A 225550-nucleotide genomic window follows, 5' to 3' on the forward strand; every position below is an offset into this window, starting at 1 on the left:
CCTACTGCCCTACTGCCCTACTGCCCTACTGCCCTACTGCCCTACTGCCCTACTGCCCTACTGCCCTACTGCCCTACACTCCGCATTTTAGGGGGTTACATCCGGCAAAACTCTTCCCTATAAGGCCCTCCTAGCCTGATACCAGAATCGCGAGCACAACCGGCCGGGTCTTCCCGTCCGGTTTTTCGTGCAAGCCGCCTGCCGAACGGACCCTCGATATGCCAAGTCGCACCGACATCAAGTCGATCCTGATCATCGGGGCCGGCCCCATTGTCATCGGTCAGGCCTGCGAATTCGACTATTCCGGCACCCAGGCCTGCAAGGCGCTCAAAGAAGAGGGTTTTCGCGTCATCCTGGTCAATTCCAACCCGGCCACCATCATGACCGACCCGGAACTGGCCGATGCCACCTATATCGAGCCGATCACGCCGGAAGTGGTGGCCAAGATCATCGCCAAGGAGCGGCCGGACGCGCTGCTGCCGACCATGGGTGGCCAGACCGCGCTCAACACCGCCCTGTCGCTGCGCCGCATGGGCGTGCTTGAGCGCTACAATGTCGAGATGATCGGCGCCGACGCCACGGCAATAGACAAGGCCGAGGACCGGGCGCTGTTTCGCGAGGCGATGAAGAAGATCGGCCTGGAAACGCCAAAATCGATGCTGGCCAACGCCACCGACGTCAAGAATGCCGACCGCAAGACGCATGAGGCCGAACGCGCCGCCCTGAAGGCCGAGAAGCCCGAAAACCTCGACGCCGCGCTCGACGCGCTCGAAACGCGCTGGAACCTCGGTGAGGGCGACCGCAAGCAGCGCTACATCAGCCATGGCATGGCGATCGCCGCACAGGCGCTCGACCATGTTGGCCTGCCCGCCATCATCCGCCCGTCCTTCACCATGGGCGGCACCGGCGGCGGCATCGCCTACAACCGCGCCGAATTCTACGAGATCGTCCAGTCCGGCCTCGACGCCTCGCCGACCACCGAAGTGCTGATCGAGGAAAGCGTGCTCGGCTGGAAGGAGTACGAGATGGAGGTTGTCCGCGACAAGGCCGACAACTGCATCATCGTCTGCTCGATCGAGAACATCGACCCGATGGGCGTGCACACCGGAGACTCGATCACGGTCGCCCCTGCCCTGACCTTGACCGACAAAGAGTACCAGATGATGCGCAACGCCTCGATCGCGGTGCTGCGCGAGATCGGCGTCGAGACCGGCGGTTCCAACGTGCAGTTCGCCGTCAACCCGGCCGACGGCCGCCTGGTGGTGATCGAGATGAACCCGCGCGTCTCGCGCTCCTCGGCTCTCGCCTCCAAGGCGACCGGCTTTCCGATCGCCAAGATCGCGGCGAAGCTCGCCGTCGGCTACACGCTGGACGAGCTGGAGAACGACATCACCGGCGGCGCAACGCCCGCCTCGTTCGAGCCGTCGATCGATTACGTCGTCACAAAAATCCCGCGCTTTGCCTTCGAGAAATTCCCCGGCGCCGAGCCGGTGCTGACCACCGCGATGAAGTCGGTCGGCGAGGTCATGGCCATCGGCCGCACTTTTCAGGAATCGCTGCAGAAGGCGCTGCGTGGGCTTGAAACCGGCCTGACGGGTCTGGACGAGATCGAGATCCCCGGCATCGCGCACGGCGCAGCCAGCCACGCCGACGACCGCAACGCCATTCGCGCTGCCCTCGGCACGCCGACGCCCGACCGGCTGCGCATGGTGGCGCAAGCGATCCGCATGGGCACCTCTCTGGAAGACGTGCACGCCATGTGCAAGATCGACCCGTGGTTCCTCGAACAGATCGCCGGCATCCTCAACATGGAAGCCCGCATTCGCGAGCACGGCATTCCCGAAGACGCCGCCAATCTGCGCATGCTGAAGGCGATGGGTTTCTCCGATGCCCGCCTCGCGTCCCTGGTCAGGAAAGACGTCGAAGAGGTTCAAAAGATACGCGAAAAGCTCGACGTTCATCCGGTTTACAAGCGCATTGATACTTGCGCCGCCGAGTTCGCCTCGCCGACCGCCTACATGTACTCGACCTATGAGGTGCCCTTCGCCGGCGCGCTCGCCAACGAGGCGCAAGTCTCGTCGCGAAAAAAAGTCGTCATCCTCGGCGGCGGCCCGAACCGCATCGGCCAGGGCATCGAGTTCGACTATTGCTGCTGCCACGCCGCCTTTGCGCTGCGCGACGCCGGCTTCGAGGCGATCATGGTCAACTGCAACCCGGAGACCGTGTCGACCGACTACGACACCTCGGACCGGCTCTATTTCGAGCCGCTGACGCCGGAGGACGTTTTGGAGATCCTGCGCGCCGAGCAGGCGTCGGGCGAACTGGTCGGCGTCATCGTCCAATTCGGTGGCCAGACGCCGCTGAAGCTGGCGGATGCGCTGGAGAAGGCCGGCATCCCGATCCTCGGCACCTCGCCCGACATGATCGATCTCGCCGAAGACCGCGACCGCTTCCAGAAGTTGTTGCACAAGCTCGGCCTCAGCCAGCCGAAGAACGGCATCGCCTATTCGGTCGAGCAGGCCCGCCTCGTCGCCGGCGAGCTCGGCTTCCCGCTGGTGGTGCGCCCGTCCTATGTGCTCGGCGGCCGCGCCATGCAGATCATCCACGACGAGAGCATGCTGCAATCCTATCTGCTCGACACCGTGCCCGGCCTGGTGCCGGAGGACATCAAGCAGAAATACCCCAACGACAAGACAGGCCAGATCAACACACTGCTGGGCAAGAACCCGCTGCTGTTCGACACCTATCTCTCGGGCGCCATCGAGGTTGATGTCGACTGCCTGTGCGACGGCAAGTCGACTTTCGTCTCCGGCATATTGGAACACATCGAGGAGGCCGGCATCCATTCGGGCGACAGCGCCTGCTCGCTGCCGGTGCACTCGCTGCCGTCGGAGCTCGTCGACGAATTGGAGCGCCAGACGGCCGCACTTGCCCGCGCGCTCAATGTCGGCGGCCTGATGAACGTGCAGTACGCGATCAAGGACGGCACCGTCTATGTGCTCGAGGTCAATCCGCGCGCGTCGCGCACCGTGCCCTTCGTCGCCAAGACCATCGGCCGGCCCATCGCGAAAATTGCCGCCCGCATCATGGCCGGCGAGAGCCTGGAAGACGCCTTCGCCCATTACGGCGCCATGCCCGACCCCAGAAATCCCGGCCACATCGCGGTCAAGGAAGCGGTGTTCCCCTTCGCCCGCTTCCCCGGCGTCGACATATTGCTCGGCCCGGAAATGCGCTCGACCGGCGAGGTCATGGGCCTCGACCGCGACTTTGCGCTGGCTTTCGCCAAGAGCCAGTTGGGAGCGGGTGTTGATCTCCCCCGCGCCGGCACGCTGTTCGTCTCGGTGCGCGACGAGGACAAGAAAGGCATCCTGCCGGCGGTCAAGCGCCTCGCCGGCCAGGGTTTCAAGGTAATGGCCACCTCGGGCACCGCCCGCTTCCTCGCCGAGAACGGCGTCGCTGCCGAGAAAATAAACAAGGTGCTGGAAGGCCGCCCGCACATCGAGGACGCCATCCGCAACCGCCAGGTGCAGATCGTCTTCAACACCACGGACGGCCAGAAGGCGGTGTCGGATTCAAAATCGCTGCGCCGCGCCACGCTGATGCAGAAGGTGCCGTATTACACGACGCTCTCGGGGGCTGCGGCAGTGGCGGAGGCGATCGCAGCGTTGCGCGCGGGGAGTTTGGAAGTCAGGCCGCTCCAGGAGTATTTTGCCTGAAGCAATTAGCTGATCTCCCCCCAAGTGGGGGAGATGGCCGGCAGGCCAGAGGGGGCGCGTCCCGCCAACGCTGCGCACCGTGATCCGTCCAAGGCACGCTGTGCCGACGCCGCTCAGTTCAGAAATCCAATAAACCGCCCCGCGAACAGCACCGACGTCCACAGTACCAGCGACAGCACCGCCAGGATGGTAACGGTCCCGCCGGCCGGCTCGGCGCCGCGTTTTGCGTAGCGCATGAAGGTGAGAAAATTGGCGCCGGCGAGGAGTATGATCGTCATCTTGGTGAGGAAAATCGGCATCGCCGCATACTCCCTCGCCCTGACTGAAAACAGCAGCGATCCCGTGATTAGTGCGCCGGCGAACGCGGCCAATGCGGTGCGGCGCAGCAGCGCGATGAACGCCGCCTGCGGCAGCGAGCGGAAGGCGCCCAAGATCCGGAGGTCCATGAGCCAGACGCTGGTCAGCAGCGCGCCGATCGACATGATGTGCAGCGCATTGACTATGGGATAGGCGACGAAGGAGGCCTTCAGCCCCCTTACGATGGCGAGTTGCTCGATGCCGGCGAGGAGCTCGTCCATTCAAGCCGGCGGCACGCGGTCGGGATAGACGTCATAAGCCTTGCCGTTGACGATGACGCGGGCTGCTTTCATCCACTTCTCGGTCTCGTCGCGCGAGCGATGGCCGATCGCGGTCACCTCGTCGCCGACCTTGGCGACCTCCTCGGTGAAGCCGGCGGCCATGGTGCGGGACGGCGGCGCCAAATCCACCCGCCAGGCCTCTCCGTCGGCGTCGACATCCAGCGTGGCGTGCGGATTGCCGATATAGATGGCTGTGATCTTGCCCCGGAGCTCAAAAAAACCATCCTGGGTCCACGACCAGCCGTGATGGGCGTAAGCTGCGGTGCCAGCGGCAAGGATCACTGCCGCTGCCAGCGTGACGCACCGAATCCGGTTGAAAGGTGACTGCATCGCTCGCCTCCTCGGCTCATCCCGCCAATCGAGACTAGGTCACGGCGCGGCAACGTCAAATCACATCGGTGCGAAGGCTCTGGGCGAAGCTATCGGTTGTCGATGTCGGCGCCGCCCCTCATCTGCCTGCCGGCATCTTCTCCCCGGCAAGAACGGGGAGAAGGGACCTAGCCGCAACGCTGGCACCCCCTCTCCCCGTCCTTCACGGGGAGAGGGTGAGGGTGAGGGGCAGCGCCAGCTCCCGAAGCGATTGCCCTGCGGATTGAACGGTCCGGTCTTGCTTATGACATCCATGCACGCCATGTTCGGCCCCTACCCGCCGCCCTTCTTCTTCATCGGATGAAGGTCGGAGACCCACACCTGAACGAGGCAAATTATGAGCAGTATGAGAGACCGTCAGGAAGGCTTCGAAAAGAAGTTTGCGATGGACGAGGACACGAAGTTCAGGGCCATGGCGCGCCGCAACAAGCTGCTCGGCCTATGGGCCGCCGAAAAGCTCGGCAAGTCAGGTGAGGACGCCGACGCCTATGCGAAAGAGGTGGTGCGCGCGGACTTCGAAGAGGCCGGGGACGACGACGTGTTGCGCAAAATACGCGCCGATTTCGACGCGGCGGGCATCGCCCAGTCGGATGTTCAGATTCGCGGCGTCATGAACGACCTGCTGGCGACGGCGGTCGAGCAGATCAAAAACAGCTGAGAGAGCGCCGACTTAAAGCGCGACGCGACGCGCTTTAAGCTCTCTTTTATGCGTTTCCCAAAACCGCTGCGCATCTCGGGTCAGGCCCAGAGTCAGGCCCGAGGGCATGCGTTTGGGTGACATGCATTAGCTGTGAGCGGCCACCAGATCCTTTAGGCGCTCTTCGTGCATCCGCAGCGTCGGTAGTGTCTTCTTGGCGAATTCCTTCAGCGCCGGGTCTTCACCCGACTGCGCATAGGTTGAAAACAGCGCTAGCGCCTGCTTGTGCGCCTCGCTCTGCAGGAGGATGTATTTCGCCTGGAATTCATCGCCATCGAGGTTCTTGAGCTGGTCGAGCATCGCCTGGTCTTTCGGCAGCAAAGCCGGGCCGCTCATTGTCACCGAGGCCGTGATCTGGCTCTGCTCGAGAGCTGCCTTGAAATCCTCGCCAGCCTTGGTGTGATCCCTGATCATCAGCGAGGCGAAATCCTTCACATCGGCGGCGACATTCTTTTGTTCGGCCAGCTTGCTGCTTTCAATCTCGAACCGGTTGGCGCTGGGGACGGTTCTGGAGAAGGTCTCGGTGTCGATCTTGGTTTGGCCGACAGCAGGTATATCGGCCGGCGTGGCGGATTGGGCGAAGGCCGCCGGCGCGCCGGCAAGCAAGGCGACCATGGCAAGCGTGAGATTTGTTTTCACAGGAAATCTCCGGGTTTGTGATCCTCGGAGAGTCCAACGCGACACCAGCGGCGAAGTTGCGCGACTGGACAGGAATGAGGTGTCGGCGATCCTGCCAACACCCCCGCTCGGCGCCGATACGCCGGAAATATGCTTGGCAAAAGCTCAGTGGCAGCAGGCGCCGGCATATTGCAGCTGCTCGTCCCAGTCCGGCCGGCCCTCCGGCGTGAAATCCATCAGATTCCACAAGGGCTCGCAAGTGCCGATGGCACGCGGGTCCTGACCGGGTTCGGACGGCGCGAAGCCAAGCTCCGAGCTCCAGAAATGCCGGATGCCATCGGCGTCGCGATGGAACACCGACAGCATCGGAAGTTGCGCGCCGTCGTCGGCCTCGGCGTGATAGTCGCGCTTGAAGCTGTTGCCGGGCGAGGAGAGCAGCCGCATGTTCGTCCAGCCGCGATCGCGGCCAAGCGTGATCAGGTTTTCAAGCGCGGTCTTGCCCACAACGGCAAAATTGAAGCCGGCGGCCCCGAGATGGCCGATGGCGCCGTCGAACTGGTCGAGCAGCGCCGTGCAGGACGGGCATGGCTGGTCGGCCCGCGCGAGCTTGGCCGTGCCGCCGCTTGTCGCCACGTCGCGCGTCTCCTGCGGGTGGCGCGGAAACATCATCGAGTAGATGATCAGCGTGTCCTTGCCGGGTGAAAACAGCTCCGACAGTTTTATGCGGGCCGGCTTGCCGTCGGCGCCAAGCCCGTCGAACACATAATCCTGAGGCACCAGCCCGCCCGGCGGCAGTGCACGGCGGGCGACGGCCACATCCTCCATGGCGCGGCGCAGCTCGATTTCCTTTTGCAGCAGCGTTTCGCGGGCGGCGCGATATTCAGCGGATTCGTTGGGAAAGGTGATCATCGTCATCTCCATCAGCCGTGCTTGTGGCGCGCGCGCCCTATGCGGCAGCGCACCTTGCCTCTCAAGGACGCATCGCGAAGCAGGGTTCCGACATTTTGCACGCCTAACCCGGCGATAAGGCCTTAACGGCTCCGCCTTAGCCAGCGACAGAGGCTACTGCGGCGGCACTGGGCAGCTCGTGTCACCCTCCTGGCAGTTGAGATAGCCCTGAAAATCCTTCAACCTGATGTTGGTGAGGCTCGCCTTGCAGCCGGCTATGACCATCGGATACATGCTGCCTGCCATATCGGTCGGGCCGCCCTGGAAAGCGCATTCGGCATCGCGAAAGGCGACCCAGGCGCGCTGCGCGCTGACCAGCAGCTTCTTCGTCGCCGCGTCGTCCTTCAGCCTGCCCTCGATCTGCCTGTAGGCGTGGTTGAGCTTCTTGTCGGCTTCGGTGAACGACTTGCCGGCGCATTCGTTCATGGTCGCCTGATCCTGTGCGTCGGCGCATTCGTCGGCGCGCGCGACGCCCGCAAGAAGCGGAAGGGCGAGGATCACCAGACCCATTTTGGCCAGACCCGGTTTGAAAAGTAAAAGCCGCATCGTGTTTTCTCCGGTTTCGGTCGAGACCCCGCCCGCGGCACGAAAGCCGCAGGATCGCAGCTTAACGCCCGAACGGTTGCCGGCAAGAAGCAGCCTGCCGACTTGGTGGACACTTCGTTTCCGCGCAATGCTCGCTGATCGGCTTCGCCAACCGCTCCTCACCCCGCCCAGTCGACTTCGAACACCCCCAGCCGCTCGTAAAGCCTGACGGCGGCAGCATTCTCAACCGTGTTGGTTTTGAGATCGACATGCGCAGCGCCGCGTGCGTGAAAGGTGGTGAAGACGTGCCACATCAGCGCTTCGGCGATGCCTCGGCCGCGCGCCTCGGGGTGGACGGCAAGGTCTTTGACGAACGCCCTCGTCCAGCACAGTGCCGCACCCGCCAGCCGACCCTTGATGTCGATAACCAGGAAACACAAGGCAGGGTCGAATTCCGCGTCGCTTGAAATGCGCGGCCACCATTCGTCGAACGGCCCGTCGGCGCCGTCGTCGAATACGGTGGTCAGCAGCGTATGCAAGGCCAGCGCGTCGGCGGCCTCAAAACCGCGCATGACGAAACCTTCCGGCCAGCGCGGCGGGGCGAGCGTGTCGTCGAGGATCTTGCGCAGCCTTATGTCGTTCGGCGCCGGCGGGCGCGGCTCAGGCATGGCGTTCAGGCGTCGGGCTGCAGGCGACGCCGACTGCGGTCGCGGCCCAGGCCGGTTTGTTCCAGCATGCCCTTGCGCTTGGCGTCGTAATAATAGCCGCTCTGGTAGAGCCGATCGGCGCGCTTGGCGTTGCCGCCGGCCACCAGCCAGGCGCCACGCAGATATTTCACCGCATATTTCAGATTGGTCTCGGCGTCGAACAACCCGCTCGCCGGCCCGTCATAGCCCATGCCGCGCGCCGTCGCATGCTTGATCTGCATCAGCCCCCAGTGGCCGCGACTGTAGGCCTTGGGATTGAAGGTGCTCTCGCGCTTGACGACGCGGCGCACCAGATCGACCGGAACCTGATAGAGGACGGCATATTTCTCGATCAGCCGCTCGATCTCGCCGCGCGGTCCCGCGGAATACTCCTTGGCAAGGCTGGTCGAAGGCAGGGCGGACTGATTCTCAGGCAGGGCGTAGGCGACCTGCTGGACGCCGGGCATCGTCTTGCCTGTCTCGCCGGTGACCGGCATCGCAACGGCGGTGGTCGCATGGACAGGCGCTGTGCCGGCTGGCGCGGCATCGGCCATCATGGCTGCAGGTGCAGTTGCGGCCAACGGGATCGGGCCGGCAAAGGCAGCTGGCTGGGCAGGCGTCGCGGCGAGATCGACGGCCAGCGCCGCGGTCTGGACGGGCGTGACGCCGGACGATTCCGGCAGCACCGAAACGGTGTCGGGCAGCGCCAGCGCATAGCCGGCTTCGCTACCAGCTGCGGCGGTTTCAGTCGGGGAAGGCACGGCCTTGGTCAGCGCGGTCGAAGTGCAGCCGCTGAGACCGGCCGCAGCGAGCATCACGCCGATCGCGGGAAAGATGATTTTTGCTGGCAAGCCGCGCTCGGGTCCGGTTCGTCTGTTAAGAAGTCCTTACACCAGCGGCTTTCCCCCGGCAATCCGCAGCCAGTTGGGATTTCCAATGGTTTTCGGGTGGCAACAGACCCCTGAAAATGCGATATCCGTTCTCGATATGTACTGGATTGCCATTGGTTCCCAGGGAAAGGAGCACATCATGAAAGACACCTCTCAAGCCATCGCCGGCCACGCCGTCTTCGAAACCGTGATCGGCTTCATGGGCATCGCCTGGAGCGAGGGTGGCCTGACCCGGCTCTGCTTGCCCGAGCGCAGCCGCGACGCGGTGGAACGGCGGCTGCTGCGCCATGCCGGCAGCGCCGCTTCGAGCGCCCGACCGCAATGGATTACCGAACTGATCGCGTCGATAAAGGCCTATGCCGCCGGCGAAGATGTGGATTTCTCCGGTGTGCCGGTCGATCTCACCGGTGTCGACGATTTCCGCCTCGCCATCTACGACGCGGCGCGCAAGCTCGCCTATGGCGAGACCACCACCTATGGCGAACTGGCCAGGCGCGCCGGCCATGCCGGGCTGGCGCGAGAGACGGGCGCCGTGCTCGGCGCCAACCCGGTGCCGCTGGTCATCCCTTGCCACCGCATTCTTGCCGCCGGCGGCAAGATCGGCGGTTTTTCAGCGCCGGGCGGCTCGACCACCAAGGAGAAGATGCTGGCGATGGAAGGCGTGCGCGTCGGTCCGCCGCCGCCGGCGCAGGTCTCTTTTGGATTTTGAGGCCGGCATTGCTAGTCCGGAAAGATGCGCCGGCGGAAATGCCGGTCTGTTTCCACGCGCTTGCACTTGTAGACGATGCAGGAGTTGGTATCGGCGCTCGGCACCGAAGCGCGTGCCCTGACCTCGCCCATGTTGCAGAAACTCTGGCTCCGCACATAACGGTCGTAGAGCGGCAGCCTCGGCCTGCGCGTCGACTGATAACGCAGGATGACGGCGCCTTCGCGTGCGATGGTCGCGCGCACCGTGCCGCAGCTCATGCGGCTCGGGTCATAGCGCGAGATCGCCTGCGCCTGGGCGGCGACCAGCGTCAGGCAGGCGGCAAACAGGACAGTTTTCATGGTCCTCTCCCCAAACAGGACCGGACGCTCGGAGGCGGCACGATCCCTTCCCGCAGCGTGCGCCATAGGCCATGCGACCCGGCAACGCCCGACGCTGCAACGCTTTCACGCGATTGGGACGGCCATTGGGCAGCGCCGCATCAGCACCTTTTTTCGTGCAGTCTTGTTTTTTGCGGAGAAGCGGATTATATGAGGTCCATTGATATTTCGGCCGATCGATCCGGGCCTCGCGATATTCGCGTTTGCTGACGTCTATCTCCAAAATCTCGATACAAACCGGCTGGACTTCGGTTCAGTCAAGCTAAAGCAAACGTATAAGGACTATCGAAATGGCAACAGGTACGGTCAAGTGGTTTAATTCCACCAAGGGTTTCGGCTTCATCCAGCCTGACAGCGGCGGCGCGGACGTTTTCGTCCACATCTCCGCAGTCGAGCGCGCTGGGCTGTCGACCCTGGTCGAAGGCCAGAAGATCAACTTCGAGATCGAGCAGGACCGCCGCACTGGCAAGTCGTCCGCTGGATCTCTGAGCAAGGCAGCCTGATTTTGCGAATGGCGCGCGCCGGGCGATAGCTCGGGGCGCGCGGCAAGTCACGGATGTACTGACGGTCGCGCGAGAAGCGCGCCGGAGCGGAAAGAACCCGACAAGCCGAAGCAGCAGATTGCTGCCGGCCCGGCCAAAGCGCTCCCGATCAGGCTACCAAGCATGGGAAGGCGGGATTTTGTCCCGCCTTTTTGCTGTCCGGATTTCCGGATGAAACAGCTACCTTGGCCTTATTGTGCCAATCATGGTATTTTTAGGCGATGAGTAAGCTTGAACAGATTGAGAAATCCGTCGCCGAACTGAGCCCTGAGGAACTGAAGGCATTTGCCGCCTGGTTCGAGGCACTGAAAGCGGAGATGTGGGATCGGCAGATCGAAGCCGACGCCAAGGCTGGCAGGCTGGATAAACTTGCCGAGCAGGCCTTGGCCGACCATCGCGCCGGCCGGACCCGGTCTTTGTGAATCATGTCGCCACTCCCTTATTCTGGGAGGCTTATGCAAAACTGCCCTCGTCGATCAGAGCAAAGGCGGACAAACGTTTCGCCAAGCTGCGTTCTGATCCGTTTCACCCGTCGCTGCATTTCAACAGGTCGGACGCTATTGGTCGGCGCGGGTTGATCTCAACTACCGCGCCGTAGCTGTCCGTGACCACGATGACGTTGTCTGGTTTTGGATCGGCACCCACTCCGAATATGACCGCCTCCTGAAGTAGCCGTAAGGACAGAACTACCCCAGCCACTCCATCGGCACATGCCCAGGATCAGCATCGACCCGTTTCAGCCAGGCCGCCACCGCCGGGTAGGCGTCGAGCTGAAAACCGCCCATCTCGGCCGTATGCGTATAGGCGTAGAGCGCGATGTCGGCGACGCTCAAGGCCTCGCCGGCAAAGAACGCACTGCCCGCCAGATGCTTGTTCATCACGCCGAGCGCCTTGTTGCCGCGCTCCAGCGTCAGCGCCAGCCGTTCCGGTGTCGCGTCCTTGGCCCGTTCGGGAAAGGTCAGCAGCGCCTTGCGCACCGCGATATAGGGTTCGTGGCTGTATTGCTCGAAGAACAGCCATTGGTAGGCCAATGCCCGCTCGTATTTGTCGGCCGGCAGCAACCGCGTGCCTTCGGCGAGATAGAGCAGAATGGCGTTGGATTCGGCAAGCCGCCGGCCGTCGTCGAGCTCGAGCAGCGGCACCATGGCGTTCGGGTTCTTGGCGACATAGTCTGGCTTGCGCGTGTCGCCGGTGTGCGAGCTGACCTCGACATTGATGAAAGCGATGCCGAGCTTGGCCATCAACAGGCGCGGCTTGTAGCAATTGCCGCTGTCGATCATTCCATAGAGTATGGTCATTCTTGCTCCCATCGCCGCTCCCCTCGGCGGAGCCGCCTTTACCGGCAATTATGCTGGCAGCGACGGCTTCATCCAGTGATTTGTTTTGGCGCAACCATCAGCGCCGGTGATAGATCACCCAAACAACGGCACGACGTTGTTGGCCATGCCAAGCAGCCTGTCGATGGGCAGCGGCTCCTCGTCGAAGACCGTGCCGGCCAGCGCCGGCCGGGCAAGGTAAAATCCTTGCATCAGGTCAACGCCGCCGTCCAGCGCGACGCGCAGATGCGTGGCTTGCTCGATGCCTTCGACCAGCACTTTGGCGCCGCGGTCATGCAGCGCGGAGACCAGCGGCCGGAAAAACCGTTCGGCGGCGGCATGGCGGCAGAATTCCGCGAACCAGGTGCCGTCGATCTTGACGATGTCGGGCTGGACAAGAGCGACCCGTTCTTCCGTCGAATGCCCGGTGCCGAAATCGTCGATGGCGATGCGGATGCCGTCACGCCGCATCTCGCGCGCCAGGCTGACGAGCACCTTGTCTTCAGCCGCCTGCTCGGTGATCTCGCAGACCAGCATGCCGGGGTGGAGGTCGAACTCGGCGAGACGCCTGGTCATCAGCCTGATTTCTGCCAGCGCTCGCCCGGGGTCATCGTTGATCAGCGGATTGTAGTTGAAGAACAGGTCGAGCCCGCCGACGCCGATGTTGCGGAAATTCCTGAGATGCAGTACCCGGCACATCGTCTCGACGAACAGGCGATCCGCCACGGGGATGCCCTCGAAGAATACGCGCGGCGCGACCGGCCTGCCGGCGCGGTGCGGCTCGATCAGGCCTTCGACGGCGACGGCCTTCAAAAACCTGCCGCGCGGCGCAAAGATCGGCTGGTAGGCGCTCCTCAGCCGGAACGCGCCATAGACGCCATATTCGATCCCGACTTCGTCGGCAAAGATTGCCTCGCCGACATTGCGCCGCCTGTCGGGCCGCCTGGTCATGGCACCACCTTGCGCCCGAAAGCCCGTTTCGACCGCGGCGAAGGCGAGACGGTCGCAGGCGCCGCGCCGGCGTCAGGCGCCGTCACCGGCATCTGCCTTTCCTTGCCGAAGACTTGGCTTTCGTTGCCGAAGACGTGAAAGCTGGTCGGTGCAAGCTCCGGGCGCGCCAGCGCAAATCCCTGCACCATCGAGGCTCCCGATTTCTCGGCCAGTTCAAGCTGCCAGCCCTCCTCGATGCCCTCGAACACGGTGCGGATGCCTTGCTGTTCGAAACTTGCCACCATGGCGGTCAGCAGCGCGAAGCCGGCGCCGGACTCCATCAGTTGCATGATCCAGTGGGCATCGAATTTGACGATGTCAGGCCTGAGCTCCTTGATCCGGTTGATGTCGGACTCTTCGGCGCCGTAGTCGTCGACCGCGATGCGAAACCCGTTGGCCCTGAGCGCCTCGACGAAATTGTAGAGCGTTTCCTGCGACGCCGACTTTTGCTCGGTCAGCTCGCAGACGACGCGGTTCGCATCGATCCCGGCCTCATGCAGCACCAGCCGCATGTCGCGCAGCGCGCTGTCGGCGATGCTGCGATCGGTGAACACCGACGGATCGAAGTTGATGAAAATAAATGCCTCCTGCGGCAGGCACGCGCCGGCGTTCAAAAGGTGCAGCGTCCTTGTCAGCGCCTCGATATGCAGGCGGTCGACCGTCGGACAGGCGTTGAAAAAACTCACCGGCGTCTGCGGCTCGGCGTCGCGGAACGGCCGGATCAGGCCCTCGAATCCGGTGATGGACAATTTGCCGTTGCTGAAGGCAAAAATCGGCTGGAACGCGCTTTGCAGCGTATAATTGCCCCAGACACCGCTGGCGGTGCCGTCATCGTGGCGGACGATATGGGCAAGCCCGATGCTGCGCGACACGGTTCCTCCCGTTGCGAGACTGGTGGAATGGGTCGTGATCCAGCCACCCCGGGTTTTACCGCGTGTAAGTGAATTTATTGTTGCCGGATTTGCCGGGGATTTGAGGTCTGGCTCATCCGACAATGCTTGCGCTTGGCGGGATGATGCGACATGAGAGACGCCGCGGTCGGACGCACCGCCAAGCCTACAAGGAGACAACGCCGTCATGGCCTTTCTTGCCGACGCCCTTTCCCGCGTAAAGCCTTCCGCGACCATCGCAGTGACGCAGAAAGCGCGCGAGCTGAAAAACGCCGGCCGTGACGTGATCGGGCTGGGTGCCGGCGAACCGGACTTCGACACGCCGGACAACATCAAGAACGCTGCGATCGAGGCCATCCGTCGCGGCGAAACGAAATATCCTCCGGTTTCCGGCATCGTGCCGCTGCGCGAGGCAATCGCCAAAAAATTCAAGCGAGAGAACAATCTCGATTACCGGCCGGAGCAGACCATCGTCGGCACCGGCGGCAAGCAGATCCTGTTCAATGCCTTCATGGCGACGCTGAACCCCGGCGACGAGGTCATCATTCCGAGGCCGTACTGGGTCAGCTATCCCGAGATGGTAGCGATCTGCGGCGGCACCGCGGCATTTGCCGACACCTCCATCGACAACGGCTTCAAGCTGACGGCGGCGGCGTTGCAAAAGGCGATCACGCCGCGCACCAAATGGCTGTTGATGAACTCACCGTCGAACCCGTCGGGCGCCGCCTACAGCGAGGCTGAATTGCGCGCTCTGGCCGACGTGCTGCTCGAACACCCCGATGTCTGGGTGCTGACCGACGACATGTACGAGCACCTGATCTACGGCGATTTCGTCTTCACGACCATCGCCGCGGTCGAGCCGAAGCTTTATGAGCGCACCCTGACCATGAACGGCGTGTCGAAGGCCTATGCGATGACCGGCTGGCGCATCGGCTATGCGGCCGGGCCGGTGGCGCTGATCAAGGCGATGGACATGATCCAGGGCCAGCAGACCTCCGGCGCCTGCACCATTGCCCAGTGGGCATCGGTCGAGGCGCTGAACGGTTCGCAGGATTTCATTGCGAAAAACAAGGCGATTTTCCAGGCTCGGCGCGATCTCGTCGTGTCGATGCTCAATCAGGCGCGCGGCATCACATGTCCGTCTCCCGAAGGGGCTTTCTACGTCTATCCGTCCTGTTCCCAGTTGATCGGCAAGAAGACCAAAACCGGCAAGCTGATCGACAGCGACGAAGCCTTCTGCTCGGAACTGCTCGAGGCCGAGGGCGTGGCGGTCGTGTTCGGTTCGGCATTCGGCCTCGGCCCGAACTTCCGCATCTCCTATGCCACGTCGGAGGCGTTGCTCGAAGAGGCCTGCGCCCGCATCCAGCGCTTCACCGCCTCGCTGACCTGATCAAGCGCATCTCGAACACCAAAACCCGGCTCGCAATCGGGTTTTGGCGGTCGGCGCCAGCCTCATCCTTGGCGACTGTGATTCGTTTCGCGCGCCGAACGAGCCTCGGCCGGCGCCAGAATGGCGGCCAGAAGCCCGGCCGTGACGAACGAAACGATGGCGGCCGTCAGCATCGCCGCATGGAAGCCCCCGGCATAGGCGGCTGCGAACAGATCGCGCAGGCCGTCCTTGCCCATCGCCGCATCGGCTGCGAAATCGTGCCTTGAAACCTCGGCGCGGGCCACCGCTCCGGCATTGGCGACACCGGCATTTTCAAGACGCGCCGTCAGCAGGGCTGTTGCCCGCATGCTCATCAAGGCGCCGAGCAGGGCGATGCCGATGGCGGTGCCGCCCTGGCGGGTTGCGTTGATCACCGCCGACACCATGCCCGAACGCTCGCGCGGCGCAAACGACATAGCGGCAGCGCTGCCGGTCGGGATGGACAGCGCATTGCCGAGGCCGCCGACGGCAAACAGCAGGCCGATCGTCACATAGGGTGTCGAGGGTCCAACCCAGCACATGCCCAGCATGGAAAGACCGCTCGCAAGATAACCCGATGTCATCAGCGCCGAGTGTCCGTAGCGCTGACTGAGCCTGCCGATCGCCGGCGACACGACCATTTGGACGAGGAACAGCGGTGCCATGCGCAGGCCGGTCTGTGTCGGCGACCAGCCCTGTGCCTGCTGCAGGAACATCGAATAGAGGAAGACGCCGGTGTAGGAGGTGAGGCCGAGCGCGAACGAGGCGACATTGGCGACGGCGAAGCGAACGTCGCGAAACAGGCCAAGCGGCAGCATCGGCCGCGGCGTACGCGCCTCGAAGACAAGGAAGGCTGCCAGGCCGGCGAAGCCGACGACAAGGGCGATAACAGCCTCTCGATCGCCCCAACCTTTTTCGCCTGCCGATATCAGGCCGAAGGTCAAGGCGCCCAGCCACAGAATGCTGAGCGCCAGGCCGACAAGGTCGAGATGGGCATGCTCGGGGTGTGAAGTCTCTACGATCGAAGCCGCACCGAGCGCGATCGTGGCCAGGCCGAGCGGCAGGTTGATCAGGAAAATGCTCTGCCATCCGGCGGTTTCGACCAGGATGCCGCCGACGACCGGGCCGGTGAGCAGCGAGACAGCGGCGAACGACGCCCAGCCTCCGATAACGCCGGCACGCTCGCGACCGTCAGGAAACGCCTGCGTCAGAATCGACAGCGCACCCGGAATGATCAGCGATCCGGCTATCCCCTGCACCACCCGGCCCACCAGCAGCACCGACAGGTTGGGCGCGATTGCACATATGGCAGAGCCAGCCACGAAGATGCCGATGCCTGCCAGCCAGGAGCGCTTGCGCCCGTAGCGGTCGCCGATCAGGCCTGCCGACAGCATGAAGGCCGACGGGCAAAGCGTGTAGGCGTCGATCACCCATTGCAGCCCGGCGAAATCGATGCCGAGCGCAATCTGGATCGTCGGCAGTGCGACGTTGACGATGCTGATGTCGAGCAGTGCGACGAATGTGCCGAGATAGACGGCGGCAACAAGAGGCAAGCGACGGTTCGACATGAAACCCAAACCTGAGCGTGGAAATCACCTACAATGATCAGACGCGACCAATGATCAGACGCGACGCGCTTTTAGGTCCGATCAACGCCGCCATACTGCTCGTCGGTCACCTTCTCCAGCCAGTCGGCATGGACGCCGTCGAGCGCCTCCTGCATGGCGATATGGGCCATCGCCGATTTTGGACCGGCGCCGTGCCAATGCTTTTCGTCAGGCGCAAACGAGATGACGTCGCCGGCCCTGATTGCCTGTATCGGCTCGCCCCAGCTTTGCGCCAGGCCGGCGCCTGACACGACATAGAGCGTCTGGCCCAGCGGATGCGTATGCCAGTGGGTACGCGCGCCGGGCTCGAAACCGACCATGATGGCGCGTAGCCGCGCCGGCGCTTCCTTCTCGATGATCGGCGTCTGCCACACGCGGCCGGTGAAGTACTTTTCCGGCGCAATGACGGTCGGCACGCTGCCGCAAGCAATGATCTTCATCGTCGCAAAGTCCTCAAACTGATGGCGGATCGGTCGGCGACGACCGTTCCTTTTTGTCGCAGGAAGCGGCACTTTCATCCGATAACCCATCATGGCGCAACCGCTTTTGCGGCTGTTCGGCGACGGACCCTGTCACGGCATTGACGGAAAGCCCAGGCCCGCATTCGACGGCTTCGCCGATCATGGCTCAACATCCGCGACATCAGGCGATCCCCCGATTCTCAAATCACCCGATTCTCAAATCACTTGCCCTCCCGCCTAACCCGTGGGACGATGCCTTTGGGTAGGCGGCAAACTGAAAAAAGCCCCGCCCGCGACGGTCGACAGGCCGGCCGCCGCTCCCAGGGAAACGCCTGAGTGGAGGTCAGTCATGGGAACTCGCGCCGGAGGACGACGCACGGGACCGAAATGCATTGCCATCGTCGGTCCCTTTGCAAGCGGTAAGACGACACTTCTCGAAGCCATATTGGCCCGCACGGGCGCCATCCCCCGCCAGAATCCGGTCTCCTCGGGAAACACAGTTTCCGATCATTCGCCCGAGGCACGCGCCCACGCCATGAGCGTTGAGGCGACGTTTGCCACCACCGACTTCATGGGCGAGCAACTCACTTTCGTCGATTGTCCCGGCTCCATCGAATTCTCCTTCGAGGCAGAGCCGGTTCTGGCCGCCTGCGACATCGCCGTGGTCGTCGCCGAAGCCGACGAGAAGAAGATCCCTGCCCTGCAGCTGATCATGCGCAAGCTCGATGATCTCGGCGTGCCGCGCATCATGTTCCTCAACAAGGTCGACAAGGCGATATCAGGCGTGCGCGACACGCTGAAGATGTTGCAGCCGGCAAGCTCGGTGCCTTTGCTGCTGCGCCAGATTCCGCTGCGCAAGGACGGCGTGGTGATCGGCTCGATCGATCTGGCGCTGGAGCGCGCCTACATCTATCGCGAATATGCCGAAAGCGAAGTCGCCCAGATTCCCAGCGACGACAAGGCGCGCGAACTCGAAGCGCGCTTTTCCATGCTGGAGACGCTCGCCGACCATGATGATCAACTGATGGAGCAGCTGCTCGACGAAATCGAGCCGCCCAAGGACGCCATCTTCGACGACCTGGCCGCCGACTTGCGCGATGGTGCCGTGACGCCGGTGCTGATCGGCACCGCCGAGAAGGGCAATGGTGTGCTGCGGCTGCTAAAAACGATCCGCCACGACGCGCCTGATGTTGAAGCAACATGCAAGCGCCTCGACGCAGCTGACGGCAATGCGACCGTCGTCCAGGTGATGAAGACCATCCACACCGCGCATGGCGGCAAGCTGTCGATCTCGCGCATCCTGTCCGGCCAGCTTGCCGACGCCTCCGAACTCTTCCTGTCGAACGGCGCGACGGCAAAGGTCTCCGGCATCTACAGAATGCTCGGCAAGGACCAGACCAAGCTCACCTCGGCCCCGGCCGGCGACACGGTCGCGCTCGGCAAGATGGACGAGGTCACGACCGGTCAGACCTTGAGCTCGGTCAAGGGCGGCATCAAGCCCTTGGTCACGCTGACGCCGCCGCAACCGGTCTATGCCTTTGCGTTGCGACCGAAGGAACGCAAGGACGAGGTCAAGATGTCGGCGGCCATCCAGCGCCTTGCCGAGGAAGATCCCTCGCTCAGCGTGCGCCACAATCAGGATTCGGCTGAAACCGTGCTGTCGGGCCATGGCGAAATGCATCTGCGTGTCGTGCGCGAGCGGCTGGAGGGCAAGAACCAGATTCCGGTCGAAGGCCATCCGCCGGCTGTGCCTTACCGCGAGACGATCCGCAAAGCGGCGCAGCAGCGTGGCCGTCACAAGAAGCAGTCGGGCGGCCATGGCCAGTTCGGCGACGTGGTGATTGAGATCAAGCCGCTGCCGCGCGGCTCCGGTTTCCAGTTCACCGACACCATCACCGGCGGCGCCGTGCCGAAAACCTATATCCAGTCGGTCGAGGCCGGCGTACGCGATTATCTGAAATCGGGCCCGCTCGGCTTTCCTGTGGTCGACGTCGCCGTCAACCTGTCCGACGGCTCCTATCATTCCGTCGATTCGTCGGACATGGCCTTCCAGATGGCGGCAAAGCTGGCGATGAAGGAAGGCATGGCCGCCTGCTCGCCGGTGCTGCTTGAACCGATCATGAAGGTGGAAATCGTCACGCCGTCCGACGCAACATCGAGAATCATCGCCCTGATCCCGCAGCGGCGCGGCCAAATCCTCGGCTATGATGCGCGGCCCGGCTGGCCGGGATGGGATGTCGTCGAGGCGACCATGCCGCAGGCCGAGATCGGCGATCTGATCATCGAGCTGCGTTCGGCCACCGCGGGCGTGGCCAGCTATCGTGCCAGCTTCGACCATATGGCCGAACTCACCGGCCGCCTGGCCGATGAGGCGTTGAACGCCAATGGCAAGGCCGCCTAACACTGGAACTTGGCGACAGTCAGGCTGCAGAACACAAGGAAACGGCGTCCGGACATGATCCGGACGCCGTTCTCTTGCGGACCGTCTTCGTGGGAGGCGAAATGGCAGGTCCGCCGCACATGCCGCCAACGCTTGACAGCTCAGCGGAAGAATAGTTCGGACGCGGTAGCCGCCTGAGCCCGGATCGTCCGAGTGATGCCCCCATCTCCCGCACGAACCACACCGCGTCCTATGATCTGCTTAGTCGATGCTGCGCGCCCGCGACATGTTACCTGAGGTTACATGTCACTGTTACATGACAATTTCGGTCGGCTTTGCGTCAGCGCCGGCAGGGTTCGGGATACAAAAAAGCCGGATCAACGAAGATCCGGCTTAGTTTGATTGGAAGTGCCTGTTAAGGCTAACCTCCAGAGGGGAACACTCGAGGGCGCTAATGGGAGGAGAACGCGCCCAGGAGATGATCCATATATGTGCTCATCATGCCCAAGAAACAAGCATCTATTTTGCAACACTCGCATGCAAAATGACACAGGCTGTGGTCTAAGCCGTTGCTTGGCCTCGTAGGACCAGAAGAAGCGCGAAATGCGGTGCGCAGCCAGTCAAGAATCACTGCGAAATAGCGAACCAGCGCCGATTTTCGGTTCAGAACGCAGAAAACAACGAATGATGGCGAATCAGGCAGCGCGCGTTTATTTTTGCGGCAGCCATGCATCGGCCCGAAAATCGCGACCAAGGAAGCCCCGATGAGGACCCGTCAGGCGATCGCCGGCAGCGCGCTGTTCTTCATCGCAGCGCCCGGTGTGGTTGCGGGATTGCTGCCCTGGCTGTTGGCCGATCGCTATCGTCTGCCATGGTCGACCCTGCCCGGCCTGGTCCCGGTCGGCTGGGTCCTGATTGTCGTCGCAACGGCCTTGCTGCTTCATGCCTTTGCCCGTTTTGCTCTCGAAGGCCGAGGCACGCCCGCTCCGGTCGCCCCAACCGATCGACTGGTTGTCGGCGGCATCTACCGCCATGTCCGCAACCCGATGTATGTGGCTGTGCTGGCGATCATCCTTGGCCAGTCGCTGCTGTTTTCGAGCGCGGCTCTCGTCGCCTATGCCGCTATCGCCGCCGTCGCCACGGTCTCGTTCGTGAAGTTCCATGAGGAACCGACGCTTGCCCGCCGCTATGGCGCCGAGTACGAGGCCTACCGCCATGCCGTTCCAGGCTGGCTCCCCCGCCTGACGCCATGGCGCGGCCAGTAGGAGAGGATCGTCCGCAATGCATGGTGGTAAGGGATGTGCAGAGGTTTAGAATGACCAACTACGCGCCTTGGCGATGATGAAATCGCGGAAGACGTGCAGCTTCGCCTGGTTCTTCATCGCATCGGGATAGGCGAAATAGGTGTCGAAGGACGGCACTTCGGTCTCCGGCAGCAACTGCACCAGCCCTGAGTCCTTGCTGACCACATAGTCGGGCAGCATGGCGATGCCGGCGCCACCCTGGACCGCGCGCTTGATCGACAATATGTCGTTGATCTGCAGCGTCGGCACCCTTTGCCCGCCTTCGAAATCGCCGACCGTTTCCAGCCAGTTCAATTCCGACAGATGCGCCGGCACCGGCACGCCGAAGGTGACGATGCGATGGCTCTTCAGCTCGGCGATCGACGCCGGCTTGCCATATTTGTTGACGTAGGAAGGGGCGGCGTAGAGATGGAAATGCACCGTGAACAGGCGGCGCTGGATGAGATCGGGCTGCTGCGGCTGGCGCAGCCGGATCGCGCAGTCCGCCCGGCGCATGGTGAGGTCGAGTTCCTCGTTCGCCAGGATCAGCTGCAGGCTGATCTCGGGATAGAGCTCGATGAATTCCTGCACGCGCTCGGTCAGCCAGCCGGCACCGAGCCCCACCGTGGTCGTCACCCTGAGCACGCCGGAAGGCCTATCCTTGGCTTCGGTCAGCCGCGACTTGATCGTCTCCAGCTTCATCAGCACGTCATGCGCCGTGCGGAACAGCATCTCACCCTGCTCGGTCAGCACCAGGCCGCGGGCATGGCGATTGAACAGCGGCACGCCGACATCATGTTCGAGCGCGCTGACCTGCCGCGAGATCGCCGATTGCGACAGATGCAGTGTCTCGGCGGCATGGGTGAACGACCCAGCTTCCGCCGCAGCGTGAAACACGCGTAGCTTGTCCCAGTCCAACGCCATGATGCCCCCATTCTGTTTTCTGGCGTCTGAATGAAAAATCAGGCTTTTGCGCGGCTTTTCTCGGCCGCTTGTCTACTCCGCAGCTTCGCGGTGAACTTCGATCCCGGCGAGGTACTTTTCCGCCTCGAGCGCGGCCATGCAGCCGAGCCCCGCTGCCGTCACCGCCTGGCGGTAGATGTCGTCGGTCACGTCGCCGGCGGCGAACACGCCCGGCACGTCGGTGCAGGTCGAATCCGGGGCCGTCCACAGATAGCCGTTCGGCTTCTGCTTCAGCTTGCCGGCGAACAGCTCGACCGCCGGCGCATGGCCGATCGCCACGAACACGCCGTCGACCGTCAGATGCATCTCCTGGCCGGTCACCAGATTGCGCAGCTTCAGTCCTTCCACCGACGGCGGCAGCGGCATCTTGCCGGACTGGCCGGTGATCTCGTCGACGACAGTGTCCCAGATGACGCGGACATTGTCCTTTTTGAACAGCCGCTCGCTCAGGATGCGCTCGGCGCGGAAGTCGCTGCGCCGGTGGATGACCGTCACGCTCTTGGCCAGGTTGGAAAGGTAAAGCGCCTCCTCCACCGCCGAATTGCCGCCGCCGATCACCGCGACATCCTTGCCGCGATAGAAGAAACCGTCGCAGGTGGCGCAGGCCGATACGCCGAAGCCCATGAAGGTCTGTTCGCTCGGGATGCCCAGCCATTTCGCCTGCGCACCGGTGGCGATAATCAGCGCGTCGGCGGTATAGGTGGCGCCGGAATCGCCCTTGGCACGGAACGGCCGCACGTTGAGGTCGACCTCGGTGATGATGTCGTTGATGACGTCGGTGCCGACATGCTCGGCCTGTTTCAGCATTTGCTCCATCAGCCACGGACCCTGGATCGGATCGGCGAAGCCCGGATAGTTTTCGACATCGGTGGTGATCATCAACTGGCCGCCCTGCTGCAGGCCGGCGACCAGCATCGGCTTCAGCATGGCGCGGGCGGCATAGATTGCCGCCGTATAGCCGGCGGGACCGGAGCCGATGATGAGAACGGGTGCGTGCTTGGACGTCATGTCAGGGCTTTCACAACAACCGGACGCGAATGAAGCGTCCGGCACAGGGATCGATTTCGGCCCTAATCTAGGTGTTGCAGGCGACGCCAGCAAGACGACCTGGCCTTCGTCCCCGGAAAGCTTGCGCACAAACAGACGAGTCCATGAGCATCGTGGCGCGGCGACTGTCCCAAAATCAGCGACTGAAGGGATGGAATGGACACCAAAGTCGTTTACAAAATCACGAAAGATTCTTGCGTGAAGCGCCGAAGGTATCCATGCCGCTCAAAGCCGATCTCGATGCCATCGACTGGAAGATTCTGCGCGAGCTTCAGCACGACGGGCGCATGACCAATGTCGAATTGTCCGGCCGCGTCGGCATTTCGGCGCCGCCATGCCTGCGTCGCGTCAGGCGGCTGGAAGAGACCGGCATCATCCGCGGCTATCGCGCCTTGCTCAATGCGCCGGCGCTCGGCCTGGACGTCGTCGCCTTTTGCCTCATCGGTCTGCATCACCAGGCCGATGCGGAGCTGAAAAGCTTCGCCGAACGCACCCGCGGCTGGCCGATCGTTCGCGACGCCTGGATGGTGTCGGGCGAATCCGACTTTTTGCTGCATTGCGTGGCGAGCGACCTCGGCGCCTTTCAGACCTTCGTCATCGAGGAACTGGCCTCGGCACCGAATGTCGACACGGTGCGGACGGCACTGACCATCCGTCGCGTCAAGGACGAGGGCCTGGTGGCTTTCAGCGAAGCGAGGCCTTAATCCCGGCCGCGCTCGGCGATGGCGTCGCAGAGTTTGCTGTGATCGTTATCGGTCGTCAGGTTACGCGTCCTGAACGCACCTTCGCCGGAAGTCCGATTGGATCTGCCGTTCACCAGCCAACCCTCGCAGAGCCCGGCTCGCCGTCCGGCTTCCATGTCATCGGCCTTATCGCCGACGATGATCGATCGGCTGATATCCACGCCCAGCAGATCGCGGGCGCGCAGGAGCATGCCCGGATTGGGCTTGCGCATCGGATGATCACCTGCCGCCAGTTCGCCCGTCCCGCTCGAATGGTAGGCGCAGGCGAGCACCAGATCGATCCGGCAATTCTGCGCTTCGAGAAGCGCCAGCAGCCGGGCATTGACCGCGGCGAACTCCGGCCAGCCGAAATAGCCGCGGGCTATGCCTGACTGGTTGGAGACCACGATTGCCGGAAGGCCGGCGATGTTGGTCGCTCGGATCACCGGCAGCATCTGCGGCCGCAGCGCGATGTCAGCCGGATCGCTGGGATAGCCGCTATCGACATTGATGGTGCCGTCGCGGTCGAGGAACAGCGCCGGCGTGCCAGCTGGAAAAACCGGGCCACTGATCCGCTCGACCCACAGGCCCGGCGCTTCGAGCGGGTAATCGGACCTCACGACCGGGCCGATGTCAGCCATCACAGAGGCGCGCTTCGACCATTTCGCACAGATGATGATAGAGGCACAGATGCCCCTGCTGGATGATCGGCGTCGAGGTCGAGGGCACGTTGAGCAGGATATCGGAGAGCGGCTTGAGCTTGCCGCCGCTGTCGCCGGTCAGGCTGATCACCGTCATGTCCATCATGCGCGCCTGTTCGGCGGCGGCGAGGATGCTGGGCGAGTTGCCGCTGGTCGAGATGGCGAGCAGCACGGCGCCCGCGGCGCCATGCGCCTCGACCTGGCGTGAAAACACCGTGTCGAAGCCGTAATCATTGCCCCAGGCTGTCAGCACCGCCGCATTTGCTGGCAGCGCGATGACGTTGTAGGCCTTGCGCTCCCTCAGGAAGCGGCCGACCAGTTCGCCGGCGATGTGAATGGCGTCGCTGGCCGAGCCGCCATTGCCGCAGATCAGCAGCGCCTTGCCCTGCGAAAGCGCGGCGACGACGGCGGTAACCGCCCGCTCCATCTCGCCGGTGAGGTCGCGCTCGACCATCGCGGTGATCGCGGCCGCCGAGCGGACCAGATAGTCGTTCAGTTCGGACATGAAAACCTCAGTTTGTGCTGCCGGCGCGCAACTTGCCGATGGTGCCGGTGGTGCTCTTGCCGGCGACGAGATCGACCAGCACGACGCGGCCGCCCGCCTTTTGCACGATTTCGGCGCCGACCACCTGATCGATCGTATAATCGGCGCCCTTGACCAGTATGTCGGGCTTCAGCGCCTCGATCAGCGCGAGCGGCGTGTCTTCCTCGAAGACGACGACGGCATCGACCGAGGCAAGCGCCGCCAGCACGCAGGCGCGATCATGCTCGTCGTTGACCGGGCGCCCCGGCCCTTTCAGCCGGCGCACCGAGGCATCGCTGTTGAGGCCGAGCACCAGCCGGTCGCACTGGCTGCGCGCCGCATGCAAAAGGCTGACATGGCCGGCATGAAGGATATCGAAGCAGCCATTGGTGAAACCGACGCTCAGGCCTTCGTCCTTCCACGTCGCCACCAGCCGTGCGGCGGCGGCGGCATCGAGGATTGCATCCTTGTGGGCAATCGGTCCATGCGAGCGAAACAGCGCCCCGGTGAGTTCCTCGACCGTCAGCCGTGCGGTGCCGCGCTTTCCCACCACCACGCCACCGGCCGCGTTGGCGATGGCCGCGGCAATGACGCGGTCGGCGCCCGCAGCCAGGGCCAACGCAAACGTAGCGATTACAGTGTCGCCGGCGCCGGAAACGTCGAACACCTCCCGCGCCTGCGTGGCAATGTGGCGGGCATCGTCGGCGTCGACGACGCTCATGCCTTTTTCGCTGCGCGTCGCGACGACGAACTCGAAGCCATGTGCCGAGATCAGCTCACGCGCCGCGGCGACGATCTCGTCATCGGCAAACACCGCGCGTCCGACCGCCTCGCCAAGTTCCTTGCGATTGGGGGTGATCGCCGTCGCCCCGGAGTAGCAAGCATAGTCGCGGCCCTTGGGATCGACCAGCACCGGCTTTCCCGCCTCGCGGCAGATCGAGATCAGCTCGCCGGCGACGCCGTCGAGCAACATGCCCTTGCCATAGTCGGACAGGATGACGATGTCGGCCTGCGCCAGCCCGGCGCGGAAAAGCCGGATCAGTGTCGCCCGCTCGGCGTCGCCCAGCGGCTTGATTTCCTCTTCGTCGAAGCGCAGCACCTGCTGGTTGAGCGCGCTGAAACGGCTTTTCGACGAGGTCATCCGGTTGGCGTCCTGCGCGAGACCGCCGGTGTCGACGCCAAGCCCGGCGAGCATGCGCATGAGATTGTCGCCGGCCGGATCGGCGCCGATCACCGAAACCGGTATCGCGGCAGCGCCGAGCGAGACGATGTTGGCGACGACATTGCCGGCGCCACCCATCGCCGAGGTTTCGCCACGCCCGCGCAGCACCGGAATGGGCGCTTCAGGCGAAATCCGCTCGATGACGCCGTTGACGAAACGGTCGAGGATGAAGTCGCCGACCACCAGCACGGTGACGTTGCCGAACCGCGAGATGGCGCGGTGAAGCGGTTCGGGAGAAGGCAGGTATTGCTCGCTCATGTCATCTTCGACGTGCAATGAGAGCCGGTCCCGATGCTGTGAAAATGCTGGACTGGCAGGGCTGGTCGTTCATGGCGAAGCCGATATACCGCAATTCGGCTCAGCGCAACGGCAGGCGCCGAACCGACCACAGCCAACGCCGGTTGGCGGATCAACTTTTCTGCAAAGCCACATGAACACCCAATCCGACCAGCACCGCGCCGCCCGCACGCCGCATCAGGCATTGCCCGCCGTTTGACGCCCACCCAACCGCCGGTTTGCGACCTGCTTTATCGACAGCCCGGCAAGCCTCCCCTATAAGGGCCGGAATCGGCACAAGATACCAGAGGCTTTCATGATCATCGTCACGGGCGGCGCCGGCATGATCGGCTCAAACATCGTCGCCGCGCTCAATGCCGAAGGGATCAGCGACATTCTCGTCGTCGACGACCTGACCGACGGCCACAAGATCGCCAATCTCGCCGACCTGCAGATCGCCGATTATCTCGACAAGGACGATTTCCTGCCGCGGATGGAGGCCGGCGACCTCGGCCGCATCGAGGCCGTTTTCCACCAGGGCGCCTGTTCGACCACCACCGAGTGGAACGGCAAGTTCATGATGGAGGTGAACTACGCCTATTCGAAGCGGCTGCTGCATGCCTGCCTGGCGCTGCGGCTGCCTTTCCTCTATGCCTCCTCGGCTTCCGTCTATGGCGGCGGCGCCGAGTTTCGCGAGGAGCCGCACTGCGAGCGCCCGCTCAATGTCTATGCCTATTCAAAGAAGCTGTTCGACGACTATGTCCGCCGCACCGTCTTCGAAACCGACCATTCGCCGGTGGCAGGCCTGCGTTACTTCAACGTCTATGGGCCACGCGAGGCGCACAAGGGCGCCATGGCCTCGGTCGCCTACCATCTGTTCAACCAGGTCGAGCAAGGCCACAACCCAAAGCTGTTCGGCGCCTATGACGGTTTCGGACCTGGCGAGCAGAGCCGCGACTTCATCCATGTCGGCGACGTTGCCGACATCAACCTGTGGTTGTGGAAACGCGGATCGAGCGGCATCTTCAACTGCGGCACCGGCCGAGCCCAGCCGTTCCGCGCCATTGCCGAAACGGTGATCGGCGCGCTCGGCAAAGGCGAGATCGAGTTCATCGACTTCCCCGATCACCTGAAGGGCAGCTACCAGAGTTTTACGCAAGCTGATATGTCCCGGTTGCGCGCCGCCGGTTACAATGGTCAGTTTCGCACAGTGGAAACCGGCGTCAGAGACTATGTCGAATGGCTGAAAGCCCAACGATCCTCGTGATCGGCCCACGCTGGGTGGGCGACATGGTGATGGCGCAGTGCCTGTTCTCGGCGCTGGGAGAGCTTCACCCGAACGCGGCGATCGACGTGCTGGCGCCGGCATGGGCGGCGCCACTGGTCAAGCGGATGCCCGAAATACGCCGGCAGGTCGATCTGCCGCTGAAATCCGGAGCGCTGGAATTCCGCATGCGAAGGCGCTTCGGCCGCCTGCTGCGCGGCCACTACGACATCGCCTATGTCATGCCTGGAAGCTGGAAGTCGGCGCTGGTCCCGTTCTTTGCCCGCATTCCGCGCCGTGTCGGCTACCTCAAGGAAATGCGCTATGGGCTGCTGACCGATATCGTAGCCTTGCCCGACGATGTGAAACGGCGCACGGCGCAGGCCTATTTCGGCCTCGCGCAAGGCGGCACGTTCCGTGCCCCCAAGCTCGCCGTCGACACGAAAAACCAGGCGGCATTGCTGGGCCGCTTCGGGCTGGAGGCGAAAAAATTCGTCGCGCTGATGCCGGGCGCCGAGTTCGGGCCGGCCAAACGCTGGCCGAGCGAACGCTATGCCGGCCTCGCCCGCGACATGATGGCCAAAGGTTTTGCGGTCGCGCTGTTCGGGTCGAAGAACGACGCCGACGTAACGGCGGAAATCGCCACGCTTGCACCTGATGTTGTCGACCTCGCCGGCCAGACGCGGCTGGAGGACGCCATCGACCTGATCGCCGCAGCCAGGCTTGCGGTGTCGAACGACAGTGGACTGATGCATGTCGCCGCCGCGGTCGGCACGCCGATCGTGGCCGTCTACGGCTCGACCTCGCCGCACAATACGCCGCCGCTCGCCGAGCAGCGCGAACTGGTCTGGCTCGGCCTGTCCTGTTCGCCCTGCCACCGGAAAATCTGCCCGCTCGGCCATCTCAACTGCCTGAACACGCTCGAGGTGGCGCAGGTCGGGGCAGCGGCGGAACGGCTGCTGGAAATGCCGGCCGCCGCATGAGGGTGCTCATCGTCAAGACATCTTCGATGGGTGACGTCATCCACAGCTTTCCAGCCGTCGAGGATGCGCGCCGCAAGCTGCCGGACGTGTCGTTCGACTGGTGTGTGGAAGAGGCTTTTGCCGGCATCGTGGCGTTGCATCCGGCGATCGCAACCATCCACACCGTGGCAATCAGGCGCTGGCGCACAAGCCCGCTCGGCCGCGGCACATGGCACGAGGCAGCGGGATTGCGCCGCGCCTTGCGGGATCGCCGCTACGATCTCGTCATCGACGCGCAAGGATTGCTGAAGTCGGCCGTGGTGGCGAAACAGGCCGCGGCGCCGATCGCCGGCTTCGACCGGTCGAGCGCTCGCGAGCCTTCGGCGACCTTGTTCTACGACCGCCGCTATGCTGTGCCGCGCGATCTGCACGCCATCGAACGCACAAGGCGGCTGTTCGGGCTGGCACTCGGCTATGAACCGGATTTTTCCGGGCTCGAGTCCGGCATCGTGCCGCCGGCCGTCGCTTGGACTTTTGTCGGCGGAAAAACCGCCTTCCTGCTGCACGGCACCAGCCGCGAAGACAAGAAATGGCCGGTCGGCGACTGGATCGAGACGGCCCGGCTTCTCGTCGAAAGAGGAATGACGCCGGTCACCACCTGGTCGAACGACAGGGAAAAGACGGTTGCCGAGGCGATCGCCCAAGCCGTTCCACAGACCGTGCTGGTGCCGAAATCACCGCTTGCCGAGATCGCCGCGATCATCGGCCGGTCGGTGCTGATCATCGGCGCCGATACCGGCCTTACCCACCTCGCCAGCGCCTTCGGCCTGCCGACCGTCGCGGTGTTTGTGGCGACAGAACCCGGCCTGACCGGCCCGCGCGGGCCGTTCTCGTCAACGCTGCTGGCCACGCCCGGCAGTCGTGTCGCGCCTGAGGAGGTGATAGCGGAAGCAGAGAAGCTGCTGGCGCTCAAATCGCAAGCACCGACGTAGGGCCTTTTAAGAATTCGCTCTGGCGAGTCGAATAGCGTGGTTTTCGAGAACCGGAGCGGAGCGTACTTAAAGTACGTGAGCTTCGCGCATGACCCCGAAAATCGGAATCGATTTTCGGAAAGGATCATGCACAAATCAAAAGTCCTACAGCGTCCTTTGCGCGTCCAAAAGACGCGCGGCGCTGTAGGAAGCGCAGAAAACCGCGCTAGTCGGCCGCCAGAGTAGAATTATCAAAAGGTCCTAAATGAACTGCACCTGGACGATCTCGTAGCCCCGCGCGCCGCCTGGCGCGTTGACCTCGATGGCATCGCCGACTTCCTTGCCGATCAGCGCCCGCGCGATCGGCGAGGAGATCGAGATGCGGCCGGACTTCACGTCCGCCTCCTGGTCGCCGACGATCTGGTAGGTCTTCTTCTCTTCCGTGTCCTCGTCGACCAGCACCACGGTCGCGCCGAACTTGACCTTTTCGCCGCTGAGCTTGGTGATGTCGATCACTTCGGCGCGGGCGATAAAATCCTCGAGCTCGTTGACGCGGCCCTCATTGAGACTCTGCGCCTCTTTCGCCGCGTGGTATTCCGCGTTTTCAGAGAGATCGCCGTGCGAGCGCGCTTCGGAGATTGCTTCGATGATGCGCGGCCGCTCTTCCTGCTGGCGCCAGCGCAGTTCTTCCTTCAATGACGCGAACCCCTCGCCTGTCATCGGGACCTTGTTCATAATGCCTGACCTTTCCTGCGGCCGCCCCCGCATTCCGGGAGCGACCTTGTCGATGGGTACAAAAAGAAAACGGTCCGGCAGCCTCGGGCTAACGGAACCGTGTCACCGCAATTTCCTCCAATATAGCAATCTTCGCGGGTTTTTCACGCCAAAAAATCGGTTTTGAAAAATTCGCCCGCCATTCGCGGAAATGCTGTCATGGCAGCCCGGCTGGCCGAGCGAGCGGCAATAAAAACCGGCTGCGATTGCTCACAGCCGGTGGTGAGGAAAAGTTCGGGCTTCTATTCAGCTCTTCATGAAACGGTCTATCTGCTCGGACAGCATGCCGTATTCACGAGATCCCTTGCCGATGCGTTTCTCGATCTCGCGGAGCTGTTCCCGGGCGCCGGCGAGATCGCCGATCTGCAGGTGCGCCTCGCCGAGATATTCGCGTACCAGCGTGTAATCAGGATCGATGCGCAGCGCTTCCTCATAATAGCCGAGACCGACGGTGACGCGTCCGGAATGGCGGTGAGAGTAGCCGAGGTAGTTGAGGATGCGAGGGTCTTTCTTGTCCGCAGCCAGGCTGAGCACGGCGATCGCCTCGTCATAGCGTCCTGCCATCGCCAGCGCGCGGCCGGCCTCATAGATGTTGTCGTCGTCCAGCATGCCGTGCTTGGGCGCGACGCACTTCTTCAGCTTCTTGTCCCAGACCTTGCCTTTCTTGCACTGTGTCGTCTGGCTGCCATCGCCACCGCCTCCACCTTCACCGGCCGAAAACGCCGGAACAGCAAACAGCGGCAGGGCGGCAACCGCCAGAACCTGGATCAGCAATCGTCTGCGCATCGAACTCTCCCTGAAGCATGACAATGCAAGACTAACGCCGGGCAAAAGCGGTTTCATCCCGGAAAAAAGCCACGGCCAGTGAAAGCCTTTTCAACGGCCCGCGCCAGTCGGAAAATGGAAGCGCCGAACAAAACGTGACGAGCGCTGCAAATCCGCTATCATCCAGCAAACGCCAACGGAGTATGCGGAGACGGCAAGTGCAGCGGCGCCTTGAAAAAGAATGGGAGCTTTCGATCGGTCCCGACACGGTGCGCCTGTTCATCCTCAAGGCGAAGGCGTTGAGCGCCGCCGTCAACGAAGACTATGCCGATGGCGCCGAGCACGAGGTAGAACTCGATAGCGAGGCGCATGACAACCATCACCATGACGGTCTCGTCGAGGAGCGTTCCGAGGACCTCACCGAAGAAGAGCTGCGCGAACTGATCAACGATCTCAATGTCGACGAGGCGGCCGAACTCGTCGCCCTCGCCTGGGTTGGACGCGGCGACTATGACGCCTCGGAATGGGCGGACGCGCTGACGGCCGCGCGCGAGCGCGCCAACAAGCGCACGGCGAAATATCTGCTCGGCATGCCGCTGTTGGCCGACTGGCTGGAGGAAGGGCTGGAAGCGATCGGTGCGTAACACCGCGGTCACTGTTTGTGATCGGCCAATGCCCTCGTTCAGGCAACTTCCGCATTCCCTCGCCGTTAAGGGCGAATGGCGGTGGTGATCTCTCCTACATCGATCAGAATGGCCGGATTGATCAGATTGGCGCTGCCTTTGGCGGCGGCGATGCTGTCCGCAGGAGCGGCCCTGGCCCAAGCTCCGGAACTGCCCGATAAGGTGCCCGTCCCGGAGCTCAATCAGTCGCAATCAGCGCAAGAAGCCGCGCCTGCCGACGTGCCGATCCCCGAGCCGCGCCCTGGGGATGCGCCAAAGCCTGATCAACCGGCGACCGACAAAATGGACCAGCAGAAGTCGGACCAGCATCAGCAAGCCCGGCCGCAGCCGCCGGCAGTCGCTCCGACGCCGACCGAAAACCCCGCCGAGGCAAAACCACCGGCCGCCGCGCCAAAACCACCGGATAAGCCGGCGCAGGCGCCGGAGAGAAAAATTCCTCCCGACCCGCGCTCGGCCGCTATGCCGCAGGAGAAAATGCCGGACGAGGAACTGGCCTGCCGCAGGCGGCTGAAGTCGATGGGCGTCGACTTCGAGGAACGCAAAGCCGAGCACGATGCGGCGGTCGGCTGCTCTGTCCCCTATCCGATCGCACTGAAGACGCTGGGCAAGTCATTGGATATCAACCCCGAATCCGAGTTGAACTGCCGGATGGCCGAGGCCGCCGCGCGCTTCGCCGCCGATATCGTCCAGCCGGCGGCCAAGGCCGAGCTCGGCGCCGAACTCAAGTCGGTCGGCCAGGCATCCGCCTTCGTCTGCCGCCACCGCAATGGCGGCGGGAAATTGTCGGAGCACGCCTTCGGCAACGCGCTCGACATCGCCAGCTTCACGCTTTCGGACGGCAGGAGGATCGACATCCGCCCGGCGCCGCCGGAAAAGGAGGCGAAATTCCTGAACGCAATACGCAAGGCAGCCTGCGGACCGTTCAAGACCGTGCTTGGCCCGGGCAGCGATGCCGATCATTCGCTGCATCTCCATCTCGATCTTGCACCGCGCCGCAACGGCGGCACCTTCTGCCAGTGATATGGTTGCGGACCGACGCGCCGCAATTTGGCCGCAGCCGTAAACGCAGCCGCTGATTTTTCCTTTACTGTTGGCGGGTAAGCTCCGTTTCATCTGATCATGACCCCGAAAAGTGGGATCCGGTTTTCGGAGAAAGATCATGATCAAACGATGACATGGAGCCTGATCGGCTCGGGGACCGGGAACCTGCCAATGGCCGGGGTATTTCGCGCCGCGTCTGTAGCCGTGCGGCAAGTGAGACGCGCGCGCATGATTGCCGGCGGGCTTGCCATCGCAGCGGTCTCGGCCTGCACCACCGGCAGCGTGCTTTCCCTGGAACCGGCCGTCGATGTCGGCAGCCAGACATCAGCTGTCCCAGAATACGCTGGCCAGAAATACGCTGGAATGCAGCGCCTCGTCCCGTCCAACCCCTACATGACCGCTGCCTATCCGCGCATGGACGAGCCGATGGCGCCGACCGAACAGATGCCGGCCAGCGAGGTCGAGTGCCGCAGGGATTTGAAGCGCCTGGGCGTCGTCTACAGCGACCTTGCGCCGATCCGCGAAGGCCAGTGCGGCATCAACTACCCGGTCAAGATCTCGGCCATCGGCCGCATCGGAATGAAGCCGGCCGCGACGCTGACCTGCGACATGGCCGCCACCTTCGCCGGCTGGGCCAGGAATGAACTGGTCCCGTCCGCCCGCTGGCGTTATTTCTCCGGCGTCAGGACCATTCGCCAGGGCTCGAGCTATTCCTGCCGCAGGATCGCCGGCGAAGGCACGCTGTCGGAGCACGGCAAGGGCAACGCGCTCGACGTCATGAGCATCGAGCTTAGCAATGGCAAGCAGATCGACGTGCGCAAGCCCGGCCTGTTCGCCTTCCGCACCCGCGGCTTCCTCAACACTGTGCGCGCCGACGGCTGCCAGTATTTCACCACCGTGCTCGGTCCCGGCTACAATTACGACCACCGCAACCATTTCCATTTCGACATCAAGAACCGCAAGAACGGCTACCGCGCCTGCCGCTGAGCCCGAGCGCGTGCCCACTGCCCAAGGTGTGCGCCGCCGCGTAGAATGACGTCACATAAGGTGATGTCATATCACCACGGTGGTGTCGCATGAGCCGACGAAGCCTTCGACGACGCGCAACGATCTGGCTGGTGGCGTTCTGTGCCGGCTATCTCGTGCTCGCCTATTTCGCCGCGCCGGAATTCTGGACCCTGCGCGACCGCAATTTCCGCACGCAGCGCTTCGAGATGGTGACGCACACGCCGCAAGGCATCGCGGGCGATCCGATCAATGTCGGCCTCGTCGGCACCAAAAAAGAGCTGGTCCATGCCTTCGCCGTCGCCGGATGGGACACCGCCGACGCTCTCACGCTGGAGACGGCGATCGAGATCGGCGAAAGCGTGCTGTTCGATCGGCCCTATCCCGACGCGCCGGTCAGCCGGCTGTTGTTCGAAGGCCGTGCACAGGATCTGGCCTTCGAGAAGCCGGTCGGCGACAGTGCCGACCGGCGCCATCACGTCCGCTTCTGGCAGACCGATGCGACTGGAGACGATGGCCGGCCGCTCTGGCTGGGTGCGGCAAGCTACGATCGCGGCGTCGGCCTCAGCCACGACACCGGCCAGATCACCCACCATATCGGTCCCGACATCGACGCCGAGCGCGACTTCCTGATCCGCGACCTGTCTGCCGCTGGCATGCTGATCTCGACCAGCGAGATATCGGGCATCGGTGCGACAAAGACCGGGCGCAATGGCGGCGGCGATCCCTATTTCACCGATGGCAAGGCGGTGGTTGGCCTGCTGCGGCAGCTGCCGTAGGCACAAGACGAAGAGACGGTCCTGTCGGACTGTCTCCTCGAAGACGTCGTCATGCACGCCATCTGGCCGGTGACGCGCAGCCTGACGCCAAAAGTCCGTGTCGTCGTCGACGCCCTGATCGAGCATTTTTCGTCGCCGCCATGGGATGCCGCATGAGATGGTGCGCCCGCCGGCATGAAAAATGACGGCCGTCTATTTTCGAAGACCGCGCCGCAATGCTATTGACCGCGCATGCTTTACGCTGAAATCGCTATCGTGGTCGTCCTCATCTGCGTGAACGGCCTTTTGGCAATGTCCGAGCTTGCCATCGTCTCGTCACGGCCGGCCCGCCTCAAGGCGATGATCGACCGCAACGTCACCGGCGCCGGACGCGCCTTGGCGCTCGGCTCCAATCCAGGCAAATTCCTGTCGTCGGTGCAGATCGGCATCACCCTAGTCGGTGTTTTGTCCGGCGCCTTTTCCGGCGCCACGCTCGGCGAGCGGCTGTCCGTGTTCCTGGCATCGACCGGCATCCGCGAAAGCCTTGCCGACCCGATCGGAGTCGGCATCGTCGTCGCCCTCATCACCTACTTCTCGCTGATCATCGGCGAACTGGTACCCAAGCAGATCGCGCTGCGCGATCCCGAACGCGTCGCCGCCAGGGTTGCTCCGGCGATGACCATCCTCGCCACCGTTTCGGCGCCGCTGGTCTTCCTGCTCGACATTTCCGGCCGCGCCATGCTGTGGCTGCTTGGCCAGCGCGGTGAAAGCGAGGAGAAGGTCACCGACGAGGAGATCAAGATGCTGGTCGCCGAGGCCGAGCATCACGGCACCATCGAATCGGACGAGCGGCGCATGATCGCCGGCGTCATGCGGCTCGGCGACCGCGCCGTCCGCGCGGTGATGACGCCGCGCACCGAGGTCGACTGGATCAACCTGCAGTCCGACGACGCGGCGACCCGCAAGCTCTTGATGGAGACCCAGCATTCGCGCCTGCCAGCCGGCGATGGCGGCGTCGACGCCATGATCGGCGTCGTCCAGACCCGCGACGTGCTGGCCGCGATGCTCGGCGGTCGCGCGCTCGACCCGCGCCGGCATGTGCGCACCGCTCCCATCGTCCATGACCAGGCCGACGCGCTGGATGTCCTTTCGACGCTCAAGGAATCCAACGTGCCGATGGCACTGGTCCATGACGAATACGGCCATTTCGAAGGCATCGTCACCCCGGCTGACATACTGGAAGCCATCACCGGCGTGTTCCGGGCGGACCTCGACGCCGGCGACGAGGAAAACGCCGTCAAGCGTGACGACGGCTCATGGCTGCTCGCCGGCTACATGCAGGCCGACGAGATGGCGGACGTGCTCGGCATCGACCTGCCCGAGAACCGCGACTACGAGACTGTCGCCGGTTACGTGCTGGCACATCTGCACCATCTGCCGACGACCGGCGAATGCGTCGATGCGCAGGGCTGGCGCTTCGAGGTCGTCGACCTCGACGGCCGCCGCATCGACAAGCTCATCGCCACCCGCCTGCCAGGCGGCCATCGCGAAATCGTGCGGTAGCAGGGTTGCAAGACAATCGCTTCTGGTTTGCGCTGCCCCTCATCCGCCTGCCGGCACCTTCTCCCCGTATAATGACGGGGCGAAGGGGCTGGCCGCAACGTCGGCGCCCTTTCTGCAACGCTGGAGATTGGCGAAATCCTTTGCGAAGGCGTCCTTCTCCCCGTCACTAAACGGGGAGAAATGCCCGGCAGGGCAATGAGGAGCAGCGCAAACGTGGCAAGTCGGTCCTGGATCGCGAGCGGTTGCTCAAGGCCGCTGCGTTCGCTCAATAAAGTCGGTCATCAACGCGGCTGCCGCCTCGGCGTGGGTTTCGAGCAGGAAGTGGCCGCAGTCGAAGATGTGCGCTTCCATGCGTGGCAGGTCTTGCATCCACGACAGTGTTTCGGCGATGTCGAAGAACGGGTCGTGGCGGCCCCACAGCATGAGCGCCGGCGGTTGCCGCTTTTCGATATAGTCGGCGATGAGACTGAAGCGCGCGGCATGGTTGGCGTAGTCGGCGAGGAGCGCGCGTTGTGTTTCCATGCCGCCAGGCTGATTCATCACCCTCCAGTCCTCGATCCAGGGTTCGCCTTTGATCCGAGCGGCGACATCCTCCGGCAAGCCGCCCAAATATTGCTCGCGGGTGCCTTCCAAGGTCAAAAACGCGGTAGCCTCCCGTTCGTTCTCTTCCGTCGGGTTTGACCAGAACTCGAATGTGGCTTGCCATTGCGGTCCGAACCCCGTGCGGTGGGCGTTGGCGCTCTGAACGATGAGGCCGCAGACGAGGTCGGGGGATTGCATGGCGATCTGGAGACCCACAGGCGCGCCCCAATCGTGCAGGTAGATGAAGCGCCGATCGATCGCGAGATGCCTTAGAAGCTCCTGGATTGCGCCGCTGAACGTTTCGAACGAGGGCGCGGGCAACGGCGCCGATTGGCCGTAGCCAGGCAAGTCGGGGGCGATCACGAAGGCGACGCGCGCAAGGCCGGGAATGATGCCCTGGAAGGTGCGCGACGAGCTCGGGAAGCCGTGCAGGAGCAGCAGCGCGGGCTTGGACGCATCACCCGCGGTGATGAAGCAAAGCTCGGTCCCGCCGGACAGGCGCAGCCGCTGTTGCGTGGGGGATGTCATGCCTGCACTCCTCGCACTGCTCCGGGATGGGCTCGATCAGGGTGCATCTCCTGTGTTCGCTTGATGAACTCGACCATCAGGGAGAGTGCTGGTTCGGCGTGCGTCTCGAGCAGGAAGTGCCCGCCGTCGAAAACATGCGCTTCCATACGCGGCAGATCCTGCATCCAGGACAGCGTTTCGGCGATATCGAAATAGGGGTCGTGACGGCCCCAAAGCATGAGCGCCGGCGGTTGCCATTGCTTCAAATAGGCGGCGATCGTATCGAAACGCCCGGCATGGCTTTTGTAGTCGCCGATAAGCGCGCGGTGGGTCTCCATGCGGCCGGGAAGATTCATCACCCTCCAGTCCTCGACCCAGGGGTCGCCCCTCATCGTGGCGGCGACATCCTCTGGCAGGCCGCCGGTATATTGCTCGCGCGTGAACTCAAAGGTCAGGTCGGGGGTCGCGGCCGCTTCGTTCTCCTTTGTCGGTTCTGACCAGAATTTCAACACGGCGTCCCAGACAGGACCGAAGCCGGTTCGATGCGCGTTTGCGTTCTGGATGATGAGACCCGAAACCAGCTCGGGCGCTTGCGTGGCGATCTGCAGACCCACGGCGGCGCCCCAATCATGAATGTGGATGAAGCGGCGCCCGATCGCGAGGTGGGTCAGCAATTCGGAAATCGCCTCGCTGATCGCGGCGAAGGAGGGGGTCGGCGGGACGTCGGACTGGCCATGGCCCGGGAGGTCGGGCGCGATCACATAGGCTGCGTCCGCCAATCCGGGAATCACATCGCGGAATGCATTTGCGGAGCTGGGAAACCCATGCAGGAGGAGCAAAGCGGGGTTGGATGGATCGCCCGCAGTGACGTAGGCAAGCTCGGTTCCACCGGAGAGACGCATTTGGCGTGAGGCAGGCAGTCTCATGTTCAGGATTCCCTTTTTGCCGTCCGGAATTGGAGTTAAGCCCAAACCAGTGGCGCGAGTTCCGCATGTCGCCGACAGCGTTGGCCGGCGAGACGCGGGGGTTTTGCGGCCGAAACGTCCCCCAAAAAGCGGCTGGAAACCCGTGATCCACCCCTGTTTCGGATTCGCCACTCGGCCGAGGATCAGCGGCCGGCTGGTGTTGCGAAAACGCGCTCTATCGCCGTCGCCAGGGCGGTCGTGCCGCGCCGGTGCTCGCTGCTGTCCTGGCGCGTGAACAGGCCGTTGGCGATTCCCTCATACATACCGAGCAGCGCATCTGCCACCTCGCCCGGCACGCCTTGCCCGGCAAGCAGCGCGGCACGCTCCTGCGGCGCAACAAGAACAGGGGTTACCGGCCGGCCGAGAGCTTCGGCGAAGGCCGATGCCACGTCGCCGGCGCTCCAGTCTTCCGGTCCGCCCAGCTCCACGACCCGCTTGCCGGTCCATTCCTCGCGCAGCACGGTCGCTGCCGCGCGCCCGACATCGATCGTGCTCACCATCGGGATTTTCTGCGACGGCTCGATAAAGGTCGGCAGTATGCTTTGCGACAGGACCGGTTGCGCCACCTCGCTCCAGGTTTCGACAAAATACCCCGACCGCAGGAAAGCGGTGACCGGCGCCACGCTGTCGAGCAGCGCCTCGAAGCGGTTGAGGGTGGCGATGACGCCGGTGCCGGAGGTATGCTGCGCTCCGATGGACGACAGGACGACGGCCTTTGGCAGACCTGCACGCCGTGCCGCATCGGCAAGCGCGGCGCCGATTTCTTCCGTGCGCTGATAGGGATCACCGCTCACCGGCGGCGGGTTGAGCAGCAACGCGGCCCGCGCGCCGGTCAGCGCATCGGCCATGGCGCCGGCATCCTCCATGCTTGCGACCGCCACCTCGGCGCCGAGGGACGTCCATTTTTCGCCCTGTTCCTGGCGACGCAGGACGACGCGCACGGCTTCGCCGCCTGCGATCAGGGCGCGCGCGACCTCGCCGCCGGCCCGTCCGTTTGCTCCAAGCACGACATACATCACTTCTTCTCCTTCTGCTCGCCTGACCTTCATCCGGCCTGACCTTCATCTCGATTGACCTTCATCTCGCTTGACGGGGGAACGATAGGCGCAGGCATTTCATGCGTCCAATGCATGGTGTATATAGTCGTCATGCGCGAAGTGGATTTACGCCGGATCGACCTGAACCTGCTGGTGGCGCTCGAAGCGTTGCTGGACGAGAAGAACGTCACCCGTGCCGCAAGCCGGCTCGGCATGAGCCAGCCCGCCGCGAGCCGAGCGCTCGGCCGATTGCGCGCGCTGTTTTCGGATGCGCTGCTGGTCGATGGACCGGGCGGCTACGTCCTCAGCGCCCGTGCGGAAGAGGTGCGCCCGGTGCTGCGCGGCATCTTGGCGGGTGTGCGAGAGATGGTCGAGGCCAACGCGTTCGATCCCGCCACCGCCACCGGCCGGATCCGGCTGCTGATGCCCGATCTCCAGGCGGCCGTGCTGGCGCCGCATCTGCTCGCCCGCCTTGGACGCGAGGCGCCGTCCCTCGATCTCGATATCGTCGCGCTGGGCACGGACGCAGTCGAAGCGCTGCAGCAGGGTATCGCGGATGCGATGGTGGCGCTGGTCGACGAAGCCCCGGCCGGCATCCGTCGGCGCGGCCTCTATGACGAGACGCTCGTGACGCTGATGCGCGCGGAGCACCCGGCGCTCGCCCGAAAGCTGACGCTCGAGCGTTTCCTGGCGCTTGAGCATATCGTGGTGAGCGTCACCGGCGTCGGGCCTGCGCCTGTCGACGAGGTGCTTGCCCGCATCGGGCGAACGCGGCGGGTGAAGCTGCGCGTGCCGAACTTCTTCGCGGCGCTCGAGATCGCCGCCCGCTCCGACCTCATCATGACCCTGCCTTCGAGCCTGGCGCGAGCGGCCGCCAACATGAAGCGCTTCGTATCGTTGCCGCCGCCCCTCGATCTTGGCAGCTTCACGATGAGCCTTGTCTGGCACGCGCGCCAGCAGGACGCGCCCAGGCACATATGGTTGAGACGTGCCATTGTCGCGGCGGCGGCGGACATGTCGTCGGCGATCGATGTTGGAAACTGAGGCCGCAAGGCGGCTCTCTGGAGCACAACGCCTCGAGCCGACCGGCGTTCAGGAAAGATGCTCTAGAAGGATCTCAACCGAAGCCCAGGTTCGGCGCTTGCGTTTCCGCCTGCTCGGGTGCCTTTAGTCACGGTCGGCCCCCTCCGCCTGCCAGAGCTGGATCGGGTTGCCCTCCGGATCTGCAAGCCGGGCGAACCAACCATTAGGGTAATGTTCGGTGTCGACCTCAACCGCAATTCCGGCTGCCGTGAGCTGTGCGACCATGGCCTGGAGGTCGCGCACGCGGAAATTGATCATCCACGGCTGGTCGGCGCGACCGAAATAGTCACTATCCGCAGCAAACGGTGCGAAGACGGTTGCGCCCTGCTGTTGCTCCCACGAGCGTTGATCGTAGCTTTCTGGCGGCAGCGCCACGCCGAGATGGTCGGCATACCATCGAGCGAGCGCATCGGGCTCCTTCGCTCTGAAGAAGAAGCCACCGATGCCGAGCACCTTTTCCATTGTATCTCCTTACCGACCCGATCGCGGTGATGACCGGCCCAATCCATATACGCGATGTCAGGCGCTGCAGGGCTTCTTGGTTCAAAACGACTGACAATGCCGCTCTTTGGAGAGCTGAAGGCGCCTGTCTGCACTGTGCAACCGCTCGTGTTTGTTGGCGAACCATTCTGGAGGTCGCGGTGCGGACCAAGCAGACATCAGCTCGGCGCGGAATTTAGCTGTCTCCAGTGGTGATTTGACCCACGTTCGACTGTAGCGGAGATGACCGCCATTGGAAGGTCAGCAACCAATGGCAGGAAGATGTCGGTGATGGCTTCGTGCTCGGCAACCATCGGAACAAAACTCACCCGCTGACAGTAGAGGGGAAAATCCCGAAGGGCCTCACCGCTTGCCGGCAACCAGTCGCGATACAGGAATTCGATCGCCGGCTCGACATTTTCTGCGCCGATTGCGCGAAGCACGGCACATCGTCCGGCCGGAAGAACACCGGCTTCCACGCCCCGCACGTTCAGCTCGATTTTCCGATCGGTCGCTGCACAGATGTCGAGGCGGAATTCGTGCGGCGGCGTTATGTCGGAACCGAATGAAACACATTGTAGGTCGCACTGGACGCGGCGCTCAAACCTGCAGCCCTTCGCCAGGCGATGAATTTTTGGATCGCCTCGGCGACCAAGGCCGGATTGCCCCGGTGCTGCAGGACGGCGACGGGTGTTTCCGGCACGTCGACGATGTTGACGTCAGCCAATGAATACGCCGTTTTCATGAGCTTGCTCCTCGCGTTGGTCAATGGCCACAGGCTGGCAAACCACACCTCCCAGTCGGGCGTGTCCCGAAATGCGGAAGGCAATTGCCCAAAGCTTTTCCGAAACGCGCGGGCGAAGGCGTCGGGCGCATCGTAACCGACGTCGAGCGCGGTTTCGGTCACGCTCGCCTCGTCCTTGAAGGCAAGCACCTGTCCGCCCGTTTCATGCGAACGAGTTGAACGTAGCGATGCACTTTTATGCCGAAATATCCTCTGAATTGGCGGTGGAAATGGTACTTGGACAAGGCCGCAACGGCACTAAGCGTGTCCAGGCCAAGATCATCCTCAAGATGCCGGTCGATGTAGCTCAACACCCGTTTCATGCGCGCGTGGTAGGGATCTTGCCGCGTCGTCATCATGCTCTCCTGTGTGAGAGCAATCTGCCAGCTTGCGAGACAGCGCGCTCGACTGTTCTTGCTGAACATCCCTGTTCACTTCGATGCGGAGCCGTTGGCGGTGGAGCACTGCTAACCGGGCTCAGACCGGCAGGCGGAACTGTTTGCGCAAGCTCTTGTCGAACATCTCTGCGGGGGCAAAGCGGCGCAGAATGGTGACCTGGCGCGCTGCCTTGCCGGCGGTATAGCGACGCCGCGGGCGGACATCGGTCGCCGCCTTGACCACCACATCCGCCACCACTTCCGGCGGATCGGCTTTGGGCATCACATCGCCCAACAGCGCCTTGAGCCCGGCGCGAGCCCGATCGTATTCTTTCAACACCGAATCCGGCTCGATCCCGTTCTGGTCGAAGACGGTACGCACGAATGCCGGCTCGATCACCGAGACGCGAATATCGAAAGCGCGAACCTCGTGATCGAGCGATTCCGAATAGCCCTCAAGCGCGTGCTTGACCGCAGAGTAATGAGCTGAGTATGGCGCCGGCACCAATCCCAGAATCGAGCCGATATTGATGATGCGCCCTTCGCCGCGCTGCCGCATCGACGGCAACACCGCATTGATCATGCGGATGACGCCGAACAGATTGACGTCGAACAGGGCCTGCACCTGTGCGACCGAGGATTCCTCGGCACCGCCAAGCAAACCGACGCCGGCATTGTTGACAAGGAGATCGATCCGCCCGGTCTGCGCCAGCACGGTTGAAACGAGGGCGCTGACAGAAGCGCCATCGGTCACGTCGCAAACCAGCATGGTCACTCCGTCCGGGCCTTTGCCGACAGGGCGGCGACTTGTCCCGAATACGGTGAATCCTGCCCGCGCAAGCGCCTCGGCGCTGGCGTGGCCGATGCCCGAGGACGCTCCGGTCACAACAGCGGTTTTTTCGGAATTCGCATTCATTTCGTGCTCCAAATCGTGATGGCCAGACTTTTCTCGCCGGTTGAATTATGGTCATAATAGCATATTATGATCATAATGCAATGCCGAAAGGGAATGGCAGTCATGCGCTACGAAAAGGGGCCGAAAGAACGCGTCGCGCGGCCGGATCATGGAAGTTGCTGACCCAGCTGCGTCAGACGAAGCGGCGTCCTGACGTGCAGGGAGCGGGCTGTCTGCCAGGGGTAGCTTTGCCGTAGATTGCAGGGCGAGCGATCAGCCCGCCGGCTGGCCGCCGGTCGTCGAAGGGATGCGGGCGACGACCTTGATCTCGAAGTCGAAGCCGGCAAGCCAATTGACGCCCACTGCCGTCCAGTTCGGATAGGGCGGTCCGCCGATCTCATCCGCTCGGACGGCCAGCACCGTTTCGATCTGTTGGTCCGGGTTGGTGTGGAAGGTGGTGACGTCGACAACGTCGTCGAAGCTGCACCCCGCGGCGGCCAGGACCGCGCGCAGATTGGCAAAGGCCCGCCGAACCTGATCCTCGAATGCGGGCTCGGGCGAGCCGTCCTCACGGCTGCCGACCTGACCCGAGACGAAGAGAAGATCGCCGGAGCGAATGGCCGCGGAATATTGATGGATATCGTATAACGCGTGGCGTTTGGCCGGATAGATGGCGTCACGTGCAGGCATTTCGTATTTCCTTTCTGTCTTGATGACGGGAGCGGACCGCCCGGAGCCGCCGAGTTGATACAGGCAGGAGATAGGGCAATCGCATTACGCGCATTAGCCGTTGAAATCGGCATGAGCTGATGCAAAATTACCATCAATGTCCCGCCCGTCCCTCAACGATCTCACCGCCTTCGTCGCCGTTGCCACGCACCGCAGCTTCCGCCGCGCAGCCGACGAGATCGGCACGGCGCCTTCCACATTGAGCCACGCCATGCGTGCACTCGAGGAGCGCATGGGCGTGCGCCTGCTCAACCGCACCACACGCAGCGTCTCGCCGACGGAAGCCGGTTTCCGGTTGCTCGATCGCCTTCAGCCGGCGCTCGCCTCGCTGGACGAGGCGCTCGACAGCGTCGCCGGGTTCCGCGGCAATGTCGCGGGCACCGTCCGCATCAACGCACCGCGATTGGTGGCCGGGCTTCTCGTTCGCGGGGTTCTTCCGCGGATGGCGGAGCGCCATCCGGCCGTGAGCGTGGACATCGTCGTCGAGGGGCGGCTCATCGACATCGTGTCCAGCGGCTTCGATGCCGGCGTGCGCCTCCTCGGATCGGTCCCCAAGGACATGATCGCCGTGCCGCTTGCACGCCGGTTGAGGTTCATCTGTGTCGCGTCGCCCGCCTACCTCGATCGCTTCGGCGACCCGGGAACCCCCGAGGAATTGCAACGCCACCATTGCATCGGCCACCGCATGCCCAGCGGCAAGCTTTACCGATGGGAGTTCGAACGCGCCGGCCAGGAACTCGTGATCGAGGCAAACGGCCCCGTCGTCCTCGACGACGAAGAACTGATGGTCGAAGCCGCAATTGAGGATCTGGGAGTCGCCTACGTGGCCGATTGGGCCGCCGAAGCGGCCTTGTCCGACGGCCGGCTGCGCAAGGTCCTGACCGCGTGGATGCCCGCTGCGGAAGAAGTTGCGGTTTACTACCCCGGACATCGAGCCGTACCGCCCGCACTGCGGGCCTTTCTCGATGTCGTCAAAGACCTGCGGAACAAAGAACCTTAGCGACGAGCAGCCGCGCCATGACTGGTCGTTGGGCCAAGGGAGTGCTCAGTTCGTTCCTATTGCGCCAACGCACCAGTGTTCTGCCTCAAGTGCGGACGAATCCTGCATCGGGCCGATGACCAGTTTCGATCGGTCAGGCTGAAGCAGGCGATGACCCAAGTGGGGCCGAGGGCGGACCGGCAGCTTGTAGTTTGATATGTAGGTGAGCAGACATATAGCTCGGCGCAGGGATCCCCCATCTTTTGCTATCGGATAGCCGACATTCGCGACAACCTGCGCTGATGTTCCGTTGCGGACTTCCCATATCGCACGAAAGAGCCGGACTTGATTGGAACTCTATCGTCGAGCAGATCAGCCACACGACGTAGTCTGCCAAACACCGACATTGCGCCGTCGCCTCGGTATGGGAACGCGCGAGCCGAGAAAATTCGGTAGTCGCGCAGCCGCCATCATGCAGACCTATTAGATTTAGGACCTATAGGATCGATCCGTAGCATGTTCTGCCCACCAAGAGATAACGGGATGGATAAAGAGTATGCAAAGGTTCGAGGCAAAGGAATGCATATGGACCATCCGCTTAGATCCATGAATCGGCCCGGTCTTGGACGTGCAACGATGGGCTACCAGCCGGCCGAGAATGATTTGTTGAGCGAGGTGCTGCGCGACCTGCGCCTTGCCCATGCGAGATATGGCCGCAGCGAGTTAACGGCGCCCTGGGGCATCGCCGTGCCGTTCAGGGAGGGCGTACGATTTCATGCGATGCTCGAGGGTCAGTGCTGGATACAAGCCAAGAGCTTGCCACCGCTGCTGCTGGAATGCGGCGATGTGCTTCTTCTTCCCCACGGAACAGAGCACACCATGTCCGACCGGCCCAAAGGGAGAGCCTTGCCACTGGACGATATCAAACCGGCGTTGATCGGGAATGGAACCTACGAATTGAAGTCCGGCGGCGGCGGTCCGCGATCGCTGATCGCATGCTGTACGATCGGCTTTGAGGGGCCGACGGCAAATCCGCTCCTGGAACTGCTGCCTCCGGTGATGCATATCCGCTATGCAGAGCACAGCGATACTGACCTGCCAAACCTCCTTGCTATGATGGCGCGGGAGGCTGATGGGCAAAGAATCGGATCGGCAACGGTAATGGCGCGCCTTGCTGATATTGTCATGACGCAAGTAATCAGATCCTGGGTCGAAACGTGTTCCGACAATCTGACTGGTTGGCTCGCGGCCGTGCGGGATCCGCAAATCGGGTCTGCGCTTGCAAGAATCCATCGCTCCCCCGGCGAAGACTGGCCAGTCGATCGCCTGGCGGCATTGTCTGGGCTGTCGCGATCGAGGTTTTCGCAGCGATTCAAGGGTCTGTTGTCGGTATCTCCCGCCCGCTATCTCCTGCAATGGAGGCTTAGGCTGGCCGAATCCTGGTTGCGGAACGGATATATGTCGCTGTCACAGGTCGCGTCTGAGTTGGGATATGAGTCCGATGCATCCTTCAGCAGGGCATTCAAACGCTTCATAGGCGTCTCGCCAGGCGCGGTCCGAGATTCCGGGCGCGGGTGAGCATACAGCGACGGGATCGGTCCTGCATATCGCCTGATGCGATCCACGGCTAATGTAATCAGTGCGACAAACGGTCAGACATTCAAGCGTTTCTGCCATAGCGGCGCCGCGCCAGGATCTGCAAATTCTCAAATGCCGTAACCACTTCGACCGATTCGCGAGCCAAAGCAGCGACTGCATCGTGGTGGACTATCGAAGGAGCAATAGCCGGGATTTCGCGTGCGCCTTGAACGCATGACGTGTGAATGCAGAATACCTCCTAGGCCGCTACCAGAAGGAGACTCATATGGCGTTGGTGTTGCCTGATCTTCCCCCACCAGCCACTGGCGAACACACGCCCTATTGCATTATCGCCAAGCATTGCGCCGCTCCTGGTCAAGGCGAAGCGCTCGTTACCCGGATGCTTGAGGATCTCGAAGCGACGAGATCAGAAACGGGCTGTCTACAATTCCACATCCATCGTGATCGATCCGACCCCGATCTCATCGTCATCTACGAAGTCTGGCGCAGTGTCGATGCAGTCAAGAGCCACTTCAGCGAAGCCTATGTCCAGAGGTTCGTCGTAGATGGTGGTGAGCTCGAACCGGGCGACATGGAGACGCAGTGGCTTGAGATGCTGAGCCCATATGCCAGCGGCAGAGATCCGCGATGACCGGTGACGAGCAGTCTCTTCTGAATCAGCGAGTCGTGATCGTTGGCGGGACAAGCGGCATGGGCATGGGGGCGGCTCTTGCGGCCTCGCGCGCAGGCGCCGAGGTCATCGCGCTCGGGCGGCGGCCACCGGCGAAATTGGCTGCAGAACAAAGCGCCCACGGTTCAATCACCTTCCAGTCGCTGGATATGACCGACGATGCGGCGGTCGAGCAAGTATTCGAAACGCTGGGGGCGCTCGACCATCTTGTCATCACCGCAACTCCACCAAGTCCTGGAGGAACCTTCCTCTCCCAAACGCTGGCCGACGCGCAGGCCGTTCTGTATGGCAAGCTCCTGGGCAGTTGGTCTTGCGCGCGGCACACGGCGCCCAAGATGCGGAAAGGCGGTTCGATCACATTCACTACTGGTGGCTTGGTGACCAAGCCTCGCATGGGCGCTTCGATGATGATGGTCGCGTTCGCTGGTCTGGAGGCGCTGACACGAGCCCTTGCGCTCGAACTCGGTCCGATCCGCGTCAACACAATCCGTCCAGGCGTCATAGACAGCGAAATGTGGGCCGGCATGCCGCAAACCAAGCGGGAGGCGTTTTTCGCGCTGGTGCGCGAGAGCTTCCCAGCAGGTCGCGTTGGAAAAGTCGACGATATCGGCAAGGCCGCACTTTTCCTGATGACTAATGATTTCGTGACCGGCGCTATTCTAGAAGTTTCAGGAGGTGAAACGCTGGTCAGCATCGAATGATCTAACAGATAGAGCCTAAAGGGTTAAGAGATCAGTATCCATCCGGTTCACGCGGAAAGTTCACAACGGTGAGCCTCAACCAAACGCGTTACAGCAATTTCCAATAAACAATGGACCGCAGATGAAAAGAACCATTGAGACACTACACGTTGCCCTAATTGTCGTTGCGTTCGCCCTCCCCGTTCCTTCCGGCGCATTGGCTCAAGATGGCTCGGCCGCGGCCGCGCCCCCGACGCAGTCCGAGTTACCCAAATGGCTTAGTCGCGGATTGCCGGGTCAGGCGCATGAGGTTCTGGCGCCATTAGTTGGCACCTGGCGGGTCCAGTTGAGCTTCTACGGCACGCTCGGCCGCAGCCCCGATCAGCCGCCGCTCGTGACGGACGACGTCATTAGCCGTCGGCAGTGGTTGGCAGGCGGCCGTTACATCGAAGACACGATGGAGGGGACGCTGGATGGAGCGCCAATCTGGCGCAAAGGCTGGCTCGGCTACAGTATCATGGACGACCGATACGAGTGGATTACGATCGATCCTGTCAACACAACCATGATGTACTACGAAGGCACCCCTGGATCCGGAAATCAAAGGCCCATCAGCATGTCAGGGGCCTTCACCGACCAGGGTGTGGCTGGCGAAGACACGGTCGGCAAGTCGATCGGCATGCGCACAGTAATCAAAATCGATAACAACGATCGCCATGTCTTTGAGCTCTATTTCACGCGTCCCGGACAGCAAGAGACGTTGGCCACACGCGGCCTCTATACACGGCTGAAAGAGTGAGCGTCCGCTCGAGGACGGCCCGGCGTCTCATTAGCTCGCTCGGTGTTTGGCAATGGCGCAACCGCGACCTCCAGCGCTGTCTACTTTCAGGAAGCCGCAAAGCTGATCTTTACGGCCGACATGAGGCGCAAAAGCAGCCATGCCGCCGTCGCGTGTGAGACTCTGCTTCGGGTCACAAGCAGAACAGCAGCCCCCTACGGCTCGTCCCTCTCATCGCGCAAATTAGACACAACGCGGCGGTTCTGCGACCTGCAGGCGGTGTCGGGGCAGTCGCGGACGAGCCTGTCCTTGCCGTAGCCCTTGGCCCACATGCGGTTGCGGTCTATGCCGCCGGCGGCGAGGTAGTCCATCACCGCATCGGCGCGCTGCTGCGACAGCGCCGTTTCACTTGCGCCGGGATCGTCGGCGAAACCCTGCAGCTTGAGCAGCCAGCGCGGATGCTTTGCTAACCAGGCGATCTGGGTGTCGAGGGTGGCCTTGGCGACAGAATCGAGCGCGGCCGAACCTTGCGTGAAATAGGTGCGGCGGCCGACATTGAGGATAAAATCCTCCTCGCTGCCCGGCTGCACGTTCTGGAAGCCGGCAACCTCGGTGTTGGTGATGTCGGGCGTGGAAGGGGCCAGCGTGTTGCTGGTCGAGCAGGATGCGGCCAGCACCAGCAGGCCGGCGGCGAGCAGCCGGCGCGTGTTTTCAATCATGCGGTTCATGAGGCGCCAGTCATTCGACAGTGGTGGAAGCGGGCGCCTGGTCGGCGATGTGCGGCAGGACCTGCACCGCGGTGCCGATCGGGCAGCGCTGGTAGAGGTCGATGATGTCTTCCGGGAACATGCGGATGCAGCCGCTGGAAGCGTCGGTGCCGATGCTCCATGGCTCTAGCGTGCCATGCAGGCGGTAGCCGGTGTCGGCGCCGTTGCGGTGCAGATAGAGCGCGCGCGGCCCGAGCGGATTGTTGGACGCGCCGCCTGCGACCATGTGCGGTAGGTCCGGCTTGCGCTTACGCATTTCGGGGGGCGGGACCCATTGCGGCCACAGCGCGCGGCGGTCGATCGTCGCGCGGCCGTACCATTTGAAGCCGTCCTTGCCGACGCCGACGCCGTAGCGGATGGCGGTCTTGTTTTCCATGATGACGTAGAGGAAGTGGTGGCGGGTATCGACCACGACGGTGCCGACCGGCTCGCTGCTGAAATACTTGACGATCTGGCGATGCCATCTCTTGTCGATCTTGGCGAAGTTGGTCTTGCGATAGACAAAATTGTTGTCGCTGGCGGTACCGGCGAAAAAGGATTTTGCCGCCGCGGCTTGAGCAATATTGCTGGTTGCACCCACCGCGACCAGCGCCAGGCCGCCGAGCACGACACCCCTGCGTGATAAAACCATCGGCAATATTCCCCCCCATACCAAAAGCTTGGCGGACCATAGTTGAGAATTACTTCCCCTCAAAGTGGAAAATTCTGCGTTGCTTCAGTCCGCCGTGTCCGGACATTCGGCAATTTGGCGGCGAGTGACCGAATTGTGACAATCTTGCCGAGGACGAACGTCTAACCTAAACCCCATCCAGAACTTAACCAAATTGGCGCGACTGTTTGGGACCGAGCGTAGTTGCGACATTGCCCTATCCGGACGTGTGAGCAATGCCCACCAGCAGATTCAAAATCTTGCGGAAGCCGTGCGCCTCATAGATGCCGATCCAAACCAGGGCGTTGCTACTGCCGCGGCCGCGCTGGGGCTGTCCTATTCTTCGCTCTATCGACTGTTCCGAAACCTCGTGGGCCTTTCACCAAAACGATACGCGGGCGTCATGCGCTATTATCGACTAGTTGGGGCTCTGCTGGCCGACGCGCCCGCCGGCGGACTGGCGCAATTGGCCGCCATGCAAGGCTATTTCGATCAAGCCCATGCGAGCCGCGATTTCCGGCGTTATACAGGCATCGGGCAAGCCGAATTCCGGCGCCATTTAAACGGAATTGCCAAGTTGATGAACACTCTTTGAACATCTGCACAATCGCGTAGGCGCATGCAGCCTGTGTCGACGGCTCTGTCGCTCAGGATGCGCCAGCGGCGGCATGCTCACCAGGAGATATAAAATGGCCGACATGACAACACCCCACACCGCGCTTCTCGCGGCCCTCACGACAGAGCATTTCGTGCAGCAATCGGCGATCAGCGCAACCATCAGCGAAATGGCGTCGCGAACGACCATCTACATCATGTCTCTATCGAGCGCTCTAGTGGCGACGGGCTTTGTCGCGCAGTCGCCTGAATTCCTTCAGCCGTTTCTCCTAGCCGTGCTGCCATCGCTCTTTTTGCTGGGTAGCTTCACCGTCTTAAGGTTGATCGATATAGCCGCCGAGAACATGCAGGCCCATATCGGCATCGCCCGGATCAGGGCCTACTACCGAACGCTGGGGGAGGATGCTGCTTTTCAGTTTTCCAAAGAGTTCGGCCGTTGGCCAGAAAACGACGCCGAACCGTCGCTGCGTGCCGGGCCGCTCCTGGCGCATCTGACCACAGCCGCGACGATGATCGCTTTCGTAAATGCCATTGTCGCGGCGGCGGGCGTGACCCTTCTAGCACTATATGTCGGATCAGCGTTGGCGCCTGCACTGTGCCTTGGTGCCGGCACAACAACCGGCTTGATGATACTATTCTATTGGTACCAACGCCTTCGAACGAAAGGCATGGTCCGTCTCGCCAAAGCTTATGGCCCTGAAAAGAGCGTTCTTTGAGCGGGAAGTCAATGCAGTCGGGGTGATACAGCGCATCCGGGCTTTGTCGCCTATCGCAGGCCAATTCAACTGGCCGGCAACACAATGACCGCTTTGAAAGCCGGGCCCGTCTATTGGCGAAGCGATGTGGTTGGTAGAGCCGACGGATAGTCGCCGGCTTCACATCACGTCTTTTGGCAAGAACGCCTAGCCCGAATTCATGTCGGGACGAACGCGTACACGTAACTCCTAGCGCCAGCTTTCGGTTGGCGAGCGCCCAGGCAGTGGTTTTCCAACAGCGCGACCGCGATGAAAAACGAGACTTGACCGATGGCAACAGCGAGCGTGGCGAGCGCTTTGTCGTCGTAGAGGCTGGAAGCTCGGGCGTACAGCGCATCCGCAACGCGTTCGTTGCCGGCATCCGGGACGAAAATGGCCTCGACAAGGGCCAGTGCAACCCGTTCCGCTTCGCTGAAGCAGGTCGCCGCCTTCCACTGCGCTATTGCGGCGATGCGTTCGTCCGTATCCTGCGTTTTTCGCAGGTTGGACTTGTGCAACGCCGTGAAATACTCGCTGCCCACAATCTGACGTGCCCGAAGTTGGACCAGGTCTTGGGAGGAATGGTTCCGGTTGCGGTGGCTTTCGCTTGACCGGGGCGGTACTCGGGCGCGGGCGGAGCCTTAGAAATGACTCGCCACCAGCTGCAAGCCCCACAAAGGTCTCGCGCGGGATCAAGGCCCGTCGAGAGTAGTCGAGTGTAGAAAGGTCTCAATCGGTCCATACGGAGGGCAGCATACAGGACAATCCATCTGCCCTTGCGCCGGGTGTGGCAAACAAGGCGTCAGCCAAGCTAGACACTTACTGGGCGCCGCTATCTATGCGGCATTGGCTTTCGAGGTGGCAGGGGAGGAAGGGCAGGCGTCGCAGTGGACGGTGTGTTGCAGCAGGCTACCACCAGGACCGCGCCCCAAGAAGTCTCTTTTGCATCATTTCCCACCGCAGCCCCGCGGCACTACGCGGCTAAGCCAACTCTTTCATGACCTAGACAGGAGGTTACGGCTGGTTTGTGAAGGCTGAGCGCAGAACGTCGACTGTCCGCAATCCCACGCGGATTGAATAGGCAGCTCTCAGGGTCAGGTTGCGGGCACATAGGCGCAAAGCCAAAGGGGCCGGGCAGTGGGAGCTGCCAGCTTCTGGACAACGTGGCGCTCACACGCCCGCACCGAGTCTCCGATCGGCGGCAGAACCCCGCAATACGACAGAATGTAAGTTGCGTACCGTAGGCCGCGCGCGACCCTCGGACGACCTTTGGTTAGCAACCTCAAGAAGGGCTACTCATGAGCGACATCACCTTAATCGGACTGGACCCATGGGGTCTGCGCTTGGCTCCGCACTCCTTTCCCAGGCCATGCCCTAACTGTTTGGAATCGGACTGCAAGTAAGGCCGATGCCCTGGTGGAGGCGGGAGCGCTTCGCGCAGAGACCCTCGCCAGCGCGGTTGGTGCCAGTCCGCGGATCCTGGTGTGCGTTTCTGGATATGAGGCCGCGCCTGACAGAAGACGCCATAAGAGAAGGTCACGGAGCCGACAACCTCGCCAGGCTTATCGAAGTCATAAGAAAAAGGACTGAGAAAGCGGATGTGGAGCGTTCACGGGAACGCAGCGCTCCTTTCGGGGCGAACGAGTGGGCGGACACCTCCCAATCACGGAGGAGCGGCGATCTGAGCGGACCGGCAGCTTTTGTGCACTGGCGAGAGATTGCTCAACGGCCGGAGTTAGGTGCAAAGCTGTCATTCGTGGCCGACCGCTTTGATCTTCGGACTTGTCGATTGGTTGCACTGGCGCTTCCGTCGGACGAAGATTGACGGCGGGATGATGTCATCCGAGTCCTGCAGGGCGAGCTAACCAGCGGACCGGGCCCACGGTGTAGATAGCGAAACTACGCATTCGTCTGCATCGAGCTCAGTAGGCGTCGCTCTTCTTCGACAATATAATCGCGGATGATTGGGACATCGTCACGGCGAGCCGAGATCAGAATCTGGAAGACAAAATTTGAACCGTTTAGGAAGCCGAGTTCGGCCGACGCCAGATAGAAATCCCACATACGGCAGAAGCGTTCGCCCATCATGGCGACTGCCTCCTCGCGCCTGGCCTCATAACCGAGACGCCAATCGTGGATCGTCCAGTAATAGTGCAGCCGCAAATTTTCGCAGTCGGCGCACCAGATCCCCGTGCGCTCCAACGAGGCAAACACCTCTGACAAAGCCGGCACATACCCACCTGGAAAGATATACTTGCGGATGAACGGCGCCGTCGTACCAGGCGGTGACATGCGTCCGATCGCATGAACCAATGCGAAGCCGCCCTCCTTCAACAATCTACTGATGATTGTGAAATAGCTGTCGAAATGAACGACGCCCACGTGCTCCATCATTCCGATCGAGACAACACGGTCGAACTGTCCGCTGACCTCGCGATAGTCGACCTCGCGAAAATCGATCTGATGAGCGACCCCGGCCTCGATCGCTCGAAGCCGAGACGCCGCCAATTGCTCCGTCGAAACGTTGATCGCCGTGACCTTCACGTCGCAATACTTGGCGAGATAGATGGCGAGAGTGCCCCAGCCTGAGCCGATTTCTATCACATGCATGCCCGGCTCTAGCTTGAGCTTCGCGGCAATGTGGCGATGCTTGTCCATCTGCGCTTGCAGCAGATTGTTGTCCGGTGCCGTATAATAGGCGCACGAATAGGTCATTGTCTCGTCGAGCCATAGCTCATAAAATTTCGTCGGGATGTCGTAGTGATGCTGAACGTTTTTTGCGGCGAGACCCAGCTTGTTGTTCTGCTGGCGTCGGCGCAACGCACGCCAGACTTTCCGCAACGCCTTCTGAACGGGGTGGGCTGCCAACCCAGTGCGGTTGACAGAAAAAAGTGACAAGAGGTCAAATGCTTTGCCACCGTTCTCGATCACCAAGCGGCCATCCATGTAGGCTTCGGCCGCCTTCAGTTCCGGATTGAAGAAGATCTCGCGTTCGACCGCTTTGTCGGTTAGGCGGATCGTCACGTCGGGCCCATCCTGTCCACTGCCGAAGGCTTGCCTGAAACCGTCCTCGAATATGACAGTCAGGCGCCCATTTTTTACAAAACGGGAGAGCAGATTTGGCAGCAGACGCATTGTGGCTCGTTTCTCGTGACTTACCCCGTAAGTATGACTGCCCGGTGTCGGTACATCAATACCGATCTGGGGCGGAGAGGGATCGGACTTCAGAAGTCTCCTCCCAATGCCGAAGTAGCGACCCATCCGGGGCCGCCTGCCCCGCGATCGGAAATGTCTGCCCTGGCGCAATAAGATGTCCAAGGTGGTCGCCGGCAGCGTCTGCTATCCGGCAATCGCAAAGATCGCCTCAAGGGCGGACATGCGGCGCAAAGCAGCCATGCCGCCGTCGCGTGTGAGACTCTGCTTCGGGTCGGAGAACGAACCCGCTACGCGGGAGGGCGCCTGCGGTTGAGGTAGAGATCAGGGACCGGTCGTCGCGCCCGCATTGAGCGTCATTCGGCGGCAGAGCATGACGGGCTTCTTCAACAAGGAGCCTGACCATGACCCATCCCGCTCTCGATGCACACCCATCAGCCCTTTGCGCCAGTGGTTGATCGGCGACATGAACATGTGGCGTTTCTCACGGGAGACGCAGCGCAACTATCTCCGACCCATTCGGATTTGCGTAGCGGCGCGAGCCAGGCGGCGAAGGTGTCAGCCTAGTGCAAGGCCGGCCAGGTCACGGAAGAAGGCCAGATCGCCTGATCGATGCTTGGGAGGTTTTCCAACGCGGGCCGATGTCTGCGTTGCGCGCCCGCATCGAAAAACCTTCACCGAGTCGGTCATCTGATGGAGGCGCCAGAGCCTCCAAAGGCGGACGATCGACAGCTTTTTGAGGTGAGCGTAACGAGATTCGTCAACGGGCGGATCCCCAAAACGGCACCGACCCGAGAACAGTGGCTTTATCATTTTTTGAGTCCTGCGCGGTAAGGTTCCGCGCATGTGGTTGAAGACTTACTTGATCATCACCGGCGTCGGCGCGTTTGTGGCGCTGACAATGCCATGGCTGGTCATCATCGGCAGTTTCCTGATTGTCCCGGGGCTCATCCTCGCGTCGATGCCAACGGCCTTCATGTATGGCGTCGCCTTCGCGCTCTTCCGCTTGCTGCTCGGAAGTTTCGTTTCAGGCGTTCCTCTGAACGTCATATCGGGCGCCGCGACGCTGGCATTGTTCTGGACCATCCCCCAGCCAGGCCTCACCTGGGCGAGAGGCATGCTGGCCAGCCTGGAGGAGCCGGACATTCAGTCGAGCGCACCGATTGCGCTCAAGGGCGACATTCTCCTCGCCCGCCCGTTCGAGGGCCGTTGCGATGCATTGTGCGCGGCCTTGCTCAAGACCCCGGGCGTCAATTCGGTCCGCGTCCAGACCCTTCGCGGTCATTCCAATACTTATCGCGTCGTGCCGGACTCGACGCCCGGCAAACGAAGCACCGTTATCGGGCATGGCCTGCTGGAAGAGCGGCGCTACGATGCCTCCGATCCACTCGCCCCTCAGCGCGCGCTGGAAGCCGAATGGAACCTGATGATGTCAGAGGGCAAGGCGCTGCTGCAAAACGACGACTCCCCCGAACCCGGCTTCACCATCGCGATCGAGGACGGCCCTGCCGTGCCCGATTCCAAGCCCCGGTCGGGACGGGTGGATTGGTCGCTCGAACCCTCCGCACCCCACCGCAAGGCGCTCACCATCACCGACGCCGGTGAACAGGTGCTGCTGCGGCAGTCAATCCTGTCGATCTTTGCCCCGGCGGCGCCGTTGCTGATCGGGACTTCGGGCGGGATCGAGAACTTCCGGTTCGGCTGGGCGCGTCGGCGGCTCGGTGACGGAAGGATGTACGCCGAGGTTCCGGTCAACCGGCTGCTACTCGACCACACCAGCGTTTCGCGCGGCGTGGATATCGAAGCGGCGAAAACGAGAACGCGCGAGGAACTTGCCAGAGCGCTCGACGATCCGCTTAAGCCGGTGAGCGATCCCGCGTTCGCGCTCGCCAATCAGTGGATGGACTCGTTCCGCGCGAACGACCAGCCGCTCGGCGAGAGCGACCGGCGTCTGCTGGTTCGCATCTTGGAGGACCCGCGGGTGCGATCCTCAGACGGGCTGTGGGCGATCATCAAACAGGTCGATGGCGACTCCGCCGATCTGCGGCGGCTCGCCGCCAGCCGCTACCTCGCGGCCACCGACAAGAAGGAGGCGCGCCACTGGATCAATGCCCTGGCCGGCCTCCCTGTAGGTGCATACGCCGATCCTCTGCCGGAAGAGCGCGCGATTCTCGCAGATCCGGCGGTCAGCCGCTTTGCCACCGGCCTGATCAAGCGCCAGGGCGACCGCGGCGTCGATGCCGTCCCCGACCTGTTGCGGCTGCTGCGCGAGTACTCCGTCTACGATCCGGGCAAGTATGGCTTCAGCGACCTGACCGCGGCTACCGATGCCGTGCGAAGCGGCTTTCGCCGCATTGGCCCTGCGGCCTCTTTCGTGCGGCCTGAGATCGAGCAGCTCCTGGCTTCGCCGGGTCTGGAGTACCGCTACAAGACGCTCGGCCCGGAAGAATGGGACACGCTGCTGGTCGTCCTTGGGACGCCTGTCGAAACGCTTACCAAGCCGGAAAACCGAAGTGGAACCGACGCGCGGTACCGCGAGCGCGTCGCTAAACGAGCCGCCAGGCCTTACGATCCGCGCCGGGATTGATCGCCGAAACGGGACGAGAACCTCGCCAATTTATTGCATGCGGATTCCGCTATTTCGGCCTAATCGTTCAAGCGATTGATCGTGCTTCGAAACATCCTGCTTTTTGGAAGAGTGTGCCGCCGCTCAGAGGCAGAATCTCAGCGCAGAGTAACGTCAATGGTTTGATTCAGCCCTTGTCCGCGATGGCGGGATCGTTGGTTACTGGCGCAACCATGATCTCCAGCGTGGTCGTTGGCTATGTCTGCTTTCAGGAAACGGCAAAACTGATCTCAACGACCTGAATGAGGCGCAGGGCCGACCGACACAAGGTGTAGGGTCTTGTCGGAGGCTTGTGAGAACGCTGATCGGTGGTCTCGAACGCTTTCTGAGGTGCTAACTGCAACGATTGCGGGTAGCATGCGCCGCGGTGATAGGTTCGGCAGCCGCTTGCGACGAGGGGGCTCATATGTCCGACTTGCTATTGAAGCAACTCGCCTCGATCGGGTGTCGCGGACCTGTGATCACGCCCGGCAGCGCGGATTATGATCGAGCCCGGCAGGTATGGAACGGTGTCTCCGATCGCAGGCCGGCCGCGGTATTGCGTGCGGCGGATGTCGATGACGTGCGGAAGGCGATCGACGTAGCGGCCAATTGCAATGCGGTCCTGGCGATCCGAGGCGGCGGACACAGCCTGCCCGGCCTTTCGACGTGTGACGGCGGACTTTTGCTCGATCTCTCGCAGCTCAATTCAGCCCGGCTGGACATCTCCGCCGGAATCGTGGAAGCCGGCGGCGGCGCGCTTCTTCGCGATCTGGATGCAGCGACGGTTCCAAGCGGGTTCGTGGTTCCGGCGGGCGTCGTTTCTCACACGGGCGTTGCCGGTCTCACCCTCGGCGGTGGCATGGGCCGCGTCAGCCGCGCCTACGGGCTGACGATCGACAGCTTGATCGGCGTCGAGATCGTAACGGCCGACGGCAGCGTGAACTGGATCGATGCCGCAATCGATCCGGAGCTTTTTTGGGGCATTCGCGGTGGCGGTGGGAATTTCGGTGTCATAACCCGCTTCAGGTTCCGGCTGCATCAGCTTGGCCCGGTGGCTGTCGGCCATTGGACGTACCCGATGGCCGACGCGCAACGCGCAATCACAGGCCTCGGCGATTTGGCTCGACAACGCCGGCGAGAGTTCTCCGTCGCTTTTACTCTCGCGCGAGGAGGCTTGAGCGTGACTGCGGTGTGGGTGGGCGACAGCAGGCGGGCGGATCAGATGCTTTCGCCCTTCGGCGAGCTTGCAGGTGTGGGTGAAGGAGAGATGGGCGCCATGCCGTTTCTTCACCTGCAAAGTCGCAACGACGCTCATTTCGCCTGGTCACGCCGGTATTACGCGAAAGGTGGTTTCTGGTCGGATATCACCGGTGACGTAGTGGATGCTATGCTGCAGCAGATTGCCTCGGCACCAACCAAGGATTGCGAGTTCTACATAACGCAGCTTGGAGGCGCTGTTGCCGACGTGCGGGACGAAGACACCGCCTATTCCGGAAGGCAGGCCGGCTATTACTGGATTGCGGAGCCCGTATGGGACGATCCGGCAGACGACGAGCGTTGCATCGAATGGGGCAGGTTCGCAGCAGGGCGCGTGGCCGATCGGTCCATAGCCGCCAACTATGTCAACGAGCAATCCGATACTGCCATTGCTTCGGGTGCCTATGGAGCCATCAAGTATGATCGGCTCAGACACTTGAAAACTCGGTTCGATCCCTCCAACCTGTTCCGCCTCAATCAGAATCTTGCCGTTCGCGGCCACGCCGGAGTGATCTGGGCACCGCATAGGCCGGCTCGGCCTGCCGAGCACCGGCTGCGCGCTACAGCTGACCCTAAACGGCTTAAGCCGGACCGTCGCAATCTTGCGGCCATCAAGTGGAAGCGTACGAGCGGCGCTGCAAGCGCAAACCATTCTGCATCGGAGTGTCTTGCGAAGACTCCCAGCGCGACAGTACCAGCAAGGTGCTACGGTGGGCGGTCCACCTGGCGCAAGGGCTGCCTGCGCCGCTGCAGTAGCCACGTCCGCTTTTGGCGAATGGGCTGGACGACAGAAATGACTGCCATGCGGCGCAAAGCGGACGCGTTCCACGATTGGCCGGTGCGCAGTCAATCGACGCCACCAGACTCCGGCCTGTCGCGTGACCTTGCGTCGCGCTATCATGGCGCCGTGAAGCTTAGTCAAAGCATACGGTTCTGTACCTCTGCAGACGGCACCCGCATCGCTACGGCGTCCTGCGGCGAGGGGCCGGTTATCCAGCGGGCAGCGCATTGGCTAAGCCATGTCGACTATGATCTCGAAAGTCCAGTGTGGCGGCCGTGGCTCAGCCAACTGTCGGCGCGCAATTGTTTCGTGCGCTACGATCCGCGCGGATGTGGGCTGTCGGAGCGGCACGTCGCAGACCTCTCCGTCGACGCGTGGCACGCGGACCTGGAGGCCGTGGCCGCATCAATCAAGGAGCCGCGCTTTGTCCTGCTCGGCCTGTCGCAAGGCGGTGCGCTGGCCATTGCCTACGCCGTGAAGCATCCCGAGCGCGTCTCGCATCTGGTGCTCGTGAACGCGTACGGTCTGGGCGCGCGGGCTCGCGCCCAAACCGACTCCGATCGTCTGGAGGCCGAGACACTGGTCAATTTCATCCGCATCGGCTGGGGCCGTGACAACCCTGCGTTCTGCCAGTTCTTCACGAACCTCTTCATTCCGGACGGGAACCCGGAGCAGCACCGCTGGTGGGGTGATCTGGAGCGGGAGACGGCGACAGCCGAGGTCGCCGCGCAACTGCTATGGCAGATGCAGGGGATCGACGTGATGGACCTTGCCGCCGCCCTGCGTGTCCCAACCTTGATAGCACACAGCCGTGGCGATATGCGTGTTCCCTTCGACGAAGGCTGCAGGCTTGCTGCCACGATTCCTGGCGCCCGCTTCGTTCCGCTGGAAAGCAAGAACCACGTGCTGTTGCCGGACGAACCTGCCTGGCCCGTCTTCTACTCTGAACTCGGCAGGTTCCTCGGGCAGGATCGGGCCGCGCAACCCAGCGGCGCTGTCCGCGATGCCGGCCTGATGCCCGCCGAAACCATGATTCTGAACCTCGTCGCCGAGGGGCTGGACAACCGTTCAATCGCCGAGCGGCTCGGCAAGAGCACAAAGACGGTCCGCAACCAGTTATCGGTGATCTTCAGCAAGCTGGGCGTGCGCAGCCGCTCACAGGCGATCGTCAAGTCGCTGTCCCGCTAGGTCGTCTCACATCTGCCGGTGCGGGACAGATGTCCCTCGACGAAAGCCGGATTTCGGCTGCCGTGAGGGACAGTTGCCTCATGCCAGCAGGCAAACTTGGCCTCATCCTCGAACTGACTGGCGCGGGATGCTGCTGGAGGCGAGGAGAAATCGACATGACCCAGGTTGACGAAACGAAGCTGAATGAACTGGTCGGGCGCGTGCTTGGAGACCTCGGCGGCGCTGTCAGCGTGCCGCTGGTACGGATCGGCGATCCCGCTATGTGCGCGAATGGCTCGCTGCGCAGGCGGCCTCCGGCTACGTCCAGCACGAGCGCGGAAGTTTCTGGCTGACACCTGAGCAGGCGTTCGTGTTCGCGGAACCGAACAGTCCTGTCAACATGATCGGCGCTTTCGACACCGCCGTCGCGATGGTCGAGAACCAGCCGAAGGTGCAGGCGGCCTTCAAGACTGGCAAGGGTGTCGCCTGGGGCGACCACGCCGGCTGCATGTTCTGTGCCGTGGCGCGGCTATTCCGATCGGGCTATGTGAATGCGCTGGTGCAGGAGTGGCTCCCGGCCCTCGATGGCGTTGCCGACAAGCTGAAGGCCGGAGCTGATGTAGCCGATGTGGGATGCGGGCACGGTCTGTCGACCATCCTGATGGCGCAGGCGTTTCCCAGGTCTCGTTTCACCAGATACGACTTCCACTCCGCCTCGATTGCCACCGCGACCGCGCACGCAATGGCACATGCGGTAGCGAATGTGAGCTTTGAGGTCGGCCGGGCGCAGGACTTCGCCGGCCGCGACTTCGACCTGATCACCTGCTTCGACTGCCTGCACGACATGGGCGATCCGAAGACCGCCGCTGTGCACATCCGCAAAGCGCTTAACAAGGGAGGCACGTGGATGGTGGTCGAACCGATGGCCGGGGATACGCTGGAGGACAATATCAATCCGATCGGCAGGATGTACTATTCCGCCTCCACGATGATCTGTGTGCCAACCTCGCTGGCGCAGGAGGCTGGGCTCGCACTCGGCGCCCAGGCGGGCGAGAAACGATTGACCGAAGTCATCCGCTCCGGCGGCTTCACCAAGGTTCGCAGGGCCGCGCAGACTCCGCTCAACATGGTTCTCGAAGCGACCTGAACAGATAGCAAAGCGACGAACATCAAGCATCTGTCAATTGACGGCTCGGAAGATCGTGGTCGGAGCGGCCTGCTGTGTCAGTTTGCGGCAGGGAGCGGTGGTCCCCGCTGCCGGGCCCTTTCGTGCACCTGCCTGGAAAACGCACCTTCGGCCGTCGAAGTGAAGTGCGGAGGCGGGCGTCACCGAAAGGGGACAAAAACCGGCTGCGGCCGTCAGGCCGCAAAACCGCGACGGTCCGGATGCGCGACGGCGCAGCCTCAGTTCCAAGTGTGGAGGCAGGCTCTCCAGGATCCATCGCCCTGGCGCCTGAAGATCGTGACGATAGTTCCCTCATAGCGCTGCGTTTTACCGCCTTCGTCCAAAGCGTTGGCCGACCATTTCCCTGTTGCATAGGCAATGTCGCCGACAGCCTGCGCATCGATCATCTCGATGCGATGATCCTTCACTCCGGCCGAGATCAATCCATTCCAGAAGTCTTTGATTGCGCTCGTTCCCCTGACGACTGCGTGAGTGGATGGCAACACGACCGCGTCCTGTGTATAGAGTGCAGCTACTGCGTCAGCATTGCCGCTGTTGAAGGCCGAATTCCAGTGATCGTTTGCTCGCTGAATTTCGTCGCTGATACTCTCAGTCGATTGTGTCATGGCGTCCTCCTTGTTTATCGCCTTCTCAATCAATTCGCGGCCCGAAGGCCTTCATTCGTTGTTGCGAGCGTCTGTGCGGCTTGCAGGTCAGGCAATGTCAGGCCCTCAGTAAACCCGGAATAAATCAGTGCGAGCTGCTCGCGCGCGCCAGGCGCGGGACAGTTGGCTCGCACGAGGCTCAGTGCAGCACGCAGTTCCCAGAAACGCGCTCCCTGAGCCCGGGCCGTCGCCAGTGCGTCCAGGAGGCGATTCCTCGAACCTCCGGTTTTGTCCTCCCCAAGTTGCAGCAGTACCTCCCCCTGCAGACGCAGTATCTCGGCCGCAAACCAACGCTCTTTGGTGCGCTCAATCCCTGCTTGCGCGGCTTCGAGCAGAAGGCGTGCAGCACCATGATCGCCGGCTCTGACCTCGATTTGCGCCTGAAGGGCAATGAAATAAGGAACCATGAATTCTGCGCCGGTCGCGCGCCACTCGGTAATACCTCGTTGGAGTTCGAGGCGGCCACGATCAAAATCACCTGCCTCGGCGTTTGTCCAAGCGCTTAAGATTGTGGCGCCGGCGAGCCACAAGCGGAATCCGGCTTCGCTGGCAACGCGGGTTAATTCTGCGCACCGCTCCTGGACGCCTTGGTGATCGCCAATGATCTGGCGGATGACGCCGCCGAAGAATAGTGGCAGAGCCAGGCTGTTGCGATGACCCACACGATGCGCTTCCGCAACCGCCTCGTCGTTGGCCGCCAGAGCCTGATCGGCAAACCCAAGCGGCAGTAATGTGCGGGCGAGATAGTCCAGGCACACGACGTGCGGATCGAAGGCGTAAACAAACGCCGGCGATCTGTGCGCTCGGGGATCGTAAAGGGCAAGCGCCTCCTCCAGATGTATCCGGGCGCGGGAGAACTCGCCGGCAGGCAACGCGCTGACGCCGGCGGCCCGATGAGCAAAGAAGGCGAGCCCGGTATCATTGTTGGCTTCCGCCAATTCAAGCAGGCGGTCTGCTGCGCCACGTGCTTCCGCCAATTCGGCAGCATAGAGGTGGTAAAGGCACAGGCCGTAAAGCACCGGAAAGAGCTGACGCGTCTCGCCCAGCTCTTCACAAAGTTCGCGCGCCCGACCGTAGGCCTCCGCCGTTGGAGGTGCGGCGAAGCCATGTGCCGCAACATGCGTGCTGCCGAGCGCCAGCCGGATTGAAAGTTCTCTGCGCGAACGTTCCTCGGACGGGGGCATCGCCGAAAGCCCGCTTAACGCGTTGTCGAATCGGGCGAGCGCCTCCGTCAGGACCGAGCGCGAAAGCGCTCGGCGACCGGCCAGTTCATTGTACTCGACAGCCTTTTCCAAAAGGCCCGCCTGACCAAAGTGGTGGGCAAGCAGTTCGGGCTCCGTGGCTACGATTTCGGGGAAGCGCTCCTGGAGAATCAAGGCAATCCGAGCATGCAGCTGCTGACGGCGGCTGTGCAGCAGACTGCTGTACGCCGCATCCTGCACGAGTGCATGTTTGAAGGCATAGCTCGCTTGAGTGTCACTGCCACGGCGGAAAACAAGGCCCGACGTGACCAGCTGGTTCGTTGCGCGCTCAAGTTCCAATTCAGGAAGGCCCGTGGCTGCGGCAAGCAGCTCGTGCGTGAATTCGCGCCCGATCACTGCTCCGACCTGCGCCACGTCCCTGATAGAATCCAAACGGTCGAGGCGGGCCATCAGCGAGTCGTGGAGCGTCGCTGGAACCGCCAGCGGAGGTAGCGGGCCAGCCAGAACCAGCTCTCCATCGCGCATTTGAAGCAGGCCTGATTCAAGGACGACCTTGGTCAGTTCTTCGACAAACAGCGGAACGCCCTCGGTCTTGGACAGAATCTGGTCCAGCACTTCGGTCGGCAACTGCTTGCCCCCTGTCATCGCTGCAATGATAGAGGCCGCCTGGGCGCGGCTGAGCCGATTGAGCGTCAAAAATGTCGCGTGCGGGAGACCACTCCAGCGGACTGCGCCTTCCGGACGCGAAGTTGCAATCAGCAGTACAGGCAGTTGCCGAATCCGGCTTGCGATTTGGTCGAACAGCTCGGCCGAGGTCGTATCTAAAAAATGCGCGTCCTCAAGCAGCATCAGCACTGGTTGGCTGCGGGCAAGAGCCTCTAGTTGCTCGATCAGCAACTCGAACGTGCGCGTCTTCTGTTTTTGCGCCATAAGATCGACCTTGGGATAGCGCCCCTCAGTCGGGATGGACAGCAATGCGGCGATCAGCGGTATTGCCTCGTTTGGATACTTGGTCGAATCGGCAAGAAGCTGCTCGAGACAGTCAAGCTGACGGTCGGGCGGGTCGGTCCGCCTTATGTCCCCGGCTCGGAGTAACTGATCCGTAACAGGATAAAGGGCGGTTTCTACGTGATAGGGGGAGCAGTAGTACCGCAGTCGCGTGTGTGCCTCGTCTTTCAAGTGCTCCCGCAGCTCTTGCAGAATACGGGACTTGCCAATGCCAGCCTCGCCGAACAGCTCGACGACTTGTCCTTCACCGGACGCCGCGAGCCGCCACCGGTCGAGCAGCAAGGCGACATCGTGTTCGCGCCCGGCAAGCGGCGCAGATTCGTCTGCATGAAGTGCTTCGAACCGACTCTCTGCGCGGCCCTCTCCAATCACTTTGAATGCGCTGACGGGCGTGTCGAACCCTGCCAGCTTCTGCGGCGGAATGCTGGTCACCTCGAACAGGTTTCCGATAAGTCGATAGGTGAGCTCAGAGATGACTACCGTTCCCGGCTCGGCGATGGCCTGGAGCCGCGCGGCAAGATTGGGAGTCTCTCCCACGACCGCGTTCTCCTGCGCTGAGCCGATGCTAATGAGGTCACCTACGACCACCACCCCGGTCGCGATCCCGACACGGACTGAGAGTTGCTGACCGCCCTTGACGGACAGACCGCTGACAGCGCTCACTACCGCGAGCGCGGCACGGACGGCGCGTTCGGCTTCGTCTTCATGCGCCTGCGGCCAACCGAAATAGGCCAACGCCCCGTCGCCCATGAGCTTCGCGACGTGCCCCTGGAAGCGAAGGACTTCGCCAGCCGTGGTATTCTGGAACTGCCTCAGGAGGTCGCGCATCTCCTCGGGGTCAAGCCTCGTCGCGAGCGCCGTAGAACCGACGAGATCCACAAACATGACCGTCAGTTGCCGCCGTTCCGCCTCCCGGGGGCGACCGGGTTCGCCGAACCGCTCAACCGAAGCCGACATCGGAACTGGTGAGGCAGAAGCCGGCTTGGCCGACACTACCTCCGGCTGGCCTTCCATCGCGGCAATCGCCTCAAGTATTCGCTTGCGATGGCCAAGCGCGCCAACCCCAATTTCTTTCAGGTCTTCGGCGGTGAGGCGGGGCAGGATTTCGGCATCGATTGCGTTGTCATCGAAAACCGGAACATATTGCTCCAGGCCCAAGCTCTTGAGCCAAACTGCAATATTCATTTGGCCCCTCACGGCCATCGGCCCTCCTTCGGCGGGGAACAAGTTTATCACACTGACATTGCGATAACACGCTCCTTCGTGCACCCACGACGCTGGCGCGACGTGCACGAGCCGTCTTGGGAGGACGGAGCAGGACCAAAAGGTCCGGAGGGAAATAGCTAAAGTTGGTTCGCAGTCCCTGGCCGACCCTTCGGAAATGGCGATTGCGTCAGGGTCTAACGGCTCGCGTCGCGCCGCTGTTCATCACGGTTCAGGCTCCATGGCTCGATGGCTTGGGAGGTTTTCCAACGCGGGCTGATGTCGATCCCAGCCCGCACCCTCGCGCTGCGGCCCACATCGAAAAACCTTCACCTGAGGGGCCGTTCCAGTGGCATTGCCGGTGGGCCACTAGTTGCCGGTATGCCGATAAATCGTGTAGTATCGACGTTTTCCGGAGACGGCATGCCGGCGCCCGAAACCCTTCACAAGTGCGGACCGTCCGCAATCAGCGCGGAACTGTCAGAAAGTAGCGACAGCAGCAGATCGCTCACCTGTCCCAACAAACGACGCGCGGTCAGACGGGCGGCACGCCAAACGTGTTGTCAGTGCTGGGCGGAACGCCGCAGAGCGGCGTTCCGTGGCTTCGTTCACAAGTCTAGTTCTTGACCACGTCTTCCAGAAAGAACCGGCCCAGCGGATTCTGGTAGAAGTTCTCGATGTTAATACGCGAGACGTTGATGAACGGGCTGTAGTACAGATCGATCCAGTTGACGTCCTCTTTGGCCATCTTCTGCAGATCGGTGTACATTTGCTCGCGCTTGGCCGGATCCATCTCGATGCGCGCCGCCGCGACCAGCTCCTTGACCTTCTCGTTGTTGTAGCGGGTCATGTAATTCATGTTCGCGTCGTGGCCGAGAACGAAGGTGGTCTTCTGGTCTGGGTCGAGGATGTCGTTGGTCCAGTAGTTGACACCGACGTCATAGTCGCCGGCCACCAGCATGTCCCATTCCTGGCTCGGGTCGACCTTCTGGATTTGGACGGTGACTCCGGCTTTGGCGAGCTGCTGCTGCAGCAGCACGGCCGTCTGCTCGACGATCTCGTCGCCGGCCCGCACGACGTAGTTGAGCGTCAGGTCCGAGGCCCCGGCGTCGGCCAGCATCTGCTTGGCCTTTTCCGGATCGTAGGGCCGCTTCAGATTGTCGGCGTAGTAATAGAGTGCGCCCTTCGGGACGTAGGAGTTTGCGACCTCGCCGTAGCCGAACGTCACCGTGTCGACCACAGCCTGCTCGTCGATGGCCATGTCGAGGGCCTGCCGCACCTCCTTCTTCGCCAGCGCGCCATGCTCGTGGTTAATCAGCAGGTGATCCTCGCGGGTCGACGGGTCGAGATGGACGGTGAGGTTGGAATCCTTCTGCAGTTCGGCGACGCGTGAGAACGGCACAAAGATCGCGGTGTCGAGCTGGCCGGCCTGCACGTTCAGCATGCGGGTGTTATCGTCCGGCACGGAGATCCACTCGACGCCGTCGAGGCTGACACGATCGGCCTCCCAGAAATGCGGGTTTTTCGCCAGGATGACACGGTCGCCGCGCCTCCATTCCGTGATGGTGAAGGCGCCAGAGCCGATGGGTGTTTCGGCATATTTCTCCGGACCGAGCGCCTCAAAACCCTTCTTGGAAAGAACCGAGGCGATCGGGAAGGCCAGCGTCGCCAGGAACGGCGCGGTCGCTTGCTTGAGTTTGATCGTGACGGTCTTTGGATCGGTTGCCTCGACCGTATCCATCACCTTGAAAGGATCCGCCCACAGCGAGCCCTCGTCATCCCTGATGCGGGTGAGGCTGAACACCACGTCGTCGGCCGTCAGGTCGGAGCCGTCCGAGAACTTCGCGTCGCGCAGCTCGAGCGTATAGGTGAGGCCGTCCGGGCTGACCTCCCAACTCTCGGCGAGACCGGGCTCCAGCTTGGTGCCCGTCTTGTCGACGCGGATCAGCACGTCATAGACGTTGGCGAACACCCACAGGTCGATGTTCTGGGCGGTCTTGATCGGATCGAAGGTGGTCGAGTCTTCGCGCCGGCCAATCGTGAGTACGCCGGCGGCTTCTGCGAGCGTCGCCCCCAGGGACAGGCTGGTCATAACGGTGACCAAGCCGATGCGCATCCATTTGCTTCTTAACATCGGTATTCCCCTTCTGGTTTGCCTTTGGTTTCAGTTTGCGACCCCGTCGGCCTGCGGGGTCGCCATGTTCGAGGGAGCAAGCAGCGGCTTGTCCGGATCGATATGCGGAACGGCGGCAATCAGCGCGGCGGTGTAGGCATGCTTCGGCCGGGAGAACACTTCCTCCGACCGACCTTCCTCGACGATCACGCCGCGGTGCATCACCACAACACGCTGGCAGAGATTGCGAACGATTGCGAGATCGTGAGCGATAAATATCAGCGTGAGCGACATACGTTCCACCAGTTCGCGGAACAACTCCACGATCTGCGCCTGGATGGTGACGTCGAGGGCGGCCACGCACTCGTCCGCAATGATAAGTTTCGGGTCGACGGCGAGCGCGCGAGCTATCCCGGCTCGCTGGCATTGGCCGCCGCTCATCGAGCGCGGCTTGCGGTCGAGGAACGCGCGCCCCAATCCGACCAGGTCTAGCAGTTCGCCGCAGCGTGCCGGAATTTGCGCGGTCTCGATCTTGCCCTGTACCCGCAGGACCTCGGCCAGCATCTTGCCAACGGTAAGATGAGGATTGAGGGCGTTGTAGGGGTCCTGGAAAACCATGGCGGTTTGACGTCGCAGCATGCCGAGGACTGCGCGATCCGATGCGATGTCCATACCATCGAACCGAATCGTGCCTGACGAGACCGGCGTAAGTCCAAGGACGGCGCGCGCCAGAGTGCTCTTGCCGCTTCCGGATTCGCCGACAATTCCGACCGTTTCGCCCGGCATGACACGGAGTGTGACCCCATTGACGGCATCAACCGCGCCTCGCCGGAACAGGCCGCCCGTGGCGAAGCGCACGTGCAGCTTCTCGATGTCGACCACCGGCACCGCTCCGGGTGCCCGGAGCTTCTCAGCCTTTGCCGGCATGTCCTCCTCCGGCAGCGAGGGATGACTGGCGATCAGCGAACGGGTGTAGGCATGCGCCGGCGCCGCAAGCAGACCGCGCTTCTCTCCAATCTCCACCAGTCGACCTTGCCACATCACCGCGATGCGGTCGCAGACTTGGGCGACGATGCCGAGATCGTGGGTGACCAGGATCACCGAGAGTCCACGCCTGGCGCGGATGTCCATCAGAAGCCGCAGGATCTGCGCCTGTATCGTCACGTCGAGTGCCGTCGTCGGCTCGTCGGCGATCAGGATCCTGGGATTGCTCGATAGCGCCGCGCCGATCATGGCGCGCTGGCGCATGCCGCCGGAGAATTCGTGCGGGTAGCTATCGTATTGCCGAGCCGGATCCGGAAACCCGACCTGGGCGAGGATATCCACCGCCGCGGCGCGCGCCGCCTTGGCGTCCAGCCGCTGGTGAAAGCGGATGCCCTCGGTGATCTGGTCGCCGATCCTCATGACCGGGTCGAGATGGCTGCTCGGATTCTGAAAGATCATGCCGATTTCACCGCCGCGCACCGCGAGCATCTCGGCTTCCGGCGCGGTCGTCAGCTCACGCCCGGAAAGTGTGATCGAGCCACCGCTGATCCTGAGCCGGCTCGATGGCAGCAGCCTAACGAGTGAGCGGCAGAGCAGGCTCTTGCCCGACCCGCTCTCGCCGACCAGCCCGAGCACTTCTCCCGGGGCGAGATCGAGCGACACGGCATCAAGCAGGATACGCTCCCCGCCGTCACCGTCATGGACAACCGTCAGGTCGGTGACCTTGAGCAGCGCCGCGATCACTCGTGAACCCCGAACAAATCGGCCAGCCCGTCGCCGATCATGCTGAAGGCGAAGGCGAGCGTCACGATCGCAAGCCCCGGGAACAGTGTAATCCACCACGCGGTGGTGACGAAGGCTTGGCCTTCCGCCACCATCACGCCCCACTCCGCGACTGGCGGCTGCACGCCCAGCCCGAGATAGCTAATGGCCGCGCCATTCAGCAGGACGAGGACCGCGTCGGACATCGCGAAGACGACCGAGCCGGCAGCGGCATTGGGCAGGAGGTGACGGAACATGATGCGCATGCGGCTGAAGCCGAGGCTGACCGCCGCAACCGCGTAGTCGTGGTTCTTGAGCACGAGCATCTGGGCGCGGATGAGCCGCGCGTAGGAAACCCAGCCGACGAGGGCTATGGCGATGTAAAAACTGGCCAGGCCAGGCCCCAGGATCGCAATGATCGACAGCATCAATACCAGGAACGGGAAGGCCAAGATGACGTCGACCAGCCGCATGAAGATGGCGTCGACTATCCCGCCGAAGAAGCCGGCTACCGTACCCAGCGTGGTGCCGATGAGAAAGGGGAAGATAACGCCGATGACGGCGATCTTGAGGTCGATGCGCGTACCCCAGATGACGCGCGAGAGGATGTCGCGGCCGAAATTGTCGGTCCCGAACGGGTGCAGCCAGGACGGCCCCTGGAGCCGTGCTGTCGCGTCCTGGGCGATCGGATCGTAGGGCGCGATCAGCAGCGCGCCGAGCGCGAGGAAGACGAACGCCCCAAGCAGGAAGACGCCGGCCGCCAGCGTACCGCGGCGGCGAAAGCGGCCCTTCCTGCCGAGCGCGGGCGCGGCCAAGGGCTCGCTCACAGCTTCACCCTCGGATCGAGAGCCACCGTGACGATGTCAGCCAGGAAGTTGATCAGCACGGTGGCGCAGGCGAAGACCATCGCCACGCCCTGCACGACCATGTAGTCGCGCGAGAAGATGGCGCGCACCAGCAGCTGGCCCATGCCGGGCAGCGCGAATACGGTCTCCACCACGACGGTGCCGCCTATCAGCCAACCTATGTTTACGGCGAGAAGGTTGACGGTCGGCACCAACGAATTTGGCAGCACGTGGCGCCAGAACACGATGCTCTCCGGCATGCCGCGCGCGCGCGCGGCAGTCGCCACGTCGGACTTCAAGCCTTCGACCATCGCCGCACGCAAGCTGCGCGCCAGAACGGTCGACAGCGACAGCGAGACAGTGAGGCTCGGCAGCACGAGATGTGCAAGCTTTTCAGAAAGCGTGTTGCCGTAACCGGACACCGGGAGAATGGCGAGTTCGACGCTGAACAGGATGATCAGCATCAGGCCGAGCCAGAAGGGCGGGAAGCCGATGCCGAAGGTGGAAACGATGCGGATAACTTGGTCGGCCAGCCTGCCCTGATTGCGCGCCGCGATCGCCGCCACCGGCACGGCGATCAATACCGACAGCACAACGCTGCAAAGCACCAGCGTCAGAGTGGGCTCGATGCGCGTGGCGATCAGCTTCAGCACATCGATCTTGTAGAGGATCGAGCGCCCCATCTCGCCGTCCGCGAGGTTGCGCAGGAAGTAGAAATACTGGGCGAGCATGGGCTCATCGAGGCCGTACTGCGCGCGGATGCGGGCGATCGCTTCGGGGGTGGCGCGGACGCCGAGCAGAACGCGAGCGGGGTCGCCGGGGATCAGCCGGACAAGGATGAACGTGATCACGCTGATGCCGAACAGCACCGGCAGGAACTGAAGCGGACGGTATAGAACGAACTTATAGCGGTGCATGGCCCTGAGGTGTTTCCCCGTCCGCTCCCTTTCCCCTGCATTCGGCCTGCATCAGCCTGCCTTGTTGCGCGAGAGGAACCCTAAAAGGATCGGATAGTATGCAGCTGGGTTCTCGTAGAAGGGCATGTGACTCGCATTCGGGATGATGTGCAACTCCAACTGCGGCAGGCCAAGCTTCATGCGCAGACCACAGGCTGGTGTCAGTTCGTCGTGCTCGCCATGCGTGATCAGCACCGGCACCTTGATCCTGGGCAGGTCGGGCACCCGGTTCCAGTCCTTGAGATTGCCGATGTAGAGAAACTCGTTCGGACCTTGCATGGTCGCGTAGGGTCCCATGTTCCAGTCGTCGAGCGAGCGGCGCACCGGCGCCGGCCATTCGGGCAGGCGGCAGACATGGCGGTAGTTGAGGATCGTCACCGCCGCCATGTATTCCGGATGATCGTAGGTTCCCTGCGCCTCGTGCTTCTGCATCATCGATACGGTCTCGGGTCCCAGCGAGGCGCGCAGGCGTTCCAGTTCCAGAACAAGATGCGGCATGTCGGCGACGGTATCCTCGAGGATCAACGTCTGCAGGTTCTCCTGGTAGGCAAGCGCATAGTCGATCGCCAGCCAGCCGCCCCAGGAATGACCCAGCATGTGGACATTGCCGAGTCCCAGCGTCTTGCGAACCGTCTCGGTCTCCTCGACGTAGCGCGCGATAGTCCACAACGAGGTGTCCGTCGGCCGGTCGGAGGCGCCGGTGCCAAGCTGGTCGAACGCCACGACCCTGTATCCCTGGTCTACCAGGCAGGAGTGCGATTCGCGAAGGTAGTCGCAGGCCAGGCCAGGCCCGCCGTTGAGGCAGAACACCGTCTCGGTGCTGGAGCCGAAGCTGTAGGCGACGACCTTAAAGCCGTCGACATTTACCTCGATGCGATCGTCCGCCGCCATCTCACGCCACATGATACGCTCCGAATGCACAGCTTTTAGGCATGCTCATACTTTAAGCGAAACGTTGGGAGTGCGTCAGCTATAAGAAGTGATAGGGTGGGTCCGGGAGGATGTCGGCGGAAGAGCTCATGCTGGACGAAATCACAACGATCAGGCAGCGTTTCACTCGCCATGGCACCTTGGACGAATGCATCGACGAGGCGTTCGCCGCCCTGTCCGGCCTAGGCTACGACGCGCTGGTCTACGACTACACGCCCATCCCGTACGATCTCGACGGCGCTATCATGATCCCGTCGATGCTCAAGCTGCGTAACATCGATGATGACATGCGCGACTATTGGTGCGATCGAGGTTACTTCCGCATCGATCCGGTGCAGATCGTGGCGGCGCGCAGCTCCACCCCCTTCGCCTGGAGCTACGACAAGGAGATCGACACCGAGATAGGAGCGCTCCTCGACGAGACTACGGAACCCGTTGCGCGCTATCTGCGCGAGCGCGACCTCACTAGCGGCGTCACGATCCCTATCCACATGCCGCGCGGCGGCTATGCCACGGTTACCGGCATCCGCCTCGGCGCGGACGAGATGGTAGATCGGGATGCGGGAACCATCGCGCGCTTTAGCTTGCTGGCGCATGTCTTCCACGATATGGCCTACGCCCTCTACGACCGATCGGCTCTCAGTCCGCTCCTGCCGTCCTTGACTGAGCGCGAGCGCGAGTGTCTCCGCCATTCGGCACATGGCCTCTCTGCCAAGGAGATCTCGCGCGTCATCGGGCGCTCGATTCCTACGGTCGTCATGCACCTCACCGCCGCCGCCAGGAAGCTGGGCGCCAGGAACCGCACGCAGGCCGTCGTTCGCGCCGCGCATTTCCGCCTGCTCGACAACTGACGAAAAGACCCTATCACTTTTCATAGCTGCCCCCCTCTGACAGGCTCGCCCTATGATGCTCGCCGCAACGAGGAGAGCGCCGTGGCCGCCACGACGAGGCTACACCCGAGGTGGTTCGACCCTATGTGGAACGCGTTTCGGACATTCGAGCCACATGCCGCATGTCGAGGAGCGGGACCTCTGCATGCGCACTGTCTCGGACTTCCTCAAGACGCAGGACTGAGCTGTAACTGGCAGGCACCAAGCCCGCTTGTGTTGGTTCATTCGATCTGTAATTGGGGTCTGCATCTGATCCTTGTTGAATATGACACGCGAGAAAGCCCGCTGGGTTTCACCCCAGCAGGCCCGGTGGTTATTCCTAATAGTGCGGGTATCGCTTTCTGCGGACGGACCGCTCGGCAAGTTTGCAGCCGGTTCTTCCACCTATGAGGGAGAAGCCAACTAAAGCCCCGCAGATAGCCCAAAAGATATCTTTGGAAGAAGTGCGGGAGTTTTGACCGGCGAGGAAACCGCTTTGTTCTTGTTGAGAAGCGGCTGTATCGTGAAATCAGCACCCATGACAATCCGCAACTGGTCAGCGGCGTCGGGAGGCTAAGACACGGAGCCGTGCCATGTCATCGGACAACCATCTCCGGCCGAATCCGAAGCGGAGGCCTAAGGCGGCTTCCTCGGTTCCAGCTAAGGCGGCAGCGCCGGACGCGCGGGAGCCCGGGCCGGACGCCCGCAAGACGGTCACCATCCTCTTCGCCGACATCGTTGATTCCTCGCGGCTTAGCCTCTCCCTCGATCCAGAAGCGCTCCGGAACTTGCTCTCCCGGTACTTCGGCGAGTTGAGCGCCGTCGTTCAACGGCACGGCGGAATCGTGGACAACTATATGGGGGACGCGATCATGGCTGTGTTCGGCATGCCGTTCGTCCACGAAGACGACGCGCTGCGCGCGGTGCGGGCAGCGGTGGAGATGCGCGATACACTTGCCATCCTTAACCACGAGCTCGAAGCCGGTTGGGGCGTCCGCCTTATGAACCGAATCGGCATCAACACCGGCGAGGTGATCGCCAGCGACCAAACGCAGGGATACTTGTCAGTCGCCGGAGAGGCCGTCATTGTCGCGAAGCGCCTTGAGGAGGCAGCGACGGCGAGTGAGATCCTGATAGGGGAGCCGACGCACAAGCTCGTGCGCGATGCGGTCGTCGTCGAGCCCAGCGGGCCGCGCGCACTCAAGCGCGGCGCGACCATCCGCGCCCTCGTCGTGTTAGATGTCCACGCCCACGCCCCTGGCGTTGCGCGCCGCTTCGACTCGCCTTTCGTCGGGCGCGAACGCCAACGAGCCTTGCTTGAGACCGTCTTCCGCAACGCGGTCGGCGATAGGACCTGCCACCTGGTCACCATTCTCGCCGACGCGGGTGTGGGAAAGTCGCGGCTCGTACGGGAGTTCACGAGCGGCCTTGCCGAGGATGTCACAGTCTTGCACGGCCGCTGTCTGCCCTATGGCGAGGGCATCACCTATTGGCCGCTGGCCGAGATCGTCCGGGAGCTTACCCGCGCGGAGGGAGCCGACTCCGGCAAGCAACTCGCATCGGTGATCGAGGCGCGGCTCGCAGGCGACGAGAAGGCCCGGCTGATTGCCGAGCGTGTGACCGGGGCGCTCGGGCTTGGCGGCGCGGGACAAGGGACGACCGAGGAGACCGCCTGGGCCGTCCGGAGGCTGTTTGAGGCGCTCGCGCGAGCGGGGCCGCTCGTCGTTGTGGTGGACGACGTCCATTGGGCCGAGTCGACATTCCTCGACTTAGTCGAGCACGTCGCCGACTTCTCACGCGATTTCCCGATCCTGCTCATCTGCATCGCGCGGCCGGAGCTCTTCGACGCGCGTCCTGGCTGGGGGGCCGGCAAACGCAACGCGACGTCGATCGTCCTGGAGCGGCTCAGCGACGCGGAATGCCGCGAGCTGATCTCCAACCTTCTTGGCCCCGCGCCGCTGCCGCCCGCTGCCGAGTCGAGGATCGCGAGCGCGGCCGAGGGCAATGCGCTCTTCGCTGAGGAACTCGTGGCGATGCTCGTCGACGACGCGTTGCTCAGGCAGGCGCCCGACAGCTGGGTCGCCGCGTCGGACCTCGTTGCGCTGCCCGTCCCCTCGACTATCAACGCGCTTCTCGCTGCCCGTCTCGAGGGCCTCCCGTCCGTCGAGCGCGCCATCCTGACGGCCGCATCGGTCGAGGGCTCAGTATTCCATCGGAGCGCCGTCAGCGAGCTCGCCGGCCCGGTGCTCGACACATTCGAGGACGGTTTGCTCGCGCTCGTCCGCCGGGACCTGATCCGCCCGGAGGCGCCGTTGTTCGCCGGCGAGAAGGCCTATCGCTTCCGTCACGTCCTGATCCGCGACGCCGCGTATCGCTCCCTGCCGAAGAATGCGCGCGCCGACCTGCACGAGCGCTTCGCCGCCTGGCTCGAGCTAGCGGCCGCGGACCGGCTACGCGAGTTTGAGGAGATTGTCGGCTATCACCTCGAACAGGCCTTTCAGTACCGTGTCGCGCTCGGTCCGCGCGACGTGCGCGCGGCCTCGCTTGCCGCCCGGGCGTGCGAACGGCTCGAGGCAGCCGGGCGGCGGGCGCTTGTCCGCAGCGACCTGCCGGCGGCGATCAGCCTGCTTGAGAGGGTTTCCCGGCTGCTTCCCACCGATGACACACGGCGGATCGTGCTGCTCGCCGACTTGAGCGGCGCGCTGATCGAAAGCGGCCGGCTGGACGACGCCGGGCGCGCGCTGGACGAGGCGGAGCGCTTGGCCGCTGCCGCTGACGACCAGCGCTTGGCAGCGCATGTGCTCGTTCAGCGGCAGTTCCTCCGGATCTTCCACGGCGAAGAGGGCGGGCTGGAGGAGTCGGCACGCGCGGTAGCTGCGGTGATCCCGGTCTTCGAGCGCGTCGGGGACGACCTCGGCCTGTGCCGCGCACGGCGGCTTGAGGCCTGGCTATCCTTCACCGCGGCTCGCGGCGAGGCCGCCATTGCAGCTTGGGAGCAAGCTGCTGCTCACGCGCGACGTGCGGGGGATTGGCATGAGTACTACGAAATCCTCACGTGGATCGCTTCCTCCTTGTGGTTCGGGCCCACCCCGGCAGCCGAGGGCATCCGCCGTTGCGAGGCGATGCGCGTGCAGGTGGGCGAAAGCCCCGAGTCCGAGGCAGCGATCCTCCGTCAGCTCGCGTGCCTCAACGCGATTGTCGGCCGCTTCGCGATTGCCCGCGAGCTGATCGCGACGAGCAACGCCACCTACGCCGACCTCGGCCTTACGCTCTACGTGGCGTCCTCAGAGCACGAGGCCGTCATCGAGCTGCTCGCCGGGAACCCCGCTGCGGCCGAGAGGAGCGCGCGCGCGGCGTATCGCGCGCTTGAGGAGATGGGCGAGCGCGCGTTCCGTTCGACGATGGCCGCGTCCCTCGCCGTGGTGATCCTCGAACAGGGACGCGACGAAGAGGCCGAGGACTTTGCTAAACTCAGCGCCCAGCTGGCTGCGAGCGGAGACCTCGTGACGCAGGTCCGTTGGCGCCGCGTGCGCGCACGCGTGCATGCGCGGCGGGCAGAGCTCCGGGCGGCGGAGGCGCTCGCGCGCGAAGCAGTGACGATCGCCGAAGCGACCGACTTCGTCAACGACCGGGCGGATGCACTGGTCGACCTGTCGCACGTGCTCGAGGCCGCCCGCCGAGGCGACGAGGCGGTCGCCGCTGTGTCCGGAGCGCTGCATCTCTACGAGCTGAAGGGAAACGTGGTCGCCGCGGCCGCGACCCAGCTCCGCCTAGGCAAACTCGTCAAAATGTGACACCGTCGGGAGGCGGCAAGGGGTATCGCCCGCACCTGCTTGTGAACCGCTCTGGATCGGAGGTGATGTGATGCCACCCGAACTTCGATACGATCGACGAGTATAAATATGTCTCACCGCTGGCCTAGAGCTAGACCCGGGCGAGACAGACCTGAGGCTCGACACCTGGGTCCTCCAGCCGGGTGCCGCCTGCATGGGCCTTTCTGCTTAATCCCAACTTGTTGAAGGCCCCCTTTCCCATTGGGTGAGGGTGCTACTTCCTGAAATCATTTTCGAAGAGGCCAAGCATGGTCACGAAAAAGACAGCCCCAGCGAAACAGACACCTGAGCGACTCGGTGCGACGAAGCCTACGAAGCGAAAAGCTGAGACAGCGAACCCAGCCGCAAGCTCCGAAATTGCCGAGCCAGTCCGCGAATTTCTCAAGAAGACATCGATTCCCAAAGGTTTCGTTAACCCAAAGCCGATCGTGCTGTCGGAGTTGCGGAAGCGCGTGACCGAAACGAATCTGAGGCCCACCGTTTCGCTGGAGCAACTGTTGGCCAGCGCGAATCGCATCAAGCCGGCGGACCTTCCCGTGGAGAAGTTACCGGAAGACGTCAAAGATTCTATCGTCGCACTGAAGCCGGGGATTCGACGTTTTCACGGCGTTAAAATTCCGCTCTACTGGTTCCCGTTTCCCTGGCTGAGTTCTGCCTGTGCAGATCGCTTCGGGTACATGTCGTCCGCGGCCACCCGTGCGGCAACGAAATTGCCATTCAATGTCGCGACGCAAGCACTCCTCGGCCAACTCGGTAACATGATGGGAGACCCCGGCCGTGATCCTAATCCTGCTTCTCACAATCCCGCCGATGCGGGCGTGTCTTCGATACCAGCAGGCTTCACTTATTTTGGTCAGTTTGTGGACCATGACATCACGTTCGACGTCTCGTCGACTCTCGACGCCGCTACGGATGCGAATACAATCAGTAACATGCGCAGCCCGGCGCTCGATCTGGAGTCCGTTTACGGCCGCGGGCCTGGCTTAGATCCGTTTCTCTACGTTTTTCCCACATCTGGTCCAGTTACCGCAATCAAGCTGCACAGGGGCTCGAACACTCCTATTGGCCCGGGCGGCCCCAGCAACAACGGTGACAAATCGGGCATGGTCCAGCAGACGAACTGGGATGTGCCCCGCATGCAGGGTACGAACACTGCTGCGATCGGTGATCCGCGCAACGACGAAAATCTGATCATCGTACAGTTGCAGCACGCTATGCTGCGTTTCCATAACGCCGTCGTTGATCTTCTGGTGGCAGTCGCGTTTGCGGGCGACATCTTCGCAGAGGCCAAACGAATCGTGGCCCATCACTACCAATGGGCCGTGGTGCACGATTTTTTGACAAGAATCTGCGGAGTGGCTGCCGTGAACAACGCGATGGCGAGCGTACCTGCTCCCATCGGCAGCTCGTTCCGAATGCCCGTCGAGTTCGCCGTGGCAGCGTACCGGTTCGGCCACAGTATGATCCGCGATACGTATTGGGTGAATTTCAACTTCAAGGAAGCCACACTTGGACAGGTCTTTGAGTTCAATCGCGATCCACGGCTGCCGGTCTTTTCCACCTGGGTCGTTGACTTCAACGCGTTCTTTGACACCGGAGTGCCAGTACCGGTTCACAACAAGGCCCGGAAAATCGATAGCTTCATCGCTAACGGATTGGAATCGTTGCCCGGATTCACTGGAATGATGGCGATTCTGGCAACGCGAAACCTCCGGCGCGCTCTATCGCTCGGTCTGCCGAGTGGACAGGGCATGGCCAACTCATTCGGCATTGCGCCGATGACCGCGGCGCAGCTGACATCTGGGGTGCCGGCGGCCGAAATGGCTGTGCTGAATTCCAGCGGCGGTTTACTGCTGAACAAGACGCCATTGTGGTATTACGTCCTTCGCGAGGCTGCGGTCCTTGCCGGCGGAAATCAGTTGGGTCCGGTCGGCGGCAGGATCGTGGCGGAGACGTTTGTCAGGATTTTGAAGCGAGATGCGTCATCCTATCTGAACGTCGCCGGTGGGTTCACACCTATCCTTCCTTCGTCCACGCCTGGAAACTTCACGGTGGCCGATCTGGTGGCGTTCGCCGGGGTAACGCAACCATAGAAATCGCGTTGCGAACGCCGATGACGGACCTTCAGCTGTGCTGACTTCAACTGCGATCTGGTCCAGATCCAGTTCACCGGTCCCCCTGGCAAGCCGCTCATGCAGTATCGTCGCAACTTGACGGTCCCGCGAATTTTTCCGCTCGCCTCTGTTCGATGAATAGCCGCTTTTTGACCCGTGTTGGTCATTCCGAACCAACACCGACTGCCTTGAGCCGCCGGACCTTTACTTTTTTTTAAAAACGTCCTCTATAGCTTCCTTAGTAGATTTCCCCTCGTTAACTTTCTGCTCAACTTCCGCGAGCCGTTTTTGGGCCCTGCCGATCGCAGCCTCAATCCCCGTCTTCATGTTCTCAAGGACCTGGACCTGATTTTGGAAACTCTTCATATAAACGTCGTCGATAGGCATTTCATTCCTCCATCTATGCCGCGCTCGATAGTTAGCGGCCGTTATGCAAGCCAGACTATCTCATACCACCATTCGAATTCAGGGGTATCGGGATTTGTGGCGGTATCCCGATAAGCCAAGAGCGCGATTCCCAGTGCGAATCCGCTCGTGAATTTTCCGTATGCCCACCCCGGGTCGTCTGCCTTCCACATAGTATACGGCCCCGCCCCCCAACCTGACCAATGTGGAGTGTGGCCTGAGCTTTGACTGGGGCCCACATATTTAATGAACGGTAACGCGACTCCAGCGTCAGCCTGCACAACCCAGGCGTCGACCCACCTGGGTTCTTCGGAGGTGAGGCCTGTGATCGGACCCGTCGGCCACTCGACCCGACCATTGTTAAGTGTCTGCGTAAGGTCCCAATTGGCTGCCATGACATATCTCCAATCGCTGGCGGGCGACTCGCCCGGATTCGTGAACAAGAGATCATATGCTCCTCAACTATGTCCCATTTCTTCGAAATCGGCTAGGTTATCTATTAGGTGTAGATAATGTTCCGTAGGCGCTCGCGCACGAACTTCTGGAACGGGTCCGACTGCTAACCGTTCATTGGGGATGCCTCGAACTTCCGCAGATGGCGCAATCGCGGCGTCCAGAATGGTCGCCAACAATCTCTGCTTTCAGGCAGTGGCAACGGTCACCTCAATGGCCGATATCAGGCGCAGAGCGGACAGGTTCCACGATCGGCCAGTGCGCAGTTAATCGACCACACCACTCAAGGTATCAGCACGACCTTGCCGGTCGAGCGGCGCTCCTCCAGCAGGCGGTGCGCTTCGTTGGCCTGGTCGAGCGGATAGCGGCCGCCTTGCGTCACGGCAAACTGGCCGCCGGCGGCCAGCTGGAAAAGGTCCGACAGGCTGGCCCTGAGGCCATCGGCAGAGAGCAGCGGAAGCAGGGCAAAACCTCGCAGGGACTGGTTCCGGGTGATCATCGCTTCCAGTTCCGCAGCGCCGATCGCGTATCTGCCCAGCGCCGCAAAGACCAGCTCTCCGCCTGGCGCGAGAGCCTGCAGCGACGCCGCCGTCATCGAGCCGCCGACAATGTCGTAGGCGACATCGACGCCGGCGCCGCCCGCCGCTTCTCGTACACGCATGGGCCAATCCGACGTGCTGTAGTCGACCGCGGCATCGGCACCAAGCGACAGGGCAAGATCGAGCTTGGCCCTGCTGCCGGCGACCGCAATCACGGCACTGGCGCCCTGGCGTTTGGCGAGCTGGACCAGCAGGGATCCGACACCGCCTGCAGCTGCAGTGACCAGCACCGACTTGCCGGCGGGCGGGCTTTGCCGCAGCAGATGAAAGGCCGTCAGCCCCTGCACCATCAAGGCCGTCGCGTCTTCGAATGAGAGTGTCTCCGGCAGTGGAACGGCCAGCTTTGCGTCGATCGTCACATAGTCGGCATAGCCACCAAACGGGCGCTTCGAAGCGAACAGCGGCGCCGCGACGCGTGTCCCGGTCAGCGAGATGTCGACCCCGTGACCAAGCGCCTCCACGGTGCCGGCAGCCTCGACGCCGAGAACCATCGGCAATTGCGGCGTCACCGCGTAGCGATCCCCGCGCATCAACACTTCGAAGAAATTCACGCCGGCCGCATGAACGCGGATCAGCACCTCGCCTGTTTGCGGCTCTGGCTTCGGCATCTCGACGACGTCCAGGACATCGGGACCGCCGAAACGGTTCAGTTGAATGGCTCTCATGGCATGCATCCATCGCTATGGCATCGGCTGCTGTTTGCCACTATCTGCCTGATCGCGACTACACACTCATTTGTCCCCTGCTGACCAGGAGGTGACCATGGCGATGCCGACCAAAACGGGGCCGACCAAAAGGGTGCCGACAAAAAGGCTGCTCAAGAGACTGCCTCTGCTGCCGGCGGAACGCGCGCTGAAGGTGATCTCGGGCCGATGGAAGGCTGTCATTCTCTACCATCTCTTCGACGGCCCCCGGCGGCTGTCGGCGCTGAAGACGCTGGTGCCTGATATCACCCAGAAAGTGCTGATCCAGCAGCTTCGCGAAATGGAGGAACACGGCCTTGTCAGACGCGAGATCTTTGCCGAAATCCCCTCACGCGTCGAATATTCGGCGACGCGCCTCGGCCTCAGCCTCGAGCCTATCCTTCTGGCGCTCTGTGAGTGGGGCCAGCACCATGCGGATGAGTTGAACGAGATGGACCGCCTCGCCGACTGTATCATCAGGCCTCGGCAGGCGCGGCAGCCAGCCATCGCCTGAATCAAAAGGGGCGACGCAAGCGCCGCCCCGGGAACCCTTGGGAGGATTGTTCTGGTCTGCGGTTCAGGCCGCCCTGACTTCCTCGGCCACCGCGTCGGCCTGGCGCGCGGCCTTCAGCACTTTGGCCCACCATGCAACGTCGTTGACCAGTGCAGTCGCCGCCTGGTTCAGGTGCTCGAGCTCCTCGAGCTTCTTTTCACCTTGCCGGACCGCAAGGAAATCGCCCCACGCAATATGGACTGCCGACTTGACCGGCGCCATCTGCAGCTCGACCGCATGTAGTCTCAGCTGCTCGACGGCGCGCGCGCCGCCGACGCTGCCATAGCCGACGAAGCCTGCCGACTTCTTGTTCCATTCATTGGCAGCGTAGTCGATCGCGTTCTTCAGCACGGCGGTCGGGCCATGGTTGTATTCGGCGGCGGTGAAGATGAAGCCATCGAATTCGGCGACCTTCTTCTGCCAGCGCTTGGCCACTTCATTCTGCGACGGCGCCCAGGCGGACGAAGCGACCTCGTCGAAGAACGGCAGCGGGAAGTCGCGCAGGTCGACCACCTCCACGTCGATGTCGGCATGCGACTTGGCGATCTTTGCGATCCACTGGGTCGGAACGTCGGCGAAGCGTGCGGCGCGGGTCGAACCGATGACAATGGCGATTTTGGGTTTGGACATAGAGGGGCTCTCCTTCAGGCGAATTTCTGGTATCGTTTAGATACCTGAGCTATATGAGTGACTGCGCCGACGAGGCGCAAGGAGGCACCTTTTTGATACCAAGGCACCCGCACCGCACCGAGGACTGCCGCGCCATCTCGGAAATCCTGCAGCGCGTCGGCGACAAATGGACCGTGCTCGTCGTCGGCAAGCTCGGTGACGGGCCGCTGCGCTTCAACGAATTGCGCAGCGCCGTCGGCGGCATTTCGCAAAAGATGCTGACCACCACGTTGCGCGGGCTGGAGCGCGACGGCTTCGTCACCCGCACCGTGTTTCCGACCATTCCGCCACGCGTCGACTATGAGCTGACCGACCTTGGCTACGAGCTGCTTGTGCCGGTCGGCGCACTCGGCGAATGGGCGCGCAAGAACACCGAGCGGGTCAAGGCCGCTCGCGCGAGGTTCGATGGGCTTCATACCTGAAACTCTTGCGCTGCAAGGGTTTGCGCACGCGCGTAGCGTAGACGAATTCTACGGCTGCATCTGCATTCCGGCCCGCACGGCTTCTGTCCCGTTTCGATTTCGGGCTCGGTTGACCACCTTGCCGTCGATGGCGCCCCTCGCCGCAATTGCTTACGCTCCTCGCGCCGGTGTCTTACGTCGCGTCGCAGGCAGATTTCGCAGCTCGGCACTTGCCGCTTGAGGGTGCGGTTTTCGGAGCCGCAACTGGCTGCGGCCTCGTCTCGTTTGACCTCGCTCAGGCGATCGCGGCCATCAGGCAGAACAAGGCGAAGCGCGCCTGCCAATGCGCCGTTCAGCAATCGTTGACGCATTGTCCATGCGCTGCCGGATATGGTCACGGCAATGTGCAAACGCGACGCATCGCCATTCGCATGCAGGAGGCTGGCAGCGGCGCGCCGATTAAGCTGACTGCGTCCAGCCGGTCAGCTTTCCGCCGGAACGGCCTTCGGCTTGCCTTCGCCGTCCAGCGCCACCATGACGAAGTCGGCGTGGGTGACCTTCTCCATCAGGTCGGAGAGGTAGCGCTGCGCCCATGCCTCGACCTTGAGCGTCATCGAGGTGCGGCCGACGCGCTCGACATGCGTATAGATGCACAGCGTGTCGCCAATCTTCATCGCCTTGGCGAACGACATTTCCTTCACCGCCGCCGTCACCACGCGGCCCTTGGCGCGCTCGGCGGCGCGGATCCCGCAGGCAAGATCCATCTGCGCCATCACCCAGCCGCCAAAAATGTCGCCCGCCGCATTGGCATCCGAAGGCATGGCCAAGGTCCTCAGCGTCAGATCGCCGATCGGCCGTCCGTCCGCGTAATGCACCATGCGCCAAAATCCCCTCGATATCGATCTTCTCCCGTATCGGGATGGCACCGATGCGTCAACGCGCACTGCCAAGTGCTAGACTGCGCACAGTGAGTTGGGAAAGGCAGCTGACATGGAACTAGCCTCTCGCCCTCTGACATCTGATCTATGGCCCACGCTCGAGGAGCTGTTCGGTGAGAGCGCCGTCTGCAGTCGCTGTTGGTGTATGTACGGGCGGATCGGCAGTTGTTATCGAAAGCGACCAGGCGAGGAAAACAAGGCTGCGTTCCGGCAAGCCGTCGAGCATGGTCCGCCTCCAGGCGTACTTGCTTTCGACGGCGATACTGCTGTCGGCTGGTGCCAGGTGACACCGCGCGATGCCGTGCCCTGGCTCGATCGGCTGTGGCAGCTCAAGCGGGTGGATGATGCGCCGGTCTGGTCCTTGTCCTGCCTCTACGTGCGAAAAGCATACCGCCGGCAAGGCATCACGTCCCACCTGATCGCAGCGGCGCTGGAATCCGCAAGGCGCGCAGATGCCCCTGCGCTTGAGGCCTACCCTTTTGATGCCGATGTATCGCCGAGCGCTTCCGGCAGCGGATACGCCTCCACCTTCGCTCGCGCCGGGTTCAGGGTCGTCGCCCGCAGGGTGACGGCCCGACCGATCATGCGTTATGATTCAGGCAAAATGCTGATCATGGCGTATGATGCTCCGACCGCTTGTCCTCGAGGCAAAGGCCGCTTCGGTCAGGGCACCGAATGCAAACGAAGTGCCGGTCGCTTTTTTCACAGGCGATGCCGGAAGCTCCGGTGATCGCGGCGGCTCGCGGCGTCTAGGTTGAGCAAAATTTCGGAGCCGGCCGCAGCCATCATGCAGACCTATGATTTCATCATCGTTGGCTCCGGCTCGGCCGGCTCGGTTGTGGCCGAAAGACTGTCGGCTTCCGGCCGCTTCTCGGTTCTGGTGCTCGAGGCCGGCGGCAGCGACCGGCGCTTCTACGTGCAGATGCCGCTCGGCTACGGCAAAACCTTCTTCGACCCGGCGGTCAACTGGAACTACAAGACCGAGCCGGACCCCGGCCTCGCCGGCAATGTCGACCATTGGCCGCGCGGCAGGCTGCTCGGCGGCTCGAGCTCGATCAACGCCATGGTCTGGATCAGGGGCGCGCGCGAGGATTTCGACGATTGGGCAGCGGCCGGCAATCCCGGCTGGGGCTTCGACGACCTGCTGCCCGTCTTCAAGGCGCTGGAGGACAATCAGGCCGGCGCCGATCAATGGCGCGGGGTTGGCGGCCCGCTGCGTATCAGCGACTGCTCGACCGCCGTCCATCCGCTGACCAAGCGCTATCTGGCGGCCGCCAATCAGGCCGGCCTGCCGTTCAACCCGGATTTCAACGGCGCCTCCCAGGAAGGCGCCGGCATTTATCAGATCACCACCAAAAATGGCCGCCGCATGTCGGCCGCCCGAGCTTTCCTGCGCCCGGCGATGAAGCGCAAAAACCTCCGCGTCGAGATCAACGCGCTGGCGACCAGGATCCTGTTCGAGGGCAAGCGGGCCGTTGGCATCGAGTATCTCCAAAATGGTGAGACGAAAACCGCCCGCGCCGGCCGCGAGATCGTCGTGTCCAGCGGCTCGATCAACTCGCCGCAATTGCTGCAGCTTTCCGGGATCGGTCCCTCGGCGCTGCTTGGCGCGCTTGGCATTGGCGTCGTCCACGCCAATGAGAATGTCGGGGCGAACCTGCAAGACCATGTCGGCATCAACTACACTTTCAAGGGCAAGCTGCCGACGCTGAACCAGATCCTGCGCCCGTGGTGGGGCAAGCTCATGGTCGGCATGCAATACGTGCTGATGCGCTCCGGCCCGCTGTCGCTGTCGATGAACAATGCCGGCGGCTTCTTCCGCACCGACCCGGCCGCGGCACGGCCCAACATGCAGCTTTACTTCCAGGCGTTCTCGACCGTCATTCCGAAGAGCGGAGAACGCCCGATCCTGACCCCAGATCCGTGGCCGGGCTTTTCCATCGGCCTGTCCAACTGCCGCCCGTCGAGCCGTGGCGAGATCATGATCCGCTCCAGCAATCCGCGCGACTATCCGAAGATCGTCGCCAACGCCTTCTCGACCGAGGCCGATGTCGCCGAAATGCTGGCGGCGGTGAAGTTCATCCGGAAGATCGCCGCCATGCCGGCAATGGCCGAGATCATCGAGGAAGAGGTGTTGCCGGGCCCGTCAATCACCTCCGACGCGGATCTCATCCAGGATTTCAGAAAGCGCTCGGGCACTGTCTACCACCCGGTCGCGACCTGCCGCATGGGACCGGACGCTACCGCCGCCGTCGTCGACCCGCGCCTGCGAGTTCACGGCCTCGAAAGCTTGCGGGTCATCGACGCCTCGATCTTTCCCGATAACATCACCGGCAACACCAACGCCGCCGCGATCATGACCGGATGGAAGGGCGCCGAACTGGTTCTGGAGGATCAAAAATGAAAATCACCGACGTCAAAACCTGGGTTGTCGGCAATCCGCCGCCCGGCATCGGCGGCAAGTATTTCATCTTCGTCAAGCTCACCACCGACGGCGGCGTCGTCGGCTATGGCGAGGCCTACAACGCCACCTTCTCCGCCCACGTCACCGCGAGGATGATCGAGGACATGGCCGAGCGCTATCTGATCGGCCGCGATCCGCACGACATCGAGAACTTCTTCCGCCGCGCCTATTCGTCCGGCTTCACCCAGCGCCCCGACGTGTCCGGCATGGGCTGTTTTTCGGCGCTCGAAATCGCCTGCTGGGACATCATCGGCAAGGAGGCCGACAAGCCGGTCTACAAGCTGCTCGGCGGCCAGGTTAACGAAACGCTTCGTTCCTATACATACCTCTATCCGCACAGCGGCAGCGTCCATTCGGAAGATGCCCGCGGCAAGAACGTCTACAACGACCCCGACCTGGCGGCGAAATGCGCGCTCGAATATGTCGAGCAGGGTTTTAATGCCGTCAAGCTCGATCCGGCCGGCCCCTACACCGCCTTTGACGGTCACCAGCCGCGCCTCGTCGACATCGATCTCTCCGCCCGCATGATCAAGGCGATCCGCGAGGCGGTCGGCTCAAGGGCCGACATCCTGTTCGGCACGCATGGCCAGTTCACCGCATCGGGCGCGCTGCGCATGGCCCGCGCCATCGAACCTTACGACCCGCTGTGGTTCGAGGAGCCGGTGCCGCCCGACATGCCCGAAGTGATGGCGCAGGTGGCGCGCGGCACGTCGATCCCGATCGCCACCGGCGAACGGCTGACGACCAAGTTCGAGTTTGCCCGCGTCATCGAGAACCGCGCCGCGACCATTCTGCAGCCCGACCTCGGCCGCTCCGGCGGCATTCTCGAAACCAAGAAGATCGCCGCCATGGCCGAGGCCTATCACATCCAGATCGCCCCGCACTGCTATTGCGGGCCGATCGTCGGTGCGGCCAACATCCAGCTTGCCGTGACCTTGCCCAACTTCCTCATCCTGGAATCGCTGAAGCAGTGGGACGGTTTTCACGAGAAGCTGCTGAAGAAGAAGATCGAGTGGCAGGACGGCAACGTCATTCCGTCGAAGGAGCCGGGCCTTGGCGTCGAGCTCGACGAAGCCGTCTGCGAAGCGCATCCCTGGACCGGCACAGACCTGCATCTGCAGATGATGCAGACGCCGTTGACGCCGTGAGCGCGCGCAAGAGATGCGACCGGGTTTCCCGGCTAGGCTCAAGCTCTGCCGTCAGGTAATTGTCGCGCGATTCCAGCATGTTGGCCTGATAGCCTAAATCCCGATCGAAGCGACCGGAACCAAGGTCTCAACAGCTTGATTCAATACCTCAGCGTCAGCGCGCCGGGCAGGATCTCGAAGGTCGCCGGTATGCGCCCCGGCGACTCGCCGTCTATGTCGACCAGCGCGCCGTTCTTTTTCACATCGCCGAGCGGTTCGACAACGACTTTCCTGCCGCGCAAAATGGTGATTGCCGGGTGGTTGCGATGCCGGCCGCCATAGAGCAGACGGATATCCCAGATCAGCTTCAGCTTGCCAGCCGCGCGCAGGACGACGATGTCGAACTGGCCGTCGTCCAGTTCGGCATCCGGCGCGATCATCATGCCGGCGCCGAAGAACTTTCCGTTGGCCACCGCCACCAGCGCGACGCGCGCCTCGACCGGGACGCCGTCGTCGACGGTGATCACGACGTCCTGGAACCGGTAGCGCATGAATTCCCACACGGTGCGCCAGTAGAACAGCGCCTTGGCCGACACATTGCCCTTGCGCTTGTCGGCGTTGACCGCGCGGTCGGTGGCGCCCGACAGGCCGAGGCTGGCGATGTTGATGAAATGGCGACTGGCCAGAGCGCCATGGTCGTCGACATAGGAGATGCGGCCGGCATCGACCCTGCGGGCCTTGGCCTCGGCGATGCGCTTCAGCGTCAGGTCGACCTGGTCCGAAAGACCGAGCCCGCGGGCGAAATGGATGCCGGCGCCGCAAGGCAGCAGGCCGAGCTCGGCCGTCCGGCCGCTTTCCGCAAACGCCTGCAGCAGCCCGTCGGCGACTTCGCTGGCGGTGCCGTCGCCGCCCGCCGCGATCACCAGGTCGAAGCCGCTGGCGGCAAGGACCAGCGCCAGCCGTTCGGCGTCGCCGGTCGCCTGCGTCTCGCGCAGCTCGAAATCGCCGAAATGTTTCCTGAGCGAAGCGCTGACCTCGGGCCAATGCCGCTTGAGCCAGCCGCCGCCGGCAATCGGATTGAGAACCACCCCGACCTTCAAGAATGCCTCCCCATAGGATAGCAACGACACTGCTGTCCTAAAATCCTTCGCCGGCATTGAAGCCCGCGCCGCAGTGTGGGGCAAGAGCCGAATGTTCGATCTGCTGCTCGCCGCAGATCAGGGCCGTGTCCCCGCCTCCTGCATCTCGGCAAAATAAACGCGCCGATGCAGGCGCTGATCCCCGATAATCCCGCTATCCACAGGCTCGCAGCCGTTTCGCCAAACGCTTATCTCCCGTACATTAAACCCATCTCAGGCGGCTACCGATTGCCAAGTCGAAAGGCGAAGCGAGACGGCAGATTTCCTGAGGCCCGTACGGCCCGAATGAAGGCAGGCTTGCCTGTTTTGAGGACCGAGACCTACGGGGCCGCGGAAAGCGTGCGAACGCCTACGGCGGACCGATGCTGCCATGAAGGACGGCAAAGACCTTCGATGGCGCGCTGGACGAAGCTTGCAAGGGTGGAGACTGGCGAGGTCCCGAACGGACGCTGCCCTCGGGCGGTGGCTGGCAGGACCGTCAACATCAAGGCCGGCATGGCGCGACGTCTTTACGGAAGTTGCTGCCGCGACCGTGTCCTGATCTGACAGGGAGGCGCTGGGAGAAATCCCGGCGCCGACTGTTTTTTGGGCTTCTCTCGCGATTTGATCGCCTGTCTCTCGCGGTTCGCTAGGAGGGAACTTCCTGGTGTTGATTCAGAAACTGGCAGCAGACCTCAAGTTCGGGCTAACCCGCCGCCGCGTCCTTTGCGCCGATCTTGCGCACCAGCGCCGCCATCGCCAGCATCGCCCCGACGTCGGCGATGATAGGCGCGACATGCTTGGCGTAGTCGAGCGGCACCGAGATATCAGGCAGCTCGAAAAAATTCCTCGTCTGCGGCAGGAGTAAAAAGCCGTCGCTGCCATTGAGCGCGACCCGCGCCGGATCATCAGGCCACGTCTCCTTGAGCCATGTCAGTGCCTGCGCCAGCCGGCCGCTCACCAGCGGCTGCGCCGCCTCGATGTTGTCGCTGCGGAAGTCGTAGGCGGCATCGAGCTCGGGCACCCCGCATGACAATTCCTGCATCTTGCTGGCGAACATGCCGCGGAAAAACCCGGCGGCCATGTCGGTCCGGCGGGCGGCCACCAATATGCCGGGGAACGGCACCATGGTCTCGAAGGCAACGACGATCCCCTTGAATGCTATCGTGCCGCCCGTGCCTTGCCGGAGATCGGCTTCGTAAAGCTCGAACGGAAATCCCTCGTAGCGGCCGGAGACAATGTCGTCGAAGCGCTTGGTGTTGAACGTGCCGATCGTCTCGCGCGGCAGCCGGTCGAACGAATTCGGTGTCACCTCATGCTCGTAGCGCAGGTCCCTGATGAAGCCGAAGATGATCGGCAGCAGTGTCTTGCGGTGCTGCAACCTGCTCGTAGGCTTGATCGCCTGGAAATAGAGCAGGATCGCCGCCACCAACCCGACGACATAGAGCAACACATGCGGCGTCGAGAACCATTGCTCGTAGGGATCGGCGATCCTGTTAAAAAGCCAGGCGACAAGCGCCACGAACACCAGGACCAGGCCGATGAACAGCGGCACCCGCCAGCGGACTTGCCGATAGGCCGAAGCCCTTTCGGCCTCATAGGCCGCGAGATTGCTCTTGATGCCGGCGATGTCAGCTTCATCAGGCATGAAATCCGCTGCTTCCATCGCCATCCCACGCCTCCTAACAAACTCATGATAGCCGATTTTATCGACATCTCGACTACAGCACTGAGAGGCAGCGCTTCTCAAGCAGATGTTTGCGCTGCCCCTCATCCGCCTGCCGGCACCTTCTCCCCGTGAACGGGGAGAAGCCCGCTGTCGCTGCGCTGGCGCTCGTTCGGCGAGGCTGTGATTCGCGAAGTCATCAAATGACGGCGTCTTTCTCCCCGTTTACGGGGAGAAATGTCCGGCAGGACAATGAGGGGCAGCGCCATACTTGTGCGATAAGCAACGTGCGACTAGCCGTCACTTACGCGCTACGGAAAAATCGCAGTCAACCGGCCTTCGACTTTGCTGCGCATTCGGTCCTCCAGCGCCTCAACCGGAAGCAGCCGCTCATGGTCGCCGGCGCGCAGCCGCATGAACGGATGCAGCCGGTAGGCGGCAATGGCGCCACGCTTGCCGGCGTCGGCGCTGATATCGACGGTCAGGATGCTACCAATGCGGCCGGGCCATGGCTGCCGCGCAAAGGCGGTGCCGAGGAAATCGCCGAGGCCATAGGCGACGAGCGCCTTGCCGATCCGCTCCACCGGCTGCACGACATGGGCATGATGGCCAGCGATCAGCCCGACGCCCTGCGCGGCCAAACGCCGGGCCAGCACGCGCGTTTCAGCCTGCGGAAAATGCCGGAACTCCCAATCCCAATGTGGCACGGCGCAGGTAAGGTCGACGGCGTCGCGGCGCGGCCATCGTGCCGGCTCGCCTTGCATCGACACTCGGCCGGCGAACGCCGCCGCGCCGGCGTTGCGCCACAGCGTGAAGGCGGCGAAGCCTATTGTCAGCGGCCCGACTGCGACGCGTTCGACCGGACCGGCGGCCGCGGTACCGATGCTGCGGATGCCAAGCCGTTCCAGCGCTGCCACGGTCTCGTCAAAACCCTCGACGCCCTGGTCGAGCGCATGGTTGTTGGCGAGCGACAACACCAGCCTATCGCGCGAGATGCCCACGGCGGCCAGCGCCTCGGCAAGAAACCGCTCGGTCATGGCATGACGGGTGCCAAGCTTCGTGCCCATCGCCGCGCTCGGTCGCTCCACCACAGGGCTTTCGCAATTGCCGATCACCAGATCGGCGGAGCCGAGCAGCGTGGCGATCGCCGGGTCGCATTGCGGCGCGCTGCGATTGGCCACCGCCGAGATATCGCCGACAAAGGCGAGCCGCACCGTCCGCGCCGGTGGCGGCTCGATCATGTTTCCTGCCGCTGGCGCAAAGCCTTGGCGATCGCCGCTGAGCGAAGGCTTCAAGAAGCGTGGCAGCCAGGACAGTTTGTAGGAAAGCGGATAGTTCGACACGCGCAGCCCTGCACCGGGATGAACGGCCACGGTAGACGATGCGCCCGATATAGCGAAGCGCCTCCGTTCGCAATCGTGCGGCCAGATGCCCAGCAGTAGGCGCAACACACAAGATGCGTATATTGTTGCCGCCGAACAGCATACAGGAAGACCAAGATGACGCGATTTTCGAGCCTGCTGGCATCCGCCCTTCTTCTGCTGCTGCCGGTTGATTCCGCCGGTGCCGCGGCCCCCGAACCGGCCGCCCTGTTCGAGGCAAAAACCGTAGCCGACCGCGACAGCACGCTTGCTGCGCTGGAAGCCGCTGCGCCCACTGATCCTGGGTCGGCCTACGCCACCGGCGCCGGCCAGTTCTTCACCGCGCTGGAGATCCTGGCCGGCGGCCTGCACCGCCACGGTTTCGAAAGCCCGCAATCGTTCATGCTGCCGCTGATGCGGCTGCCGGTGCCGGACAATCCCAATCCCGCGCCACTGACCTACGACGGCTTCCGCGCCATCCTGGTCGCCTTCCGCGATCGGCTGGAAAAGTCCGCAGCCACGCTTGGATCCGTGCCTGCCGATGCCGACATCGGCATCGAGGTCGACCTCACCCGTCTCGGCATCGACCTCAACGAGGACGGCCAGATCGCGCCGGACGAAAGTGCCGCCGCGATCATGGCGTCCCTGTCACGCGGCGGCGGTGCGCCAGACCCGGCCGCACCCGCCCTCACCTTCCGCTTCGACCGCGCCGATGGCTACTGGCTGCAGGGCTATGCCGAATTCCTGATGGCGCAGGCGGATTTCTGGCTGGCGCATGACTTCAGCAACGCCTTCGACGGCTCGTTCCACATGCTGTTTCCGCGCGCAAAACTGCCGCTGCAGGACACGCTCGTGCCGCCGGACGGCGGCATGAGCGGCGGCATGTTGTCGGCCGAGTGGCGCATCGCCGACTTCATCTCGCTGGTTCATCTGGTCAATTGGCCGGTGGTCGAGCCGGAGCGCCGCCACGCGGCGCGCCGCCATCTCATGGAAATGATCCGGCTGTCCCGCGAAGACTGGAAGGCGATCCGCGCCGAGACCGACAACGACCGTGAATGGCTGCCCGGCCCGCAACAGAAAGGCGCCAGCCCGCTCACCGGCCTGGAGGTCGGCGAGGAGCAGGTCCAGGCCTGGCACGCCGCGCTTGATATGGCCGAGGACCTGCTCGAAGGCCGCACCTTGCTGCCGCATTTCCGCTTCGCCGACAAAGGCATCAACATGAAGCGCTTCTTCGACGAGCCAAAGCCCTTCGACCTGATGCTGTCGATCACCGGCCCGGCCATCGCGCCCTATCTCGACAGCGGAAAGATTCTCACCAGCGAAGAGTTCGACCAGATCCGGCGCCAGTTCGACGGCGCCGGGTTTTTGACCTTTGCGCTGTGGTTCAACTGAGGGCGCGTTCGACATCGCTCCTGACACCCTTGTGTCAGCAGCCTGGTTTCCTCTCGCGCCCCTGGCCACTCCGCTCTTTCCATTTTGGCCGATACCTCCCATATTCGGGGCATGGCCAAACTTCCTGACAAAAAGACGCCGCCGCCGGCGCGTGACGATCGTGCTTCGCCGCCCAAGCGGCGCAGCCCGTTGACCGATTTCCTCGATGCGTCGGAGCCATTGCACAAGGGCGGCTTTGCCGAGGCGCCGCAGACCGAATTCTCAGGCACGCCGCTGACCGGCTCGATCGCCGATTGGGCCGAGCAGATCGAGCAGGAAGCCGAAAAGGAAGGGCGCCAAGTCTCCCCCCTCGAGGGGGAGATGTCGCCGAAGGCGACAGAGGGGGTCGGCAAAGGAGGCGCTCAACATGAGGGCACGTCGAGCCCGGCCGCACCGACCCCACCCGGCGGGTCCGCCGCCACCCTCCCCTCAAGGGGAAGGGAAGTCGCCAAGGCGAAAAAGATCCCTGAACGCTCCTCTTCCCCTGGCCGCACGGCGCGCGGCACCTCCATGGGCGGCGCGGCTTCGGCGCGGGAGCGAACCGCGGCCGGCCTCAATCCGGTTGCCGGCCTCGATGTTTCGCTGGAGGAAGCCGAGACCATGGCCTCCGGCGGCGTCACCGCCACCGTGGCGGCGCTGTCGGCGCTGATCGAGTCCGGCAACCCGCTGCACAAGGACGGCGTGCTGTGGACGCCGCATCGCCCAGCCCGGCCCGAAAAATCCGAAGGCGGCATTGCCATCAAGATGGTGTCGGATTTCGAGCCGGCCGGCGACCAGCCGACGGCGATCAAGGACCTTGTCGAGGGCGTCAACGACAACGACCGCACCCAGGTGCTGCTCGGCGTCACCGGCTCGGGAAAAACCTTTACCATGGCCAAGGTGATCGAGGAGACGCAGCGCCCTGCCTTGATCCTCGCCCCCAACAAGACGCTGGCCGCGCAGCTTTATTCCGAGTTCAAGAAATTCTTCCCGGAGAATGCCGTCGAGTATTTCGTCTCCTATTACGACTACTACCAGCCGGAAGCCTATGTGCCCCGGACGGATACCTTCATCGAAAAGGAATCCTCGATCAACGAACAGATCGATCGCATGCGCCATTCGGCGACGCGCTCGCTGCTGGAGCGCGACGACGTCATCATCGTCGCCTCGGTGTCCTGCATCTACGGTATCGGCTCGGTCGAGACCTACACGGCGATGACCTTCCAGATGCAGATCGGCGACCGGCTCGACCAGCGCGTGCTGCTCGCCGATCTCGTCGCCCAGCAATACAAGCGGCAGGACATCAACTTTGTCCGCGGCTCGTTCCGCGTGCGCGGCGACACGATCGAGATTTTTCCGGCCCACCTTGAGGACCGCGCCTGGCGTATTTCGCTGTTCGGCGACGAGATCGAGGCGATCACCGAATTCGACCCGCTGACCGGCCAGAAGACCGGCGAATTGAAGAGCGTCAAGATCTACGCCAATTCGCACTATGTGACGCCGCGCCCGACCTTGAATCAGGCTATCAAGTCGATCAAGGAAGAGCTCAAGCAGCGGCTGGTCGAACTCGAGCGCGCCGGACGCCTGCTCGAGGCGCAGCGGCTGGAGCAGCGCAGCCGCTTCGACCTCGAGATGCTGGAAGCCACCGGCTCCTGCGCCGGCATCGAGAACTATTCGCGCTATCTCACCGGCCGCCAGCCGGGCGATCCGCCACCGACCCTGTTTGAGTACATCCCCGACAATGCGCTGGTCTTCATCGACGAAAGCCACGTCACCATCCCGCAGATCGGCGGCATGTATCGCGGCGACTTTCGCCGCAAGGCGACGCTGGCCGAGTACGGTTTCCGTCTGCCGTCCTGCATGGACAACCGGCCGTTGCGTTTCGAGGAATGGGACGCGATGCGCCCGCTTTCGGTCGCGGTTTCGGCGACGCCCGGCGCCTGGGAGATGGAGCAGTCCGGCGGCGTCTTTGCCGAGCAGGTCATCCGCCCGACCGGCCTGATCGATCCGCCGGTCGAGGTGCGCCCGGCCAAGACCCAGGTCGACGACGTCGTCGGCGAAATCCGCGAAACGACAAAAGCCGGCTACCGCACGCTGGTCACCGTGCTGACCAAGCGCATGGCCGAGGACCTGACCGAATATCTGCACGAGCAGGGCATTCGCGTCCGCTACATGCACTCCGACATCGACACGCTGGAGCGCATCGAGATCCTGCGCGATCTGCGCCTCGGCGCCTTCGACGTGCTGGTCGGCATCAACCTTTTGCGCGAAGGCCTCGACATTCCCGAATGCGGCTTCGTCGCCATCCTCGATGCCGACAAGGAGGGTTTTTTGCGCTCCGAAACCTCGCTGATCCAGACCATCGGCCGCGCCGCCCGAAACGTCGACGGCAAGGTCATCCTCTACGCCGACCAGATCACCGGCTCGATGGAGCGGGCGATGGCCGAGACCAACCGCCGCCGCGAAAAGCAGATGGAGTGGAACGCGGCCAACGGCATCACCCCGGAATCGGTCAAGTCGCGCATCTCCGACATCCTGGACTCGGTCTACGAGAAGGACCACGTCCGCGCCGACATCTCGCAGTTCACCGACAGCGCCGGCGCGATGATGGGCAACAATCTGAAAGCCCATCTCGACGCGATGGACAAGCAGATGCGCGACGCAGCCGCCAATCTCGATTTCGAGAAGGCAGCCCGCATCCGCGACGAGATCAAGCGGCTGCGCGAGATGGAACTGTCCATCTCCGACGATCCACTGGCCAAATATGCCGACATGGAAAGCCCGGTTTCGGGCCGCGAAAAGGGCAAGCACAACAAGGGCCGCGCCATCCACCGCACGGTGGATGACGACGGCAAGGGGCTGTTCCACAAGCCCGCGCTCGACGAGATGGGCGCCGACGGGGCCGTGCCGGTCAAGAAGCCGCTATTCGCCAAGCCTTCGCTCGATGCGATGGGTCCGGGCACCGACATGCCGACACCCGCCGGGGCGGTGTCACGCTCGCTGTTCAAGAAACAGTCGGCCGAGGAGGCGCACGGCTCCGATTTCGGCATCCCCGGCGAGCCGACCAAGCCGCTGTTCAAGAAGAACTCGCTCGATGAAATGACGGTGCGACGGACTGAAAAGCCTGTTGAGGGCAAAGTGCCGGCCAAGCCACAGCCGATCTCCCGCCAAACGGGCGCGGAGGAACGCGACGATTCGGCCAAACCAGTTATCCGCCAGCGCGCCGGCATCGGCTCCTACGAAGATCCAGCCGATGCCCGCCGTGAAAAGCGCCGGCCGGGTAAGACGGGCAGGCCGGGACGGTAGCGAACTTCCCTTCTCCCCTTGTGGGAGAAGGTGGCCGAGCGAAGCTCGGTCGGATGAGGGGTGTTCCAGCTTGGCAAAAGCGGTGCTCCGTCCAGCACCCCTCAACCGTCTCGGCGCTGCGCGCCGATCCACCTTCTCCCACAAGGGGAGAAGGGATGCGCCCGCCCTTGCCATCGGCCCCTCCCTTGGTGTAGCCAGTTCTACAACTCGAACGTCTTGAAAGGAGGGCTGCGTGCATATCGACCACCACCGTCAGCGCGGCCCTGCCCCTGCCCTGCGAGCTTGCTTGCAGGGCTGACCAGAGACGGTCCGGGTTCTCCCGCTTCGATTTTCTTGGTCTGCCCTTCGTGGTGCTGCAACGCCGAGCCTGCTGGCCTGCCTGCGCACCGTCGAAGTGCATCGAACCGGAATTCATTCCGGGCAGACCAGAGAAACCAACATGGCCCTGATCAGCCTCAAGTCCCTCGGCGTCACCATGAGTGCGCCGCTCTTCTCCAACCTCGATCTCAGCATCGGCACCGGCGACCGGCTCGGCATCGTCGCCGCCAATGGCCGCGGCAAGTCCACCTTGCTGAAGTGCCTGACCGGCGAGATGGAGCCGACGTCCGGCGACATCACCCGCACGCGCGGCCTGCGCGTCGGCTATGTCGAGCAAGCCATTCCCGCAGCATTGGCCGAGCACGGCTTTCAGCAGGTGGTGGCCGACGCCTTGCCGGCCGAGCAGGCCGAAAGCGAGCAATGGCGCGTCGATGTCGTTCTCGATTCACTCGACGTGCCGCAGCCGATGCGCGAGCGGCCGATGCGGGCCTTGAGCGGCGGCTGGCAAAGACTGGCGCTGATCGCCCGCGTCTGGGTCACCGATCCCGATGTCCTGCTTCTCGACGAGCCGACCAACCATCTCGACCTCGCCAAGATCAGCCAGCTGGAAACCTGGCTGAACGCACTGCCGCGCGAGGTGCCGGTGGTGATCGCCAGCCACGACCGGGCGTTCCTCGACGCGACGACCAACCGGACGCTGTTCCTGCGCCCCGAACAGTCGCCGGTATTCTCGCTGCCCTATTCCAGGGCACGCGATGCGTTGAGCGAAGTCGACGCCTCGACCGAGCGCAAGTTCCAGCGCGACATGAAGGTGGCGCAGCAATTGCGCCGGCAGGCGGCCAAGCTCAACAACATCGGCATCAATTCGGGCAGCGACCTGCTGACGGTCAAGACCAAGCAGCTCAACCAGCGCGCCCAGCGCCTCGAAGAGGTCGCAGCACCGGCGCACCGCGAAAAATCGGCGGGCGCGATAAAGCTCGCCAATCGCGGCACCCATGCCAAGGTGCTGATCACGCTCGACGACGTGGCGGTCGCAACGCCTGACGGCACGCTGCTGTTCAGGACCGGCAAGCGCCACATCTGCCAAGGCGACCGCATCGTGCTGCTCGGCCGCAACGGCGTCGGCAAGTCGCGGCTGATCAGCCTGATCAGAAATGCCGTCGTCGAGCCAGAGACGGCAACACAAGGCGTGAAGGTGACGCCGTCGACCGTGCTCGGCTACAGCGACCAGGCATTGTCGGGCCTCAACGGCGAAGACACGCCGCTGGCGATGCTCTCGCGCAGATTCGATGTCGGCGAGCAGCGCGCCCGCTCGCTGCTCGCGGGTGCGGGCGTCGGCATCGACATGCAGGAGCGCAGGATAGGCGTGCTGTCGGGCGGGCAGAAGGCGCGGCTGATGATGCTGGCGCTTAGGCTCGCCAATCCCAATTTCTACCTGCTCGACGAGCCGACCAACCATCTCGACATCGACGGCCAGGAGGCGCTGGAGGCGGAATTGCTCGCCCATCAGGCGAGCTGCGTGCTGGCATCGCACGACCGCTGCTTCATCAGGGCGATCGGCAACCGTTTCTGGCTGATCGAGAAGCGGCGGCTGGCCGAGATCGACAGCCCGGAAGACTTCTTCCGATCGGTGGCAGAAGCGGGCGGTTGAAGCTTTGCGGCAAAAAAATCCGACGCTCTGTCGGATCATGGCCGCGCGCGACGTCCTTGGGATGCCGACACGGTGATGCCGGCGCCAATCGAGGAGAGAGCATCATGTCCATTCTGTCGTCCGTCGGTCGCATCGCGACCCGTTACTCGGCGGCTCGCGCCCGTTACCGCAGCGAGCGCGCCCTGCTTTCATTGCCGATCGAACTGCGCAAGGACATCGGCTGGCCGGAGATCGTCGTCGACGCGCAAAACAGCCGTCGGATTGCAATCTCCCTGTCCGAGGCAAGATGATAAGAGACCAACCGGCCGCAGCGGCGCCGTCATCAGCCTTGCGCGTCGCCCAGGGTCACTCCAACCGCCGGCGGCCCGGCGCATCTGGTTCCGGCATTAAAGAAATGCATCTGACGTGTAGGATCGCCGCCGCTTCATTCGTCCTGTGGTCAGCAAGGTCAAACCAAACGCAGAGAGGAGCAAAAAGATGAACGACCAGCCCCAAACCCAGCCTAAAGCGAAAGTCCTCGGCGGATTGACGCCCTACCTTCAACTGGACGGCGCCTTCAAGGCTTCGGAATTCTATCAGAAGGCGTTCGGCGCCGAGCAGGTGTTCTTCTACCCGCCGGACGAGCAGGGCCGGACGATGCACATCCATCTCCACATCAACGGTTCGACCTTGATGATTTCCGACTTCTATCCCGAGCACGGAATGGCCCCGGTGAAGCCGCAGGGCTTCACCATGCAGCTGCATCTCGGCAGCGACGACATCGACGCCTGGTGGCAGCGCGCCATCGATGCCGGTTGCAAGGTCGGCACGCCGCTGCAGGTGATGTTCTGGGGCGATCGCTGGGGTCAGTTGACTGATCCCTTCGGCGTGGAGTGGGCGATGAACGCGCCAGTAAAGGCGGCGTAGCGCCACCGTTTCTTCCTTCTCCCCTTGTGGGAGAAGGAAAATCCAACAAGGAGAACCCACAATGTCCTATGTTGATGGTTTCGTTCTCGCCGTACCCAAGGCGAATCTCGATGCCTACAAGAAAATGGCGCAGCTGGGCGGCACCGTCTGGATGGAGCATGGCGCGCTCGCCTATGTCGAGTGCATTGGCGACGACGTGCCCTATGGCGAAATGACCTCGTTCCCGCGCGCCGTGCAGGCCAAGGACGACGAGATCGTCGTCTTCTCGTGGGTCGTCTATGAATCGCGGCAGAGCCGCGATGCGGTGATGGCCAAGGTCATGGCCGATGAGCGGCTGAAGTCCGACTGGTCGGCGATGCCGTTCGACGGCAAGCGCATGATCTTCGGCGGCTTTCAGCCCTTCATTGAGTTGTAGGCCCGCATTACGCCAGCCGGTCGAGCAGCGGCTTGAGCCGGTCGCCATAGCGCTTCCACAGATCGACCGAGCCCTGGTACATCGGCTGGCGCACCTGCGCCGCCGACGCCGTGCGGACCGGCCGATCGGTCTCGTGGAACGACAGCACTGCATCGTCCCATGGCAGGCCGAGATAGGCGATCAGCGCCCGCGTCTGCCCTTCCTGGTCGGCGACGAAATCCTCGTAGCGCACATCATGCACGACATCAGGCAGAACGGTGCGCCAATGCGCCATGATGTCGGTGTAGAGATTGTGGAAATCGGCAAGCTCGCCGAGGTCGTAGCCGTAGCGGTGGCTGTCGCCGCGGAAATGCACCTTGTAGATCGACAGGCAGGTCGCCGCCGCGTCGCGGGCGCAATGGATGATCTTGGCCTTGGGCAGCATCAGATGAATGAAGCCGACCAAAAGGAAATTGCCGGGCATCTTGTCGGTGACATGCCGGAAACCCGGATAGCGGGCGTGCAGCAGGTCCAGATAGGCCTGGCCTGCCTCGGCAAAGGCTTTGTCGGGCAGGTCAGCGATCCCGCTGGGGAAACCGCCCTTCATACCAGGCGGAAACTGTTTTCCCACCGCCGTCTTCAATATGCCGAGCTCGCCCGCGCCATAGACCTGCGGATGGCTGGCGATGATCTGCTCGACCAGCGTGGTGCCGGAGCGCGGCATGCCGACGACGAAGATCGGCGTGTCGTCGGCAATCCCGCTCGGTCTGTGCTTGTCGAAGAAGGCCTTGTCGAACACCGCCTTCATCGTTTCGAATTCGGCGCGTGTCTTGCCCGCATCATAGTCGATGCCCATGCGGCGGATGGCATTGCCTTCGGCGAAATAATCGAAGGCACGGCCATAATCCTTCAGATCGTCATTGGCCTTGCCGAGGCCGAACGAAAGCTGCATGCGCGCCAGGCTGCCTTCCGGCGCCTTGGCGTGCTGCGCCTCCATCCCGGCAAGCTCGGCGTCGCGCTCCTGCTGCCGCTTGACCTGGGTGAGCATCAGCCAGGCCCTGGCCATGCCGGGATCGACCACCAGCGCCTGCCGGAAATGCTCCGCTGCCTCTGCGAGGCTGCCGTTCTCCATCAGCCCGACGCCCAGACCGTGCAGCAGGTCGGCGTCCTTCGGCCGAATTGCCAATGCTTCGCGGAAGACGGCGAGCGCCTCGTCGAGCCGCCCAGCCTCCTGCAGCGTTTCGGCAAGCCCGATGCGGGCGCGGACATGGAACGGGTTGCGGCCGATGGTGCCGCGATAGATCTCCTCCGCGCCCTCGAACTGGCCGAGTTGCTTCAGCGAGGAGCCGAGATTGTCGCGCGCCGCGAGTTGCTCCGGCCGGATTGCCACCGCGCCACGGAAGAAATCGACGGCTGCACCGACACGGCCGAGGTCGCGCATCACCGTGCCGAGATTGTTGAGGAAATCTGGATTCTTGGGTTGCAGGCGCACCGACTGTTCGAGGAGACCAAGTCCTTCGGCGCTGCGCCCGGTCTGGTGCAGCAGCAAACCGAGGAAATGTGCTGCCGCCGCATGATTGGCCTTTTGCGCCAGCACCTGCCGGTAGAGCATCTCGGCTTCCTGCCGGCGCCCCGCCTGATGCAATTGCAGTGCCTGCTGCACGCGCTGGTCAAGCCCAAGAGGGGGCTGTCCGCCTGAGCCGAATTTGCCGCCCGCGCCTGCCGGTCTTCTCGGATCTCTGTTGATGGGAAACCTGCCGTGTTTTGTCCGCCTGCCGCGATCTAGACCATCGGCGCGGCAGGTTCAAGGGTTCGCAGGCCAGCTTACCGGAAATCCTGGGTTCATGGGCCGGCCATGTCAGATCAGGCGGTTGGTCTCCGCAACCTGTCTGGCCCGCCGCAGCGTGCCGTCGGTGTCGGCAATCCTGCGCCTCGCTGCCTCATCACTTCTTATCGTCAGTCGCGCCGACATGACTTTTGTGGGCTTGATGATCGGCTTGATTGTTACGGTCGAGCCATCAGGCGTTTTCACGGAAACCATGGATTTTCCTTTCAGATATAAATAAAAATCTATGCCATGATGAAGTTTTCCGGCACAATCTCAAACAATTCTTGTGAAGAGTCCGGATCGTATCACCATTTTACAAATAGCCCTAGAAAAGTAATTTTACGCCAAGATCGGCTCCAGGCGGGAATCTTCTTGAATAAACCGCAATTTTGGATTAATGAATTGAGATCGTTTTTTGGGCCAAGCTTGGCATCTCGCGGCGTCAGAAGTTCTCGACCCGCCAAACTCATTCCAGATCGCCGATACCCAAATTGCCGAACAGGGACCCACGATCTTAGGTCCCGGTGCCGCGAAGCGGGCACCACCCTATCGGATCCAAGACGACACTTCGAGGCACGAGAATGTCTGGCCGAATTACCCATTCCATCGCGCATTTCGAGGCACCCTTCATGATTGGCGGCCTGGAAGGACAATTGCCGGCCGGCGACTACGACATCGACCACGATGAGGAGCTTGTCGATGGCATCTCGTGGCTTGCCTGGCGCCGTGTCGCCACTTTCATCCACCTGCCGGCAAGGACGGTGAAAAGCCAGACCAGCCAATTGGTCGCCATCGATTTCGCCGAACTCGAAACCGCGCTGAGGCGCGACCAGGAGAATGCCGCATGATCCGCTTCCAGCAGAACGCGCGCCCGCGCACCGACACGCCTGCGCATCTTTTCGCGATCGGCCAGACCGTTCGCATGAAGAGCCGCACCGGCCTTGTTCAGAAGACCGCCGAGCTGTTCCAGATCAAAAGCAGGCTGCCGGTCAAGGACGGCTCGCCGCAATACCGCATCCGCAGCAACGAGGAGACCCATGAGCGGGTCACCACGGAAGACAATCTCGAAGTGGCCGACGATCCAAACGGCTAGCCGCCCATCAACCGTCGCCACCATGTTCATCAATCACGAGGGACCAGGAAATGGCCAAGGGTCAACAGCGCAGCAACCGCGAGACACGCAAGCCCAAGAAGGACAAGACGGCAGCAAAGCCGGCCTCGCCCTTCGGCTCGGCTGTCAAGCAGGCGGAAGCCGGTTTGAAACCGAAGTCCAAGGGCTAGCGGCGGACGGATGAGCAGCCCTGCATTCATCCAGCCATCGCGGGCCGGATTATAGATCATGTAATTTCGAAGCCCTATAAGGTCCGCTGGAACCGGGCCCGATCACAGTTGGCTGCCTGGCGGGCCGCGCGCGAAATCGTCGCTCGCAGCCGAATGCAGGGAGGCGCACATGGACAGGTCGCGCATCATCGTGACTGCGGTGGTGCTGGCCCTGCTCGGTGCGATAGTGCCCATCGCGGCGATGTTCCACTTTTCATGGGTCCTGGCGGTTCAAGAAGAACACGAGCGGCTGGAGCTGTTCGCCAACCGCGCGATCGCCAGGGCCAGCATATCCCTCATGGATGCAGCCGGCGCGTTGCGGGAGATCGACCGGTTCACCGGCGACCGCTGTTCGGTGGACCACATTGCCCGCATGCGGCGGCTCACCATCAACACGCGCTCGATCGAAGAATGGGCTATTTCGAAAACGGCCTGCTCAAATGCACATCCTGGGGACCGACCGAGGGACGCGTTACGCAAGCCGCACCGGATTTCACCGCTGCAGACGGCGTTGCCGTCACTGCCCGGATACGGCCCCTGGCCAACCTGGACCATCCGCTGATGGCCCTGCAGTACAAGCGCCATAATGTCCTTATCGACCCCCTGCGCTTTGTCGACATCGTCGTCGATCCCGACGTTCAGCTTGCCCTGGCGACAAACACGGGCGTCCTGCTCAGCGCGCTGAACGGGCCTGATCCTGCCCGCATCGGCAAGATCATCGCCGACCCTGGCAAAGGCCTGGATGACGGTCATCTGTTTGCCGCGGTGCGCGGGACGGACTGGATCGCCGTCGCCACCGAACCGGAAAGCCAGATTGTCGACAGCGTGCGCAGGCGGCAATTGCTGTTGCTTCCCCTCGGCGCTTTCATCGCCGCTTTCATCATCGGCATGGTTGTCTGGCTGTCACGACGGCGGCTGTCGCCGCTTGGATAATTGCAGATTGCCGTGCGCAAGCACGAGTTATCGTCCACTATCAGCCGATCGTCGCGCTCAGGACAGGCAATTGCGTGGGTGCCGAAGCGCTGGTGCGCTGGAGACGACCCGACGGCACGCTGGTCCGGCCCGATCTCTTCGTCCCGCTGGCCGAAGAGAGCGGCCTGATCGCGGCAATCACCGACCAGATCATCGCCCTTGTTGTTTTGGACCTGAAAAAACTTCTTGTCGCCAATCGTTCGCTCCACATCGCGATCAATCTCAGCCCGGCCGACGTCAGAACGGCAAGGGTCCTTCCGGTCATCGAAAAGGCCCTGCAGCACACCGGAATTCAGCCTCGGCAGATCTGGCTGGAGGCGACGGAGCGCGGTTTCGTCGACGTCGATTCAGCGCGTTCGACCGTCATTCGCGCCCGCGAGCTTGGCCATGCGGTCGCAATCGACGACTTCGGCACAGGTTATTCGAGCCTGTCCCATCTCGAGGGCCTGCCGCTCGATGCGCTGAAGATCGATAAGTCGTTCATCGACACGATCGCTACGGATTCCGCCACCAGTTCCGTCACGCCGCATATCATCGACATGGCCAAGACGCTGAAGCTGAAGATCATTGCCGAGGGCGTGGAGACGCAGGCACAGGTCGACTACCTGATGGAACGCGACGTCGACTATGGTCAGGGTTGGTTGTTTGCCAAACCTATGCCCGCGGCCGAGTTCATCGCCTATTGCCGCAAGGCCAGGCCGCCGACGTAGAAGCAAGAGCCGCCAGCTGCCCTCGCGCGGCTGCGCCCAGTTGATGGATGAGCCTCCCCGCCCGGAGACGGGGAGGAAACCAGCCTCTCAGCAGGGACCGTCGTCGACGATGCGATAGTCGGCGGCGCGAGCCTCGCAGGCGTTGGGGAAGGTGCGCAACGCGCTGCCGCGGCGGGCGCAGACCGGGCGGTATTCGCGCGTGCAGAATGTCTGCTCTCCATCACCGCCACCGTCGCGGCACTGGCCGTCGCTGATGATGCGATATCCGGCCCGCTCGGCAAGGCAGGCATTGGCGAAGGTCTGGCGGTCGCCACCGCGCCGCGCGCAGACCGGATCATATTGTCTGGTGCAATATTGCGGCTCGGGCCGAGGCGGGCGGTAGCCCGGTCCGTCCTCCTCCACCACCACCGCGGTACAGGCTGCAAGAACTGCCGACAGCAACAGGATGGCAAAACCCTGTCGCGAGAAGATTGCCGCAGGAAATTTCATCACCAGACCTCCCTCTAGCCCCCGCTCGAATGCATGTCACCCAAAAGCATGCCCACGGGGCTCTGACCCGAGGGTGCGAAGCGGTTTGGGACAACGGCATGCGCAAAAGCAAAATGCGCCTACACGCCAAGCCGATCCTCGCCATTCCACCCGCCGAATGCAACCCCTGTTTGCAGGCTCCCAGCAGGCTGGACCATGCGTGGCCGGGCTATGGCCGATGACCACCGGGCGAGCACCCCGCTTTGTCGATGCCATGTGTGCGAAGGCGCCCATGAGCGGCCGTTGGCGCTACCTTGCAACCATCGCGTTTCCGTGCGATAAATTTTGTGTTCGGGCATTTGCGACCCGGAGAGCGGAACGTTTTGGACGACCTTTCCCCGATACTGTGAATCTCTGACGGCCCCGTTTTTCGGCGGGGGTTCTAACCATGCGCCAATGCATGACTGCCGAAGCAACCACCGGGACTTGCCCACGGCGTCAGGCGGCGGGCAAACCACAAAGACTGACACGGGTGAAGGAGTTTCCCCAATGGCCCAGACCGGCACCGTTAAATTCTTCAACGCTACCAAAGGCTTCGGCTTTATCACGCCAGACGACGGCGCCAAGGACGTGTTCGTCCACATCTCGGCGATCGAGGCTTCGGGCCTGCGCACGCTCGTCGATGGCCAGAAGGTCACGTTCGATGTCGAGCCCGACCGCATGGGCAAGGGGCCGAAGGCGGTCAATCTCCGCGCGGACTGAACCGTCGGCGCGCATGTCCGCCCGGACGTGCCCTAGGGGACGTGCGAAGCCGGAGGTGCCAGGAATGAGCCCGAGGCCGCTCCAAAGGCCTTGAACCGGCTTTCAGCGCCGGACCCGAGTTTCGAAGGCGCGGCGGTTTCGTCGCGCCTTTTTTAGTGGCAGGGCGGCAAGCCACTGCTCGCAAAACTTTCTCTTGCCGATGGCGCTAAAATAAACGACAAATTTCTACTCGGGCATTTGCCGGCCCGAAACTGGACTTGATGGGATCAAAGGAGCTTCCCATGCCGCAGACCGGCACCGTCAAATTCTTCAATCATGCCAAAGGCTTCGGCTTCATCACGCCGGATGATGGCGCGAAGGATGTCTTCGTCCATATTTCGGCCGTGCAGGCGTCGGGTCTTCCCGGTCTTGAGGATGGGCAGAAGGTGACATTCGACACCGAGCCGGACAAGCGCGGCAAGGGTCCGAAAGCCGTCAACCTGTCGATCGGCTGAGCCGAGCTCGAGACAGCGTCGGGCGGTCCGCTGGCGCAGCTCCGCTCCTTGTCGAGCGTACAATATTTGTGCCTTGCGCCATGCCTGATCGATAAATCGACTGGTCCCAGCCCGCCAATTTCGTTCAGCCCCCGTTCAGCCACGGTCGCCTATTAATCTTCGGTAAAGCCGGACCGCATCCCCCAGATTACCCACAGATTACCCGGGCCGCAGATTACCCGGGCCGGCATGAAGGAGACCGAGATGAACCGAATTCTCAAGACCGCCGTCCTGTCCGCCGCGATCGTTGCAACCACGCTCGCGACCTTGTCGGCGGCCAGCGCTGGTGACTGGCGCCACCGGCACCACCATCGTGGCAATGGCGATGCGATCGCGGCAGGTGTCCTTGGCCTCGCGGCCGGCGCCCTGATCGTTGGTGCGCTCAACAACCCGCAGCCCAGCTATTACGACCCCGGTTATGACGATTATGATCGTTATCCACGGCGGCCCGCCCCGGTGCGCCGCTACTACGCGGAACCGCGGGTCGCCTACAATGACGGCTATGCCGAGCCATGGACCCGTGGCTGGTATGAATATTGTTCGGATCGCTATCGCTCTTTCAACGGCCGCACCGGCACGTTCACCGGCTATACCGGCGAACAGCATTTCTGCACCGCGAACTGAGGCTTCCCTGCCCCCCCAAAAAAGCGCTGTCCGCAAGGACAGCGCTTTTTTTTCGGCGTCATAAGGAAAGGAGAGACCGACGCGCGCCGCGTGAGGCTCCGCAGCCACGACGCGTTTAAATCAGGAAGGGGTTGCTCCGGCGCTCCTCGCCGAAGCGGCCGCCGGGACCATGGCCGCAGATGAAGCCGATGTCGTCGCCGAGCGGCAGAAGCTTGTCCTTGATCGAGGCGATCAGCGCGGCGTGGTCGCCGCCCGGCAGATCGGTGCGCCCGACCGAGCCGCGGAACAACACGTCGCCAACATGGGCGAACTTCGCAGCACGATTGTAGAAGACGACGTGGCCGGGCGCGTGGCCCGGGCAATGAAAGACTTCGAACGCGTGCTGGCCGAACGAGACGGTATCGCCTTCGCCGAGAAAGCGGTCGGGCACGCAGTTGCGCACCGGATCGGGGATGCCGTAGTGTTTCGCCTGCTTCTCGAGATTGGCAAGCAACGGACGGTCGGCCTCATGCGGGCCGATGATCTCGATGCCGAGCGCGTCCTTCAGCTCCATGGCGCCGCCGGCGTGGTCGATGTGACCATGCGTGATCCAGATCGCGCCGGCGTTGATCGCATTGTCCTTGAGCACTGTCAGCACCTTGTCGATGTCGCCGCCGGGATCGACGACGACGCCTTGCCTGTCGTCCATGTCGAAGAGGATGGTGCAGTTTTGCTGGAAGGCCGTGACCGGCACAATGCCGGCGTTGAGCTGACCCATGATCGTCCTTTCGCTGTGTCGCTTCTGATTTAGAGACACACGCGAACGTCGTCCACCGCATCCGGCTGTCGCGACAACGCAAAAATGAAACGGGCGGCCGAAGCCGCCCACGCAAAAGCCCGAAACCGCTAATGCATGTCGCGCAAAAGTGTGCAGCGGTTTTGCGATAACGACATGCATGAACAACAACCTAAAGCGCATCGCGTGAGGTCGGTCGAACGCGACGCGCTTTAGGCTTACTTCTTCGTCGCGTTCATGACCGCGCCGATGATGGCCGTCAGAATGGCGCCACCACCGGCACCGCCGAGGATGTTCTGCACATTCAGCGCGCTGCCCAATCCGCCCGTTGCTGCTGCGGCTGCAGCCGGATCGATCGTGCCGCCGCCGAGCAGGCTGCCGAGGATGGCCGCACCGCCGACGCCGCCAAGGGCGCCGCCGAGGATTTTGGTAAGCTGCCCCATTGCCGCTGTCTTGAGCGCGGCGCCCACCGCCTGGCCACCAATGACACCCATAATCACCTGAACAATGATCTGAAGAAGCGTGTTCATGTCCATATTGCCAGTCCCTCCATAGCTGCCAGCCTCCCGGGCCGACAGCATCATGAGACGCCGAACTGGACGAAAGTCAAATGCCGAGGTGCTTAAATAAAAGGGGCAGTCCGAAAACCGCCCCTACTTGTTAAAAAAGTTGTGACTTTCGTTATTCTGCGGCAATCGCATGCTTGGGTTGAACGGCTGCAGAATAGTCGTTCATCAGAGTCTTGGCGATTTCGCCCACCTCGAATCGGTATGGACCGATCTCTGAAACGGGCGTCACCTCGGCCGCCGTTCCGGTGAGGAAGCACTGCTGGAAGGCTTCGAGTTCTTCCGGCATGATGGTGCGCTCGATCACCTCGAAGCCGCGATCCTTGGCAAGACCAATGACTGTACGGCGGGTGATGCCGTCGAGGAAGCAATCAGGAGTGGGGGTGTGGATCTTGCCGTCCTTGACGAAGAAGATGTTGGCGCCGGTTGCTTCCGCAACCTGGCCGCGCCAGTCGAGCATCATGGCGTCGGCATAGCCTTTGGCTTCGGCGGCATGCTTGGACATGGTGCAGATCATGTAGAGGCCGGCGGCCTTCGATTTCGACGGCGCGGTGCGCGGATCGGGGCGGCGCCATTCGGCCAGATCGAGGCGGATGCCCTTCAGCTTCTGTGCCGGATCGAAATAGCTGGGCCACTGCCAGATGGCGATGGCGCAGTTGATCCGGCTGTTTTGCGCCGAGACGCCCATCTGTTCGCTGCCACGCCAGGCGATCGGCCGGACATAGGCATCCTGAAAACCCTGCTTCTTCAACAGCGTGCGGCAGGCGTCGTCGATCTCGGCAACCGAATAGGGAATCTTGAAGCCGAGCAGGCGTGCCGATTCGTGCAGGCGCTCGCTGTGATCGGTCAGCTTGAAAATCTCGCCGCCATAGGCGCGTTCGCCCTCGAACACCGCGCTGGCGTAGTGCAGGCCATGGGTCAGCACGTGGATCTTGGCGTCGGCCCATTGGACGAACTCGCCGTTCATCCAGATAAAGCCGTCCATTTGGTCAAAGGGAACGGATGCCATGGTAACCTCCCGCGGGCGGCCGCCCGCACATTATCGTTGCGCGTTTCTTGTCAGCCGCACCGGGCGGCCGCTATCTCGAAGCGTAGGCGGATATATAAGGTCTGGCAAACACAGGAAGTTCCGGAAAAACGGCTTTCCCTTGCCTTTTCGTTCGCAATCCGCCGAAAAGCTTGTCAAAAATTACCATTGCCGGGAAATTACGTCAATAGTACTGACATAATTTCCCTTTCGCACGGAGAAATGATGACGGATCGCAGCCACCCAGCCGGAAAACCGATCAGGACGGCGATCACCGACGAGGACGGCATCGACTTTGCCATCATCGAACTGTTCTTCTTCGCCTATCGCGATTTTACCTCCGATCCGGACCAGATCCTGTCCGACTATGGTTTCGGCCGCGCCCATCACCGGGTTCTGCATTTCGTCAATCGCAGGCCGGGCCTGACGGTCGCCGAACTCCTCGACGTGCTGAAGATCACCAAGCAGAGCCTGGCGCGCGTGCTCAAGCAACTGATCGACACCGACCACATCGTCCAGTTGCAGGGTCCGCGCGACCGCCGCCAGCGCGAGCTCTATCCGACAGCCAAGGGCCGCGCCCTGGCGCTGGCGCTGGCACGGCCACAGTCACGCCGCATCCATGCTGCATTGGAAGATTCCGGAGCCACCGAACGCGCCTTGATCGAGCGCTTCCTGGAAGCGATGGTCAATCCGGAACTAAGGGCGCAGATCGACATTGTGCCCGCAAAAACGTCAGGGAAAAGCCATGGAGACCATTGAAAAGGTTGATCAACCGGCAGCGCCGGACGACGATGCGCCGCATCTGCTGGTGATTGATGACGATACCCGTATCCGCAATCTTCTCAAACAATATCTGACCGAAAACGGCTTTCGTGTCACCGTTGCCGGAAATTCCGGCGAAGCGCGGCGCAAGCTCGCCGGCCTCGATTTCGATCTGCTGGTGCTCGATATCATGATGCCGGGCGAAACCGGCGTCGATCTCGCCAAGGCATTGCGGGCAACCAAGAACGTGCCGATCCTGATGCTTACCGCGCTGTCCGAGACCGACAGCCGGATCACCGGGCTCGAGGCCGGCGCCGACGACTATCTGCCGAAGCCTTTCGATCCCCGCGAATTGATCCTGCGCATCAACAACATCCTGCGCCGCGGCGGTCCGGCAACGACGCCCAAGGTCGAGCAGCTGGTCTTCGGGCCTTACACGTTCCAGATCGCCCGGCGCGAGCTCAAGCGCGGCGGCGAGGCTCTGAAGCTGACCGACCGCGAGCAGGAGATCCTGGCGATCTTCGCGGCCCGTGCCGGCGAAACGATACCGCGTCATGAACTTGTCGGCGACGAATCCGAAGTCGGCGAGCGCACCATCGACGTCCAGATCAACAGGCTGCGCCGCAAGATCGAGCGCGATCCGTCCAATCCGGTCTGGCTGCAGACCGTGCGCGGTATTGGGTATCGGCTCAGCGTGGAATAGACTGCCGCCCGCAGCCCCTTGTCGAGCGGCTGCGGATGAGCAAAAAGGGCGAATGGCGACCACGCAACTGGAACGGCCGGGAGATCGGGGCTTGAGCGCTCGCGCCAGGCGGGCACTGAAGGCCGTGCCGCTTGCCTGGAAACGGTTCTGGCGCCTGGTTTCGCTTTACATGCCGAAGCGGCTCTATGCCCGCTCGCTGATCATCGTCATCGCGCCGATGATCCTGCTGCAATCGGTCCTCGCCTTTGTCTTCATGGAACGCCACTGGCAGACCGTGACGCAGCGCCTGTCGCAGGCCACGGTCCGCGACATTGCCGCGATCGTCGACCTGGTGGAAACCTATCCGCACGACGCCGACTACGCCAACATCATCCGCATCGCGCAGGATCGCATGCAGCTGAAGATCGACTTGCTGCCGCCCGATCCGCTGCCGGCGCCCGGTCCAAAGCCGTTCTTCTCGATCCTCGACGAAATTCTCTCGTCCGAGATCACCCATCAGATCAACCGTCCGTTCTGGATCGATACGGTCGGCAATTCCAATATCATCGAGGTCCGCGTCCAGCTCGAAGGCAAGGTGCTGCGCGCCTTCGTGCGCCGCAGCCAGGCCTATGCCTCGAACACGCACATTTTCCTGATCTGGATGGTCGGCACCTCGCTGGTGCTGCTGATGATCGCCATCCCGTTCCTGCGCAACCAGATCCGGCCGATCCTGACGCTGGCCGAGGCCGCCGAAAGTTTCGGCAAGGGCCGGCCGATGCCGCTCGATTTCCGTCCGCGCGGTGCCGAGGAGGTTCGCCGCGCCGGCTTTGCCTTCATCCAGATGCGCGAACGCATCGAACGCCAGCTCGAACAGCGCACCGCCATGCTGAGCGGCGTCAGTCACGATTTGAGGACCATCCTCACGCGCTTCAAGCTGCAGCTTGCGCTGACCGGGACCAAGGCCGACACCGAGGCGCTCGGCCAGGACATCGACGACATGCAGTCGATGCTGGAAGGCTATCTCGCCTTTGCCCGCGGCGAGGCAACGGAAGACGCCGGCCGTTTCAACCTTGAAGCCTATTTCGACAAGCTCGGCGAGGAGGCGACGCTGCGCAAGCGCAAACTGTCGACCTCGCTCGCCGGCGATCCAAATGTGCATGTGCGGCCCCACGCCTTTGCCCGGCTGTTGTCCAATGTCGTCGGCAACGCCTTCCGTTATGCCAAGGCGGTTGAGATCAACGCCAACCACGGCCGCGGCTCGCTGCTCGTCACCATCGACGACGACGGTCCGGGCATTCCGCCTGAAAAGCGCGAGCACGTGTTCAAGCCTTTCGTGCGGCTTGACGAAGCCCGCAACCTCGATGCCAGCGGCACCGGCCTTGGCCTTGCCATCGCACGCGACATTGCCCGCAGCCATGGCGGCGACATCATGCTCGACAAGAGCCCGCTCGGCGGCTTGCGCGCCGTCATCAAGGTTCCTGCCTGATTAGAGCGACGTGCGTCCAAGTGGACGCACAAAGCACGCTCTAACACTTTGAACTTACGCATCGTGCTTTCAGGTGTAGTAGACGGCCATCGGCTATGCCTTCATCGGCCCGTCATGAAACCATGCTGAAGAGCGCGCATGAAGCGCGTGATCCTGATTGATTCGGCCTTGCGGCCTCGCATCAAGGAAACCGACGACCTTTCAAGCAAAGGCCTGCTATGCGCATCCTGATGGTCACCGACGCCTGGCGCCCGCAAGTCAACGGCGTCGTCCACACGCTGGAACGGCTTTCGGAAACCCTGAAATCCTTCGACGTCGAGACGGACTTCCTGACCCCGAACATCTTTCGCACCTTGCCGCTGCCGACCTACCCGGACATCCGGCTGGCGCTGACGACGCCAGGCCACGTCGCGCGCCTGATCGAAGCGCGCAAAGCCGATCATATCCATATCGTCACCGAAGGCCCGCTCGGCATCATGGCGCGGCGCTATTGCCGCAAGGCCGGCCGGCCGTTCACGACAAGCTATCACACGCGCTTTCCGGAATATCTGAGCGCGCGGCTGCCAATACCGGAAGCCTGGGCCTATCGCTGGCTTCGCGATTTCCACAATTCAGGACAAGGCACGCTGGTCGCCACCCAGTCGCTGGCGGACGATCTGGCGGCGCGCGGCTTCACCAAGCTCAGGCCATGGACGCGCGGCGTCGATACCGACCATTTCCGGCCGGACAAGAAAAAGGATATGGGGCTCAAGCGACCGATCTTCCTCTGCGTCGGCCGCGTCGCGATCGAAAAGAACCTGGCCGCCTTCCTCGACCTGGATTTGCCCGGCAGCAAGGTGGTCGTCGGCGAGGGACCGGAGTTGGCCAGGCTCAAGGCCAGATACCCCGATGCCCATTTCCTTGGCCACCGCCCGAACGACGAACTGGCCGAAATCTATGCCTCGGCCGATGTCTTCATTTTTCCCAGCCGCACCGACACGTTCGGCAATGTCATCATCGAGGCGCTGGCCAGCGGCACGCCGGTCGCAGCCTATCCGGTGACCGGGCCGATCGACATTGTCGGCGACGGCGTCGGCGGAGCCGTATCGAATGATTTGCGTGAGGCCGCGCTCGCCGCGCTCGATGTCGACCGCGCCGAAGCGCGCCAACGGGCAATGCGCTATAGCTGGAAGGCCTGCGCGGAGATGTTCCTGGAAACGGTTGGAGAGGCGCTGGGCACCCAGCGAAAACTGACACCACCTTTCGTCATCCACGGGCGAAGCGGCGGCAACGCCGGCGCGCAGACCCGAGGATCCATTTCGTGACCTGCGAGCGGCCCGTTTCGGTGAAGAACTTGTTGGGTTGAGGCGGCGGCGGCTCCACAGGTTCATCCGGAACGCTTTGCCGAAAACAGGGAAGCGCAGGCGCTGATCGATTTCAATTACTTGCGCTAGGGTGCAGCTCTTGGCGTCCGTCAGGATCGTGACTGCGCTAGCTGAGGCAGCGACCCGGTAGCGGACCCCTCCCGTCGGAAGCAGAGAACGCCGTTGATCAGTTGAAGGTGTGCAGCCGGAGTTTCAGGCTGCCATCTGCCTGCTTTTCGAAGACGTGGGTTGCCACCCCGGCCCACGGCTGATCCGCACCATTGGCGTCTTTACCCTTGGCCGACCATTTCGCCGTGCCAAACAGCAGGTTGCCGTCACCTCCTGCTTCGATCAGTTCGAGCTTGTGGCCTGTCACTCCCATGCCGAAGAGGCCGCCAAAGAATTTCTCGACCCCGTCCGGTGCCTTGATGACGTCATGGGTGGCGGGTAAGAAGATCGCGTCGTCGGTGTAGAACGCCGCAACCGCCTTTGCGTCTGCTTTGTTGAACGCAGCGTCCCAGGCCACGTAAGCGGCTTTCACCTGATCGTCGACGGGGTCAGCGTTGGCGGGCGACCACGAAAAGAGGCAAAGGGAAAGCACAGCGAAAATCGCAGTCAGCAGTCGAACCATCGTATCCTCCCGAGAATTGGCGGCACAGCCCGACAGATGCCGCGTCAAAACAATACGCCTGGGCCGTTGGGCTGTCGACTAATCCGTTTTGGGTGGCCGCCCACAACGAAAACTCAATCGATGTAGTCGCCGAGAACGGCAATCACGTGCAGGTCAAGCCTGTGGGCACCCTTGGTTCATTCGCGGGCATTCGGCGTGGTCGCGATACTGCGGCCGAGGTTTCTGGTGATCACGACTTTTGGGGAAACCACGCGCTTCTTGAGATCAAACCCCTGGAGCGGCCAAGGAAAGTCTGCGCGTCGGCTTCGCTCCCGCTCCGCCCGTGGATGACGAAGCTAGAACAGTCGGCCGCCGTCAGGCACCCTGCGTTCGATCGCACCGAGGACGACCGCACCCTCCTCGTCGGGAAAGCCAAGCGTCAGCACTTCCGACATGAAGGGGCCGATCTGCCGCGGCGGAAAATTGACCACCGCGAACACCTGCCGGCCGATCAGCGTCTCGGGCGCATAGTATTTGGTGATCTGCGCCGACGATTTCTTCACCCCGATGTCAGCGCCGAAATCGATCTTCAGCTTGATCGACGGCTTGCGCGCCTCCGGAAACGGCTCGGCCTCGACGATCGTGCCGGCGCGAATGTCGACACGGTCGAAATCGGCGAAGCTGATCTCGGGCTTGCGCTGGCTGCTCGAACTCATGGCGGGTCAGGACCTGGCTCAGGCGTTTCCGTAGGTCTCGAACAGGACGCCGGCCAGCGCATCCTTGGCCGAGGTTCCCGACCAGACGACGAACTGGAACGCCTGGAAGTAGCATTCGCAGGCTTCCAGCGCCGACGACAACAGCACCTCGACCTGCTGGCTCGACGGCTCGACCCCGCCGGCGAGCAGCAGCGACTGGCGGAACATGATCGCGCCCTCCTGCTCCCAGAGGTCGAAATGGCCGAACAGCATCTGCTCGTTGATCAGCGAAAGCAGCCGCATCACTTCGAGCGCGCGCGCCTCCGGCACCTTGATGTCGAAAGCGCAGGCCAGATGCAGCGCCTCGAAATCCTCCATCCAGGAAAATGAGACGTGGTAGTCGGTCCAGCTTCCGGCAACCGAAATCGAAATCTCGTCGTCGCCGGCCCGTTCGAAGGACCAGTCGTTGTTGTGCGCCACCTGCTCGATAACATCCACCGGATGGATTTCGCGCGAGAATTCGAGTTCGAGAAGTTCCATGAATGCTTCCTGTCGTTCCTTCGCCTCGGCCGGCGGGGCACCCACAACGAACAATTTTGTCTAGAACTCGGACGGCCGGGACTTCGTCAACGCACAAAGACCCCAGACCGGACCCCACCGCCCGGCGCATGACCCTGCTCCGAATCATGCAACAAATTCAGTCTATTGATCGGGAGTCGCGTGACCAGCCCAATTTTTCGCACTGCGTCATTCGCATGTGGAAAGCCGCTGTCACAAAGATTCACGCAATGCCAGTAAGCGATTCACGACAAAGCGCTTTTTGCGATTGTGCTTTGTGGAAAAGTTTAACGTTATTTTTTTAACCTGGACTTTGCCGCAGCCGCAGGCGCGGCCTGCCCGGTCAGTTCGGCGAGCTTCGCCTCGAGCGTCTCGATGCGCGCAGCGAGACGGGTGTTTTCTTCCCTGGCTTTTACCGCCATGTCGCGGGCGGCCTCGAATTCTTCGCGCTGCACCAGGTCCATCGAGTTGAGAACACGCTCGGCCTGCCCCTTGAAGGCGGTTTCCACTTCGCGGCGCACGCCTTGCGCGGCACCGGCAGCGTCGGTCATCAGCTTGGCGAATTCATCGAGAATGCGGTTCGGTCCGGTCGACATGGCAAATCCTCGCTTGCTCGATTTGACGTAGTGGCGCGCGACGCGGAATGCAAGAACGTTGAGGCTGCTGCGTCATCAAGTCGGGTGCAATTTGACCTGACCTCGCAAGCCATAGCTGGTACCGTCCAAGAAAGAGCATTTTGACGGGGCCTGCAATGGCTTTCAGTGCGAATTTGGACCAGCGTCTTGCCGCACGCGACGCCGCGCTCGCCAAGGGCATCGGCGATGCCGACGCAGGGCGGGTGAAGCCTGCGGAAGAGGTGCTTGACCGCCTGGAGGCCAAATACAAGGGATTGGCCGGGACCAAGCTGTGAGGCGGCAGTACCGGCGCGATCAGCCCGCTTCCCGAAGCCGTATTTGCCGCGCCAGCGTCGCCTTGACCGGGCCAAAACCCTGCCGCATGGTCCGCGCCCGAACGTGATCGCAACCGGGAGATCCTGTTGAGCGAGTATCTTATGCTGCCGTTGGCCGTCCTGCCCTTCCCCAACATCGACCCGGTCATCGTCCAGATCGGGCCGCTGGCGGTGCATTGGTATGGCGTCGGCTACATCGTCGGCATTCTCTTCGCCTGGTGGTATGCCAAGCGGCTCGTCACCAATGCAAGGCTCTGGCCCGACGGCACCGTGCCCATGAAGCCCGAGGATCTCGACGACTTCATCGTCTGGGCGGCTATCGGCGTGGTGCTTGGCGGGCGTGTCGGCTACGTGCTGTTTTACGACCTGCCGCGCTACATCGCTCAACCCTTTGATATCCTTGCTGTCTGGCAGGGCGGCATGTCGTTCCATGGCGGGCTGCTCGGCGTCATTCTCGCCATGACGCTGTTTTCCTGGTCGCGCGGCATCCGCACCTGGTCGCTGTTCGACGTGGTGGCGGCCGGCGTGCCGGTCGGCCTTGGCCTCGTCCGCATGGCGAATTTCATCAACTCCGAACTCTGGGGCAGGCCGACCGACGTGCCATGGGCGGTCGAATTCCCCAATGGCGGGCCATTTGCGCGCCATCCGAGCCAGCTCTACGAGGCGCTGCTCGAAGGCCTGGTGCTGTTCCTGGTCCTGCGCTTCTTCACCCATTCCAGGCTCAAGCTGAAGACGCCGCGCTTGGTCGGCGGCGCCTTCATCGCCGGTTACGGTCTCTCGCGCATCTTTGTCGAATTCTTCCGCGAGCCCGACCAGCAGCTCGGCTACCTCCTCGGCACCAACTGGCTGACGATGGGCATGGTGCTGTCGCTGCCGATGCTGCTGGCCGGCATCTGGGCGATGGTGACTGCTACCGCATCGGCCCAAAAATCGGAATCGATTTTGGGGAAGCACGATGCGTAGGATCAAAGTGCCAGGGCGTACTTTGTGCGTCCAAATGGACGCACGTCGCCCTAGGGCGGTAACACAGCCACAGCCGGTATGACCCGGCTGAAAACCCGCATCGTCGAGCTGATCGGTGCGGCGGGGCCGATCCCCGTCAACCACTACATGGCGCTTTGCCTGTTCGATCCGCTGGACGGCTACTATACGACACGCGAGCCGTTCGGGGCTGCCGGCGACTTCGTCACCGCGCCGGAGATCAGCCAGATGTTCGGCGAGCTGATCGCCGTCTGGCTCTACGAAGCCTGGCTGGCGACCGGCCGGCCGATGCCGGCCACCATCGCCGAGATCGGCCCCGGCCGCGGCACGCTGATGAAGGACATGCTGCGCACGCTTGCGCGGCTCGATCCGGCGCTGACCGCCGGTGCGTCGTTCGCCATGATCGAGACCAGTCCGCGACTGGCCGATGTCCAAAGGCAAACGCTTGTCGCCACGCCGGCCGCGATCGGCTGGCACGAAAGCATCGACACGCTGCCGCAGACCCCGCTTTTCATCGTCGGCAACGAATTGTTCGACGCGGTGCCGATCCGCCAGTTCGTCCGCGCCGGAACAGGCTGGCGCGAACGGATGATCGGCCTCGATGGCGCCGACCAATTGCACGTCTTCGCCGGCGCCGGCTCGGTCGATCCAACACTGTTGCCAGACGATGCCGAAAACGCGCCACAGGGCGCGATCGTCGAGGTCGCGCCGGCCCGAGCCGCGCTGATGGCGACCATCGCCGAGCGCTTGGCCGGGCTCGGCGGCGCCGGCCTGTTCCTCGACTATGGCTACCTCCAGCCAGGGATCGGCGACACGTTGCAGGCCTTGCGCAAGCACGATCACGAAGATGTGCTGGCCAATCCAGGCGAAGCCGACCTCACCGCCCATGTCGATTTCGCCGCCCTTGCCGCGATCGTGCGGGCGCATGGCCTCGATGCCCATCTCTCCACGCAAGGCGAATTCCTGGTGGAAATGGGGCTTCTCGAACGCGCCGGCCAGCTCGGCGCCAATGCCAATGAGGCGGCTCGCGAAAAGATTGCGGGTGAGGTCGAACGCCTCGCCGGCCCGCAAGCCATGGGCGACCTGTTCAAGGTGCTTGCTGTCCTGCCTGCCGGCATCGCCGTTCCGCCCTTTGCAACGGCGGATTGACTTTTCACTGCCGCCTCTCCCACTCTCCCGCCTTCCGACTGTCGCCGTCTTTCGACTGTCGCTTGACGAAATCGCTCTCACGGACAACAACGCAGCCATGCTGAATCAGTCCAAACCGGATCCCGTTCGGTCGCCCTTGCTGGAGAAAGCGCGGGCGCAAGGCATTCGCCACGGCTATTTCACCCGCGTCGGCGGCGTCTCCAGCGGCATCTATCAGGGCCTCAACATCGGCACCGGCTCGAGCGACGACCAGACGCAGGTCGCCGAGAACCGCCGCCGCGTCGCCGACTGGATGGGCGTGCCATCAAGCCGTCTGTTGACCGCCCACCAGATCCATTCGCCCGATGTCGTCATCGCCAGGGAGCCCTTTCCCGGCGAGCGGCCGAAGGCCGACGCCGTCGTCACCGACCGGCCGGGGATTGCGGTGGGCGCCTCGACGGCCGATTGCGGACCGGTGCTGTTCGCCGATGCCGAGGCGCGAATCGTCGGCGCAGCCCATGCCGGCTGGAAGGGCGCCTTGTCAGGCGTGCTGGAAAACACCATTGCGGCGATGGAAAGCCTCGGCGCCCGGCGCGAGCGCATCGTTGCGGTGCTCGGTCCGTCCATCGGCCCGGAAAACTATGAAGTCGGCCCGGAATTCATCGCTCGTTTCATCGAGGCCGATGCCGACAATATCAGCTATTTCGCGCCATCAGCGAAGCCGGGACATGCAATGTTCGACCTCAACCGCTATACGGTCGATCGGCTGACCCGGGCCGGCGTCATCGCCGATGGGCTCGGCCGCTGCACCTACGCCGAGGAGGATCTGTTCTATTCCTACCGGCGCAGCACCCATCGCAAGGAGCCGGATTACGGGCGGCAGATTTCGGCAATCGTTTTGGAGACAGAATAATGGCGCTGCATTTCGAACGGTCGGAATTTGACGCGCGGCGCGATCGGCTGATGATCGAGATCGCCGAGAAGAAGCTCGATGCCGTCCTTTTGTTTGCACAGGAGAGCATGTACTGGCTGACCGGCTACGATACGTTCGGCTTCTGCTTCTTCCAGTGCCTGGTGGTGAAGGCGGACGGCTCGATGATCCTGCTCACGCGCTCGGCCGATCTGCGCCAGGCGCGCCACACCTCGATCATCGACAACATTGTGCTGTGGACCGACCGCGACGGCGCCAATCCGGCGATCGACCTGCGCAATTTGCTCAACGACCTCGACCTGCTCGGCGCCCGCATCGGCGTCGAATACGACACCCACGGCCTGACCGCCTACAATGGCCGGCGACTGGACGAGCAATTGCAGACCTTTGGCCAGATCGCCGACGCGTCCGGCATCATCAGCCGGCTGCGCCTGTTCAAGAGTCCGGCCGAGATCGCCAAGGTGGAAAAGGCCGCAAATCTCGCCGACGACGCGTTGGACGCGGCCCTGCCGCTGATCAAGCAGGGTGGCGACGAAGCCTTGATCCTTGCCGCCATGCAGGGCGCGATATTTGCCGGCGGCGGCGACTATCCGGCCAACGAGTTCATCATCGGCTCCGGCGTGGACGCACTGCTTTGCCGTTACAAGGCTGGCCGCCGCAAGCTGAGCAAGAATGACCAGCTGACGCTCGAATGGGCCGGCGTCTTCCACCATTACCATGCGGCGATGATGCGCACGGTGCTGACCGGCAAAGTGTCGAAACGTCACCAGGAACTGTTCGATGCTGCGCGCGCCGCACTTCTGGCGGTCGAAAAGGCGATGACGCCCGGAAATACCTTCGGCGACGTGTTCGACGCGCATGCCCGCACGCTCGAAACCCACAATTTGACCAAGCACCGGCTCAACGCCTGCGGCTATTCGCTCGGCGCCCGCTTCACCCCATCATGGATGGACATGCCGATGTTCTATCAGGGCAATCCCGAACCGATCGCGCCGAACATGACGCTGTTCGCCCATATGATCATCATGGACTCCGAAACCGAGACGGCAATGACGCTTGGCCGCACCTATCTGACGACTGAATCGCAGCCGAAGCCGCTGTCCCGCCATGATCTCGACTTGATTGTGCAATGAATCCATAATGGTAAGAATGCAAGAGGCGTTCATCGCCAGGGAGTTTTGAGGGAAATGAGGCGATCGCATGCGACGACCGTGTCATTGCTCGCGGCGCTGGCGCTGGCCGCCTGCACCAACGCGAAGGACGTTCTCGAACCCTCGGCCATCGCCCCGCAGTCGACACAGACCGTGCCAACGGCCGGAAGCGGCACGGCTGCAACACCCATCGCACCTGCGACCACCGCCCAGCCGTCCGCGACAACACAGCCTTCGGCCCCTGCGCAGCCCGCAACCGAGCTGCCGGCAAAAAGCGCCGCCGTCATCGCACGCACCCGTCTGCAGGTGGCGCCGATCGTCGGCGCCTCGGTGGAAGCCGCGACGCCATTGACCGCGCAGCTTCAGACGCGAGCCAAGCAGCGCGGCATCACCTTGGCAGGAAGCGCCGGCCAGACCCCGACGCACGTGCTGAAAGGCTATTTCTCGACGATGTCGGAAGGCAAGGATACCACCGTCATCTATGTCTGGGACGTCTATGACCCGGCAGGCAACCGGCTGCATCGCATCAACGGCCAGCAGAAGGCGGCCTCGGTCAATGGTGGCGAAGGCTGGGCTGCGGTCGCGCCGGAGACCATGCAGGCGATCGCCGACCAGACGATCGACCAGTTTGCCACATGGCTTGGCGGGCAAGCGGGCTGACGGCGGACTGACATGTTGCCGGCTTTCCTCGCCGTTCATGTTTATTGAGATTAGCCGGCGGATTCCGATCACGACGCTTGCAATACCGGCACGGGCCGCTAAAAGCCCCGACTAAGGGGCTCAAGAGAGTCTGCCAGAGTCTCCATCCTTCACCAGGAACGGTGCATGAAGCTTTTCGCGGGCAATTCCAACAGGGTGCTGGCCGAAGCGGTCGCCCGCTATCTCAACATCCCGCTGGGCAAAGCCAGCGTCAGGCGCTTCGCCGATCAGGAAATCTTCGTTGAGATCCAGGAGAATGTGCGTGGCGAGGATGTCTTCATCCTGCAGTCCACCTCGTTCCCGACCAACGATCACCTGATGGAACTGCTCATCATGATCGATGCCTTCATGCGCTCGTCGGCCAAGCGCATCACAGCGGTCATTCCCTATTTCGGCTATGCAAGGCAAGACCGCCGCGCCTCGGGCCGCACGCCGATCTCGGCCAAGCTGGTCGCCAACATGATCACGCGAGCCGGGGTCGATCGCGTCTTGACGCTGGATCTCCACGCCGGCCAGATCCAGGGCTTTTTCGACATCCCGACCGACAATCTGTTCTCGGTGCCGGTCATGGCCCGCGATGTGAAGGCGAAATACAAGCGCCTTGCCAATGTCATGGTCGTGTCGCCGGATGTCGGCGGCGTGGTCCGTGCCCGCGCGCTCGCCAAGCGCATCGACGCCCAGCTTGCCATTGTCGACAAGCGTCGCGAGCGCCCTGGCGAATCGGAAGTCATGAACGTCATCGGCGACGTGCGCGGCAAGGATTGCCTGCTGATCGACGACATCATCGATTCGGGCGGTACCTTGTGCAATGCGGCCGATGCGCTGCTTGCCGCCGGCGCCACCAGCGTCACCGCCTACACCACCCATGGCGTTCTGTCCGGCGGCGCCATCGCACGCATCGGCGCCTCGAAGCTGCAGGAACTGGTCATCACCGATTCCATCCAGCCGACCCAGGCGGTGCTCGACGCCAGCAACATCCGCGTCGTCTCCATCGCCGACCTGATGGGCGAGGCGATCTCGCGCACGGCGACCGAAGAGTCGGTGTCGAGCCTGTTCGACTGAAATCTGCCCGCGATACAGCGCCGCGCGTCCAGAGACGCGCAAAGGACGCTGTAGCACCTTGATTTTGCGCATGATCCTTTCGGGGTCATGCGCTTCCGTTCGACACCCTGATGTTGTCCCTTGAGCCGCGCATATAGCCGCGAGGCGACGCCCCCAGCATGCGCTTGAACATGGTGATGAAGGCCGGCACGCTGTCATAGCCGAGATCGAGCGCCACCCTTGTGATCGGCTCGCCGTCTGCCAGCCTCGGCAAGGCCGCGAACAGGCAGGCCTGCTGGCGCCATGTCGACAACGACAATCCGGTCTGGCGATGAAAGGCGCGGGTGAAGGAACGCCGGCTCATGCCGACGATATCGGCCCATTCGTCGATCGTCGCGTGCGGCGAGGGTGCTGCGACGAAGCGCCGGCACAGTGCCGCAAGCCTTGCATCCGAAGGAAAAGGCAGGCCGAGCGGCCGTTCCGGCAGGTTCGGGATTTCATGCAGCAGGAGGCTCATGATCAGCCCGCCGCGCCCCTCCAACTCGGCGCCCTGCGGCAGCTTTTCCGATTCCACGATCAGGCTGTGCATCAGATCGGTGATGCCGACGACGCGCAAGCCATCCGGCAGCCCGGCAATGGCGTCCGGCATCACATAGACCGAGCGCATGCTGACGTCGCCAAGCATCTCGACGGAATGCTCGGTCCCGGCAGGAATCCACATCGCATGATCGGGCGGCACCATCCAGCGCCCATGCCGCGTCGTCACCAGCACGACGCCGACAAGCGCATGCAGCAATTGACTGCGGCTGTGCCGGTGCTGCGGCACGTGGTAGCCGTCGGGAAATTCGGTCGGCAGGGCCACCGCCGGCCCGACGGCCTGCTCCAGCCATTGCCAGCGGCGCAGCAGCCCGAGATCGGTGAACTGGCCGAGATCGTTGTCGCCCGCTTTGAAGATTTCTTTGCCATGCGGCATTGGCTATTGGCCCACTCGCGAAACTATTGGACCAAACCACGAAAGAAGTCGCCCGGCAAGTAACTTATAAGGCAGCGGGGCCATAAGGGCCGCCTGCGGGAGCGTCCGCCAAAAAGACCATGGAGCCTGCGTTGACTGATACGACAGCCACCTCCGCCGCCACGCCGGCGACGGCCAGCCACACTTCGGCGCAAGCGACGGCCTTCACCGTCATCCTTGCGGTGAGCTTCTGCCATTGTGTCAACGACATCATGCAGTCGCTGCTGTCGGCCATCTATCCGCTGCTGAAGGACAATTACCGTCTCGATTTCTGGCAGATCGGCCTTTTGACCTTCACCTTCCAGGTGACGGCGTCATTGCTGCAGCCGCTGATCGGCATGGTCACCGACAAGCGGCCGATGCCCTATTCGCTGCCCTACGGCATGGCGTCCTCGCTGATCGGCCTGATCGTGCTGGCCTATGCCGGACACTATTGGCTCCTGCTGATCGGCGCGTCGCTGATCGGCATTGGCTCGGCGATCTTCCACCCGGAATCCTCGCGCATCGCCCGCTTCGCCTCGGGCGGCAGGTTCGGCCTGGCGCAATCGCTGTTCCAGGTCGGCGGCAATCTCGGCCAGGCCATCGGGCCGCTGCTCGCCGCCTTCATCGTCGTGCCGTTCGGCCAGACCAGCATTGCGTGGTTCGCAGCCGGATCGCTGATCGGCATCGTCGTGCTGTGGCGGGTCGGCGGCTGGTACAGCCGGCTGCGCGCCTCGCTCGCCAACCGCAAGGCGGCAGGCTTCGTTTCGCCCTTCCCGCGCCGCAAGGTGATGAGCGCGCTGGCGGTGCTGACCTTGCTGGTGCTGACAAAAAACGCCTATGTTGCCAGCCTCGCCAGTTACTACACCTTCTACGCCATCGATAAATTCGGCGTTTCGGTGCAGATGTCGCAGGTCATGCTGTTCCTGTTCCTCGGCGCCTCGGCGCTGGGCATCCTGCTCGGTGGCCCGTTCGGCGACCGCTACGGACAGAAGCCGATGATCTGGTTCTCGATCGTCGGCGTGCTCCCCTTTACGCTGGCCCTGCCCTACGCCAATTTCGAATGGACCATGATCCTGACCGTGCTGATCGGCCTGATCCTGTCCTCGGCCTTCTCGAACATCGTCGTCTTCGCCCAGGAACTGGTGCCCGGCCGCGTCGGCATGATCGCCGGCATCTTCTTCGGCTTCGCCTTCGGCATGGGCGGCATCGCAGCCGCCGTGCTCGGCGTCGTCGCCGACCTGAAAGGCATCGACTTCGTCTTTCAGGTCTGCTCGTATTTGCCGCTGCTCGGGCTGCTGACGGTTTTTTTGCCGAACATGAAGGAGGCGAGGAAGCTCGAGGAAGAGCCCACGATCGAGTGAGGTTGAGTTGGATTTCGGCCTTAAGCCACGCTTCCAACTCACCCAACGCATGAGAACAGGCACAGATCGATTTTTGCCATCACGTGCCGCAAAGCTTTTTAAATGCACTGATCGCGGCAACCACTCTTGAATGGACATCCCTGTCTGAAGGAACCGACAGAGCGTGAATGGCCCGCCGGATCTGCAGATCACCAATCAGCAGGTCCAAGAACCAATCGGCCGCCATCCGCGCAGATGGCGCGGCCAACGCATTGCTCTCCAAGCCGCGCTGGATCAATTTCTCGATCAGCGGAAATACCGAATCGCGGCCAGCTGCGGCAATCGTCGCACCCAATTCGCCACTCTCGTCAGAAGCAGCCGCGCGGTTCAGGGAAATTGCCCGCTCGCCAAGCAACATCGAAAGCAGGACCGGAGCAACATCTTCCAGAGTTGCTAGGGGATCGGCCTCGTCCCTGATTGCTGCATCCAGTGCCGCCTTCGTCATGCTGGCATTGTTTTCGACCATCGTCTTGAACAGGCCCTTCTTGTCGCCATACCAGCGATAGAGGGTTTCGTTTGACGCCTTTGCCTCTTTGGCTATGCCAAGCATGGAAGTCCCGCCGTAGCCTTTCTCCTTGAGAAGCTTGTAGGCTGCCCGCTCGATCTGTGCCCGACGCGCAGCCTTGGTGGCCGGCTTCGGTCTGGCGAGATTGTGACCGGGAGTGCCCAGCGATACTCGGGCGTGCCCCGGCGACGCCGGCTTCGGCTTCTGTCAGCCGCTTTCGTAGTTCATGCCGTCGACATCAAGGTCTGAGGCCAGCCACTCGGGAAAGCCACCTTCGAACCGACGTGATGCCCAGCCTCGCGCCCTCAGGATTGCCAGCGCGTCGGCAGAGAGAACGCACTGGACACCACGACAATAGGCGACGATGACCTTCTCTCGTGGAAGCTCCGCAAGTCGTTCTTCCAGCTCACCCGCGGGAATGTTGATCGCACCCGGCAAATGCGCGGCCGCGTATTCCTCTTGCGGCCGGACGTCGAGCAGCACGATTTCGTCGTCCCGTATGCGGCGCACCAGTTCCTCGCGCGGGATGTTCTCCAGCCTGTCCGGCCGGCTCATTGTGTCATCGATAAGCTCGCGGATTTGCTCGCGCCTGTGGTTCGCAAGGCTGCGCAGGGCCCCAAGCACGTTTTCGATCGGACCATCGGCCAGACGATAAAGCACGCGTTTCCCGTCTCGCCGGGTCTGCACCAAGCCGGCCCGCTTGAGCTGTTGAAGATGCTGCGACGTGTTGGCCAAGGCGATCCCGGAAAGTTGCGTCAGCTGCTCCACGGCCAGTTCGCCGTCGGCAATGTGGCGCAGAAGAACCAGCCGGTGTGCATGCCCCAGCGTGCGGGCGAGATCGGCTATCTCGTCAAAGATCGGATGATGGACATCTGCGTTTTTCATATCGCATGGTACATTCAATTAAACGATCAATCAATACATTGAATGTCTTATCTCAACCGGCTAGTGTCGGACGCCCAAGACAGGAGCATGGACCAGACAGGAGCATGGAAATGAACGAGCAGTTGGAGTTCGTTGTCCGCGCAGCCGCGATCGGAACGGGGGCGACGGCGGTGATGGATCTTTGGGGATTGTTTCTGAAACGAACGTTGGCGATTCCGCCGCTTGATTATGCCTGGGTCGGCCGCTGGATCGGCCACTTTCCGCGGGGACGTTTCGCGCATGCGAATATCGCGCAGGCTCCCCGAATTCGCGGCGAAACGCCGATTGGGTGGGTCGCGCGCATTACGCGATCGGCATCGTCTTTGCTGCATTGCTGATGGCAGTATGGGGCCTCGACTGGGCACGAGACCCGACATTGCTTCCCGCCCTTGTTGTCGGCATGTCCACTGTCGTCGCCCCGTTTTTCGTAATGCAGCCGGCCTTTGGCGCCGGAATTGCAGCCTCGAAAACGCCCAATCCGAGCACCGCGCGTCTGCGCGGCCTCATGACTCATCTGTCCTTCGGGGTCGGGCTGTATGCCGCTGCGTTGTTTTCCGCACACCTGTTCCCGATCTGATACCGGTCGATTGCGGTCGGCTTTCAGGACGCAACCCCAATATTCTTGAAAATGGAGAGCAAGCACGAAATTCAAAAGCGAGACACTGCCCACCCGCATTGGCCACCCGCCTTTGGCTTGCACCCCGCCCCACCTTCCGCTATAGAGCCGCCACCCGCGTAGACACCCTTGGAGGCAACGCGGCGGAAGGCTGTCCGGCCTCACGTGATCCCAAATAGATTTTGGACCAGATCATGTAAGGCCATGACGGCTTTCGACGTTTACGGCCCAGGCATCTCGCCGGCCGCGAACGCTCCAGAAAAACGCGAAAGGAAATGCCATGAGCCAAGCTTCTTACGAGCTCAAGGCCGAAGCGCGCGAACAGGTCGGTAAGGGGTCCGCCCGTGCAGTTCGCCGCAACGGTAAAGTGCCTGCAGTAATCTACGGCGACAAGCAGCCTCCCCTGGCGATTGCGCTGACCTACAAGGACATCTACTACAAGATCCATGGCGGCGGGTTCCTGACCACGATCGCCACGATCGATGTCGACGGCAAGAAGATCCAGGTCCTGCCGAAGGACTACCAGCTCGACCCGGTCAAGGATTTTCCGGTCCATGTCGACTTCCTGCGCATCGGCAAGGACACCGAAGTCAATGTCGACGTGCCGGTCCACTTCATCAACGAGGACAAGTCGCCCGGCATCAAGCGCGGCGGCGTGCTCAACATCGTGCGTCACGAGGTCGAGTTCCACTGCCCGGCCAATGCGATCCCGGAATTCATCACCGTCGATCTCACCGGCACCGATATCGGCGATTCGATCCACATCTCGGCGGTCAAGCTACCGGCCGGCGTCAAGCCGGTGATCTCCGACCGCGACTTCACCGTCGCGACCATAGCCGGCTCCGCGGCGATGAAGCCGGAGGCTGAAGAGACGGTCGAAGCGGCTGAACCCGAAGCGGCTCCTGCCGACGAAGAGAAGTAATCCTTTCCGCCCGGAGGTGACGATGCTGCTGTTTGCAGGCCTCGGCAATCCGGGCGCGAAATACGCTGACAACCGGCACAATGTCGGCTTCATGGCGGCGGACGCAATCGCCCGCCGCCATTCCTTTTCGCCCTGGTCGAAAAAGTTCCAGGGCCTGGTCGCCGAAGGCACGCTTGCCGGCGAGAAAATCATCCTGATCAAGCCGCAGACCTTCATGAACCTGTCCGGCCAGTCGGTCGGCGAGGCCCTGCGCTTTTACAAGCTCGACGCTTCGGCGCTGACCGTCTTTTATGACGAGATCGACCTTGCCGCCGGCAAGGTGCGGGTCAAGGTCGGCGGCGGTTCCGGTGGCCACAACGGTATCCGCTCGCTCGAGCAGCATGTCGGCAAGGATTTCCGCCGTGTGCGCATTGGCGTCAGCCACCCCGGCGTCAAGGAAATGGTGCATGGCCATGTGCTTGGCGATTTCGCCAAAAGCGACCGCGAGTGGCTGGACGTGCTGCTCGACACCATCGCCGACGATGCCGGACTGCTTGCCAAGGGCGACGACAATTCCTTCATGAATCGCGTGACGCTGGCCTTGCGCGACAAGCTCACGCCGACGGGCGACGACGACCGCCCGCCACCCAAGGCGCCGAAAGCACAAAGCCACGTTCGCCAGGCGCGGCCGCAGCAGCCGGCAGCCAAGCTGCCCGAAACCGGCCCGATGGCCGCCATGCTGAAGAAGCTGTTTGGCGGCAAGGATTGAGCCTGGCCACGGATCGGGGCTGCAGGGCTTGACGTTCGTCACCCCTTTCGCCCATAGCCCTCAACAAATTACGATTTCCCGATAGGACCGGATAAAAATGGGTTTCAAATGCGGCATCGTTGGTTTGCCCAACGTCGGCAAGTCGACGCTTTTCAACGCGCTGACCAGAACGGCGGCGGCGCAGGCCGCCAACTATCCGTTCTGCACCATCGAACCGAACACCGGCGAAGTGGCGGTGCCCGACCCGCGCCTGCAAAAAATCGCCGCGATCGGCAAGTCGAAGGAGATCATCCCGACCCGCATCTCGTTCGTCGACATCGCCGGCCTGGTGCGCGGCGCCTCGAAAGGCGAAGGGCTGGGCAACCAGTTCCTGGCCAATATCCGCGAGGTCGACGCCATCGTCCATGTGCTGCGCTGCTTCGAGGATGACGACATCACCCATGTCGAGGGCCGCATCGATCCCGTCGCCGACGCCGAAACCGTCGAGACCGAACTGATGCTCGCCGATCTCGACAGCCTCGAGCGCCGCATCGTGCAGTTCCGCAAGCGCGCTTCCGGCAAGGACAAGGAGGCGCTGACCGTGCTTCCGATGATGGAAGCCGCCCTTGAACTCCTGCAGGCCGGCAAGCCGGCCCGCATCCTGCTCAAAAATATCTCCGCGGAGGATCTGCGCATCCTGCAGGGGCTGAACCTGCTGACATCGCACCCCGTGCTCTATGTCTGCAATGTCGCCGAGGCCGATGCTGCCACCGGCAACGCACACACCACAGCGGTCGAACAGATGGCTGCCGCGCAGGGCGCCCGCACCGTGGTGATTTCAGCGGCGATCGAGGCCGAGGTCGCGCAGCTTAGCGATGAAGAGGAAATGGAATTTTTGGCGACCCTGGGGCTCGACGAGCCCGGCCTGAACAAGGTCATCCGCGCCGGCTACGAGCTGCTGCAGCTCATCACCTATTTCACCGTCGGGCCGAAGGAGACGCGCGCCTGGACCGTGCACAAGGGCGCCAAGGCGCCGCAGGCGGCAGGCGTCATCCACACCGATTTCGAGCGCGGCTTCATCCGCGCCCAGACCATCGCCTACAACGACTTCGTCACGCTGGGCGGCGAAGTGGCGGCCAAGGAAGCCGGCAAGGCGCGCGACGAAGGCAAGGAGTATGTCGTCCAGGACGGCGACATCATGCTGTTCAAGTTCAATACTTGAGGTCACCGACGGCGCCTTCTTCCTTCTCTGGTGCCAAGCTGGAACACCCCTTATCCGACCTCGCTTCGCGAGGCCACCTTCTCCCACAAGGGGAGAAGGAAGAGGCTGCGCGGCTCCCTCCGGCGCGGCTTGACTGCCCGCAACGCCCGGTCTAAGGGGCGTCTGCACCGGCCCTGCTTTCGTCGAAAGCGCGTGCAATTCGAAACGACGCGTCCGCTCGAACCCATCCTTTTGGCCTCAGCAAGGGAGACCCGGCGATGATCAAGGCATTCGTCGTCGACAATGATCGCCTGCGCCTTGCCGACGATCTCCTGGCAAACAGCGACCAGGTCGTCTGGGTCGATCTTGTGAGCCCGACAAAGGAAGAGGAAGCGGCCATCGAGGCGTGGCTCGGCGTTGCCATTCCGACGCGCGAGGAGATGGAGGAGATCGAGATTTCGAGCCGCCTCTATGTCGAGGACGGCGCCTATTTCATGACCGCCATTCTGCCGGCCCAGACCGAGGCCGACGATCCCCTGATGTCGCCGGTCACCTTCGTGCTGGCCGGCAACAGGCTGATCACCGTGCGCTACCACGAACCGAAGGCCTTCAAGACCTTTCCGCAGCGTGCCGAGAAGGTGGCGACCGGCTGCACCAGCGGCGACACCATCCTGATCGGTCTGCTGGAGGCGATCGTCGACCGCCTCGCCGACATTCTGGAGCGTGCCGGCCGCGACATCGAGGCGATCTCGCGCGACATCTTCCAGCCAAGCTCGACCAAGGCGTCGAAGCGCAATCGCGATTTCCAGGAATTGCTGAAAGCCATCGGCCGCAAGGAGGACATCGCCTCCTCGATCCGCGACAGCCTGATCTCGCTGCAGCGGCTCGCCGGCTTCCTCACCCACGCCTCGACCCAGACCAAGATGAGCAAGGACATCCGCGCCCGCATCAAGACCTTGTCGCGCGATGTGCTGTCGCTCGCCGACCACGCCACCTTCCTGTCGCAGAAGATCAACTTCCTGCTCGACGCGACGCTCGGCATGATCTCGATCGAGCAGAACGCCATCATCAAGATCTTCTCCGTCGCCGCGGTCATCTTCCTGCCGCCGACGCTGGTCGCCTCGATCTACGGCATGAATTTCAATGTCATGCCCGAACTGACCTGGAGCTTCGGCTATCCTTTCGCCATCGGCTTGATGATCCTCTCGGCGATCCTGCCCTTCTGGTATTTCCGCCGCCGCGGCTGGCTGTAGAGGCTCGGAGCTTCCATTGCGTTGAGCGTGATGGCCTGGCGCACCAGAAATGACTTGACCGCCCCGCCTGCATCCGGGAAACCCGATCCGTGGCGATCGTACAATCTTGAACCGGATTCCAGACCATGACCGGAAAGAACGCAAAGACCTCGGCCCATGAAAAGACTGGGGCCCATGAAAAGACCTGGGCCTATGAGGATTTCGTCGAGGGCGCCTCGCTCGACCTCGGCACGAAGCTGGTGAGCGCGGCCGAAATCATCGAATTCGCGCAAGAGTTCGACGCGCAGCCGATGCATCTCGACGAAGCGGCGGGCAGGGCCAGCATCCTTGGCGGGCTGGCGGCCTCCGGCTGGCACACCTGCGCGATGTTCATGCGCATGCTGTGCGACGCCTTCCTGCTGGACTCGACCTCGCAAGGCGCCCCTGGTGTTGATCAGGTCCGGTGGAAGAGGCCGGTGCTGGCCGGCGACATCTTGAGCGGCAGCACCACCGTCCTTGCCAAGCGTCTGTCCAGGTCCAAGCCGCAGCTCGGTCTCGTCACTTTGCGCAGCGAGCTTTTCAACCAGCGTGGCGAAGGCGTCTTCGAACTCGAGAACACGGTCATGTTCCTCGCCCGTGATGCCGCACAGGGCCGCTCATGACATTGGACGAGTTCTTCTGCATCGGCGTCACCGTCACCCTCGGGTCGCATAGATTCGAGCCCGAGGCGATCAAGGCGTTCGCCAGGAAATACGATCCGCAGATATTCCATCTCGACGAAGAGGCGGCGAAGAACAGCGTGTTCGGCGGCCTGTGCGCCTCCGGCTGGCACACAGCTGCAACCTGGATGAAGCTGAACCTCGAGACCGGCGTGGAGGCCGAAGGCATCAGCTGGGCCGGCGCTGGGCCCGCCCCCGAATTCGGGCCATCGCCCGGCTTCAAGAACCTCAAATGGCTAAAACCCGTCTATGCCGGAGAAACCGTGACCTTCACCCGCACCGCGCTTGCCCACCGCCCCATCGCATCGCGGCCGGGCTGGCGAGTGCTGACGCTGCGCTCTGAGGCTTTCGATTCGACCGGCGACAAGGTCATCGAGTTCGAAAGCGCCGTGCTGGTGAAGGCGGAATAAGCAGAGTTCTTTCCTTCTCCTCTTGTGGGAGAAGGTGGATCGGCGCGTAGCGCCGAGACGGATGAGGGGTGCTCCAGCTTGGCACTGCGGCACTCCGTGCAGCACCCCTCACCCGACCTCGCTTCGCGAGGCCACCTTCTCCCACAAGGGGGGAAGGAAAAAACACTTCAATGCCCTTCGAACCCGATCAGCGTCCTGACCGGCACGCCGAGCGCCTCGAGCTTGTCGCGACCACCAAGGTCCGGCAGGTCGATGACGAAGCAGGCGGCGAGGATGTCGGCGCCGATCTGCCGCAGCAGCTTGACGGCTGCCTCTGCCGTGCCGCCGGTGGCGATCAAATCGTCGACGAGGATTACCTTCTCACCCGGAGACACGCCATCCCTGTGCATCTCCATCTCGTCCAGCCCGTATTCGAGGCTGTAGGCGACGCGCACCGTCTCGTAAGGCAGCTTGCCCTTCTTGCGGATCGGCACGAAGCCGGCCGAGAGCTGGTGGGCAACGGCGCCGCCAAGGATGAAACCCCGCGCCTCGATGCCGGCGATCTTGTCGACCTTCTGGCCGGCATAGGGATGCACCAGCTCGTCGATGGCGCGGCGGAAGGCGCGCGCATTGCTTAGCAGCGTGGTGATGTCGCGAAACAGGATGCCCGGCTTCGGATAGTCTGGAATGGTGCGGATCGCGGCAAGCAGCGTGTCCTCGAGCGAAGGTTTCATGGGGCGGCTCTCCGGGCGTTCGTCCGACTTGAAGACATGAAAGGGAATTTTGGCCGATCGTAACCCGGCGCGGCCGGCGACGGCTACCGCGATGTGGCGCCTGGAAGAAAATTGTCCGGCAAAGGACTGGAGCCGGCTACCTTCGGAGGCGTCTTCGGAGGCAGTCCTCAGAACATGCAAAAAGGGCGCCCCTTCGACGCCCTTTTCGATTTCGTGGTTTTCCGTAGCTCAGTGCGCCACGCCGGCCCACACCTTGCGCTTGGTCAAATAGACCAGCGCACCGAACAGCAACAGGAAAACCAGCACGCGAAAGCCGGTCTTCTTGCGGGCTTCCAGATGCGGCTCGGCTGCCCACATCAGGAAGGCCGACACGTCGCGGGAATACTGGTCGACCGTCTGCGGCGAGCCGTCGTCATAGGTCACCTGATCGTCGGAAAGCGGGTTGGGCATCTTCAGCGAGACGCCGGCTATGAAGTACGGATTGTAGTGGGTGCCTTCCGGTATCTCCATGCCCGCCGGCGGCTGCTCGTCATAGCCGGTCAGCAGCGAGTGGATGTAGTCGGGACCGCCTTGGGCGTATTGCGTGAAGATGTCGAAGACGAAACGCGGAAAACCGCGTGTGACGCCGCGCGCCTTGGCCAGCAGCGACATATCGGGCGGGGCAGCCCCGCCATTGGCGGCCGCTGCTGCCTGATCGTTGGGAAACGGCGCCGGGAAATGGTCGGACGGTATGCCGGGACGTTCGAACATGTCGCCGGCATCGTTGGGACCGTCGTTGATCGTGTACTCGGCGGCCAGCGCCTTGACCTGCGCTTCCGAATAGCCAAGGTCTTCCAGCGTGCGAAACGCCACCAATTTCATCGAATGGCAGGTGGCGCAAACTTCCTTGAAGACCTTCAGCCCGCGCTGCAACTGCGCCTTGTCGTAGGTGCCGAAAGGCCCGGCGAAGCTCCAGTCCATCTCCTTCGGCTGGTGTATCGGGAAATGCGTCGGCGCGGCTTCGCTGTGCGCCTCCTCCTGGGCGATCGCCCCGGTGGTCGCGGCCGCAGTGCCTGCCAGCACAAGGCCGAGCAGCGCCAGCGAGGTGAGAATCGTCTTCATACCAAATCCCCTTGAGATTCTCTGGCGCGCTGTCGTCGTCTCGAGCATGATCTTGTCCGAAAACCGGTCTCCACTTTTCGGGGTCATGCTCAGCCCTTGGTTTCCGGCGCGGCTGTCGCGCGAGCCGGATGCCCGCCACCGCCAGCCTTGTTCTTCTCGAGAACTGCCTCGGTGATCGAGTTCGGCAATCGCCGCGGCTTCTCGACCAGGCCCAGCACCGGCAGCACGACCAGGAAGAAGGCGAAGTAGAACAATGTCGCCATCTGCGCCATGAAGACATAGCTGCCCTCGGCCGGCTGCGAACCCAGCCAACCAAGCAGGACGGCATCAATCACGAACAGCCAGAAGAACAGCTTGTACCAGGGCCGGTAGACCGCCGAGCGCACTTTCGAGGTGTCGAGCCACGGCACCAGGAACAGCATGGCGATGGAGCCGAACATCGCGAGCACGCCACCGAGCTTGGAGTTGATCGGCCCGATATTGAAGGTGATGGCGCGCAGGATCGCGTAGAACGGCAGGAAGTACCATTCCGGCACGATGTGGGCCGGCGTCTTCAGCGGGTCGGCGACGACGTAGTTGTCCGGATGGCCGAGAAAGTTCGGCAGGTAGAAGACGAAATAGGCGAAGATGAACAGGAACACCAGCATCCCGAACGCGTCCTTGATGGTCGCGTAAGGGGTGAAGGCGACGGTATCGGTCTTCGATTTGACCTCGATGCCGGTCGGGTTCGACTGGCCGACCACATGCAGCGCCCATATATGCAGCACGACGACGCCGGCGATCATGAACGGCAGCAGATAGTGCAGTGAAAAGAAGCGGTTCAGCGTCGGGTTGTCGACGGCGAAGCCGCCGAGCAGAAGCTGCTGGATCCATTCGCCGACCAGCGGGATGGCGGTGAAGAAGCCGGTGATGACGGTCGCGCCCCAGAACGACATCTGTCCCCAGGGCAGCACATAGCCCATGAAGCCTGTCGCCATCATCAGGAGATAGATGATGCAGCCGAGGATCCACAGAAGCTCGCGCGGCGCCTTGTAGGAGCCGTAATAGAGGCCGCGGAAGATGTGGATGTAGACGGCGACGAAGAAGAACGACGCGCCGTTCGAATGCAGATAGCGCAACAGCCAGCCCGAATTCACGTCGCGCATGATCTTCTCGACCGAATCGAAGGCGAGACTGCTGTCCGCCGCGTAGTGCATGGCCAGCACGATGCCGGTCAGCATCTGCGCCCCCAGCATGAGCGCCAGGATACCGCCGAAGGTCCACGCATAATTGAGGTTGCGCGGCACCGGATAGGCGACGAAGCTGTCATAGACCAGCCGCGGCAGCGGCATGCGGGCGTCGACCCAGCGTCCGATACCGGTCTTGGGCGTATAGGTCGAGTGTCCCTCGCTCATCGAAATGTCCCCTCGCCTCAGCCGATACGGATCTTGGTGTCGGAAATGAACTGGAATACCGGCACCGACATGTTCTCCGGCGCCGGTCCGCCGCGGACGCGGCCGGCGGTATCGTATGTCGAACCGTGGCATGGGCAGAACCAGCCGCCGAACTCGCCTTCCTGGCCGAGCGGAATGCAGCCGAGATGGGTGCAGACCTGGACCATCACCATCCAGGCCTCCTTGCCCGGCATGGTGCGGTTGGCGTCGGTCGCCGGCGCATCGGCCGGCAGATTGGCGTTGCGAGCGAGCGGATCCTTGAGCTCGGCCAGATTGACCGCCTCGCCGTCCTTCATCTCTTGTTCGGTGCGATTGCGCACCACCACCGGCTTGCCGCGCCATTTCACGACAAGCGACGTTCCCGGAGTCAGCGAGGAGACGTCGACCTCTACCGAGGCCAGCGCCAGCGTCGAGGCATCCGGGCGCATCTGGTCGATGAACGGCCAGGCGACGGCACCCGCGCCGACCACCGCGGCCATGCCCGTGGCGACGTAGAGAAAATCACGACGGTTGGGATCCTGGATGTCGGTTGCGCTCACGGGTGCCTGATCCTTTCGCCTCTTCCGTGCCGGTGGCCGAGGCTTGTTCCCCGCTCTTTCACGCCAACCCGACAGCGCATGGCGAACAGGCTAGCGAATTCCTCCGGCAATTGGCCTTCGGTTTATGCGTGAAGCCCGTTTTTGTCCAGACGGGTGAAGGCACAAGGGCAGATTGTCGCGGGGACGCAATTCGGCGGCGGACGGCGTGGCGACGGGCACATGTCGAACACGGCGAAAACGAGCGAAATCAACCCGTGAAGCAGCGCCGGCGTTTGTCTCGACAGGAGAGGAGGAGTGAGATGAGCGAGACCGACAAGTCGTGTTGGCTGCTCAGCGAGACCTCGGGCATTGGCGAAACGCGCGACCGGCGCCTCGACCGGGGACTGCCGCTTTTCGAGGGACTCCGCTGGCTCTCTGCGGGCTGGCGGGATTTCTGGATCCGGCCCGCGTCGAGCCTGGCCTATGGGATTGTCGTCTTTCTCCTGTCCGTCGCCTTCGTTTGGACGCTTGTCGGATTCGGTCGTGACTACATTCTGTTTCCGGCGCTTGCCGGGTTCATGATCGTGGCCCCCTTTTTGGCGCTAGCTGTATGAAAAGAGCCGGGCAATAGAGGAAGGACGCGCCATCGGCCTCGCCTCGATGCTCCTGGTGCGCCCCACCGGCGGCGCACAGGTCTTCTTCACGGGCCTACTACTGTGTTTGCTCCTGCTTCTGTGGACGCGTGCGGCGGTGCTCCTCTGGGCGCTCTTCTTCGGCGTGACGCCCTTTCCCGGATTCGACCGCATAGTCGGAGTGCTCTTCGGCACCGCATATGGGTGGGCGATGATTGCGATCGGGACGGCGATAGGTGGCCTCTTCGCGGCCTTCGCTTTCGCCATCAGCGTCTTTGCAGTGCCGATGCTGCTCGACCGGCGCGTGGACGCGCTGACGGCTATGGCTATCAGCGCGAAACTGGTGTGGAACAACCTTCCGCCGATGCTGGCCTGGGGCGCCTTGGTGCTCCTGCTCTTCGCAGTCTGCGTGGTCACAGGGCTTATCGGGATGATCGTCATCTTTCCTCTGCTGGGGCACGCAACCTGGCATGCGTACAGGGCGGTCGCACGTCCAGAGGGGTGAGACCATGAGTTGTTGCGCGCCGGGGGCCGAAGCCGCATTGCTGCTGGCGCCAGGGCGGGAGATTGCCGAGCGCGAAATCGTGCTCGCCAGCCGCGACATGGGGGATGGCGCTTTCCAGATCCAGTTTTCGGTACCGCAAGCGCATTGCGCTGCCTGCATAGCTGCGATCGAAGGCGCGCTGCAAAGTCTCGACGGAATCATCGCGGCACGAGTGAATCTCACGTCCCGACGTGTCGCCGTGAAGTGGAGGAATGAAGGTCGTGTCCCTCCGATGTTCGACGCCCTGAAGGCTGTCGGATACGATGCCTGCCTCGCGGAGACGGAAGACGGCGCATGCGATGCCGAGTTGTCGCGGCTGCTGCGGGCCACAGCCGTGGCGGGATTCGCCGCCATGAACATCATGTTGCTGTCGGTGTCCGTCTGGTCTGGCGCAGATCAGGGAACTCGAAACGCATTTCGCTTGATCTCGGCGCTGCTGGCCGTCCCCACCGTCGCCTATTCCGGACGGATATTCTTCGTTTCGGCGTGGAATTTGGCGATGAAGCGCACCGCCAGCATGGACTTTCCCATCTCAGTCGGAATCCTGCTGGCTCTGGGCTTGAGCCTCTACGACACGTCTGTCGGAGGACCTCACGCCTATTTCGATGCGGTAACGTCGTTGATCTTCTTTTTGCTTGTCGGGCGCACGCTTGACCATGCGATGAGGCGGAAGGCGCGGAACGCCGTCACCGGTCTTGCCCGCTTGATGCCGAGGGGGGCGGCGGTGGTCGGGGCGGACGGAAGCCGCGAGTTCCGCGACCTGACAGAAATCGAGCCGGGCGACATGATATTGGTAGCCCCCGGAGAACGCATTCCGGTGGACGGGACGGTTGTCCTGGGCGCGGGCAGCCTCGACGTTTCGGTGGTGAGCGGTGAGTCCAAGCCCGAACGCGCGCAGCCGGGCAGCGCCGTTCTTTCGGGAGCGCTAAGTCTTGATGGCGCGCTCACTGTCCGTGCCGAGCGGCGTGCACGGGATTCCTTCCTCGCCGACGTGGTCAGGCTGATGGAGGCGGCTGAGCACGGCCGCGCCCGCTATCGCCGCATCGCCGACCGCGCGGCCGCGCTCTATTCCCCTGTCATCCATCTGCTGGCGCTTGCGACTTGCGCCGCCTGGATACTGCTTACAGGCGACTGGAATCGATCGGTTACGATTGCGATTTCCGTCCTCATCATCACCTGCCCGTGCGCGCTCGGCCTTGCCGTGCCGATGGTCCAGGTCGTGGCGGCGCGCCGGCTGTTCGATCTCGGCGTCACCCTCAAGGATGGCAGCGCGCTAGAGCGCCTTGCCGAGACCGACACCGTGGTCTTCGACAAGACGGGCACGCTCACGACGGGCGCCGCCCGCGTCGAACGGCACACGGTAGCTCCGCAAGATGTTGTGGCCGCCGCAGCACTCGCCTCCTTTCCAGGCACCCGGTGGGGCGCGCGGTGGCCGCGATGACAGTCGCAAGAGTGGCTATCGAAGGGTTCCGCGAAGTTGCCGGGTACGGGATCGAAGGGCGCGTTGGCGAAGCGTTTTACAGGCTAGGAAGGAAGGATTGGGTCTCCGCAAGCGTGGCCAACGTCCCGAGTGAAGCCGCCACGTGGCTTTCGAAAGACGGAAAGCTTGCGGGTTCATTTGCGATTGCCGACGAAATCCGTCCTGGCGCGACGCGTGCCATCCGAAAGCTAACTGACCTCGGGTTGGCGACAGAGGTGTTGTCCGGCGATCGAGTGGAGGAGGCTTGCAGGGTGGCGGCTGCGTTGGGAATCTCGGAAATCCGCCACGGTGCGCTTCCCGAGGACAAGGTCGAGCGTCTGGAGGAGCTGGCGCGGTCCGGCCGCCGCATCCTTATGGTTGGAGATGGGCTGAACGATGCCCCCGCGCTCGCCACCGCGCATGTCTCAATGGCGCCCTCGTCGGCGGCAGACATCGGGCGGAATGCTGCCGACCTTGTCTTCCTGGGCACGAGCCTTGAGGCCGTACCACATGCCATAAGAGTCGCCCGGAACGCATCCCGGCTGGTGCGGCAGAACCTCGCCCTTGCCATCGCCTACAACGTTCTGGTCGTGCCCCTCGCTGTGATGGGCCATGTTACGCCCCTTATGGCCGCTGTCGCCATGTCGACGTCATCGATTCTCGTGGTCGGCAACGCATTGCGCCTTCCGGGCGAGCCTCCGCCCGCAGGATCTCCGGCTCTTCGCAGGCTCGACGTGGCGGAGGCGGCATGAACTATCTCGTCTGGCTTGTTCCAATTGCCTTGGGCATGGGCGTGGCGGGTCTCGCGGCGTTCCTGTGGTCGATGCGCAGCGGCCAATATGAAGATCTCGACGGAGCCGCCGAAAGGGTGCTGGTTTCAGACGCCGCGGACGTTCCCCTTCGTCAGTATGGGTGGAAAAGCGAGGCGGCCGCTCAGGAGGCTCGCCCCAAGGGCGGGAAGGCGCCGACCGCCGACGGCGTTTTCTCAAGGAGCAGAACGGACGGAAGGGTTTGACAATGTCTCAAGCTGGTGACAGGCCGTACGACTGGGTGGCGGCGTTGGCTTTCTACTCGGGAGCCGCCGTGCTTGTTCCAAGCCTCGCCGCCTTGGTCGTTAGCCTTCTGGCGGTCGCCTTGGCATTGCTATAGCAACGAGATGGCTGTCCTGCGTAGGGCGGCGGCTCCGCGACTGCTGGCCTCTTCAGTTGCATTCGGATGCGGACGGAGTATCCTTAAGTTTGGGCGCTGGACGTTGCTGTGCCTAGTGCTCGGGCGTCCTCGCACGAGCGAAATTGGGGAGTGGCAGGCATGTCCGAGGTAATGCATCCGGCGGCGCCGCATCATCTTCCGCCTTTCATAACGGCCCCCGGCGAGACCGATGTGTTGTTCACGGGGTCGGTCATCTTCCTTGTGCTGGCCGTGATGGGGATTGGAAGTTTGTACTTCTGGCTCCATTCCTTGCCGGAGCGCATGTCCCACGGCGGCAGTCAGATCCAGTTCCAGCTGGTGGCGGTGCTGTCGCTGCTGGCGTTGTTCACCCACATCCATGCGTTCTGGATTGCCGCGCTGTTTCTGGCGCTCGTCCCCGTGCCCGACTTCTGGACGCCCCTGGCCAGCATGGCCGACTCGCTCGCCAGGATGGCGACGGGGCGGTTTCGATCCCCCGCCGCGGAGGCGCCGTCTGAGCCGGCTCCCGAGGTGCTTGCCAACTATACGCCGGTCAAAGTGGAGGCCGTACCTCCTCCGACCCCCTTGGAGAAAGCCCGAAGCGACCCCCGCGACGAAATCGCCAAGACGCATGCGCCGGAGCCGTCCGACCGCCATCAGCGCCAGCCGGTGTCAGTGGGAGGTCATGAACGATGATCGAGGTTCTGCTTTGTTCGGTCCTGACCGTCCTGCCCGATTTTCTCGTCCGCCGCTTCGTACAGGGAAAGAGGATTGGTCACGAGATCACGCTCTATTCTGTATGGTATGAGCTGCGATACGGGATAACGGCGTGCATAGCTCTGACAGTGATTCTGCTGACGCTCATTCTCTACTATCATCCGTCGACGTCGAGTGCGATTTCGTTCTTTCGCACCATTCCCATCCTCCCCGAAGGCTCCGGCCGCGTCGAGGAAGTCTATGTGGGCATAAGGGATAAGGTCGAGGCTGGCCAGCGCATCTTCAGGCTTGACAGCTCGGAGCAGGAAGCGGCGCTCGAGACCGCGCGACGGCGCATATCGGAGATAGACGCTGGTTTCGAATTGGCAAAAACCGAGCTGGTAGGGGCCGACGCCCGCATTCAGGAAGCGCAAAGCTCGTACAAGCAGGCCTTGGACGAACTCGAAACCAAGACCGAACTTCAACGGCGAAACGCCAGCACGGTCGCGCAGCGCGAGATCGAAAAGCTCGCCAACATCGTGGAAGGGCGGCAGGCCGCCATTTCCGCGGTCATGGCAAGCAAGCAGTCCGTCGAATCGCAGATTTCGTCCGTGCTGCCGGCGCAGAAGAAAAGCGCCGAGGCGGCGCTTGCCCAGGCCCAGGTCGAACTGGACAAGACCGTCGTCTACGCCGGGGTCGCCGGCACTTTGGAGCAATTCACCCTGCGCAAGGGAGACATCGTAAATCCCATTATGCGGCCCGCCGGCGTTCTCATACCGGCGGAAGCCGGAAGGAAGGCTCTTATAGGGGGCTTCAGCCAGCTCGAAGCCCAGGTCATGAAGGTCGGCATGGTTGCCGAAGCGACTTGTATTTCGATGCCTCTGACGATCATTCCGATGGTGGTCACCGAGGTTCAGGATCTCATCGCGACCGGTCAGGTTCGGGCGTCGGATCAGTTGATCGACGCCCAACAGGTGGTCCGGCCCGGAACGATCACCGTCTTTCTGGAGCCGCTGTTCGCGGGAGGGTTCGATGGCGTGCCTCCAGGCAGCAGTTGCATCGCCAACGCCTACACCAACAATCACGACCGACTTGCCGAGGAAGATTTGGGCACAGCGCACTGGCTGTTCCTGCACGTCATAGATACGGTCGGGCTGGTGCATGCGATCATATTGAGATTCCAGGCGCTCCTTCTTCCGGTGCAAACACTCGTCTTTTCGGGCGGGCATTGAGGAACCGACGCGCCGTCGAACATGCGGCCAAAGGAAATTTGCACCAAAGTGCGATCTTAAGCTCGCTATGGCCGTTCGTGCTTAAATGGAACGGGATTTGAACCGACATAACGCGGAGCAACAACGACGTCTCAAGGGATCAATGCGGCAAGTCATACGCTTGGCCTGCCGACCTTAGTTGCTCAAGTGTTTTTCCGGCGCAACTTCCCGACCAATCTCCGCCAACTGGCTCGGCCTTGCCTCGCATGGTGATTGTGCCGGCCTGATTGTCGGGGGTTATATAAACGGCAATCCCGTCTGGACCAATTTTGGACAAGTAGTAAGCACGAACGATGCCGCTTAATTCACAACGCACCAAGAAAGGAAAGTCCTCGAACGATCCCTCTTGGGCATGTGCTTCAGGGCTATACATGCAGGCAAGCGACGATTGCGCAATGACAGCGAAAACTGTTCCTGTAAATAGCCAACGAGCCTTCATGCGAATATCCTTCCTAGGCCAAATATACACCATTGCCAAATATACACCATTGATTGGCCGTTCCTTGACCACCCGGTTCCGAATAAGCTCGATGGCGCTTCGCCACTCGTCACCGACACGATCAATGCGAAAGCATTATCGGCAGCCGGACGTCCGACAGGATGCCTTTCGTAGCCCCACCGAGCACGAAATCCCTCAGTCTGGTGTGACCGAACGCTCCCATGATCATCAGGTCGGCGCCGATTTCGATCGCTCGCTCCTGAAGCGACACCTCGACCGGGCAATCCTCGGATACGAATGGCATGGCCTCGGCTGACAGCCCGCGTAGGTTCAGCCCTTGAGCCAAGCGTTGGGCGGCGTCCGTCTCCCGCAGGGACTTCTCGCCCGTCACGGTGAGCACCGTAATCTTGGAAGCGCGGCGCAACACCTGATGTGCATCCGCCACAGCGCGAGCCGCAACACGGCTGCCGTCCCAGGCAATAGCAAGGCTGTGCAGCTTCGTGACAGGCTCGACCTCTGGCAGAAGGATCGTCGGCCTTCCCGACCCGAAGATAATGGCCTGCGCGGTCGTCCTGCTCGTGGGGTTGTTCGCCTCCCAGGCGCAGAGAACGAGATCATAGTAACGCGCTTGAATTGCAGCGGTGTCATTCAGCAAGGGAGCATTCGACGCGACCGCGTCTGTGGTTGAGTCCACGCCTGCCCGTTTCGCTTCCAGCACAGCCTTTGCTAGAAACGCTTCGCCGCGATCCCGGCACAGCGCTTCGGCCTCCCGCGTCATTTTGGGGACGTCGACCAGCCTCCGCGACAGCGCATTCGAGATGTTTCGGATCTCTACGTTGATGGCCAACGCATGCAGTTCCGCGCCGAGGGCCGCCGCCATCGCGACCGCCCTGGGCACTACCATTTCAGGGTTGGGTTCGGGATAGGTGATAACAGGAAGCAGGGCTATCGTTTTCACTAGGGGCCTCCCTCTGAATGCAGGGTACGCGACAGCCATCTAGTCCCAAAGCACGCATCCGGGATGTGCATGGGTCCGCTCACTCGCCCGGATCGTTGACCACGGCCCAACCGTCATCGGGATTGAACGCAGTGATCTTTTCGGCGAGCGCCGCCGTATCGGGCCCGAGATCCTTTTCGTAGACTGTGCCGTACTGGTTTACGACGAAGGTCATGATGCCTGTGCGGTCGTATTCGGCAGGCATCGCGATCAGCCCAAAGCCGGCGATCATGTTGCCGTTGATGACGTAGTCGTACTGGCCGCCGGCGACGTTAGCGCCTTGACCGTTCAATATGCGGTAGCGGTATCCGAAATAGCCGTCCTCGGCGGCCGTCGCCAACTCGGCCTGGCTGATCAGCGAACCGAACGGGCTTTCCGGCACGCCGTCGCCGGGTTCCCAATAGAGTCCGTCATATGTTTCGGGCGTGCTGATCAACTTCTGAGCATATTCGCCGACGCCATCCTCGTCCCAGTCGGTTTCCTTGTAATCCTCCTGGGCCTCGACATAGGCGCGCAGGTTGGCGACGGTGGTCAGCTCGTTCTCGCCGATCCTGCGGTTGATGACTTCTTCCAGCCCGGCGATGGTATCGAAGGCCCATTTGCCCTCTGTCTGCACGACAGGGAATGGAAACGGCCATACCTGGTTACCAAGAAGAAGCGAGCGGCGGTCGGTTGCCAGTTCCTTGACGGCGATGCCCTTCGCCGCCTCTTCGCGGATTTCCGGAAAGCTCGCCTCCACTTCCTTCGACTTCAGCACTTCGCTTGGCGACAGTCCGAGAAGCGAGGCGACGGCCTCCTTGTCATCTTCCTCCAGCGCTTTGCGGAACGCCTCGACGAGTTCGTCGACTGTTGCGAACGGCGTGGGCGTCTCGCCGATGAAGGCATCGAAATCCTGCGTGGTGCTGGTCTGTGCTTCCTGGGCACCGCCGGCCGAAAGTGCGGGAACGCCGAGCGAAAGTGCGAGAGTTGCGGTAATGAGGTATCGGATCATGATCATGTTCCTGAAATAAACCGGATGTCGCACACGATACGGCAGTTGCTACCGGCGTCCTCCGCCTCGTCCGCCTCCGCCTCGTCCGCCTCCGCCCCCTCCTCTTCCACCTCTGCTCTGCACCTGGCGATGGCCGCCACCCCGGCTATAGCCACCGCGGTTCGAATGGTTGGTCGCAACCCTGCCAGGTCGCGGATTCCCCATCGCCGACGGCTTGCGCGGACGATTGTCGGCGCGCGCAGCCGGCTTTTTCCTGGAGGACTTTTTCTGAGCGACTTTCTTCGCCGCAGGTTTGTTGGCCGCCGGTTTCGCCTTCCTGTGCTGGTCCGAGACGCGTTTTGCATCGGGCCGCTTGGTCCCCGACTTCGGCAGCTTGGCCTGCGGCCGGTCCTTCAAACCTTCGGCGACATTCTTGCGGACATCCTTCCCCTTGAGGTCATGCGCCCGCGCCTGCTTGCCCTTGCCCGACTCCCGGCGGTCCTTGGCCTTGCTGGCAATGTTGTTGAAGTCCTTGCTCTTCAGGTTCTGCTTGAGCTTGTCGCGGTCGATGTTCGCGTTCTTGAGATTGATCTTGTCGCGGTCGATGTTCTTGAGGTCGAGGTCCTTCAGCCTGTCGATGTCGATATTGTCGATGTCGATATTGTCGAAATCGATATCGATGTTGTCGCCGATATCAACGTCGAGATCCACGTCGCCGCCCCAGGTTCCCCAGTCGTCCCAGTCGACCACTGCGGCCCACATCGCACCGGTGGCAAGCGCGGCCCAGTAGGGCGCTGTCGGATAGTAATAGGAGGGGTACGGGTCGTAGGCGATCGGGTCGCCCGCTATGACGTAGTCGGGCTCGTACAGCATTTCGGGGGGATAGGTCGGGATATAGACGGTCTGCGGATCGGCAGACCTGATCACGACATTGTCGCCTTCGTTGACAACCTGCACTTGCTCCGTCGTCTTCAGGTAGTCCTTGGCGACCGCCTCGTCGCGCAACTGCTGGATGGCGACGAGCAAATCCTTCTGCTGGTTGGCGGCCGCATTGCCCAACTGTTCGGTCCACTCCAGATCGTCGTTCATCATCTTCACGATCTTGGGATAATTGAGCAGCGAGATCACGCTGCCATCCCATTTGTCGCTCGGCTCGAGGTCGGGAGACTTCGCCTTTTCGTCGAGAAAGCGGGCCGCCTGCACGATCTGTAGCGGATAGAGCGAAGCCGCGATGGTGAGCGCGACGAGATCGTCAGGATAAAGCGCGATCGGCGCGGTCAGGACCTTCAATTCGTCGAGCGTGAGAGGAGCAGGCTCCTCGGTGGCGGCGGCCGGTTCGCTGTCGACCGCCGGTCGGGGAGTGGGCGTGGGCGTTTGTGCGTAGGCTGGCGCACCCACCGCCGGCGAAAGCATCAGGAGGGCCGCAAGGCCGACTGAAACGAGGCCGAACCTGGAACAATGGGTCATCTGGCTGCTCCTACGGTAGCGATCGCCGAGCTATTTCTTTTACACGGTGTTGAAAGTGTCGACGTAGCTCCGCCCAACCGCGCGGACGGCGCGACCTATGTCGTCATGGATATCGTCCTGGAGATTGACGAAGGAGACACGCACGCTCCAGTTGGGAGCATCGAAACCCCCGCCATTGAGCAGCACGATCGAGTGGTCCTCCGCCAGGCGATAGACCAGGTCCAGTGGATGAACGCTCTTCTTCAGCCACGTAACCATTTCCTCGCCTTGGTATTTGCGCAGCCAGAACTCGAAATCGAGGGTTCCGCAGTACGCCGCAGAATTCGCGTTGGGCTGAACATCCAGAGGCGGTCCTTGCGCGTCCGATCTGCATCGGTCGGGCATTCCGGCCGCGCCACCGCTGTCGGAGCCTTCGCGAATATGGCTTGCACTGGAAACCGTTTGCGCGGCATCGATATGATTTAACCGGTCACACGGGGTGAGCCGTCGCTTCAAGCTCTGAACAGAGCCAAACTCACTGGAAAATTGATGCGCCACAGGAACACCCCTTCAATGGCCCTCAACTCTCTACTATCAAACTACTTTCTCGCGCAGTTTTTAGACACACCATAATTAAAATAAGCTTTGAATTACGCCCCTCCGCGCTCGCTCACGTCTGCTGTTAAAATCTAACCATAGTAGTAGTCTACGTCAAAAAAATCGAGACTTCAATAACATAGCGATACAGTTGTTCCATGATAACACCTTGAAATAAGGCACGCAAGGGTGTATTGTACGACTTCAAATTAACTGAAATTACAATCAGCGGTTTCATTAGGATAATTATCATACAATTTACCTTAGCGGCGGAAGCAGTCGGAGAACTTCTGGCCGCTTGTTCTAGTATTGAACCTGCAACAGGAGGGTATCGTGGTAGAATGGGTTTGTGAGCACGCTTCGCAGCTGTCCTGAAATCTTGACCTTCATGTCTCTAGCCATTTGCTATTATTTCTGCCCCTTTATGGATGAAGATCTCGGCCTAGGAGCGGTAACAGCGACCCCCATTGCAGCCGTCATCGTTAGGCAGCTTGGGATCACGATTTCTCCGTCGCTGAGGGCGCTGCTGGCAGGACTGGTTGTCGGGCATCTGCGTATGCGCTTCCCTCTCTTCGGTGGGGCCGGGACTGTACCTCGGGCACTACCTGCTCCGTTTGAACCCCATACTGCTCCTCGGGGGACTGGCTGGGGCGCAGACCATGACCGCCGGCATGGCGGCGGTGCAGGACCGCTCGGGTAGTCCGGTTGCCGTCCTTGGCTATACGCCGGCGGTTCCGATCGGCCATATCCTGCTCACAACTGGGGGACGGTGATCGTGGGCGTGATGGCGAACTGAAATCCGACCTGAGAAAGGGACTTCGGTGGCAGTAGGATTACCCGGCAAGCCCCGATCGCGGCAGTTGAGACGCAGCTTCTTTTATGCGCTCGTGCAGCAGCTTCGCGTGGTCTGGCCGATCTTCTCCGGCATCCTTCTCGCCATGGCGGGATGCGGGCTGATCATCGGGCGTATTGAAAATTGGCGCGTCGACGAAGCTCTGTACTTCACCTTCGTGACCGGTCTTACGATCGGCTACGGCGATTTCTCGCCGCAGCACCTTCTGACGAGGTTACTGGCGATAGCAATCGGTTTTGCCGGCATAGTGATGACAGGCCTCATTGCGGCGGTCGCCGTGCAGGCGCTGAGGGCGGCTGACCGCAATCTCCTGAACGAGGCTGGAAATGGGCCCCTTGATCAAAGAGATCCGTAGCAACGTCGTTCTCTGGCTTTTGGCGTTTGTTCCGGTGGTATTCGTCGTCCGGCAATTGGAGCCGGAAGCGCACACGCTGCTCTTTGTGCTCTCTGTGCTGGCGATTGTACCGCTGGCCACCTTGCTGAGCGCGGCTACCGAGTCGGTCGCGTCCAAGACGGGCGATACGGTCGGCGGGCTGCTGAATGCCACGTTGGGAAACCTGACGGAACTGGTCATTGCGCTGGCTGCGTTGCAAGCCGGCCAGTACACGTTGGTGAAGGCTTCTATCGCCGGAGCAATCGTCGCCAATACTCTGTTCATGTTGGGCGCCTCGTTCCTGCTAGGCGGTATCAAGTATCATGTGCAGGAGTACAACAGGGTCAGCGCCAGGCTGCAAACCAGCCTGCTGTTCCTCGCTACGATCGCGATGGTGACCCCGTCCATGGTGGCGCAAGTCGATTCCGTTGCCACGTCCGCGTTCACCCAGCAGTTGAGCGTTGGATTGTCGGTGCTGCTCATCAGCGCCTACGCGATGGGCCTGATCTTCTCACTGAAGACCCATCGAGAACTTTTCAGCGGAACAGCCCATGCGGAAGAAGGCGAAGCGTGGCCGATGGGCCTGGCTCTCGGAACGTTGGCAGCGGTGACAGTGCTTGTTGCTCTGGTAAGCGAAGTGTTCGTCGAGTCGGTGCAGGAGGCTGCGGTGGCGTTCGGCATGACGCCGGCCTTCGTGGGTTTCATCGTCGTTGCGTTGGTAGGCGGTGCTGCCGAGATGGCGGCGGCGTTTGCCGGCGCGCGAAGGGACCGGCTGGACCTGAGCGTGGGCATCGCGCTTGGGGCCGCATCACAGATCGCGCTTTTCGTCGCCCCGATGATGGTACTCCTCAGCTATGTTATCGGCCCCGCTCCGATGGACCTGCTGTTCTGGCCGGGCGCGGTCGTCATGGTGCTTATCGCGACGATCACGGCATTTCTGATGACCAATAGCGGACGTTCCGCATGGTTCGTCGGAGTGCTGCTGCTGATGGTCTATCTGATCTTCGCCATGACGATCTACCTTCTGCCACCGCAAATCTAGGCAGGTAGGCGGGCCGTGGTTCCGTCAGGGCGAATACCATAGGGTGAACACCAAGGATGGGCTGACCGCAGGTTTGGGCGCGCCAGGAGCGGACTTGGAGAACATGACGTGAGAAAGATAGGCGAGCGGCGTTGGGAGGGCAGATAATGGATTCGGACGGTTCGCGTCCCCTCGTCCATCCTCGTCAGGATCTCACCCGCGTGACGCTGGCGGTGCTGTTCATCGGCAGTCTTCTCATCGCCAGCATCTGGGTGATGCAGCCGTTTCTGCCGGCGATCGTATGGGCCACGACGTTGGTGCTTGCCACCTGGCCGCTCCTGCTCTGGTTGCAGCGCCATACCGGCAACCGCCGCGGCCTTGCCGTCCTGATCATGACGCTGACCTTGCTGCTGCTTGTGATCGTGCCCTTCTGGCTGGCGCTCAGCACGGTCATCGCGAACATCGACAAGGTTGGCGACCTGGTCCGGACTATCCTGTCGATGCGACTGCCACCGCCACCCAGCTGGCTGGAGGGAGTGCCCCTGGTTGGAGCACGCGCTGCCGAAGCATGGCAGAAACTGAACTCGGCGGGCGCTCAGGAACTGGTCCAAAGACTGACCCCTTATGCCGGAACGCTGACCTACTGGTTCGCGTCAGCCACCGGAAATTTGGGTGGCATGTTCATACATTTCCTGCTGACGACCGCGATTGCCGCGATCATGTATTCGGGCGGTGAACGGGCCGCCGCCACCGCAATTCTCTTCGGTCGCCGGCTGGGCGGCGTTCGTGGAGAGACCGCGGTAAAGCTGGCCGGCCAGGCGATCCGAAGTGTGGCCTTAGGCGTAGTGGTTACCGCCGTTGCGCAAAGCGCTGTAGCGGGTATCGGGCTGGCCGTAGCCGGCGTGCCCTATGCCGCCGTGCTCATGGCATTGATCTTCATTTTGTGTCTGATCCAGCTCGGTCCGGTCCTGGTAATGGCTCCGGCAGTGATCTGGATGTATTATTCGGGCGACACGCTTTGGGCGACGGTGTTGCTGGCCTTTACCATCGTCGCCGCGACGATGGATCAATTTATTCGCCCTGTTCTCATCCGCAGAGGCGCCGACTTGCCTATGCTGCTTATCCTGGCCGGGGTCATCGGCGGCCTGGTAGCGTTTGGCATGCTGGGCATTTTCATTGGCCCTACGGTGCTCGCGGTCGCCTACACGCTGCTCAATGCGTGGATGGCGGATGGCGATGATAGAGAACCTCCTGGGGAAACGCGATGAAGCCGGCAGGCGTTGCTGCTTTTAAGCTAGGCGGCAGCGCCGCGAGCCAAATCGGCTAGTAGGGTGGACTCAATGCGCACGCCCGGCAGTTCACCCTCCAAGCGCTATAGTCGTAACTACCAAGACGCTACCGATTGCCGCCATGGCCAGAGCCATCGGCCAAGGGCTTCTGCCCATATATTTGCCGAGCCGTGCGCCGATCAAAAACAGCATGGCGACGGCTACCGCGTTCGACGCGGCATCGCCGTCGGCAGATCGTCGATGAACAGGAACGGCATGCTGGGTGGAAGCGTCGATAGGATGACCAGCAAGCAGATTGAAACTGCAGCTCTGACATCCCGAATGTTCACAATGCGCCGATTGTCGGATGCTGGAAGAGATCTGATGCGCGTGACGATACTTTCGGCGTCGGCCTCGGATGTGACCAGGCGGACGTCCTTCGGCAACTCGGAGAGGAAGACGCGCCGCGCCTCTGCCAGGGGCATCACGCGGATGGCCTCAAAGAAATTTAGGCGCTTCACCCGCTCCACAGCTGTCGTCAAGGCAAACATGACGCCGTCGACAATTCCCCAAGCGAGGTTGCAGCCCAGGGCAGCCATCAGCACGGCCCCCACCTTGTCGCCTTCGCCAACCGCGACGCTCATGGTGCCTGTGAAGGAAAGCGCCATCAATAGTCCGAAAATTACCTCCGACAGACGGTCGATGGGGTCGAGCACGGGTCTAACGGGATCGGGACCGTTCATGGCAGGACAACCGGCACATGACAACACTTGAGCAATCGCACCTTACAGCAAGCGATTTCCGTTTGGAGTCTAATTCCGCTTGCCGAGTTCCCGTGCTTTGGGCAGAGGCGAACGAGTGGCTCCGCTTCAGCATGGTGGCGCGGCGGTGTAGAACCTGTCCCATAGCGCATCCTTTGATTCGGATGGCAATGATGCGCCATTAAAGTCCGGGAGGCCCATGCCGCGCGCGGCCAGGGCGAAGATGATAGCCCCGAGCGCGACCGCCCATCATCTCGCCGTAAAGTCGGCTGACTCGGGGATTCCGGTCGCGACATAGAAGCCGGGCAGAATCGCCAGGCCGAAGAGCAGCACGCGCTTGACCCGGTGCTCGAAAGGATATCGAATCACATACCAGCCGACGATCCCGAACACCCATACGATCTGGCCGACTGAACTCGCTTCCATGCTCAATCTAGCTCACCGGCGCCCTTACGGCAGTATGGACGTCTTGAGGAGCCGCGGCCGCCTCGACATTCTCGATCTGCTAACGGGGGGCCGTTGCGGCGGCGGCATTTCCGGATTCAACCCCCGGCGGGCCGGTATAGCCGATCGCATTCGGCCCGCCATTCATCTGTCGAAGCTTTGTGATGAAATCACGCGGCATAAGCCAGATACCTGGCGTCTTGTAGCCCATGAAGCTTGCGATGTCGGCCACGAAGGCGTTGCAATTGTAGAGCGACGCGTGCCAGAGCGGCGACTTGGCCTGCAGCTTGCGTATATATGCCACGACCCTCCTGTATTCAGGTTCGGTAAGCGGAACTGTCCAGCTCGCCGACCGGTAGGCGATTTCCAGATCGCCGTCGGTCCATCCGGTCGAGGCCGGCACCGGCGCGAGATGGCCGAGCATATAGATATTGGGATCGTTGGATTTCGGCGCGAGCCCGGCGACTTCGGCATTGATCATCTTTCCCGATTTGTCCATGCGCCCGAAAATCACGAAGGAGTGCCCGTATGTATAGGCGTAGCGGGAGCGGAACTCGATGAAGTACCGGCCTTCTGCTGAATTCACCGTGCTCGTCGGCGCCCCGGCAGCCGCTAGGGTCCGATCATCGGACGTGAAATTCAGTTGAGGTTTATCCTGCGATTGCGATTGGCATGATGCCGCCGCGAGCGCGAGCAGGGCCACGGACAGCGAACGGCCACTTACAAGCGTCATTTCATTCCCGAACTCCGAGAGCGCAGATCAAAAGCGGGTCCTGCCCGCCACTGCCGACCTCACGACCGAGCCGAAGAGTCGCCCGATCCGGATTGCTGGCTGATGGGGAAAGGCCAGCGGCCCTTTCCCCATCCCGACCTAGGCCGGTTTACTTGTACACGGGCGCCGGTGCAGGCTCTTCGACGACGACAGGCGGCGGAGCCTTCCCCTTCCCTTTGCCGATGTCCATATTTGCGCAGCCGCTTAGGCTGGCGACGGCGAGCGCCGCGACCACTGCGATTAGAATCCTGCTCATCACATATTCCCCTCGGGCGAATCGGTTCAAGCTACAACACGCAAACTAACGGGGGACTACACCGCAGCTAGTGCAGGAAAGACACACCTAGCCAGTTTAACTGTCGGTTGATGGTTGGGAGAGGCATTCTGTCGGGTTCCGTTGCAAAATTGGGCTGTGTTGCAAAGCTTTCGGTACCAGGCGCATGGCATGGCCTCTGGTGTTTCGCCGGAGAGTTCAGATGTTCAAGGGCCGCCATTTCGACTAGTCCGTCATTCTGTTTGCGTTCGCTGGTATCTGGCCTACGGCTTGAGCCTTCGCGAATTGAAGGAAATGATGGCCGAGCGCGGCATCAGTATCGATCATTCGACGATCCACCGCTGGGTCGTTCACTTCTCGCCCTTGCTGCTGAAAGGCTTCAATCGGCGCAAGTGTGCCGTCGGCGGAAGGTGGCATATCGACGAAACCTATATCAAGGTTCGCGGCCGCTGGATGTATCTCTATCGCGCCATCGACAGCGTCGGCGACACCGTCGAGTTCTGGTTCAGCGAGCATCGTGATCTGCCGGCGGCCAAACGCTTCCTGCGCAAGGCGTTGCAGCGTCATGGCCGCCCCGAGCGCATCGTCATCGACGGCAGCCAGACGAATCGCGAGGCGATCCTTTCCTGTGACGCGGAAAGCCGGCTGCGGGATCGGTCGCGGCGGCAGCTCAAGCCGATCCGCATCCGAAAGAGCCAGTACCTCAACAACCGCATCGAGCAGGATCACCGGCGCATCAACTGTCGTGTGCGGCCTATGCTCGGTTTCAAACTTGGCAAGCGCTATCGCCACGCTGGGCGGGATCGAGATGATCCACATGATGCGAAAACGACAGGCGAGGTACGCCTTCAATCCAAATCCGCTATCGCCGAGCAATTCGAAATCATCGCCGTCGCGTGAGGCTGGGGTCGTTCCCAGAGTTTCTATTGCCAGACGACAATTTTGCAACGGAACCGTTCAGATCATTGCTGCACCCTCACCACGGGCGCCATTGCCGCGCGAGCGGCTTAGTCCAAGGGTCAATTCTTCCGGTCTGCGGAAAGGAAGGACGCGCCATTTCTTGACATTGCCAGCGCTTCTCCGAAGCTGACCTTCCCCGAGGCAAGAGCATGGGCAAGTCCTGACCTCAGAGCAGGCATCCTTTCGAGAAGCGATGCTCGTCGTCAGGCCACCCGTTCCACGCCGATATCTCCGTTTCAGCGGCCTCTTCCAAAGAGATTCCGCCTACTCCATCGATTTGGGATATAGTTGGGAGAACAGGGCAGCCCCCGCAGCCGAAAAGGAGAAGGGGCGTGGATATCGCGAAATGGCTACGGAGCCTCGGCCTGCAGCAATACGAGCAGGCTTTTCGCGACAACGACATTGAAGCTGAAACGCTTCCCCAGCTCACGGCCGACGATCTCGTGCTCGCCGCTATCGCCGTCCTGCGCGCGAATTCGGATACAGCGGCCACCTCGACCACGCGATCCCTGGCGGCGATCTCAGGGACAGCCCCGCCGCTTCCAGAGGCTGAGCGGCGGCAGCTAACGGTCATGTTCGTTGACGTCGTCGGCTCGACGGCACTCGCAGGCCGCCTAGATCCGGAGGACATGCGCGAGATCATCGGAACCTACCATCGCTGCGTCGCCAGACTGAACCGAAATTCCTGGAGTAGGATACAGTTAAGTACCTTCCTTGCCGAGGAGTTACACCCTAGCTAGACTAGGTTGAGAACCATAACTGACATCGGCAAGGTCGCTCGATTGTTGAGCGCTGGCAAAGCGGCGTGAAAAAGCCCTCGATTGTTGCAATCCAACGCCTCGACGTGGTCGCAGGCCTGACGGCCTCAGCCGTCGTCCTGCCAAAGGCGATGGCCTACGCGACGGTTGCGGGCCTGCCGGTGAGTGTCGGACTTTACACGGCCTTCGTGCCGATGATCGTCTACGCGTTGCTTGGCACATCGCGCGTCCTGAGTGTAAGCTCTACGACCACCCTTGCGATCCTCGCTGGGACACAGCTCGGGCTCGCAGTTCCGGACGGTGATCCGGATAAACTGATCACGGCAACTGCGACGCTCACCGCGCTGACCGGAGCCCTGCTGATCGGGGCCTCAGTGCTTCGCCTCGGGTTCGTCGCCAATTTCATTTCGTCTCCCGTTCTGACCGGCTTCAAGGCCGGTATCGGTCTTGTGATCGTACTCGATCAGGTGCCGAAGCTGCTCGGCGTGCACATTGCGAAGGAAGGCTTCCTCCGCGACATTCTGAGTGTGGCGCACCATTTACCCAACACGTCGCTGCTCACTTTGACCATCGCCATCGCGGCAATACTGGCGCTGTTGGCTATAGAGCGGCTCTGGCCCCATTCGCCGGCTCCCCTCGTAGCGGTGAGCGCGGGGATTGGGCTCTCATGGTTCGTCGGTTTGGATTCTCTGGGCGTCGCGATTGTGGGGTTCATCCCACAGTCGCTCCCTTCGATCACCCTGCCGACTCTCAGCCTCGTCCAGCAACTCTTGCCGGGCGCGCTCGGCATCGCATTGATGAGCTTCACTGAATCGATCGCCGCCGGGCGAGCCTTCGCCGCCCCCGCCGAGCCGCTCATCAAGGCCGACCGCGAGCTTCTTGCAACAGGGGCCGCCAACTTGGCGGGTGCGTTGTTCGGCGCCATGCCGGCGGGCGGTGGTACTTCCCAGACTGCCGTGGTCCGCGCGGTCGGAGGACAAACGCAGAAGGCATCTCTCGTCACGGCCTGTGCCGCGGCGGCCACCATGCTGCTCCTCGCCCCGCTGCTCAGCCTGTTGCCTCAGGCTGTGCTGGCGGCAATCGTGATCGTCTACTCGATCGGACTGATCAAGCCGGCCGAGTTCGTGTCGATCCGCAAGGTACGGCGAATGGAGTTTCGATGGGCGCTGGCGGCCTTCCTTGGCGTACTTGCCTTCGGCACGCTGCAGGGCATCGTCGTGGCGATCGTTCTGTCGCTCGTTGGCTTGGCCAGTCAGTCGGCCAACCCAAATGTCTACGTGATCGGCCGCAAGCGGGGCACCGACGTAGTCCGTCCGTTGTCACCCGAGCACCCGGACGATGAGACATTCGAGGGCCTGCTTATCCTCCGGCCGGAGGGACGGCTCTTCTTCGCCAATGCCCAACGGGTCGCGGATCAGATCCAGGCCCTGGTCGTCGAGCACAAGCCGCGCGTCCTCGCGCTCGACATGAGCCGGGTCTTCGACATCGAGTATTCCGCCCTCCAGATGATAATGGAGGGTGAACGCCGCATAACCGAGCAAGGAATGACGTGTTGGATAGTGGCGCTGAACCCCAGCGTACTCGAATACATCCGGGCCTCTGGCTTCGCCGATCGACTAGGACCCGAGCGTCTATTCTCCAGCGTACGGGGAGCCATCCAGCACTATATGACGAGTTTCAATCAAAACTAGGCACCCATTGGCGCTCGGTCGTGAGCCACCTCTCGGTGGGCGTGAATATGACTGGGGATCCTGCCGTGAAGAGCGGTCGGATGGAACTTCGCTGATCATCCCATGTACTCTGTCAGGCGCGAGACAAGGCAGCATTGGCTTGGCTCGAAGGAAGGCACGTACGAACACCGGGCATTCAGCCGGCCACAGCCGGTGTCCTAGCTGAGATAGTAGGTCAAAAGAATAAGACTACATTCCTCAAAGATCAGTGTTGCAAGTCATATGCTTGACCCGTCGATCGTAGTTGCTCAAGTGTTTTTCCTGCGCAACTTCCCGACCCGTCTCCGCCCACCGGATCGGCCTTGCCGCTTACAGTTATGGTGCCGGCCTGCCTGTCTGGCGAAATATAGACGGCAACCCCGTCTTGGCCAATTGTGGACAAATAGAAAGCACGATGCAGGCCGCTAACCTCGCAATGTACTAAGAAAGGAAAGTCATCAAATGATCCCTCGCTGGCATGCGCGATGGCCGCTAACTGCGACAACGCAGTGGCGGCGAAAGTTGCTCTTATGACCATACCACGCGCCTTCACGCGAGGATTCCGCCAAGACGCGACATATGCCATTTGATTGGACCCCACTTTGCTCGCCGTTATTTTTGATGCCGGTTGTGACGGTGGTGTGGACAACCACGCTATTCCCACATCTGCTCTATGAGTGGCTCTTCGAAAACCAAGTTTCGCGCATAAAGTGTCATCTGGCAAGTTTAGGCTTAGCGCAGAAGTCCGTCACCCAACTAAGGACTCAGACCGGCACTTCACCCTTACACAGCCAGACGGGCGGATGCGGACCCGAGCGCCACCAACTTCTTACTGAGGGGCGGCGCGCCGACGTTCTTTGGATTCTGTGTTGCGTGCGTGTATCTTGTGGTCCTGCCCAGGGTCAACGACAGGAGGGTCATACGACTGACGGCAAGACCATGCGGGCTCTTCGATTTGTCGGGTATCAGAAGCCCTTTGAGTTTTGCGACGTACCAATTCCGGAGGCTGGGCCAGGCTCTGTACGCGGGTGGAGATCACCGGGAAGAATGCGCCGTTCATAAGATGGCACGGGACGCGGCCAGTGAATTAGTCACTGAACTGGTTCAAGGTTTCGCAACCCGTCGCTGACTAGCTGCAGCGTGGCGATCAGGCGCTTGTATTCCTCGATGATATCAGTCGAGAAATGCGCGAGTTGGACTGCATCGCCCCAATGGTGTGACGCTTCCCACGCAATCATGTCGCGGCAAAGCTCAATCTGTTGCTCGCGGATTGCTATTCGGTCGGCATTGGTTGGACGCAAGCGCCATGCTCCCGATCAAGAGCCGCCGGCTACGCGCTCGGCTATTGCGAACGCCTGCAGGTTCTTGACCTTGCCGTGGTCCTGATCGGCGGTTGCAATAATCGAGAAGAACGCCGCGCAGGCGATATCCTTCTTTGACGCGTTCGGATGCGCTTTCATTGCCGCCTTGGTCAATTGCTTGGGCGTCATGTCTGGCGTCACGACCCGCATCAGGGTGTCGGCAATAGCCTGCATCTCGCCCGCTTCCACAGCAAAACTCCACTTGGCGACGCCAAGCATATTAGCAGGATTGCGGGGAAACGCCATCAACCAAAGTTTGGTCTGTCAAGTATACAATCGCCGCGTCTTCCGGAGGCCAAAGCCGGGCCAGCGATCTCCATGCAGCGGGGCCGGTCACTTCCAGAAGGGGCGGGTCTCGTCGAGGCTTCCCCACAAGGTTTTTGCGCCAGCCCAGCCAAATTCGGCGCGCGCCTGACTCGCTCCGATCACCCATCCGATGGCGCGTTGCGCGGCCGGATCGCCGGCGCCGGGCGCTTCCGCTCCCGTCAAGATGGCTCTGGCGACCGCCGCGTCGTTCAGGTCGCCGAAGACCGCCTGAAGTTTCTTCAATTGCTTCAGGAACGGTTCAGCACGTTTCGCCGGGTACAAGGGAGAGAAGAACTCAACCGCATAGCGCAGCTTCTTTAGTTGCTTGCGCAACTCGTGGCGCTGCTCCACATCGAGAGTCTCCAGTCCACGTGCGTGCTTGCTAACTTTCTTCCAGCGCTTGCTGAGTGCCATGCCAGCCAACTCGACGACCGGCGCTGCAAGCCGCTCGGTCTGGCCAAAATCTTGAGGAACGAGCCAGCCGCGCGCCTCCACGAAACGCGCCAGGTCGATCAGGAACGCCTGCACGCGCGCGTCGGGGAGAACCTTGCGAAGGTGATCGCGCAGTCCCCCCGCCTGCTTCGAGAGAGCATCGGCAAGCGGCGGCAGACCCGGTTCATCCGCGTGGGCCTCGGCCTCCCGCCGTACGATATTGTTCGCCACCATATCGATATCCCTGAGACGCCCGACCTCCTGGCCAAACCAGCGGGCTTCCATGCTGAGCCGCGTCATTTCCGGGCTCTTCAGAACGGAAGCGCAGACAGAGAACGCGCTTCGCAATCGGCGCAGGCCGATCCGCAACTGGTGCGGCCCTTCGGGATCGTCCAGCTCCCGGATCACCACGACATTCGTGGCGACCTGATCGAGGCACTCGCGAAGGACGTCGCGTGCCGCCTGCTCGGCGATCTGAGCCCGATCGAGTGCAACGTCCTCGGCATTGCGGGGCGCGAGCGGCGGGTCGATCCATCCCTGTTCCGCGAGCAGATAGCCGCGCGCCGCCTTGGAAAGGCGGGAGAACCTCAGGCTCCCCTCAGGAAACAGTAGATGTGCAATGTCGAACAATCCGCCGGGGCTGCCCTCGATGATTTCGATCTCGAGTTCACGCAACTCGGCCGAGCGCCCCCCGGCGTGGATTTCGCCGATGTCTATTGCCAGTTCCGCACGCGTGCCGTCCTCAAGGGACAACTCGCTGGCGGAACGCCTGATCACGGTCTCGCAGACGAACTCAAGCGGCGCGCCGTTCACGCGGCGAACGACCTCCTCTCGGACCGCTGCGTCCGGAATCGCTTCGAGACACAGCCGCCCGCCCGGAGCCGGGTTCTCCACCTCGCCAACCTGCGACAGACCGCCATGCAGCTCTGGCTTGGTCTTAACGGTCTGTATCCAACGCCGCCCGTCGCGCCGGAGTCTGAGCGCAATTCCTGCCTTCTTCAGCGCATGATCAGGGGTGTCGAGATAGATGCTTTTGAGCGTCCTGGTTTTCGGGCGGCCAGTAACCAGCTTCAACGCCTTCGCGCGCACGCCCAGTTGGCTCGACGTCAGTTCGTCGAGGAGAAATTTTAGCTCGATCTCGCTCATGGCCGAGTGTTGTAGTGTTGTCAGGCCCGGTGCAAGATTATAGAGTAGCTTAAGCTATAAAATAGTTATGCCAGCTAAGGATTCAACCCGGTGGGCTTGCGCCTTCCCGTGCTTACGAGCCTTTCCGGTTATCAACCGGGCTGGGTGCGGAGCGATGTCTCTGCCGGGCTTGCAGTTGCCGCGGTTGGGCTTCCCAGTGCTATCGCCTATCCTGCGATAGCGGGCCTGCCGCCTGAGACCGGCATCTACGCGAGCATCGCGCCGCTGGTTGCCTACGCGATCTTTGGCCCCTCGCGTCAGCTCATAGTCGGTCCGGACGCGGCTACGATGACGGTGCTTGCGGCGGTTTTGGTCGCGGTTACCGCGACCGTGCCAATCGGGCTCGAAGTGGACCGAACTGCGATCGCAGCAATCCTCGCGCTTGGCGTCGGTTTGTTTTGCCTGGCGGCGTGGGTGCTTCGGCTCGGCGTTCTTGCAACCTTCCTGTCGCGTCCCATCCTGACGGGGTTCTTCATCGGCATCTCGCTTTCGATCCTGATCGGCCAAATCGGTCGCTTCACCGGAGTCAAGATCGAGGCGGAAGGCCTGCTCGCACCAGTCCTCGAACTTCTGCGCAAGGCCGGATCGATACATTGGCCGTCTCTTCTGCTGGCCTTGGGGATGTTCGGTTTGTTGCAGATCGCGCGGGCCATGCGTTTTCCGGTTCCCGGGCCAGTGCTGGTCGTGGTCCTCTCCGTAGTGCTTTCGGCCGTTTTCGACTTTGAAGGACGCGGCATCGCCATAGTCGGCGATATTCCGACAGGGTTGCCCTCGTTGTCGTTGCCAGCGATCGCTGACCTTCCGATCCAGACATTGGCCCTCGGCGCCGCGGCGATCTTCCTCGTGAGCTACGGCGCCGGCATCATTACGGCCCGCAGCTTTGGGGCAATAGGCGGCTACCCGGTCGATCCAAACCGCGAACTCATCGGATTTGGCGCTGCGAACATAGGGGCGGGCCTTTTCGGCGCCTTCCCGGTGACGGCCTCCGACTCGCGCACGGCGGTCAACCTTACCGTTGGCGGACGCTCGCAGGTGACGAGCATCGTGGCTGCCGCGACCCTGATCGCGACACTGCTGTTTCTCGGTCCGACCCTAAGGATTATCCCGATCCCTGCGCTCGGGGCGATTCTTGCGGCTACTGCAATCAGCCTGATAGATCTCGCCGCCCTTAGGCAGATTTGGCGCATCAGCCGCATGGAGTTCGTCTTCGCCCTCATTGCGATGTGGGGTCCGATCGGTCTGGGCGTCCTTAACGGGGTTGTCATCGCGATCGGCGCGACGCTGGTCTATGTTTTGCGCAAGCTGATGTTTCCCCGCGACGCTATGCTCGGCCGTGTTCCAGGCCATGACGGTTTCTACAAACTGCATCGAACGCCCGAGGCCCGTCAGGTACCCGGCCTCGCCGTATGCCTCATTCAAGGCAGCCTGCTGTTCTTCAACACCGACTACGTCGCATCGCGGCTGCGGTCCATTGCCGAGGAATTGCCGGCCGACACACGCTGGCTGCTGATTGATGCAAGTGCAATTTCCCAGATCGACAGCTCGGCAGCGGCGATGCTGGAGGAGCTATGTGACGAATTGCGCAATCGCGGGATCAGGCTTGGCGTAGCCGAGCTTCACGCCGAAGCGCGCGATATCCTTGTTCGCGCCGGCGTGATCGAGCGCATTGGCTCCGACATGGTCTTCGACATTCTCGAAGAGGCGTATCATGCGTTCGAGGCCCAAGCGTGACAGTTCAGGGACTGTCCTGCTGTCACCCAACTGTCATTTTAATGGCTGCGTGCCAGTGGAGTGGAGGAAGACATGAGTAAGAAGAATAGAGACAGGGTGGCGGCTACGATATCCGAACCGGCGGAGGAAGCGAAATCGGGAGGAAAAAAATATGCGAAGGAACTCGCCCGGTTGCATGTCGAGCTTGCCCACCTTCAGGCCTGGGTGAAGAAGTCTGGTGCCCGCATCGCGATCATTTTCGAGGGCCGTGACGCCGCCGGGAAAGGCGGCGTGATCAAGCGCCTGACCGAGCGGGTCAGCCCACGAGTGTTCCGCGTCGTCGCCCTGCCGGCTCCGACCGATCGAGAGAAGACCCAGATCTACATGCAGCGCTACATCCAGCACCTGCCCGCCGGAGGCGAAATCGTGATATTCGACCGCTCCTGGTACAACCGTCCTGGCGTCGAACGCGTCATGGGTTTCTGCAGCGACAAGCAGGCGCGGCGCTTTCTCGAACAGGCACCGACGTTTGAAACCGCCCTGGTCGAAAGCGGCATAACGCTGCTCAAATACTTCCTCGATGTGAGTGAGGAAGAACAGGAGCGGCGTTTCCGACAGCGGGCCGACGACCCCCTTCGACAGTGGAAACTGAGCCCGATGGATGTCGAATCGTACAACCGCTGGTGGGATTACACCCGCGCTTACGACGAGATGATCCGTGCAACAGACACAAGGCATGCGCCCTGGTGGATTGTGCCGTCAAACGACAAGAAGCGCGCGCGCATCAACTGCATTTCGCACATTCTGAGCTCCATCCCCTATGAGCGCGTCGAGTTCGAAAAACCTAACTTCAGCAAACGCCAGAAGCGGCCCGACAACTTCGTGGACGATGCAACTCCGCGCAACGTGGTGCCGAACGTGCTTTGACCCAGCTATACACGCAGTTCAGAACCATTACCGGTTCCTATTTGGTTTCGGGCTCCCAATTTAAGAAGAAGCCGACGTCGCCAGGGATTCCGCCGGGGAAGTTAATAATCATGGCCTTAAGCTTGTAACCCTGCGGCTTCGCATTCTTCTGGTAGCGCTCATAGAACTGCTTGGCCTTGCCCTGGAGCGTTTCGGGCCATTGCGGATCAGCGCTGTTGATGGCTCGGCCGCTGTCAGTGCAAAGGGCCGACGGAAAACTATATACTAGTGCTTCGTACTTGCCGTTCTTGACAGCGTTCATCACCAGGCGGCGGACCATCGCGATTTCATTCTCGTTCACCTGGTCCTTGAGGAAACTTTCTGTGAACTTCGTGAGCTCCTGATTTTTTTTCGCCCGCAGCTTTTCCTGCTTGTCTGCCTCCGCCATCTGCTCCTCTAGGAGAGCCATTCGCAGTTGCTCAGCGCTCGGCGGCGCCGCATTTATGTCTAAAGCTGTGTCTTTGATGTTGGCCATTTTCTCCTCCACTCGAAACCGTTCGAGAATAGAACACAGAGGCAGATCGACGTCTTGCCAATCTCGTTCGTTGGGCTCAATTCATGCCCACCCAACCGCAAGACGTAAATCAGCAGGGTAGTCGACTGAGGCAGGCTGCCAGCCGCACGTTGAAGGGATCGGCCGCCGCGGCAAGGAGTCTTGTCTTCGCAGTCCAGCTACCATTCCATGATGCCATGTGGGCACATCAAGGTCAAATTCGCGATAGGCGGTAGAATGTGTCGCGACAGGTCGCGCTAGTAGCAATTACCGGAATCGGCTTCCCGGGGCGAGCATGGGCGATAGGACCTGTTTGAGTGATACCCATTGCCATAATACCGGTCGCCATAATACCGGTTGCGGTAATACCGGTCGCGGTAATACGGTTCGCCATAATAGGATCCGCCATAATAGGCTCCGCCATAATAAGGTCTGCCATAATAAGGTCTGCCGTAATAAGGATCGCCGTAGAAGCCGCTTCGGTAATACCCGCCGTAGTAGCCGTTGTTGTTGGCGATCATGCTGCCGAGCAGCGCTCCAGCGACAAATGCGCCGGCGGGAAACCAAAAGTCGTTGTGCCTATGGTATCCCGGACGATAGTGGCGATAGCCGCGATAACCCCTGTACCAGCCATCTCGAATTTGGATGACATCGGACTGCGCGCTTTGTGCCCTGGGCACGAAGATCGGTGCGGCATCAACTGGAACAGTGCTTGTAAGTGCAAAAGTGGCGACCAGGGAGGTCGCTATGCCTGACAGGAACCTCATGATCGCGTCCCTCGCTGGTGGCAATGTTTGCCGGATGCGAAACGTCGTCATTAACTGAAAGAATCCAAATTTGTTCCCGAGACCGGCAAATTGTCTCAAGCCGCTCCGAACCTTTGACGGTCAGACAGGCCGCCGTCCCCAGAGCTACGGGCGCCGGCAACATCGATTCGCCTGCGTCCGGATGGGGATCCCCGCCGCCGAAAAACTCCCGATGCGTTTTAAGCGAGAATACCAGACCCAGTGAGTAGATGATCAGTTCGGTGAGGTTGCCCAGCGTCGCATTGAGAAGGCCGCCCACCCGTATCGCCCGTTTTGGTCGCCATCGACTCGGTGGCGTAGCTCAGCAGCGCGGCCAGCGGCACGATCGCCAGCACGGAAAGCACAAAAAGCAGCGTGTGTGCTTCGGGCTCGAGTGCTTGGGCGACGAACACCGCAGGCGCAAAGGCCAACAACCAGAGAACGGGATTGTCACGGATTTCTTTGAGCAAGGGGGGCCATGGATACGATCAGCGAAATACTGTTTGTCTTAGAACGAGCGCTGGCTGGTCCATGGCTTCAACCCCGCCAGCAGGCTTCCGAGCCATCAGTGCTGGTTGCCAAAAATGTCAGCTATCAGGCAGCGAAATGGGCTGATGAAGGGCGGCTTCGGGTCAACTTATTCCGTAGCGCGAGCGAATCTGGACGACTGGAACGGGTCGAAATCGGTATTTATTTCGTCTTCGGTACCAAGCGTCAGATTTCAACACTATTGTCTATTTCGCGCCAAGCCTGGCCAGCACGGCCTTGGGGATGTTGTATTCCCGGATCACTGCGTCGTGCTTGCGCAAGCCGCACAATTCGCGCTGGATGAAATAGCCATGGACCGCCTCCGCCGCGTCCCTGAGCAGGCGAGCACGACGTTCGCCATCCTCGCCATGTTCACGCAACCTCGCCAGCGTTTCATCCACCCGCCGGCCGGCGCGGCCGAGCGCCGCCGCCTTTTCGCCGAGGATTTCATGGCCGAGCAGGTCGAGCGCGCTCTCCCGCGCTCCCGACCGTCCGAAATTCGATGGCATTCTCACCGACATGATTCACTCCGTTTTTTGCTGAAATCTGGCCCTACTCCGCCGGCCGCGTCTCCTCCAGCACGCTCTCCTCGTTGAACAGGAAGCCGCCGGACTGCCGCTTCCACAGCCGCGCATAAAGCCCGTCGATAGCGACCAGTTCGTCATGCGTGCCTTGTTCGACGATGCGGCCGCCGTCGAGCACCACCAGGCGATCGAGTGCCGCGATGGTCGACAGCCGGTGCGCGATTGCGATGACCGTCTTGTTCTCCATCAGCCTCGCCAGATTTTCCTGGATGGCCGCCTCGATGTCGGAATCAAGCGCCGACGTTGCCTCGTCGAGTATCAGGATCGGCGCGTCCTTGAGGAAGACGCGGGCGATCGCCACGCGCTGGCGCTGGCCGCCCGACAATTTCACGCCGCGCTCGCCGACAAAGGCCTCATAGCTCTGGCGATCGCGATTGTCGCGCAAGTCGAGGATGAAGTCGTGCGCCTCGGCCTTCTTCGCGGCCGCGATCACCTCGGCGTCGGTTGCTTCCGGCATGCCAAGCTTGATGTTGTCGCGCAAGGAACGGTGGAAAAGCGCGGTATCCTGGCTGACGACGCCGATGTTGGCACGCAGCGAATTCTGCGTCACCTTCGAGACGTCCTGGCCGTCGATGGTGATCTTGCCGCCCTCGAGCTCGTAGAGGCGCAGGATCAGATTGGCCAGCGTCGTCTTGCCGGCGCCGGACGGCCCGACCAGTCCGACCTTCTCGCCCGGCCGCACGACAAGGTCGATGCCGTTGAGCACGCCAAACCCCTTGCCGTAGTGGAACTCGACGTTGTTCACTTCGATCCGGCCGCCGGTCACGACAAGCTCCCTGGCGTCGGGCGCATCGGTCAGGCCGAGCGGCTGCGAGATCAGCGCCTTCGAGTTTTCCAGCACGCCGAGATTCCGCAGGATGCTGTTGAGCTGCATCATCAGCCGGCCGAGCAGCATGTTGAGCCGCAACACCAGGGACAGCGTGAAGGCGACGGCGCCGACGGTGATCGAGCCTTCGATCCAGAGATAGACGGCAAAACAGGCGATCGCGGTGATCATGATCCCCGACAGCGTCGTCAGCGCCATGCGCACGCCGGTCAGCCTGCGGGTGAACGGGCGCAGCGCATCGAGATAGATGTTGAAGCCGCTCCTGATGTATCGGTCGTCGCCATCGGCGGAGAACAGCTTCAGCGTCTGCACGTTCGAGTAGGAATCGACAAAGCGGCCGGTGATCATCGAACCGGCCTCTGCGGTTCGTTCGGCATGCTTGCGGATCGCCGGCAGATAGCGCCTGGCCAGCCAGCCGAAGGCGGTGATCCAGATCACCACCAGCGCCGCCAGCCGCAAGTCGAGGCCGGCGACCAGCACCAGCGTCGTCACCGTATAGACGACCATGAACCAGACGACCTCGATGAAGCTTTGCATCAAATCGCCGGTCGCCTGCCCGGCCTGCCAGACTTTTGTTGCGATGCGGCCGGCGAAATCGTTCTGGAAGAAGTTGTAGGACTGGCGCGAGACATGGCGGTGCGCCTGCCAGCGCACCAGATTGTAGAAGCCGGGGGTGATCGTCTGCTCGTCGACCAGCGCCGCCAGGCCTACGACGATGGTGCGGACGACCAGCACCACGGCGGCCATGAAGACAAGTTCGGGACCGGCGGCAGTCCACAGCGCGTCCCAGCTGCGCTCGCCAGGGAGCTGGTCGAGAATGTCGACCAGCCTGCCGACGAAGTAGAACAGCCCAGCCTCGACCAGCGGCGCAATGCCGCCGATGACAAGCATGGCGAAGAAGGCGACCTTCGCCTGGCCGACATAGTGCCAGAGGAAACCGCTGACGCTGACCGGTGGCCGAAGGCTCGCGGGCTCCCTGAACGGATAGACCCAGTTCTCGAACCAGCGATAGACGGCAATCATCATTCTGGTGCCATCATTCTGCGGCCCATCATTCCGCTGCTTGACCCTTCACAATGGCATCGTTGGCGGCCGCACCCTCGTCGAGCAGGAAGCCGCCCGACTGACGCTGCCAAAGCTGCGCATAGAGCCCGCCGCTGGCGACGAGTTGCTCATGCGAACCCTCCTCGATGACGCGGCCCTTGTCCATGACGACGAGCCGGTCCATCGCCGCGATGGTCGAGAGCCTGTGCGCGATGGCGATGACGGTCTTGCCTTGCATGAGCTTGTAAAGGTTCTCCTGGATCGCCGCCTCGGCCTCTGAATCGAGCGCAGACGTCGCCTCGTCGAGGATGAGGATCGGTGCGTCCTTCAGCATGACACGGGCAATCGCGATGCGTTGCCGCTGGCCGCCTGACAATTTGACGCCACGATCGCCGACATGCGCATCGAAACCGGTGCGGCCACTGGCGTCCGAAAGCCTTGCTATGAAATCAAGCGCCTCGGCGCGGCGTGCTGCCTCGACCAGCATCTCGTTGCTGGCGTCAGGTCGGCCATAAAGGATGTTCTCGCGCACTGAGCGATGCAGCAGCGAGGTATCCTGCGTGACCATGGCGATCTGGGCGCGCAGCGAATCCTGCGTCACCGCCGCGATTTCCTGGCCGTCGATCAGGATCTTGCCGCTTTCAAGGTCGTAGAAGCGCAACAGAAGGTTGACCAGCGTCGACTTGCCGGCGCCCGAGCGGCCAACGATGCCGACCTTTTCGCCCGGCTTCACCGTCAGCGACAGGCGTTCGATCATGCCTTTCTGCTTGCCGTAGTGGAAGCGGATGTCTTCGAAACGGATCTCGCCCTTGGTCACGACAATGTCCTTGGCGCCAGGCCTGTCTTCGACGACGCGCGGCAGCGAGATCGAGCTGATGCCGTCCTGCACCGTGCCGATATTCTCGAACAGGGTGGACATCTCCCACATGATCCATTGCGACATGCCCCAGAGCCGAAGCACGAGGCCGATGACCAGGGCGACGGCGCCGATCGTCACCACCTGGCCGAGCCAAAGCCACAGCGAGATCGCAGTGACCGAAAACAACAGCAGTGAGTTGAGGACGTAGAGCAGGCCGTAGAGCTGCGTCACCAACCGCATCGATCGGTAGACCGTATCGAGAAAGCCGGCCATGCCTTCCCGGGCGAAGGACGCCTCGCGCCGCGCATGCGAGAACAGCTTGACCGTCTGGATGTTGGAGTAGCTGTCGACGACGCGGCCGGTCATGGTCGAGCGCGCGTTGGCCTGCTCCTCGCCGACCTTGCCCAACCGCGGGATGAAATAGCGCAGCAGCAAGACATAGCCGGCAAGCCAGACGGCAAGCGGTGCCGCCAGCCGCCAGTCGGCCGAGCCGACAATCAACAGCATGCCGAGGAAATAGACCACGACATAATTGAGCACGTCGATAAGCTTGATGACGCATTCGCGCACGGCGAGCGCCGTCTGCATCAGCTTGGTCGCGATGCGTCCGGCGAACTCGTCCTGGTAGAAGGCCATCGACTGCTTGAGCAGATAGCGATGCACCTGCCAGCGGATACGCATCGGATAGTTGCCCATCAGCGTCTGCTGGTTGAGGAGCGCATGGAACCAGACCGTCGCCGGCAGTGCGAAAACCACGATGAAAGCCATGCCTGCGAGCGTCCAGCCCTCGGTCTGCAGGAATGTCTCGCGATTCTGCACCGACAGCCAGTCGACGATCCGGCCCATGAAGCCGAACATCCACACCTCGGCAAGGGCGATAGCCGTCACCAGCATCGCATCGATTGCGATGTAGAGCCAAGCGCCGCGCGTATAGTGCACGCAGAAGGCGATCAGCGTCTTCGGCGGCTCGACCGGCTCCTCGGCAGGGAACGGATCGAGCCTTGTTTCAAACCAGCGGAACATTGTCTTGGTACTCACATGCTCGTTTTCGCTCTCGCCGCGCGGGAGCGTGTAGCGTCCTGGGAGCGCATGGCGTCATGGGTCGCGTGTCAGCAAGGACCGGCGTCCCGGAATCACCCGGGCCGCCGATCCTGCTTCGCGCAATATAGGATGTCGCGGGCTTTTCGCCGACAGGCTCGTTTGACGATCCTGACAGCGCTGTGTCGACGACCCGGAGTTTCGCGCCGGTTTTTGCGCCAGGGCGGATCAGCCTGATGATCCGGCGCACCAGCGACGGCCGGCTGCGGTCGGGAACCGCGCGCGAGAAATCGACGTCCGGCAGCATGCCGCGATGCGGGCGCCGGCGGGTTTCGGCGTGAACCGCCGACGAGTAGGTTTCGCCGACCAAAAGCGCCCAGGTCGCCATCCTGCGCTCGTGCAGGTTTCTTGAACCGGGAATTTTGCAGGGATCGAACATCGGTCCGTCCTCCATGTGAAAATAGGGAAGAAAATCCGGCCTGTTCGCAGGTGAATGGCCAGCGAAAGGCGGGGGTTGAACAGCGGCGTGCTCAGGCGGGGCGGTCAGCCCCTTCGACAGCTTGAAAAACATCGCAGGATTCCTTCGAAGACCGAAAAAGGGTTTCGGCTAAGAATCGGTGCGATCGAGGTCTAAAAGGTCAGGAGAATCGTCGAACCGAAACCGCCGGCAGGCTGGTAAGCCCACATGAGGGGCGCTGGATGTGCATGATCATCATGAATTACCCCTCCATCGGTTCGGGTTGACAATGCCCGGCGTATAACCGACTTCGCAGAAAATGACCACCCGCCGGTCCAGCAATTTCCAAAACCGCGAACCTGTTGTGGCCGATCTGCCACTTATTAGAAGGATGCGGAAATGAACAACCGTCTCCGCATCGCGCTCTACCAACCGGATATCGCCGGCAACACCGGGACAATCCTGCGCTTCGCGGCTTGCCTCGGTCTCGGCGTCGACATCATCGAACCGGCCGGCTTCCCGCTCTCCGACCGGGCGCTGAAACGGGCCGGCATGGACTATCTCGAAATGGCGGCGCTGACCCGGCATGTCGACTGGCAAGCCTTCGAGAACTGGCGCAGGGGCGAAGCGCGGCGGCTGGTGCTGCTGTCGACCAGAGCCGCGACCGCCTATACGGATTTCGCCTTCGTCGACGCCGACATTCTTTTGTTCGGCCGCGAATCCGCAGGCGTGCCGGATCCTGTCCACGAGGCGGCGGATGCCAGACTGATCATCCCGATGCAGCCGGGCGCGCGCAGCATCAACGTCGCGCTTTCCGTCGCCATGGTAGCCGGCGAGGCGATCCGGCAGCTCGGATAGGATTTGCAGAGCCTCAGCGGGCGCAGCGATTATGGCGGCTTTCTCGCCGACGACAGCACGGTCGCTTGTCATTCTCACCCAGGCGCACATCGCCTTCTCCTGCGGTTTGCATATCAAGGGTTTCTTCGTTACAAGCTCAACTTAACTTGAGGTCAAGCGGAAAATTCGAATGGCTGCGGTGACGGAATTGACGGTCGGCCAGGTGGCCACGCGCAGCGGGGTGGCAGTGTCGGCGCTGCATTTCTACGAGGCGCGCGGCCTGATCCGCAGCCACCGCACATCCGGCAACCAGCGGCGCTACGGCCGCGACGTGCTGCGGCGGGTGGCGATCATCAAGGTGGCACAGGAGGTCGGCATCTCACTGGCCGAGATCGGCGAGGCATTGGCATCGCTGCCTGAAGGCCGCACGCCGACGCGCGGGGACTGGAATGTGCTTTCAACCGCCTGGCGCGACCAGCTCGATCGCAAGATTGCCCAGTTGAAGAAGCTGCGCGACGGGCTGACCGACTGCATCGGCTGCGGCTGCATGTCGATCGACAAGTGCCCGCTGCGCAACAAGGAAGACCGGCTGAGCGCCCAAGGCCCGGGCGCAAGGCGGTTGTTGGTCGCTCGCTAATCCGCCGCCGGCAATCGCCTGATGGTGAATTCGATGACGTCGCCCGGCCGCTCGAACCAGCTTTCGATCTCGGTCCAGTAGGCCTGCTTGGGAAAGCGCTCGAACCATTCCTTCGCCTTGAGCCGCGCGTCGGAGCGCGGCAGGACGAAGGTCTCGCGCAAAAACCCGTCGCGCGGCATGCGCTCGCGCTCGGCGCGCGAACGGTCGAGCCTCTTCTTCAGGCCATCCAGCGGCGGTCTTGCCGGAGTGCGCACGAAAGAACTCCATTCACACTTGACCCTTGCACCTAAGAGATTAGGGATCGCGGCCGGAAAAGACGAGTCATTTGTCGGGGTACGCCCGACAACAGGAGACAGCATTTGCAACGACCCGAAATACCGGCGGGGCTGCCGGCCGACATCGAACAGAAGAAGATGAAGGCGCGGCTGTGGTTCGAGACGCTGCGCGAGCGCATCTGCGCCGCCTTCGAGCAGATCGAGCAGGACCTGCAGGGGCCGCAGGCCTCATGGTCGCCCGGCCGCTTCGAAAAGACGCCGTGGCAGCGCGACGCCGGCAAGGGCGGCGGCGGCACCATGTCGATGATGCGCGGCCGCGTCTTCGAGAAGGTCGGCGTCCACACCTCGACGGTCTATGGCGAGTTCTCGCCGGAGTTCAGGAAGCAGATGCCGGGCGCCGAGGAAGACCCGCGCTTTTGGGCGAGCGGCATTTCGCTGATCGCCCATCCGTGGAACCCCAACGTGCCGGCGGTGCACATGAACACGCGCATGGTCGTCACCTCGCGCCAATGGTTCGGCGGCGGCGCCGATCTGACGCCGGTGCTCGACCGTCGCCGCAGCCAGGGGGACCCGGACACGGTCGCCTTCCACCGCGCCATGCAATTTGCCTGCGAGAAGCACGCTGGCGTCGCCGACCACGCGAAATTCAAGGCCTGGTGCGACGAGTATTTCTATCTGCCGCACCGCAACGAACCGCGCGGCACCGGCGGCATCTTCTTCGACTGGCTGCATTCGGACGAGGACAGAGGCGGCTGGAACGCCGATTTCAACTTCGTCCAGGATGTCGGGCGCACTTTTCTCGTCGTCTACGGGCATCTGGTGCGGGCCAATTTCAACGACAACTGGACCGACGGCGACCGCGAAGAACAGCTCATTCGCCGCGGCCGCTATGTCGAATTCAACTTGCTTCACGATCGCGGCACCATCTTCGGGCTGAAGACCGGCGGCAACGTTGCCGCGATCCTGTCCAGCCTGCCGCCAGAGGTGAAATGGCCGTAAAATCTCGGTGAGTTGGACGTGAGTCGCAATCGGGTCCAAATCGCAGGATTCTGGCGGCGAATGTGGCGCGCAGAATATCTTTTTCGTCTAATATCCATTTGAAAAAGCAAGACTATTTTTCGTTACGGGCCGGGAAACGCCGGCGGTTCTCGCCTCCCTGGAACCGCGACCCGACGCGACCGGACGGCCCATGATTGAGTGGGGCACCTCCGAAAAATGGTGCCTTCATTTCCAGGAGAGCATGCCATGCGCAAGCTTATTATGTCGGTTGCGGCTGCCGCCGTTCTTGCCTCTGGTGGCGCTGCCTTCGCAGCGGTCAAGCACACCACGGGCACAATCAAGACTTACGATGGAACGGCCATGAGCCTCGTTCTGGATGACGGATCTACCTTTACGCTGCCCAAGGCCTTCAAGAATCCTGGCCTGAAGGCTGGCGAAAAGGTCCGCGTTTCGTGGGACATGAGCGGCAAGCACAAAATTGCCGAGGCAGTCAGGATCGTGAAGTGATGGCCTGCCCGCTGGAGCAAGACGAGGTCTTGCCTCCGGGGTAGCGTCAAGAGGGCGGAGCAGCGATGCTCCGCCTTTTTCGGTCTCTGCAGCAACCAAAACCATCCGATCGTGTTATGCTGGTTCGGCCAGCGCATGACCCGAAAACCGAACCGGTTTCCGACAGAGATCATGCGTCGATCAAAGGTGCTGGAGCTTCCGCGTCAGAGCAGATGCGGCACTCCGAGGAGGAAAGGGAGAAATCCGATGAAGGAATTCCACTGCGGCTCGCTGGTTCCGGGTTGTGACTGGCATACGCGCGCCGACGAGGAAGCCGAGATCATGCGTCGTGCCGTCGAGCATATGCGTGAGACGCATGGCGAGACGATCATTCGCGAGACGATGATCGAAGCGATCCGTTCGCGCATCGAAAAGGCTCGCGACGCGGCCTGATTTGCCTAATTTTCGAGTGCTTCTGCGGCGCGCTTGAGAAGTGCGCCGCGATCCAGCGCAAAGCCGGACTCGATCCACTCGTTTTCGAGGTTCTTCAGGGTTGCGCCGAGTTTCGGCCCGGGCGACGCGCCAAGCCTCGTCAGATCGGCGCCCTTGAGCGGAAAGTCGGGCTTTTTCCATTTTCCGGCAAAGGCCAGCAGCCGCGAAAAGCCGCCAGCTTCGAGCAGCGCGTCGTTGTCCTCGACGGCGCGGGCTCGAGCGGAAGCGAGCGACAGCCGCAAGCGATCGACAAGGCCCTGACGATCGCCGCGATAGAGCCGTTTTGCGAGTTCCGCTTCGGTCGTCTTCGGCCCGACGGGCGCTGTCAGCGCCCACTGCCTGAGGCGACCGGCGTCGCTGACGGAGAACCTCAACCGCTCGGCGAGCGTCTTCATCCGCGCTGCGTCCGGCGGCACGATCGCTTCCAGCCTGAGCAGCGGGTCCAGCGTCCAGCCGAGATCCTTCTCCGCCCTGGTCAGCGCATGGATCGCATCGATGCCCCATTTCTCGCTCTCCGGCAGAACGCTGGTGAGCACGCCCGCCTGGCGCATCCACAGCAGGGCGCGCGATGGATCGGGGGCCGACAGCAGCTTCTTCAGTTCGGACCAGACGCGCTCGACCGAGAGTTGGCCAAGCCCCTCCTTGAGCCGGGCGCAAGCCTTCAGCCCTTCGGCATCCGGCCGGCCGTCGCCATACCAGGCGAAGAAGCGGAAAAAGCGTAGGATGCGCAGATAATCCTCGCGGATGCGCGCCTCCGGATCGCCGATGAAGCGCAGCCGGCGCGCCTCGACATCGGCAATGCCGCCGACCAGGTCGACGATCGTGCCGTCGGCCTCGGCATAGAGCGCGTTGATGGTGAAATCGCGTCGTTCCGCATCGGCCTTCCAGTCGCGCCCGAACAACACTTTTGCCCGCCGTCCGTCGGTCTCGATGTCGGCGCGCAGCGTGGTCACCTCGAATGGCTTGCCGCCGGCGACAATCGTGATGGTGCCGTGCTCGATGCCGGTCGGCACCGCCTTGAAACCCGCCGCCTCGGCGCGGCGGATGGTCTCGTCAGGCACGGTCGTGGTGGCGATATCGACGTCGGCAACCGGCTGGCCGATGAGCGCATTGCGCACCGCACCGCCGGCGACGCGCGCCTCCTCGCCGCCATCCGCCAAAGCCGCCAGCAGGCGCTGCAAATGCCGTTCCCCGAGCCAGTCGGCTTTGCCCGCGAGCGACACCCGGCCGCTCACGTATAGAGCCTTTCATAGAGCGTGCGGATGATGCCCGCGGTGACGCCCCAGATGCGCTGTCCGTCATAGGGCATTTCGTAGAAGACCCATTCGAGATCGTTCCACATGCGGCTGTCGCGGCCGTGGTTGGCCGGGTCCATCAGAAAGCGTAGCGGCACTTCGAAGGCGGCGTCGACCTCCTCGGAATTCAGCGTCAGTGAAAAGTCCGGCCGCACTATTCCCAGCACCGGGGCGATCCGGTAGCCGCTGCCGGAGACGTAATCGGGCATGCGGCCAATGATCTCGACCCGATCCTGGCCAAGCCCGATCTCCTCGAATGTCTCGCGCAATGCCGCCGCCTCCGGGCTCGGATCGGTAGGATCGATCGTGCCTCCGGGAAAGGCCACCTGCCCCGAATGGCTGCGCAGCTTTTCCGCCCGCTTGGTCAGCAGAACCGTTGCATCGCGTCCATGATCGACCACCGGGATCAGCACGGCGGCATCGCGCAGCGCCTTTGCGAGCTTCAAACGCGGATGTCCCGGGTTGAAGCGATGGTCGCCATAATCGTCGGCGGCATGCGCCAGCGGCTGCGCCGCGACGCGGGCGCGAAAATCCGCGGCCGAAAACGGCGCCGGCGTCACTTGGTCCATAGTGTCACCTGGTTCATCGCGTCACCTGGTCCATCATGCCCCGGTTCATTTGGCCCCGGTCCATTTGGCCCCGGTCCATTTGGCCCCGGTCCATTTGGCGTCGCCCTCTCATGCGCTCAGCCGCTGCAGCTTTTCCGCCGGCATGATCGGATAGACCGCACCCTTCGAGCGGACGGCAAACATCCTTCGGCCGCCGACCTCGATCTCCTCGCCATGCTCGACCAATTCATACATGACCGGCCGCGCCAGCAGCGCCTCCAGCCGTCCGCGCACCAGCACATAGGGTTTCAGGCCGCCGGTTGCCTCCTCGTCGACAAAGCGCAGCGGATGCTCCGGCCCGGCCTCGACCACATCGCCGACATTGGTACGAAAGGTGATGACCTGGCCATCGCCGGTGCCGCAAACATCCATCTCGACGGCTATGAAGGGCGCGTCGACCACGCGGATGCCGACCCTTTCCACCGGCGTCACCAGGTAGGTCCTGCCGTCTTCGTCCTTGCGCAGCACGGAGGAAAACAGCTGCACCAGCGGCATGCGGCCGATCGGCGTGCCCTGGTAGAACCAGGTGCCGTCCTGCCGGATCTCCATGTCGAGATCGCCGCAAAAGGCCGGATTCCAACGATCCACCGGCGCCGGCCCGTTGCCCGCGCGGGCGGCACGCGAGATCAGCGCCTCCAGTCCGCGCGCCTCGGTCGCTGCCGTCAAACTTCCTTCACGATCGTCGGCGCGTTCTGTCATGGTCACGAAATAGTCACTGTTGTTCCGCTTGTCAGCCTAAGTCAGTGATTTAAGTTCAAAGACGGGCGCCACGCGAGGCCGAATCGCGGCACTCTGTGGCGTCGAAGCTGCAAGCCGGTATTTCCAACGAGAAGGATCGATGCTGCATGAGCGTGATGATCAAGGAAAGCCCGATCAGCGAAGAGGACATGATCGCCCTGGCCGAGACGGCGCTGGCCGACATTTCCAGGGTTCGCGAGGGCGTCGGCCGCGTCATCTTCGGCCAGGAAAGCGTCGTCGAACGCACGCTGGTGGCGCTGCTCGCAGGCGGCCATGCGCTGCTGGTCGGCGTGCCCGGCCTCGCCAAGACCAAGCTGGTCGAGACGCTGGGCATCGTGCTCGGCCTCGATTCCCGCCGCATCCAGTTCACGCCCGACCTGATGCCGTCCGATATTCTCGGCTCCGAGGTGATGGAGCAGGACGAATTCGGCAAGCGCTCGTTCCGCTTCATCTCCGGGCCGATCTTCGCGCAACTGCTGATGGCCGACGAGATCAACCGCGCCTCGCCGCGCACCCAGTCGGCGCTGCTGCAGGCGATGCAGGAATACCACGTCACCATTGCCGGTGTCCGCCATGACCTGCCGGCGCCCTTCCACGTGCTGGCGACGCAGAACCCGCTGGAGCAGGAGGGCACCTATCCGCTGCCCGAGGCGCAGCTTGACCGTTTCCTGATGCAGGTCGACATCCTCTATCCGGAAATCGAGGCGGAGCGCCGCATCCTCCTGGAGACTACCGGCATTGAGGACGCCAAGGCGCACAACGTGTTGCAGCCGGCGCGGCTGAAGGAGATCCAGACCCTCATTCGCCGCATGCCGGTGCCGGAAAGCGTCGTCGAGGCGATCCTCCAACTGGTGCGCTCGGCGCGCCCCGGCCAGGGCAATGCCGAGACCGACAAGCACGTCGCCTGGGGCCCGGGCCCGCGCGCCAGCCAGTCGCTGACACTGTGCGCCCGCGCCCGCGCCCTTTATGACGGACGGCTGGCGCCGTCGATCGACGATATCAGAGCGCTGGCCGAGCCGGTGCTGCAGCACCGCATGGCGCTGACGTTTGCCGCCCGTGCCGAGGGCACGACCGTGCGTGACGTGGTGGCGAAACTGGCAAAAGGCATCTGATGGCGCGTATAGGCGAGGCCCAGGCTCCGGCGGCGACGCGTGACGCGCTCGCCCGCGGCCGGTTGCGGGCATCGCTGGTGCCGGACCTGCTGGTCGAGGCGCGTCGCATCGTCAACACGGTGATCGCCGGCTGGCACGGCCGCCGCAAGCGCGGCATCGGCGAGAATTTCTGGCAGTTCCGGCCCTATGTCGAGGGCGACTCCTCGCGTATCGACTGGCGCCGCTCGGCCCGCGACGACCACATCTATGTGCGAGACCGCGAATGGGAGGCCGCCCATACGGTGTGGCTGTGGGCAGACCCCTCGCCTTCCATGCTCTACAAATCGACCGGCGCCACCGTCTCGAAGGAGTCCCGCGCGCTGGTGCTGGCGCTGGCCATGGCCGAGCTTCTGTCGCGCAGCGGCGAGCGCATCGCCTGGCCCGGGCTGACCGATCCGTTCACCGCCCGCAACGGCGCCGAGCGGATCGCAGCACAACTCAGCCATGCCGGCGAATTGCCGGCAAAGCCCGACCTGTCCGCCATCCGCCGCTTCTGCGACATCGTCATCGTCAGCGACTTCCTCGATCCGGTCGAGGACACTATCGCCTGGCTTGACGTGCTCGCCCGCCACGGCGTGCGTGCCCATCTGATCGAGGTCGCCGACCCGGCCGAGGAGAGATTCCCCTATGCCGGCCGCACCGAATTCACCGATCCCGAGACCGGCGACAAGCTGACCGCCGGCCGCGCCGAAACGCTGGGCGATGACTACCGACTGCTTTACATCGCCCGCCGCCAGGAACTGACCGACTGGTGCAAGCGCCTCGGCTGGAGCTTTAGCGTCAACCACACCGACCGCCTCGCCTCCGATGCGCTGGTGCGTGTCCACATGGCGATGACCGTCGATGGCAGCTCAGCCGGGAGGATCCGCGCATGAGCTGGCTGCCGCTCTCCTTCGGAGCGCCGATGGTGCTGTGGGGCCTTCTGGCCCTGCCGGTGATCTGGTGGCTTTTGCGGTTCACCCCGCCCAAGCCGCAAACTGAGGTCTTCCCGCCGCTGAAGATCCTGGCCCGCGTGCTGAAGCGCGAGGAGACGCCGCAACAGAGCCCGTGGTGGCTGACGCTGCTCAGGCTGCTGATGGCGGCCCTTATCGTTGCGGCGCTGGCCGAACCTGTCTTCAACCCGCGTGAAAGACTGCCGGCCGAGGGCACCGCTCTTGCGTTGGTCATCGACAATGACTGGGCAAGTGCCGCCGACTGGGGCCAGCGCGTCGCCACTGCCGAACGGCTGATCGCCGATGCCAGCTCCAACGACGTGCCTGTCATCATCGCCTTCACCGCCGAAAAACCGAATGCCGAGATCGGCCCGTTCGACGCCGCCACCGCGCTCGACCGGCTGCGCGCGGCAAAGCCGCGGCCGATCCCGACCGACCGCCCGGCCGTCTATGCCCGCGTCGCGACAACCCTGGAGAGCTTGCCGGGCGCCAGCGTCGCCGTGCTCGCCGATGGTCTGGCAGCGGAAGGCGACGAGGCCGCCTTCAACACGCTTCTGTCGAAGAACGCCGCCCGTGTCGTCTGGGCCGCCTCCGACCGGCCTGGCCTGATCGGCCTGACCGGCGCCGACAACCAGGTGGACGGCTTCGAGCTGACCGCCATCCGCGCGCCGGGCGATCCGGCGCCGGCTCAGGTGACCGCCGGCGCCTTCGACGACAAGGGCCGCCGCATCGCCGACGCCACGCTGACCTTCTCGCCGGGCGAATCCACCGCCACCGGCACGATGGCGGTGCCTTTCGAGCTGCGCAACGACTTCGCCTCGATCACGCTCGACGGTCAGCGGCAGGCCGGCGCCGTTCGCGTGCTCGACGAGAGTTCCAAGCGCCGCCGCGTCGGACTGCTGTCGCAGGCCGAAGCCGACCAGGCGCAGCCGCTTCTGTCGCCGCTGTACTACATCCGCCGCGCGCTGCAGCCCTTCGCCGATCTGGCCGAGCCGTCGAGCGCCGACCTTGCCGACGCCATCCCGCAGCTCCTCGACCAGAAGCCGGCGATGATCGTCATGGCCGATGTCGGCACCATTCCGCAGCAGGTGCGGCAAAGGCTGGTCGACTGGGTCGACAATGGCGGCACGCTGGTGCGATTCGCCGGCTCGCGGCTGGTCGCCGCCGGCAATGATGACGACCTGCTGCCGGTCAGGCTGCGCACCGGCGAGCGCTCGCTCGGCGGCGCGCTGTCGTGGACGACGCCGCAGCCGGTCACCGATTTTCCGAAGACCGGCCCCTTCGCCGATCTCGCTCCACCGGCCGAGGTCACCGTCACCAGGCAGGTGCTGGCCGAGCCGACGCCCGATATCGTCGAGCGCAGCTGGGCCACGCTTGCCGACGGCACGCCACTGGTGACCGGGATGAAGAAGGGCAAAGGCACGCTTGTCCTGTTCCATGTCACGCCGGAGGCGACCTGGTCGAACCTGCCGATCTCCGGCAGTTTCGTCGAGATGCTGCGCCGCATCGTGCAACTGTCGCGCAACCAGGGTGCGGCGGTCGCCAATGCCGAAGCCGCCGCCGCCTCGCTGGCGCCCTACCGCATGATATCAGCCGATGGCACGCTGGTGCCGCCGACGCCGGATGCACGGCCGCTGGTGCCGGGTGCCGGCCCGCTGCCGGTGACGTTCGAGAATCCGCCCGGCCTGTATGGCTCCGACACCGGCGTCATCGCTCACAATCTGCTCAATGCCGAAAGCCGCTTGGCGCCGCTGGTCCGTCCTCAGATCACCGTGCCGGTCACCACCGTCCAGTACGCTTTCGACGAATCGCACAATTTGAAGGGCCCGCTGGTGGCGGCAGCTCTCCTGCTGATGGTCCTTGATACGCTGGCGGTGTTCTGGATGGGCGGCCTGTTATCGCGCCGGCCGCGCCGCGCCGGCACGGCCGCCGCAACCACCGCCGCCCTGCTGATTACGCTCGGCGCCCTGGTCGGCCACACCGACATCGCCCGCGCCGACGATGCCAAACCCGGTGATGAGCGGGCGATCGAGGACATTTCGAAAACCCGGATCGGCTATGTGCAGACCGGCGACCGGAGCGTCGATTCGATCAGCCAGGCCGGGCTGGAGGGCCTGACCCGCTTTCTGATCGAGAAGACCGCGCTTGAGCCGGGGGCGCCGGCCAGCGTCGATATCTCGAAGGACCAGCTTGCCTTCTATCCGCTGATCTACTGGCCGATCGATCCTGCCGCGCCGATGCCGAGCCAGGCCGCGATCGCCCGCGTCGACGCCTATATGCAGCAGGGCGGCACGGTGCTGTTCGACACGCGCGACCAGTTCGCCACCGGCATCGGCGCGGAGCAGGCCAGCCCGGCGACGGAGCGGCTGCGCGACATCCTCGGCAACCTCAACGTGCCGGCGCTGGAGCCGGTGCCGTCGGACCATGTGCTGACCAAATCCTTTTACATCCTGCCTGAGTTTCCCGGACGCTTCGCCGGTGGCCCGCTCTGGGTCGCGGCGTCGCTCGAAGCCAGCAACACCGAGAACCGCCCGGTACGCACCGGCGACGGCGTCTCGCCGATCATGATCACCGCCAATGATCTCGCCGGCGCCTGGGCGGTCGACGAGAATGGCGACCCGCTTTTGCCGACCGTGCCGTCGGATCCGATGCAGCGCATTTATGCGCTGCGCGGCGGCGTCAACATCATGATGTACATGCTGACCGGCAACTACAAATCCGATCAGGTGCATGTGCCGGTGCTGCTCGAACGGCTGGGGCAGTAAGCCATGAACTTGTCGCTCGCCTTCGAACCGCTCATCTCCTGGCCGCTGCTCGGGCTGGTGCTGGCGCCGCTGTTGCTGCTGGCATTGGTCGGCCTGTGGTTCCGCCAGCGCGGCGCGGTCTTCCGTTTTGCCGCCCTGCTGGCGCTGACTGCTGCCCTGCTCAACCCGGTGTTGCTCGACGAAGAGCGCGAGGCGCTGAAAAGCGTCGTCGCCGTCGTCGTCGACCGCAGCCAGAGCCAGGACATTGGCGAGCGCACCAGGCAGACCGACGAGGCGCTGGCCGGGCTTCAGCAGCGCCTCGGCCGCTTCAAGCAGTTCGACGTCCGCGTCGTCGAGGCCGGCAAGTCGGAAGCCGCCGAGGAGCGCACCGAAACGCGGCTTTTCGGGGCACTTGAGAGCGCTTTCCGCGACGTGCCGCCTTCGCGCATCGGCGGCGCCATCATGATCACCGACGGCGAGGTGCATGACGCCCCAGGCGGAACGCCCGACTTCAACGCCCCGCTGCACGCGCTAATCACCGGCAACGACCAGGAAAAGGATCGCCGCATCCGCTTCGAGAATGCGCCGCGCTTCGGTCTGGTCGGCAAGCCGCTCGAAATGACCTATCGCGTCATCGGTACCAACAACGAGGCCGGCTCGGTCGATGTGCGCGTCTCGGTCAATGGCGAGCAGGTCTCGGTCGAGCGCGCCACCATCGGCCAGGCCATGCCGCTGCAGGTGACCATTCCCGGCGCCGGCCGCAACATCGTCGAACTCGCCATCGATCCCGAGCCCGACGAACTCACCGACACCAACAACCGCGCGATCGCGCTGATCGACGGCATCCGCGAGAATTTGCGCGTGCTGCTGGTCTCCGGCGAACCGCATGCCGGCGAACGCACCTGGCGCAACCTTCTGAAATCCGACGCCTCGGTCGATCTTGTCCACTTCACCATTCTGCGGCCGCCGGAAAAGCAGGACGGCACGCCGATCAACGAATTGTCGCTGATCGCCTTCCCGACGCGCGAACTGTTCGTCGAGAAGATCAAGGATTTCGACCTGATCATCTTCGACCGCTACCAGCACCGCGACGTGCTGCCGGTCCTCTATTACGACTACATCGCCGAATATGTTGAAAAGGGCGGCGCGCTGCTGATCGCGGCAGGACCCGAATATGCCGGCGAAAGTTCCATCGCCCGCACGCCTTTGATGTCGGCGCTGCCGGCGATGCCGACCGGCGAAGTCGTCGAAAAGGCCTTTTATCCGCGCCTCACCGAGCTCGGCCAGCGCCATCCGGTGACGCGCGGGCTTGACGGCTCCGCCACCGAGCCGCCGCACTGGAGCCGCTGGTTCCGCACCATCGGCGTCGAGAACCCCGGGGGCGAGGCGGTAATGAAGGGCGCCGACAACCGTCCGCTGCTGCTGCTCGACCGCAAGGGTGAAGGCCGCGTCGGCATGTTTTTGTCCGACCAGGGCTGGTTGTGGGCGCGCGGCTTCGAGGGCGGCGGCCCGCATGTCCAGCTCTATCGCCGCATCGCCCACTGGCTGATGAAGGAGCCCGAACTCGAGGAGGAGCGGCTGACTGCCGACGGCCGCGGCATGATGCTGGAAATCCGCCGCCAGACGATGAGCGACGATCCCGGCCCGGCGCAGATCATCACCCCGTCCGGCAAGGCGATGACCGTCAAGCTCGAGAGAGCCGAACCCGGCGTCTTCCTCGGCAGCATCGAGACCAGCGAGATCGGCCTCTATCAGGTCGGCAATGGCGACCTGAAAGCGCTTGCCCATGTCGGCCCGGTCAACGCACCGGAATTCACCGACGTCGTCTCCACCGAGAACCGGCTGAGAGCGCCGGCCGAGGCCACCGGCGGCAGCGTGCGCCGGCTGGCGCAATCGTCGACCCTTGGCAATCTCGCCGGCGGCGTGACGCTGCCGTCGGTCGTCCCGGTCCGCTCCACGGGCGCGGCGGCCGGCAACGACTGGATCGGCCTGCGCACCACCGACGACAGTGTGCTGAAGGCCGTCTCGCGCGTGCCGCTGTTCGGCGGGTTCCTCGGCCTCGGCCTGCTGCTGCTGGCATTGGGCTCGATGTGGTACCGCGAGGGGCGGTAGCGACGCCGATTTTCCTTCTCCCCTTGTGGGAGAAGGTGGCCGAGCCCACGGGTCTTGCCTCCGGCAAGCCCGAGGACAGGCTCCGCTCGGTCGGATGAGGGGTGTTCCAGCTTGGCAGCGACGGCACTCCGTCCAGCACCCCTCAACCGTCTTGGCGCTGCGCGCCAATCCACCTTCTCCCACAGGGGGAAGGGAAGCGGGCGCGCTACTCCTCCGGTTCCGTCGTGAACATCAGCGGGTAGCCCTTGGCCTTGCCGGCATCGGTCGCCCGAGTCGCCTTGGTCTCGGCGACGTCCCTTGTGAAGACGGCGACGACGCAGACGGCTCAGTCGCCGGGGCCAGCAAACAAAATGAGATTTCCGTCTGGATCCATAACAATGAAGTTTCTGGCACCCCAGGGTTCTTTCCTGAGGACTTAGTGAAAGGGCACCCCTGCGGCCTGAAAATTCAGAAAGAGCTGTTTAATCTCGTCTGCAGTATCGACTGTGATCCCGGCGGAGAGCAGGTGTTCACGTTGCCGTATATCGCCAACGAACACAGGTTCGCAAACCAGCCTCAGCGCGAGTTGCGCATTGTCACGTGTCACCTGTCCGTAAAATGCCGGGTCGCCGTAAACAAAGTCGACTCCGAAGCCGAGCTTGGTGGTGAAGAATTCGAACGACGCTTTGATGTCGGTGACGAACAACTGCGCTGAGGTTGAACTCAGAACGGGTGCAGGTACGGTCTGTTTTTTCTGATCTGTCATGGCTGGGGCTCCTGTCTTGAGCGCCTGCCATCCCTCGAACCCCGATTGACGCGCGATCAGTTCCTGCGCGTCGCTGAGCTTGAAATTTGCTTCCAGTACCTGATTGTCATCGAGATGCTGGAAGCGTGGCAACGCAGCCCTGATCTCGGCTGCGACCGGATAGTACCGTTCGCGGTGCCACCGCAATATTGCTTGGCCTGCTTTTTGAGGTTTTCGAGATTCGGCATGGGCGCAACTGTGGTTACAGTATAGGCGGGCATTGCCCTTTCGACGTTACACCGATGCGCCCTACGCAGCGCTGCGAACGTGCCTCGGCGATGAGCAGTTGTCAGTCACCGCACTCCGTCCAGTACCCTCAACCGTCTTGGCGCTGCACGCCAATCCACCTTCTCCCGCAGCAAGGGGAGGAGGGGAAGCCGGCACTACTCCTCCGGTTCCGTCGTGAACATCAGCGGGTAGCCCTTGGCCTTGCCGGCATCGGTCGCCCGTGTCGCCTTGGTCTCGGCGACGTCCCTGGTGAAGACGGCGACGACGCAGACGCCGCGCTGGTGCGCGGTGATCATCACCCGCCGAGCCAGGTCCTCGCTCAGCTTGAACTCGCCCTTGAGCACCGTCACCACGAACTCGCGCGGCGTGAAATCGTCATTAAGGAGGATGACCTTGTAGAGCTTCGGCCGTTCGATCTTCGGCTTCGTCTTGGTGCGGGGTTTGGTGACGATCTCAGGCATCGGAACCGGCAACTGCGCGCAAGAATTTCGCTTTTATCCTGACATGAACGAAAGCAATCGTCCATTTTGAACCGCCCGCAAACCGCCTTCCTAGCGGGGCGCCGCCGTTCACAAGTCCATGCCTTATGTGGGACCGCCGCTAAGCCGCGCAGAGACCGCGAAGAAACGATACGGGCCGTTTCGTTTAGAAATAGCTACCGCCGCAACACCGCCGACAACACATCCCTGATGCCGATGGCGCCGACGAAGCGCGACTGGTCGTCGAACAGCGCCACCGGTGCGGTCTGCGAGCGGTGCATGGCCAGCATCACCGTCTTCAGCGAGGTGCCGGGATTGGCCCAGAATACCTGCGTCGTCTCCTCCGGCTGCGCCTCGACATCGGCGCACGACACCCAGAACGCCGGCTTGCCATCGCGCTCGGCCGCCGCCACCAGCCCGTGCTCATCGATCTTGAAACGCGTCGTCTTGCGGCGGTCGAGCCACACCCAGCCGTCCTCGCCGTGGTCGAGATCACGGCGGTCGCGCATCACGTTCCAGGCAGTCAGCACCGAGAGCGGATTCACATTGGCGATGAAGTCGCGGACATAGTCGTTGGCGGGGCGCAGCACGATGTCTTCCGGCGCGCCGGTCTGCACGATGCGCCCGCCTTCCATGATGGTGATGTGGCTGCCGATCTTCAGCGCCTCCTCGAGATCGTGGCTGACGAAGACGATGGTCTTCTTCAGCTCGGCCTGAAGCTGCAGCAATTCGTCCTGCAGCTTGGTCCGGATCAGCGGGTCGAGCGCCGAGAACGGCTCGTCCATCAGCAGGATCGGCGCTTCGGTGGCAAACGCGCGCGCCAGCCCGACGCGCTGCTGCATGCCGCCGGAAAGCTCGTGGGCGTATTTCGACGCCCACTGGTCGAGGCCGACGAGCTTCAACTGGCGGTCGACGCGCGCCTTGCGCTCGGCTTCGGGCACGCCGGAAAGCTCGAGCCCAAAGCCGACATTTTCCGCGACGGTGCGCCAGGGCAGAAGGCCGAACTGCTGAAACACCATGGCGACCCGCGTCTGTCGGATGTGGCGCAGCGTGGCGGCGTCGCAGGTTGCGACATCGACCATGCGGTCGCCGTCCTTGACCATGACGTTGCCGCGCGCCGGCACGTTGAGCAGGTTGACGGCGCGCAGCAGCGTCGATTTGCCGGAGCCGGAGAGGCCCATCAGGACGGAAATCTCGCCCTCGTTGACGGTCAAATTGGCACCGGCGCAGCCGAGCACGGCGCCGGTCTTCTCCAAAATTTCCTGACGCGTTGCGCCCCTGTCGACGAGCGCCAGCGCTTCCTTGCGCGCCGCGCCGAAGACGATGTCGACATTCTTGAAATCGACCGCAGCGCTCATTTGGCGGCTCCCGTGCCGATGCGGCTGATGCGGTCGAGGATGATGGCGAGCACGACGATGGCGAGGCCGGCTTCGAGGCCGAGCGGGATGTTGACCGAGTTCAGCGCGCGCACCACCGGCTTGCCCAGGCCGTTGGCGCCGATGAGCGCAGCGATCACCACCATGGAGAGGCAGAGCATGATGCACTGCGTCAGGCCCGCCATGATGGTCGGCAGCGCCGCCGGCAGCTCGACTTTCCACAGCAGCTGGCGTTTCGTCGCGCCGAAGGCTTCGCCGGCCTCGATCATCGGTTTCGGCACCGAGGTGATGCCGAGATGCGTCAGGCGGATCGGCGCGGGAGCGGCGAAGATGACGGTGACGATGAGGCCGGGTGCGATGCCGAGGCCGAAGAGAATGAGCACCGGGATCAGGTAGACGAAGGTCGGCATGGTCTGCATCAGGTCGAGGACCGGCTGGAGATAGCGGTAGCCGCGCTCGTTATGCGCCGCCCAGATGCCGATCGGCACGCCGATGGCCATCGAGGCCGCAGCGGCGCCCACGACCAACACCAGCGTCTCGACGGTTTCCTGCCAGAGATCCTGGTTGACGATGAAGAGCAGGCCGAGCGCGACGGCAAGCGCCAGCTTCCATGATTTCTGCAGGTACCAGGCAAGCCCGGCTATGGCGGCGACCAGGAGGACCGGGGGGACGAGCAGCAAAAGATCGACGAGCCCGTCGAGAACGACGGTGAGCCCGTCGGCGATACTGTCGAAAAACCACTCGAAATTGGTGGTCAGAAAGTCGAAGAAGGTCTTGCCCCACCGCCCGATCGGGATCTTGAAGCTCGAAATCAGTTGCGAAACCGGATCCATGGCAAATGTCCCCTCATTCTTCTTCACCTCTCCCCTGACGGGGTGGGCCGAACCGCGCAGCCGAGCCGGGTGGGATGGTCACGGTTATGCTCCGTTCCGAACCATCCCAACCGCGGCGCGTGCCGCGCCGAACCTCCCACACGGGGGAGGTGTAAGTTTGCTACGAACCCAGTGCGGTTTTCACCGCGGCCGCGGCGTCGCCGCCGTCGAAGGTCGTCACGCCGGCGAGCCATGGCGTCATCGCGTCCGGATTGGCCTTGAGCCATTCGGTGGCCGCGGCTTTCGGGTCGGCGCCGTCATTGAGGATCGCACCCATGATCTCGTTTTCCATCTTGAGCGAGAACACCATGTTCTTGAGCAGCGCGCCGACGTTCGGGCATTCGGTGGTGTAGCCGGCCCGGACATTGGTGGCGACGGTCGCGCCGCCGAAATTCGGGCCGAACACCTCGTCGCCACCCGACAGATAGGCCATCTTGATGTTGGCGTTCATCGGATGCGGCTCCCAGCCGAGGAAGACCACGTCTTCGCCCGATGCGGCCGCCTTCTGCACCGCCGACAGCATGCCGGCTTCGGAGCTTTCGACAAGCTCGAAATCCTTCAGGCCGAACTTGTCGGCGGCGATCATGTCGAGGATCAGGCGGTTGCCGTCATTGCCGGCTTCGATGCCGTAAATCTTGCCGTCGAGCTTGTCCTTGAATTTGGCGATATCGGCGAAATCCTTCAGACCGGCATCATAGGTGTGCTGTGGAACGGCGAGCGTATATTTCGCGCCTTCCAGGTTGGTCACGACCGTCTCGACCGACTTGTCTTCGAGATAGGGTTTTATGTCGGCTTCCATGGTCGGCATCCAATTGCCAAGGAAGACGTCGACGTCCTTGTTCTTCAGCGAGGTGTAGGTGACCGGAACCGACAGCACCTGCACGTCGGGCTCGTAGCCGAGCGCTTCGAGGATGACGCTGGCGGTAGCGGTGGTGGCGGTGATGTCGGTCCAGCCGACATCGGCAAAACGCACCGGCTTGCAGCTTTCCGGCTCGGCGGCGAGTGCACCGCTCGCCGAAAGAAATGCCGCCAGACCGAAGCCGGCGGCGAGTAGTTTCATACGCGACATCTGTATTCTCCCATTGTGATCTGTCGGCGAAGCGAAATTGCGGATTTGTCTCCGCCTTGTTTCGTCAGCCAAACACCATTCTGGTGCGGTTTCAAGCGATAAGACAATCGCGATCAACGGCGCGGGCTGGCCGACCAGCGACAGATTCGCCGCTTTTCCGGTGGCCAGGCGCTTTTCCGGTGGAACGTCGGGACGCCCCCCCCGCGTTGGGACAACTCGGCTTAAAGAGGCGGCATGGCCAAGCTGTACTTCCACTATGCGACGATGAATGCCGGCAAGACGACGATGCTGCTGCAGGCCTCCTACAATTACCGCGAGCGCGGCATGATGACGATGCTGTTCGTCGCCGGCCACTACCGCAAGGGCGACACCGGGCTGATCTCGTCGCGCATCGGCCTGGAGGCGGAGGCTGAGATGTTCCGCGACGGCGACGACCTGTTCGCCAGGGTCGCCGAGCATCACGACCACACGACCGTGCATTGCGTCTTCGTCGACGAGGCGCAGTTCCTCGAAGAGGAGCAGGCGTGGCAGCTTGCCCGCATCGCCGACCGGCTGGACATCCCGGTGATGTGCTACGGCCTGCGCACGGATTTCCAGGGCAAGCTGTTTTCCGGCTCGCGCGCGCTCCTGGCGATAGCAGACGATCTGCGCGAGGTGCGCACCATCTGCCGCTGCGGCCGCAAGGCGACGATGGTCGTGCGCCTCGGCGCGGACGGCAAGGTGGCGAGACAGGGCGAACAGGTGGCGATCGGCAAGGATGTTTATGTCTCGCTCTGCCGCCGCCATTGGGAAGAGGAAATGGGCCGCGCCGCGCCCGACGATTTCATCGGCTTCACCAAGGCCTGAGCAGCGCCGTCGGCGACGCTGCCGATCTCCCCCCTTGCGGGCCCTTGCGGGGGAGATCGGGTGCGGCTTCGGCTTTTCGCCAATCACCAGCGGTGGAAGGCAGGCCGATGGGGTCGGGTTTTGTTTGAGGTATCGCGGCATCTTCCGCCTTTCCTTCCCCCCTTGCCATACATATATTCGCGGCGTTCGCGACACGAACAATTGCCGAAGCGGGAGGCTCCTATGGCGACATTGCAGAATTTCGATGCCGAAATTGCCAAGACCAATCAGGTCGTGCAGGACATGCGCACCAAGATCGAGCAGTCCGGCGCCGTGCTCGACACGCTCGCCAGGACCGACAGGAAGATCGGCGACGCCAATTTCGACCTCGAGAATGCCCGCATCGAGGATGTGCTGAAGCAGCAGAAGGTGATGGAAGGCAACATCGCCGACCTGATCATCGGGCTGGAGGACGCCACCAACGTCTTCGGCGCCGAATTCGAGAGCATGAAGAACTACACCGGCTGGGAAAGCTTCGTCGGCATATTTTCCGACCAGAGCAAGCAGCGCATGCGCACCGACCGCGTCCGCAACATGTCGCTGGCCGGCAATCTGCAGGAGCTTCTGGCGAAATCCGACACCATCGTCGGCATCCTCAAGGCGCAGAAGCAGATCCTCGACCAGCGTTACAAGACCTCCGAGGCCAGCCTGTCGCAGGTGATCGAGCGCCGCAAGGCAACCATGTCGAATCTCGAGACCGTGCAAAAGCGCATCGAGGAGCTCAATCCGATGCTGCTCGACATCGAGAACAAGATCGCCGCCTCGACCAGCCAGAAGGAGCGCACCGAGCTTGAGGGCGAGCGTTCGAAACTGGCAACCGAGTACAACGAGAAGCAGGCCAAGGAGCAGGAACTGCTGGCCGAAAGCCAGACGCTGGAGCGCTACACCTCGATGTTCCAGACCTTCGTCGATTCGCTCAACAACCAGATCGCGGCGCAGTCGACGCTGATCAACAAGCTGACCATCGATACCGAGCAGCGCATCGTGCTCTACAAGGCCCTGGAAGATTCGCTGAAGACCGCCGCCCAGCAGGACGTCGCTCACAAGATCAACACGCTGGGCAGCCAGGTCGACAACACCGCCGAGGAAACCATGGCCGGCATCGGCGCGGCCTCGCAGAAGCACATTGGCGATCTCCTCGAAATGCACGAGAAGAACATGGTGGCGACCGCCGACATCCAGCGCCGCAAGAAGCTGGCCGACGATGCCTTTGCCCGCCGCTTCGACGACGTGCTGAAAAAGCACAATGCGGCAAACTACGTGCAGTCGTAATTGCTGCATATCTCCCAAGGGCTGGCTGCATGACCCCCGAAAACGAAGCCGCAACGCGGTATTTCTCGGCGATCACCGCGGCACTCAGCGGCCTCGAAGTGTTCATGCGCGACGATCGCTCGCCGCTCTACCGGCACGGCATCGTCGCCAAGATCGTCGCCGAATACATTGCGCGGCTCGACAACTCGTTTTCCTGCTGGCGCAACCGGCTGGGCTTCATGGAGACATTCCGCATCTCGCGCGCCGAAAGCGGCTTTCCGGTCTTCCAGAACGTGCTCGAACTTGAAAACGACCGCCGCCAGGCCAATACGCGTCTCGCCAACATACCGCTGGCCGACGAGTTGCGCGAGGAAATGGCCGACTTCATCCTGCGCCACAAGGAATTCCCCGAGGCGCTGCAGAAGTCGATGGCCGAGCGGCTCTATCTGGAAGGCGTCAGGAGCGAGACGACCTTCGGGCCGTTCACCTTGGCGCAGACGGCAAAAGTCTCGGTCAATCCGAAGACCAGGCGGCCTTACTACCTCGCCCATTGGGCAGCCTTCGACGGCAGCGCCAACCTGCCGCTGGTCTACATGGTGACGGTCGAGGATTCCTCCGAAGAGATGATCGGGCAGCTTGTCGACCGAAATGGCAAGCTCAACGAAAAGGTCGACATTCCGCTTCCGGTTGAAGGACTGCTCAATCCCGAGCTTGCCCACCGCTTCGACGACTTCACCGAGAAGAACTCCGCCTATACTCTGTCGCCGGCTACGATCGCGGTCAACCTCGACAAGGATTTCGAGCAACTCCACCCCAAGCAGCTGCGCCGCGTCGTGCTCGGGCCTTTCTATTCGGCCGGGATCACCGACAACAATTCGACGGTGACCGACATTCTGGACAAGGTGCGCAAGCCGGAAAACGCCTGGCTGCTGACCTGGACCATCCAGGAGGTTTATTCGAAATCCGAAAAGCCAGGTCGCAAGGGGTTGTTTTCGAGCGAGAAGGCGACGCAGGAATTCTTCATCGACACCGACGATCTGGAGGCGGCGCGACAAGGCGTGTCGAGCTACGAGAAGCACGCGCTGATCCCGCATGAGGCCTATCAGGCGCTCTACGCCGCCGGCGAGGCGCAGAAGATCTTTTCCGGCTACAAGGTCCACATCCTGTCCAAAGGACAGGTCATCAGTGACGTCTGACAGTCAAACCGCGGAGCATCCTTCATGGACACCGGCCTGACCACGATTTCGGAAGCGGCAATCGAAAAGCACCGCGCCACCGCGCAGAGCTTCATCACCCGCATCGTCGTGCTGGAGGACCCGTCGCGGGAATCCGGTACCGCACTGGCCGGCACCAACCGCCGCTTCGTCTCGACCGTCTCGGTCGGCTCGGTGCGCCGCACGCGCGAGGTCGAGCTTTCCAAGACCGTCGCCGCCGTCCATCCCGACGACCAGCTGCTGAGCATTGCACAGCACATGCTGCTTTATCGCACCCGGCGCGGGCTGGCGATCGCGCTGGCCATCGCCGATGTCTTCGCCGAAGGCTCAGATCTCGAGAGCCTGAAGGCGAAAAACGCCCGCGCGCCGCTCGAAGGCGACGAGGCCGCCGCCTTCAAGAAGCTGCTGTCGGCCTCGGCCTATATTTCGGCCTTCAGCCTCGCCTCCTATCTGTTCCAGCTGATCGACAGCGACGGCGAGGCGCCGAACGACACGCCCGAGCCGGACTTTTTGTTCGACACGCCGCAGGACGCGGTGAAATCGATCGTAGCCGGCCTCGACAGGGCAATAGCAGGCGCGAAGGACGACGCCGATCTGATGACCCGGGCGCGCGCATTCGCCCGTGTCGTCATCGACGGGCTTTTGGCGCGAAAGGGCCGCTTCGACGGCATTGGTCCGTTTGAGAATGCGCATATCCGCATCGACGTCGACGACTTCACCCTCGACGGCTTCGACGTCGCGCCGGGCAAGCGGTCGAAGCCGCTGGTGATGACCTTCAAGAAGCCGGAAGAGGTCGTCGGCAACCACATCGCCAAATACCAGTCGGTCAAGCTCGCCAAGATGCTGATGGCATACGATTTCGAGCGCGAGCTGAACCCGTTTGTCGAGCTCGGCGGCTTCCTGTTCACCTTCATCGGCGACGGCGCGCCCGGCACCGGCAAGACGACGCTGATCCAGATGATCGCCGGTCTCGTCAACGGCTACTGCCAGGTCGCCGGCTATCCCTTCGCCTACGAGAATTTCGGCGTCGACCAGATCTCCTCCTACCAGGGCAAGTCGGGCCAGAACTGCCGCCAGTTCATCAACAATGTGCTGAACTCGCGCGTCATCGGCTTCGGCACCCTCGACGATATCGACCAGGTGGCGGCCCGCCGCTCCGACGATCGCGCCTCGGCCGGCCAGCAGGAAATCACCGGCGTCCTGATGGACGCATTCGGGGGTGCGGCCACGGTGGTGCGCGGCAACTGCTCCTTCGGCATGTTCTCCAACTATCCCGAAAACGTCGACGACGCGCTGCGCCAACGCGCCGGCGCCCGCTGGCTGGTCGATGGGCCCCAAACGCGCGACGACTATATCGACATCTTCGTGCTGCTCGCCGGCAAGAACCACAAGATCCCGCTCGGCGACCACAAGCTCTATGCCGCCCAAGAAATCCAGCGCGCGGTGATGGAGGCCTATGAAGAGCACGAGAAGCCCAGGGAAGACGGGCTGATGAAGGTCTATGAGCGCTACATGAAGGAGAACGGCGCGCCGAAGTCGATGGCCGACATCGGCACCTATCTGCACATGATCAAGGAGGCCGAGCCGCGCTTCACCGGCCGCGCCATCAAGAATGTCACCGATGCGATCAAGATGCGCGCCATGGACATCGAGTTGCCGGACGAATGGTTCGAGAGGCCTGAAGTCTTCATGCACAAGAGCTACGACGACAAGAAGGCGATGATCGAGGAACTGCGCGGCCCGTTCTCGATGGACATGGTCATGCAGGAGGTCAACCGCTACGCCGACTCGGAGTTCCGCTATTCCGACAAGTCAGACGACGCCGCAGTGACCAAGATGATCCGCGACACCCGCCTGCGCGACCGCGCGGTCCGCGAGATCGAGGAGCTGAAGAAGAAGGGCCTGTGGAATGCGTGAGACGCGCCGACGCTCCCTTCTCCCCTTGTGGGAGAAGGTGTCGCCGAAGGCGACGGATGAGGGGTGCTCCAGCTTGGCGCCGATGGCGCTCCGTCCAGCACCCCTCATCTGTCTCGGCGCTGCGCGCCGATCCACCTTCTCCCACAAGGGGAGAAGGGATGCCCGCGCCCCTCATCCGCCCTTCGGGCACCTTCTCCCCGTGAACGGGGAGAAGAGATAGATGAGCCCCGCCAGGAAGTCCGACCTTTTGCGCGAGAACGAGCTGATCTATGGCCGGCTGCTGACCATCGACGAGCCACATCTGATCCAGCGCTACAACAAGGCTTTGGTCGCCTTCGGCCTGAAGCCGACGAAGCTGAAGAGCTTCGAGATCGACCGCACCGGCTTCTCGCCGCAAGTGGCCGAGGAATGCGGCGACTACAGCTACCTCGATCCCAACGAGATCAATCGCCGCTTCATCCTCCTGACGCCGTCGCAGGTCGACCTGCCGGTGGTCCACACCGCCTTTTCCAACACCTCGCAGCTGATGTTCGAGTTCATGTCGACGAACCAGCGCGCCATCGACGCGCTGACCATCAAGGATGTCATCTACGGCGAGATCGAGGATTCGGTCCCCAAGGTCGACGACATCGAGGACCTGCTGTCGATCAACCAAGTCGAGTTCAAGGTGCTGTCGGCGGAGGACGTGCTCGGCAAAGCCGCCGAACTCGGCAAGCTCGTCGACCGGTTGAAGCAGGAGCCGGACGCCTGGCGCGACAGCGCCATGCTCACCCGCATGGTCGAGCTTGCCAAGATCTGCGGCGACATCCGCGAGAACGCGCTGGTGCCGGATCAGGTGATCTTTCGCCACAGCGCCTATTGGACCAGCCATTTCGGCGGGCTCTATGTGTTCATCGACCCCGACATGACGACGGTGATCAGCGACCCGGCAGCACCCGGCTTCCGCCGCTCGCGGCCGTGGCAGGTGAGCTACCTCTCGATCAATGATGCCGACAGGGTGTTCAAGTTCCTTGCCGCGACCGGCCGCATCGAACTGCCGCGGGCCTCGTGGATCGAAACATCAGGCTATCTCGAGCACCGCGCCGAAATGGTGGTGCGGGCGCTGATCCGCGACGCCGAGCCCGACCGCAACCTGACCGACGTCGACAAGGTCTGGCTGCAGACCTGGATCCACAGCCATGCCGACCTGATCACCAGGGACGGAAATTTTCCCTTTCTCAACGCCGCCAAGCGCGAGATCGCTCACCTCGGCTATCTCAAGATCGAGGACGTGTTCCCGCAGCAGCGTTTCCTGACGATCCGGGCCAAGCCCGGACATCCCGACGCCTGGCTGACCAACCAGTTGATCTCGGATTTCGTGCCGCAGGACTTCGTCTCGCGCTACGTCTTCAACAAACCGGGTTTTTACAGGGACTATGACGGCTTCAGCGACGCTTGGCGATCGCATGTTGTGGACGTTCTGAAAACCACATATCTGAAAGACAAGGTGGCGTTTCGCACACGCCTCTACGGCCTTACCGATTGAATGCCTAACCTTATCGAATACTTGGCTGACTGACGAGGGGTGACATCGCCATGCTTGATCCGATCGTGAACTTCTTCACACGGATGTTCCAGTGGATCGGCCGCGGCATCGGCTTCGCCGTCGGCGTGATCCTGTGGCCGTTCCTGTGGGCCGGGCGCTGGTATACGCAGCGCGGCTGGATCCTGAAGGCGGTGCTCGGCCTCGCTCTGCTCATGCTGATCGGCCTCTACGGCTATTTCATCTGGAACACGCAGGTCTGGAGCAATTTCAATCCCGCCTATGCGGAAGCATATAGGTTCACGCAGCCGGCCGGAACCACGCCGGCACAGCCCGCTCCTTCCGCCACCGGGGAAACCGCTGGCGTCGAGGGAGAGGTCAAGACCTGCACCCACTCGGCCATTGTCCAGGTTACGGCCGATCTCATCGATTTCAACGTCAACAAGAATGCCTGGATCTCGTCGATGATACTCTACAAGCTCGGGCTCTTCGGCATGGACTGGGACCGCACGCCGTTTCTCGACAACAAGGCCTCCTTCCAGCGCGGGGTCAATCAGGCCATCCGGCGCACCACGGTCGAGCTTGTCGACACGCTGGGCCGCGTCCGCGGCACCAGCCAGATCGACCAGAACCTGCAGGATGCGCGCGGCGCGATCACCTTCGACGAGGAAACCTGGTACTTCGGCCTCAGGCCCTTTGGTCCGAAAACCCCGACGCCGAGTTTCTATCGCACGGCGGCGAGCAGCCTTCGCGCCTTCAACGACCGGCTCATGAAATGCGAGGTTGTCTTCAACGCGCGCGCCGACAATCTGTTGCAGTTCGTCGACCGGATCGCGAGTGACATAGGCTCGACGTCGGACCTGATCCGCGACCGCTCGCAGAACTTCAACAGCGGCTGGTTCGACACGCGCGCTGACGACCGCTTCTGGTTCGCCTACGGCCAGCTCTACGGCTATTACGGCATCCTGACGGCGGCGCATCACGATTTTCAGCAGATCCTCGACAATCGCGGCCTCACGCCGCTGTGGAACAGCGTGGAAGGCCAGCTCAAGGCAGCGCTCGCCATCCAGCCTCTGATAATCTCCAACGGCCGCGAGGATGGCTGGATCATGCCCACCCACCTCACCACGATGGGTTTTTATGTGCTTAGGGTTCGATCGAACCTCGTCGAGGTCAGGTCCGTCCTGGATCGGTGAAGCAAGCGAATGGTGAAAGACGCCTTGGCTTGAATCACCGCTGGCCCTGGTCGAGATCGGCAACGTCCTGTCGCAGCAGTTCGGCTGCGCATCTCCGGGAGCGGAACCTGATCGTCTCGCCGTCGTTCAACCGTGGGCGGCAGCCAGCGAGGACACGCGATGGATATCCGCGAAATTGCTCGAAATCTCTATGCCACGATCGATGCGCGGGACTGGGATAGACTGGCCGGTCTGGTCTCTCCGGATCTCGCCGTTCACCTCGCCAGCGCCAATCCGATCGGCTTTGATGACTGGCGAAAATCCCTGACCGAATTCTTTGTTGGTTTCCCGGACGGCCATCACGTCATCGACGACTATGTCGGCGATGCCGACAGGGTGGTCACGCGCGGTCGCTTTCAGGGCACGCACACCGGCACCTTCCACGGCGTCGCACCGAGCGGAAATTGCGTCTCGGTTGGTGTGATTAACATTGATCGCGTCGAGAACGGCATCGTGGTCGAACATTTCGGCCAGCTTGACGGCTTGGGGCTGATGCACCAGATCGGCGCATTCTAGCGCCACCGCTCGAAGCGCCGACCGGCGTTCCAACCCTGTCGCATTCCGTGCATTCCGCGGCTGTTTTGAGACGGCAGGACGGCGCGTGCTCTGGCTTCTATACGGCGCGACAACCCGCGAAGATCCGGGTCAGGTCGACCAGGAGCCGTCTTTCTCTATAGGAAACATAGTTGCATGCAAGTTGACGCCACGGCAGCGACAGGGGTAGAACGTGCCCTCGCCTGCAGCGCCAGGCTGTTCCGAACAGGCTTGCGACCACACTGATCAAACCCGTCCCCTCCACCGTCCAATCCAGAGGAAAGCCGCCATGGCCGAAGTGAAGTCCGACATCGAGATCGCGCGCGCCGCCGACAAGAAGCAGATCCAGGCGATCGGCCAGAAGATCGGCATTCCAAGCGAGCATCTTTTGCCTTACGGCCACGACAAGGCGAAGATCTCGGCCGAGTTCATCAAGTCGGTGAAGGCAAACAAGGACGGCAAGCTGATCCTCGTCACCGCCATCAACCCGACGCCGGCCGGCGAAGGCAAGACGACGACGACGGTGGGCCTCGGCGACGGTCTCAACCGCATCGGCAAGAAGGCCATCGTCTGTATCCGCGAGGCCTCGCTCGGGCCGAATTTCGGCGTTAAGGGCGGCGCTGCCGGCGGCGGCTATGCGCAGGTCGTGCCGATGGAGGACATGAACCTCCACTTCACCGGCGATTTCCATGCCATCACCACGGCGCATAATTTGCTTTCGGCGCTGATCGACAACCACATCTACTGGGGCAACGAACTCGGTATCGACATCCGCCGCGTCGTCTGGCGCCGCGTCATGGACATGAACGACCGCGCACTGCGCGAGATCATTTGCTCGCTCGGCGGCGTCGCCAACGGTTTTCCGCGCGAGGGCGGCTTTGACATCACCGTCGCCTCGGAGGTCATGGCGATCCTGTGCCTCGCCACCGACCTGAAGGATTTGGAAAAGCGCCTCGGCGACATCATCGTCGCCTATCGCCGCGACAAGTCGGCCGTCTATGCCCGCGACCTCAAGGCCGACGGCGCCATGGCCGTGCTGCTCAAGGACGCCATGCAGCCCAACCTCGTGCAGACGCTGGAGAACAACCCGGCCTTCGTCCATGGCGGCCCCTTCGCTAACATCGCGCATGGCTGCAACTCGGTCGTCGCCACCACGACGGCGCTGAAACTTGCCGACTATGTCGTCACCGAAGCCGGTTTCGGCGCCGATCTCGGTGCCGAAAAGTTCTTCGACATCAAGTGCCGCAAGGCCGGCCTGAAGCCGGCGGCCACGGTCATCGTCGCCACCGTGCGCGCCATGAAGATGAATGGCGGCGTCAAGAAGGAAGACCTCGGCAAGGAGAACGTCGAGGCGGTGAAGAAGGGCTGCGCCAATCTCGGCCGTCACATCGAGAATGTCAGGCAGTTCGGCGTGCCTGCGGTGGTCGCCATCAACCATTTCTATTCCGACACCGACGCTGAAATCAGGGCGATGAAGGACTACGTCGCCTCGATGGGCGAAGAGGCGATCCTGTGCAAGCACTGGGCCCACGGCTCGGCCGGCATCGAGGAACTCGCCAACAAGGTGGTGACACTCGCCGAATCCGGCTCCTCGCAGTTTGCGCCGCTCTATCCCGACGCCATGCCGCTGTTCGAGAAGATCAACACCATCGTCCAGCGCATCTATCGCGGTTCCGAAGCGATCGCCGACAAATCGGTGCGCGACCAGCTCCACGCCTGGGAGCACGCCGGCTACGGCAATTTGCCGGTCTGCATGGCCAAGACGCAGTACTCGTTCTCGACCGATCCGAACCTGCGCGGCGCGCCGACCGGCCACACCGTGCCGGTGCGCGAGGTCAGACTGTCTGCCGGTGCCGGCTTCATCGTCGTCATCTGCGGCGAGGTCATGACCATGCCCGGCCTGCCCAAGGCGCCGTCCTCGGAGAAGATATTCCTCAACGAGATGGGCCAGATCGAAGGCCTGTTCTGAGGGCTCGCTGCCCCTCACCCTTGCCTCAGCTTCGGCGACTGGCTGATCGACCAGCGCGTCGACCAATTCTCAATGTCGGCGCCGCCCCTCATCTGCCTGCCGGCATCTTCTCCGTGAACGGGGAGAAGGGGCTGGCCGCAACCTCGGCACGCATTCTGCAACGCTGTAGATTGGCGAAATCGGCGATGACGGCATCTTTCTCCCTTTCACTACACGGGGAGAAATGCCCGGCAGGGCAATGAGGGGCGGCGCTGATTTCAACAATTGTCCTTGGTTAAGGAACGCGGGAGACGCCTGAACATCTAAGTTCGCCTAAGCGGCGTTGCGTGCCAGCGCGCGCTGGTTGGAGGCGTAGGGCGTATCGCGCTCGGGCAGCACGCCGGTCTTCAGGCAGTCGATCCATTCGGCGGTCTTGAGAACGGCGGCGAAGCGCGACTGCAGGACAACCGTCACCACGCGATGGATGTCCTCGGCCGAGGCGTAGCCGGCGCTGTTGGCATAGGGCAGCGACCCCGTTGCATCCGACAGGAACTCGACCGCAAAGCCCATATGGACGGCGTGGATGACCGTCGACAGATCGCAATTATGCGTCATGTAGCCGATGACCGTAATCGTATCGATAGCGTTGGCGCGCAGCCATTCCTCGAGGTCGGTGCCGGTGAAGGCGCTTGGCAAGGTCTTTTCGATGTAGTGGTCGCGGTTTCGCCTCGCGATCTCGGGATGCAATTCTGCGCCATGGCTGCCCTTGGCGAAGACCGGTGATGTTTCCGGCGCCAACTGCTTGACGACCACCACCTTGACGCCTGCCTCGGCGGCCGCGTCCATGGCGCGCGCCACATTGGCGACGGTGTCGCGGAAGGGCGGGTGCTTGATGGCGAGATTGCCGCCGTCATAGTCGTTCTGAACGTCGACGACGATGAGGGCACGGCGTGGCGCTTTGCCTTTGGCTGAGTCCGACATGGAGTTTTCCTTTCCCGTTGACATTGACGGGTCGAGGATAGACTCGGCATCGGTCCGCAAAAGTGTCCCGATTGACATAGTTCGAAATAATTGGGACATTCGGGTCCAACGCCTCATTGGTGCTCATCATGGCCGATCCGATCGTTGCCGCCATCGCCTTCGATGGCATCAGCCCGTTCCACCTCTCCGTGCCCTGCCTTGTATTCGCAGAGGATCGCACGACGCTCGGCCTGCCGCGCTTCGAGTTCCGGGTCTGCGCGATTGAGGACGGGCCGATCCGCACCGATGCGGGGCTGACCATCAGCGTCCCGCACGGGCTTTCCGCGCTTGATGACGCCGACATCGTCATCTTGCCCAGCTGGAAGAACCTCGAAGTCCCACCGCCGGCGGCACTGATCGAGGCGCTGCGTCGCGCGCACCGGCGCGGCGCGCTGATTGTCGGATTGTGCTTGGGAACGTTCGCTGTTGCGGCGACCGGCCTGCTTTCGGGGCGGCGAGCCGCGACGCACTGGGCTTTTTCCGACCAGCTGCAGGCCCTCTATCCCGACATTCTCGTCGAGCCGGAGATGCTCTACATCGACAATGGCGATGTCGTGACCTCGGCCGGTGTCGCCGCCGGGCTCGACTGCTGTCTCCACATCATACGGGCTCGCTATGGCGCGGAGGCGGCACTCCGGCTTGCCCGGCAGATCGTGCTTTCTCCGCATCGGCAGGGCGGGCAGGCGCAGTTCATAGAACGTCCAATCGCCAGGACCGGCAATGCCGACCGCTTCACCCAGGCGCTCGACACCGTGCGCAAGACGTTGCACGGGACGCACAGCCTCGACAGTGTCGCCGCTACCGCCGGCCTCACCCGCCGGACATTCACGCGCCGGTTCCAGAAAACAATCGGCACCAGCTTCGGCGACTGGCTGACCGACCAGCGCGTCGCGCTGGCGCAGCGGCTGCTGGAAGTAACGGAAAAATCGATGGACACGGTTGCCTTCGAGGCCGGGTTCGGCAGCGCCACCTCGCTGCGCCAGCATTTTTCGGCGCGGCTCAGGACCACGCCCGCGCAGTACCGGCGCGAATTCTCGAAGAACGTTCAGGAGCGCGTGGCGCAGGCGCCGAGGTGAGGCAATCGCTTCAGGTCTGGCGCTGCCCCTCATTGCCCTGCCGGGCATTTCTCCCCGTATAGTGACGGGGAGAAAGACGCCGTCTCCGACGATTTCGCCAACTGTCAGCGTTGCAAAAGGGGTGCCGAGGTTGCGGCCAGCCCCTTCTCCCCGTCACCATACGGGGAGAAGATGCCGGCAGGCAGATGAGGGGCCGCGCCGACGCCGATTGCCATCCAACAGGCTGTCTTTTCTCTGCTCTCTATCCTGCGCTCGCTTCGGGCCACGGTGATCCGTCCTGCTACGCCTCTGGTCAAATGCCGAACCTATGCTAGCCTGCCCCGGCTGGGCTGTCCCAGGCCGTGTGATCGAGGGGCCAATCATGCTGTACATTCTTGCACTTCTCATCGGCGTCGTTGCCGGTCTTCGCGCCATGACCGCGCCTGCCGCCGTCGCCTGGGGGGCCTGGCTCGGCTGGCTGCCGGTCGCCGGAACCTGGGCCAGCTTCATGGGCCACTGGATCGCCGTCGGCATCTTCACAATCCTGGCCATTGCCGAACTGGTCACCGACCAGTTGCCATCGACGCCGAGCCGCAAGGTGCCGCAGCAGTTTGGCGCGCGCATCGTCGTGGGCGCCTTCACCGGCGCGGTGATCGGCGCGACCGGCGGCGCCACCGTCGGCGGCCTGATCGCCGGCGCTATCGGCGCGGTTATCGGCACGCTGGGCGGTGCAGAGCTGCGCAAACGCCTGGCCCTGGCTTTCGGCAAAGACCCGCCCGCCGCCTTCATCGAAGACGCGGTGGCGATCGTCGGCGGCCTGCTGATCGTGGCGGCGGTGGCATGACGGCAAAGCCATTCGACGCCATCATCGTCGGCGCCGGACAGGCCGGCCCGCCGCTCGCCGGCCGGCTGACGGCGGCTGGCATGAGCGTGGCGCTGATCGAGCGCAAGCTGGTCGGCGGCACCTGCGTCAACACCGGATGCATGCCGACCAAGGCGATGGTGGCCAGCGCCTATGCCGCGCATCTCGCCCGCCGCGCCGCCGACTACGGCGTGACGCTCTCCGGTCCGGTCGGCGTCGACTACACGGCGATCAAGGCGCGCAAGGACAAGGTGTCGAACGACGCCCGCGGCAATCTCGAGAGCTGGATTGCCGGCATGGACAGATGCACGCTTTATCGCGGCCATGCGCGCTTCGAGACGGCCAACACCGTGCGCGTCGGCGACGACCTGCTGAGCGCCGGGAAAATATTCATCAACACCGGCGGCCGTGCCTCGGTGCCTGATCTGCCAGGCGTCGACGAGATTTCGTTCCTGACCAACTCGTCGATGATGGATCTCGACGTGCTGCCGCGCCACCTGGTCGTCGTCGGCGGCAGCTACGTCTCGCTCGAATTCGCGCAGATGTTCCGCCGTTTCGGTTCACAGGTCACGGTGATTGAAAAGAGCCCGCGGCTGATCGGCCGCGAGGACGAGGATGTCTCGGCCGCCATCCTGTCCATCCTCGAGAACGAAGACATCACGGTTCATCTCGGCGCCGGCGACATCAGCTTCGCCAGGCAGGGCAGCGACATCGCCGTGACTTTCACCGCCGGCAAGGCGCCGGCTGTCGGCTCGCATGTGCTGCTGGCAGTAGGCCGGACCCCCAACACCGACGATCTCGGCCTCGCCAAGGCCGGCGTCGAGGTCGACAAACGCGGCTTCATTGTCGTCGACGACCAGCTTCGCACCGGCGTGCCCGGCATCTGGGCGATGGGCGACTGCAACGGCAAGGGCGCCTTCACCCACACCTCCTACAATGACTACGAGATCGTCGCCGCCAATCTGCTCGACAACGACCCGCGCAGGGTGAGCGACCGCATCGAGGCCTATGCGCTCTATACCGACCCGCCGCTCGGCCGCTGCGGCATGACCGAGGCAGCGGTCAGAAAGTCCGGCCGCCGCGCGCTGGTCGGCCAGCGGCCGATGACCCGCGTCGGCCGTGCCGTCGAGAAAGGCGAGACGCAAGGTTTCATGAAGATCCTGGCCGATGCCGACACCAACGAAATCCTCGGCTGTTCGGTGCTCGGCCCCGGCGGCGACGAGGCGATACACTGCGTGCTCGATCTGATGTATGCCAAGGCGCCGGTCAGCACGCTGGCGCGCGCCATGCACATCCACCCCACCGTCTCGGAACTTCTGCCCACCATCGCCCAGGAGTTGAAGCCGCTGGCATAGGCCGGGCAGGACCAGTATGCCCACCGCGCCCGGCCGAGGAGGCCCTTGCGCCCATAACGTGAAAAGCTGGACCAATCGACAGCGTATCGACGAAAGGGCATGTGTTTTCCTGGAGGAACATCATGCAGAAATGGATCGAGCATATCGTCGGCGACAGCGAGGGCGTTTCCTACGAATTCCCGGTCTTCCGCTTCGAGGGAACGGATAAGGCGGCATCCTCGGCCTATCTGCAGGCGGCACTGCATGCCGGCGAACTGCCGGGCGTCGTCGCCATCGACGCGCTGATGCCGATGCTTGAAAAGGCCGAAGCCGAACGCCGCATCAAGGGCGATATCACCGTCGTGCCGCAAGCCAATCCGATCGGCCGCGCCCAGTATCATTTCGGCGAGCACCAGGGCCGTTTTCACCTGGGCACGCGCACCAACTTCAACCGCGGCTTTCCGCTGCTGGCCGCGCCTGACGTAAAATTGTTGCCCGACACCACGCTTGGCACTGCCGATCAGCGGCTGAAGACGCGGCTGCTGCAGCTGTCGATCGGCCACGACATCGTGCTCGACCTGCACTGCGACGACGAGGGCCTCGCCTACCTCTATGTCCACACCAGCCTGTGGCCGGCCATGGCGGATTGTGCGGCGGCCATGGGCGTCGATGCGGTGGTCCTGTGGGATGAAGATACCGACGGCACCTTCGAAGGCGCCTCGATCACGCCGTATCTGAAGGTCCCTGCAGAGGTGGCGCGGTTCGACCGGCGCGTCGCCACCACGGTCGAGTATCGCGGCATACTCGATGTCGACGGCGCTCTGGCCGGCACCGATGCCGAAGGGCTCTATCGGCTGCTGGTGGCGCGCGGCGTGGTCCTGGACCAGGCCTTATCCACGTCCGGCAGCTTCACCGGAATCGTTGCGCCGCTCGAAAACATCGACATGATGCCGGCGCCGCGGGCGGGCGCGGTCCTCTACAAAGTGAAGCCCGGCGACCGTGTGGCAAAAGGCGCGCTGCTCGCCACCATCGTCCATGCGCCGGGTGAAGCCGGCGGCCGCACCCAGCTGTTCGCGCCGCAGGCGGGCATCATCCTGACACGGCGTTCCCGGCGCATCGTCCGCGCCGGCGAAGATCTGCTGAAGCTGGTCGGCGACAGGAAAAGCGCCGATGCACGGTCGGGAACGCTGGAGGATTGAGGGGCTCATGCCCTTCTCCATGCCCTCCCCCTTCTCCACCCCTTCATTGGATCCTTCATTGAATCCAGTTGCGCGGCCGTGCAATCGCCGCTATTGGAATCGCCATGAACATGCGCTCGATCAAGACCGTTTGGTGGTGGGCTCGCTGACAGCGGCCTGTTCGAACGCGTGCGCGTGAAAAATGGAAGGTGGCCGCAACGGAATGTCCGGGCGGCCATTTGTTTTTCAAAGCCATGCCCCGGGTCCGTTGCCCCCAAGACGCTGAAATATCCAAGACGCTGAAAGAGCCAAGACGCTGATGGAGACGGCAATGACGACGAAAATTCTGGAGAACGGGGCGGAGCGCTTCGTCACGGCGGGTGGCGTGACGATTACCCGCGAGCGCCATGACCGGCCTTACCAAGGCGCGATCGACGCCTATGTCGACGGGCTGAATTCGCGCCGCGGCGCCGTGTTTTCCTCGAATTACGAATATCCCGGCCGCTATACGCGCTGGGACACCGCCATCATCGACCCGCCGCTGGTGATCTCGGCGCGTGGCCGCGCCATGCGCATCGAGGCGCTGAACAGCCGTGGCGAGATGCTTCTGCCGGTGGTCGGCAAGGCGCTCGGCGGCCTTGACGAGGTGACGATCGCCGAGACGTCGAAGCGACTGATCCGCCTCGACGTGGCCAAGCCGGGCCGTGTCTTCACCGAGGAAGAACGCAGCCGCGTTCCCTCCGTCTTCACCGTGCTGCGCGCCATCACCGCACTGTTCAAGACAGAGGAAGACGCCAATCTCGGCCTCTACGGCGCCTTCGGCTACGATCTCGCCTTCCAGTTCGATCCGGTCGACTACAAGCTCGAGCGCCAGCAAGGCCAGCGCGACCTCGTGCTGTTCCTGCCCGACGAGATTCTGGTCGTCGACCACTATTCGACAAAAGCCTGGACCGACCGCTACGACTATTCCAGCGATGGGTTTTCGACGCAGGGATTGCCGCGCGACGAAATCGTCGAGCCGTTCAACACCGCCGACCGCATCCCGCCGCGCGGCGACCATGAGCCCGGCGAATATGCCAATCTGGTGCGCAAGGCGATGCAATCGTTCAAGCGCGGCGACCTGTTCGAGGTGGTGCCCGGCCAGATGTTCTACGAGCGCTGCGAGACGCCGCCCTCCGACATCTCCCGCAAGCTGAAGGCCATCAACCCCTCGCCCTATTCCTTCTTCATCAATCTTGGCGAAGGCGAATATTTGATCGGCGCCTCGCCCGAGATGTTCGTGCGCGTCAACGGCCGCCGTGTCGAGACCTGCCCGATCTCCGGCACGATCAAGCGCGGCGGCGACGCCATTTCCGATAGCGAGCAGATCCTGAAGCTGCTCAATTCGAAGAAGGACGAATCCGAGCTGACCATGTGCTCGGACGTCGACCGCAACGACAAGTCGAGGGTCTGCGACCCGGGCTCGGTGCGCGTCATCGGCCGTCGCCAGATCGAGATGTATTCGCGGCTGATCCACACCGTCGACCATATCGAGGGGCGGCTGCGCGAAGGCATGGACGCCTTCGACGCGTTCTTGTCGCATGCCTGGGCGGTCACCGTCACCGGCGCGCCGAAATTATGGGCGATGCGCTTCATCGAGCAGAACGAGAAGAGCCCGCGCGCCTGGTATGGCGGGGCGATCGGCATGGTCAATTTCAACGGTGACATGAACACCGGCATGACGCTTCGCACCATCCGCATCAAGGACGGCATCGCCGAAGTGCGCGCCGGCGCCACGCTGCTCTTCGACAGCATTCCCGAGGAAGAAGAAGCCGAAACCGAACTGAAGGCATCCGCCATGATCTCCGCCATCCGCGACGCCAAATTAGGCAATGCCGCCGACACCGAACGCGCCACCGCGCGCGTCGGCGACGGCGTCAACATCCTGCTGGTCGACCACGAGGACTCCTTCGTCCACACGCTGGCCAATTATTTCCGCCAGACCGGCGCCAATGTCTCGACCGTGCGCACGCCTGTGCCGGACGAGGTCTTCGACCGGCTGAAACCCAATCTCGTCGTGCTGTCGCCCGGTCCCGGCACGCCGAAGGATTTTGACTGCGCCGCCACCATCAAGCGGGCCCGCGCGCGCGACCTGCCGATCTTCGGCGTCTGCCTCGGCTTGCAGGCGCTGGCCGAGGCCTATGGCGGAGAGCTGCGGCAGCTGCACGTGCCGATGCATGGCAAACCGTCGCGCATCCGCGTGTCGAAGCCGGGCATCATCTTTTCCGGCCTGCCCAAGGAGGTGACGGTCGGCCGCTATCACTCGATCTTCGCCGATCCGGTCCGCCTGCCCGACGGCTTCGTCGTCACCGCCGAGACGGAAGAAGGCGTCATCATGGCCTTCGAGCACAGCAAGGAGCCGATCGCCGCGGTGCAGTTCCACCCGGAATCGATCATGACGCTCGGCCACAATGCCGGCATGCGCATCATCGAGAACATCGTTGCGCATCTGCCGCGCAAGGCCAAGGAAAAGGCGGCCTAGGGCGAGGAGTTTTCGTGTTGAGGTTTGCGCCCTACGTCGCCCCCCTCTGTCCTGCCGGACATCTCCCCCACTTGGGGGGAGATTGTCTCTCATTTCGGCTTTCGCCAATCTCAAGCATTGCAGATCTAGCCCGAATATCTCGCACGACGTCATCCATGACAGCCGATCTCCCCCCTTGTGGGGGAGATGTCCGGCAGGACAGAGGGGGGCGCCGAAGAACGCGGCTTCCTCAATGACAACAGCCGAAATCAAGGCGACCGCCAAGCGCAAGGTCGCCAGCCTCGCCTTCTGGTCGATCATCCTCGCCTTCGTCGTGCTCGGCCTGAAGCTTGCGGCCTGGTACGTCACCGGTTCCGTGGCGCTGTATTCGGACGCGCTGGAATCGATCGTCAACGTCATTGCCTCGGCAGCCGCCTATTGGGCGATCCAGGTCAGCCACAAGCCGGCCGACCAGGATCATCCGTTCGGCCATCACAAGGCCGAGTATTTCTCGGCTGTCCTGGAAGGCGTGCTGATCGTGCTGGCAGCCCTTCTGATCCTCAACGAAGTATGGTGGTCCTTGCGGCACCCCGTGCCGCTCGACCAGCCCTGGACCGGCCTTGCCATCAACGGCGTCGCGACGGTGATCAACGCCTTCTGGGCCTTGACGCTGATCCGTGCCGGCCGTGCCGAGAAGTCACCGGCACTGGTCGCCGACGGCAGGCACATCATGACCGACGTGGCGACCTCGGTCGGCGTGTTCATGGGTGTGGTCGGCGCCGTGCTGACCGGCTGGCAAGTGCTCGATCCTGCTCTTGCCGTCATCGTTGCGCTGAACATCCTGTGGCAGGGCTGGCACGTCATCGGCTCGTCGATGAACGGTCTGATGGACCGCGCCGTCGACACGCAGGAGCACATGCGCATCCGCGACATCATCTCGGCCAATTGCAAAGGCGCGCTGGAAGTCCACGATCTGAAGACGCGGATTGCCGGCCGCGCCACCTTCATCGAGTTCCACCTGGTCGTCGACGCCGACATGTCGGTGGGCGCCAGCCACGTCATCTGCGACCGCATCGAGGATGCGCTGAAGGCAGAAATCCCCTCGGTGCGCGTCACCATCCATGTCGAGCCCGATGACGAGGCAAAACTGCCCAAGGGCACGACCGCCGTGCCGTTCGCGTGAGGCGGCAGCGAACGTCGATGGTCCCTTCAGTGGCAAAATCGCCCCTTGCAGATGGGCCGCAACACCCCTCCCTCGTCATCCCAGGGCGGAGCAGGAGCGAAGCGACGTCGCGGAGACCCTGGGATCCATGCCGTTACCTCTGTGGCACACGAAGGCGGACCAGAATCGAGTGCTTCTTCGTCACGACGGGTCCGGAACGGAGGACGACACATTCCGAACTGCTGCATTCTTCGGCGGATGTTACGGCATGGATCCCAGGGTCTGCGCTCCGCTTCGCGTTCACTCCGCCCTGGGATGACGAAGGCATGTTGGTCTCTGGCTAATCGTTGGCGCTGGCGATTGGCAGGCGCACCGCCTGCGAACGACCGACCAGAACGCGTTTGCCTTGCGCATTTCCATCCAGCTCCCCGTCATATCCGCCAATTTCCGAACCAAGGATTCGGATCCGATCAAGGCGCGCAGGCAGCCTGCGGCATCGGTTCCAGCCGATAGACCTTGTCGTCGGATGCGGTCTCGCCGTCGGTCGCCTTCGAGCAGAGGTCGACGATCGGCAGGCTGCTGTTGGGGTTGGCCAGCATCATCGTGCCGTTGGCGCCGCGGCGCAGAAAAATCTCCCTGGCCGCGATGTCGCAGGAAAAGTCGCTCGTCCTTGCGCTCGCCACACAGCGCCACTGGTCCGCTTCGCCGTCGCAACTGTAGCTCTGCGTGACCTCTACGGCACTTTGGCGCGTGGTGACGGAAACTTCTATGTCGGCGCCATCAGGCCAGCTTGCCGGATCGCCGTCCTTGGCGAAGGCGGCCAGTTCGATCGGGCCCCGGAAAACCCGGATGGTGTGGGTAAGCTGATCGGGATGCGAGCGGAGATGCGCGGCATCGTAGTCGCGCCCGTAGCAGAACGGCTGGTCCCGTTTCAGCCGCTCGCGCAGCGGTGCTCCCAGCGCCGGATCGACCGGATCGATGCGCGCGAATTCGGCCTTGCAGGTCTCACCCGGCATGCGGTCGAGCCGAAAGCCGTCGTCTTGCGTGCCGAGTGCCTGCCTGGCAAACTCCGTTTCGCCAAGCTCGTCCTCGGCGCCGGCATCGAGATAAAGGTTGCGATGCACGCCGGAGACGATCAGCCGGCCTTTTTCGTCGACGTTCACCAAGGCCATGGTGCGGTCGCATTCCATGCCGCAATGGATCTCGCCCGACTGCGGATCACCCTTGCCGCACCAGCCGCCGACCCATTCGGGCTTGTTGGCGCCGCGCACCGTCGTCGCCAAAAAACCGTTGTAGCCGGATGGACCACTGCTCGGCTCCTCGTTCGGATGGCTGACCGGATCGCTGCCATAGTACAAGAAAATCCGTCCCACCTTCTGGTTCGGGTGCACCTTGAGATGCGCGGCATCATAGATACGCCCGAAACAGCCATCCTTGCCGTCCGGGCTGAGTTCGGTGAGCTCACCCGTATCGTCGGCAAGGGCCGTGCCGGCGACAGCGGCCAGCAAGGCGACAGCAAGTCCGGCGCCCACAATGGTCTTCCCCACAATGGTCTTCCCCCCAATGGTCTTCGATGTCATGTGCCCCTCCTCGCCCCTCTTCGCCACTACGACGCAACTTCAATTTATGCTAGGATCGAGGCCGAAGCCACGCAATTTGCGAGGACATGCTGGAGAACGACATGATGCGACGCCGCGATATTTTCCGCGCCGGCCTTGCCGGAGCCGCCGGTCTTCTCGGGCTGCGCCAGGTCAAGGCGGCGGCAGTGGAAGAGGACAGGCAAAAGGTCGCCTATCACCTCAGCGACCTCGACAAGGTCGGCTTCGTTCTGGGCAATATCAGGAACCACTATGAGGGCACCGGCGGCAAGGTCGACATCGTGCTGGTCGTGCACGGACCGGCACTCGCCGCCTTCAAGTCGAAGAGCGCCTCGGCTGCCATGTCCGGCCGTTTTTCCGGTCTGGTTGGCGACGGGCTGGCCCCGCATGCTTGCGCCAACACCATGCACGGCATGGACGTTGCGCTCACCGATCTGCTCGACGGCTTCCATGCCGCCGCGACCGGCGGCGTCGTCAAGCTCGCCGAATTGCAGCGCCACGGCTACGCCTATTTGCGGCCCTGAACCCCTACGGACTTGAACATAAGCACGGCGAGACCTTACGAAGAGCAGGACGACCCCGGAGGAATGCCAGCCACCACAACCGCCCCTGTCACCTCTACCCCTGTCGCTTCCGCCTTGTCACCCCCACTTTGGCGACCTCGCCGGCAAGGCGGTGCTGGTCACCGCGACCGGCATCGGGGCGGCACTTGCACTGGCTTACGCCGCGCAGAAATGCCGCGTCGCGCTGCATTCAAGTCGGGCGGCTGCCGAAAACCTGGCCAAAACCATCCGCAACGGCGGTGGCGAGGTGTTCCCGGTCCAGGGCGATTTCTCGATCGCTGCCGATGTCGAGCGCGTCGTCGAGGACAGCGCGCAACACTTCGGCCGGCTCGATGGCCTGGTCAACAATGCCGCCTCGGCCGCGTGCCTAAGCCGAACTGACCGAGGCGCATTGCGACGCGGACCTCAACGCCCGCTCCGTGCTGACCGCATCACGCAAGGCGATGCCATGGCTGAAGCGCCAGGGCGGCTTCATCGTCAACACCTCGTCGATCGCGGCACGCAATGGCGCCGGCGGCGGCGCCGGCCTTTATGGCTCGGCTCGTCTCCAATGTGACCCCGGGGCATGGCCAAGGAACTGATCGGCTCGCGTCAACGCGGTGGCGCCGGGCACCATCGCCTTCCATGAGCGCTATTCGACCGAGGAGCAGGCCATGGTTGCCACCATTCCGCAGGGCCGCGCCGGCACGCCGCAGGATTGCGTCGGCGCCGTTCCTCTCGTCCGCTTTGTTGAGCGGTTACATCACCGGCCACGAGGTGAACGGTGGCCAGTTGATGCCGTGAGCGGCGACCTGCATACTTGTCGCTGCAAGCAACGGAGAAACCGGCAATGTATGGTCTGATCGGCAAGATGCGGGCGACGCGCGGCCAGCGCGACGCAATGATGGACGTCCTGCTTGCCAGCACCGGCGCCTTGCCGGGCTGCCTGAGCTATATCATCGCCACCGATCCGGCCGATGCCGACGCGATCTGGGTGACCGAGGTATGGACCGACCAGGCAAGCCACAAGGCTTCGCTGCAATTGCCGGAAGTCCAGGCGGCGATTGCCAGGGCGCGGCCGATCATCGCCGGGTTTGAGTTCCAGGTCGAAACGCATCCTGTTGGTGGATTTGGGTTGGCCAAGGCCGGATAGGCTGGCTGGACAGCGCCCCCTCTGTCCTGCCCTCTTTGCCAAGTCTCGACAGCTCCCTCACTTGGGGGGAGATCGGCCGTCGTCCCGGCTTTCGCCAATCTCTGATGGTCGGGGCGGGGCGCTGAAGCTGCCAATCTCCCCCCTCGTGGGGGAGATGTCCGGCATGACAGAGGGGGGCGCGAACGATCGCGACGCAAGGCGAGGCGTGCGCTGCCGCAGATCGTCGGCTCGATCATCATCCTCATCTATCCGCTGACCGCCTATCTGGCGACCAGGCCCGGCGGCATGGACAGCGTCGCCATCATCGCCGCCGCCGCACAGCATGTCGCCTTCGTCATGGCGCTGCAATCGGCCCGCTTCCTCGTCGTGCTGCTGGTCGGACCGAGCGTGGCGCGGCTGGTGGCGCGAAGTCTAAAGGAATAAAGGGCAGTCTGCGGCTGCAGAAAGACCTGCGGCGCTGTCACATAAATGGACCGCAATCCGCTCGCGGCCGCTGAAGGACCAGCCCGGTCGTTTTAGGAATGCGTCGGGTAGCATAGGAAACACCAGTCGTCCGGCCCACTGTCGTTCAGGGCTCCGAATCGAGGTTAACGCATAGGTCACCGAGGATTGCGCGTCGGTGCTCCAGCCGGGCCCCGCCTCTATCGCCTTACGGCAGCGCGTCTATCACGCTTCAGTTAGGAGGTTGTTCGAGGCGTCCAGCTAAGGTACCGTTTCAAGACTCGTCAAGTTCAGTCACGAGAATTCGAACCGCGCGAACTTCGTCCGCGCAAATTCGCAATTCGCGAAACCGGGTACCGAGTGATGGCGGCAATTCGTTGGCCTTCACCTCGCCGCAATCTCCGTTTCTCGATAGCGACGACGGGCCAGGAGCGCGGGCCATTCGAAATGGTGGCCGGGTTCCGTCCAGGCACCTTTCTCGCCTCTGCCGGCCTCCACTCGGCATCGAAATATTCGCCCAGGTTGCGGGCTTTCAAAATGTCGCTAAAATCGGGTTATGGCGGACAATGATGAGCGAGATCGAGTGGGTAGCGGACTGTCTCAGCGGACAGTCGCGACCATAGTGTTCAGCGTCATCGGAATGGTGATGCTGTTGATGGTTGTGCTCGGTCTATGGTTCGCCCGCTGATTTCACGCCGCGATCGAAAGCGGCCCGGCAGCATTGATCCAATCCGTTGCGCCCCCGCCGAAAGTGCTTAGCCAGTAGGTCATCGGCTTCGCGGCAACCAGGCCGTTGTCACTATCGAATGCTCCAGTGACCTCATTGCCCCTCGACAGTTGAAAGATCGACACGTGGCGGCGACCCCGCCAAGAACATTACGTGCCGGGTAGACCGCTCCACCCGCCAATGATACTCGGCGGCCATGCATTGCCAGAGCCGGGTCCCATTCTTCCCACGGTTACTCCATCGACCGGATTGATGTCAGTCATTTTATCGCCCATTCATGCAAACATCATCGGCGATCCGAACCTGTTGAAGAGAGGGATCATGCAAACCATTTCCCGCCGTCTATTTGCAAGGTGGGCGGCCTTAGCACCGTGGGGGGCAAGTTGGAGCGCCGCAATGTCAGAGACTTTAAGCGCAGCTCCCAGCCTTTCGTCTGGCGAGCGGCAGCGTGTTCGGGTCGCAACCACCGAAGATATTAGTCTAATGCTTCAGCAGGTGATGGATGCAGCCGACGCTGCAATCTCGGCCAGCGGCGTTGCAGATTTTGCCACTAAGGCCGTAGCAGAAGCCACAACTGTCCCATCCGCAAAACAGTTCCTGCGCCTTGCTGGGTACACGCAATCGGGCGATGGTGGCGCCGCGCTCTATAGAAAAACAGAACTCGAACCCGCACATAACGGCAAATTTCAAAGCTCCGATGGCGCATGGTGGGAATTGGCTGAGAACGTCATCACGCCGAGTATGGTGGGCGGTGAGCTGGCCTCAGTCATCGCGATCGGTCCCAATGGGTTTATACCGGCAGGTACCGTTCTCGTCAACAAAACTATCGAGTATCCTGCGTCTCCTCCATATGGCGGTGGGGCGCTGCGCGGACAAGGAATGGAAACGTCGAATGCGTTTTCAGCAAGAGCGGCGAATTCTAAATCTATCGTAGCATGGAACGGCGCTGGCGGTGGAACGCTGATGGAACTGGATGGGCAGCTCGGCCTTCTGTTCGAACAGATTTCCTTCGTCGGTAAGCCTTCGCCAAGAGCTGCTAATCGCGCCGGCATATGTCAACACTGGCGGCAGACGACCGCTGCGTTTGGGTCTGGCGAGAGTCTCTATATCGAATGCTCGTTTCAGCACTTCGACATCGCACTGAAGTTCGCCGATGGCCGGCGCGATGCCACTTGCGCCGGTATCCATTTCTTAAAATGCGTAGTTCAGAACGTGGATACCTTCATTCAGGTGATGAATGACCAGGGACTTAACTACGTTCTCGATCACGTCTCCTGCAATTTTATTGATCGAATCGCCCTTTTCGAACGCGGCGGGAACCTCGACTTGAGAAACGGCAATATCGCTGGCTGTGGAACTACCAACTGGTGCTTTGAATTCGCTGCGCTCGGCAACAATCTTTATGCTAACAGTTTCCGCAATCTTCGGATCGAGCAAGGCACTAAGCGGGTTCTCAAAATGACGGGATCGGGGAGCGCCGTTTTTGATGGGCTGACCGAAGCTCAGCCCAATCAGAACGCCACACTGTTTGAACAGACAGGCGGAATTCTCACCGTCCGCAATGCGCATCTAGTGACCAATGGTGCCGAAAATCCTACCTTCATCGTTCGCAGCCAGCCCGGCGGTTCCCCCGGCATTCTCTTTTTGGAAAATGTCCACTTCGCGGAGAGTTCGTTTGTTTTAACAGACTGGATCGATCGGCGGAGCACGAACGCAAGTGCGATCGTGGTCATGAAGAGTTGCACACATGGAGCCAATTTCCAGCCAATCCCGGACTTCTCCACGCATCTCGCCTATGGCAAGCCTCGCACCTCTGCCCAGACCGCAACCAACTCGAGTAAGCCGCTGACTATCGAGGGCGTCGCACGAGGCCTTGAAACGGTTGTACAATTACCTACCGATACGCTAACCACGATCAACATTGTGATTGAAGGCGTGGACAGCGCCCGCAAGATTGTCTTTTCCGGGGTGCGCAGGGCAGTGTGCCTAAATGACAGCGGTGTCTGCACGCTCGTCAGTTTGCAGGCGATTGGAATTGACTATGATCCCTTTGCACTGGAGACCCGCCCCCAGGTGTCGGTTTCCAAACACCTCAATGCCATCGAGGTTACCGTCACTGGCTTGCGGGAAACTTTGATCAATTGGGCAGCTATCTTTGAAGGCCAGCCACGACCAATCTAGAGCGCACCTCCGCGAGGGGCTTCTATCTATCATTGGCTTGGGCAAGCCACATAGCCGGCCCACGATTGCGAAGGCAACTGGCACAGGAACCCTTTCTCCGAAAACTCCTTTGCGAGATCGCCGCCCGCAGACGTAAGGCACTGAACGACCAAAGCGCTACCAGACTTGAGACCGACTTTGCCGTCGCACGGCGTGCCGCTTCCAACAGGACGGCAGGTCACGACACTTTGCTCGTAACTTTTTCGAGCAGCCTCGGTAATTAAGCCGACCGGCCCAAGGCGGGATTCGGCCGAAACGCCACACAAAACCACTTTGTAACCGCCCACTCTGATGTCTTTTATAGAAACGATAGATAGTCTTCCAGTAAACGGAGCGGTCGGTACGTCTGCTTTTGGAACACGGGCCTTCCGCCTGTTGACCTCTGAAATAGACATCGCTCCGAAAGCCAGAGCGAAGAGGAGCCCTACAATAACTATCACAATCCAAGCTTTTGCCGTCAAGGTAAACTCCTCCGCGCGCAAAGCGATTTAACGGACTGATTGCTCCTTCCCGACTACGAGATACTTGGCCTGCGAGCGATCGCTATCATACTCTTTGCCAATGGTGGAACTCGGCCCACTCGGTCGAAACGCACAATTTCCAATCCCACCTCTTCAAGCAGCATACCTAGAGTCTTTATAGACCAGAACTTAATATGCCCGCCGTCCCACAGGGCCCAAAAGTGATTGTCCATCTTACCGGTGACAGCCAACACCAGGTTTTTCACGTAGCCGTGATAAGGAGTTGAGATGATTGCCGTTCCACCTGGTTCGAGCAGATTGTATATGTTTCGGGCGAAGGCTCTTGGGTCATAAAGGTGCTCCACGACCTCCAGGCTAAGAACAGTATCAAACGTACCATACTTTGCGGACAGGTCGTCATACGCCGACCCAATTTCGATTTTGAGGTTTGGGTACGCCCGGTTGGCCATTGCGACGGCTGAGGAGGAGGCATCGATACCAACAACGGAGTATTTTTCGCTCAATTCGCTCGCAACGCTCCCATTGCCGCAGCCCAGATCAAAAATGCACTTCGAGTTCGCCTCAGCTAGGATGCGCTTTACTGCCGGCAACAGTATGCTATGGGATCTATTTTTCTCTGCCGTATCATACTCATATTCAATGTTTCGTTCATCAGGCATGGTCGTCCTACTCCGTCTTTGATAAAGGCACCTTCGCCTTCAAGCACCCGAACGCAAATCGATTCCTGTTCTGTCCTTGATAGCATCTTCAAGAGATATGTTTCTCTTTTTGGCGAGATCCATTATTTCATTGACCTTGGCGTCAACCAAGGTTCTATAGAGGAACCCCTGCAAAAGATGAAAATATAACCCCTGTTTTCCGTCTAAAAACCCAAGCAATATTACATACCTATATAGAAAGTATACGAAAGCCCTCCATGCAGCCGGCATTTTTAGGTATATTTTCTCTTTCATATACCGCTTGACAGCGGCCTGTGCACTTAATTTCCCCTCTCGTTCGACCACTATCTGAAATTTTTCGAGATTTTTACTAAGTATATCTGCAGCCTCACGCGATGCATATGAATTGTGCTTCGCCATCCACCAAGTCAGGGATTTCAAATTACGATCTGACAGACTTAAACTGGATTTCTTGACACGCCGCTCGACGATTATGTGTTCATCCATCCAACGCTGTTCGCATTTGCCACGTCCATTACGCCAAAGGCGAAGCTGCCAACTTGGCTCAATGCCGCCAAACCGAATCCTGCGACCTAGAAAATAGATTCGTCTCTTTATAAGGATGCCATCACAGTCAGTGGCCGCTTTCGAAACAATACCAGCAAGATCAATAGGATGTTCTGTATCTAACGTCTCGTCCGCATCTATGCGCAGCAGCCAACCACCGTTGCCAGACAGAAAATCAATGCCAAAATTCATTTGCGTCGCGTAATTCACCCATGGATTTTCGATTACCACCGCCCCCAATGACCGCGCTATCTCACGAGTGTTGTCGCTGGATCCGCTATCGATGACCGTTATACTTGTCACTCGACCAAGAAGACTCGCGATACACCGCCCAATGTGGATCTCTTCATCCTTCGTGAGAATGAGGGCGTGAATATCAAGAGACTTATCTATTTCCCGCCTCGGAACACCCGAGGTTTCGGTTTCAGCGAGGGCTTTCATGCTCATCGTGACCCGACCTGTCTAGCCGGATTTCCAGCGACAACGACTCCAGCCTCTAAATCTTTCACAACGACAGCCCGCGCGCCTACAACTGCACCTTTCCCAATTTTCACTCCCGGTCCAACGAATGCACCGGCCGCGACCCATGCGCCTTCCTCTATTGAGATACTGCCAACGACGAGAGAGAAATTGGGATCGCGATAGTCATGGGTCGCAGAACACAAATATGCCCCTTGACTGATGGTGACGTAATCGCCGATGGAAATTTCTGCCACCGAGTAGCAAGTCGCCTCTGGGCCGAGGCTACTCGTTCTTCCCATCCGCAGGTTCCATGGTGCCCAAATTCGCGCAGATGGATAGGGATGAGCGTCAACCCCTATTTTGGCGCCAAAGCTCCGCAGCAAAAAGCACCTCCATCGATGGAACGGCGTTGGCGACCATCCGTAAGCTGTTTTTTCAATGATTCGCCAAAGGGCACGCCTTAGCTTGTCACTCCCGCTCGGCGCCGGCACTGCTGCTAGTTTGAACGACCTTGTGTCTGACATCGAGCTTCAGTCCACTATTACGCTTTTCGGTCGGTCAGCTCGCCCATCGCACCAACGGTAAACATTCTCCATCTCAGCGCCAACACCGTCCCACGAATAGTCCCTTTCCATCCAAGAACGCCCTCGTGCGCCCATTGCTTCGCGAGCCTCCCTGGGCATCGAAATCGCTTTATTAAGTGCTCTTGCCAGAGGCTCTACGCCGTGGTCGATCCACCACCCGCAGCCCTCGACGTCCAATCCGGCCCAAGGAGCCCCTTTGGTTGAAATGACCGGCAAGCCGTTTGACAGAGCCTCAGCGACCACCATCCCAAAATTCTCATCGAGCGTCGGCAAAACAAAGAGACTCGCCGACCGATACGCCATGGCTTTGTTGTCGCCGTAAAGAGCGTCGTCAAATGATACCCGCTCTAAACCTAGCCTTGCTGCCATCGCTTTCAGTTCGGCCGGATAGCTGCCTTCTAGCGGTCCAACGACTCTAAGCCGCCAGTGAGGGTTCTGGCGCTCGACCTGAACCCAAGCAGCCAGGAGGCGATCAATTCCCTTCTTGGCGTGAATTCTGCCAAGATAAAGGACCGTGTCCGTTTCCTGCGAGCTTGGCTGATCGGCCGTAGCGCTCTGGTTCAGAGCCGGAACATCAATTCCGTTGGGCACCACTGCAACTGGCGCTTTGAACCCGAGCCTTCGAATGTCACAATATTCTTGAACACTAGTCGCGTGAAAACAAGCCACGGCTTCGACTGCGGAGTGCTGCGCGATGCGCCAAAAAATCATCTTCTTGCGGCGAGAAAATTCGAGAGCCGGCGAGCCAAACATCCCCCTTGGAGAAAGAACTAACGGCCGGCTGTGTCGACCGGCACTCCAACTCGGATATACGTTCGGCATCAGCCATAGACCGTGCGTATGCAAGATCCCGCCACTAGCCGCAAACCGATCGATAGCAGCCCGCAAGCCTCTAGACGCATACAGGTTGGAGAGGAGAGGAACAGCATCAAAATCGCGTTTGAACACACGACAGTCAACTCCACCGCGCAGAGCCACAGTTGGCTTTCCGACGCTAAACAGTCCCGATTGCAACTGTCTGGCAGCCAAACTCGATGCAAGCCGTGTGACCGAATAACTTGGGCCCGCAGCTTCGGATTCGACAGAAGCCACTATTTGAAGAATGCTCAAGCCCAATGCTTCGTTAGTTGCGCGTAGATTCAATTCACCGTTCCCGCTCTCTATACATCAGTTTATTTTTCGACTCTGCCAAGAATGTTCACGCGCAGAGATTCAAGCGCGGTAGTAGTATTGACGACACGCTCATATGCGGAGCCAAACAAAAACAGCGGAAGAGACCGCCTCATATAAGACGGCTCTGGCTCTATCATGCGCAGTTCAATCCCGGAAAAGCCTGCAGCCAAGGTCGCCCTTTCAAGAGATTTGCGCCGATTCATTCTATAAAAAGTGGGCCAGGGCTCATGCGCATCCATGTCCATTCCACGTGCCGCGTTGGCAACCCGCAAATGGACCCAGTGAGGAGTCACTGCGGAGATCAACGTCACGTAGTGAAATAAATTCGGGGTTCGAAAGAAGAACGAGGATCCGGGCTTCAGCACTCGGTGCACCTCTTTCAAAAACATCGCGGGATTCTCCACGTGTTCTAAAACGAAGTCCGCAAAAACTAAGTCAAAGTACCCGTCCTCCTCGGGGATTAGGCCGTTCACTATTATCCCTGACCTGTCCAGCTCTTCGTTAACCAAGACGGCTGGATCAATATCAACCCCTACCACCTCCTTGACCTCACCCTTCAACACCCTCCGCTCGTCTCGCGTCGATGGACCTGCACCTATGTTTAGTACCCTGCAATTTGGATTTATCTCCGCACGGATCCAGTTGTAGAAAACATTGGTTCCATTCAACGATTGATCTCGATATAATCGCCGATACAGTCGTTCAACTATCGGCAGACCACTAGTCGACGTGTCATTGCCCGGCATTTACGCTCCTTAATTGGCTGAAACTAAACTTTTTGTCTTCTCACCGGCTACCCTTCGGGACCGTCCCCACAATCCGCGCTGGCACGCCAGCCATAATCGCGCGCTCCGGAACGTCCCTCGTAACAACAGCTCCAGCGCCGATGACTGAGTGGGCGCCTATCTTCTGACAACCAGCTAGAACGATCACGCGAGCCCCGATCCAGGCCCCGCTTCCTATACTCTTGTTCATCGCAACAGGATGTGATCTCGGATCAACCCCGTGACTATGAGTATACAAAACCACGCCTTCAGAAATGAAGGCGCCGTCTTCAATTGACATTCCTCCTGTGTAGTCAATTTTCACCGTGGCGTTTATTATTACATCGTCGCCGATGACAAGCTGACTGCCGAACGATTCACTAGAGGCACCAACGCCGCGGGAGATCGTGCACCGCGAACCCAGAATGACAGACCCCGGCCGATCGATGCGCACGAAGCGTGCTATCCTCGTTCCTTTGCCACACCGCCTTAGAACGCTGGTGTAGGTCATCGTCCACACTGAATCAAGCACTCTTCTCCAAAGATATGCCATTACTCTGGGAGCTACTAATATAAAAGGGACTTCACGCACAGACTTTTCTCTTCATCTCATTTTAAAATAAAGATATGCCAGAGAGAACACCAGCCTGACCAAAACACTTCCCGCAAAACTGATCGCTACTGCCATACCAATGTTAGGCGATCCCACGTCAAGGAGGTATTCTGTTGCTAAAATAACGACGAAAGCAAAGATACCAACGACTGGAGCAGCCGTGTAAACTCTCGTTGCGCCGCGCGCTACAACTGACAGACCAATAAATCCGGACGAGTGAACTAGGATCATTGCAACAGCTGTCCAATATAATCCTGTTCGCATCTCAACGCTATCATTCCCAAATACCAAAATAAGCATTTGATCGCTTATTAACGCAGAAAACAAGAAAAACGCCAAACCTATCGCAGATCCTATAAAAATACCTTTGAATATATTCAACGTATACGCAGATCTATCCCCACCACGGTGAACTTTTATAGCCTCTGGTAGGTAAATAAACCCGACGGCAGTCGCCATCATCTGGAACGGGACGAATAACGTCTGAGCCGCGCCGACAAAGCCCATTATCTGTGCGGAACTCGTGAGGAAAATACCGAACCGGAAGCAGTTCGTATGCAAGCTGTCCAATGCGGGAAACATCCCTACCCAAAGGTTGTCGATGACAAGACGGCGTATTCTCGCAAAGCTTGGTCGCCCAATCATATGCGTTGCAAGCCCAAGCTGCATCGACATGTAGACATCCAACAAAATGGATGTCGCGATCACGCATGCCGAGGAGATAGTGGCGGCTTCGATGAAACTTCCCCCGAGATATATAACCCCGAGAAAGGGGAGGATGCCTGCGACGCCCCTGCTGGCAAACGATATTGCGATGCGCTCCTGCCTGTTATCCCGTTGGTATATTCCTACTATGAGGTCGCTTACCTGGTCCCCAATTCGTCCTGCTATCAACGCGAGTGCAACCCACTTTTCGGATGAACCCGGATCGTTCAAAGAGAAAATAGCCAGGGCCGTCAGTGCATACGAAAAAAGCACACCAGCGAGGCGCAATGTCAGCGCGTCGTTTGCAACCGAACCGTCGACGCCTTCGAGCGACATAACGACCCTTAAATTCAGGCCGAAAAGGAGACATAGCGGTGCAAAAATCGAAAGACCTAGCGTGTATACTCCAATGGTTGAGGCCATATTGTGGTGAGAAAGTACGAGAATGCAAATGGCTTGGGATGCCGCCCAAACCGCCTGCCCCATCAGATTGACGATTGTTTTCTTCAATGACTCGTTTCATTCGGCGACGACAGCTAGGGCTGCGCGCCACGGTGGCGATAGCCACAGCTAAAGGAAGGGCAATACGCGCCTAGCGGCTTTGTACAGGAGCAGCACAAGAATCGCTCCAATGACTGAAGAGATCAGGTTCACAATGCGGAGATTTGACATCTCGAAATTGAGGAACAAATTGCACACAATCACAATCCCAATTATCGAGTCTGGGTTCTTCATGGAATAGACATAGCCCTTGGCTAGCAGATACCCGACGAGCCAGCCTGCAATCAGTATGCCTGCCAGTCCGGCGTTCATGTATCCGGTGCCAAGTGTCTCTCCCGGCCATGAGTTATGAACGATAACAGCGGCCGGTGTACCCGGTTCCAGGAGATATCCCAAAGTGGCTGCTCTTACGTATAGCCCGTCATCCACAGGTGGCTTCAATCCATATAGTGAACTGGGCAAAAACGCTGTCGTAAGATCAATAAATGTTCGTCCAAGATAGAAATTGTCCCATTTAAAGAAATTTGTCGCAAACAGATAAGTATCTATGTAGCTCAGCGAAACTATCAATGAGCTATACGAATCTAGCGTCATCGATATCAAGTTTTGAAAGTTTCCGGTCAAAGCGTCTAATGAATTGGCATCTCTATATATGAGAACCGCAAAATAATACAAGATAACGGAGGCGTACATCATCGACAGTATGAGAATATTTCTAACACTATATCGCATGTATTTTGGGTTTGACAGAGACGCTACCATGATTATTGTCAATAATAGCTGAAGCGTGTCTTTCCTTCCGCCAAAAATGCTTGACGTTGCAGCTCCAGTTATAAAGGCGAGGAAAAGGAGGAGTCCACTGATCATGTCCCTCTTGGTGGTAACCCTCCGAGTGGCAGCAATGTTAGCAAGTAAATAGCAACTTGAGATTATGAAGTTCAGGGGACCTAAACCTGATTGCAATTCTACGCGCCGGGAGACGTTGCTCATAAGAAATTCGATCCCACCCGAGGCCGTTACCTTGGCATAAAAAGCTAACGTCCCGATCGCCAGAAAAAACAGAATAGACCCGAGGCTCTCGAACCGAGTGAGATGCACCTGCCGAGACCTAAATCTTTCTAGAGAATTGAAATTCCCTACGCTCGAATAATATGCTGTATAGATTGTCAGATTCATCATAGAATAACAAAATATAGTCCAAGTTAGATTTGCTTGAAAATCTGATACAACTACAGAATAAACAGTTGTCTGAATGTATTCAGGATAGTTAGCAACTATCACCATAGCAGGCACCATAATCAGCGCCTGAACACACGCGTACAGCTTAATGGGCTGGAATATCTGTTTGCTAGATTCAACGACGAATGGAATTGCGTTGCACAGAACAAATATCAAAATTGTAAAATATGTAGCCGTCATCTACTAACTAAAGATGCTCGCGGGTTGGCGGCTGTCCAATTCCTCAACATCCCTTCCTTATCGATACAAACTGCTTCAGCTTGCGCAGTGGCTTGGCAACGAGTGCATAGTCAATCGGACCTGATCCGAGCCAGCGGCGGCGTGCCCGCAGCGCTTCCAGGTTGTGCCCGATGTGGGAAGCAAGGCTTCGCGTGCTGGCCCCACCAACCATCATGTCCACCAACACGTGGCCGGTCGCAGCGGTCTGGAATCCGTGGAGTTCAACAGCTCTCAACATCCAATCATAATCCGATGCCACTTTGAGACTGAGGTCGAACGTGCCGACGGTCTCCGCCACCTTCCGCCTGACGTAGAATGTTGGATGGGCGGGCATCCATCCGGTCCGAAAGCCCTTGGCGGGTCGGGCCGCAGCACGCCAACGGCGTACGACCCGCTTGCCCAGATGGTCTTCGACAAAATCCAGGTCACCATGCACGATGTCGGCTGTTTCGAGCCCTGCGGATATCCGTCGCAGCGCTGTGCGATCGTGAAAGCAATCGTCTGAATTCAGCACGCCTACCGCGTCTCCGGTATAGAGACCCAGCCCCTTGTTGAGTGCATCATACATTCCGCTGTCGGGCTCGCTGATCAGCCGGATCTGGTCCGGAGGGTAAGACCGGACAATTGACAACGTCTCGTCCGACGAATTCCCGTCGATGACCACCAGTTCCTTGTCGCCATGATCCTGGGCCAGGAAGCTGTCGACCGTATGCCGGATCGTCGCCGCCGAGTTCCAACAGACGGTCAAGACAGAGATTTTCATACCGACCCAAACTTCACTACTGTGCCGCCACGCGAATGCGATCCTCGTCCAGGCGCCGATGTTCGGATTCCCGCCTTACCGTTTCGAGGTCGGACTGGATCATCTCCTGGACCATCGTGGCGAGCGACGTTGTCGCCTTCCACCCTAGAACGCGCTCCGCTTTCGAGGCGTCGCCGATCAGAAGCTCTACTTCTGTCGGTCTGAAATAGCGCGGGTCCACCTCGACCAGAACGGCGCCCGATTTCGCGTCGATGCCTTTTTCGTCGACGCCGGAACCGACCCACTCAATCTCAGTCCCCACCTCGCTGAATGCAAGCTCGACAAAACGGCGGACCGAGTTCTTCACCCCGGTTGCAAGAACGTAGTCGTCTGGCACGTCATGCTGAAGAATTCGCCACATGCCTTCGACGTAATCGCGGGCATGGCCCCAATCCCGTTCAGCCGACAGATTACCGAGATAAAGCTTGTCCTGAAGACCGAGGCTGATTGCAGCCGCCGCACGCGTAATCTTGCGGGTAACGAAGGTCTCGCCGCGCATCGGGCTTTCGTGATTGAACAGGATGCCGTTGGAAGCATGAATTTCGTAAGCTTCGCGGTAATTCACGGTGATCCAGTAGGCATAGATCTTTGCCGCCGCATATGGCGACCGAGGATAGAAAGGCGTCGTCTCCCGCTGCGGGATTTCCTGCACCTTGCCGTAGAGCTCGGAAGTCGATGCCTGGTAAAAACGCGTCTTTTTTGTCAGGCCAAGCAGCCGGACTGCTTCGAGGAGACGCAATGTGCCGATCGCGTCGGCATTCGCGGTATATTCCGCGGTCTCGAAGCTCACCTGGACATGCGATTGCGCGGCGAGATTGTAGATCTCGTCTGGCTGAACTTCCTGGACGATACGGATGAGGTTGGTGGCGTCGGTCATGTCGCCATAGTGCAGCGACAGCCTTACGTCCTTCTCATGCGGATCCTGGTAGAGATTGTCGATGCGACCGGTGTTGAACGACGAGGACCGTCGCTTGATGCCATGGACGTCATAGCCCTTTGCCAAGAGAAGTTCCGCCAGATAGGCGCCATCCTGGCCGGTGATGCCGGTGATAAGGGCGGTTTTTCTGGTCATTGTGCTTCTCCAAGGTCGATACGACGATATTTCTCAACGCTGATCAGCGTGTCTTTAGACATTACAATACCCATTCAAAAACTGGAGATGTACGGGTTGCCGCTTTATCAACGCGCGCCAAACCCTGTCAGCATGGTCCGGATGGTCCGAAATACGATCAGCACGTCGAGCCACGGGGAGAAGTTTTTGATGTAGTAGAAGTCGTAGTGAAGCTTCTCCAGAACGTCGCTTACCGCCGCGACATGACCTTGATTGACTTGCGCCCATCCAGTGATGCCAGGCCGGACGATATGCCGGTATCGATAGAACGGCAGCTCGGCCTCATACCAGTTGGAGAGTACGAGTGCTTCCGGGCGTGGCCCGATCCAGCTCATTTCGCCGCGCAATATATTGATAGCCTGCGGCAACTCGTCGATCCTGGACGTTCTCAAAAAACGCCCGACACGAGTGATGCGCGCGTCGCCAATCTTCGTAATAGCCTCTTCCTTCTCGTCATTGGAAGCGCTGCCGAGCTTCATCGTTCTGAATTTATAGACCTCGTACGGATTTCCCCGGTAGCCCATTCGCTTCTGTCTAAATAGCGCAGGTCCGGGTGAATCGATCTTTATGGCAATCACCAAAAACACTAGCAATGGCGAGAACACAGCAAGCACAAACAAGGCAGACAACCAGTCTATTCCCTGTTTCATTTTTAGATAGGCCTGATTTGGATTCAACGACCCCAATGTATTCTCAGACAAATGCTCGATTTCAACACGGCCTGTGAGCGATTCTCTTATTTGTTTCACATGATAGACTGGCGTTCCCGACAGCGCGCGGTCGGCGATGTATCGCTCCCACTCATCGGAAAGATCGGCCCGCAGATCAGCAACCACGCCGCTGGCATACTCGACAATTGTGTTGGGCGAATTAACTCTGTGCCAGCTCACACCTTCGATGCTCTGCAGCCGGTCGACATCCCCTCCCGGAATTATGGCAAGCCGGTATGAGTCCATCCGCCGCGTGGCTAGGCTCAAGCCAAAATACCACAAGGTCGATTGGATGAAGCTGGCTGCCGCTTGAAATCGACTATAATCGAACCTGAAAAAGAAGATGGTCACGAACACAAGGCCGTAGGTCAGGGCGAATGTGGGAAAGATGTAGCCAGCCGCGGCGACGCCGGGGAAGTTGCCGATCCGCTTGTAAAGCATGTAACCCGTGGTATGAGCGACGAATGCCGCAAAAATGGTGGCCTGCATGTTCGATGACCAGATTACGCGGGGATCGACCGACATCCTGATGAGAGCCGGCAGCAGAATGGCGAATATCAATCCGCCAAGCAGCTGAAACCGCATCCGAAGCAGGAGATGCCTGCGATTGGGCAGTTGGATGGTGGTGGTGTTCAAATTGCCACTCGCGAACCGGGTCCCACGAAAACCTGACATTCACCTGACAAGATGCCGCTCTCGGCCAACGCTCGAATAGGCTATGCCTTCCTTCACGACATCCTCACCTCGGTAAACGTTTCGAAGGTCAACCATCACTGGCATCGCCATGAGTGCACGGAGCCGCTTGAGATCCAATGACCGAAAGGCATTCCACTCGGTGACGATCACTATCGCATGGGAGCCGTCGGCTACCGCGTAGGCGCTGTCCCCGAATTCAATGCCGTCGATCAGCTTGCGCGCCTGCTCCATGCCGACCGGGTCATACGCCTTGATCGAAGCGCCCGCATCCTTGAGCGCCTGAATGATGGCTAATGAGGGGGCGTCGCGCATATCGTCGGTGTTTGGCTTGAACGTAAGGCCGAGGACGCCAATGGTCTTGCCGCGAACCGAGCCCCCGCAGGCATCGACCACTTTGCGCGCCATTGCCCGTTTACGCTGGTCGTTTATCGAGACCGTCGTTTCAATAAGCCGGATGGGACTTGCCGCGTCCTGCGCGGTCTTGACCAGCGCCAGCGTATCTTTCGGGAAACAGGAGCCGCCGTAGCCAGGCCCGGCGTGAAGAAACTTTGCGCCGATGCGATTGTCCATGCCGATGCCCCGCGCGACGTCCTGCACATCGGCTCCCAACCGCTCGCAGAGATCGGCAATTTCGTTGATGAAGGTGATCTTCATCGCCAGAAATGCATTCCCTGCATATTTGGTAAGCTCCGCCGTACGTCGGCTCGTATAGAAAATCGGCGCGGCATTCAGCGAGAGCGGACGGTAGACCTCGCCCATCACTGCCTTGGCCGCTGTCGAGTCGGTCCCGACAACGATGCGATCAGGCCGCTTGAAATCGTCGATCGCCGATCCCTCGCGAAGAAATTCCGGATTGGAGACCACCGCAAAATCGGCCGTTGGATTCTGCTCGCGGATAATTCGCTCGACCTCGTCACCAGTACCAACAGGCACCGTCGATTTCGTCACAACGACCGTAAATCCCTTCAGCGCCCGGCCTACTTCGGCCGCCGCGTCATAAACAAAGGATAGATCGGCAAAACCGTCGCCACGTCGCGACGGCGTGCCCACGGCAATGAAGACGACATCCGATTGAGAAACCGCATCCGCCAGATTGTCGTCGAAACGCAAGCGACCTTGCAAAGCGTTGGTCGTGACGAGTTCCTCGAGCCCTGGCTCATAGATTGGTATCTTGCCGCCCTTGAGCATGGCAAGCTTTTCTGGATCGCGATCAATGCAGCAGACCTGATGGCCAAAGTCGGCGAAACAGGCGCCCGAGACAAGCCCGACATAGCCGGCGCCAATCATTGTTATTCGCATGCCACGTACTCCCAATCGGCGCGGATGAGACGATCTCGCAGAGCGCGAGTCTTACCAACCGACGGCTACCGCACTCCCGGGTGAATCCCGAGAGCAGATACCATAACAATTTACATACCGCGCCGCCTTGATGGTGGCGCTACGCGATCGCGACGAGTTCCCTTGAATCCAGGTCGACAGGGATCTCGCCATTCATGATGGCAACCAGAACCCGGGCCCTTCCAGCCGGATCGAGCCGGTCAAGGCGACCGATCATCTCCGCGAAAGGGCCCGAAAGAATCCGAACCGAAGCGCCCGCAGTAAGGCCTCCACTGAAATCAAGCAAGCCGTCCTTGTCGGTCAGGGCAATGAACCGCTCCACCAGCCCCGACGGGACCGGCAATGGCCGCTCGCCCTGCATGATGAGGGAGCGCACACCGAACGTCCCGTTGACCGAGCGCCACTGCTGCAGCGCGACATCGAGGGCGATGAACATGTAACCTGGAAAATAGGCTGCCGGTCGCGTCTCGACGCGCCGGGCATGACGAATGGTCCTCTCGCAGCGAGGTATAAACGGGTGAAACCCCTGCAGCCGGAGATGCCGTTCGGCGACGTCTTCCTTTCCCGGAAAAACGCTGGCGGCATACCAGCGCGCTGCGGCGCCGGTTGCGGGCCGCTGTGGCAACACAGTCGGCTTAACAGTTGTTTTTTTCGAGGTGATCACAAGTATCCTTCTCGGCGGTCTTTGGCACGGTCGGGGCAAGCGTTACGACAGCGCCAAGATACCAGCAAGCAACCATATCGCGAGAATCGATGCGGTTGGTCGAATCCTGTTAATTGTCCACTACTTTAGCTGCGCCTAAAAGTCATCGCGCCGCTTTCTTTTTTAGCTATCCAGCAGCGGTATCGAGCAATTGTGTCGATATGTAGCTGCCTGGTTACGCTGACTCGCGACGATCCGCTGGCTCTTCTGGTCCTTAATCAGTCGATTTGAACATAGTGTGACGGTATCGTTAGCAAAGTGTTACCGACCGCTTGGCGGCGGCTTGATTTGACGAGAACTCGAGGCAGGCCGTCGCTGAAACGGGACCCATTCCACGATCTGTGGTTGCGTGCTCGATCAGTGCCGCGCCCGATCTGTCGACCAGAGCTCAGGAGCGTTTGAGCAGCGACCAGACGGCGGGCACAAGGCTCGCTGCCAGGCCGACCTTGATCAGGTCGCCGACGATGAACGGCACGACGCCGAACTGCCATGACTTTTCCGGGCCGATGAGCAGCGCCAGCCAGGCAAAGCCCATCGCCATCATGACGATTTCGGCAACCAGCATCGCGTTG

At 62.0% G+C, this 225550-nt stretch carries 211 protein-coding genes and 19 pseudogenes (1 of these 230 cut by a window edge); 119 read left to right on the forward strand and 111 right to left on the reverse strand.

Annotation, left to right across the window (positions count from 1 at the left end):
- The first annotated feature begins 218 nt into the window (after window positions 1–218).
- Window positions 219–3716: a carbamoyl-phosphate synthase large subunit gene (carB, locus tag AC0L2M_RS12505; RefSeq protein ID WP_473535017.1), complete on the forward strand. Its 3498-nt coding sequence runs from the start codon at window positions 219–221 to the stop codon at window positions 3714–3716.
- Between the two features lie 113 nt (window positions 3717–3829).
- Here carB and AC0L2M_RS12510 read toward each other — a convergent pair whose 3' ends face one another.
- Window positions 3830–4294 carry a hypothetical protein gene (locus AC0L2M_RS12510; RefSeq protein ID WP_473535018.1) on the reverse strand — a complete coding sequence of 155 codons (465 nt, stop codon included), beginning with the start codon at window positions 4292–4294 and terminating at the stop codon, window positions 3830–3832.
- Window positions 4295–4684: a DUF6152 family protein gene (locus tag AC0L2M_RS12515; protein WP_473533145.1), complete on the reverse strand. Its 390-nt coding sequence runs from the start codon at window positions 4682–4684 to the stop codon at window positions 4295–4297. It lies immediately after the preceding gene.
- Window positions 4685–5060: 376 nt separating this feature from the next.
- Between AC0L2M_RS12515 and AC0L2M_RS12520 the strand changes: the two genes are divergently transcribed.
- Complete coding sequence (locus tag AC0L2M_RS12520) at window positions 5061–5381, forward strand: DUF1476 domain-containing protein (protein WP_128247276.1); 321 nt, start codon at window positions 5061–5063, stop codon at window positions 5379–5381.
- Window positions 5382–5507: 126 nt separating this feature from the next.
- Here the strand turns inward: AC0L2M_RS12520 and AC0L2M_RS12525 are convergent, their stop codons facing one another.
- The 5 genes from AC0L2M_RS12525 to AC0L2M_RS12545 all read right to left on the reverse strand — a co-directional run bounded on the left by AC0L2M_RS12525 (window position 5508) and on the right by AC0L2M_RS12545 (window position 9048).
- Window positions 5508–6059, reverse strand: coding sequence for a DUF4142 domain-containing protein (locus tag AC0L2M_RS12525; RefSeq protein ID WP_473535019.1), 552 nt, complete (start codon window positions 6057–6059; stop codon window positions 5508–5510).
- Between the two features lie 144 nt (window positions 6060–6203).
- On the reverse strand, window positions 6204–6947 hold the full coding sequence (locus tag AC0L2M_RS12530) for a DUF899 family protein (protein ID WP_473535020.1): 744 nt from the start codon (window positions 6945–6947) through the stop codon (window positions 6204–6206).
- A 153-nt stretch (window positions 6948–7100) separates the two neighbouring features.
- A complete protein-coding gene (locus AC0L2M_RS12535) occupies window positions 7101–7532 on the reverse strand; it encodes a lysozyme inhibitor LprI family protein (RefSeq protein ID WP_473535021.1) in 432 nt (143 codons plus the stop codon).
- Window positions 7533–7690: 158 nt separating this feature from the next.
- Window positions 7691–8179: a GNAT family N-acetyltransferase gene (locus tag AC0L2M_RS12540; protein WP_473535022.1), complete on the reverse strand. Its 489-nt coding sequence runs from the start codon at window positions 8177–8179 to the stop codon at window positions 7691–7693.
- A gap of 5 nt (window positions 8180–8184) precedes the next feature.
- Window positions 8185–9048 carry a transglycosylase SLT domain-containing protein gene (locus tag AC0L2M_RS12545; protein ID WP_473535023.1) on the reverse strand — a complete coding sequence of 288 codons (864 nt, stop codon included), beginning with the start codon at window positions 9046–9048 and terminating at the stop codon, window positions 8185–8187.
- A gap of 178 nt (window positions 9049–9226) precedes the next feature.
- On the opposite strand from AC0L2M_RS12545, the gene AC0L2M_RS12550 reads away from it, so the two are divergent.
- Entirely contained in the window at window positions 9227–9796 is a 570-nt protein-coding gene (locus AC0L2M_RS12550; RefSeq protein ID WP_473535024.1) for a methylated-DNA--[protein]-cysteine S-methyltransferase, read from the forward strand.
- A gap of 11 nt (window positions 9797–9807) precedes the next feature.
- Here AC0L2M_RS12550 and AC0L2M_RS12555 read toward each other — a convergent pair whose 3' ends face one another.
- Window positions 9808–10134 (reverse strand): hypothetical protein, encoded by a 327-nt coding sequence (locus tag AC0L2M_RS12555; protein WP_473535025.1) that lies wholly within the window; start codon window positions 10132–10134, stop codon window positions 9808–9810.
- 329 nt (window positions 10135–10463) lie between these two features.
- On the opposite strand from AC0L2M_RS12555, the gene AC0L2M_RS12560 reads away from it, so the two are divergent.
- The 3 genes and pseudogenes from AC0L2M_RS12560 to AC0L2M_RS12570 all read left to right on the forward strand — a co-directional run bounded on the left by AC0L2M_RS12560 (window position 10464) and on the right by AC0L2M_RS12570 (window position 11387).
- Window positions 10464–10676, forward strand: coding sequence for a cold-shock protein (locus AC0L2M_RS12560; RefSeq protein ID WP_023678332.1), 213 nt, complete (start codon window positions 10464–10466; stop codon window positions 10674–10676).
- Window positions 10677–10936: 260 nt separating this feature from the next.
- On the forward strand, window positions 10937–11137 hold the full coding sequence (locus tag AC0L2M_RS12565) for a hypothetical protein (RefSeq protein WP_023799785.1): 201 nt from the start codon (window positions 10937–10939) through the stop codon (window positions 11135–11137).
- Window positions 11134–11387: pseudogene (locus AC0L2M_RS12570) on the forward strand (type II toxin-antitoxin system RelE family toxin). The gene AC0L2M_RS12565 and the pseudogene AC0L2M_RS12570 overlap by 4 nt, the downstream one beginning before the upstream one ends.
- A gap of 14 nt (window positions 11388–11401) precedes the next feature.
- Here AC0L2M_RS12570 and AC0L2M_RS12575 read toward each other — a convergent pair.
- The 3 genes from AC0L2M_RS12575 to AC0L2M_RS12585 form a co-directional block, all read right to left on the reverse strand.
- Entirely contained in the window at window positions 11402–12013 is a 612-nt protein-coding gene (locus AC0L2M_RS12575; RefSeq protein WP_473535026.1) for a glutathione S-transferase family protein, read from the reverse strand.
- Between the two features lie 114 nt (window positions 12014–12127).
- Entirely contained in the window at window positions 12128–12982 is an 855-nt protein-coding gene (locus AC0L2M_RS12580) for an EAL domain-containing protein (protein ID WP_023799788.1), read from the reverse strand.
- A complete protein-coding gene (locus tag AC0L2M_RS12585) occupies window positions 12979–13893 on the reverse strand; it encodes an EAL domain-containing protein (RefSeq protein WP_473535027.1) in 915 nt (304 codons plus the stop codon). Before AC0L2M_RS12585 ends, AC0L2M_RS12580 begins: the two co-directional genes overlap by 4 nt.
- A gap of 205 nt (window positions 13894–14098) precedes the next feature.
- On the opposite strand from AC0L2M_RS12585, the gene AC0L2M_RS12590 reads away from it, so the two are divergent.
- Window positions 14099–15301 (forward strand): pyridoxal phosphate-dependent aminotransferase, encoded by a 1203-nt coding sequence (locus tag AC0L2M_RS12590; protein WP_473535028.1) that lies wholly within the window; start codon window positions 14099–14101, stop codon window positions 15299–15301.
- Window positions 15302–15363: 62 nt separating this feature from the next.
- Here the strand turns inward: AC0L2M_RS12590 and AC0L2M_RS12595 are convergent, their stop codons facing one another.
- Window positions 15364–16887, reverse strand: coding sequence for a DHA2 family efflux MFS transporter permease subunit (locus AC0L2M_RS12595; protein WP_473535029.1), 1524 nt, complete (start codon window positions 16885–16887; stop codon window positions 15364–15366).
- A 71-nt stretch (window positions 16888–16958) separates the two neighbouring features.
- Entirely contained in the window at window positions 16959–17366 is a 408-nt protein-coding gene (locus AC0L2M_RS12600) for a (R)-mandelonitrile lyase (protein WP_023799792.1), read from the reverse strand.
- Between the two features lie 370 nt (window positions 17367–17736).
- Between AC0L2M_RS12600 and AC0L2M_RS12605 the strand changes: the two genes are divergently transcribed.
- Entirely contained in the window at window positions 17737–19788 is a 2052-nt protein-coding gene (locus tag AC0L2M_RS12605; protein ID WP_473535030.1) for an elongation factor G, read from the forward strand.
- Window positions 19789–20531: 743 nt separating this feature from the next.
- A complete protein-coding gene (locus AC0L2M_RS12610; RefSeq protein ID WP_473535031.1) occupies window positions 20532–21032 on the forward strand; it encodes a methyltransferase family protein in 501 nt (166 codons plus the stop codon).
- A 45-nt stretch (window positions 21033–21077) separates the two neighbouring features.
- Here the strand turns inward: AC0L2M_RS12610 and AC0L2M_RS12615 are convergent, their stop codons facing one another.
- The gene (locus AC0L2M_RS12615) at window positions 21078–21974 is read right to left on the reverse strand and encodes a LysR family transcriptional regulator (RefSeq protein WP_023799796.1); all 897 of its coding nucleotides are present in this window, start codon (window positions 21972–21974) and stop codon (window positions 21078–21080) included.
- Between the two features lie 72 nt (window positions 21975–22046).
- The gene (trxB, locus tag AC0L2M_RS12620; protein WP_027151125.1) at window positions 22047–23021 is read right to left on the reverse strand and encodes a thioredoxin-disulfide reductase; all 975 of its coding nucleotides are present in this window, start codon (window positions 23019–23021) and stop codon (window positions 22047–22049) included.
- A 257-nt stretch (window positions 23022–23278) separates the two neighbouring features.
- Between trxB and AC0L2M_RS12625 the strand changes: the two genes are divergently transcribed.
- The gene (locus AC0L2M_RS12625) at window positions 23279–23764 is read left to right on the forward strand and encodes an Lrp/AsnC family transcriptional regulator (protein WP_287172536.1); all 486 of its coding nucleotides are present in this window, start codon (window positions 23279–23281) and stop codon (window positions 23762–23764) included.
- On the opposite strand, the gene AC0L2M_RS12630 is transcribed toward AC0L2M_RS12625, so the two are convergent.
- The 4 genes and pseudogenes from AC0L2M_RS12630 to AC0L2M_RS12645 all read right to left on the reverse strand — a co-directional run.
- Window positions 23761–24423, reverse strand: coding sequence for a D-glycero-alpha-D-manno-heptose-1,7-bisphosphate 7-phosphatase (locus tag AC0L2M_RS12630; protein WP_473535032.1), 663 nt, complete (start codon window positions 24421–24423; stop codon window positions 23761–23763). The two genes, AC0L2M_RS12625 and AC0L2M_RS12630, sit on opposite strands and share 4 nt — an antisense overlap.
- Window positions 24416–24988 (reverse strand): D-sedoheptulose-7-phosphate isomerase, encoded by a 573-nt coding sequence (locus tag AC0L2M_RS12635; RefSeq protein ID WP_473535033.1) that lies wholly within the window; start codon window positions 24986–24988, stop codon window positions 24416–24418. The genes AC0L2M_RS12630 and AC0L2M_RS12635 overlap by 8 nt, the downstream gene beginning before the upstream one ends.
- A gap of 7 nt (window positions 24989–24995) precedes the next feature.
- Window positions 24996–26486 carry a D-glycero-beta-D-manno-heptose-7-phosphate kinase gene (gene rfaE1, locus AC0L2M_RS12640; RefSeq protein ID WP_473535034.1) on the reverse strand — a complete coding sequence of 497 codons (1491 nt, stop codon included), beginning with the start codon at window positions 26484–26486 and terminating at the stop codon, window positions 24996–24998.
- A 151-nt stretch (window positions 26487–26637) separates the two neighbouring features.
- A pseudogene (locus tag AC0L2M_RS12645) lies at window positions 26638–26724 on the reverse strand (LysE family translocator); the annotation flags it as partial.
- Between the two features lie 96 nt (window positions 26725–26820).
- On the opposite strand from AC0L2M_RS12645, the gene rfaD reads away from it, so the two are divergent.
- From rfaD to waaC, 3 genes are read left to right on the forward strand one after another with little or no spacing between them, the layout of a single operon-like run.
- Window positions 26821–27771 (forward strand): ADP-glyceromanno-heptose 6-epimerase, encoded by a 951-nt coding sequence (gene rfaD / locus AC0L2M_RS12650; protein WP_473535035.1) that lies wholly within the window; start codon window positions 26821–26823, stop codon window positions 27769–27771.
- Window positions 27744–28751 (forward strand): lipopolysaccharide heptosyltransferase II, encoded by a 1008-nt coding sequence (gene waaF, locus AC0L2M_RS12655; protein WP_473535036.1) that lies wholly within the window; start codon window positions 27744–27746, stop codon window positions 28749–28751. Before rfaD ends, waaF begins: the two co-directional genes overlap by 28 nt.
- Window positions 28748–29722 (forward strand): lipopolysaccharide heptosyltransferase I, encoded by a 975-nt coding sequence (gene waaC / locus AC0L2M_RS12660; RefSeq protein WP_473535037.1) that lies wholly within the window; start codon window positions 28748–28750, stop codon window positions 29720–29722. The genes waaF and waaC overlap by 4 nt, the downstream gene beginning before the upstream one ends.
- 240 nt (window positions 29723–29962) lie before the next feature.
- On the opposite strand, the gene greA is transcribed toward waaC, so the two are convergent.
- Window positions 29963–30436 (reverse strand): transcription elongation factor GreA, encoded by a 474-nt coding sequence (gene greA / locus AC0L2M_RS12665; protein ID WP_023799806.1) that lies wholly within the window; start codon window positions 30434–30436, stop codon window positions 29963–29965.
- 285 nt (window positions 30437–30721) lie between these two features.
- Complete coding sequence (locus AC0L2M_RS12670) at window positions 30722–31261, reverse strand: tetratricopeptide repeat protein (RefSeq protein ID WP_419694369.1); 540 nt, start codon at window positions 31259–31261, stop codon at window positions 30722–30724.
- 197 nt (window positions 31262–31458) lie between these two features.
- On the opposite strand from AC0L2M_RS12670, the gene AC0L2M_RS12675 reads away from it, so the two are divergent.
- From AC0L2M_RS12675 to AC0L2M_RS12695, 5 genes are all read left to right on the forward strand, one after another.
- Window positions 31459–31884: a DUF3775 domain-containing protein gene (locus AC0L2M_RS12675; RefSeq protein ID WP_023799808.1), complete on the forward strand. Its 426-nt coding sequence runs from the start codon at window positions 31459–31461 to the stop codon at window positions 31882–31884.
- A 108-nt stretch (window positions 31885–31992) separates the two neighbouring features.
- On the forward strand, window positions 31993–32943 hold the full coding sequence (locus tag AC0L2M_RS12680) for an extensin-like domain-containing protein (RefSeq protein WP_023799809.1): 951 nt from the start codon (window positions 31993–31995) through the stop codon (window positions 32941–32943).
- Window positions 32944–33135: 192 nt separating this feature from the next.
- The gene (locus AC0L2M_RS12685) at window positions 33136–33951 is read left to right on the forward strand and encodes an extensin-like domain-containing protein (protein WP_473535038.1); all 816 of its coding nucleotides are present in this window, start codon (window positions 33136–33138) and stop codon (window positions 33949–33951) included.
- A gap of 89 nt (window positions 33952–34040) precedes the next feature.
- The gene (locus AC0L2M_RS12690; protein ID WP_031255203.1) at window positions 34041–34748 is read left to right on the forward strand and encodes an LssY C-terminal domain-containing protein; all 708 of its coding nucleotides are present in this window, start codon (window positions 34041–34043) and stop codon (window positions 34746–34748) included.
- A 231-nt stretch (window positions 34749–34979) separates the two neighbouring features.
- Entirely contained in the window at window positions 34980–36290 is a 1311-nt protein-coding gene (locus tag AC0L2M_RS12695) for a hemolysin family protein (protein ID WP_023799813.1), read from the forward strand.
- Window positions 36291–36536: 246 nt separating this feature from the next.
- On the opposite strand, the gene AC0L2M_RS12700 is transcribed toward AC0L2M_RS12695, so the two are convergent.
- Genes AC0L2M_RS12700 through AC0L2M_RS12710 form a run of 3 tightly spaced genes read right to left on the reverse strand, consistent with a single transcriptional unit; the run spans window position 36537 to window position 39360 of the window.
- A complete protein-coding gene (locus AC0L2M_RS12700) occupies window positions 36537–37400 on the reverse strand; it encodes an alpha/beta fold hydrolase (RefSeq protein WP_473535039.1) in 864 nt (287 codons plus the stop codon).
- A complete protein-coding gene (locus AC0L2M_RS12705) occupies window positions 37397–38476 on the reverse strand; it encodes an alpha/beta fold hydrolase (RefSeq protein ID WP_473535040.1) in 1080 nt (359 codons plus the stop codon). The genes AC0L2M_RS12700 and AC0L2M_RS12705 overlap by 4 nt, the downstream gene beginning before the upstream one ends.
- An 11-nt stretch (window positions 38477–38487) precedes the next feature.
- Window positions 38488–39360 (reverse strand): NmrA family NAD(P)-binding protein, encoded by an 873-nt coding sequence (locus tag AC0L2M_RS12710; RefSeq protein WP_473535041.1) that lies wholly within the window; start codon window positions 39358–39360, stop codon window positions 38488–38490.
- 132 nt (window positions 39361–39492) lie between these two features.
- On the opposite strand from AC0L2M_RS12710, the gene AC0L2M_RS12715 reads away from it, so the two are divergent.
- On the forward strand, window positions 39493–40425 hold the full coding sequence (locus tag AC0L2M_RS12715; protein WP_031255208.1) for a LysR family transcriptional regulator: 933 nt from the start codon (window positions 39493–39495) through the stop codon (window positions 40423–40425).
- A 123-nt stretch (window positions 40426–40548) separates the two neighbouring features.
- On the opposite strand, the gene AC0L2M_RS12720 is transcribed toward AC0L2M_RS12715, so the two are convergent.
- From AC0L2M_RS12720 to AC0L2M_RS12735, 4 genes and pseudogenes are all read right to left on the reverse strand, one after another.
- Window positions 40549–40926 (reverse strand): VOC family protein, encoded by a 378-nt coding sequence (locus AC0L2M_RS12720; protein WP_128169596.1) that lies wholly within the window; start codon window positions 40924–40926, stop codon window positions 40549–40551.
- 287 nt (window positions 40927–41213) lie between these two features.
- Window positions 41214–42084, reverse strand: a pseudogene (locus AC0L2M_RS12725) (AraC family transcriptional regulator); the annotation flags it as partial.
- Between the two features lie 121 nt (window positions 42085–42205).
- Complete coding sequence (locus AC0L2M_RS12730; RefSeq protein WP_473535042.1) at window positions 42206–43021, reverse strand: oxidoreductase; 816 nt, start codon at window positions 43019–43021, stop codon at window positions 42206–42208.
- A gap of 252 nt (window positions 43022–43273) precedes the next feature.
- Window positions 43274–43690, reverse strand: coding sequence for a RidA family protein (locus AC0L2M_RS12735; RefSeq protein ID WP_023799822.1), 417 nt, complete (start codon window positions 43688–43690; stop codon window positions 43274–43276).
- Window positions 43691–43826: 136 nt separating this feature from the next.
- Between AC0L2M_RS12735 and AC0L2M_RS12740 the strand changes: the two genes are divergently transcribed.
- The 5 genes from AC0L2M_RS12740 to AC0L2M_RS12760 all read left to right on the forward strand — a co-directional run bounded on the left by AC0L2M_RS12740 (window position 43827) and on the right by AC0L2M_RS12760 (window position 48456).
- Complete coding sequence (locus tag AC0L2M_RS12740) at window positions 43827–44729, forward strand: LysR family transcriptional regulator (protein ID WP_473535043.1); 903 nt, start codon at window positions 43827–43829, stop codon at window positions 44727–44729.
- A 522-nt stretch (window positions 44730–45251) separates the two neighbouring features.
- Complete coding sequence (locus AC0L2M_RS12745; RefSeq protein ID WP_473535044.1) at window positions 45252–46286, forward strand: cupin domain-containing protein; 1035 nt, start codon at window positions 45252–45254, stop codon at window positions 46284–46286.
- Window positions 46287–46572: 286 nt separating this feature from the next.
- Window positions 46573–46938, forward strand: a complete 366-nt coding sequence (locus AC0L2M_RS12750; protein ID WP_473535045.1) for a putative quinol monooxygenase — start codon at window positions 46573–46575, stop codon at window positions 46936–46938.
- A complete protein-coding gene (locus AC0L2M_RS12755) occupies window positions 46935–47678 on the forward strand; it encodes an SDR family oxidoreductase (RefSeq protein WP_473535046.1) in 744 nt (247 codons plus the stop codon). The genes AC0L2M_RS12750 and AC0L2M_RS12755 overlap by 4 nt, the downstream gene beginning before the upstream one ends.
- Before the next feature lie 121 nt (window positions 47679–47799).
- Window positions 47800–48456: a DUF1579 family protein gene (locus AC0L2M_RS12760; protein WP_473535047.1), complete on the forward strand. Its 657-nt coding sequence runs from the start codon at window positions 47800–47802 to the stop codon at window positions 48454–48456.
- A gap of 194 nt (window positions 48457–48650) precedes the next feature.
- Here AC0L2M_RS12760 and AC0L2M_RS12765 read toward each other — a convergent pair whose 3' ends face one another.
- Together AC0L2M_RS12765 and AC0L2M_RS12770 are read right to left on the reverse strand one after the other, a co-directional pair.
- Window positions 48651–49163: an OmpA family protein gene (locus AC0L2M_RS12765; protein WP_027155108.1), complete on the reverse strand. Its 513-nt coding sequence runs from the start codon at window positions 49161–49163 to the stop codon at window positions 48651–48653.
- Window positions 49164–49173: 10 nt separating this feature from the next.
- Window positions 49174–49833 (reverse strand): L,D-transpeptidase, encoded by a 660-nt coding sequence (locus AC0L2M_RS12770; protein ID WP_077380658.1) that lies wholly within the window; start codon window positions 49831–49833, stop codon window positions 49174–49176.
- A gap of 247 nt (window positions 49834–50080) precedes the next feature.
- Here AC0L2M_RS12770 and AC0L2M_RS12775 point away from each other — a divergent pair, with 247 nt between their 5' ends.
- Window positions 50081–50446, forward strand: coding sequence for a helix-turn-helix domain-containing protein (locus AC0L2M_RS12775; RefSeq protein WP_473535048.1), 366 nt, complete (start codon window positions 50081–50083; stop codon window positions 50444–50446).
- A 94-nt stretch (window positions 50447–50540) separates the two neighbouring features.
- On the forward strand, window positions 50541–51182 hold the full coding sequence (locus AC0L2M_RS12780; RefSeq protein WP_128247243.1) for a hypothetical protein: 642 nt from the start codon (window positions 50541–50543) through the stop codon (window positions 51180–51182).
- 197 nt (window positions 51183–51379) lie between these two features.
- Here the strand turns inward: AC0L2M_RS12780 and AC0L2M_RS12785 are convergent, their stop codons facing one another.
- Entirely contained in the window at window positions 51380–51769 is a 390-nt protein-coding gene (locus tag AC0L2M_RS12785) for a carboxymuconolactone decarboxylase family protein (RefSeq protein WP_473535133.1), read from the reverse strand.
- A gap of 808 nt (window positions 51770–52577) precedes the next feature.
- Here AC0L2M_RS12785 and AC0L2M_RS12790 point away from each other — a divergent pair.
- Window positions 52578–52790: pseudogene (locus tag AC0L2M_RS12790) on the forward strand (hypothetical protein); the annotation flags it as partial.
- 309 nt (window positions 52791–53099) lie between these two features.
- Here the strand turns inward: AC0L2M_RS12790 and AC0L2M_RS12795 are convergent.
- Window positions 53100–54335: an SAM-dependent methyltransferase gene (locus tag AC0L2M_RS12795; RefSeq protein ID WP_128176361.1), complete on the reverse strand. Its 1236-nt coding sequence runs from the start codon at window positions 54333–54335 to the stop codon at window positions 53100–53102.
- Window positions 54336–55215: 880 nt separating this feature from the next.
- Here AC0L2M_RS12795 and AC0L2M_RS12800 point away from each other — a divergent pair.
- The 5 genes and pseudogenes from AC0L2M_RS12800 (at window position 55216) to AC0L2M_RS12820 (ending at window position 61313) form a co-directional block, all read left to right on the forward strand.
- Window positions 55216–56940 carry a hypothetical protein gene (locus tag AC0L2M_RS12800; protein WP_473535049.1) on the forward strand — a complete coding sequence of 575 codons (1725 nt, stop codon included), beginning with the start codon at window positions 55216–55218 and terminating at the stop codon, window positions 56938–56940.
- Window positions 56937–57221 (forward strand): hypothetical protein, encoded by a 285-nt coding sequence (locus AC0L2M_RS12805; RefSeq protein WP_128247240.1) that lies wholly within the window; start codon window positions 56937–56939, stop codon window positions 57219–57221. The genes AC0L2M_RS12800 and AC0L2M_RS12805 overlap by 4 nt, the downstream gene beginning before the upstream one ends.
- A gap of 164 nt (window positions 57222–57385) precedes the next feature.
- A pseudogene (locus tag AC0L2M_RS12810) lies at window positions 57386–58690 on the forward strand (FAD-binding oxidoreductase); the annotation flags it as partial.
- A gap of 435 nt (window positions 58691–59125) precedes the next feature.
- Window positions 59126–60187 carry an alpha/beta fold hydrolase gene (locus AC0L2M_RS12815; protein ID WP_473535134.1) on the forward strand — a complete coding sequence of 354 codons (1062 nt, stop codon included), beginning with the start codon at window positions 59126–59128 and terminating at the stop codon, window positions 60185–60187.
- Between the two features lie 155 nt (window positions 60188–60342).
- Window positions 60343–61313: pseudogene (locus AC0L2M_RS12820) on the forward strand (class I SAM-dependent methyltransferase).
- Window positions 61314–61570: 257 nt separating this feature from the next.
- On the opposite strand, the gene AC0L2M_RS12825 reads toward AC0L2M_RS12820, so the two are convergent.
- The 7 genes from AC0L2M_RS12825 to AC0L2M_RS12855 form a co-directional block, all read right to left on the reverse strand.
- Window positions 61571–61957 carry a YybH family protein gene (locus tag AC0L2M_RS12825; RefSeq protein WP_473535050.1) on the reverse strand — a complete coding sequence of 129 codons (387 nt, stop codon included), beginning with the start codon at window positions 61955–61957 and terminating at the stop codon, window positions 61571–61573.
- 29 nt (window positions 61958–61986) lie between these two features.
- Window positions 61987–65391 (reverse strand): adenylate/guanylate cyclase domain-containing protein, encoded by a 3405-nt coding sequence (locus AC0L2M_RS12830; protein ID WP_473535051.1) that lies wholly within the window; start codon window positions 65389–65391, stop codon window positions 61987–61989.
- 634 nt (window positions 65392–66025) lie between these two features.
- A complete protein-coding gene (locus AC0L2M_RS12835) occupies window positions 66026–67525 on the reverse strand; it encodes an ABC transporter substrate-binding protein (protein ID WP_473535135.1) in 1500 nt (499 codons plus the stop codon).
- Between the two features lie 48 nt (window positions 67526–67573).
- Window positions 67574–69250, reverse strand: coding sequence for a dipeptide ABC transporter ATP-binding protein (locus AC0L2M_RS12840; protein WP_473535052.1), 1677 nt, complete (start codon window positions 69248–69250; stop codon window positions 67574–67576).
- A complete protein-coding gene (locus AC0L2M_RS12845) occupies window positions 69247–70095 on the reverse strand; it encodes an ABC transporter permease (RefSeq protein WP_473535053.1) in 849 nt (282 codons plus the stop codon). The genes AC0L2M_RS12840 and AC0L2M_RS12845 overlap by 4 nt, the downstream gene beginning before the upstream one ends.
- Window positions 70092–71030 (reverse strand): ABC transporter permease, encoded by a 939-nt coding sequence (locus AC0L2M_RS12850; protein ID WP_473535054.1) that lies wholly within the window; start codon window positions 71028–71030, stop codon window positions 70092–70094. Before AC0L2M_RS12850 ends, AC0L2M_RS12845 begins: the two co-directional genes overlap by 4 nt.
- 51 nt (window positions 71031–71081) lie before the next feature.
- Complete coding sequence (locus tag AC0L2M_RS12855; RefSeq protein WP_473535055.1) at window positions 71082–71972, reverse strand: proline iminopeptidase-family hydrolase; 891 nt, start codon at window positions 71970–71972, stop codon at window positions 71082–71084.
- Between the two features lie 116 nt (window positions 71973–72088).
- On the opposite strand from AC0L2M_RS12855, the gene AC0L2M_RS12860 reads away from it, so the two are divergent.
- Window positions 72089–72850 (forward strand): LuxR family transcriptional regulator, encoded by a 762-nt coding sequence (locus AC0L2M_RS12860; RefSeq protein ID WP_287280774.1) that lies wholly within the window; start codon window positions 72089–72091, stop codon window positions 72848–72850.
- A gap of 83 nt (window positions 72851–72933) precedes the next feature.
- A pseudogene (locus AC0L2M_RS12865) lies at window positions 72934–73073 on the forward strand (proline iminopeptidase-family hydrolase); the annotation flags it as partial.
- 287 nt (window positions 73074–73360) lie between these two features.
- On the opposite strand, the pseudogene AC0L2M_RS12870 reads toward AC0L2M_RS12865, so the two are convergent.
- A pseudogene (locus AC0L2M_RS12870) lies at window positions 73361–73441 on the reverse strand (DUF2726 domain-containing protein); the annotation flags it as partial.
- 20 nt (window positions 73442–73461) lie between these two features.
- Between AC0L2M_RS12870 and AC0L2M_RS12875 the strand changes: the two are divergent.
- Window positions 73462–76662 (forward strand): ATP-binding protein, encoded by a 3201-nt coding sequence (locus tag AC0L2M_RS12875; RefSeq protein ID WP_473535056.1) that lies wholly within the window; start codon window positions 73462–73464, stop codon window positions 76660–76662.
- 287 nt (window positions 76663–76949) lie between these two features.
- Window positions 76950–78794: a peroxidase family protein gene (locus tag AC0L2M_RS12880; RefSeq protein WP_473535057.1), complete on the forward strand. Its 1845-nt coding sequence runs from the start codon at window positions 76950–76952 to the stop codon at window positions 78792–78794.
- Window positions 78795–79019: 225 nt separating this feature from the next.
- On the opposite strand, the gene AC0L2M_RS12885 is transcribed toward AC0L2M_RS12880, so the two are convergent.
- Window positions 79020–79202: a hypothetical protein gene (locus tag AC0L2M_RS12885; RefSeq protein WP_287208949.1), complete on the reverse strand. Its 183-nt coding sequence runs from the start codon at window positions 79200–79202 to the stop codon at window positions 79020–79022.
- Between the two features lie 754 nt (window positions 79203–79956).
- Window positions 79957–80937 (reverse strand): quinone oxidoreductase family protein, encoded by a 981-nt coding sequence (locus tag AC0L2M_RS12890; RefSeq protein WP_473535058.1) that lies wholly within the window; start codon window positions 80935–80937, stop codon window positions 79957–79959.
- A gap of 97 nt (window positions 80938–81034) precedes the next feature.
- Between AC0L2M_RS12890 and AC0L2M_RS12895 the strand changes: the two genes are divergently transcribed.
- Window positions 81035–81469, forward strand: a complete 435-nt coding sequence (locus AC0L2M_RS12895; RefSeq protein WP_473535059.1) for a winged helix-turn-helix transcriptional regulator — start codon at window positions 81035–81037, stop codon at window positions 81467–81469.
- Window positions 81470–81532: 63 nt separating this feature from the next.
- Here AC0L2M_RS12895 and AC0L2M_RS12900 read toward each other — a convergent pair whose 3' ends face one another.
- Complete coding sequence (locus AC0L2M_RS12900; RefSeq protein WP_473535060.1) at window positions 81533–82138, reverse strand: NADPH-dependent FMN reductase; 606 nt, start codon at window positions 82136–82138, stop codon at window positions 81533–81535.
- Window positions 82139–82230: 92 nt separating this feature from the next.
- Between AC0L2M_RS12900 and AC0L2M_RS12905 the strand changes: the two genes are divergently transcribed.
- On the forward strand, window positions 82231–82599 hold the full coding sequence (locus AC0L2M_RS12905) for a winged helix-turn-helix transcriptional regulator (RefSeq protein ID WP_473535061.1): 369 nt from the start codon (window positions 82231–82233) through the stop codon (window positions 82597–82599).
- 461 nt (window positions 82600–83060) lie between these two features.
- Here AC0L2M_RS12905 and AC0L2M_RS12910 read toward each other — a convergent pair whose 3' ends face one another.
- The gene (locus AC0L2M_RS12910; protein ID WP_027151084.1) at window positions 83061–83456 is read right to left on the reverse strand and encodes an acyl-CoA thioesterase; all 396 of its coding nucleotides are present in this window, start codon (window positions 83454–83456) and stop codon (window positions 83061–83063) included.
- Window positions 83457–83661: 205 nt separating this feature from the next.
- Between AC0L2M_RS12910 and AC0L2M_RS12915 the strand changes: the two genes are divergently transcribed.
- The 3 genes from AC0L2M_RS12915 to AC0L2M_RS12925 are packed head-to-tail and all read left to right on the forward strand — an operon-like array spanning window position 83662 to window position 87128.
- On the forward strand, window positions 83662–84246 hold the full coding sequence (locus AC0L2M_RS12915; RefSeq protein ID WP_473535136.1) for a GNAT family N-acetyltransferase: 585 nt from the start codon (window positions 83662–83664) through the stop codon (window positions 84244–84246).
- A gap of 57 nt (window positions 84247–84303) precedes the next feature.
- On the forward strand, window positions 84304–85920 hold the full coding sequence (locus tag AC0L2M_RS12920) for a GMC family oxidoreductase (RefSeq protein WP_473535137.1): 1617 nt from the start codon (window positions 84304–84306) through the stop codon (window positions 85918–85920).
- Window positions 85917–87128, forward strand: a complete 1212-nt coding sequence (locus tag AC0L2M_RS12925; RefSeq protein ID WP_473535062.1) for a mandelate racemase/muconate lactonizing enzyme family protein — start codon at window positions 85917–85919, stop codon at window positions 87126–87128. Before AC0L2M_RS12920 ends, AC0L2M_RS12925 begins: the two co-directional genes overlap by 4 nt.
- 140 nt (window positions 87129–87268) lie before the next feature.
- Here the strand turns inward: AC0L2M_RS12925 and AC0L2M_RS12930 are convergent, their stop codons facing one another.
- From AC0L2M_RS12930 to AC0L2M_RS12940, 3 genes are all read right to left on the reverse strand, one after another.
- Window positions 87269–88207, reverse strand: coding sequence for a diacylglycerol/lipid kinase family protein (locus AC0L2M_RS12930; RefSeq protein ID WP_473535063.1), 939 nt, complete (start codon window positions 88205–88207; stop codon window positions 87269–87271).
- A 724-nt stretch (window positions 88208–88931) separates the two neighbouring features.
- Complete coding sequence (locus AC0L2M_RS12935; RefSeq protein WP_473535138.1) at window positions 88932–89891, reverse strand: hypothetical protein; 960 nt, start codon at window positions 89889–89891, stop codon at window positions 88932–88934.
- A gap of 311 nt (window positions 89892–90202) precedes the next feature.
- Window positions 90203–91234 carry a CapA family protein gene (locus tag AC0L2M_RS12940; RefSeq protein ID WP_031255239.1) on the reverse strand — a complete coding sequence of 344 codons (1032 nt, stop codon included), beginning with the start codon at window positions 91232–91234 and terminating at the stop codon, window positions 90203–90205.
- Between the two features lie 156 nt (window positions 91235–91390).
- Between AC0L2M_RS12940 and AC0L2M_RS12945 the strand changes: the two genes are divergently transcribed.
- The 6 genes from AC0L2M_RS12945 to AC0L2M_RS12970 all read left to right on the forward strand — a co-directional run bounded on the left by AC0L2M_RS12945 (window position 91391) and on the right by AC0L2M_RS12970 (window position 99258).
- Window positions 91391–92644 (forward strand): hypothetical protein, encoded by a 1254-nt coding sequence (locus tag AC0L2M_RS12945; RefSeq protein WP_473535064.1) that lies wholly within the window; start codon window positions 91391–91393, stop codon window positions 92642–92644.
- Between the two features lie 111 nt (window positions 92645–92755).
- Window positions 92756–95968, forward strand: a complete 3213-nt coding sequence (gene uvrB / locus AC0L2M_RS12950; RefSeq protein WP_473535065.1) for an excinuclease ABC subunit UvrB — start codon at window positions 92756–92758, stop codon at window positions 95966–95968.
- A 439-nt stretch (window positions 95969–96407) separates the two neighbouring features.
- Window positions 96408–97937 (forward strand): ABC-F family ATP-binding cassette domain-containing protein, encoded by a 1530-nt coding sequence (locus AC0L2M_RS12955; RefSeq protein ID WP_128169623.1) that lies wholly within the window; start codon window positions 96408–96410, stop codon window positions 97935–97937.
- 104 nt (window positions 97938–98041) lie between these two features.
- A complete protein-coding gene (locus AC0L2M_RS12960) occupies window positions 98042–98227 on the forward strand; it encodes a hypothetical protein (protein WP_023799860.1) in 186 nt (61 codons plus the stop codon).
- 187 nt (window positions 98228–98414) lie between these two features.
- Complete coding sequence (locus tag AC0L2M_RS12965; protein ID WP_091598521.1) at window positions 98415–98843, forward strand: VOC family protein; 429 nt, start codon at window positions 98415–98417, stop codon at window positions 98841–98843.
- Window positions 98844–98904: 61 nt separating this feature from the next.
- Window positions 98905–99258, forward strand: a complete 354-nt coding sequence (locus AC0L2M_RS12970; protein ID WP_023799862.1) for a DUF1428 domain-containing protein — start codon at window positions 98905–98907, stop codon at window positions 99256–99258.
- 7 nt (window positions 99259–99265) lie between these two features.
- Here the strand turns inward: AC0L2M_RS12970 and AC0L2M_RS12975 are convergent, their stop codons facing one another.
- Window positions 99266–100900 (reverse strand): tetratricopeptide repeat-containing sulfotransferase family protein, encoded by a 1635-nt coding sequence (locus AC0L2M_RS12975; protein ID WP_473475482.1) that lies wholly within the window; start codon window positions 100898–100900, stop codon window positions 99266–99268.
- Window positions 100901–101095: 195 nt separating this feature from the next.
- Window positions 101096–101278 carry a hypothetical protein gene (locus AC0L2M_RS12980; protein ID WP_027151072.1) on the reverse strand — a complete coding sequence of 61 codons (183 nt, stop codon included), beginning with the start codon at window positions 101276–101278 and terminating at the stop codon, window positions 101096–101098.
- Window positions 101279–101646: 368 nt separating this feature from the next.
- Here AC0L2M_RS12980 and AC0L2M_RS12985 point away from each other — a divergent pair, with 368 nt between their 5' ends.
- The 5 genes and pseudogenes from AC0L2M_RS12985 (at window position 101647) to AC0L2M_RS13005 (ending at window position 104067) form a co-directional block, all read left to right on the forward strand.
- Window positions 101647–101913, forward strand: a complete 267-nt coding sequence (locus AC0L2M_RS12985; protein WP_473535066.1) for a hypothetical protein — start codon at window positions 101647–101649, stop codon at window positions 101911–101913.
- Window positions 101910–102158, forward strand: coding sequence for a hypothetical protein (locus AC0L2M_RS12990; protein ID WP_128169625.1), 249 nt, complete (start codon window positions 101910–101912; stop codon window positions 102156–102158). Before AC0L2M_RS12985 ends, AC0L2M_RS12990 begins: the two co-directional genes overlap by 4 nt.
- Window positions 102159–102208: 50 nt before the next feature.
- Complete coding sequence (locus AC0L2M_RS12995; protein ID WP_023799867.1) at window positions 102209–102346, forward strand: hypothetical protein; 138 nt, start codon at window positions 102209–102211, stop codon at window positions 102344–102346.
- A 337-nt stretch (window positions 102347–102683) separates the two neighbouring features.
- A pseudogene (locus AC0L2M_RS13000) lies at window positions 102684–103318 on the forward strand (CSS-motif domain-containing protein).
- Between the two features lie 74 nt (window positions 103319–103392).
- Entirely contained in the window at window positions 103393–104067 is a 675-nt protein-coding gene (locus AC0L2M_RS13005) for an EAL domain-containing protein (protein ID WP_473535067.1), read from the forward strand.
- Between the two features lie 87 nt (window positions 104068–104154).
- On the opposite strand, the gene AC0L2M_RS13010 is transcribed toward AC0L2M_RS13005, so the two are convergent.
- Complete coding sequence (locus AC0L2M_RS13010; protein ID WP_128177013.1) at window positions 104155–104556, reverse strand: Kazal-type serine protease inhibitor family protein; 402 nt, start codon at window positions 104554–104556, stop codon at window positions 104155–104157.
- 528 nt (window positions 104557–105084) lie between these two features.
- On the opposite strand from AC0L2M_RS13010, the gene AC0L2M_RS13015 reads away from it, so the two are divergent.
- The 3 genes from AC0L2M_RS13015 (at window position 105085) to AC0L2M_RS13025 (ending at window position 106454) form a co-directional block, all read left to right on the forward strand.
- The gene (locus AC0L2M_RS13015; protein WP_023799871.1) at window positions 105085–105297 is read left to right on the forward strand and encodes a cold-shock protein; all 213 of its coding nucleotides are present in this window, start codon (window positions 105085–105087) and stop codon (window positions 105295–105297) included.
- Between the two features lie 281 nt (window positions 105298–105578).
- Window positions 105579–105791 carry a cold-shock protein gene (locus AC0L2M_RS13020; RefSeq protein ID WP_006202521.1) on the forward strand — a complete coding sequence of 71 codons (213 nt, stop codon included), beginning with the start codon at window positions 105579–105581 and terminating at the stop codon, window positions 105789–105791.
- A gap of 243 nt (window positions 105792–106034) precedes the next feature.
- The gene (locus AC0L2M_RS13025) at window positions 106035–106454 is read left to right on the forward strand and encodes a BA14K family protein (RefSeq protein ID WP_473535068.1); all 420 of its coding nucleotides are present in this window, start codon (window positions 106035–106037) and stop codon (window positions 106452–106454) included.
- 115 nt (window positions 106455–106569) lie between these two features.
- On the opposite strand, the gene AC0L2M_RS13030 is transcribed toward AC0L2M_RS13025, so the two are convergent.
- From AC0L2M_RS13030 to AC0L2M_RS13040, 3 genes are all read right to left on the reverse strand, one after another.
- Window positions 106570–107211 (reverse strand): MBL fold metallo-hydrolase, encoded by a 642-nt coding sequence (locus AC0L2M_RS13030; protein WP_473535069.1) that lies wholly within the window; start codon window positions 107209–107211, stop codon window positions 106570–106572.
- Between the two features lie 236 nt (window positions 107212–107447).
- On the reverse strand, window positions 107448–107765 hold the full coding sequence (locus tag AC0L2M_RS13035) for a hypothetical protein (RefSeq protein ID WP_027151066.1): 318 nt from the start codon (window positions 107763–107765) through the stop codon (window positions 107448–107450).
- Window positions 107766–107910: 145 nt separating this feature from the next.
- Entirely contained in the window at window positions 107911–108804 is an 894-nt protein-coding gene (locus AC0L2M_RS13040) for a branched-chain amino acid aminotransferase (protein WP_473535070.1), read from the reverse strand.
- Window positions 108805–109047: 243 nt separating this feature from the next.
- On the opposite strand from AC0L2M_RS13040, the gene AC0L2M_RS13045 reads away from it, so the two are divergent.
- The 4 genes from AC0L2M_RS13045 to AC0L2M_RS13060 all read left to right on the forward strand — a co-directional run bounded on the left by AC0L2M_RS13045 (window position 109048) and on the right by AC0L2M_RS13060 (window position 113056).
- Window positions 109048–109581, forward strand: coding sequence for a MarR family winged helix-turn-helix transcriptional regulator (locus tag AC0L2M_RS13045; RefSeq protein ID WP_031255243.1), 534 nt, complete (start codon window positions 109048–109050; stop codon window positions 109579–109581).
- Entirely contained in the window at window positions 109568–110287 is a 720-nt protein-coding gene (locus AC0L2M_RS13050; RefSeq protein ID WP_023799877.1) for a response regulator, read from the forward strand. Before AC0L2M_RS13045 ends, AC0L2M_RS13050 begins: the two co-directional genes overlap by 14 nt.
- A gap of 52 nt (window positions 110288–110339) precedes the next feature.
- A complete protein-coding gene (locus AC0L2M_RS13055) occupies window positions 110340–111752 on the forward strand; it encodes an ATP-binding protein (protein ID WP_473475490.1) in 1413 nt (470 codons plus the stop codon).
- 218 nt (window positions 111753–111970) lie between these two features.
- On the forward strand, window positions 111971–113056 hold the full coding sequence (locus tag AC0L2M_RS13060; protein WP_473475491.1) for a glycosyltransferase family 4 protein: 1086 nt from the start codon (window positions 111971–111973) through the stop codon (window positions 113054–113056).
- 226 nt (window positions 113057–113282) lie between these two features.
- On the opposite strand, the gene AC0L2M_RS13065 is transcribed toward AC0L2M_RS13060, so the two are convergent.
- The 4 genes from AC0L2M_RS13065 to AC0L2M_RS13080 form a co-directional block, all read right to left on the reverse strand.
- The gene (locus AC0L2M_RS13065) at window positions 113283–113726 is read right to left on the reverse strand and encodes a YybH family protein (protein WP_023799881.1); all 444 of its coding nucleotides are present in this window, start codon (window positions 113724–113726) and stop codon (window positions 113283–113285) included.
- 335 nt (window positions 113727–114061) lie between these two features.
- On the reverse strand, window positions 114062–114421 hold the full coding sequence (locus AC0L2M_RS13070) for a tRNA-binding protein (RefSeq protein ID WP_027151061.1): 360 nt from the start codon (window positions 114419–114421) through the stop codon (window positions 114062–114064).
- 18 nt (window positions 114422–114439) lie between these two features.
- Window positions 114440–114940, reverse strand: coding sequence for a type III secretion system chaperone family protein (locus AC0L2M_RS13075; RefSeq protein ID WP_006202532.1), 501 nt, complete (start codon window positions 114938–114940; stop codon window positions 114440–114442).
- Between the two features lie 311 nt (window positions 114941–115251).
- Window positions 115252–115554, reverse strand: a complete 303-nt coding sequence (locus tag AC0L2M_RS13080; protein ID WP_287230744.1) for an accessory factor UbiK family protein — start codon at window positions 115552–115554, stop codon at window positions 115252–115254.
- A 155-nt stretch (window positions 115555–115709) separates the two neighbouring features.
- Here AC0L2M_RS13080 and AC0L2M_RS13085 point away from each other — a divergent pair, with 155 nt between their 5' ends.
- The 7 genes from AC0L2M_RS13085 (at window position 115710) to AC0L2M_RS13115 (ending at window position 121859) form a co-directional block, all read left to right on the forward strand.
- Window positions 115710–115868, forward strand: a complete 159-nt coding sequence (locus tag AC0L2M_RS13085) for a hypothetical protein (protein WP_023799884.1) — start codon at window positions 115710–115712, stop codon at window positions 115866–115868.
- Between the two features lie 126 nt (window positions 115869–115994).
- Entirely contained in the window at window positions 115995–116870 is an 876-nt protein-coding gene (gene lgt, locus AC0L2M_RS13090; RefSeq protein ID WP_473535071.1) for a prolipoprotein diacylglyceryl transferase, read from the forward strand.
- 78 nt (window positions 116871–116948) lie between these two features.
- Window positions 116949–118037, forward strand: coding sequence for a class I SAM-dependent methyltransferase (locus AC0L2M_RS13095; protein WP_287238955.1), 1089 nt, complete (start codon window positions 116949–116951; stop codon window positions 118035–118037).
- Window positions 118038–118134: 97 nt separating this feature from the next.
- The gene (gene pgeF, locus AC0L2M_RS13100; RefSeq protein ID WP_473535072.1) at window positions 118135–118929 is read left to right on the forward strand and encodes a peptidoglycan editing factor PgeF; all 795 of its coding nucleotides are present in this window, start codon (window positions 118135–118137) and stop codon (window positions 118927–118929) included.
- Complete coding sequence (locus AC0L2M_RS13105) at window positions 118929–120080, forward strand: M24 family metallopeptidase (protein ID WP_023799888.1); 1152 nt, start codon at window positions 118929–118931, stop codon at window positions 120078–120080. The genes pgeF and AC0L2M_RS13105 overlap by 1 nt, the downstream gene beginning before the upstream one ends.
- A 54-nt stretch (window positions 120081–120134) precedes the next feature.
- Window positions 120135–120758, forward strand: a complete 624-nt coding sequence (locus AC0L2M_RS13110; protein WP_473535073.1) for a hypothetical protein — start codon at window positions 120135–120137, stop codon at window positions 120756–120758.
- Window positions 120759–120923: 165 nt separating this feature from the next.
- Complete coding sequence (locus AC0L2M_RS13115) at window positions 120924–121859, forward strand: ribose-phosphate pyrophosphokinase (RefSeq protein ID WP_023799890.1); 936 nt, start codon at window positions 120924–120926, stop codon at window positions 121857–121859.
- A gap of 85 nt (window positions 121860–121944) precedes the next feature.
- On the opposite strand, the gene AC0L2M_RS13120 is transcribed toward AC0L2M_RS13115, so the two are convergent.
- Window positions 121945–122811 carry an AraC family transcriptional regulator gene (locus AC0L2M_RS13120; RefSeq protein WP_473535074.1) on the reverse strand — a complete coding sequence of 289 codons (867 nt, stop codon included), beginning with the start codon at window positions 122809–122811 and terminating at the stop codon, window positions 121945–121947.
- 131 nt (window positions 122812–122942) lie between these two features.
- Between AC0L2M_RS13120 and AC0L2M_RS13125 the strand changes: the two genes are divergently transcribed.
- Window positions 122943–124193: an MFS transporter gene (locus AC0L2M_RS13125; RefSeq protein WP_287180827.1), complete on the forward strand. Its 1251-nt coding sequence runs from the start codon at window positions 122943–122945 to the stop codon at window positions 124191–124193.
- Between the two features lie 79 nt (window positions 124194–124272).
- Here the strand turns inward: AC0L2M_RS13125 and AC0L2M_RS13130 are convergent, their stop codons facing one another.
- Together AC0L2M_RS13130 and AC0L2M_RS13135 are read right to left on the reverse strand one after the other, a co-directional pair.
- On the reverse strand, window positions 124273–124902 hold the full coding sequence (locus tag AC0L2M_RS13130; protein ID WP_473535139.1) for a TetR/AcrR family transcriptional regulator: 630 nt from the start codon (window positions 124900–124902) through the stop codon (window positions 124273–124275).
- Between the two features lie 42 nt (window positions 124903–124944).
- Window positions 124945–125562 (reverse strand): ArsR/SmtB family transcription factor, encoded by a 618-nt coding sequence (locus AC0L2M_RS13135; RefSeq protein ID WP_473535140.1) that lies wholly within the window; start codon window positions 125560–125562, stop codon window positions 124945–124947.
- On the opposite strand from AC0L2M_RS13135, the gene AC0L2M_RS13140 reads away from it, so the two are divergent.
- From AC0L2M_RS13140 to AC0L2M_RS13180, 9 genes are all read left to right on the forward strand, one after another.
- Window positions 125488–125664: a hypothetical protein gene (locus AC0L2M_RS13140; protein ID WP_473535144.1), complete on the forward strand. Its 177-nt coding sequence runs from the start codon at window positions 125488–125490 to the stop codon at window positions 125662–125664. The two genes, AC0L2M_RS13135 and AC0L2M_RS13140, sit on opposite strands and share 75 nt — an antisense overlap.
- A gap of 68 nt (window positions 125665–125732) precedes the next feature.
- Window positions 125733–125999 carry a DUF2938 family protein gene (locus AC0L2M_RS13145; protein ID WP_473535075.1) on the forward strand — a complete coding sequence of 89 codons (267 nt, stop codon included), beginning with the start codon at window positions 125733–125735 and terminating at the stop codon, window positions 125997–125999.
- Window positions 125951–126238 carry a DUF2938 family protein gene (locus tag AC0L2M_RS13150; RefSeq protein ID WP_473535076.1) on the forward strand — a complete coding sequence of 96 codons (288 nt, stop codon included), beginning with the start codon at window positions 125951–125953 and terminating at the stop codon, window positions 126236–126238. The genes AC0L2M_RS13145 and AC0L2M_RS13150 overlap by 49 nt, the downstream gene beginning before the upstream one ends.
- A 319-nt stretch (window positions 126239–126557) precedes the next feature.
- Window positions 126558–127199: a 50S ribosomal protein L25/general stress protein Ctc gene (locus AC0L2M_RS13155; protein WP_023799895.1), complete on the forward strand. Its 642-nt coding sequence runs from the start codon at window positions 126558–126560 to the stop codon at window positions 127197–127199.
- 22 nt (window positions 127200–127221) lie between these two features.
- Window positions 127222–127947 carry an aminoacyl-tRNA hydrolase gene (pth, locus tag AC0L2M_RS13160; protein ID WP_128169725.1) on the forward strand — a complete coding sequence of 242 codons (726 nt, stop codon included), beginning with the start codon at window positions 127222–127224 and terminating at the stop codon, window positions 127945–127947.
- A gap of 97 nt (window positions 127948–128044) precedes the next feature.
- A complete protein-coding gene (ychF, locus tag AC0L2M_RS13165) occupies window positions 128045–129148 on the forward strand; it encodes a redox-regulated ATPase YchF (protein ID WP_473535077.1) in 1104 nt (367 codons plus the stop codon).
- Between the two features lie 257 nt (window positions 129149–129405).
- Entirely contained in the window at window positions 129406–130380 is a 975-nt protein-coding gene (gene corA, locus AC0L2M_RS13170) for a magnesium/cobalt transporter CorA (protein ID WP_473535078.1), read from the forward strand.
- Between the two features lie 125 nt (window positions 130381–130505).
- Entirely contained in the window at window positions 130506–131021 is a 516-nt protein-coding gene (locus tag AC0L2M_RS13175) for a MaoC family dehydratase (protein WP_473535079.1), read from the forward strand.
- Window positions 131018–131488, forward strand: coding sequence for a MaoC family dehydratase (locus tag AC0L2M_RS13180; RefSeq protein ID WP_287260236.1), 471 nt, complete (start codon window positions 131018–131020; stop codon window positions 131486–131488). Before AC0L2M_RS13175 ends, AC0L2M_RS13180 begins: the two co-directional genes overlap by 4 nt.
- Before the next feature lie 167 nt (window positions 131489–131655).
- Here AC0L2M_RS13180 and AC0L2M_RS13185 read toward each other — a convergent pair whose 3' ends face one another.
- The 4 genes from AC0L2M_RS13185 to petA all read right to left on the reverse strand — a co-directional run bounded on the left by AC0L2M_RS13185 (window position 131656) and on the right by petA (window position 135274).
- Complete coding sequence (locus AC0L2M_RS13185) at window positions 131656–132201, reverse strand: adenine phosphoribosyltransferase (RefSeq protein ID WP_091598429.1); 546 nt, start codon at window positions 132199–132201, stop codon at window positions 131656–131658.
- A gap of 228 nt (window positions 132202–132429) precedes the next feature.
- Window positions 132430–133302 (reverse strand): cytochrome c1, encoded by an 873-nt coding sequence (locus AC0L2M_RS13190; protein WP_287137019.1) that lies wholly within the window; start codon window positions 133300–133302, stop codon window positions 132430–132432.
- A gap of 89 nt (window positions 133303–133391) precedes the next feature.
- Window positions 133392–134696 carry a cytochrome b gene (locus AC0L2M_RS13195; protein ID WP_128177051.1) on the reverse strand — a complete coding sequence of 435 codons (1305 nt, stop codon included), beginning with the start codon at window positions 134694–134696 and terminating at the stop codon, window positions 133392–133394.
- 17 nt (window positions 134697–134713) lie between these two features.
- Window positions 134714–135274: a ubiquinol-cytochrome c reductase iron-sulfur subunit gene (petA, locus tag AC0L2M_RS13200; RefSeq protein WP_027151039.1), complete on the reverse strand. Its 561-nt coding sequence runs from the start codon at window positions 135272–135274 to the stop codon at window positions 134714–134716.
- 299 nt (window positions 135275–135573) lie between these two features.
- Here petA and AC0L2M_RS13205 point away from each other — a divergent pair.
- From AC0L2M_RS13205 to AC0L2M_RS13230, 6 genes and pseudogenes are all read left to right on the forward strand, one after another.
- Window positions 135574–136390: pseudogene (locus AC0L2M_RS13205) on the forward strand (DUF2189 domain-containing protein).
- Between the two features lie 4 nt (window positions 136391–136394).
- Complete coding sequence (locus tag AC0L2M_RS13210; RefSeq protein WP_473535080.1) at window positions 136395–137870, forward strand: heavy metal translocating P-type ATPase; 1476 nt, start codon at window positions 136395–136397, stop codon at window positions 137868–137870.
- A complete protein-coding gene (locus AC0L2M_RS13215; protein WP_473535081.1) occupies window positions 137867–138640 on the forward strand; it encodes an HAD-IC family P-type ATPase in 774 nt (257 codons plus the stop codon). The genes AC0L2M_RS13210 and AC0L2M_RS13215 overlap by 4 nt, the downstream gene beginning before the upstream one ends.
- Entirely contained in the window at window positions 138637–138903 is a 267-nt protein-coding gene (gene ccoS, locus AC0L2M_RS13220; RefSeq protein WP_473535082.1) for a cbb3-type cytochrome oxidase assembly protein CcoS, read from the forward strand. The genes AC0L2M_RS13215 and ccoS overlap by 4 nt, the downstream gene beginning before the upstream one ends.
- Window positions 138904–139196: 293 nt before the next feature.
- The gene (locus tag AC0L2M_RS13225) at window positions 139197–139751 is read left to right on the forward strand and encodes a hypothetical protein (RefSeq protein WP_287171584.1); all 555 of its coding nucleotides are present in this window, start codon (window positions 139197–139199) and stop codon (window positions 139749–139751) included.
- The gene (locus AC0L2M_RS13230) at window positions 139748–140983 is read left to right on the forward strand and encodes an HlyD family secretion protein (RefSeq protein WP_023799913.1); all 1236 of its coding nucleotides are present in this window, start codon (window positions 139748–139750) and stop codon (window positions 140981–140983) included. Before AC0L2M_RS13225 ends, AC0L2M_RS13230 begins: the two co-directional genes overlap by 4 nt.
- 139 nt (window positions 140984–141122) lie before the next feature.
- On the opposite strand, the gene AC0L2M_RS13235 is transcribed toward AC0L2M_RS13230, so the two are convergent.
- The 5 genes from AC0L2M_RS13235 to AC0L2M_RS13255 form a co-directional block, all read right to left on the reverse strand.
- Window positions 141123–141461, reverse strand: a complete 339-nt coding sequence (locus AC0L2M_RS13235) for a hypothetical protein (RefSeq protein ID WP_287280420.1) — start codon at window positions 141459–141461, stop codon at window positions 141123–141125.
- A gap of 121 nt (window positions 141462–141582) precedes the next feature.
- Window positions 141583–142419 (reverse strand): universal stress protein, encoded by an 837-nt coding sequence (locus AC0L2M_RS13240; RefSeq protein WP_473535083.1) that lies wholly within the window; start codon window positions 142417–142419, stop codon window positions 141583–141585.
- A gap of 79 nt (window positions 142420–142498) precedes the next feature.
- Window positions 142499–143449 (reverse strand): DUF2950 domain-containing protein, encoded by a 951-nt coding sequence (locus tag AC0L2M_RS13245; RefSeq protein ID WP_031255263.1) that lies wholly within the window; start codon window positions 143447–143449, stop codon window positions 142499–142501.
- Between the two features lie 48 nt (window positions 143450–143497).
- The gene (locus AC0L2M_RS13250; protein ID WP_128177058.1) at window positions 143498–144895 is read right to left on the reverse strand and encodes a DUF3300 domain-containing protein; all 1398 of its coding nucleotides are present in this window, start codon (window positions 144893–144895) and stop codon (window positions 143498–143500) included.
- Between the two features lie 39 nt (window positions 144896–144934).
- On the reverse strand, window positions 144935–145432 hold the full coding sequence (locus AC0L2M_RS13255; protein WP_473535084.1) for a hypothetical protein: 498 nt from the start codon (window positions 145430–145432) through the stop codon (window positions 144935–144937).
- 614 nt (window positions 145433–146046) lie between these two features.
- Between AC0L2M_RS13255 and AC0L2M_RS13260 the strand changes: the two genes are divergently transcribed.
- The 4 genes from AC0L2M_RS13260 to ydiK all read left to right on the forward strand — a co-directional run bounded on the left by AC0L2M_RS13260 (window position 146047) and on the right by ydiK (window position 148986).
- Window positions 146047–146244, forward strand: a complete 198-nt coding sequence (locus AC0L2M_RS13260) for an aspartate-alanine antiporter-like transporter (protein WP_287171649.1) — start codon at window positions 146047–146049, stop codon at window positions 146242–146244.
- An 87-nt stretch (window positions 146245–146331) separates the two neighbouring features.
- Entirely contained in the window at window positions 146332–146679 is a 348-nt protein-coding gene (locus AC0L2M_RS13265) for a potassium channel family protein (RefSeq protein WP_128177066.1), read from the forward strand.
- A complete protein-coding gene (cax, locus tag AC0L2M_RS13270; protein WP_128177060.1) occupies window positions 146651–147739 on the forward strand; it encodes a calcium/proton exchanger in 1089 nt (362 codons plus the stop codon). The genes AC0L2M_RS13265 and cax overlap by 29 nt, the downstream gene beginning before the upstream one ends.
- A 146-nt stretch (window positions 147740–147885) precedes the next feature.
- Entirely contained in the window at window positions 147886–148986 is a 1101-nt protein-coding gene (gene ydiK, locus AC0L2M_RS13275; protein ID WP_128177062.1) for an AI-2E family transporter YdiK, read from the forward strand.
- 221 nt (window positions 148987–149207) lie between these two features.
- Here the strand turns inward: ydiK and AC0L2M_RS13280 are convergent, their stop codons facing one another.
- From AC0L2M_RS13280 to AC0L2M_RS13295, 4 genes and pseudogenes are all read right to left on the reverse strand, one after another.
- Window positions 149208–149729: a hypothetical protein gene (locus tag AC0L2M_RS13280; RefSeq protein ID WP_473535085.1), complete on the reverse strand. Its 522-nt coding sequence runs from the start codon at window positions 149727–149729 to the stop codon at window positions 149208–149210.
- 270 nt (window positions 149730–149999) lie between these two features.
- Window positions 150000–150173 (reverse strand): annotated as a pseudogene (locus AC0L2M_RS13285) (protein-S-isoprenylcysteine O-methyltransferase); the annotation flags it as partial.
- Between the two features lie 79 nt (window positions 150174–150252).
- Window positions 150253–150924 (reverse strand): hypothetical protein, encoded by a 672-nt coding sequence (locus AC0L2M_RS13290; protein WP_287238931.1) that lies wholly within the window; start codon window positions 150922–150924, stop codon window positions 150253–150255.
- A 148-nt stretch (window positions 150925–151072) separates the two neighbouring features.
- Window positions 151073–151219 carry an ABC transporter gene (locus tag AC0L2M_RS13295; RefSeq protein ID WP_077380058.1) on the reverse strand — a complete coding sequence of 49 codons (147 nt, stop codon included), beginning with the start codon at window positions 151217–151219 and terminating at the stop codon, window positions 151073–151075.
- A 220-nt stretch (window positions 151220–151439) separates the two neighbouring features.
- Between AC0L2M_RS13295 and AC0L2M_RS13300 the strand changes: the two are divergent.
- The 3 genes and pseudogenes from AC0L2M_RS13300 (at window position 151440) to AC0L2M_RS13310 (ending at window position 154646) form a co-directional block, all read left to right on the forward strand.
- Window positions 151440–152137: pseudogene (locus AC0L2M_RS13300) on the forward strand (IS6 family transposase).
- Window positions 152138–152529: 392 nt separating this feature from the next.
- Complete coding sequence (locus AC0L2M_RS13305) at window positions 152530–152937, forward strand: SAM domain-containing protein (RefSeq protein WP_128178099.1); 408 nt, start codon at window positions 152530–152532, stop codon at window positions 152935–152937.
- 65 nt (window positions 152938–153002) lie between these two features.
- Window positions 153003–154646, forward strand: coding sequence for a SulP family inorganic anion transporter (locus tag AC0L2M_RS13310; protein WP_287171583.1), 1644 nt, complete (start codon window positions 153003–153005; stop codon window positions 154644–154646).
- A gap of 1109 nt (window positions 154647–155755) precedes the next feature.
- On the opposite strand, the gene AC0L2M_RS13315 is transcribed toward AC0L2M_RS13310, so the two are convergent.
- From AC0L2M_RS13315 to AC0L2M_RS13325, 3 genes are all read right to left on the reverse strand, one after another.
- Window positions 155756–155965, reverse strand: coding sequence for a hypothetical protein (locus tag AC0L2M_RS13315; RefSeq protein ID WP_023799928.1), 210 nt, complete (start codon window positions 155963–155965; stop codon window positions 155756–155758).
- Window positions 155966–155980: 15 nt separating this feature from the next.
- Window positions 155981–156271: a hypothetical protein gene (locus AC0L2M_RS13320; RefSeq protein ID WP_287375384.1), complete on the reverse strand. Its 291-nt coding sequence runs from the start codon at window positions 156269–156271 to the stop codon at window positions 155981–155983.
- Between the two features lie 87 nt (window positions 156272–156358).
- Window positions 156359–157909 (reverse strand): CYTH and CHAD domain-containing protein, encoded by a 1551-nt coding sequence (locus AC0L2M_RS13325; protein WP_473535086.1) that lies wholly within the window; start codon window positions 157907–157909, stop codon window positions 156359–156361.
- Window positions 157910–157999: 90 nt separating this feature from the next.
- On the opposite strand from AC0L2M_RS13325, the gene AC0L2M_RS13330 reads away from it, so the two are divergent.
- Window positions 158000–159679: a SulP family inorganic anion transporter gene (locus AC0L2M_RS13330; protein ID WP_473535087.1), complete on the forward strand. Its 1680-nt coding sequence runs from the start codon at window positions 158000–158002 to the stop codon at window positions 159677–159679.
- A 72-nt stretch (window positions 159680–159751) separates the two neighbouring features.
- Complete coding sequence (gene ppk2 / locus AC0L2M_RS13335) at window positions 159752–160585, forward strand: polyphosphate kinase 2 (RefSeq protein ID WP_473535141.1); 834 nt, start codon at window positions 159752–159754, stop codon at window positions 160583–160585.
- Between the two features lie 37 nt (window positions 160586–160622).
- Here ppk2 and AC0L2M_RS13340 read toward each other — a convergent pair whose 3' ends face one another.
- From AC0L2M_RS13340 to AC0L2M_RS13370, 7 genes and pseudogenes are all read right to left on the reverse strand, one after another.
- Complete coding sequence (locus AC0L2M_RS13340; protein WP_128178093.1) at window positions 160623–161099, reverse strand: histidine kinase; 477 nt, start codon at window positions 161097–161099, stop codon at window positions 160623–160625.
- 275 nt (window positions 161100–161374) lie between these two features.
- Window positions 161375–161884: a BA14K family protein gene (locus tag AC0L2M_RS13345; RefSeq protein ID WP_128178091.1), complete on the reverse strand. Its 510-nt coding sequence runs from the start codon at window positions 161882–161884 to the stop codon at window positions 161375–161377.
- Window positions 161885–162131: 247 nt separating this feature from the next.
- Window positions 162132–162372 (reverse strand): annotated as a pseudogene (locus AC0L2M_RS13350) (calcium/proton exchanger); the annotation flags it as partial.
- A 264-nt stretch (window positions 162373–162636) separates the two neighbouring features.
- A complete protein-coding gene (locus AC0L2M_RS13355) occupies window positions 162637–162951 on the reverse strand; it encodes a DUF6665 family protein (RefSeq protein WP_128174437.1) in 315 nt (104 codons plus the stop codon).
- Window positions 162952–162982: 31 nt separating this feature from the next.
- On the reverse strand, window positions 162983–164866 hold the full coding sequence (locus AC0L2M_RS13360) for an ABC transporter ATP-binding protein (protein WP_128174435.1): 1884 nt from the start codon (window positions 164864–164866) through the stop codon (window positions 162983–162985).
- Between the two features lie 25 nt (window positions 164867–164891).
- Window positions 164892–166766 carry an ABC transporter ATP-binding protein gene (locus tag AC0L2M_RS13365; RefSeq protein ID WP_128174450.1) on the reverse strand — a complete coding sequence of 625 codons (1875 nt, stop codon included), beginning with the start codon at window positions 166764–166766 and terminating at the stop codon, window positions 164892–164894.
- On the reverse strand, window positions 166750–167220 hold the full coding sequence (locus AC0L2M_RS13370) for a hypothetical protein (protein ID WP_473535088.1): 471 nt from the start codon (window positions 167218–167220) through the stop codon (window positions 166750–166752). Before AC0L2M_RS13370 ends, AC0L2M_RS13365 begins: the two co-directional genes overlap by 17 nt.
- A gap of 417 nt (window positions 167221–167637) precedes the next feature.
- Here AC0L2M_RS13370 and AC0L2M_RS13375 point away from each other — a divergent pair, with 417 nt between their 5' ends.
- Window positions 167638–168096, forward strand: a complete 459-nt coding sequence (locus AC0L2M_RS13375; protein ID WP_473535089.1) for a tRNA (cytidine(34)-2'-O)-methyltransferase — start codon at window positions 167638–167640, stop codon at window positions 168094–168096.
- A gap of 169 nt (window positions 168097–168265) precedes the next feature.
- Complete coding sequence (gene soxR, locus AC0L2M_RS13380) at window positions 168266–168712, forward strand: redox-sensitive transcriptional activator SoxR (RefSeq protein ID WP_023799942.1); 447 nt, start codon at window positions 168266–168268, stop codon at window positions 168710–168712.
- On the opposite strand, the gene AC0L2M_RS13385 is transcribed toward soxR, so the two are convergent.
- A complete protein-coding gene (locus AC0L2M_RS13385; protein ID WP_006202578.1) occupies window positions 168709–168966 on the reverse strand; it encodes a hypothetical protein in 258 nt (85 codons plus the stop codon). The two genes, soxR and AC0L2M_RS13385, sit on opposite strands and share 4 nt — an antisense overlap.
- Window positions 168967–169071: 105 nt before the next feature.
- Here AC0L2M_RS13385 and hemF point away from each other — a divergent pair, with 105 nt between their 5' ends.
- From hemF to AC0L2M_RS13400, 3 genes are all read left to right on the forward strand, one after another.
- Window positions 169072–169986, forward strand: a complete 915-nt coding sequence (gene hemF, locus AC0L2M_RS13390) for an oxygen-dependent coproporphyrinogen oxidase (RefSeq protein WP_128174433.1) — start codon at window positions 169072–169074, stop codon at window positions 169984–169986.
- A gap of 246 nt (window positions 169987–170232) precedes the next feature.
- Window positions 170233–170493 (forward strand): DUF1344 domain-containing protein, encoded by a 261-nt coding sequence (locus AC0L2M_RS13395; protein ID WP_128174431.1) that lies wholly within the window; start codon window positions 170233–170235, stop codon window positions 170491–170493.
- 246 nt (window positions 170494–170739) lie between these two features.
- A complete protein-coding gene (locus tag AC0L2M_RS13400) occupies window positions 170740–170925 on the forward strand; it encodes a DUF1059 domain-containing protein (RefSeq protein ID WP_023799945.1) in 186 nt (61 codons plus the stop codon).
- A 5-nt stretch (window positions 170926–170930) separates the two neighbouring features.
- Here the strand turns inward: AC0L2M_RS13400 and AC0L2M_RS13405 are convergent, their stop codons facing one another.
- The 3 genes from AC0L2M_RS13405 to AC0L2M_RS13415 all read right to left on the reverse strand — a co-directional run bounded on the left by AC0L2M_RS13405 (window position 170931) and on the right by AC0L2M_RS13415 (window position 173566).
- Window positions 170931–172199, reverse strand: a complete 1269-nt coding sequence (locus AC0L2M_RS13405) for a CCA tRNA nucleotidyltransferase (RefSeq protein WP_128174429.1) — start codon at window positions 172197–172199, stop codon at window positions 170931–170933.
- Window positions 172196–172828 (reverse strand): CoA pyrophosphatase, encoded by a 633-nt coding sequence (locus AC0L2M_RS13410; RefSeq protein ID WP_128169702.1) that lies wholly within the window; start codon window positions 172826–172828, stop codon window positions 172196–172198. Before AC0L2M_RS13410 ends, AC0L2M_RS13405 begins: the two co-directional genes overlap by 4 nt.
- Window positions 172829–172936: 108 nt before the next feature.
- Complete coding sequence (locus AC0L2M_RS13415; protein WP_023799948.1) at window positions 172937–173566, reverse strand: DUF1285 domain-containing protein; 630 nt, start codon at window positions 173564–173566, stop codon at window positions 172937–172939.
- 146 nt (window positions 173567–173712) lie between these two features.
- Between AC0L2M_RS13415 and AC0L2M_RS13420 the strand changes: the two genes are divergently transcribed.
- From AC0L2M_RS13420 to AC0L2M_RS13435, 4 genes are read left to right on the forward strand one after another with little or no spacing between them, the layout of a single operon-like run.
- Entirely contained in the window at window positions 173713–174717 is a 1005-nt protein-coding gene (locus AC0L2M_RS13420) for an AAA family ATPase (protein WP_473535090.1), read from the forward strand.
- Window positions 174717–175631 carry a DUF58 domain-containing protein gene (locus AC0L2M_RS13425; RefSeq protein ID WP_128174427.1) on the forward strand — a complete coding sequence of 305 codons (915 nt, stop codon included), beginning with the start codon at window positions 174717–174719 and terminating at the stop codon, window positions 175629–175631. The genes AC0L2M_RS13420 and AC0L2M_RS13425 overlap by 1 nt, the downstream gene beginning before the upstream one ends.
- Window positions 175628–178453 carry a DUF4159 domain-containing protein gene (locus tag AC0L2M_RS13430; RefSeq protein ID WP_128169701.1) on the forward strand — a complete coding sequence of 942 codons (2826 nt, stop codon included), beginning with the start codon at window positions 175628–175630 and terminating at the stop codon, window positions 178451–178453. The genes AC0L2M_RS13425 and AC0L2M_RS13430 overlap by 4 nt, the downstream gene beginning before the upstream one ends.
- Before the next feature lie 3 nt (window positions 178454–178456).
- Window positions 178457–180544 carry a membrane protein gene (locus AC0L2M_RS13435; protein ID WP_023799952.1) on the forward strand — a complete coding sequence of 696 codons (2088 nt, stop codon included), beginning with the start codon at window positions 178457–178459 and terminating at the stop codon, window positions 180542–180544.
- Between the two features lie 205 nt (window positions 180545–180749).
- On the opposite strand, the pseudogene clpS (AC0L2M_RS13440) reads toward AC0L2M_RS13435, so the two are convergent.
- The 6 genes and pseudogenes from clpS (AC0L2M_RS13440) to AC0L2M_RS13465 form a co-directional block, all read right to left on the reverse strand.
- Window positions 180750–180866, reverse strand: a pseudogene (clpS, locus tag AC0L2M_RS13440) (ATP-dependent Clp protease adaptor ClpS); the annotation flags it as partial.
- Window positions 180867–180869: 3 nt separating this feature from the next.
- Window positions 180870–181516 (reverse strand): annotated as a pseudogene (locus tag AC0L2M_RS13445) (VOC family protein).
- 195 nt (window positions 181517–181711) lie between these two features.
- The gene (clpS, locus tag AC0L2M_RS13450; RefSeq protein WP_473535091.1) at window positions 181712–182017 is read right to left on the reverse strand and encodes an ATP-dependent Clp protease adapter ClpS; all 306 of its coding nucleotides are present in this window, start codon (window positions 182015–182017) and stop codon (window positions 181712–181714) included.
- Between the two features lie 194 nt (window positions 182018–182211).
- Window positions 182212–183393 (reverse strand): choline ABC transporter ATP-binding protein, encoded by a 1182-nt coding sequence (choV, locus tag AC0L2M_RS13455; RefSeq protein WP_023799955.1) that lies wholly within the window; start codon window positions 183391–183393, stop codon window positions 182212–182214.
- Window positions 183390–184244 carry a choline ABC transporter permease subunit gene (choW, locus tag AC0L2M_RS13460; RefSeq protein ID WP_023799956.1) on the reverse strand — a complete coding sequence of 285 codons (855 nt, stop codon included), beginning with the start codon at window positions 184242–184244 and terminating at the stop codon, window positions 183390–183392. Before choW ends, choV begins: the two co-directional genes overlap by 4 nt.
- 160 nt (window positions 184245–184404) lie before the next feature.
- A complete protein-coding gene (locus AC0L2M_RS13465; protein WP_023799957.1) occupies window positions 184405–185352 on the reverse strand; it encodes a choline ABC transporter substrate-binding protein in 948 nt (315 codons plus the stop codon).
- A gap of 234 nt (window positions 185353–185586) precedes the next feature.
- Between AC0L2M_RS13465 and AC0L2M_RS13470 the strand changes: the two genes are divergently transcribed.
- The 8 genes from AC0L2M_RS13470 (at window position 185587) to AC0L2M_RS13505 (ending at window position 195879) form a co-directional block, all read left to right on the forward strand.
- Complete coding sequence (locus AC0L2M_RS13470; RefSeq protein WP_128169406.1) at window positions 185587–186198, forward strand: thymidine kinase; 612 nt, start codon at window positions 185587–185589, stop codon at window positions 186196–186198.
- Between the two features lie 222 nt (window positions 186199–186420).
- A complete protein-coding gene (locus tag AC0L2M_RS13475; protein ID WP_023799959.1) occupies window positions 186421–187509 on the forward strand; it encodes a hypothetical protein in 1089 nt (362 codons plus the stop codon).
- A gap of 29 nt (window positions 187510–187538) precedes the next feature.
- Window positions 187539–188684: a hypothetical protein gene (locus tag AC0L2M_RS13480; RefSeq protein ID WP_287227521.1), complete on the forward strand. Its 1146-nt coding sequence runs from the start codon at window positions 187539–187541 to the stop codon at window positions 188682–188684.
- A gap of 24 nt (window positions 188685–188708) precedes the next feature.
- A complete protein-coding gene (locus tag AC0L2M_RS13485; RefSeq protein ID WP_473535092.1) occupies window positions 188709–190619 on the forward strand; it encodes an AAA family ATPase in 1911 nt (636 codons plus the stop codon).
- A 220-nt stretch (window positions 190620–190839) separates the two neighbouring features.
- Complete coding sequence (locus AC0L2M_RS13490) at window positions 190840–192144, forward strand: DUF6638 family protein (protein WP_287227527.1); 1305 nt, start codon at window positions 190840–190842, stop codon at window positions 192142–192144.
- Window positions 192145–192194: 50 nt separating this feature from the next.
- Window positions 192195–193337 carry a DUF2333 family protein gene (locus AC0L2M_RS13495; RefSeq protein WP_473535093.1) on the forward strand — a complete coding sequence of 381 codons (1143 nt, stop codon included), beginning with the start codon at window positions 192195–192197 and terminating at the stop codon, window positions 193335–193337.
- Window positions 193338–193469: 132 nt separating this feature from the next.
- Complete coding sequence (locus AC0L2M_RS13500; protein ID WP_473535094.1) at window positions 193470–193892, forward strand: ester cyclase; 423 nt, start codon at window positions 193470–193472, stop codon at window positions 193890–193892.
- Window positions 193893–194199: 307 nt separating this feature from the next.
- Window positions 194200–195879: a formate--tetrahydrofolate ligase gene (locus tag AC0L2M_RS13505; protein WP_023799967.1), complete on the forward strand. Its 1680-nt coding sequence runs from the start codon at window positions 194200–194202 to the stop codon at window positions 195877–195879.
- 312 nt (window positions 195880–196191) lie between these two features.
- Here the strand turns inward: AC0L2M_RS13505 and AC0L2M_RS13510 are convergent, their stop codons facing one another.
- Window positions 196192–196839: a cysteine hydrolase family protein gene (locus AC0L2M_RS13510; RefSeq protein ID WP_287073632.1), complete on the reverse strand. Its 648-nt coding sequence runs from the start codon at window positions 196837–196839 to the stop codon at window positions 196192–196194.
- Between the two features lie 128 nt (window positions 196840–196967).
- Between AC0L2M_RS13510 and AC0L2M_RS13515 the strand changes: the two genes are divergently transcribed.
- The 6 genes from AC0L2M_RS13515 to AC0L2M_RS13540 all read left to right on the forward strand — a co-directional run bounded on the left by AC0L2M_RS13515 (window position 196968) and on the right by AC0L2M_RS13540 (window position 204990).
- Window positions 196968–197954, forward strand: coding sequence for a helix-turn-helix domain-containing protein (locus AC0L2M_RS13515; RefSeq protein ID WP_473535095.1), 987 nt, complete (start codon window positions 196968–196970; stop codon window positions 197952–197954).
- A gap of 361 nt (window positions 197955–198315) precedes the next feature.
- Window positions 198316–198777 carry a DUF4126 domain-containing protein gene (locus AC0L2M_RS13520; protein WP_473535096.1) on the forward strand — a complete coding sequence of 154 codons (462 nt, stop codon included), beginning with the start codon at window positions 198316–198318 and terminating at the stop codon, window positions 198775–198777.
- On the forward strand, window positions 198774–200150 hold the full coding sequence (locus tag AC0L2M_RS13525; protein ID WP_473535097.1) for an FAD-containing oxidoreductase: 1377 nt from the start codon (window positions 198774–198776) through the stop codon (window positions 200148–200150). Before AC0L2M_RS13520 ends, AC0L2M_RS13525 begins: the two co-directional genes overlap by 4 nt.
- Window positions 200151–200272: 122 nt before the next feature.
- Complete coding sequence (locus AC0L2M_RS13530) at window positions 200273–201328, forward strand: M14 family metallopeptidase (RefSeq protein WP_473535098.1); 1056 nt, start codon at window positions 200273–200275, stop codon at window positions 201326–201328.
- A gap of 310 nt (window positions 201329–201638) precedes the next feature.
- Window positions 201639–203828 (forward strand): anthranilate synthase, encoded by a 2190-nt coding sequence (locus tag AC0L2M_RS13535; protein ID WP_473535099.1) that lies wholly within the window; start codon window positions 201639–201641, stop codon window positions 203826–203828.
- Window positions 203829–204060: 232 nt separating this feature from the next.
- Window positions 204061–204990: a cation diffusion facilitator family transporter gene (locus tag AC0L2M_RS13540; RefSeq protein ID WP_128247176.1), complete on the forward strand. Its 930-nt coding sequence runs from the start codon at window positions 204061–204063 to the stop codon at window positions 204988–204990.
- Between the two features lie 449 nt (window positions 204991–205439).
- On the opposite strand, the gene AC0L2M_RS13545 is transcribed toward AC0L2M_RS13540, so the two are convergent.
- A complete protein-coding gene (locus AC0L2M_RS13545; RefSeq protein ID WP_473535100.1) occupies window positions 205440–206549 on the reverse strand; it encodes a hypothetical protein in 1110 nt (369 codons plus the stop codon).
- Window positions 206550–206653: 104 nt separating this feature from the next.
- Between AC0L2M_RS13545 and AC0L2M_RS13550 the strand changes: the two genes are divergently transcribed.
- The 4 genes and pseudogenes from AC0L2M_RS13550 to AC0L2M_RS13565 form a co-directional block, all read left to right on the forward strand.
- Window positions 206654–207091 carry a DsrE family protein gene (locus AC0L2M_RS13550; protein WP_473535142.1) on the forward strand — a complete coding sequence of 146 codons (438 nt, stop codon included), beginning with the start codon at window positions 206654–206656 and terminating at the stop codon, window positions 207089–207091.
- A 63-nt stretch (window positions 207092–207154) separates the two neighbouring features.
- Window positions 207155–207913, forward strand: a pseudogene (locus tag AC0L2M_RS13555) (SDR family NAD(P)-dependent oxidoreductase).
- Between the two features lie 46 nt (window positions 207914–207959).
- The gene (locus AC0L2M_RS13560; protein WP_023797886.1) at window positions 207960–208262 is read left to right on the forward strand and encodes a putative quinol monooxygenase; all 303 of its coding nucleotides are present in this window, start codon (window positions 207960–207962) and stop codon (window positions 208260–208262) included.
- A gap of 192 nt (window positions 208263–208454) precedes the next feature.
- Window positions 208455–208685: pseudogene (locus AC0L2M_RS13565) on the forward strand (AbrB family transcriptional regulator); the annotation flags it as partial.
- Between the two features lie 444 nt (window positions 208686–209129).
- Here AC0L2M_RS13565 and AC0L2M_RS13570 read toward each other — a convergent pair.
- Window positions 209130–209224 (reverse strand): annotated as a pseudogene (locus AC0L2M_RS13570) (AGE family epimerase/isomerase); the annotation flags it as partial.
- Between the two features lie 458 nt (window positions 209225–209682).
- On the opposite strand from AC0L2M_RS13570, the gene AC0L2M_RS13575 reads away from it, so the two are divergent.
- A complete protein-coding gene (locus AC0L2M_RS13575; protein WP_473535101.1) occupies window positions 209683–211611 on the forward strand; it encodes a hypothetical protein in 1929 nt (642 codons plus the stop codon).
- 29 nt (window positions 211612–211640) lie between these two features.
- On the opposite strand, the gene AC0L2M_RS13580 is transcribed toward AC0L2M_RS13575, so the two are convergent.
- From AC0L2M_RS13580 to AC0L2M_RS13650, 15 genes and pseudogenes are all read right to left on the reverse strand, one after another.
- Window positions 211641–212111 (reverse strand): hypothetical protein, encoded by a 471-nt coding sequence (locus AC0L2M_RS13580; protein WP_473535102.1) that lies wholly within the window; start codon window positions 212109–212111, stop codon window positions 211641–211643.
- 53 nt (window positions 212112–212164) lie between these two features.
- Window positions 212165–212791 (reverse strand): class I SAM-dependent methyltransferase, encoded by a 627-nt coding sequence (locus AC0L2M_RS13585; protein ID WP_473535103.1) that lies wholly within the window; start codon window positions 212789–212791, stop codon window positions 212165–212167.
- A gap of 39 nt (window positions 212792–212830) precedes the next feature.
- A complete protein-coding gene (locus tag AC0L2M_RS13590; protein ID WP_473535104.1) occupies window positions 212831–213805 on the reverse strand; it encodes a glycosyltransferase family 2 protein in 975 nt (324 codons plus the stop codon).
- A complete protein-coding gene (locus AC0L2M_RS13595; RefSeq protein ID WP_473535105.1) occupies window positions 213802–214344 on the reverse strand; it encodes an LbetaH domain-containing protein in 543 nt (180 codons plus the stop codon). The genes AC0L2M_RS13590 and AC0L2M_RS13595 overlap by 4 nt, the downstream gene beginning before the upstream one ends.
- A 6-nt stretch (window positions 214345–214350) precedes the next feature.
- Window positions 214351–215547, reverse strand: a complete 1197-nt coding sequence (locus AC0L2M_RS13600; protein ID WP_473535106.1) for a glycosyltransferase — start codon at window positions 215545–215547, stop codon at window positions 214351–214353.
- A gap of 29 nt (window positions 215548–215576) precedes the next feature.
- Window positions 215577–216245 (reverse strand): class I SAM-dependent methyltransferase, encoded by a 669-nt coding sequence (locus AC0L2M_RS13605; RefSeq protein ID WP_473535107.1) that lies wholly within the window; start codon window positions 216243–216245, stop codon window positions 215577–215579.
- A gap of 118 nt (window positions 216246–216363) precedes the next feature.
- On the reverse strand, window positions 216364–216852 hold the full coding sequence (locus AC0L2M_RS13610; RefSeq protein ID WP_473535108.1) for an acyltransferase: 489 nt from the start codon (window positions 216850–216852) through the stop codon (window positions 216364–216366).
- 93 nt (window positions 216853–216945) lie between these two features.
- Window positions 216946–218169 carry an MATE family efflux transporter gene (locus tag AC0L2M_RS13615; protein ID WP_473535109.1) on the reverse strand — a complete coding sequence of 408 codons (1224 nt, stop codon included), beginning with the start codon at window positions 218167–218169 and terminating at the stop codon, window positions 216946–216948.
- 60 nt (window positions 218170–218229) lie between these two features.
- Window positions 218230–219150, reverse strand: coding sequence for a hypothetical protein (locus AC0L2M_RS13620; RefSeq protein ID WP_473535110.1), 921 nt, complete (start codon window positions 219148–219150; stop codon window positions 218230–218232).
- A 472-nt stretch (window positions 219151–219622) separates the two neighbouring features.
- Complete coding sequence (locus AC0L2M_RS13625) at window positions 219623–220381, reverse strand: glycosyltransferase family 2 protein (RefSeq protein ID WP_473535143.1); 759 nt, start codon at window positions 220379–220381, stop codon at window positions 219623–219625.
- A 30-nt stretch (window positions 220382–220411) separates the two neighbouring features.
- Window positions 220412–221492: pseudogene (gene gmd, locus AC0L2M_RS13630) on the reverse strand (GDP-mannose 4,6-dehydratase); the annotation flags it as partial.
- 107 nt (window positions 221493–221599) lie between these two features.
- The gene (locus tag AC0L2M_RS13635; protein WP_473535111.1) at window positions 221600–222877 is read right to left on the reverse strand and encodes a sugar transferase; all 1278 of its coding nucleotides are present in this window, start codon (window positions 222875–222877) and stop codon (window positions 221600–221602) included.
- A 39-nt stretch (window positions 222878–222916) separates the two neighbouring features.
- Complete coding sequence (locus AC0L2M_RS13640; RefSeq protein WP_287065170.1) at window positions 222917–224236, reverse strand: UDP-glucose dehydrogenase family protein; 1320 nt, start codon at window positions 224234–224236, stop codon at window positions 222917–222919.
- 139 nt (window positions 224237–224375) lie between these two features.
- Window positions 224376–224939 (reverse strand): transcription termination/antitermination protein NusG, encoded by a 564-nt coding sequence (gene nusG, locus AC0L2M_RS13645; protein WP_473535112.1) that lies wholly within the window; start codon window positions 224937–224939, stop codon window positions 224376–224378.
- 427 nt (window positions 224940–225366) lie between these two features.
- A protein-coding gene (locus AC0L2M_RS13650; RefSeq protein WP_128248012.1) for a biotin transporter BioY crosses the window boundary here: on the reverse strand, window positions 225367–225550 show its end. It continues 401 nt past the right edge of the window; the window shows 184 of its 585 coding nt (coding positions 402–585); its start codon lies off the right edge, out of view — the gene reads right to left on this strand; the stop codon is at window positions 225367–225369.

It is taken from the genome of Mesorhizobium sp. WSM4806 (genome assembly GCF_055811635.1).

Bases quoted from the DNA above. Each gene is read 5' to 3' on its own strand.
- AC0L2M_RS12900 (WP_473535060.1), bottom strand. From the start codon at position 82,138: ATGTCCAAACCCAAAATCGCCATTGTCATCGGTTCGACCCGCGCCGCA.
- AC0L2M_RS13535 (WP_473535099.1), top strand. From the start codon at position 201,639: ATGACGACGAAAATTCTGGAGAACGGGGCGGAGCGCTTCGTCACGGCG.
- AC0L2M_RS13120 (WP_473535074.1), bottom strand. From the start codon at position 122,811: ATGCCGCATGGCAAAGAAATCTTCAAAGCGGGCGACAACGATCTCGGC.
- AC0L2M_RS12970 (WP_023799862.1), top strand. From the start codon at position 98,905: ATGTCCTATGTTGATGGTTTCGTTCTCGCCGTACCCAAGGCGAATCTC.
- AC0L2M_RS13020 (WP_006202521.1), top strand. From the start codon at position 105,579: ATGCCGCAGACCGGCACCGTCAAATTCTTCAATCATGCCAAAGGCTTC.
- AC0L2M_RS12765 (WP_027155108.1), bottom strand. From the start codon at position 49,163: ATGAACCGCATGATTGAAAACACGCGCCGGCTGCTCGCCGCCGGCCTG.
- AC0L2M_RS13345 (WP_128178091.1), bottom strand. From the start codon at position 161,884: ATGAGGTTCCTGTCAGGCATAGCGACCTCCCTGGTCGCCACTTTTGCA.
- AC0L2M_RS13015 (WP_023799871.1), top strand. From the start codon at position 105,085: ATGGCCCAGACCGGCACCGTTAAATTCTTCAACGCTACCAAAGGCTTC.
- AC0L2M_RS12695 (WP_023799813.1), top strand. From the start codon at position 34,980: ATGCTTTACGCTGAAATCGCTATCGTGGTCGTCCTCATCTGCGTGAAC.
- AC0L2M_RS12625 (WP_287172536.1), top strand. From the start codon at position 23,279: ATGCCGCTCAAAGCCGATCTCGATGCCATCGACTGGAAGATTCTGCGC.
- AC0L2M_RS12825 (WP_473535050.1), bottom strand. From the start codon at position 61,957: ATGACACAATCGACTGAGAGTATCAGCGACGAAATTCAGCGAGCAAAC.
- AC0L2M_RS13340 (WP_128178093.1), bottom strand. From the start codon at position 161,099: ATGGCCAACATCAAAGACACAGCTTTAGACATAAATGCGGCGCCGCCG.
- AC0L2M_RS12885 (WP_287208949.1), bottom strand. From the start codon at position 79,202: ATGCCTATCGACGACGTTTATATGAAGAGTTTCCAAAATCAGGTCCAG.
- AC0L2M_RS13425 (WP_128174427.1), top strand. From the start codon at position 174,717: ATGGCGCGTATAGGCGAGGCCCAGGCTCCGGCGGCGACGCGTGACGCG.
- AC0L2M_RS13475 (WP_023799959.1), top strand. From the start codon at position 186,421: ATGGCGACATTGCAGAATTTCGATGCCGAAATTGCCAAGACCAATCAG.
- AC0L2M_RS12720 (WP_128169596.1), bottom strand. From the start codon at position 40,926: ATGGAAAAGGTGCTCGGCATCGGTGGCTTCTTCTTCAGAGCGAAGGAG.
- AC0L2M_RS12635 (WP_473535033.1), bottom strand. From the start codon at position 24,988: ATGTCCGAACTGAACGACTATCTGGTCCGCTCGGCGGCCGCGATCACC.
- AC0L2M_RS12960 (WP_023799860.1), top strand. From the start codon at position 98,042: ATGTCCATTCTGTCGTCCGTCGGTCGCATCGCGACCCGTTACTCGGCG.
- AC0L2M_RS13595 (WP_473535105.1), bottom strand. From the start codon at position 214,344: ATGTCAGACACAAGGTCGTTCAAACTAGCAGCAGTGCCGGCGCCGAGC.
- AC0L2M_RS13215 (WP_473535081.1), top strand. From the start codon at position 137,867: ATGACAGTCGCAAGAGTGGCTATCGAAGGGTTCCGCGAAGTTGCCGGG.
- AC0L2M_RS13065 (WP_023799881.1), bottom strand. From the start codon at position 113,726: ATGGTTCGACTGCTGACTGCGATTTTCGCTGTGCTTTCCCTTTGCCTC.
- AC0L2M_RS13295 (WP_077380058.1), bottom strand. From the start codon at position 151,219: ATGAGCAGGATTCTAATCGCAGTGGTCGCGGCGCTCGCCGTCGCCAGC.
- AC0L2M_RS12875 (WP_473535056.1), top strand. From the start codon at position 73,462: ATGTCATCGGACAACCATCTCCGGCCGAATCCGAAGCGGAGGCCTAAG.
- AC0L2M_RS12690 (WP_031255203.1), top strand. From the start codon at position 34,041: ATGAGCCGACGAAGCCTTCGACGACGCGCAACGATCTGGCTGGTGGCG.
- AC0L2M_RS13105 (WP_023799888.1), top strand. From the start codon at position 118,929: ATGGCGCTGCATTTCGAACGGTCGGAATTTGACGCGCGGCGCGATCGG.
- AC0L2M_RS13525 (WP_473535097.1), top strand. From the start codon at position 198,774: ATGACGGCAAAGCCATTCGACGCCATCATCGTCGGCGCCGGACAGGCC.
- AC0L2M_RS12935 (WP_473535138.1), bottom strand. From the start codon at position 89,891: ATGGAAGCAGCGGATTTCATGCCTGATGAAGCTGACATCGCCGGCATC.
- carB (WP_473535017.1), top strand. From the start codon at position 219: ATGCCAAGTCGCACCGACATCAAGTCGATCCTGATCATCGGGGCCGGC.
- AC0L2M_RS12895 (WP_473535059.1), top strand. From the start codon at position 81,035: ATGGCGATGCCGACCAAAACGGGGCCGACCAAAAGGGTGCCGACAAAA.
- AC0L2M_RS13290 (WP_287238931.1), bottom strand. From the start codon at position 150,924: ATGACGCTTGTAAGTGGCCGTTCGCTGTCCGTGGCCCTGCTCGCGCTC.
- trxB (WP_027151125.1), bottom strand. From the start codon at position 23,021: ATGACGTCCAAGCACGCACCCGTTCTCATCATCGGCTCCGGTCCCGCC.
- AC0L2M_RS12710 (WP_473535041.1), bottom strand. From the start codon at position 39,360: ATGTATGTCGTGCTTGGAGCAAACGGACGGGCCGGCGGCGAGGTCGCG.
- AC0L2M_RS12685 (WP_473535038.1), top strand. From the start codon at position 33,136: ATGGCCGGGGTATTTCGCGCCGCGTCTGTAGCCGTGCGGCAAGTGAGA.
- AC0L2M_RS12995 (WP_023799867.1), top strand. From the start codon at position 102,209: ATGGCCAAGGGTCAACAGCGCAGCAACCGCGAGACACGCAAGCCCAAG.
- AC0L2M_RS13590 (WP_473535104.1), bottom strand. From the start codon at position 213,805: ATGAGCATGAAAGCCCTCGCTGAAACCGAAACCTCGGGTGTTCCGAGG.
- rfaD (WP_473535035.1), top strand. From the start codon at position 26,821: ATGATCATCGTCACGGGCGGCGCCGGCATGATCGGCTCAAACATCGTC.
- AC0L2M_RS12925 (WP_473535062.1), top strand. From the start codon at position 85,917: ATGAAAATCACCGACGTCAAAACCTGGGTTGTCGGCAATCCGCCGCCC.
- choV (WP_023799955.1), bottom strand. From the start codon at position 183,393: ATGAGCGCTGCGGTCGATTTCAAGAATGTCGACATCGTCTTCGGCGCG.
- waaC (WP_473535037.1), top strand. From the start codon at position 28,748: ATGAGGGTGCTCATCGTCAAGACATCTTCGATGGGTGACGTCATCCAC.
- AC0L2M_RS13375 (WP_473535089.1), top strand. From the start codon at position 167,638: ATGAACAACCGTCTCCGCATCGCGCTCTACCAACCGGATATCGCCGGC.
- AC0L2M_RS12590 (WP_473535028.1), top strand. From the start codon at position 14,099: ATGGCCTTTCTTGCCGACGCCCTTTCCCGCGTAAAGCCTTCCGCGACC.
- AC0L2M_RS12760 (WP_473535047.1), top strand. From the start codon at position 47,800: ATGAAAAGAACCATTGAGACACTACACGTTGCCCTAATTGTCGTTGCG.
- AC0L2M_RS12795 (WP_128176361.1), bottom strand. From the start codon at position 54,335: ATGCGTCTGCTGCCAAATCTGCTCTCCCGTTTTGTAAAAAATGGGCGC.
- cax (WP_128177060.1), top strand. From the start codon at position 146,651: ATGGGCCCCTTGATCAAAGAGATCCGTAGCAACGTCGTTCTCTGGCTT.
- pgeF (WP_473535072.1), top strand. From the start codon at position 118,135: ATGCTGAATCAGTCCAAACCGGATCCCGTTCGGTCGCCCTTGCTGGAG.
- AC0L2M_RS12855 (WP_473535055.1), bottom strand. From the start codon at position 71,972: ATGTGGCGTGAGATGGCGGCGGACGATCGCATCGAGGTAAATGTCGAC.
- AC0L2M_RS13025 (WP_473535068.1), top strand. From the start codon at position 106,035: ATGAACCGAATTCTCAAGACCGCCGTCCTGTCCGCCGCGATCGTTGCA.
- AC0L2M_RS13370 (WP_473535088.1), bottom strand. From the start codon at position 167,220: ATGTTCGATCCCTGCAAAATTCCCGGTTCAAGAAACCTGCACGAGCGC.
- AC0L2M_RS13640 (WP_287065170.1), bottom strand. From the start codon at position 224,236: ATGCGAATAACAATGATTGGCGCCGGCTATGTCGGGCTTGTCTCGGGC.
- AC0L2M_RS13485 (WP_473535092.1), top strand. From the start codon at position 188,709: ATGGACACCGGCCTGACCACGATTTCGGAAGCGGCAATCGAAAAGCAC.
- corA (WP_473535078.1), top strand. From the start codon at position 129,406: ATGATCAAGGCATTCGTCGTCGACAATGATCGCCTGCGCCTTGCCGAC.
- AC0L2M_RS13095 (WP_287238955.1), top strand. From the start codon at position 116,949: ATGACCCGGCTGAAAACCCGCATCGTCGAGCTGATCGGTGCGGCGGGG.
- AC0L2M_RS13400 (WP_023799945.1), top strand. From the start codon at position 170,740: ATGAAGGAATTCCACTGCGGCTCGCTGGTTCCGGGTTGTGACTGGCAT.
- AC0L2M_RS13505 (WP_023799967.1), top strand. From the start codon at position 194,200: ATGGCCGAAGTGAAGTCCGACATCGAGATCGCGCGCGCCGCCGACAAG.
- AC0L2M_RS12780 (WP_128247243.1), top strand. From the start codon at position 50,541: ATGGCCGACATGACAACACCCCACACCGCGCTTCTCGCGGCCCTCACG.
- AC0L2M_RS13540 (WP_128247176.1), top strand. From the start codon at position 204,061: ATGACAACAGCCGAAATCAAGGCGACCGCCAAGCGCAAGGTCGCCAGC.
- AC0L2M_RS12700 (WP_473535039.1), bottom strand. From the start codon at position 37,400: ATGACATCCCCCACGCAACAGCGGCTGCGCCTGTCCGGCGGGACCGAG.
- AC0L2M_RS13225 (WP_287171584.1), top strand. From the start codon at position 139,197: ATGTCCGAGGTAATGCATCCGGCGGCGCCGCATCATCTTCCGCCTTTC.
- AC0L2M_RS13395 (WP_128174431.1), top strand. From the start codon at position 170,233: ATGCGCAAGCTTATTATGTCGGTTGCGGCTGCCGCCGTTCTTGCCTCT.
- AC0L2M_RS12670 (WP_419694369.1), bottom strand. From the start codon at position 31,261: ATGCGCAGACGATTGCTGATCCAGGTTCTGGCGGTTGCCGCCCTGCCG.
- AC0L2M_RS12560 (WP_023678332.1), top strand. From the start codon at position 10,464: ATGGCAACAGGTACGGTCAAGTGGTTTAATTCCACCAAGGGTTTCGGC.
- AC0L2M_RS13230 (WP_023799913.1), top strand. From the start codon at position 139,748: ATGATCGAGGTTCTGCTTTGTTCGGTCCTGACCGTCCTGCCCGATTTT.
- AC0L2M_RS13545 (WP_473535100.1), bottom strand. From the start codon at position 206,549: ATGACATCGAAGACCATTGGGGGGAAGACCATTGTGGGGAAGACCATT.
- AC0L2M_RS12850 (WP_473535054.1), bottom strand. From the start codon at position 71,030: ATGCACCGCTATAAGTTCGTTCTATACCGTCCGCTTCAGTTCCTGCCG.
- AC0L2M_RS12730 (WP_473535042.1), bottom strand. From the start codon at position 43,021: ATGAATGCGAATTCCGAAAAAACCGCTGTTGTGACCGGAGCGTCCTCG.
- AC0L2M_RS13185 (WP_091598429.1), bottom strand. From the start codon at position 132,201: ATGAAACCTTCGCTCGAGGACACGCTGCTTGCCGCGATCCGCACCATT.
- AC0L2M_RS13250 (WP_128177058.1), bottom strand. From the start codon at position 144,895: ATGACCCATTGTTCCAGGTTCGGCCTCGTTTCAGTCGGCCTTGCGGCC.
- AC0L2M_RS13430 (WP_128169701.1), top strand. From the start codon at position 175,628: ATGAGCTGGCTGCCGCTCTCCTTCGGAGCGCCGATGGTGCTGTGGGGC.
- AC0L2M_RS13560 (WP_023797886.1), top strand. From the start codon at position 207,960: ATGTATGGTCTGATCGGCAAGATGCGGGCGACGCGCGGCCAGCGCGAC.
- AC0L2M_RS12605 (WP_473535030.1), top strand. From the start codon at position 17,737: ATGGGAACTCGCGCCGGAGGACGACGCACGGGACCGAAATGCATTGCC.
- AC0L2M_RS13320 (WP_287375384.1), bottom strand. From the start codon at position 156,271: ATGGCGTTTCCCCGCAATCCTGCTAATATGCTTGGCGTCGCCAAGTGG.
- AC0L2M_RS13495 (WP_473535093.1), top strand. From the start codon at position 192,195: ATGCTTGATCCGATCGTGAACTTCTTCACACGGATGTTCCAGTGGATC.
- AC0L2M_RS13010 (WP_128177013.1), bottom strand. From the start codon at position 104,556: ATGAAATTTCCTGCGGCAATCTTCTCGCGACAGGGTTTTGCCATCCTG.
- AC0L2M_RS12750 (WP_473535045.1), top strand. From the start codon at position 46,573: ATGGCGTTGGTGTTGCCTGATCTTCCCCCACCAGCCACTGGCGAACAC.
- AC0L2M_RS13070 (WP_027151061.1), bottom strand. From the start codon at position 114,421: ATGAGTTCGAGCAGCCAGCGCAAGCCCGAGATCAGCTTCGCCGATTTC.
- ppk2 (WP_473535141.1), top strand. From the start codon at position 159,752: ATGAGTAAGAAGAATAGAGACAGGGTGGCGGCTACGATATCCGAACCG.
- AC0L2M_RS12520 (WP_128247276.1), top strand. From the start codon at position 5,061: ATGAGCAGTATGAGAGACCGTCAGGAAGGCTTCGAAAAGAAGTTTGCG.
- AC0L2M_RS12880 (WP_473535057.1), top strand. From the start codon at position 76,950: ATGGTCACGAAAAAGACAGCCCCAGCGAAACAGACACCTGAGCGACTC.
- AC0L2M_RS12615 (WP_023799796.1), bottom strand. From the start codon at position 21,974: ATGGCGTTGGACTGGGACAAGCTACGCGTGTTTCACGCTGCGGCGGAA.
- AC0L2M_RS13355 (WP_128174437.1), bottom strand. From the start codon at position 162,951: ATGTCGGTGAGAATGCCATCGAATTTCGGACGGTCGGGAGCGCGGGAG.
- AC0L2M_RS13155 (WP_023799895.1), top strand. From the start codon at position 126,558: ATGAGCCAAGCTTCTTACGAGCTCAAGGCCGAAGCGCGCGAACAGGTC.
- AC0L2M_RS13030 (WP_473535069.1), bottom strand. From the start codon at position 107,211: ATGGGTCAGCTCAACGCCGGCATTGTGCCGGTCACGGCCTTCCAGCAA.
- AC0L2M_RS12530 (WP_473535020.1), bottom strand. From the start codon at position 6,947: ATGATCACCTTTCCCAACGAATCCGCTGAATATCGCGCCGCCCGCGAA.
- AC0L2M_RS13210 (WP_473535080.1), top strand. From the start codon at position 136,395: ATGAGTTGTTGCGCGCCGGGGGCCGAAGCCGCATTGCTGCTGGCGCCA.
- AC0L2M_RS13050 (WP_023799877.1), top strand. From the start codon at position 109,568: ATGGAGACCATTGAAAAGGTTGATCAACCGGCAGCGCCGGACGACGAT.
- AC0L2M_RS13190 (WP_287137019.1), bottom strand. From the start codon at position 133,302: ATGAAGACGATTCTCACCTCGCTGGCGCTGCTCGGCCTTGTGCTGGCA.
- AC0L2M_RS12715 (WP_031255208.1), top strand. From the start codon at position 39,493: ATGCGCGAAGTGGATTTACGCCGGATCGACCTGAACCTGCTGGTGGCG.
- AC0L2M_RS12920 (WP_473535137.1), top strand. From the start codon at position 84,304: ATGCAGACCTATGATTTCATCATCGTTGGCTCCGGCTCGGCCGGCTCG.
- AC0L2M_RS12610 (WP_473535031.1), top strand. From the start codon at position 20,532: ATGAGGACCCGTCAGGCGATCGCCGGCAGCGCGCTGTTCTTCATCGCA.
- AC0L2M_RS13195 (WP_128177051.1), bottom strand. From the start codon at position 134,696: ATGAGCGAGGGACACTCGACCTATACGCCCAAGACCGGTATCGGACGC.
- AC0L2M_RS12535 (WP_473535021.1), bottom strand. From the start codon at position 7,532: ATGCGGCTTTTACTTTTCAAACCGGGTCTGGCCAAAATGGGTCTGGTG.
- AC0L2M_RS12580 (WP_023799788.1), bottom strand. From the start codon at position 12,982: ATGACCAGGCGGCCCGACAGGCGGCGCAATGTCGGCGAGGCAATCTTT.
- AC0L2M_RS12755 (WP_473535046.1), top strand. From the start codon at position 46,935: ATGACCGGTGACGAGCAGTCTCTTCTGAATCAGCGAGTCGTGATCGTT.
- AC0L2M_RS13610 (WP_473535108.1), bottom strand. From the start codon at position 216,852: ATGACCTACACCAGCGTTCTAAGGCGGTGTGGCAAAGGAACGAGGATA.
- AC0L2M_RS13435 (WP_023799952.1), top strand. From the start codon at position 178,457: ATGAACTTGTCGCTCGCCTTCGAACCGCTCATCTCCTGGCCGCTGCTC.
- ychF (WP_473535077.1), top strand. From the start codon at position 128,045: ATGGGTTTCAAATGCGGCATCGTTGGTTTGCCCAACGTCGGCAAGTCG.
- AC0L2M_RS12575 (WP_473535026.1), bottom strand. From the start codon at position 12,013: ATGACCATACTCTATGGAATGATCGACAGCGGCAATTGCTACAAGCCG.
- AC0L2M_RS12835 (WP_473535135.1), bottom strand. From the start codon at position 67,525: ATGCGCATCGGCTTGGTCACCGTTATGACCAGCCTGTCCCTGGGGGCG.
- AC0L2M_RS13510 (WP_287073632.1), bottom strand. From the start codon at position 196,839: ATGTCGGACTCAGCCAAAGGCAAAGCGCCACGCCGTGCCCTCATCGTC.
- AC0L2M_RS13115 (WP_023799890.1), top strand. From the start codon at position 120,924: ATGAAGCTTTTCGCGGGCAATTCCAACAGGGTGCTGGCCGAAGCGGTC.
- AC0L2M_RS13470 (WP_128169406.1), top strand. From the start codon at position 185,587: ATGGCCAAGCTGTACTTCCACTATGCGACGATGAATGCCGGCAAGACG.
- AC0L2M_RS12965 (WP_091598521.1), top strand. From the start codon at position 98,415: ATGAACGACCAGCCCCAAACCCAGCCTAAAGCGAAAGTCCTCGGCGGA.
- AC0L2M_RS13515 (WP_473535095.1), top strand. From the start codon at position 196,968: ATGGCCGATCCGATCGTTGCCGCCATCGCCTTCGATGGCATCAGCCCG.
- AC0L2M_RS12830 (WP_473535051.1), bottom strand. From the start codon at position 65,391: ATGAATATTGCAGTTTGGCTCAAGAGCTTGGGCCTGGAGCAATATGTT.
- AC0L2M_RS13360 (WP_128174435.1), bottom strand. From the start codon at position 164,866: ATGATGATTGCCGTCTATCGCTGGTTCGAGAACTGGGTCTATCCGTTC.
- AC0L2M_RS13055 (WP_473475490.1), top strand. From the start codon at position 110,340: ATGGCGACCACGCAACTGGAACGGCCGGGAGATCGGGGCTTGAGCGCT.
- AC0L2M_RS13175 (WP_473535079.1), top strand. From the start codon at position 130,506: ATGACCGGAAAGAACGCAAAGACCTCGGCCCATGAAAAGACTGGGGCC.
- AC0L2M_RS13490 (WP_287227527.1), top strand. From the start codon at position 190,840: ATGAGCCCCGCCAGGAAGTCCGACCTTTTGCGCGAGAACGAGCTGATC.
- AC0L2M_RS13410 (WP_128169702.1), bottom strand. From the start codon at position 172,828: ATGGACCAAGTGACGCCGGCGCCGTTTTCGGCCGCGGATTTTCGCGCC.
- AC0L2M_RS13245 (WP_031255263.1), bottom strand. From the start codon at position 143,449: ATGATCCGATACCTCATTACCGCAACTCTCGCACTTTCGCTCGGCGTT.
- AC0L2M_RS13085 (WP_023799884.1), top strand. From the start codon at position 115,710: ATGGCTTTCAGTGCGAATTTGGACCAGCGTCTTGCCGCACGCGACGCC.
- AC0L2M_RS13145 (WP_473535075.1), top strand. From the start codon at position 125,733: ATGAACGAGCAGTTGGAGTTCGTTGTCCGCGCAGCCGCGATCGGAACG.
- ccoS (WP_473535082.1), top strand. From the start codon at position 138,637: ATGAACTATCTCGTCTGGCTTGTTCCAATTGCCTTGGGCATGGGCGTG.
- AC0L2M_RS13180 (WP_287260236.1), top strand. From the start codon at position 131,018: ATGACATTGGACGAGTTCTTCTGCATCGGCGTCACCGTCACCCTCGGG.
- AC0L2M_RS12550 (WP_473535024.1), top strand. From the start codon at position 9,227: ATGAAAGACACCTCTCAAGCCATCGCCGGCCACGCCGTCTTCGAAACC.
- AC0L2M_RS12745 (WP_473535044.1), top strand. From the start codon at position 45,252: ATGGATAAAGAGTATGCAAAGGTTCGAGGCAAAGGAATGCATATGGAC.
- waaF (WP_473535036.1), top strand. From the start codon at position 27,744: ATGGCTGAAAGCCCAACGATCCTCGTGATCGGCCCACGCTGGGTGGGC.
- AC0L2M_RS13550 (WP_473535142.1), top strand. From the start codon at position 206,654: ATGCGACGCCGCGATATTTTCCGCGCCGGCCTTGCCGGAGCCGCCGGT.
- AC0L2M_RS13520 (WP_473535096.1), top strand. From the start codon at position 198,316: ATGCTGTACATTCTTGCACTTCTCATCGGCGTCGTTGCCGGTCTTCGC.
- AC0L2M_RS12630 (WP_473535032.1), bottom strand. From the start codon at position 24,423: ATGGCTGACATCGGCCCGGTCGTGAGGTCCGATTACCCGCTCGAAGCG.
- AC0L2M_RS13420 (WP_473535090.1), top strand. From the start codon at position 173,713: ATGAGCGTGATGATCAAGGAAAGCCCGATCAGCGAAGAGGACATGATC.
- AC0L2M_RS12890 (WP_473535058.1), bottom strand. From the start codon at position 80,937: ATGAGAGCCATTCAACTGAACCGTTTCGGCGGTCCCGATGTCCTGGAC.
- AC0L2M_RS13465 (WP_023799957.1), bottom strand. From the start codon at position 185,352: ATGTCGCGTATGAAACTACTCGCCGCCGGCTTCGGTCTGGCGGCATTT.
- AC0L2M_RS12740 (WP_473535043.1), top strand. From the start codon at position 43,827: ATGTCCCGCCCGTCCCTCAACGATCTCACCGCCTTCGTCGCCGTTGCC.
- AC0L2M_RS13480 (WP_287227521.1), top strand. From the start codon at position 187,539: ATGACCCCCGAAAACGAAGCCGCAACGCGGTATTTCTCGGCGATCACC.
- AC0L2M_RS13365 (WP_128174450.1), bottom strand. From the start codon at position 166,766: ATGTTCCGCTGGTTTGAAACAAGGCTCGATCCGTTCCCTGCCGAGGAG.
- AC0L2M_RS13110 (WP_473535073.1), top strand. From the start codon at position 120,135: ATGAGGCGATCGCATGCGACGACCGTGTCATTGCTCGCGGCGCTGGCG.
- AC0L2M_RS12735 (WP_023799822.1), bottom strand. From the start codon at position 43,690: ATGCCTGCACGTGACGCCATCTATCCGGCCAAACGCCACGCGTTATAC.
- AC0L2M_RS12955 (WP_128169623.1), top strand. From the start codon at position 96,408: ATGGCCCTGATCAGCCTCAAGTCCCTCGGCGTCACCATGAGTGCGCCG.
- AC0L2M_RS12600 (WP_023799792.1), bottom strand. From the start codon at position 17,366: ATGAAGATCATTGCTTGCGGCAGCGTGCCGACCGTCATTGCGCCGGAA.
- AC0L2M_RS13040 (WP_473535070.1), bottom strand. From the start codon at position 108,804: ATGGCATCCGTTCCCTTTGACCAAATGGACGGCTTTATCTGGATGAAC.
- AC0L2M_RS13280 (WP_473535085.1), bottom strand. From the start codon at position 149,729: ATGAACGGTCCCGATCCCGTTAGACCCGTGCTCGACCCCATCGACCGT.
- AC0L2M_RS13235 (WP_287280420.1), bottom strand. From the start codon at position 141,461: ATGAAGGCTCGTTGGCTATTTACAGGAACAGTTTTCGCTGTCATTGCG.
- AC0L2M_RS13625 (WP_473535143.1), bottom strand. From the start codon at position 220,381: ATGAAAATCTCTGTCTTGACCGTCTGTTGGAACTCGGCGGCGACGATC.
- clpS (WP_473535091.1), bottom strand. From the start codon at position 182,017: ATGCCTGAGATCGTCACCAAACCCCGCACCAAGACGAAGCCGAAGATC.
- AC0L2M_RS13060 (WP_473475491.1), top strand. From the start codon at position 111,971: ATGCGCATCCTGATGGTCACCGACGCCTGGCGCCCGCAAGTCAACGGC.
- AC0L2M_RS12770 (WP_077380658.1), bottom strand. From the start codon at position 49,833: ATGGTTTTATCACGCAGGGGTGTCGTGCTCGGCGGCCTGGCGCTGGTC.
- AC0L2M_RS12680 (WP_023799809.1), top strand. From the start codon at position 31,993: ATGGCCGGATTGATCAGATTGGCGCTGCCTTTGGCGGCGGCGATGCTG.
- AC0L2M_RS12555 (WP_473535025.1), bottom strand. From the start codon at position 10,134: ATGAAAACTGTCCTGTTTGCCGCCTGCCTGACGCTGGTCGCCGCCCAG.
- AC0L2M_RS12510 (WP_473535018.1), bottom strand. From the start codon at position 4,294: ATGGACGAGCTCCTCGCCGGCATCGAGCAACTCGCCATCGTAAGGGGG.
- AC0L2M_RS13080 (WP_287230744.1), bottom strand. From the start codon at position 115,554: ATGTCGACCGGACCGAACCGCATTCTCGATGAATTCGCCAAGCTGATG.
- AC0L2M_RS12980 (WP_027151072.1), bottom strand. From the start codon at position 101,278: ATGGTTTCCGTGAAAACGCCTGATGGCTCGACCGTAACAATCAAGCCG.
- pth (WP_128169725.1), top strand. From the start codon at position 127,222: ATGCTGCTGTTTGCAGGCCTCGGCAATCCGGGCGCGAAATACGCTGAC.
- AC0L2M_RS12985 (WP_473535066.1), top strand. From the start codon at position 101,647: ATGTCTGGCCGAATTACCCATTCCATCGCGCATTTCGAGGCACCCTTC.
- AC0L2M_RS12515 (WP_473533145.1), bottom strand. From the start codon at position 4,684: ATGCAGTCACCTTTCAACCGGATTCGGTGCGTCACGCTGGCAGCGGCA.
- uvrB (WP_473535065.1), top strand. From the start codon at position 92,756: ATGGCCAAACTTCCTGACAAAAAGACGCCGCCGCCGGCGCGTGACGAT.
- AC0L2M_RS12910 (WP_027151084.1), bottom strand. From the start codon at position 83,456: ATGGTGCATTACGCGGACGGACGGCCGATCGGCGATCTGACGCTGAGG.
- choW (WP_023799956.1), bottom strand. From the start codon at position 184,244: ATGGATCCGGTTTCGCAACTGATTTCGAGCTTCAAGATCCCGATCGGG.
- AC0L2M_RS13075 (WP_006202532.1), bottom strand. From the start codon at position 114,940: ATGGAACTTCTCGAACTCGAATTCTCGCGCGAAATCCATCCGGTGGAT.
- AC0L2M_RS12915 (WP_473535136.1), top strand. From the start codon at position 83,662: ATGTACGGGCGGATCGGCAGTTGTTATCGAAAGCGACCAGGCGAGGAA.
- rfaE1 (WP_473535034.1), bottom strand. From the start codon at position 26,486: ATGAGCGAGCAATACCTGCCTTCTCCCGAACCGCTTCACCGCGCCATC.
- AC0L2M_RS13415 (WP_023799948.1), bottom strand. From the start codon at position 173,566: ATGACAGAACGCGCCGACGATCGTGAAGGAAGTTTGACGGCAGCGACC.
- AC0L2M_RS12540 (WP_473535022.1), bottom strand. From the start codon at position 8,179: ATGCCTGAGCCGCGCCCGCCGGCGCCGAACGACATAAGGCTGCGCAAG.
- AC0L2M_RS13620 (WP_473535110.1), bottom strand. From the start codon at position 219,150: ATGAGCAACGTCTCCCGGCGCGTAGAATTGCAATCAGGTTTAGGTCCC.
- ydiK (WP_128177062.1), top strand. From the start codon at position 147,886: ATGGATTCGGACGGTTCGCGTCCCCTCGTCCATCCTCGTCAGGATCTC.
- AC0L2M_RS13045 (WP_031255243.1), top strand. From the start codon at position 109,048: ATGACGGATCGCAGCCACCCAGCCGGAAAACCGATCAGGACGGCGATC.
- soxR (WP_023799942.1), top strand. From the start codon at position 168,266: ATGGCTGCGGTGACGGAATTGACGGTCGGCCAGGTGGCCACGCGCAGC.
- AC0L2M_RS12990 (WP_128169625.1), top strand. From the start codon at position 101,910: ATGATCCGCTTCCAGCAGAACGCGCGCCCGCGCACCGACACGCCTGCG.
- AC0L2M_RS12565 (WP_023799785.1), top strand. From the start codon at position 10,937: ATGAGTAAGCTTGAACAGATTGAGAAATCCGTCGCCGAACTGAGCCCT.
- AC0L2M_RS13575 (WP_473535101.1), top strand. From the start codon at position 209,683: ATGTCAGTCATTTTATCGCCCATTCATGCAAACATCATCGGCGATCCG.
- AC0L2M_RS12595 (WP_473535029.1), bottom strand. From the start codon at position 16,887: ATGTCGAACCGTCGCTTGCCTCTTGTTGCCGCCGTCTATCTCGGCACA.
- AC0L2M_RS12945 (WP_473535064.1), top strand. From the start codon at position 91,391: ATGACGCGATTTTCGAGCCTGCTGGCATCCGCCCTTCTTCTGCTGCTG.
- AC0L2M_RS13035 (WP_027151066.1), bottom strand. From the start codon at position 107,765: ATGGACATGAACACGCTTCTTCAGATCATTGTTCAGGTGATTATGGGT.
- AC0L2M_RS12860 (WP_287280774.1), top strand. From the start codon at position 72,089: ATGCTGGACGAAATCACAACGATCAGGCAGCGTTTCACTCGCCATGGC.
- greA (WP_023799806.1), bottom strand. From the start codon at position 30,436: ATGAACAAGGTCCCGATGACAGGCGAGGGGTTCGCGTCATTGAAGGAA.
- AC0L2M_RS13585 (WP_473535103.1), bottom strand. From the start codon at position 212,791: ATGCCTGATGAACGAAACATTGAATATGAGTATGATACGGCAGAGAAA.
- AC0L2M_RS13325 (WP_473535086.1), bottom strand. From the start codon at position 157,909: ATGAGCGAGATCGAGCTAAAATTTCTCCTCGACGAACTGACGTCGAGC.
- AC0L2M_RS13530 (WP_473535098.1), top strand. From the start codon at position 200,273: ATGCAGAAATGGATCGAGCATATCGTCGGCGACAGCGAGGGCGTTTCC.